Source organism: Paenibacillus sp. FSL R5-0519, assembly GCF_037974275.1.
Classification (GTDB): Bacteria; Bacillota; Bacilli; order Paenibacillales; family Paenibacillaceae; genus Paenibacillus.
Genome location: NZ_CP150234.1, coordinates 6110121 through 6340806, shown reverse-complemented (window position 1 = coordinate 6340806; position 230686 = coordinate 6110121). Strand labels below are relative to the sequence as shown.

Annotated in this window: 191 protein-coding genes, 34 tRNA genes, 6 rRNA genes and 1 riboswitch (2 of these 232 only partly in view); of the genes, 171 read left to right on the top strand and 60 right to left on the bottom strand. The window is 47.8% G+C overall.

Features of this window, described 5'->3' with window-relative positions:
• From MKY73_RS28535 to MKY73_RS28485, 11 genes are all read left to right on the top strand, one after another.
• On the top strand, nt 1-171 hold the final stretch of the coding sequence (locus tag MKY73_RS28535) for an ABC transporter permease subunit (protein WP_339304795.1). The gene continues 807 nt to the left of window position 1, outside the view; 171 of the gene's 978 nt are visible here — the last part of the coding sequence; its start codon lies beyond the left edge, outside the window; its stop codon occupies nt 169-171.
• A 15-nt stretch (nt 172-186) separates the two neighbouring features.
• Nucleotides 187-1095: a carbohydrate ABC transporter permease gene (locus MKY73_RS28530; RefSeq protein WP_339239075.1), complete on the top strand. Its 909-nt coding sequence runs from the start codon at nt 187-189 to the stop codon at nt 1093-1095.
• Between the two features lie 128 nt (nt 1096-1223).
• Nucleotides 1224-2861 carry an ABC transporter substrate-binding protein gene (locus MKY73_RS28525; RefSeq protein WP_339304794.1) on the top strand — a complete coding sequence of 546 codons (1638 nt, stop codon included), beginning with the start codon at nt 1224-1226 and terminating at the stop codon, nt 2859-2861.
• 178 nt (nt 2862-3039) lie between these two features.
• Complete coding sequence (locus tag MKY73_RS28520) at nt 3040-5259, top strand: helix-turn-helix domain-containing protein (protein ID WP_339304792.1); 2220 nt, start codon at nt 3040-3042, stop codon at nt 5257-5259.
• 50 nt (nt 5260-5309) lie between these two features.
• Nucleotides 5310-7622 carry a glycoside hydrolase family 3 N-terminal domain-containing protein gene (locus tag MKY73_RS28515; protein ID WP_339304791.1) on the top strand — a complete coding sequence of 771 codons (2313 nt, stop codon included), beginning with the start codon at nt 5310-5312 and terminating at the stop codon, nt 7620-7622.
• Entirely contained in the window at nt 7619-10726 is a 3108-nt protein-coding gene (locus MKY73_RS28510; protein ID WP_339304790.1) for an alpha-mannosidase, read from the top strand. Before MKY73_RS28515 ends, MKY73_RS28510 begins: the two co-directional genes overlap by 4 nt.
• A gap of 17 nt (nt 10727-10743) precedes the next feature.
• Nucleotides 10744-11619 (top strand): sugar phosphate isomerase/epimerase family protein, encoded by an 876-nt coding sequence (locus MKY73_RS28505; protein WP_339304788.1) that lies wholly within the window; start codon nt 10744-10746, stop codon nt 11617-11619.
• 12 nt (nt 11620-11631) lie between these two features.
• Nucleotides 11632-12504, top strand: a complete 873-nt coding sequence (locus MKY73_RS28500; protein ID WP_339304786.1) for a sugar phosphate isomerase/epimerase — start codon at nt 11632-11634, stop codon at nt 12502-12504.
• Nucleotides 12505-12691: 187 nt separating this feature from the next.
• Complete coding sequence (locus MKY73_RS28495; protein WP_062837704.1) at nt 12692-12919, top strand: hypothetical protein; 228 nt, start codon at nt 12692-12694, stop codon at nt 12917-12919.
• Nucleotides 12920-12998: 79 nt separating this feature from the next.
• A complete protein-coding gene (locus MKY73_RS28490) occupies nt 12999-13559 on the top strand; it encodes a hypothetical protein (RefSeq protein ID WP_339304784.1) in 561 nt (186 codons plus the stop codon).
• A 167-nt stretch (nt 13560-13726) separates the two neighbouring features.
• Nucleotides 13727-14155, top strand: a complete 429-nt coding sequence (locus MKY73_RS28485) for a VOC family protein (RefSeq protein WP_339304782.1) — start codon at nt 13727-13729, stop codon at nt 14153-14155.
• Between the two features lie 117 nt (nt 14156-14272).
• On the opposite strand, the gene MKY73_RS28480 is transcribed toward MKY73_RS28485, so the two are convergent.
• A complete protein-coding gene (locus tag MKY73_RS28480) occupies nt 14273-15130 on the bottom strand; it encodes a hypothetical protein (protein WP_339304780.1) in 858 nt (285 codons plus the stop codon).
• A gap of 414 nt (nt 15131-15544) precedes the next feature.
• Here MKY73_RS28480 and ytxJ point away from each other — a divergent pair, with 414 nt between their 5' ends.
• From ytxJ to MKY73_RS28440, 8 genes are all read left to right on the top strand, one after another.
• Entirely contained in the window at nt 15545-16084 is a 540-nt protein-coding gene (gene ytxJ / locus MKY73_RS28475; protein WP_339304779.1) for a bacillithiol system redox-active protein YtxJ, read from the top strand.
• A 425-nt stretch (nt 16085-16509) separates the two neighbouring features.
• Nucleotides 16510-18183, top strand: coding sequence for a potassium-transporting ATPase subunit KdpA (gene kdpA / locus MKY73_RS28470; RefSeq protein WP_339308789.1), 1674 nt, complete (start codon nt 16510-16512; stop codon nt 18181-18183).
• 208 nt (nt 18184-18391) lie between these two features.
• Nucleotides 18392-20392 (top strand): potassium-transporting ATPase subunit KdpB, encoded by a 2001-nt coding sequence (kdpB, locus tag MKY73_RS28465; protein ID WP_339308788.1) that lies wholly within the window; start codon nt 18392-18394, stop codon nt 20390-20392.
• A 97-nt stretch (nt 20393-20489) separates the two neighbouring features.
• Nucleotides 20490-21050 carry a potassium-transporting ATPase subunit KdpC gene (gene kdpC / locus MKY73_RS28460; RefSeq protein ID WP_339304777.1) on the top strand — a complete coding sequence of 187 codons (561 nt, stop codon included), beginning with the start codon at nt 20490-20492 and terminating at the stop codon, nt 21048-21050.
• Between the two features lie 91 nt (nt 21051-21141).
• Entirely contained in the window at nt 21142-23481 is a 2340-nt protein-coding gene (locus tag MKY73_RS28455; protein ID WP_339304775.1) for a histidine kinase, read from the top strand.
• 4 nt (nt 23482-23485) lie between these two features.
• Entirely contained in the window at nt 23486-25081 is a 1596-nt protein-coding gene (locus tag MKY73_RS28450) for an ATP-binding protein (RefSeq protein WP_339304774.1), read from the top strand.
• 1 nt (nt 25082) lies between these two features.
• Nucleotides 25083-25781, top strand: a complete 699-nt coding sequence (locus tag MKY73_RS28445) for a response regulator (protein ID WP_339304773.1) — start codon at nt 25083-25085, stop codon at nt 25779-25781.
• Nucleotides 25782-25890: 109 nt separating this feature from the next.
• Entirely contained in the window at nt 25891-26280 is a 390-nt protein-coding gene (locus MKY73_RS28440; RefSeq protein WP_339304771.1) for a tautomerase family protein, read from the top strand.
• A 109-nt stretch (nt 26281-26389) separates the two neighbouring features.
• Here MKY73_RS28440 and MKY73_RS28435 read toward each other — a convergent pair whose 3' ends face one another.
• Nucleotides 26390-27643: an ATP-binding protein gene (locus tag MKY73_RS28435; protein WP_339304770.1), complete on the bottom strand. Its 1254-nt coding sequence runs from the start codon at nt 27641-27643 to the stop codon at nt 26390-26392.
• Complete coding sequence (locus tag MKY73_RS28430) at nt 27636-28319, bottom strand: response regulator transcription factor (protein ID WP_339304768.1); 684 nt, start codon at nt 28317-28319, stop codon at nt 27636-27638. The genes MKY73_RS28435 and MKY73_RS28430 overlap by 8 nt, the downstream gene beginning before the upstream one ends.
• Nucleotides 28320-28440: 121 nt before the next feature.
• Between MKY73_RS28430 and MKY73_RS28425 the strand changes: the two genes are divergently transcribed.
• The 3 genes from MKY73_RS28425 to MKY73_RS28415 are packed head-to-tail and all read left to right on the top strand — an operon-like array spanning nt 28441 to nt 30634.
• Complete coding sequence (locus tag MKY73_RS28425) at nt 28441-28938, top strand: FMN-binding protein (protein WP_339304766.1); 498 nt, start codon at nt 28441-28443, stop codon at nt 28936-28938.
• Nucleotides 28939-28961: 23 nt separating this feature from the next.
• Nucleotides 28962-29855, top strand: a complete 894-nt coding sequence (locus tag MKY73_RS28420) for an FAD:protein FMN transferase (RefSeq protein ID WP_339304764.1) — start codon at nt 28962-28964, stop codon at nt 29853-29855.
• Nucleotides 29852-30634: an RnfABCDGE type electron transport complex subunit D gene (locus tag MKY73_RS28415; protein ID WP_339304762.1), complete on the top strand. Its 783-nt coding sequence runs from the start codon at nt 29852-29854 to the stop codon at nt 30632-30634. The genes MKY73_RS28420 and MKY73_RS28415 overlap by 4 nt, the downstream gene beginning before the upstream one ends.
• 106 nt (nt 30635-30740) lie before the next feature.
• On the opposite strand, the gene MKY73_RS28410 is transcribed toward MKY73_RS28415, so the two are convergent.
• Nucleotides 30741-32042 carry an alpha-glucosidase/alpha-galactosidase gene (locus MKY73_RS28410; protein ID WP_339304760.1) on the bottom strand — a complete coding sequence of 434 codons (1302 nt, stop codon included), beginning with the start codon at nt 32040-32042 and terminating at the stop codon, nt 30741-30743.
• A gap of 204 nt (nt 32043-32246) precedes the next feature.
• Here MKY73_RS28410 and MKY73_RS28405 point away from each other — a divergent pair, with 204 nt between their 5' ends.
• The 6 genes from MKY73_RS28405 (at nt 32247) to MKY73_RS28380 (ending at nt 38614) form a co-directional block, all read left to right on the top strand.
• Nucleotides 32247-33074 (top strand): AraC family ligand binding domain-containing protein, encoded by an 828-nt coding sequence (locus tag MKY73_RS28405; RefSeq protein WP_339304759.1) that lies wholly within the window; start codon nt 32247-32249, stop codon nt 33072-33074.
• Nucleotides 33075-33171: 97 nt separating this feature from the next.
• Nucleotides 33172-33365: riboswitch (cobalamin riboswitch) on the top strand.
• Nucleotides 33366-33530: 165 nt separating this feature from the next.
• Nucleotides 33531-34469: a nickel ABC transporter permease gene (gene nikB, locus MKY73_RS28400; protein WP_339304758.1), complete on the top strand. Its 939-nt coding sequence runs from the start codon at nt 33531-33533 to the stop codon at nt 34467-34469.
• Nucleotides 34470-35303, top strand: coding sequence for a nickel transporter permease (gene nikC, locus MKY73_RS28395; RefSeq protein WP_339304757.1), 834 nt, complete (start codon nt 34470-34472; stop codon nt 35301-35303).
• Between the two features lie 14 nt (nt 35304-35317).
• On the top strand, nt 35318-36910 hold the full coding sequence (locus MKY73_RS28390) for an ABC transporter substrate-binding protein (protein WP_339304756.1): 1593 nt from the start codon (nt 35318-35320) through the stop codon (nt 36908-36910).
• Nucleotides 36910-37707, top strand: a complete 798-nt coding sequence (locus MKY73_RS28385; RefSeq protein WP_339304755.1) for an ABC transporter ATP-binding protein — start codon at nt 36910-36912, stop codon at nt 37705-37707. The genes MKY73_RS28390 and MKY73_RS28385 overlap by 1 nt, the downstream gene beginning before the upstream one ends.
• Nucleotides 37697-38614, top strand: a complete 918-nt coding sequence (locus MKY73_RS28380) for a dipeptide/oligopeptide/nickel ABC transporter ATP-binding protein (protein WP_339304753.1) — start codon at nt 37697-37699, stop codon at nt 38612-38614. Before MKY73_RS28385 ends, MKY73_RS28380 begins: the two co-directional genes overlap by 11 nt.
• Before the next feature lie 168 nt (nt 38615-38782).
• Here MKY73_RS28380 and MKY73_RS28375 read toward each other — a convergent pair whose 3' ends face one another.
• The 4 genes from MKY73_RS28375 to udk form a co-directional block, all read right to left on the bottom strand.
• Nucleotides 38783-41722 (bottom strand): DUF5704 domain-containing protein, encoded by a 2940-nt coding sequence (locus MKY73_RS28375; RefSeq protein WP_339304752.1) that lies wholly within the window; start codon nt 41720-41722, stop codon nt 38783-38785.
• Between the two features lie 448 nt (nt 41723-42170).
• Nucleotides 42171-43442: an S-layer homology domain-containing protein gene (locus MKY73_RS28370; RefSeq protein WP_339304750.1), complete on the bottom strand. Its 1272-nt coding sequence runs from the start codon at nt 43440-43442 to the stop codon at nt 42171-42173.
• A gap of 336 nt (nt 43443-43778) precedes the next feature.
• Nucleotides 43779-44108 (bottom strand): chaperone CsaA, encoded by a 330-nt coding sequence (gene csaA, locus MKY73_RS28365; RefSeq protein ID WP_339304749.1) that lies wholly within the window; start codon nt 44106-44108, stop codon nt 43779-43781.
• Nucleotides 44109-44219: 111 nt separating this feature from the next.
• The gene (udk, locus tag MKY73_RS28360; RefSeq protein WP_017691162.1) at nt 44220-44852 is read right to left on the bottom strand and encodes a uridine kinase; all 633 of its coding nucleotides are present in this window, start codon (nt 44850-44852) and stop codon (nt 44220-44222) included.
• 322 nt (nt 44853-45174) lie between these two features.
• Here udk and MKY73_RS28355 point away from each other — a divergent pair, with 322 nt between their 5' ends.
• The 4 genes from MKY73_RS28355 (at nt 45175) to MKY73_RS28340 (ending at nt 50552) form a co-directional block, all read left to right on the top strand.
• On the top strand, nt 45175-46011 hold the full coding sequence (locus tag MKY73_RS28355) for a PRD domain-containing protein (RefSeq protein ID WP_339304748.1): 837 nt from the start codon (nt 45175-45177) through the stop codon (nt 46009-46011).
• A 138-nt stretch (nt 46012-46149) separates the two neighbouring features.
• Nucleotides 46150-48078 carry a beta-glucoside-specific PTS transporter subunit IIABC gene (locus MKY73_RS28350; RefSeq protein WP_339304747.1) on the top strand — a complete coding sequence of 643 codons (1929 nt, stop codon included), beginning with the start codon at nt 46150-46152 and terminating at the stop codon, nt 48076-48078.
• Nucleotides 48079-48128: 50 nt separating this feature from the next.
• The gene (locus MKY73_RS28345) at nt 48129-49586 is read left to right on the top strand and encodes a family 1 glycosylhydrolase (protein WP_339304746.1); all 1458 of its coding nucleotides are present in this window, start codon (nt 48129-48131) and stop codon (nt 49584-49586) included.
• Between the two features lie 6 nt (nt 49587-49592).
• Nucleotides 49593-50552, top strand: a complete 960-nt coding sequence (locus tag MKY73_RS28340; RefSeq protein WP_339304745.1) for a 2-keto-3-deoxygluconate permease — start codon at nt 49593-49595, stop codon at nt 50550-50552.
• Between the two features lie 103 nt (nt 50553-50655).
• Here MKY73_RS28340 and MKY73_RS28335 read toward each other — a convergent pair whose 3' ends face one another.
• Nucleotides 50656-51339: a type 1 glutamine amidotransferase domain-containing protein gene (locus MKY73_RS28335; RefSeq protein WP_339304744.1), complete on the bottom strand. Its 684-nt coding sequence runs from the start codon at nt 51337-51339 to the stop codon at nt 50656-50658.
• Between the two features lie 383 nt (nt 51340-51722).
• On the opposite strand from MKY73_RS28335, the gene MKY73_RS28330 reads away from it, so the two are divergent.
• On the top strand, nt 51723-52181 hold the full coding sequence (locus tag MKY73_RS28330; protein WP_339304743.1) for a hypothetical protein: 459 nt from the start codon (nt 51723-51725) through the stop codon (nt 52179-52181).
• Nucleotides 52182-52319: 138 nt separating this feature from the next.
• Here MKY73_RS28330 and MKY73_RS28325 read toward each other — a convergent pair whose 3' ends face one another.
• Both MKY73_RS28325 and MKY73_RS28320 read right to left on the bottom strand, forming a co-directional pair.
• A complete protein-coding gene (locus MKY73_RS28325; RefSeq protein ID WP_339308787.1) occupies nt 52320-55340 on the bottom strand; it encodes a DEAD/DEAH box helicase in 3021 nt (1006 codons plus the stop codon).
• 5 nt (nt 55341-55345) lie between these two features.
• Nucleotides 55346-57124, bottom strand: a complete 1779-nt coding sequence (locus tag MKY73_RS28320; protein WP_339304741.1) for an SWIM zinc finger family protein — start codon at nt 57122-57124, stop codon at nt 55346-55348.
• Between the two features lie 280 nt (nt 57125-57404).
• Here MKY73_RS28320 and MKY73_RS28315 point away from each other — a divergent pair, with 280 nt between their 5' ends.
• Entirely contained in the window at nt 57405-58223 is an 819-nt protein-coding gene (locus MKY73_RS28315) for an endonuclease/exonuclease/phosphatase family protein (protein WP_339304740.1), read from the top strand.
• Nucleotides 58224-58383: 160 nt separating this feature from the next.
• On the opposite strand, the gene MKY73_RS28310 is transcribed toward MKY73_RS28315, so the two are convergent.
• A complete protein-coding gene (locus tag MKY73_RS28310) occupies nt 58384-59211 on the bottom strand; it encodes a methyl-accepting chemotaxis protein (RefSeq protein ID WP_339304739.1) in 828 nt (275 codons plus the stop codon).
• 565 nt (nt 59212-59776) lie between these two features.
• On the opposite strand from MKY73_RS28310, the gene MKY73_RS28305 reads away from it, so the two are divergent.
• From MKY73_RS28305 to MKY73_RS28130, 36 genes are all read left to right on the top strand, one after another.
• Nucleotides 59777-62020 (top strand): glycoside hydrolase family 88 protein, encoded by a 2244-nt coding sequence (locus MKY73_RS28305; protein ID WP_339304737.1) that lies wholly within the window; start codon nt 59777-59779, stop codon nt 62018-62020.
• Between the two features lie 184 nt (nt 62021-62204).
• Nucleotides 62205-63545 (top strand): ABC transporter substrate-binding protein, encoded by a 1341-nt coding sequence (locus MKY73_RS28300; RefSeq protein ID WP_339304736.1) that lies wholly within the window; start codon nt 62205-62207, stop codon nt 63543-63545.
• A gap of 47 nt (nt 63546-63592) precedes the next feature.
• Complete coding sequence (locus MKY73_RS28295; RefSeq protein WP_339239119.1) at nt 63593-64543, top strand: sugar ABC transporter permease; 951 nt, start codon at nt 63593-63595, stop codon at nt 64541-64543.
• Complete coding sequence (locus tag MKY73_RS28290; RefSeq protein WP_339304735.1) at nt 64540-65388, top strand: carbohydrate ABC transporter permease; 849 nt, start codon at nt 64540-64542, stop codon at nt 65386-65388. Before MKY73_RS28295 ends, MKY73_RS28290 begins: the two co-directional genes overlap by 4 nt.
• A gap of 28 nt (nt 65389-65416) precedes the next feature.
• Nucleotides 65417-67330, top strand: coding sequence for a histidine kinase (locus MKY73_RS28285; RefSeq protein WP_339304733.1), 1914 nt, complete (start codon nt 65417-65419; stop codon nt 67328-67330).
• On the top strand, nt 67330-68931 hold the full coding sequence (locus MKY73_RS28280; protein WP_339304732.1) for a response regulator: 1602 nt from the start codon (nt 67330-67332) through the stop codon (nt 68929-68931). Before MKY73_RS28285 ends, MKY73_RS28280 begins: the two co-directional genes overlap by 1 nt.
• A gap of 49 nt (nt 68932-68980) precedes the next feature.
• A complete protein-coding gene (locus tag MKY73_RS28275) occupies nt 68981-69526 on the top strand; it encodes a GNAT family N-acetyltransferase (protein WP_339304730.1) in 546 nt (181 codons plus the stop codon).
• 631 nt (nt 69527-70157) lie between these two features.
• Nucleotides 70158-71709, top strand: a 16S ribosomal RNA gene (locus MKY73_RS28270).
• A gap of 320 nt (nt 71710-72029) precedes the next feature.
• Nucleotides 72030-74956 (top strand): 23S ribosomal RNA (locus MKY73_RS28265).
• Nucleotides 74957-75030: 74 nt separating this feature from the next.
• Nucleotides 75031-75147: ribosomal RNA gene (gene rrf, locus MKY73_RS28260) — 5S ribosomal RNA — on the top strand.
• The 16S, 23S and 5S rRNA genes sit together here with 17 tRNA genes alongside, the layout of an rRNA operon.
• Before the next feature lie 38 nt (nt 75148-75185).
• Nucleotides 75186-75259 (top strand) — tRNA-Ile (locus tag MKY73_RS28255).
• A gap of 34 nt (nt 75260-75293) precedes the next feature.
• Nucleotides 75294-75369, top strand: a tRNA-Ala gene (locus tag MKY73_RS28250).
• 1 nt (nt 75370) lies between these two features.
• Nucleotides 75371-75446 (top strand) — tRNA-Asn (locus MKY73_RS28245).
• Between the two features lie 4 nt (nt 75447-75450).
• Nucleotides 75451-75522 (top strand) — tRNA-Glu (locus tag MKY73_RS28240).
• A 122-nt stretch (nt 75523-75644) separates the two neighbouring features.
• Nucleotides 75645-75720 (top strand) — tRNA-Val (locus MKY73_RS28235).
• A gap of 16 nt (nt 75721-75736) precedes the next feature.
• A tRNA-Met gene (locus MKY73_RS28230) sits at nt 75737-75810 on the top strand.
• Between the two features lie 25 nt (nt 75811-75835).
• Nucleotides 75836-75913, top strand: a tRNA-Asp gene (locus tag MKY73_RS28225).
• A gap of 128 nt (nt 75914-76041) precedes the next feature.
• A tRNA-Phe gene (locus MKY73_RS28220) sits at nt 76042-76117 on the top strand.
• 19 nt (nt 76118-76136) lie between these two features.
• Nucleotides 76137-76212, top strand: a tRNA-Thr gene (locus tag MKY73_RS28215).
• 9 nt (nt 76213-76221) lie between these two features.
• Nucleotides 76222-76307: transfer RNA gene (locus tag MKY73_RS28210), tRNA-Tyr, on the top strand.
• Between the two features lie 10 nt (nt 76308-76317).
• Nucleotides 76318-76393 (top strand) — tRNA-Lys (locus tag MKY73_RS28205).
• Nucleotides 76394-76399: 6 nt separating this feature from the next.
• A tRNA-Leu gene (locus MKY73_RS28200) sits at nt 76400-76480 on the top strand.
• 10 nt (nt 76481-76490) lie between these two features.
• Nucleotides 76491-76565 (top strand) — tRNA-Gly (locus tag MKY73_RS28195).
• A gap of 7 nt (nt 76566-76572) precedes the next feature.
• A tRNA-Arg gene (locus MKY73_RS28190) sits at nt 76573-76649 on the top strand.
• A 17-nt stretch (nt 76650-76666) separates the two neighbouring features.
• Nucleotides 76667-76745, top strand: a tRNA-Leu gene (locus MKY73_RS28185).
• Nucleotides 76746-76752: 7 nt separating this feature from the next.
• Nucleotides 76753-76826 (top strand) — tRNA-Pro (locus tag MKY73_RS28180).
• 11 nt (nt 76827-76837) lie between these two features.
• Nucleotides 76838-76908 (top strand) — tRNA-Gly (locus MKY73_RS28175).
• A gap of 369 nt (nt 76909-77277) precedes the next feature.
• On the top strand, nt 77278-79143 hold the full coding sequence (gene iolD, locus MKY73_RS28170) for a 3D-(3,5/4)-trihydroxycyclohexane-1,2-dione acylhydrolase (decyclizing) (protein ID WP_339304728.1): 1866 nt from the start codon (nt 77278-77280) through the stop codon (nt 79141-79143).
• A gap of 148 nt (nt 79144-79291) precedes the next feature.
• On the top strand, nt 79292-80194 hold the full coding sequence (gene iolE / locus MKY73_RS28165; protein ID WP_339304726.1) for a myo-inosose-2 dehydratase: 903 nt from the start codon (nt 79292-79294) through the stop codon (nt 80192-80194).
• Nucleotides 80195-80391: 197 nt separating this feature from the next.
• On the top strand, nt 80392-81402 hold the full coding sequence (gene iolC, locus MKY73_RS28160; RefSeq protein ID WP_339304724.1) for a 5-dehydro-2-deoxygluconokinase: 1011 nt from the start codon (nt 80392-80394) through the stop codon (nt 81400-81402).
• A 99-nt stretch (nt 81403-81501) separates the two neighbouring features.
• Nucleotides 81502-82977: a CoA-acylating methylmalonate-semialdehyde dehydrogenase gene (locus MKY73_RS28155; protein WP_339304722.1), complete on the top strand. Its 1476-nt coding sequence runs from the start codon at nt 81502-81504 to the stop codon at nt 82975-82977.
• 69 nt (nt 82978-83046) lie between these two features.
• Nucleotides 83047-84093, top strand: a complete 1047-nt coding sequence (gene iolG, locus MKY73_RS28150) for an inositol 2-dehydrogenase (protein WP_339304720.1) — start codon at nt 83047-83049, stop codon at nt 84091-84093.
• A 111-nt stretch (nt 84094-84204) separates the two neighbouring features.
• Nucleotides 84205-85011 carry a 5-deoxy-glucuronate isomerase gene (gene iolB, locus MKY73_RS28145; RefSeq protein ID WP_074093115.1) on the top strand — a complete coding sequence of 269 codons (807 nt, stop codon included), beginning with the start codon at nt 84205-84207 and terminating at the stop codon, nt 85009-85011.
• A 214-nt stretch (nt 85012-85225) separates the two neighbouring features.
• A complete protein-coding gene (locus MKY73_RS28140) occupies nt 85226-86233 on the top strand; it encodes a LacI family DNA-binding transcriptional regulator (RefSeq protein ID WP_339304718.1) in 1008 nt (335 codons plus the stop codon).
• A gap of 357 nt (nt 86234-86590) precedes the next feature.
• A complete protein-coding gene (locus MKY73_RS28135; RefSeq protein WP_339304716.1) occupies nt 86591-87124 on the top strand; it encodes a hypothetical protein in 534 nt (177 codons plus the stop codon).
• Nucleotides 87121-87621 (top strand): GNAT family N-acetyltransferase, encoded by a 501-nt coding sequence (locus MKY73_RS28130; protein WP_339304714.1) that lies wholly within the window; start codon nt 87121-87123, stop codon nt 87619-87621. Before MKY73_RS28135 ends, MKY73_RS28130 begins: the two co-directional genes overlap by 4 nt.
• Before the next feature lie 152 nt (nt 87622-87773).
• On the opposite strand, the gene MKY73_RS28125 is transcribed toward MKY73_RS28130, so the two are convergent.
• From MKY73_RS28125 to MKY73_RS28115, 3 genes are all read right to left on the bottom strand, one after another.
• Complete coding sequence (locus MKY73_RS28125) at nt 87774-88133, bottom strand: hypothetical protein (RefSeq protein ID WP_339304712.1); 360 nt, start codon at nt 88131-88133, stop codon at nt 87774-87776.
• Between the two features lie 259 nt (nt 88134-88392).
• Entirely contained in the window at nt 88393-89193 is an 801-nt protein-coding gene (locus tag MKY73_RS28120) for a DUF4261 domain-containing protein (protein ID WP_339304710.1), read from the bottom strand.
• A gap of 116 nt (nt 89194-89309) precedes the next feature.
• Nucleotides 89310-89666 (bottom strand): DUF1304 domain-containing protein, encoded by a 357-nt coding sequence (locus MKY73_RS28115; protein WP_036608019.1) that lies wholly within the window; start codon nt 89664-89666, stop codon nt 89310-89312.
• 277 nt (nt 89667-89943) lie between these two features.
• On the opposite strand from MKY73_RS28115, the gene MKY73_RS28110 reads away from it, so the two are divergent.
• Nucleotides 89944-90477, top strand: coding sequence for an MOSC domain-containing protein (locus MKY73_RS28110; RefSeq protein WP_339239136.1), 534 nt, complete (start codon nt 89944-89946; stop codon nt 90475-90477).
• Nucleotides 90478-90492: 15 nt separating this feature from the next.
• Here MKY73_RS28110 and MKY73_RS28105 read toward each other — a convergent pair whose 3' ends face one another.
• Together MKY73_RS28105 and MKY73_RS28100 are read right to left on the bottom strand one after the other, a co-directional pair.
• Nucleotides 90493-91341 (bottom strand): helix-turn-helix transcriptional regulator, encoded by an 849-nt coding sequence (locus tag MKY73_RS28105; RefSeq protein WP_339304708.1) that lies wholly within the window; start codon nt 91339-91341, stop codon nt 90493-90495.
• Between the two features lie 19 nt (nt 91342-91360).
• Nucleotides 91361-92098, bottom strand: a complete 738-nt coding sequence (locus MKY73_RS28100) for a WecB/TagA/CpsF family glycosyltransferase (protein ID WP_339304705.1) — start codon at nt 92096-92098, stop codon at nt 91361-91363.
• A 260-nt stretch (nt 92099-92358) separates the two neighbouring features.
• Between MKY73_RS28100 and MKY73_RS28095 the strand changes: the two genes are divergently transcribed.
• Together MKY73_RS28095 and MKY73_RS28090 are read left to right on the top strand one after the other, a co-directional pair.
• A complete protein-coding gene (locus MKY73_RS28095; protein ID WP_339304703.1) occupies nt 92359-92808 on the top strand; it encodes an SRPBCC family protein in 450 nt (149 codons plus the stop codon).
• Between the two features lie 180 nt (nt 92809-92988).
• Entirely contained in the window at nt 92989-94518 is a 1530-nt protein-coding gene (locus MKY73_RS28090) for a PAS domain-containing protein (RefSeq protein ID WP_339304701.1), read from the top strand.
• Between the two features lie 142 nt (nt 94519-94660).
• On the opposite strand, the gene pyk is transcribed toward MKY73_RS28090, so the two are convergent.
• Entirely contained in the window at nt 94661-96076 is a 1416-nt protein-coding gene (gene pyk, locus MKY73_RS28085; RefSeq protein ID WP_339239141.1) for a pyruvate kinase, read from the bottom strand.
• Between the two features lie 112 nt (nt 96077-96188).
• Here pyk and MKY73_RS28080 point away from each other — a divergent pair, with 112 nt between their 5' ends.
• Complete coding sequence (locus MKY73_RS28080) at nt 96189-96968, top strand: AraC family transcriptional regulator (protein WP_339304699.1); 780 nt, start codon at nt 96189-96191, stop codon at nt 96966-96968.
• A 132-nt stretch (nt 96969-97100) separates the two neighbouring features.
• Here the strand turns inward: MKY73_RS28080 and MKY73_RS28075 are convergent, their stop codons facing one another.
• The gene (locus MKY73_RS28075; RefSeq protein WP_339304697.1) at nt 97101-97772 is read right to left on the bottom strand and encodes a phosphatase PAP2 family protein; all 672 of its coding nucleotides are present in this window, start codon (nt 97770-97772) and stop codon (nt 97101-97103) included.
• 307 nt (nt 97773-98079) lie between these two features.
• On the opposite strand from MKY73_RS28075, the gene MKY73_RS28070 reads away from it, so the two are divergent.
• The 4 genes from MKY73_RS28070 (at nt 98080) to MKY73_RS28055 (ending at nt 100257) form a co-directional block, all read left to right on the top strand.
• A complete protein-coding gene (locus MKY73_RS28070) occupies nt 98080-98868 on the top strand; it encodes a CPBP family intramembrane glutamic endopeptidase (protein ID WP_339304695.1) in 789 nt (262 codons plus the stop codon).
• Nucleotides 98869-99008: 140 nt separating this feature from the next.
• Entirely contained in the window at nt 99009-99245 is a 237-nt protein-coding gene (locus tag MKY73_RS28065) for a hypothetical protein (protein ID WP_339258395.1), read from the top strand.
• A 395-nt stretch (nt 99246-99640) separates the two neighbouring features.
• Nucleotides 99641-99841: a cold-shock protein gene (locus MKY73_RS28060; RefSeq protein WP_024633772.1), complete on the top strand. Its 201-nt coding sequence runs from the start codon at nt 99641-99643 to the stop codon at nt 99839-99841.
• Nucleotides 99842-100029: 188 nt separating this feature from the next.
• Nucleotides 100030-100257, top strand: a complete 228-nt coding sequence (locus MKY73_RS28055; RefSeq protein WP_017691121.1) for a cold-shock protein — start codon at nt 100030-100032, stop codon at nt 100255-100257.
• A gap of 243 nt (nt 100258-100500) precedes the next feature.
• Here MKY73_RS28055 and MKY73_RS28050 read toward each other — a convergent pair whose 3' ends face one another.
• A complete protein-coding gene (locus MKY73_RS28050; RefSeq protein ID WP_339239146.1) occupies nt 100501-100839 on the bottom strand; it encodes a hypothetical protein in 339 nt (112 codons plus the stop codon).
• Nucleotides 100840-101003: 164 nt separating this feature from the next.
• Here MKY73_RS28050 and MKY73_RS28045 point away from each other — a divergent pair, with 164 nt between their 5' ends.
• Nucleotides 101004-101738, top strand: coding sequence for a methyltransferase domain-containing protein (locus tag MKY73_RS28045; RefSeq protein WP_339304693.1), 735 nt, complete (start codon nt 101004-101006; stop codon nt 101736-101738).
• A gap of 59 nt (nt 101739-101797) precedes the next feature.
• On the opposite strand, the gene MKY73_RS28040 is transcribed toward MKY73_RS28045, so the two are convergent.
• Complete coding sequence (locus MKY73_RS28040) at nt 101798-102442, bottom strand: GntR family transcriptional regulator (RefSeq protein ID WP_339304691.1); 645 nt, start codon at nt 102440-102442, stop codon at nt 101798-101800.
• Nucleotides 102443-102770: 328 nt separating this feature from the next.
• On the opposite strand from MKY73_RS28040, the gene MKY73_RS28035 reads away from it, so the two are divergent.
• From MKY73_RS28035 to MKY73_RS27920, 24 genes are all read left to right on the top strand, one after another.
• Nucleotides 102771-103592, top strand: a complete 822-nt coding sequence (locus tag MKY73_RS28035) for a transporter substrate-binding domain-containing protein (protein ID WP_339304689.1) — start codon at nt 102771-102773, stop codon at nt 103590-103592.
• Between the two features lie 23 nt (nt 103593-103615).
• Complete coding sequence (locus MKY73_RS28030) at nt 103616-104272, top strand: amino acid ABC transporter permease (RefSeq protein WP_339304687.1); 657 nt, start codon at nt 103616-103618, stop codon at nt 104270-104272.
• Between the two features lie 142 nt (nt 104273-104414).
• Nucleotides 104415-105635: an ornithine--oxo-acid transaminase gene (locus tag MKY73_RS28025; RefSeq protein WP_339304685.1), complete on the top strand. Its 1221-nt coding sequence runs from the start codon at nt 104415-104417 to the stop codon at nt 105633-105635.
• The gene (gene rocF / locus MKY73_RS28020; RefSeq protein ID WP_339304683.1) at nt 105625-106599 is read left to right on the top strand and encodes an arginase; all 975 of its coding nucleotides are present in this window, start codon (nt 105625-105627) and stop codon (nt 106597-106599) included. Before MKY73_RS28025 ends, rocF begins: the two co-directional genes overlap by 11 nt.
• A gap of 614 nt (nt 106600-107213) precedes the next feature.
• A 16S ribosomal RNA gene (locus tag MKY73_RS28015) occupies nt 107214-108765 on the top strand.
• 315 nt (nt 108766-109080) lie between these two features.
• Nucleotides 109081-112007 (top strand): 23S ribosomal RNA (locus tag MKY73_RS28010).
• 74 nt (nt 112008-112081) lie between these two features.
• Nucleotides 112082-112198: ribosomal RNA gene (rrf, locus tag MKY73_RS28005) — 5S ribosomal RNA — on the top strand.
• 59 nt (nt 112199-112257) lie between these two features.
• Nucleotides 112258-112331 (top strand) — tRNA-Ile (locus MKY73_RS28000).
• Between the two features lie 34 nt (nt 112332-112365).
• Nucleotides 112366-112441, top strand: a tRNA-Ala gene (locus tag MKY73_RS27995).
• 1 nt (nt 112442) lies between these two features.
• Nucleotides 112443-112518: transfer RNA gene (locus MKY73_RS27990), tRNA-Asn, on the top strand.
• Nucleotides 112519-112521: 3 nt separating this feature from the next.
• Nucleotides 112522-112613: transfer RNA gene (locus tag MKY73_RS27985), tRNA-Ser, on the top strand.
• A gap of 17 nt (nt 112614-112630) precedes the next feature.
• A tRNA-Glu gene (locus MKY73_RS27980) sits at nt 112631-112702 on the top strand.
• Nucleotides 112703-112709: 7 nt separating this feature from the next.
• Nucleotides 112710-112785: transfer RNA gene (locus tag MKY73_RS27975), tRNA-Val, on the top strand.
• Nucleotides 112786-112802: 17 nt separating this feature from the next.
• Nucleotides 112803-112876: transfer RNA gene (locus tag MKY73_RS27970), tRNA-Met, on the top strand.
• Between the two features lie 25 nt (nt 112877-112901).
• Nucleotides 112902-112979 (top strand) — tRNA-Asp (locus MKY73_RS27965).
• Nucleotides 112980-113001: 22 nt separating this feature from the next.
• Nucleotides 113002-113077 (top strand) — tRNA-Thr (locus MKY73_RS27960).
• 97 nt (nt 113078-113174) lie between these two features.
• A tRNA-His gene (locus MKY73_RS27955) sits at nt 113175-113250 on the top strand.
• 11 nt (nt 113251-113261) lie between these two features.
• A tRNA-Gln gene (locus MKY73_RS27950) sits at nt 113262-113336 on the top strand.
• A gap of 12 nt (nt 113337-113348) precedes the next feature.
• Nucleotides 113349-113424 (top strand) — tRNA-Lys (locus tag MKY73_RS27945).
• A gap of 9 nt (nt 113425-113433) precedes the next feature.
• Nucleotides 113434-113521: transfer RNA gene (locus MKY73_RS27940), tRNA-Leu, on the top strand.
• Between the two features lie 8 nt (nt 113522-113529).
• A tRNA-Gly gene (locus tag MKY73_RS27935) sits at nt 113530-113604 on the top strand.
• Between the two features lie 5 nt (nt 113605-113609).
• Nucleotides 113610-113686, top strand: a tRNA-Arg gene (locus MKY73_RS27930).
• Nucleotides 113687-113702: 16 nt separating this feature from the next.
• A tRNA-Pro gene (locus tag MKY73_RS27925) sits at nt 113703-113776 on the top strand.
• Nucleotides 113777-113789: 13 nt separating this feature from the next.
• Nucleotides 113790-113860, top strand: a tRNA-Gly gene (locus MKY73_RS27920).
• 209 nt (nt 113861-114069) lie between these two features.
• Here the strand turns inward: MKY73_RS27920 and MKY73_RS27915 are convergent.
• Nucleotides 114070-114930 (bottom strand): hypothetical protein, encoded by an 861-nt coding sequence (locus tag MKY73_RS27915; protein ID WP_339304681.1) that lies wholly within the window; start codon nt 114928-114930, stop codon nt 114070-114072.
• A gap of 128 nt (nt 114931-115058) precedes the next feature.
• Nucleotides 115059-115985, bottom strand: a complete 927-nt coding sequence (locus MKY73_RS27910) for a LysR family transcriptional regulator (protein ID WP_339304679.1) — start codon at nt 115983-115985, stop codon at nt 115059-115061.
• Between the two features lie 384 nt (nt 115986-116369).
• Here MKY73_RS27910 and MKY73_RS27905 point away from each other — a divergent pair, with 384 nt between their 5' ends.
• The 4 genes from MKY73_RS27905 to MKY73_RS27890 all read left to right on the top strand — a co-directional run bounded on the left by MKY73_RS27905 (nt 116370) and on the right by MKY73_RS27890 (nt 121976).
• A complete protein-coding gene (locus tag MKY73_RS27905) occupies nt 116370-117386 on the top strand; it encodes an ABC transporter ATP-binding protein (protein WP_339304678.1) in 1017 nt (338 codons plus the stop codon).
• A gap of 79 nt (nt 117387-117465) precedes the next feature.
• Nucleotides 117466-118539 (top strand): ABC transporter substrate-binding protein, encoded by a 1074-nt coding sequence (locus MKY73_RS27900; RefSeq protein ID WP_339304676.1) that lies wholly within the window; start codon nt 117466-117468, stop codon nt 118537-118539.
• 135 nt (nt 118540-118674) lie between these two features.
• The gene (locus tag MKY73_RS27895) at nt 118675-120345 is read left to right on the top strand and encodes an iron ABC transporter permease (protein WP_339308785.1); all 1671 of its coding nucleotides are present in this window, start codon (nt 118675-118677) and stop codon (nt 120343-120345) included.
• On the top strand, nt 120342-121976 hold the full coding sequence (locus MKY73_RS27890) for an MBL fold metallo-hydrolase (RefSeq protein WP_339304675.1): 1635 nt from the start codon (nt 120342-120344) through the stop codon (nt 121974-121976). The genes MKY73_RS27895 and MKY73_RS27890 overlap by 4 nt, the downstream gene beginning before the upstream one ends.
• Nucleotides 121977-122067: 91 nt before the next feature.
• On the opposite strand, the gene MKY73_RS27885 is transcribed toward MKY73_RS27890, so the two are convergent.
• Nucleotides 122068-122733: a DUF4097 family beta strand repeat-containing protein gene (locus MKY73_RS27885; protein WP_339304674.1), complete on the bottom strand. Its 666-nt coding sequence runs from the start codon at nt 122731-122733 to the stop codon at nt 122068-122070.
• A 167-nt stretch (nt 122734-122900) separates the two neighbouring features.
• Here MKY73_RS27885 and MKY73_RS27880 point away from each other — a divergent pair, with 167 nt between their 5' ends.
• The 5 genes from MKY73_RS27880 (at nt 122901) to MKY73_RS27860 (ending at nt 126923) form a co-directional block, all read left to right on the top strand.
• On the top strand, nt 122901-123059 hold the full coding sequence (locus tag MKY73_RS27880; RefSeq protein WP_339239160.1) for a hypothetical protein: 159 nt from the start codon (nt 122901-122903) through the stop codon (nt 123057-123059).
• Between the two features lie 22 nt (nt 123060-123081).
• A complete protein-coding gene (locus MKY73_RS27875; protein ID WP_339304672.1) occupies nt 123082-123846 on the top strand; it encodes a MerR family transcriptional regulator in 765 nt (254 codons plus the stop codon).
• Nucleotides 123836-124498: a GAP family protein gene (locus MKY73_RS27870; RefSeq protein ID WP_339304670.1), complete on the top strand. Its 663-nt coding sequence runs from the start codon at nt 123836-123838 to the stop codon at nt 124496-124498. The genes MKY73_RS27875 and MKY73_RS27870 overlap by 11 nt, the downstream gene beginning before the upstream one ends.
• A 229-nt stretch (nt 124499-124727) precedes the next feature.
• On the top strand, nt 124728-125957 hold the full coding sequence (locus tag MKY73_RS27865) for an anhydro-N-acetylmuramic acid kinase (RefSeq protein WP_339304668.1): 1230 nt from the start codon (nt 124728-124730) through the stop codon (nt 125955-125957).
• Between the two features lie 126 nt (nt 125958-126083).
• The gene (locus MKY73_RS27860; protein ID WP_339242872.1) at nt 126084-126923 is read left to right on the top strand and encodes a MurR/RpiR family transcriptional regulator; all 840 of its coding nucleotides are present in this window, start codon (nt 126084-126086) and stop codon (nt 126921-126923) included.
• 151 nt (nt 126924-127074) lie between these two features.
• Here the strand turns inward: MKY73_RS27860 and murQ are convergent, their stop codons facing one another.
• Nucleotides 127075-127980 carry an N-acetylmuramic acid 6-phosphate etherase gene (gene murQ, locus MKY73_RS27855; protein WP_339304666.1) on the bottom strand — a complete coding sequence of 302 codons (906 nt, stop codon included), beginning with the start codon at nt 127978-127980 and terminating at the stop codon, nt 127075-127077.
• A gap of 22 nt (nt 127981-128002) precedes the next feature.
• On the bottom strand, nt 128003-128965 hold the full coding sequence (locus MKY73_RS27850; RefSeq protein ID WP_339304665.1) for a BadF/BadG/BcrA/BcrD ATPase family protein: 963 nt from the start codon (nt 128963-128965) through the stop codon (nt 128003-128005).
• A 360-nt stretch (nt 128966-129325) separates the two neighbouring features.
• Between MKY73_RS27850 and MKY73_RS27845 the strand changes: the two genes are divergently transcribed.
• From MKY73_RS27845 to nagZ, 7 genes are read left to right on the top strand one after another with little or no spacing between them, the layout of a single operon-like run.
• Nucleotides 129326-130678, top strand: coding sequence for an extracellular solute-binding protein (locus MKY73_RS27845; protein ID WP_339304663.1), 1353 nt, complete (start codon nt 129326-129328; stop codon nt 130676-130678).
• A 55-nt stretch (nt 130679-130733) separates the two neighbouring features.
• Nucleotides 130734-131657: a sugar ABC transporter permease gene (locus tag MKY73_RS27840; protein WP_339304661.1), complete on the top strand. Its 924-nt coding sequence runs from the start codon at nt 130734-130736 to the stop codon at nt 131655-131657.
• 43 nt (nt 131658-131700) lie between these two features.
• Nucleotides 131701-132534, top strand: coding sequence for a carbohydrate ABC transporter permease (locus tag MKY73_RS27835; protein ID WP_105601619.1), 834 nt, complete (start codon nt 131701-131703; stop codon nt 132532-132534).
• A gap of 51 nt (nt 132535-132585) precedes the next feature.
• Entirely contained in the window at nt 132586-133695 is a 1110-nt protein-coding gene (gene ugpC, locus MKY73_RS27830) for a sn-glycerol-3-phosphate ABC transporter ATP-binding protein UgpC (RefSeq protein ID WP_339304659.1), read from the top strand.
• A gap of 48 nt (nt 133696-133743) precedes the next feature.
• A complete protein-coding gene (locus MKY73_RS27825) occupies nt 133744-134454 on the top strand; it encodes a hypothetical protein (protein WP_339304657.1) in 711 nt (236 codons plus the stop codon).
• Nucleotides 134454-135650: a DUF1343 domain-containing protein gene (locus MKY73_RS27820; RefSeq protein WP_339304656.1), complete on the top strand. Its 1197-nt coding sequence runs from the start codon at nt 134454-134456 to the stop codon at nt 135648-135650. Before MKY73_RS27825 ends, MKY73_RS27820 begins: the two co-directional genes overlap by 1 nt.
• A gap of 31 nt (nt 135651-135681) precedes the next feature.
• Nucleotides 135682-137370: a beta-N-acetylhexosaminidase gene (nagZ, locus tag MKY73_RS27815; RefSeq protein WP_339304655.1), complete on the top strand. Its 1689-nt coding sequence runs from the start codon at nt 135682-135684 to the stop codon at nt 137368-137370.
• A gap of 199 nt (nt 137371-137569) precedes the next feature.
• On the opposite strand, the gene MKY73_RS27810 is transcribed toward nagZ, so the two are convergent.
• Entirely contained in the window at nt 137570-139003 is a 1434-nt protein-coding gene (locus tag MKY73_RS27810; protein ID WP_339304652.1) for a serine hydrolase, read from the bottom strand.
• A gap of 233 nt (nt 139004-139236) precedes the next feature.
• Here MKY73_RS27810 and MKY73_RS27805 point away from each other — a divergent pair, with 233 nt between their 5' ends.
• Both MKY73_RS27805 and MKY73_RS27800 read left to right on the top strand, forming a co-directional pair.
• Complete coding sequence (locus MKY73_RS27805; RefSeq protein ID WP_339304650.1) at nt 139237-141210, top strand: methyl-accepting chemotaxis protein; 1974 nt, start codon at nt 139237-139239, stop codon at nt 141208-141210.
• Between the two features lie 268 nt (nt 141211-141478).
• Entirely contained in the window at nt 141479-142675 is a 1197-nt protein-coding gene (locus MKY73_RS27800) for a DUF2087 domain-containing protein (RefSeq protein ID WP_339304648.1), read from the top strand.
• A gap of 134 nt (nt 142676-142809) precedes the next feature.
• Here the strand turns inward: MKY73_RS27800 and MKY73_RS27795 are convergent, their stop codons facing one another.
• Complete coding sequence (locus MKY73_RS27795; RefSeq protein WP_339304646.1) at nt 142810-144810, bottom strand: methyl-accepting chemotaxis protein; 2001 nt, start codon at nt 144808-144810, stop codon at nt 142810-142812.
• A 446-nt stretch (nt 144811-145256) separates the two neighbouring features.
• Between MKY73_RS27795 and MKY73_RS27790 the strand changes: the two genes are divergently transcribed.
• The 8 genes from MKY73_RS27790 to MKY73_RS27755 all read left to right on the top strand — a co-directional run bounded on the left by MKY73_RS27790 (nt 145257) and on the right by MKY73_RS27755 (nt 153872).
• Nucleotides 145257-145961: an AzlC family ABC transporter permease gene (locus tag MKY73_RS27790; protein WP_339308782.1), complete on the top strand. Its 705-nt coding sequence runs from the start codon at nt 145257-145259 to the stop codon at nt 145959-145961.
• A complete protein-coding gene (locus MKY73_RS27785; protein ID WP_062837141.1) occupies nt 145952-146281 on the top strand; it encodes an AzlD domain-containing protein in 330 nt (109 codons plus the stop codon). The genes MKY73_RS27790 and MKY73_RS27785 overlap by 10 nt, the downstream gene beginning before the upstream one ends.
• A gap of 110 nt (nt 146282-146391) precedes the next feature.
• A complete protein-coding gene (locus MKY73_RS27780; protein ID WP_339308781.1) occupies nt 146392-147195 on the top strand; it encodes an NAD(P)-dependent oxidoreductase in 804 nt (267 codons plus the stop codon).
• Nucleotides 147196-147496: 301 nt separating this feature from the next.
• A complete protein-coding gene (locus MKY73_RS27775; protein WP_339304644.1) occupies nt 147497-148153 on the top strand; it encodes an SGNH/GDSL hydrolase family protein in 657 nt (218 codons plus the stop codon).
• Nucleotides 148154-148450: 297 nt separating this feature from the next.
• On the top strand, nt 148451-150442 hold the full coding sequence (locus MKY73_RS27770; RefSeq protein WP_339304642.1) for a heparinase II/III family protein: 1992 nt from the start codon (nt 148451-148453) through the stop codon (nt 150440-150442).
• Nucleotides 150435-152393: a glycosyl hydrolase gene (locus MKY73_RS27765; protein ID WP_339304640.1), complete on the top strand. Its 1959-nt coding sequence runs from the start codon at nt 150435-150437 to the stop codon at nt 152391-152393. The genes MKY73_RS27770 and MKY73_RS27765 overlap by 8 nt, the downstream gene beginning before the upstream one ends.
• Before the next feature lie 104 nt (nt 152394-152497).
• The gene (locus tag MKY73_RS27760; protein ID WP_339304638.1) at nt 152498-153634 is read left to right on the top strand and encodes a glycoside hydrolase family 88 protein; all 1137 of its coding nucleotides are present in this window, start codon (nt 152498-152500) and stop codon (nt 153632-153634) included.
• A 112-nt stretch (nt 153635-153746) separates the two neighbouring features.
• The gene (locus MKY73_RS27755) at nt 153747-153872 is read left to right on the top strand and encodes a hypothetical protein (RefSeq protein ID WP_339304636.1); all 126 of its coding nucleotides are present in this window, start codon (nt 153747-153749) and stop codon (nt 153870-153872) included.
• A 26-nt stretch (nt 153873-153898) separates the two neighbouring features.
• On the opposite strand, the gene MKY73_RS27750 is transcribed toward MKY73_RS27755, so the two are convergent.
• Complete coding sequence (locus tag MKY73_RS27750) at nt 153899-154504, bottom strand: class I SAM-dependent methyltransferase (RefSeq protein ID WP_339304634.1); 606 nt, start codon at nt 154502-154504, stop codon at nt 153899-153901.
• A gap of 207 nt (nt 154505-154711) precedes the next feature.
• Between MKY73_RS27750 and MKY73_RS27745 the strand changes: the two genes are divergently transcribed.
• On the top strand, nt 154712-157087 hold the full coding sequence (locus MKY73_RS27745; RefSeq protein ID WP_339304632.1) for an Ig-like domain-containing protein: 2376 nt from the start codon (nt 154712-154714) through the stop codon (nt 157085-157087).
• 519 nt (nt 157088-157606) lie between these two features.
• On the opposite strand, the gene MKY73_RS27740 is transcribed toward MKY73_RS27745, so the two are convergent.
• From MKY73_RS27740 to MKY73_RS27705, 8 genes are all read right to left on the bottom strand, one after another.
• Nucleotides 157607-158152: a chromate transporter gene (locus tag MKY73_RS27740; protein WP_339239185.1), complete on the bottom strand. Its 546-nt coding sequence runs from the start codon at nt 158150-158152 to the stop codon at nt 157607-157609.
• Between the two features lie 2 nt (nt 158153-158154).
• Entirely contained in the window at nt 158155-158742 is a 588-nt protein-coding gene (locus MKY73_RS27735) for a chromate transporter (RefSeq protein WP_339304629.1), read from the bottom strand.
• Between the two features lie 12 nt (nt 158743-158754).
• Nucleotides 158755-159249: an Lrp/AsnC family transcriptional regulator gene (locus MKY73_RS27730; protein WP_062837151.1), complete on the bottom strand. Its 495-nt coding sequence runs from the start codon at nt 159247-159249 to the stop codon at nt 158755-158757.
• A gap of 268 nt (nt 159250-159517) precedes the next feature.
• Nucleotides 159518-160633 (bottom strand): PAS domain-containing protein, encoded by a 1116-nt coding sequence (locus MKY73_RS27725; RefSeq protein ID WP_339239187.1) that lies wholly within the window; start codon nt 160631-160633, stop codon nt 159518-159520.
• Entirely contained in the window at nt 160626-161276 is a 651-nt protein-coding gene (locus MKY73_RS27720) for a response regulator transcription factor (protein WP_278297250.1), read from the bottom strand. The genes MKY73_RS27725 and MKY73_RS27720 overlap by 8 nt, the downstream gene beginning before the upstream one ends.
• Nucleotides 161277-161397: 121 nt before the next feature.
• Entirely contained in the window at nt 161398-162396 is a 999-nt protein-coding gene (locus MKY73_RS27715) for an ABC transporter substrate-binding protein (protein ID WP_339304627.1), read from the bottom strand.
• Between the two features lie 117 nt (nt 162397-162513).
• Nucleotides 162514-164124, bottom strand: a complete 1611-nt coding sequence (locus MKY73_RS27710) for an AraC family transcriptional regulator (protein ID WP_339304625.1) — start codon at nt 164122-164124, stop codon at nt 162514-162516.
• A gap of 213 nt (nt 164125-164337) precedes the next feature.
• Nucleotides 164338-164769, bottom strand: coding sequence for a GAF domain-containing protein (locus MKY73_RS27705; RefSeq protein WP_339304623.1), 432 nt, complete (start codon nt 164767-164769; stop codon nt 164338-164340).
• Nucleotides 164770-165147: 378 nt separating this feature from the next.
• Here MKY73_RS27705 and MKY73_RS27700 point away from each other — a divergent pair, with 378 nt between their 5' ends.
• Entirely contained in the window at nt 165148-165924 is a 777-nt protein-coding gene (locus MKY73_RS27700; RefSeq protein WP_339304621.1) for a Crp/Fnr family transcriptional regulator, read from the top strand.
• 156 nt (nt 165925-166080) lie between these two features.
• On the opposite strand, the gene MKY73_RS27695 is transcribed toward MKY73_RS27700, so the two are convergent.
• From MKY73_RS27695 to MKY73_RS27685, 3 genes are all read right to left on the bottom strand, one after another.
• Nucleotides 166081-166638, bottom strand: coding sequence for a GNAT family protein (locus tag MKY73_RS27695; protein ID WP_339304620.1), 558 nt, complete (start codon nt 166636-166638; stop codon nt 166081-166083).
• Nucleotides 166639-166761: 123 nt separating this feature from the next.
• The gene (locus tag MKY73_RS27690) at nt 166762-166917 is read right to left on the bottom strand and encodes a hypothetical protein (RefSeq protein ID WP_017691064.1); all 156 of its coding nucleotides are present in this window, start codon (nt 166915-166917) and stop codon (nt 166762-166764) included.
• A gap of 153 nt (nt 166918-167070) precedes the next feature.
• A complete protein-coding gene (locus tag MKY73_RS27685; RefSeq protein WP_339304619.1) occupies nt 167071-167364 on the bottom strand; it encodes a hypothetical protein in 294 nt (97 codons plus the stop codon).
• A 224-nt stretch (nt 167365-167588) separates the two neighbouring features.
• Between MKY73_RS27685 and MKY73_RS27680 the strand changes: the two genes are divergently transcribed.
• The 4 genes from MKY73_RS27680 (at nt 167589) to MKY73_RS27665 (ending at nt 173637) form a co-directional block, all read left to right on the top strand.
• Nucleotides 167589-169103 (top strand): DUF6359 domain-containing protein, encoded by a 1515-nt coding sequence (locus MKY73_RS27680; RefSeq protein WP_339308780.1) that lies wholly within the window; start codon nt 167589-167591, stop codon nt 169101-169103.
• Between the two features lie 213 nt (nt 169104-169316).
• On the top strand, nt 169317-169946 hold the full coding sequence (cdaS, locus tag MKY73_RS27675) for a sporulation-specific diadenylate cyclase CdaS (protein WP_339258459.1): 630 nt from the start codon (nt 169317-169319) through the stop codon (nt 169944-169946).
• 285 nt (nt 169947-170231) lie between these two features.
• A complete protein-coding gene (locus tag MKY73_RS27670) occupies nt 170232-171338 on the top strand; it encodes a Glu/Leu/Phe/Val dehydrogenase (RefSeq protein ID WP_339304618.1) in 1107 nt (368 codons plus the stop codon).
• 232 nt (nt 171339-171570) lie between these two features.
• Entirely contained in the window at nt 171571-173637 is a 2067-nt protein-coding gene (locus MKY73_RS27665; protein WP_339304617.1) for a methyl-accepting chemotaxis protein, read from the top strand.
• 153 nt (nt 173638-173790) lie between these two features.
• On the opposite strand, the gene MKY73_RS27660 is transcribed toward MKY73_RS27665, so the two are convergent.
• Entirely contained in the window at nt 173791-174654 is an 864-nt protein-coding gene (locus MKY73_RS27660; protein WP_339304616.1) for a LysR family transcriptional regulator, read from the bottom strand.
• 156 nt (nt 174655-174810) lie between these two features.
• Here MKY73_RS27660 and MKY73_RS27655 point away from each other — a divergent pair, with 156 nt between their 5' ends.
• Together MKY73_RS27655 and MKY73_RS27650 are read left to right on the top strand one after the other, a co-directional pair.
• A complete protein-coding gene (locus MKY73_RS27655; RefSeq protein ID WP_339304614.1) occupies nt 174811-175872 on the top strand; it encodes an alkene reductase in 1062 nt (353 codons plus the stop codon).
• 126 nt (nt 175873-175998) lie between these two features.
• Entirely contained in the window at nt 175999-176367 is a 369-nt protein-coding gene (locus MKY73_RS27650; RefSeq protein ID WP_339304612.1) for a VOC family protein, read from the top strand.
• 142 nt (nt 176368-176509) lie between these two features.
• On the opposite strand, the gene MKY73_RS27645 is transcribed toward MKY73_RS27650, so the two are convergent.
• Entirely contained in the window at nt 176510-177724 is a 1215-nt protein-coding gene (locus tag MKY73_RS27645; protein WP_339308778.1) for an MFS transporter, read from the bottom strand.
• Between the two features lie 289 nt (nt 177725-178013).
• On the opposite strand from MKY73_RS27645, the gene MKY73_RS27640 reads away from it, so the two are divergent.
• Nucleotides 178014-178595, top strand: a complete 582-nt coding sequence (locus MKY73_RS27640; RefSeq protein WP_339304610.1) for a TetR/AcrR family transcriptional regulator — start codon at nt 178014-178016, stop codon at nt 178593-178595.
• A 118-nt stretch (nt 178596-178713) separates the two neighbouring features.
• On the opposite strand, the gene MKY73_RS27635 is transcribed toward MKY73_RS27640, so the two are convergent.
• The gene (locus MKY73_RS27635; protein WP_339304608.1) at nt 178714-179838 is read right to left on the bottom strand and encodes an LLM class flavin-dependent oxidoreductase; all 1125 of its coding nucleotides are present in this window, start codon (nt 179836-179838) and stop codon (nt 178714-178716) included.
• A gap of 267 nt (nt 179839-180105) precedes the next feature.
• On the opposite strand from MKY73_RS27635, the gene MKY73_RS27630 reads away from it, so the two are divergent.
• The 4 genes from MKY73_RS27630 to MKY73_RS27615 all read left to right on the top strand — a co-directional run bounded on the left by MKY73_RS27630 (nt 180106) and on the right by MKY73_RS27615 (nt 184857).
• Nucleotides 180106-181491 carry a transcriptional regulator gene (locus tag MKY73_RS27630; protein WP_339304607.1) on the top strand — a complete coding sequence of 462 codons (1386 nt, stop codon included), beginning with the start codon at nt 180106-180108 and terminating at the stop codon, nt 181489-181491.
• A gap of 251 nt (nt 181492-181742) precedes the next feature.
• Nucleotides 181743-183116, top strand: coding sequence for a helix-turn-helix transcriptional regulator (locus tag MKY73_RS27625; RefSeq protein ID WP_339304606.1), 1374 nt, complete (start codon nt 181743-181745; stop codon nt 183114-183116).
• A 28-nt stretch (nt 183117-183144) separates the two neighbouring features.
• On the top strand, nt 183145-184479 hold the full coding sequence (locus MKY73_RS27620) for a hypothetical protein (RefSeq protein WP_339304605.1): 1335 nt from the start codon (nt 183145-183147) through the stop codon (nt 184477-184479).
• Nucleotides 184480-184683: 204 nt separating this feature from the next.
• A complete protein-coding gene (locus MKY73_RS27615; protein ID WP_339304603.1) occupies nt 184684-184857 on the top strand; it encodes an aspartyl-phosphate phosphatase Spo0E family protein in 174 nt (57 codons plus the stop codon).
• A gap of 18 nt (nt 184858-184875) precedes the next feature.
• Here MKY73_RS27615 and MKY73_RS27610 read toward each other — a convergent pair whose 3' ends face one another.
• From MKY73_RS27610 to MKY73_RS27600, 3 genes are all read right to left on the bottom strand, one after another.
• A complete protein-coding gene (locus MKY73_RS27610) occupies nt 184876-185757 on the bottom strand; it encodes a permease prefix domain 1-containing protein (protein WP_339304601.1) in 882 nt (293 codons plus the stop codon).
• Nucleotides 185723-186091: a PadR family transcriptional regulator gene (locus MKY73_RS27605; RefSeq protein ID WP_240768289.1), complete on the bottom strand. Its 369-nt coding sequence runs from the start codon at nt 186089-186091 to the stop codon at nt 185723-185725. Before MKY73_RS27605 ends, MKY73_RS27610 begins: the two co-directional genes overlap by 35 nt.
• A gap of 174 nt (nt 186092-186265) precedes the next feature.
• The gene (locus tag MKY73_RS27600; RefSeq protein ID WP_133386966.1) at nt 186266-187051 is read right to left on the bottom strand and encodes a hypothetical protein; all 786 of its coding nucleotides are present in this window, start codon (nt 187049-187051) and stop codon (nt 186266-186268) included.
• A gap of 413 nt (nt 187052-187464) precedes the next feature.
• On the opposite strand from MKY73_RS27600, the gene MKY73_RS27595 reads away from it, so the two are divergent.
• The 9 genes from MKY73_RS27595 to MKY73_RS27555 all read left to right on the top strand — a co-directional run bounded on the left by MKY73_RS27595 (nt 187465) and on the right by MKY73_RS27555 (nt 196647).
• A complete protein-coding gene (locus MKY73_RS27595) occupies nt 187465-187734 on the top strand; it encodes a hypothetical protein (RefSeq protein ID WP_339304599.1) in 270 nt (89 codons plus the stop codon).
• A gap of 189 nt (nt 187735-187923) precedes the next feature.
• Nucleotides 187924-188112 (top strand): aspartyl-phosphate phosphatase Spo0E family protein, encoded by a 189-nt coding sequence (locus MKY73_RS27590; protein ID WP_339304598.1) that lies wholly within the window; start codon nt 187924-187926, stop codon nt 188110-188112.
• Nucleotides 188113-188387: 275 nt separating this feature from the next.
• Entirely contained in the window at nt 188388-190211 is a 1824-nt protein-coding gene (locus MKY73_RS27585) for a sensor histidine kinase (RefSeq protein WP_339304597.1), read from the top strand.
• A gap of 5 nt (nt 190212-190216) precedes the next feature.
• Nucleotides 190217-190984 carry a response regulator gene (locus MKY73_RS27580; RefSeq protein ID WP_339304595.1) on the top strand — a complete coding sequence of 256 codons (768 nt, stop codon included), beginning with the start codon at nt 190217-190219 and terminating at the stop codon, nt 190982-190984.
• A 103-nt stretch (nt 190985-191087) separates the two neighbouring features.
• Entirely contained in the window at nt 191088-192383 is a 1296-nt protein-coding gene (locus MKY73_RS27575) for a sugar ABC transporter substrate-binding protein (protein ID WP_339304593.1), read from the top strand.
• A gap of 27 nt (nt 192384-192410) precedes the next feature.
• Nucleotides 192411-193115, top strand: coding sequence for a hypothetical protein (locus MKY73_RS27570; protein ID WP_339304591.1), 705 nt, complete (start codon nt 192411-192413; stop codon nt 193113-193115).
• Between the two features lie 357 nt (nt 193116-193472).
• Complete coding sequence (locus tag MKY73_RS27565; protein WP_339304589.1) at nt 193473-194387, top strand: sugar ABC transporter permease; 915 nt, start codon at nt 193473-193475, stop codon at nt 194385-194387.
• Nucleotides 194371-195225, top strand: coding sequence for a carbohydrate ABC transporter permease (locus MKY73_RS27560; protein ID WP_253429360.1), 855 nt, complete (start codon nt 194371-194373; stop codon nt 195223-195225). Before MKY73_RS27565 ends, MKY73_RS27560 begins: the two co-directional genes overlap by 17 nt.
• 84 nt (nt 195226-195309) lie before the next feature.
• Complete coding sequence (locus MKY73_RS27555; RefSeq protein ID WP_339308776.1) at nt 195310-196647, top strand: FAD-dependent oxidoreductase; 1338 nt, start codon at nt 195310-195312, stop codon at nt 196645-196647.
• A gap of 362 nt (nt 196648-197009) precedes the next feature.
• On the opposite strand, the gene MKY73_RS27550 is transcribed toward MKY73_RS27555, so the two are convergent.
• The 4 genes from MKY73_RS27550 to MKY73_RS27535 form a co-directional block, all read right to left on the bottom strand.
• On the bottom strand, nt 197010-197660 hold the full coding sequence (locus MKY73_RS27550) for an amino acid ABC transporter permease (protein WP_339239216.1): 651 nt from the start codon (nt 197658-197660) through the stop codon (nt 197010-197012).
• A gap of 154 nt (nt 197661-197814) precedes the next feature.
• A complete protein-coding gene (locus MKY73_RS27545; protein WP_339304587.1) occupies nt 197815-198537 on the bottom strand; it encodes an amino acid ABC transporter permease in 723 nt (240 codons plus the stop codon).
• Between the two features lie 102 nt (nt 198538-198639).
• The gene (locus MKY73_RS27540; protein WP_339304585.1) at nt 198640-199470 is read right to left on the bottom strand and encodes a transporter substrate-binding domain-containing protein; all 831 of its coding nucleotides are present in this window, start codon (nt 199468-199470) and stop codon (nt 198640-198642) included.
• 39 nt (nt 199471-199509) lie between these two features.
• Entirely contained in the window at nt 199510-200262 is a 753-nt protein-coding gene (locus tag MKY73_RS27535) for an amino acid ABC transporter ATP-binding protein (protein WP_301289677.1), read from the bottom strand.
• Nucleotides 200263-200725: 463 nt separating this feature from the next.
• Here MKY73_RS27535 and MKY73_RS27530 point away from each other — a divergent pair, with 463 nt between their 5' ends.
• Nucleotides 200726-202339 (top strand): glycoside hydrolase family 28 protein, encoded by a 1614-nt coding sequence (locus MKY73_RS27530; protein ID WP_339304583.1) that lies wholly within the window; start codon nt 200726-200728, stop codon nt 202337-202339.
• Between the two features lie 155 nt (nt 202340-202494).
• Here the strand turns inward: MKY73_RS27530 and MKY73_RS27525 are convergent, their stop codons facing one another.
• Complete coding sequence (locus tag MKY73_RS27525) at nt 202495-203346, bottom strand: AraC family transcriptional regulator (RefSeq protein ID WP_105601564.1); 852 nt, start codon at nt 203344-203346, stop codon at nt 202495-202497.
• Between the two features lie 256 nt (nt 203347-203602).
• Here MKY73_RS27525 and MKY73_RS27520 point away from each other — a divergent pair, with 256 nt between their 5' ends.
• Nucleotides 203603-204064, top strand: coding sequence for a cupin domain-containing protein (locus MKY73_RS27520; RefSeq protein ID WP_339304581.1), 462 nt, complete (start codon nt 203603-203605; stop codon nt 204062-204064).
• An 81-nt stretch (nt 204065-204145) separates the two neighbouring features.
• Here MKY73_RS27520 and MKY73_RS27515 read toward each other — a convergent pair whose 3' ends face one another.
• Nucleotides 204146-204973, bottom strand: a complete 828-nt coding sequence (locus MKY73_RS27515) for an aldo/keto reductase (protein WP_339304580.1) — start codon at nt 204971-204973, stop codon at nt 204146-204148.
• A 336-nt stretch (nt 204974-205309) separates the two neighbouring features.
• Here MKY73_RS27515 and MKY73_RS27510 point away from each other — a divergent pair, with 336 nt between their 5' ends.
• The 4 genes from MKY73_RS27510 (at nt 205310) to MKY73_RS27495 (ending at nt 208881) form a co-directional block, all read left to right on the top strand.
• The gene (locus MKY73_RS27510; protein ID WP_339304578.1) at nt 205310-206566 is read left to right on the top strand and encodes a DUF445 domain-containing protein; all 1257 of its coding nucleotides are present in this window, start codon (nt 205310-205312) and stop codon (nt 206564-206566) included.
• Between the two features lie 360 nt (nt 206567-206926).
• A complete protein-coding gene (locus MKY73_RS27505; RefSeq protein WP_143786547.1) occupies nt 206927-207208 on the top strand; it encodes a hypothetical protein in 282 nt (93 codons plus the stop codon).
• A 15-nt stretch (nt 207209-207223) separates the two neighbouring features.
• On the top strand, nt 207224-208558 hold the full coding sequence (locus MKY73_RS27500; RefSeq protein WP_339304576.1) for a hypothetical protein: 1335 nt from the start codon (nt 207224-207226) through the stop codon (nt 208556-208558).
• A gap of 50 nt (nt 208559-208608) precedes the next feature.
• Nucleotides 208609-208881: a hypothetical protein gene (locus MKY73_RS27495; RefSeq protein ID WP_091018402.1), complete on the top strand. Its 273-nt coding sequence runs from the start codon at nt 208609-208611 to the stop codon at nt 208879-208881.
• A 138-nt stretch (nt 208882-209019) separates the two neighbouring features.
• Here MKY73_RS27495 and MKY73_RS27490 read toward each other — a convergent pair whose 3' ends face one another.
• From MKY73_RS27490 to MKY73_RS27475, 4 genes are all read right to left on the bottom strand, one after another.
• Nucleotides 209020-209811: a YcnI family protein gene (locus tag MKY73_RS27490; RefSeq protein ID WP_256975238.1), complete on the bottom strand. Its 792-nt coding sequence runs from the start codon at nt 209809-209811 to the stop codon at nt 209020-209022.
• 464 nt (nt 209812-210275) lie between these two features.
• Complete coding sequence (locus tag MKY73_RS27485) at nt 210276-211991, bottom strand: copper resistance protein CopC (protein ID WP_339304572.1); 1716 nt, start codon at nt 211989-211991, stop codon at nt 210276-210278.
• 249 nt (nt 211992-212240) lie between these two features.
• Nucleotides 212241-212897, bottom strand: a complete 657-nt coding sequence (locus tag MKY73_RS27480; protein ID WP_339304570.1) for a response regulator transcription factor — start codon at nt 212895-212897, stop codon at nt 212241-212243.
• A gap of 1 nt (nt 212898) precedes the next feature.
• Nucleotides 212899-213729, bottom strand: coding sequence for a histidine kinase (locus MKY73_RS27475; protein WP_339304568.1), 831 nt, complete (start codon nt 213727-213729; stop codon nt 212899-212901).
• 304 nt (nt 213730-214033) lie between these two features.
• On the opposite strand from MKY73_RS27475, the gene MKY73_RS27470 reads away from it, so the two are divergent.
• Complete coding sequence (locus MKY73_RS27470; protein ID WP_017691019.1) at nt 214034-214201, top strand: hypothetical protein; 168 nt, start codon at nt 214034-214036, stop codon at nt 214199-214201.
• Nucleotides 214202-214335: 134 nt separating this feature from the next.
• Here the strand turns inward: MKY73_RS27470 and MKY73_RS27465 are convergent, their stop codons facing one another.
• The 3 genes from MKY73_RS27465 to MKY73_RS27455 form a co-directional block, all read right to left on the bottom strand.
• The gene (locus tag MKY73_RS27465) at nt 214336-216168 is read right to left on the bottom strand and encodes a diguanylate cyclase (protein ID WP_339304566.1); all 1833 of its coding nucleotides are present in this window, start codon (nt 216166-216168) and stop codon (nt 214336-214338) included.
• Between the two features lie 532 nt (nt 216169-216700).
• Nucleotides 216701-217291 (bottom strand): DUF5317 domain-containing protein, encoded by a 591-nt coding sequence (locus MKY73_RS27460; protein ID WP_339308774.1) that lies wholly within the window; start codon nt 217289-217291, stop codon nt 216701-216703.
• Between the two features lie 241 nt (nt 217292-217532).
• Nucleotides 217533-218954 (bottom strand): hypothetical protein, encoded by a 1422-nt coding sequence (locus MKY73_RS27455; RefSeq protein ID WP_339304563.1) that lies wholly within the window; start codon nt 218952-218954, stop codon nt 217533-217535.
• Between the two features lie 278 nt (nt 218955-219232).
• Between MKY73_RS27455 and MKY73_RS27450 the strand changes: the two genes are divergently transcribed.
• The 7 genes from MKY73_RS27450 to MKY73_RS27420 all read left to right on the top strand — a co-directional run bounded on the left by MKY73_RS27450 (nt 219233) and on the right by MKY73_RS27420 (nt 226372).
• Nucleotides 219233-220264 carry a BMP family protein gene (locus MKY73_RS27450; protein WP_017691014.1) on the top strand — a complete coding sequence of 344 codons (1032 nt, stop codon included), beginning with the start codon at nt 219233-219235 and terminating at the stop codon, nt 220262-220264.
• Between the two features lie 293 nt (nt 220265-220557).
• Nucleotides 220558-222057: an ABC transporter ATP-binding protein gene (locus MKY73_RS27445; RefSeq protein ID WP_339304561.1), complete on the top strand. Its 1500-nt coding sequence runs from the start codon at nt 220558-220560 to the stop codon at nt 222055-222057.
• Nucleotides 222054-223121 (top strand): ABC transporter permease, encoded by a 1068-nt coding sequence (locus MKY73_RS27440; RefSeq protein ID WP_017691012.1) that lies wholly within the window; start codon nt 222054-222056, stop codon nt 223119-223121. Before MKY73_RS27445 ends, MKY73_RS27440 begins: the two co-directional genes overlap by 4 nt.
• Complete coding sequence (locus MKY73_RS27435) at nt 223105-224028, top strand: ABC transporter permease (protein WP_074093220.1); 924 nt, start codon at nt 223105-223107, stop codon at nt 224026-224028. Before MKY73_RS27440 ends, MKY73_RS27435 begins: the two co-directional genes overlap by 17 nt.
• A 46-nt stretch (nt 224029-224074) precedes the next feature.
• Complete coding sequence (locus MKY73_RS27430; protein WP_210109989.1) at nt 224075-224746, top strand: sulfite oxidase-like oxidoreductase; 672 nt, start codon at nt 224075-224077, stop codon at nt 224744-224746.
• 1 nt (nt 224747) lies between these two features.
• Entirely contained in the window at nt 224748-225506 is a 759-nt protein-coding gene (locus MKY73_RS27425) for a nucleoside phosphorylase (RefSeq protein WP_339304559.1), read from the top strand.
• Between the two features lie 254 nt (nt 225507-225760).
• Complete coding sequence (locus tag MKY73_RS27420) at nt 225761-226372, top strand: hypothetical protein (RefSeq protein WP_339304557.1); 612 nt, start codon at nt 225761-225763, stop codon at nt 226370-226372.
• 65 nt (nt 226373-226437) lie between these two features.
• On the opposite strand, the gene MKY73_RS27415 is transcribed toward MKY73_RS27420, so the two are convergent.
• Entirely contained in the window at nt 226438-226623 is a 186-nt protein-coding gene (locus MKY73_RS27415; RefSeq protein ID WP_101314872.1) for a hypothetical protein, read from the bottom strand.
• A gap of 135 nt (nt 226624-226758) precedes the next feature.
• Here MKY73_RS27415 and MKY73_RS27410 point away from each other — a divergent pair, with 135 nt between their 5' ends.
• From MKY73_RS27410 to MKY73_RS27385, 6 genes are all read left to right on the top strand, one after another.
• Nucleotides 226759-227046 (top strand): hypothetical protein, encoded by a 288-nt coding sequence (locus MKY73_RS27410; protein ID WP_339304555.1) that lies wholly within the window; start codon nt 226759-226761, stop codon nt 227044-227046.
• Nucleotides 227047-227149: 103 nt separating this feature from the next.
• Nucleotides 227150-227335, top strand: a complete 186-nt coding sequence (locus tag MKY73_RS27405) for a hypothetical protein (RefSeq protein WP_017691007.1) — start codon at nt 227150-227152, stop codon at nt 227333-227335.
• 123 nt (nt 227336-227458) lie between these two features.
• Nucleotides 227459-227947, top strand: coding sequence for a GNAT family N-acetyltransferase (locus MKY73_RS27400; RefSeq protein WP_339304553.1), 489 nt, complete (start codon nt 227459-227461; stop codon nt 227945-227947).
• Between the two features lie 167 nt (nt 227948-228114).
• On the top strand, nt 228115-228471 hold the full coding sequence (locus tag MKY73_RS27395; RefSeq protein ID WP_339308772.1) for a metal-sensitive transcriptional regulator: 357 nt from the start codon (nt 228115-228117) through the stop codon (nt 228469-228471).
• A 58-nt stretch (nt 228472-228529) separates the two neighbouring features.
• Nucleotides 228530-228730, top strand: coding sequence for a copper ion binding protein (locus MKY73_RS27390; RefSeq protein WP_017691004.1), 201 nt, complete (start codon nt 228530-228532; stop codon nt 228728-228730).
• Nucleotides 228731-228946: 216 nt separating this feature from the next.
• A protein-coding gene (locus MKY73_RS27385) for a heavy metal translocating P-type ATPase (RefSeq protein ID WP_339308771.1) crosses the window boundary here: on the top strand, nt 228947-230686 show its 5' portion. Its footprint extends 747 nt past the window's final position; the window shows 1740 of its 2487 coding nt (coding positions 1-1740); the start codon lies at nt 228947-228949; its stop codon lies off the right edge, out of view.

The following is a 230686-nucleotide window of genomic DNA, read 5'->3' as shown; positions in this document are numbered from 1 at the left end:
AACACAAGCGCTTCAGAGGTCATCTCCACGTATGTGTACAAGGTGGGTCTGATTGGTGCGAATTTCAGTTTCTCCTCGGCAGTAGGGTTATTCAACTCCATTATCAACCTGATTCTGCTGGTTATCGTCAACGGCATATCGCGCAAAGTATCCCAGAACAGCTTGTGGTAAAGGAGGAGCTTATCCATGTTCAACCTGATTAATCGGAACCGGATCAAGGACCCGCTCGGTGACCGCATTTTTATGACACTTAACTATATCTTTCTGTTTGCCATACTGCTAACGGTGTTTTATCCGCTCTTGTATATCATCAGTTCTTCGTTCAGCTCTTCACGGGCCGTCACATCCGGTCAGGTGTGGCTGTTCCCGGTCGATTTTAACATTAAGGCTTATATCTCCATATTCAAAAGCCAACAGCTGATGCTCGGTTTCTACAACACGATCATCTACACCGTGGTGGGCACGTTCATTAACGTGGCACTGACCGTCATGCTGGCGTATCCCTTGTCACGCAAGTCATTCTATGGACGAGGTGCCATTATCATTTTCATGATGATCACGATGTTCTTTGATGGCGGTCTGATTCCCACCTATCTCCTGATGAAGGACTTGCACCTGCTGGATACACGTTGGGCGATGTGGTTGCCCGGGGCGCTAGCGGTGTTCCAAGTCATTGTAGCAAGGACGTTCTTCCAATCTTCCATTCCGGAAGAGCTTGGAGAGGCCGCAGAGATGGATGGTTGCCGGGATATCCGGTATCTGATCAGCGTGGTTCTTCCTTTATCAAAGCCTATTCTGGCGGTCATGACACTCATGTATGCCGTAGGTCACTGGAATGCGTACTTTGATGCACTGATCTACCTGCGTTCTGAGAAATTGTTCCCTCTCCAGTACGTGCTGCGCAATCTGCTTATCCTGAACGCGGCTGATCCGGCTATGCTTGCGAATACCAGCCAACAGTTGCGGGATCAAGGGTTTGAGCAGGTGTTGAAATATGCACTGATCGTTGTCGCGAGTATCCCCATTCTGATCATGTATCCATTTGTACAGAAGCATTTTGTTAAAGGAGTCATGGTTGGTTCCCTCAAAGGTTAATCCTTGTGAGTTAAGCCCGGTTGCCTCTTGAAAGGAGGTGGAAGGAACACGCCGGCTTCCGGGAGTGATTGGATACGTGTGCACTACAACCAATGGTTTGCCGTTATGAACAAAAAGGAGGAGTCAGATTGAGAAAATCTTGGATTTCGATGTTGTTTCTGGTCTTTGCTTCGATGGCTTTGTTGTCCGCATGTAGTTCATCCGAGGAATCGGGTGGAAGTAGCGACGGTAGCGGGGAGAGCGGCGGTCCTGTAACCATGACCTTCTTTGCTCCGCAAGGCAAAGCGTCCATGGAAGAGAATGAATTTACCCAATTTATCGAAGACAAGTTCGACGTTACCCTAAAATGGGATCTGGCCCCTACAGACGCCTTGCAGGATCGCAGACAATTGCTGCTGGCCAGTGGTGACTATCCGGAAGTGTTTCTTCACGGCAAGTTCACCACTTCAGACCTTCAAACCTATGGAAAACAGGGCGTGTTCCTTCCGCTACAAGATCTGATTAAGGAGTATGGTCCGAACCTGACCAAGATTATGGAAGAGAAGCCATATTTCAAAGAAGCCATTACGGCACCGGATGGCAACATCTATGCACTGCCGATCTTCAATGAATGTTACCACTGTACGTATGCACAGAAATACTGGATCAACACAGAATGGCTCGATAATCTGGGTCTGAAAATGCCAACAACAACCGATGAACTGTACACCGTTCTGAAGGCGTTTAAGACACAGGATCCCAACGGTAACGGGAAAGCGGACGAGATTCCACTTACGGGTGCACCGAACAAGTATGTATGGAATGGCAACATTGATGCCTATCTGATGAATAGTTTCATATACAATGACAACGACAAATACCTGATCGTGAACGATGGCAAGGTGAGTTTTGCCGCCAATCAGGAAGGATGGAAGAAAGGGCTGGAGTACATGAACAAGCTGTATGCAGATGGCCTGATTGATCCAGCTTCCTTCACGCAGAACGATCAAGCCATCGGACAATTGGGCAACAAGGAGGGTGATGAAGTGGTCGGCTCCATTACAACGGCGCTGGTCAGTTATCTCGTGAATACCTATGACAAAGACATCACCCGTCACCAGCACTGGGAGATCGTCCCTCCATTGAAAGGACCGGATGGCGTGCAGACGACAGGCGCCACACAGAGCGTAGGTGAGTTTGAGTTCGCCATCACGAACAAAGCGACAGAAGCACAGCAGATTGCCGCCATCAAAATCGTAGATTACATGTTTAGTGAAGAAGGAGCGCTATACGCGGAGTATGGACCAACCGAAGGCAAGGGCTGGAAAAAGGCAGATGCCGATGAGAAAAACATCAATGGCGAGCCTGCCAAATACAGTTACTACAACCTGCCTGAGCGTGATCCAAACGTTGTTGTGAATGAGAGCTGGTCACAGATCGGAGCGCATGACTTGTCCAACACATTCCGTAATCTGTTTGCCGAAGGGCAGAACCCTTTGGAAGCAGAGGGTTATGGTACACGTCTGGCTCAAGCTACCAATGTGTATGAACCCTATGCACCAAAAGAAGTATATCCTGCGAACGTGTTTATCCGTCCAGAGGATACGGAATCAGCTGCACAATTGACTACGGCCATCAAGGATTATGTGCAGACGAATATGGCACAGTTCATTATCGGTAGCAAGAGCATTGATAAGGAATGGGATGCATATGTCAAAGGCTTCGATGGTCTTGGGCTGAGTAATTACCTTGAGATCTACCAGCGTGCCATTGAGAAGAATCAATAATTGTTGAAGGATTCCATATAGAGACTGTCCCGTCTGTCACCCGTGACCGGGACAGTCTTCTCCTATGACAACCCCACGTCATCCGATATAATGTACTGAATATTTATGGGAAATTAGCGATCAGCACAGATGATTGTCGTCATTCAACATGAACAGTAATGGTGGGGGGATCTCGGAGATGAACAACAATTGGTTTAGACGTTTGCTGTTATCATATCTGCCTGTTTTCTTTATTGTGACGACCATTTTATTTTTTATTTTCTTTCAGGTCTTCAATGAACAGAACCGTAGAGAAGCACTCAAGGCCAATGAATTCCTGGCCTCACAGGTCACGCAATATTTGGATAACTCCCTGCGATCCATTGACTTCAAGGTGCTGCGTGAGATTTTGACCAACCCTAACTTGAAGAATTATTTCTCGGTATCTGGCAGCGATGATGTGTATGCCGGCATTCAGGCGGTCCAGGTGGTTGATGAATTGAAAATAGAATATCCGCTGATTGATTCGATTTATCTCGTTCGATACGGAGATGGCACGGTCTTCAGTAACGGAAAGGCGGTCCCGATTGAAGAGTTCCCGGATGCAGACTTTATTGCAGATAGCCGGTCAAGGGATGAACAGAAGTGGGTAGGGGCGCGAGCGTTCCGGGCTTTTCCTTCGCAACCGACGGAGCAGGTCATTACAATTGTGCGAAGTGTAGGAAGCGGCAAAGGACTTGTGGTTACGAACGTGGACCTAAGTACCCTTAGGAAATCGATCATGCAGATGTATGACCCGGAATTTACGTTTGTGAACATCTTCAATCGTTCGGGAGGCAATCTGTGGGACAGCAGCATGCCAGAAGGGGTTACAGCTTCTGCTAAAACCACGTCGGGAGAAGTCTTCTCTGAATTTACGTCGAGTTATAGCGGTTGGAAGGTGCAGACAGGTCTCAATAATGGAAAAATCGTCAAATTAGCGCTGCAATTTTATAATATCTGGTTTGCCTTTGCGGTAGTGGTTGTGCTGATCGGGGTAGTATGGGTGATCTACGTGACCCGTAGAAACTATAAGCCGATTCAGCAGATTGTCACTTTGATTCAGACGGTCTCTTCGCAGAAGCAATCGGGGCTGAACTATGGCAAAGAGAATGAATTCCGCTTCATCCATACCACGCTGGAACGCATGATTGATCAGACGAGACAATATCAGGAGGAGCATGAAGAGAATCTGATTTTGCAGAAAAGGATGTTCTTTCAGGAGTTGCTGGAAGGCACACGAGACTTTACGAGCACGGAGCTGACAGCAGAGATGAAGAAGTTCAAACTGCCTGAGCTGGAGCATCGTTGGGCCGTCATGGTAATTGAAATGGATCGGTATGATGCATTTGCGACGGAGTATCATCATCAGGACCAATCCCTCCTGAAATTTGTGTTGTCCAGTATTCTGCAAGAGAGTGCACGCCATGAAGGAACGGAAGTATGGGCTGAATGGATCTCCGATCAGCGTCTGTATGCCATCCTCTGGATGCCGGATATGGAACAGGCCGAGGAGATGGAGCATCGATTGCTGGCTGGTTATCTGGATAGAATCGATCAGTATCTCAACTTCACCGTAACCATTGGTGTGGGTCGAGTTGCTGTCGATATTCGGGGATTGAGAGCTTCATTGAAAGAAGCTGTGCACGCGCTGGAGTACAAGGCTGTACTGGGAATAAATCGTATCATTCCGTGTAGCAATGTGCCGAATTCGACCAATGATGTGTATGAGTTCCTGAAAACCATCTCACTGCTGGTACAGGCAATGCGTTTATCGGACGATGTCTGGGAAAAGCATTTTGAAAGACTGTTTGAACAAATCAGTGAGTCCGTTTTGTCCCGCCAGGAGATTATGAATACGATCCAATTGTTATTCCAACATTACAATCGGGAATTTGCCGAACTTCCACGGGAGTATCAGGATTCGTGGGCTGCCATATTCACCCCGCTTCTCCCAAGGCTTGAGGGTTGGGAGACGTTAAACGATTTGCGCGAGCTGTGCTGGGAAGGGTTCCGGGAACTGGCCCTGCAGATGAAGACGCTGCAATGTTCGCGTAAACACAGATCTCATATTCTAGAGATTCGGAAATACATCGAAGAGCATTACAATAATCCCGATCTGTCGCTGAACTACCTTAGTGATCGATTCGATATTAATCCGAAGTATCTGAGCAAGCTTTTCAAGGATGAGATTGGGGAGAAGTTCGTGGATCTGCTCATTAGTCATCGCATCGAAAAAGCCAAATTGCTCATGCAGGAGACCGATAAGGCCATTCAGGAAATCAGTGAAGAAGTCGGATATACCAACTATAATTCCTTCAATCGGGCTTTTAAGAACGTGGTGGGTGTAGCGCCAAGTGACTACCGTAAGGCCATGTGATGCAAGTGCACGAGCCTAACTAATTCCGAACGCATAAGGAGAATGTGCATATGGACTACAAAGATGCTTCGCTTCCCATTCAGGAGCGGGTTCAGGATCTGATCGGACGGATGACAACGGCAGAGAAGATTGGACAACTCATACAGCCGATGGGCTGGAAGACGTATGTGAAGGCAGCAGATGGCACAGTACAGGTCACGGAAGAGTTCGAAGCGGACATGGAACAGGGTGGAGTCGGTTCTCTGTATGGTGTACTTCGGGCCGATCCATGGACTGAAGTAACGCTGGAGACAGGTCTGACACCACGACAAGGAGCCGTTGCCACGAATGTCATCCAGCAGTATGCCTTGGAGCATTCCCGACTGGGCATTCCCATTCTGTTCGGGGAAGAGTGCTCCCACGGTCATATGGCGATTGGGGCGACTGTATTTCCGGTACCTTTAACCGTAGGCAGCACGTGGAATATGGAATTATACCGCAAGATGTGTGAAGCCATCGCTGTGGAGACCCGGAGCCAGGGGGGAGCGGCAACGTATTCCCCGGTGCTTGATGTCGTGCGTGACCCGAGATGGGGGCGGACGGAGGAATGTTTTGCCGAAGATCCATACCTGATTGGTGAATTCGCAGTAGAAGCCATGAAGGGACTACAGGGTGACCGCCTCGATTCCAACCAGACGATTGTAGCTACACTCAAGCATTTTGCGGCTTATGGCAGTTCAGAGGGTGGGCGCAATGCCGCACCAGTGCATATGGGATTACGTGAATTGCATGAAATAGATCTATTGCCGTTCAAAAAGGCAGTGGAAGCCGGGGCTTGCTCCGTGATGACCGCTTATAACGAGATTGATGGCGTACCGTGTACGTCCAGTACGTATCTGCTGAATGACCTGCTGCGCGAGCAGTGGGGTTTTGATGGATTCGTCATTACTGATTTTGGCGCCATTCAGATGCTGGTCCATGGACATAACACCGCCGAGAACGGGGAGCAGGCCGTAGCACAGTCACTTCAGGCAGGTGTGGACATGGAGATGTCCGGGTACATGTACCGCAAACATCTCGGTAAGGCGTTGGAGCAGGGAATGATTGAAGAGAAGGATCTGGACTTGGCTGTGTGGCGGGTGCTGGAGATGAAATTCAGACTCGGGTTATTTGAACAACCTTTCGTAGATCCTGACTTTGCAGAGCAGGTCATCGGATGTGAAGATCATGTGCGGCTGGCGAGGGAAGTTGCGCAAGAGGGGATTATTTTACTGAAAAATGAAGGGGCGACATTGCCACTCTCCAAAACTGGCACGAAGCTGGCTGTCATTGGTCCGAATGCGAACCATATCTATAACCAGCTTGGGGACTACACCTCACCACAGCCGAGAGAACAGATCGTCACCGTACTGGATGGCATTACGCGCAAGCTTGGCGCGGATTCGGGTCAGGTATTGTACGCACCAGGTTGCCGGATTAAGGGCGATTCCAGAGAGGGTTTTGCACAAGCGCTCGCCTGTGCGGAACAGGCCGATGTCATCGTGATGGTAATGGGTGGTTCCAGCGCCCGCGATTTTGGTGAAGGCACGATCGACTTGCGGACAGGAGCGTCTGTGGTAACGGATGACCCATGGAATGATATGGAGTGCGGCGAGGGCATTGACCGGGCTTCCCTGAATCTCATGGGTGTTCAATTGGAGCTGGTGCAGGAGGTACATAAGCTGGGGAAAGCGGTTATCGTGGTCTATATTAACGGCCGTCCTATTGCTGAACCTTGGATTGATGAGCATGTTCACGCCATTGTGGAAGCATGGTACCCAGGACAGGAAGGGGGTAACGCGATCGCAGATATTCTGTTTGGCGATGTGAATCCATCTGGCCGTCTTACGGTTTCCATTCCCAAGCATGTTGGGCAACTTCCGGTCTATTATCATGCCAAACGCACGCGTGGCAAGCGGTATCTGGAGATGGATCTGGCGCCGCAGTATCCGTTTGGCTATGGACTGAGCTACACCGAATTCAAATACGAGAACGTAAGAGTAATGCCAGAAGTGATCGGGCCAGAAGATGAAGCGCAAGTGATGGTTGAAGTCACAAATACCGGAACGGCTGCGGGAAATGAGGTTGTACAGTTGTATATCACGGATGTGTCGGCTTCAGTCACTCGGGCTGAAATGTCGTTGAAGGGTTTTCGTAAAATCCATCTGGAGCCAGGACAGACCCAGACCGTGACATTCCCTGTGCAAAAAGAGCACCTCGCACTGATCGACTCCCGTCTCCAGTCTGTTGTGGAACCAGGTGAATTCAGACTCATGGTTGGCCGCAATTCGGCTGACTGGACCGCTTGCAGTCTGCACATTCAGAAGGTGGGGGTGGAGGTATGATTCGAATACAACGATTCATTGAGGATATGAACCGGTCGCAGTGGCTGGATACGATCGAGCTGCCAACGTGGGAGATGCAGAAGGCCAGGTACATTCGGCCAGGGGAATACGAGTATGAGCAGGCGGACAAGGCAATGCAGAGCTTGAATCCGCTGAACAGCGTACACGGAACGACGTATTTTCTGAGTAAATGTGTGGAGATTCCAGACAGTTGGCAGGATCAAGCCATTGGGTTGATTTTTGAGACTGGAGGAGAAGGGCTGCTGAAGGTGAATGGCTTGCCTTATCACGGACTGGATCGGAATCACGGATTCGTACCTCTTCCGAGAAGTCGAGTAGGCAATGCGCCGCAGTTGGAGATTGAACTCTATGATCCGATCCCGGAACCACATGATCCACTCAATCGACAAGCCGTGATTCAACCGCCTATTCAGGGCATTCGCACAGCCCTGGTTCATATCAATCAGCCATTGCAGAGCTTGATGTACAGCGTGACGGTACTCGCCGAGTCACTCCGGGCATATAACGAGAAGGAGCCCAAGCGGATGGCACTTGTTCAGGCCATTCACCAGGTGATGGATGAGATGTACAATAATCCGGACCGCTGGACGGATGCAGCGTGGATACAGAACTTTGAACATGGACTGGTACAGTCAGTGCAGCAGGAAGACCCGGAGGAATATCGAAGTGGCTTCATGCATCTGGTTGGACAATCCCACATTGATATTGCCTGGCTGTGGCCTGTGCGAGAGACGGTTCGCAAGTCTAGTCGCACGTTCTCGACCATGTGTACCTTGATGGACACGTATCCGGATTTTGTGTATTCCCAGAGCCAGCCGCAGCTGTATGCCTTTGTGAAAGAACATTACCCGGAGCTGTACGAGCGAGTTAAAGCACGCATTGCTGAAGGTCGCTGGGAATTGGTTGGAGGCATGTGGGTGGAGCCGGATCTGAACATACCGAGTGGTGAGTCGTTGGTCCGGCAGATTCTGTATGGACAGAACTTCTACCAGGCGGAGTTTGGCAAACGCTCCAACATCGAGTGGCTGCCCGATACCTTTGGCTACTGTGCTTCCTTGCCGCAGATGCTGAAGCTTGCGAATATTCCTTATTTTATGACGACCAAGCTGAATTGGAATGACACCAACGCGTTTCCTTATGACCTCTTCGACTGGGTAGGCATTGATGGTACTTCAGTGCTGGCCTATCTGAATCATGGGGTGAATGAGCATACGCGGCCCAAAGATGTGCATGAACATTGGCAATCGTACAAGCAGAAGGATGTGCATCCCGAGCAGATGTTGCTCTACGGACATGGCGATGGTGGCGGCGGTGTGACGAATGAGATGGTGGAGTTTGCGGAACGATCCCACTTGATGGTGGGGCAGCCAATCAGCAAATTCAGTACGGCAGGCGCTTTTTTCGAAGACATATCGTTGAATCATCCGACGTTGCCAAAGTGGCACGGGGACTTGTACCTGGAGTTACACCGGGGAACCTATACGACCCATGCGAGGAACAAACGTAGCAATCGAAAGGCAGAGGTATTGTACCGGGAAGCGGAGATCTGGGGGCAATTTGCCGGAGCTTGCGCTGCACACACGAAGAATGATCTGGATGAAGGCTGGAAGCTGATCATGCTCAACCAATTCCATGACATTATTCCGGGAACGTCGATTCCTGAAGTATACGGAACGTCCACCGAGGAGTACACGAAGGTATTTTCACTCGGTACATCCACACTGCGAGAAACGCTGGATATCCTTGCGGAGAACATTGCAACCGATGAAGTGGAGGGTCTTCCCTACATTATATTTAACAGCCTCGGCTGGGAACGTGGAGAAAATATCACCATTACAGGCGATGAACACCTCGCCGGGATGGCTGCATTCGATCGTCAAGGAAACCGTCTGGCCAGTGATCTGGAGCAAAAAGAAGACAAGTATACGTTGCTTGTGCATGTTCCATCGATTCCTGCTTTTGGGTATACAACCATATGGCTGCGCGAGGCACCGGATGTTATCCTTCCAGGAAGGGAAGAAGAACCCTTCCCTTCCACATGGGAAACTGAATTTTACACGCTTGAGTTCAATGACTTGGGAGAGATCACCCGATGGTATGACAAAGCGGTAGGACGCGACTGGCTGAAGCCCGGTGATCGGGCGAATGAGTGGCAGTTTTTCCATGATAAACCGACGTACTGGGATGCCTGGGATATCGATCCGCGGTTTGAATCCCAGCGGGCAGGTGCGGTGCAGTTAGTCTCCAGAGAGGTTGTACAGCGCGGAGCTACGCGAGATGTGCTGCGTTATGTGTGGAAGCTGAATCAATCGGAGATCAGCCAGGATATTATTTTGCATCACCACCAGCGGCGTGTTGATTTTCATACGAAAGTGAACTGGAATGAGAGTCATAAGCTGCTCAAGGTGGCATTTCCGGTGGATCTGGTGGCAGCGAAAGCAGCCTATGAGATTCCGTTTGGAGCATTGGAGCGTCCAACCCATAACAACACCAGTTGGGAGCAGGCGCAGTTCGAGGTCTGCGGGCATCGCTGGGCGGATATCTCGGAAGGCAATAGTGGTGTCAGTGTGCTGAATGATTGCAAGTATGGGTACGACATCAAGGATCGGACGATCCGCCTGTCCCTGCTTCGTGCCCCGAAATGGCCGGATGAACATGCTGATCAGGGCAACCATGAATTCACATATTCGTTCCTGCCACATCAGGGAGATTGGCGACAAGCTGCTGTCGTTCGCCGCGCAATGGAGCTTAATCATCCGGTGGAAGTTGTTGCAGTGAGTCCGTCTTCGGGTCACTTGCCGTCTGAACACGCTTGGGTTCAATTTCATAGTGAGCATGTCATTCTGGATGCAATCAAACCCGCGGAAGATGGATCGGGAACGGTGCTGCGTTTCTATGAGTCATCAGGAGGTAGAGAAACGGTACAGGTCGAATGGGTTAAAAGGGAAATTAAGGCGTCTGTCATTAATCTGCTGGAGGATGAGATCCATCCGTTGGCTTGTCCGAACGGCACATTCGAACTGACATTCAAACCGTATGAAATTAAGTCAGTGAAACTTGTTCCAGTGAATCCAAATACGTAATCTTCAGGAGGTATGACATGAAATTAACGAATAAGATCGGTGTCATCGTGGATAGCTTTGGCGTAGGTGTACGGGAAGGGTTGAACAAGGCGAAGGACGTAGGTGCAGAAGGTGTGCAGATATACGCCGTCAAGGGAGAGATGGATCCTGAAAATTTGTCACCTGCGGCGCGCAAGGAGCTGAAGAGTTACATCGATTCATTGGGCCTCGAAATTTCAGCACTGGTTGGTGATCTTGGCGGACATGGTTTTCAGGTCAAGGAAGATAATCCGTGGAAAGTGGAGAAATCGAAGCGGATCGTGGATCTGGCCCTCGATCTGGGTACCAACATCGTCACGACACATATCGGCATTGTTCCACATGACCCTTCATCGGAAGTCTACGCTACGCTGCATGCTTCTTGTGAGGAACTGGGCCAGTACGCCAAAAGTGTTGGCGCATATTTTGCCATTGAGACAGGTCCGGAAACGGCAGCTGACTTGAAAGGATTCCTGGATACACTGTCGACCAACGGGGTATCGGTGAATTTTGACCCGGCAAATATGGTGATGGTGACTGGAGATGATCCTGCTCGGGGCGTTCATCTGCTCAAGGATTACATCGTACATACCCATGTGAAGGATGGGGTGCGGCTAAAAGAAGTGGACCCACGAGATGTATACGGTGCGGTCGGTTATGCGCCCATGGATCACGATAAGATCGCTGAGATGGTCTCATCCGGAACGTTCTTCCGTGAGGTTCCGCTGGGCGAAGGTGGTGTTGATTTTGACAGATACTTTGCAGCGCTTCAGGAGATTGGTTACACCGGTTATCTGACGATTGAACGCGAGGTAGGCAATCAGCCGGAGGAGGATATTCGCAAGGCGGTTCGATTCATTCAACAATATCGATAGGGAGCTGAGCAGATGAAAGTGGGCCTGAGCACGTACAGTTTGTTGAACGATTTGAATTCCGGTGAGATGACGGTGCTGGATGTAATTGACTGGATTGCGGCAAACGGCGGAGAGCATATGGAGATGGTACCTTACGGTTACACCGTGGAGGACAATCACGATCTGGCGGATGCGATTCGGGAACGGGCAGCGTCTGCAGGTATTGAACTGTCCAACTATTCGATGCCAGCCAATTTCGTGCAGGAGACGGAAGAGGCATTTGAAGAAGAGATGGCCCGCGTCAAAAGGCATGTGGATATCGTACACCGGATGGGTGTACCACATATGCGTCATGACGTCACGGCGTTTACTCTGCCAAAGGAGAAGATGACCATCGCCTGGTTCGAGGAGCATCTGCCTCTGATGGTACGGGGAAGCCAGATCATTGCGGACTATGCAGCGCAGTTTGGTATCACTACAACCATTGAGAATCACGGCTTCAGTGTGCAGGCGAGTGACCGGGTGCAGCGTGTGCTGCATGCTGTGGACCGTCCGAACTTCAAAACAACACTCGATATTGGCAACTTCATGTGCGTGGACGAGAACCCGATCATTGGCGTCATGAAAAATCTTCCGTACGCTTCCCTGGTCCACTTCAAAGATTTTTACTTCCGTCCTTATGATGAGCATCCGGGTGAGGGGGAATGGTTCACGACAGCTTACGGTAACTTCCTGCGTGGGGCCATCGTTGGGCAAGGGGACATTCCGATCCGCAAAATTGTAAAGCTGATCAAAGACTCCGGCTATGATGGGCACATTACGGTGGAGTTCGAAGGCATGGAGGAATGTAAATCTGCATCCAAAATTGCCATGGACAACCTGCGTCGCTTCTGGGAAGAGGCATAACGAACATCATGTAGAGCAATCAAGGGCCGCGTCCAGACGTGGCTCTTTTTCTCATACTACAGCAAGTGAAAAAGCCTATCAGAATATGGTTCTGCGCAAGGATTAAGTTACGAGCATCCCAAGTGTGGTATACTGGATATATTCAGCCTGATAATAACTGGCTATGGATAGGAGAGGTCACTGATCTATGCAGGTATTCGAGGACTGGAATCAGAAGGTAAAGAAGACGTTTAATGCTACGAACCCAGAGGTAGTATTGACGGTATCGGAAGCTGGAAGTTTGCTTGGATTGACCAAAGACCAGATGAAACTGTACGTGGACAAGAACAAACTTACGAAGGTCCCGATCATGAGAAGTGTTCACCGATACCTCTTATTGAAAAGTGAAATAGATAACATCGTTCAAGCACGATAACTTCATAAGATTGAACACAACCATTTGACCGACAGGATTCGGGAGAGTGGTCTTTTTTTTATCGGAAAGGGGACAGAACGTGCTGAAGAAATTGTCAGACTGGTTCTATCAGAGGGTAAACTGGTTTTGGGTTGTAGCTGCGGTTGTTGTATTTGCCTGTTTTATTGCATTTATACTGCCTTGGCAGGCGGCAAAGTCGGAGGAAGCCACAGGTGGCGGGCAGTCCCCGGATTGCTCTTTTTTGTACACGGCGGATGATCTATATCAGATGGCTGAGCAGTATGGTGAAGCAGGGCGAAGTGCCTATATCCATGCACGGTTCACATTTGACCTCATATGGCCCTTGGCCTATCTATTTCTATTGGTTGTTCTCTTATCCGTACTCTATCGGGTGCTTCCGGTAAAGAGTCCCTGGCGCTGGGTGAATCTCATTCCAGTCTTGGGTTGGGCTATGGACATGTTTGAAAATGTAGGTGCATCCCTGATCATGTATCGTTATCCTGAACGTACGCCTGTGCTTGTTGAACTCACTCCGATATTTACCTTGTTGAAATGGTGTCTGATCTATGCCAGTTTTGCATTACTGGTTCCGGGTGTTCTGATCCGTGTTCTCTACTATATACGCAAGCGAAAGAACTAGTGGAGAGAGGGATGGATTAAGAATATGCTGGTAACCCTAATCGTGTAAAAGTCCCCAGAGATGAGTGCAGAAATATACGCTTGTCAAAGGACAACCTGTTCATATATACTCATGTCGCAAGTGGCGTGAATTGTATAATTACATGAGCCCAAGGAGATGAAGAACGCATGTCGATCAGCTTGAATGTGTATGTGATAACAGACGGTAATGGACGTGAAGCGGTAGATTTTTATCAAAAGGCATTTGGAGCGGAAGTGCTCGCACTTCAAACATTTGGTGACGGTCCATCTGACCCGAATCATCCCATCCCGCCAGAAGCGAAAGACCGTATTATGCATGCTTCTTTGCAGATTGGCAGTTCGGTATTAATGTTGTCCGACACGTTTCCAGGCATGCCGTACACTATAGGTAATCATGTTAGTATTACTGTGAACACGGATACTGTGGAGGAAGCCAAAGCTATTTTCAGCCAACTGGAAGATGGCGGCGTAGTGGAAATGGCGATACAAGAGACGTTCTGGAGTCCAGCCTACGGCACGGTTGTCGACAAATTCGGCGTACATTTTCAAGTCAGTGCTAAACCAGAACAAGCTTGAGAGAGTACTCTTCGCTAATATAGCCTACAAACGGCAAAACCTCCGCGATCTGCTTAGAGCAGTCTTGGAGGTTTTTTGTGCTGATTTTTGGAATGAACCGAGATTATTCTTTCTTGATCAGCCTTCCTTCTGAATCTTAGATGGGTTGTTGATTTTATAAGGAACCGGGTTACGTGTCAGCTTTTTCTTAATCATTTTCGCCTCAAACGTAAGGATATCCCCGACTTCAAGCTCGTGTTTTTTCATGGTGGCACTGTGGCTCGACCAGGCTTCTCCAACATCGATGACGTCTGGTTCCAAGATGGTAACTGCTTCATAGATGATGACTTCATCGTCATTGTCAGAGAAGTGATTCGGTACAGTGGTGAATTCTTTGACAACGGCGCTCATCTTCACTTTGCCTTCTGGCAGATCAATCTTAACGGTCTTGGCCTTGCTTGCTGTTTTGGCTTTGGGTTTGGCTTCACCGGATGCCCCGGACTGAGGTCCAACATACGCTTCTACTAATCCATCCGGATCACCCTTCATCCCCGAGGAGAAATCATCGGTGTCCGTGTCGTCCGAATCATCCAGATTAGCCGGAATTTCATCCGGGTTAACCAGTGTATCTTCTGGAGTTGGCGTAACATCAGCAGAGACTGGTGCGACTGTATCCGAAGTTGACGATTCTGTGCTGCGATCTAACCCCGCATTACTTACGCTTCTGGCGCTGTAACTGGACGCTTGCATTTCCTTTAGATACGACGGGTGAATGCAATGTTTTTGTCCATTATCCAGTTGAATGACGGCTGCCATGTGATCGACATATCCAATGATGGTGCACGGCATGTTTAATCCGTTACCTTTATAATAGAACGTTTTGAGTTTGGTTGCTTTACCGGAAAGCAGGCCCCACTCCTGACATTTCTCAATCAGTTCATCTTCATTATCCAGCGTGATAAAATCCTGTGGTTCAATCATAAACGCGTATGTCATATGGAATTTCCGCCCTTCCAATCCATTCTTCATGTTCATCGTTTCCAAATTACAACCAGTGTATCACAAATGAGCATTTTGCATAAATCCATGCGATAAAATCTGTCTCTGGAGCTGAAGATTATCGAAGCCTGCTCACAGATGCCTATGCTATACTTTGATCATAATATAAGAGTAGAAGTTGTTACTATATATGGTTTAACTAATTATTTACACAGACACTACGATGACAGAACAACCTTCCAATCGCTGTTATCCCCAGATTTTTTTGATTCCCTTTTCCGAAGGGGAAAATCCGGGGATAAAGGCGAACGCTTCGCTTTTTCAGGTTTTTTCTGTCCTCTCGTTATCGTGTAAATGATTAGTTCAATTTTATAGCCTTGGATATACATATTTTAAGAAGGGAAGATCTGTATGGATAAAAAGGTAAATCATCAAGCCGTATGGCTTGCTATAGGTGTTGCCCTGGGAGTCAGCATTGGTACGGCTACACAGCAACTTGGACTTGGGATTGCTTTTGGCTTGGCGCTTGGCATTGTCATGGGTTCGGTGGTTAGCAAACGTGCGGGTTCGGATCAGGAAGATATGCTCAGCGAACATGTTCGAGAATTGCACAAACCGGGTGATTGGCAAGAGGCCCTTCAACGCTCGCAGGATCATCCGGTGCTTATCCTGAAGCACAGCACAACGTGTCCGATAAGTGCGAGAGCGTACAGAGAATTTATCGCGTTTGTGGGCACCAATGCGTCAGATCCCAAACATCCCATGGATTACCGCATCGTCAAAGTGATTGAAAATCGCTCTTTGTCCCGCCATATTGCGGAAGAGACAGAGGTTCACCATGAGTCACCACAGGTGCTTCTGCTCGATCAGGGACAAGTCGTTAAACATACTTCCCATGGCAAAATCACGAAAAAGAGATTATTGCAGTGGGCACAGAATCCATTTGGATAAATAGTAAACCTTATAGACCCGTTCTTTTCAGCCCATAGCTGAGAAGTGCGGGTCTTTTTTTACGCTTTTTTTACACCTGTGAAGGCATTTCTTTACCCCTTTTTTACAGCGTTTCGTATTACGATTTTACATGTAGCAAGTGCAGAGAACGGTAGAGAGAGGGAGGAAGGGCGCATGGTGAATGATGCCACGATGATTGGATTGGTTGTGCTGCTGTTTGCGGTGTTCTGGGGATTTGTGAAATTCTGCGAAAAGGCTTGAGGATCGGGAGGAGGAAGTCAGATGATCGTCATCGGCATAATTGTGCTCGCACTGGTGATGTATCTCGGTTATGTGCTGGTGAAGCCGGAGAAATTCTGATGCGGACGATGTGCGTAATGTGGGAACAAGGGAATGTTGAATAGGGAGGAAATGCGGATATGGGTATCGGTGTAGTGCAGGTAGCGGTAACGCTACTGATCATCCTGCTGCTGGTTAAACCGGTGGGAAAATATATAGTGAACGTGTTTGAGGGACGGAGAACGCGGCTGGATCGGATTTTTGGCGGACCGGAGCGACTGCTCTATCGCGTGATGGGAGTACGCGAGAACGAGTCCATGGGGTGGAAAAAGTACCTCACGGCCGTTCTCCTCTCCAACTTTGTAATGTTGGTATTGATGTTTCTGGTGCTGCGACTGCAAAAATATTTACCGCTCAATCCGGATGGAATTGACAATATGCCAGCGGCGCAGGCATTTAATACGGCCGTTTCGTTCATGACCAACACGAACTGGCAGTCGTATACGGGCGAGAATGCCCTGTCGTACCTGTCACAGATGCTGGCCGTGACGTTCCCGATGTTTACGTCGGCAGCGACGGGATTTGCGGTGGCTATTGCGTTTATTCGCGGGCTGGTAGGCCGCCGGGATGAACTGGGGAACTTTTACGTCGACCTTGTACGGTCGATTACACGTATTTTTTTACCGCTGAGTTTCATTGTGGCCTTGTTCCTCGTGTTTCAGGGTGTGCCTCAGACACTCGCGGGAGCGGTGAATGCAACCACTCTGGAAGGTGCGCAGCAGACCATCTCACGTGGACTGGTCGCCTCACTGGAGTCGATCAAACACATTGGCACCAACGGTGGTGGCTGGTTTGGAACCAATGCTGCACATCCATTCGAGAATCCGACGGCTCTGAGCAATCTGGTGCATATCGTCTGTATGATGCTGTTGCCAACTGCGTTAGTCTACGCCTTCGGCTTGATGGTCAATAACCGGAAGCAGGGTTGGGCCTTGTTCGCAGCGATGAGTTTTCTGTTCCTTGTGATGTTGACCACGGTATTTGTCTCCGAATATCGCGGTGTGCCCGCGTTGGATGCAGCAGGTCTGCATGGCAATATGGAGGGGAAAGAGGTCAGGTTCGGCATACCCGAATCGGCATTATTCACGGCAGTCACGACAGCGGCTACTACAGGTTCGGTCAACAATATGCATGAGTCGCTCACTCCACTTGGAGGCATGGTATCACTGGCTCAGATGATGCTTAATAACGTGTTTGGTGGCAAAGGGGTAGGGCTGATCAACGGACTGTTGTATGTGATTCTGGCTGTGTTTATCTGTGGATTGATGGTGGGACGAACACCGGAGTTCCTGGGCAAAAAAATCGAGGGCAAAGAAGTGAAGCTCGCATCCATCGCCTTGCTCATTCATCCTTTAATTATTCTGGCGCCAACGGCACTCGCGCTTATGCGGCCTGAAAGCATTGCGTCCATCTCGAACGGGGGTATGCATGGCCTGACCGAAGTTCTCTATGCTTTTGCCTCGGGTGCAGCCAATAATGGGTCGGCCTTTGCCGGTCTGAATGCCAATACAGACTTTTACAACATCGCGATTGGTATCGTTATGCTGCTGGGAAGGTACGTTTCGATGATCGCCATGCTGGCTATTGCGGGTTCACTCGCTACAAAACGGGTTGTACCAGTAACCACGGGAACATTGCGGACACACACACCTCTATTTGCGGGCATTCTGGTCATGATGATTGTTGTTGTCGGCGCACTCACATTCTTCCCGTCGCTTGCCCTTGGACCGATCGCAGAACACTTGGCCATGATTCAATGAGGAATATGAAAGGGGTACTACAGAGGAATTGGTGTAAGGACGTAACGTATGGAGGTGGCAGTGCACGATGAATGCAGTCGAACGAAAGAAGGAGCAGACGATGCAACACATGGATACAGAAATGTTTAGATCGAAGGGCAATGAGCCGGATAACAATCGCGGTCATATTCAACGTGATCCCCGATCGAAACGGTCGCTAAGCAAGGATATGATACTTCAGGCTTCACGGGATGCGTTCAAGAAGCTTAATCCAGTGGTCATGATCAAAAATCCGGTCATGTTCATTGTGGAGGTTGGCACGTTCATCACGCTCTTATTGTGTATCAATCCGGATCTCTTCACCGCATCCGAGGCGGGGCGCGGGTACAACATCGCCGTGTTTTTCATTTTGCTGTTCACACTACTCTTTGCCAACTTCGCGGAGGCACTTGCTGAAGGCAGAGGTAAGGCGCAGGCGGATACGTTACGCAAGACGAAGTCGGACACCATGGCGAATCTGGTGCAGAAGGATGGAACAATCCGGCACGTGTCTTCGACCCAGTTGAAAAAAGGCGATATGGTCCGTGTGGAAGTCGGTGAACTGATCCCGACGGACGGTGAGATTATAGAGGGCTTGGCTTCCATTGATGAATCAGCCATTACGGGAGAATCCGCCCCGGTTATCAAGGAGGCAGGTGGTGATTTCTCCTCGGTTACCGGAGGTACACGCGTCGTGTCCGATTACATTGTCATGCGTGTTCAGACCGATCCGGGGGAGTCATTCCTTGATCGGATGATCTCTCTGGTTGAAGGTGCACAGCGCCAGAAAACACCCAATGAAATTGCGCTGACAACCCTGCTCGCCGTATTAACGCTGATCTTCCTGATCGTCATACTCACAATGGTTCCGATGGCGGATTACCTGGGTATTCGACTGGATCTGGCTACCTTGATCGCACTGCTCGTCTGCCTGATCCCAACCACCATTGGTGGGTTACTGTCTGCCATTGGTATTGCCGGGATGGACCGTGTTACGCAGTTCAATGTACTCGCCATGTCAGGTAAAGCGGTGGAAGCGGCCGGGGATATCGATACGTTGATTCTGGACAAAACAGGAACGATCACATACGGAAACCGCATGGCATCTGAGTTTATTCCCGTTCAAGGCATTACTTCTTCAGAGATGACGCAAGCTGCTTTACAGGCTTCTGTGCGAGATGAGACCCCGGAAGGGCGTTCTGTTGTGGAACTGGCAGGCAAACAAGGTCAGCGTTGGGCTGAGTCGGAGTATGCGAATGCGGACAGTGTGGAATTCACGGCAGAGACCCGGATGTCCGGTCTCAATCTGAGTAGCGGAATGAAGATCCGCAAAGGCGCGGTAGATGCAATCAAAAGATATATCGCTTCCGAAGGAGGCCGTATACCGGGGGATCTGGATGAGATCGCAAATCGAATTGCAAAGGCCGGAGGTACGCCGCTTGCTGTAGCCATCGATGATCGCATCTACGGTGTGATCTATCTGAAAGACACTGTGAAGCCAGGGCTGAAAGAAAAGTTCGCTGAGATGCGTGCCATGGGCATCAAGACCATTATGTGTACAGGCGACAATCCGCTGACCGCAGCGACCATCGCGCTGGAAGCGGGCGTGGATGATTTTATTGCCGAAGCGAAGCCCGAGGATAAGATTGCTGCGATCAAAAAAGAGCAGCAGGAGGGCAAACTCGTCGCCATGACGGGCGACGGTACGAACGATGCTCCTGCACTGGCACAGGCCGATGTAGGCCTGGCGATGAATTCGGGCACCATGGCGGCCAAGGAAGCGGCCAACATGATTGACCTGGATTCTGACCCGACCAAGCTATTGTCGGTCGTCTCCATTGGCAAGCAGCTGTTGATTACTCGCGGCGCGCTCACAACCTTTTCGATATCCAATGATATCGCGAAATATTTTGCCATCATTCCAGCCATGTTTATTCTCGCCATGCCGCAGCTTCAGGCGTTAAATATTATGAATCTGGCTTCACCGCAGTCTGCGATCCTGTCGGCGCTGATCTTCAACGCGATTATTATTCCACTGCTTATTCCTATCGCGATGAAGGGCGTCAAGTATCGGGCGATGTCAGCCGAGAGGTTGCTTGGTCGCAATGTGTTCATCTATGGCGTAGGTGGTGTGATTGTACCTTTTATCGGCATTAAGCTGATTGATATGGTTCTTTCGGGGATTCTTTGAGCAAACGATGTGATCTTGAAACCCTGAACTAAAGAGTGATACACCAAAGCTTATCAAAATTGTCCTTTTATCCTAATGAATTCAGGAAGTGATCTGTATGAACATGTTCTTACCTGCTGTACGGCTATCTGTCGTGCTTATGCTGATCTGCGGTCTAATCTATCCGCTTGTAACAACTGGTTTAGCCCAACTGTTCTTTCCTGCGCAGGCGAATGGCAGTCTGATTACGCAAAACGAGAAAATTATCGGCTCGTCACTACTGGCGCAGGAAATCCAATCGCCGGGGCTGTTCCAGCCCCGGGCATCCAATGCCGGTTATGACCCAACGGCTTCAGCCGGTTCGAATCGTGCCGTAGCTTCGGATGAGTATATCAGTGAGATGAAGGAAAAGATTACTCAGCTTAGGCAGGAAAACCCGGGATTGCAGCAGATCCCTGCTGATCTCGTGACGGGTTCAGGTTCGGGACTTGACCCAGATCTCTCTCCTGAAGCCGCTGAGGCACAGATCCCGCGCATTAGCGAAGCTACCGGGCTTAGTGAACAGCAGCTTGTGCAACTTGTACATGAGTATACGGAAGGCCGTCAGATGGGTATATTCGGGGAACCGCGTGTGAATGTAACGGCTCTGAATCTGGCGCTGACAACAGAACTGAACTAACGAATGGACGTACCAGCCTTCTCTCGATATATCGGGAGGGGCTTTCTCCATTTTTCTCATTATATTTTAAAGGGAAGGTGAAGAGAGACGGATGGAAGACAGTTTCAAGCGCAAGTCACCGGAAGAGATGTTGAAGATGATTACGAAGCTGCAGCAGGGTACGCTCAAAATCTACATCGGACCCGTCAGTGGATCGGGCAAAACGTATCATATGCTACGTGAAGGAAATGCGTTGCGCGAGCAGGGCATTGATGTGGTCATCTGTGCCGTATCAACGATGCGCAGACCGGAAACGGTAGAACAGCTTGGCGCACTCGAACGGATTCCAAGCATTCACTGGTTACGCCAGAGTGATGATGCAGAGATGAAGGATCTGAACCTGGATGCTCTATTGGTGCGTAATCCGGAGGTTGTGCTGGTGGATGGTTTGGCACATCGCAACAGAGAAAGCGCCCGGCATGCTACCCGGCTGGAGGACATTCAGTTTTTGCTCCGACACAATATCAGTGTCATGACAACGGTGAATGTGTATGAGCTGGAAGGGTACACCGAGCTGGCACGGCAGCTCACCGGTATCGCAGCAGAACATACCGTGCCTGCGGATACACTGGAACTTGCGGATGAAGTCAAGCTGATTGACGTCACGCCGGAAACCATACTGAGCCGTCTGGCAGAAGGTCACCTGAAGGGGCGTGAGGGAGAAGCTGTTTTTCGTCAAGGCAATCTGGGTATTCTGCGCGAACTGGCCCTGAGATTGGTTGCAGAAGGGGTGAATGAATCCCTGCGTGAGCATCGGGAGGAGATGGGAATCACCGTGACAACTGGCATAGCGGAACGGATTCTGGTGTCCACGCAATATCATTGGAACGGCTCGATCTACATCCGGCGTGGACAACAGATTGCTAGACGTTTGAATGGTGATCTGTGCGCCGTGGTTTTTCGGAATAATAAGCAGCCATTAACCAAGGAGGAAACCGTTTTCCGGCGGAATATGATCAAGCTGGTGGAGAAGTTTGGCGGCCATATGGAGGAGTTGTCTATATTACACCGTCGCAACATCCCGTCTACGCTGGCGCGTTACGCCATGGAGCACCAGATTACCCGGATTGTGATGGGACATTCCCGGCATACGCGCTGGCAGGAACTGTGGCAAGGGTCCGTTGTTAACTCGCTGTTACGCAGATTACGTGGCGTGGATCTGTTTCTGGTTGCTGATCGGGCGGCCCGGGAGGGTGAACATGTGGTTCCGGCCAAGGTGAACGAAGTAGAGTCACTGACATACCGCAGACTAAGCGAGCAGGAATTGAAGCAACAGATTGGTCAGATCCAGCGCGGCACATTCAAAATATATATTGGAGCCGCACCAGGTGTTGGCAAAACCTACATGATGCTGCGGGAAGGCAATGATTTGCTCCGTAAGGGCATCGATGTACAGATTGGCTTGCTGGAGACACATGGACGGGCAGAAACCGTGGAGCAGATGGGTCACTTAGCTGTAATCCCTCGTGTGCAGCGTGTTTATCAGGAGGCTCGGCTTGAAGAGATGGACACGGAGGGGATTCTGCGTCTCTGTCCGGAAGTGGTGCTGGTGGACGAACTGGCGCATACGAATGTGCCCGGAAGTGTTCGGCAAAAGCGTTATGAAGATGTCCTGATCCTGCTGAATGCAGGCATCTCGGTGATTACCACCATGAATGTACAGCATCTCGAAAGTTTGAATGATGCCGTTGAGCATATTACCGGTGTTCGTGTTCGCGAGACCGTACCTGATCGGATCATTCAGATGGCGGATGAGGTGCAGCTGATTGATGTGGCACCCCAGGCCTTGCGGCAGCGTATGAGGGAGGGTAAAATCTATGCAACTGCCAAGGTCGAGCAAGCCCTTGATAATTTCTTCAAAATCGGTAATTTGATTGCCTTGCGGGAACTTGCCCTGCGGGAACTCGCGGACGATGTCGATGAACGGCTTGAAACACAGCAAGCTAAAATTGCACTTCGAGGACCCTGGCGCAGACAGGAAGCGGTCTTTGTATGTGTAAGCAGTGATCATCATGCCGAGCGGTTAATCCGGCGCGGATTCCGCATGGCTTTCCGTCTAAAAGCCATCTGGCATGTATATCATATCCACATCGGTGAGTCCATGAGTGACGAAGTGAAGTGCCATCTGGAAGCATTGGAGCAGCTGACGATTCGGCTTGGTGGTCAATTTCATATTCATCATAGTCCGAGGCTGCGCGATGTACCTGAAATTCTGGCAAGAAAGGCATCGGAGGCGAGAGCAACCCAGTTGGTGGTCGGGCAGGCAAGACGGGTGTGGTGGCTGAATGGCTACCGCGGCTCAGGTTCGGTGGTCAACCGACTTGTACGGTTGTCGCGGCATCTGGATGTATTAATCGTTGCAGATTACGATGAGGAACGGAGCGGGATGTGAATAGATGTTGTCTGGACGAATAAGAAAAGAAATGCAGGCATCCCATGGAAAACGGGTTCCGGCATATGTATGGGTGACGCTCGGGGTGACGCTGCTAACCTTGCTTCTTCATGCCATTGGCATGAGTGGTGATCTGGTTAATGTAGCGCTTGTATACCTGTTCCCCGTTCTTGTGAGTGCTGTGTATTGGGGAATGGGGCCGGCTGTATATGCCGCGAGTTTTAGTGTCATTATGTTTGACTTCTTTTTTGTACCGCCATATCTGAGCTTTACGGTTGAGGATTTGAGATATCTCATCTCTTTTGCCGTGTATCTTGCTGTGGCGATCCTGACAGCAAGTCTTGCAGGTCGGTTGCGACAACAACTGGAGAGGGTAAAAGCACGTGAAGCCACAACTAACTCCCTGTACGCATTGAGTCGTCAGATGACAGCCATTACGGATCTGAATACGCTACAGGTGAATATAGCAACCCAGGTTTCGCTCACCTTGGCCAAACCAGCAGCGGTGTATCTTCCCGATGGTCAGGGGGACCTACTGGTTACAAGCTCTTCTTCACCCGCATCAGAAGGAGAAAAGGATAGCTGGGGGGATGGAGAGTCGGAGATTGCCATTGCCAAATGGGTGTATCATCACGGACAGATCGCAGGTAAAGGATCATCCACTTTGCGGGAATCTCCCGGGCTATATGTACCTCTGCGCACAGAGGAGCAGATACATGGCGTGCTCGCCGTGAGCATGGACGCTGGTGAGTCTCATGAGCAGCAAGAGCAGCTTCGTCTGTTGGAGGCGTGCGGTGGACTGGCGGCAAGTGCCATTGCCCGAGTGAAGCTGACGGAAGAGGCCCGATTGGCGCAGATCACTGCTGAATCAGAGCGTATACGCACAGCGCTGCTGGACTCTGTCTCTCATGAATTGCGTACGCCCCTAACTGCCATTATCGGTTCGGCTACGGGATTGTTGGAGAATGATACTCTTTTTACACCCGAGGATCGGAGAGAATTAACAGGCAACATTCGGGATGGGGCCTTGCGCATGAATCGTCTTGTCACGAATTTGCTGGGTATGGTTCGGCTGGAGAGCGGCATGTTGCAACTGAACCGGAAATGGTGTGACGTGGGAGACATCGTTAGCGTTGTACTGACACAGGTTCGGGAATTCAGTCCACATCGCAACATTCAAGTTGAACTGCCTGATGATCCGGCCTTCATCTACGGGGATGAAGTATTGCTGGAGCAGGTGCTGGTCAATATCGTCAGCAACGCCATCAAATATTCGCCAGATGAGAGCCAGATCGTCATCACTGTGACGAGTAATAAGAGTCCAAGTCAATTGACGATCTGGGTAGCTGATCAAGGTGTCGGTATACCGGAAGCGGAAAGAATACGTATATTTGATAAGTTCTATCGCTCAGAGTCTACTCAGCATGTCACAGGAACAGGGCTTGGTCTGGCGATCTGCAAAGGTATTGTGGAAGTCCACGGAGGTACCATTGTGGCAGAGCCGAATCCGGGCGGGGGAACGAGAATGCGCATAGAACTCCCCATGGAGGCTCACGGATCGCGGTTTCCCTATTCAGAACAAGGAGAGGTTGAAGAATAACATGAACGCACCACTAGGGGCTCGTATACTGGTGATCGATGATGAGCCGCAGATTCGCAAATTGCTCAAGGTCACTCTTCAGGCACACCAATTCGAACTCCACGAGTGTGGAGAAGGCGAAGAGGGTGTTATTCAGGCGAGTATTGTACATCCGGATCTGATCATCCTTGATCTCGGTTTGCCAGGCATGTCTGGCATGGAGGTACTTCGCCGCATTCGCGAATGGTCGCAAGTCCCGATCATTGTGCTGACAGCGAAGGATCAGGAGGGAGACAAAATTGCCGCGTTGGATGGTGGTGCAGATGATTATGTGACCAAACCGTTCGGAATGGGTGAGTTGGTCGCCCGTATTCGAGTGGCACTGCGCCATGTAGCCAAAACGACGGATGAGCCAATACTGCGCTTTGGATCACTCACAATTGATCTGGCCCAAAGGCAAGTCGAACTGGAGGGGACTTTGGTCAAATTAACCCCAACTGAATATGAGATGCTGAAGGTGCTTGCCTCCAATGCAGGGAAAATCATCACTCAGCGCCAGCTGTTGCAGCAAGTATGGGGAGGGCATCATCATGAGTCCGACAGCCATTATCTGCGGGTATATGTGGGACATCTGCGCAAGAAATTAAATGAAGATCCAACCAAGCCCCGATATATTCAGACGGAGCCTGGCATTGGTTATCGCTTTTTGCTACAGGATTAAGCTGAATAGTAATGCGTCAACTCCAGCGGATTTGGATATAAATTGGACATACTATGCTGAAGTACAGTTACTCATACAACAACATGAAATTGCACAGGAGGGTAAGAGGATGCCATTGTTACGTTTTGATGTAATTGAGGGACGGAATCCGGATGCATTGAAACAATTGTTGGACGTGGCCCATCAGGCTATGGTGGACGCATTCGAGGTGCCGCAGCGGGACCGATATCAGATCGTACATCAGCATTCTGCACACGAGATGATTATTGAAGATACAGGGCTGGGTTTGGAGCGCAGCCGAGATATAGTCGTTATCAGTATCGTCAGCAAAGAACGTACGCCGGATAAGAAACAAAAGTTATATGCTTTACTTGCCCAGCGACTGGAGTCGGAGTGCGGGTTGTCTCCCCAGGATCTGATGGTATCCATTACTGAAAATGGAGAAGCGGATTGGAGCTTTGGCATGGGAGAAGCACAATTCATAACAGGCAAGTTGTAGCCATATATGGCGGAGGTTGCGTTAAGCCTCCGACTCTGATTACTCGGAACTCTTGAACAGGAGTTAGCTGAACGAAACCTTGATGGGGGTGCGTTCGGCTATTTCCGGTTTATCCTTTTTTACGTGGGAAAAAGAGTTCGACCTCTGTACCTTGCGCAATATCGGAATGCACGCGAATCGTTCCATTGTGGGAGTCGACGATCCATCGAGCAATCGATAAGCCCAGGCCTGTCCCGCCTTCTAGACGAGACCTTGCCTTATCTCCACGATAGAACCGTTCGAAAATATAAGGCAAATCGGTTTTGGATATACCTATACCTGTATCTGTTATGCTGATATGAATATCATTGGACTGGATACGTCCCAAAATTCGAATATGCCCGTCCGTAGGAGTATATTTCAGAGCATTATCCAGGAGAATGATGAATAACTGGCGCATCCGGGCACGATCTCCACACATCCATAGCTGCTCATCTACTTTCGTCTCAATCCGGATGTCCTTGGTTGCAGCAAGCAGTTGGAACTGTTCTGCCAATTCAAGCAGGACCTGATCCGCTTGAATCATTCCCGAATCAATCTGCAACTGGTTGGAATCGGTGCGAGCGAGTGTGAGCAAATCATCCAGCAGCTTGCTCATCCTTTTGCTTTCCTGAAGAATGACAGCGATATGAGGACTCTCCTCTTCGATCGACCGATCTGGATGTTGAAGTAACAACTCTGTTTCGGCTTGAATGATAGCTGTCGGTGTTCGCAGTTCGTGGGAGGCATCGGCAACAAAACGCTGCTGCTTCTCCCAAGAGTTGCGTATCGGTACAAGCGATCTCCCTGCCAGAAATAATCCGGCAATAAGCGATATGACTACACCCGCTATAATCCCCATTGCAAGATCACGCAATAGTGAGTGAAGTGTATGAGTTACATCCTCCAAACTTCTGACAATGGTAACTGTTACGTTATCGTTATTCCTTCCCTGTCCGAGGAGTTGGGTCTTAAGAACCCGGTAGTCATGATCATTGAAACTCAAAGTATGCGGAGATTGTTCATCCTCCAGGATCCAAAAACGCTGTGCAATGACTGAAGTGAATGACTGTCGCGGCGATTGACCCAACAATCGTCCCTTGTGATCCCAGAAAAGATAAGTCGTTCGCTCGTCTTGTTGTGGATCAGTATGGGGAGATTCCAGCAGTTCCTCCAGGCTGTATACGGATTGAATCCGACTGTTAGCCTGTTCTAAAATCTCATCCATATCATGAAACAATCGGAATCGCATGTGAACGTAAAGCAGAGAGCTCAGTACAGTAAGTACAAGAAGGAACACAACGGTGTTTAATATAACCAGTCTTCGGCGGATATGATTAAACATGCGGCTCACCCTTGAATAAATATCCGATACCCCGTACTGTTCGGAGCGAATGATCCGCATCTGTATCGGCCAGTTTTTTTCGCAGGTGATGAATATACACGTCTACTGCACTGGTTGCTGATCCGGAGTTGAAGCCCCATACGCGGTCAAATATTTGTTCCCGGGTCAGAATTTGGTCCTTGTGACACATGAAAAACTCCAGTAGTTGATATTCGGTTGCTGTTAAGTTCAGCAGGTGATCTCCGTTATAGGCATCTTTGGCGGAAGGCACCAGACGGATCGGTCCCCATACCAAGTCTCCTTCCTGTCCAAGCGTACCGCGCCTTCTTAACACTGCCCTTGTACGTGCCATTAATTCCGAAACAGCAAAGGGCTTGATAACATAGTCATCTGCTCCTGCATCCAGTCCGGCTACCCGATCCTCGACTGCATCTCGGGCAGTCACCAGAATAATGGGAACCTTATTAGACTGGGACCGTAGCTTTTTCACAATATCGACACCGCTCAGACCTGGCAGCATGACATCCAGAATAATCAGGTCGTGAATAGCCTGCTCGGCCAGGTAATACCCTTCATCCCCGGTTTCCACACCGTCGGTCACAAATGATTCGTGTTCAAAAATATCAACAATCACTCTCAGCAGAGATGGATCATCCTCCACAACAAGAACTCGCATCAAGCTTCCACCTTTCACCATGCCTGCAACATATGGATTTTAAGAAAATTTAAATAATTCGCTCCTATACTGAAATTATTGACATAGATATACTACGCTCATGCGGACTGGAGGAATATAGATGGCGAAGATGGACAAGAAATGGGTCATATTATGTTCGGCTGCAGTGGCGGCCGTCTATACAGCAGGATTTTATACAACAGAGACGGAGGCGATCGTGCAATCGCCATTACAGCACAATCAAGGTAACACTCTGACAAATCGTGTGTCAACCAATCACAATTACGATACATCCAATACTGCGGCTGTGCAGAATGAGACTAGTTCGGCAACAGAGGACCAGCAAACGAGGATGTATCAGGACGGAAGCTATGAAGGAACAGGCAGCAATCGACGTGGTTCCATTCAAGTGACGGTTACGATCCAAAAGGACAAAATTACAGATGTGGAGATCAGTCAGTTTGCAATGCACTATTCCGAGCAGGATGTCGTGGATATGCCGGATGAAGTGATCCGCAACCAGAGTGCGCAGGTGAATAATGTTTCGGGGGCCACTTACAGCACCGAGGCATTCTCATCTGCTGTACAGGATGCGCTGGATCAGGCAAGGAACGCATAATGATGAGAAAAAGGAAACTTTTTATGGATACGGTGGTCGATATCCAGGTGGTGACAGGGACAGACACAGGTACAGAAGAACGAAATCACTCGCCTGAAAAGTTGGAAGCACAAATCGATCGTGCGTTCGATGCCTTTCGGCATGTGGAGCAGGCATGCAGCCGATTCAGTCCGGACAGCGAATTGATGAGGGCGTGCAGGCAGATTGCAAAACCGGTTCGAATCAGCCCGTTTCTGTTTGAGCCGTTGAAGCTGGCTTTGCATATGGCTGAATGTACGGATGGTTTATTTAATCCAACGGTTGGCAAAAGGCTGGAGAATTACGGGTTTAACCGTCATTATCTGACGCAGCAATGCATGAACAGCGCGGTTACGGATTCTGTGAATTACCGTGACATTGTACTTGATGAGTCCGATCAGACTTTGCTTCTGCATAATCCCATGGTAATTGATCTGGGCGCGGTAGCCAAAGGGTTCGCCATCGATCTCGCTGCACATGAATTACAGGAGTTTGACGGATTTATTGTGAATGCAGGTGGTGACATCTATGCAGGTGGAGTGAATGAGCAAGGTAAGCCTTGGGAAGTCAGTATACAGCATCCTACACATCCTGAGGAAATGATCTACTCCCTGACTCTTTCAGATCAAGCCCTCTGTACTTCGGGCAGTTATGAGCGAAGGAGTGCCATAACCGAGGGTGTCCATCATCTGATTGATCCCATAACAGGACGTTCACCGGAGACGTGGATTAGCTGTAGTGTAATTGCACCGTATGCGATGATGGCTGATGTTTTTTCAAGCGCGGTCATGTTGCAGAGAAAGGAAGCCGGACTACAGTTGATTCATCAGACGAACGTGCAGGCCATTCTCATTACTCCGGATTTACAAGTCGTTCGAGAAGGAGGTATAAAGATATGACTTTACAACAGTGGATAAAATCACCCAAAGGTTATGTGGTCATGGTCTTGACAGCCTATCTTGTTATTGCCTCTCTGGTAGCATTTGATATTAAGGGCATTGTCCATGGTGTAGTCGCTGTAGGTGTAGCTGTCGTTGTAGACATGATGTTTGGTCTCGTGAATCAAAAGAAGAGAATTACGCCAGATGGGGCATTGATCACAGGTCTGTTAGTGGCCCTGATTCTGAGCACTTCCGTTTCATGGGGTATTGTAGCTGCAACCGTAATTCTGTCGATTGTATCGAAGTATGTGTTGGTCTCGCGGAAGAAACCGATTTTTAATCCGGCAGCACTGGGACTGATGCTCTCGGTTATGATCTTCGGGGCGGGTGAAAGCTGGTGGGGTGCTTTTGGCGATCTGCCTATTTGGATGATGGTCTTTTTGTTGTTAGGTGGATATAGGGTTACAGGACGGGTCAACAAGTTCCCTCAGATTTTTTCATTTCTGGGAACCTATTTCGTCCTAATGCTGGTGATGGGATTATTGCACACTGGTGATGCAGGAGATGCACTTCGTGCTCCATTTATCAATGCGGTTCTCTTTTGCGGATTTTTTATGGTGACCGATCTACCAACGTCCCCTGCCAAAACGAAAGATCAATTTGTATTCGGAATTCTTGCAGCCTCGGTAGGAGCTCTGATATATGGATTATTTGGTGGGCTGATGTATCTGTTCGTTGGGTTGTTATGTGCTAATTTATATCATTTTCTGCGTGTGCGTTTTGCCATGTTTGCATAACGATTGGTCAAAAGCGCCGTTCCTAGTTTTCTAAGGGGAACGGCGCTCATTTTGAATTTAAATTTTCTATCACATAATATCAGCGCTTATCATTCAACGGGCCTAATTATGACGTGTATTTTGGCAACCAGTCGCCGTGAGCTTCAATCAGCTCATCACACATCGCTACGATGTCATCGATAGACAGCTCGGCAGCCGTGTGTGGATCAAGCATGGCGGCGTGGTAGATATGTTCTTTTTTGCCCGTGATTGCTGCTTCAATGGTCAGCAGTTGCGTGTTGATATTTGTCCGGTTCAATGCCGCGAGTTGTGGAGGCAGATCCCCAATGTAGGTAGGACTGATTCCTGATCCATCGACCAGACAAGGTACTTCGACACATGCCTCACGCGGCAGGTTCGTAATCAGTCCGTTGTTCATGACGTTACCGCCAATCTTGTACGGGTTATTCGTCTCCATGGCTTCAATAATATGCGATGCGTATTCACGGCTGCGGGTATGTTCAATATTTTCGCTGGCAAACAGCTTGGTACGCATTTCTTTCCAGCCTTCAATCTGGTTCACACAGCGGCGTGGATACTCATCCAATGGAATGTTGAAGCGTTCAATCAGCTCCGGGTAATTCCGCTTGATGAAGTAAGGGTGGTACTCGGCATTATGCTCGGACGATTCCGTTACATAATAGCCAAATCGCTGCATTAATTCATAACGAACCATGTCATCATGCTGTTCTTTCTGCTTTTCCTTCGCCAGACGTTTAATCTCGGGGTACAGATCCTGCCCGTCTTTGGTAACTTCGAGCAGCCACGCCATGTGGTTGATCCCTGCAATTTTAGCGACAACACCTGTCTGATCGATCCCCAGTGCATCAAACAGATGTGGTACACATACCTGCACACTATGACACAAACCTACGGTTTTGATCCCGCCATGCACATTCATGACGTTGGTAAGTACGGCCATTGGGTTGGTGTAGTTCAGGAACCATGCATCCGGACATACTTCCTGCATATCCCGGGCAAAATCCAGCATAACCGGAATAGTCCGCAAGTTACGGAAAATTCCGCCGATACCGAGTGTATCTGCAATCGTTTGACGCAGTCCGTATTTCTTCGGAATCTCGAAGTCCGTAATGGTACATGGATCATATCCACCGACCTGGATGGCGTTGATGACATATTTGGCCCCGCGCAGCGCTTCTTTGCGGTCCTGATATACGTTTACGACGCAACGACTTCCGAGTGAACGTGCCAGACTGGTCAGCAAACGCTCGGAATCGCTCAGACGTTCAGCATCGATATCGAACAATGCCAGCTCAAAATCCTGCAGTGCTTCGGTCATCATGACATCACCCAATACATTTTTGACAAAGACGGTGCTTCCCGCACCGAGAAACGTAATTTTGTTCATCTTAAGTTAAGCCTCCCTGAAAAATGTTGTACCCCAACTATAGGCCGATTCGGCACATATAACTATGGCTCAACCCCTCTCAAACATGGCATAATCCCATTTTTGTTTCCGTTTTCAACTAATATTTATGTCCTTTAGCTGTTATAATTTAATTAGATATACAGATGGTGAGCCTCGGAAGGAAACAAGGAGGGAGGGCATAAAATGAGAAAAATAGAGATGAATGTGGTAGCCACGGACTGGACACAGATGGAACTGGTCTTGTTGTTCTTCGGGTGGGAGGCGTGTGAACCCGCCCATTATTGGGGACCGGGTGTACGTGATTCCTATATTGTGCATTACATCCATGAAGGACGGGGCATCGTGTACATGGGGGATCAGGAATACAAGCTTAGCGAGGGACAGGGTTTTATCATTTTCCCGGATACGCTTATTCATTATGAGGCAGATCCCAAGGAGCCCTGGACGTATTCGTGGTTCGGCTTCAAAGGTGTACAAGCCAAAGCATTCATGCAACGTGCCCAGCTGAGCCCGGAGCGCCCGATATATGATGTCCATGATACGATTACGATGGAACAGTTGTATACGGAGATGGTCCAAGCTTCCACGCGACCGGAAGGTGATGTGTTGAACCAAAGTTTCTTGTACCGCTTGATGGCAGAATTAATCTCTTCTTCACCTGTGAAGGAAGACGTCGGGCAGCTCCTTTCAAACAAAGAAACATACATCCGGCAGGCGGTGCAATTTATGGAGAACAGGTACAGTCAGCGAACTTCCATTCTGGATATTGCCCAAGCTGTGGGGTTGGATCGCACGTATCTATCAGGATTGTTCAAAGAGCGATATGGCATGTCGCTGCAGTCATTTTTTCTGGAGTACCGTATGAATCGTGCTGCCGAACTTCTTCAGAATCCAGGGCTGTCGGTCAGTGAAGTGGCCCATTCTGTCGGTTATACGGACCCATTATTGTTTTCCAAGATGTTTAAGCGTGTGACGGGCGTATCTCCGAAGAGGTCGAGAATCCGCGATTAGACGCACCTAGTGTTTCAAATTTGAAAAGAAAAGCTTTGATCATTAAACGTCGTCCCGCTATACTGATACAGAAGTGATATGAATTGAAGTAAGTTCAATTGAATATGTGGAACTTGGTGCTTCGCCCTTCAGGGTGAAAGCTTAATAGGGAAGTCCGGTGTAATACCGGCGCGGTCCCGCCACTGTAACAGAGGAGTCAGGTAGCGATAATCCACTGGTTTAAGCCGGGAAGGAGCTGCAAGTGACGATGATTCTGGAGCCAGGAGACCTGCCAGGTTTAACAAACACAGTAGTACCCTACGGGAGATAGGAAGGTGTTTAGAGAGCATGATTTTTTCTGAAAATCTGTTTATTTAAGGCGTCCTCATCCAGTACACGGAGAGGGACGCCTTTTTTGCTATGGACGGAGAACATCAGAGCACATACATAAAGTTTTGGGGAAGGACGTTAGAGCAATTGAGCAGATATATCGTTAAACGATTATTACAACTGGTAGTCGTATTGTTCGGCATTACGTTCCTGACGTTCCTGCTAACCTACCTGTCTCCTGGAGATCCAGCCAGACTTATGCTTATGTCTACAGGGGTAACGCCATCCGATGAGCTGGTCAGGCAGGTGAGGTCTGAGCTTGGATTGGATGAGCCTTTTTTCTACCGCTACGGGACATGGTTGGGACAGGTGGTAACTGGAGACTTCGGTACATCATATAAATACAATCGTCCAGTACTGGACGTGCTGATGGCACGGCTCCCGGCAACGCTTTGGCTAACAGGAAGCGCCATGGTTCTGGTTATTCTGGTTTCCTTTCCACTGGGGATGCTGTCGGCTGTCTATCGTAACCAATGGCTTGATCACGTCATTCGTCTGTTCTCTTTTGCCGGATTATCGATGCCCAGCTTCTGGTTGGGTATGCTGCTCATGTTGGTCTTCGGTGTACAGCTGAAGCTGCTGCCGGTAATGGGTAATTCCGGATGGTACAGCCTGATTCTGCCTGCATGTACTCTCGCGATTCCACTTGTTGCCCAGTACAGCAGACAGATTCGTGCGATCCTGCTTGAGGAGACAAGCCAGAACTATGTGATCGGAGCCAGATCCAGGGGTGTGAAGGAGTCGATCATTATTTTGCGTCATATTCTCCCGAATGCCCTGCTGCCGATCGTTACCCTTATGGGTATGACAACAGGTGCTTTGTTAGGTGGTGCAGCGATTGTGGAAAGTTTATTTGTGTGGCCGGGCGTTGGACAGATGGCTGTAGATGCGATTTTCACAAGGGATTATCCGCTGATTCAGGGGTATGTCATCTGGATGGCAATCATATATGTCACCCTGAATCTGCTGGTTGATATATGGACTCATCTTCGTGATCCCCGAATCCGACTGGATGTGGATATATAGATGAGAGCCTTCAGACTGGTATTACTGCAGAATCGCTGGTTCACCTTCCTGCTGTCTCTGACCGCCTTCTGGATTATTCTTGCCATGGTTGCACCGCTGCTTGCACCACAAGACCCACTTGCAACGAACTTTACCAAAGTGTTGCAGCCATCCAGCGCCGAGTATCCTCTTGGAACCGATCAACTGGGCCGATGTGTATTATCTCGTCTTCTGTACGGTGCACGTACCTCGCTGCTGCTCACCTTTATGATGATTGGCATCGTGTTTGTGTTAGGTGTAACGATTGGAGTCATCGCCGGTTTCGCTCGGGGGGTGACGGATATGGTGCTCATGCGCCTGTCTGATACATTAATGGCATTTCCGGGGCTTATTTTTGCGATCGCTGTGGTGGGGATGCTTGGGCCGGGATTGTTCAATACGGTTCTGGCACTGTCGGTTGTCTGGTGGGCGAAGTATGCAAGAATGGCCAGAAGCCTGGTGATTTCCCTTCAGCAAAAGGAGTATGTCGCTGCCGCTGCTTTCAGCGGAGCACGTAAAATACAGATCATGGGCAGGACGATCCTGCCCAATATGATGTCTCCAATCATCGTCATGGCGATGATGGATGTGGGTGGTATGATGCTGTCCATCTCGGGCTTGTCCTTTCTCGGGCTTGGCGCGCAGCCTCCGAACCCCGAGTGGGGGGCCATGTTAAATGAAGGCAGAAGATATCTGCAGACTGCACCATGGCTGTTGATATATCCGGGTCTGGCGATATTCAGCACCGTAATTATTTTTAATTTACTGGGAGACAGCCTGCGAGATGTGCTTGATCCCAAGAAAAATACAGCTTAACTGGAGGAACCGGAATGAAGAGGAATTTTCAAAAATCAATGTTGCTCACCCTCATATCCATGTTGGTTGTGTTCTTGCTTGCAGCTTGTGGCACTGCCAATAATCCCTCGACCTCGTCTGGTGCAACGGAGAAGTCGGCGGCTACGGACAAGGGTACGACAAGTGCACCGACTCATCTGAATGTGGCCCTGTTCTGGCTTGGCAGCAGTCTGGACCCGGCAGAAGAATGGAATGGCTGGACGCTGACGCGAGCAGCGATTGGGGAGACACTGATCCAGTTTGACGAGAATATGAAGCTGGTCCCTAAAATTGCAGATACTTGGGAACGAGTGGATGACACGACTTGGCACTTTCATATTCGGGAAGGTGTAACTTTCCATAACGGAAATAAGGTAACTGCCGACGCAGTGAAAACATCAATTGAACGCTCCATTGAGTTAAACGAGAGAGGACAAGCGACTGTACCCGTAGCCTCAATGACTGCTGAAGGACAAGATCTGACGATTACAACGACAGAGCCTTATGCGTCCCTGCTTGGCAATATCGCCGAACCACTTTTTATCATTGTGGATACGAGTGCAGATACATCCAAATTCAAGAGCGAGCCGATTGCTACCGGACCATTTATGGTGACAGGTTATACGCCGGATCAGGAGATCCAGGTGAAAAAGTATGACGGGTACTGGGGCGGTGCGGCAGATGTAGACACATTGACGTTGAAATATATCAAGGATGATAGCACCCGTGCCCTTGCCCTGCAGTCTGGAGAGATTGATGTAGCCAGTAACGTGGGACGAAGCAGTCTGGCATTATTTCAGGACAAGAGTCAATACACCATTGATGAAATTCCTAGCCTGCGGACCCAATTCGTATGGTTTAATACAACCAATCCGCTGTTGAGTGATCCGGAGGTCCGCCGGGCAATCTCATATGGTATTGACCGTGAAATGTACGCCAATACGCTGGTGGGCGGTCAGGCTGCCAAAGGGCCGTTCACATCAGCGCTGCCTTTTGGCTATGACAAGATCAAAGGATATGATTACGAACCGGAGAAAGCCAAACAGCTGCTGGATCGGGCTGGCTACAAGGATGCAGATGGCGATGGCATTCGTGAAAAAGATGGCCAGAAGCTGTCGCTACAGCTGATTCTGAACTCCGCCTACGAGTCTGATTCGATTGTGGCTGCTGCAATGCAGTCCCAGCTTAAAGAGATTGGCGTTCAAGTGGAGATGACCTCCTATGAGGACCTAACCGATCATCAGAAGAGCGGAAATTACGACCTCGCTTTGACCAGTATTAATACAGGCATCACGGGTGACCCGCAGTATATTCTGGATTTCTACTTCATGACGGGTGCGGAATGGAATGTGGGTGGATATAGCAATCCGAAGCTGGATGAGGTAATTACTCGCCTTCATTCCGAGTTTGACGTGGAGAACAGGTATGCCCTTGCAGCAGAGGCACAGCAGATGATTCTGGATGATGCAGCCTATATGTTTTTGACCTATACCCCGATTAATATTGTAAGTAAAAGTACCGTGCACGGCGCGACGATGTATCCCATCGACTTCTATCTACTGGATCGTAATATTAAGGTTGGGCAGTAATGGAGCCCTTGCTTAGTATCAATCATCTGTCCGTAACCTACAAGGGGGATTCTCTGGCTCTACGGGACTTGTCCTTCTCCATGAATAAGGGAGAGATTATCGGGATTGTAGGTGAAAGTGGTAGCGGAAAGTCGACACTTATTCGGGCTTTGCTTGGCCTGTTACCTGAAGGTGGTCAATATACCGGGGGAGTGATCTCTTTTCAGGATAAAGTGCTATTACGTGAGTCACAGTCTGATTGGGGCGGAGTACGCGGAAAGCGGATCGCTATGGTGTTTCAGGACAGCGGGTCCTATCTTAATCCAATTCGCAGTATCGGCAGTCAGTATATTGAAGCGATTCGAACTCATTTTACCGTATCCAAAAAAGCAGCTTATACCCTGGCTGTGAGTATGCTCGCGGACATGGGATTGCAGGATCCCGAACGAATTATGCGTTCTTACCCTTCGCAGCTCAGTGGAGGCATGAAACAGCGAACAGCGATTGCCATGGCGATTACGATGGAACCAGAGCTTCTGCTTGCGGATGAGCCGACCAGTTCGCTAGATGTGACGACACAGAATGAAGTGATGCACCGATTAAGCGAGCTTCGTTCCCGTCAAGGGACAGGCATGATTATCGTAACACACAACATTGCTGTTGCAGCTCATATGGCAGACCAAATTGGTGTGATGCAGGATGGTGCATTGGTCGAGATGGGAGATACTTTCCGCGTCATATCCGATCCTCAGCATAAATACACTCGCAAGCTGCTGAGTGCTGTACCTGAATTGGAGGGGAATGTTCATGGTTCATAAGGGGTTACCGATTCTGGAACTGAGAAATCTGTGCAAAACCTATGAGTTAAAGGGGCACAGGGCAGTGGATGCACTGAAATCTGTCCATATGCAGCTGTACCCCGGGGAATGTCTGGGGATTGTCGGGGAGAGTGGTAGCGGGAAGAGCACCCTGGCCAGATGTGTAACCCATTTGGATCGAGTGACTTCAGGACAGATTCAATATCGTCAACAGGATATTACTCGATTGAATGGGAAGGCGTTACGCCAGCAACGAAAGCAGATCCAGATGGTTTTCCAGGAGCCTTCGGCTATCTTTAATCCGCGAGTGAAGGTTGGAGCATTTATTCGGGAGCCACTCATCAATTATAAAATAATGAAGGGCCAACAAGCGGATCGGGAAGTGCTCAGGCTGTTGGAACGGGTAGGATTATCTGCCGCTACGGCGGATAGATATCCGCATGAACTGAGCGGTGGAGAGCAGCAAAGAGCAGTCATTGCTCGTGCGATTGGAGTAGAGCCAGACATTATCCTGTTCGATGAAGCCACCTCGGCACTGGATGTTTCCATTCAGCAGCAGATCCTGGATCTGTTGGTGGAGTTGAGAAAGGAAACAGGAATCTCATCTATTTTCATATCGCATGATCTTGCAGTGGTGCAACAGATCAGTGATCGGATTGCCGTGATGTACCAGGGTGAGGTGGTTGAGGTTGTGGAGAGTTCACAGCTGACCAGTTCAGCGAATCATCCCTATACCCGGAGCCTGATGGCCTCGCTGTTGTCCGTAAGAGAAATGAAGTATAAGATGCAGGAGCGGTACGAGGAACTGGAGCAAGAAGAAGAGCAGGAGCAGGAGAAGGTGGAGGAGCAGGAGCAGGAGCAGGAGCAAGAGCAGGTGGAGGTTTTTCAGGAAAGTCTGTCAGGATGAAACCGATGACGGTTTTTCGTTATGGGCTGATTAGATTATACCGATAGAATGATGCGAAAAGGGTTATCCAAGAAGTCCACAGATGACTTTTAGGGTAACCCTTTTGTTGTATAACAGGAACGTTGTGTGTAGTTGGGACGTAATCGTTTTTTATGGGGTGATCCCGAACTAGTGTGGTACCTGGGATTGGAAATCGTTCCGGCTGGACTGATCAGCATGGTAAAAGACAATATCACCATCCTGCAGAGGCCAGGTTCTGCCTTGGACGTCTGATGGCGTTTTGTTGAAACCTTCCATCTGCCATTGATTCATCAATGGTGCATGAATGTATTGCAGATGGGGTGTCTCTGTATTTCCATTTCGAAGGCTCTCCATGTTGAAGTTGACCACGATATAACCATTCTTCAGAAAAATATTCGATTTCTCATCCAGCTGATTCTGTCGGGCGAGGGGCTCCAGATCAGTACCTTTTGGTACGGCATATACATCCGCAGGCAAGCTGTACTCCCCGTACCAGCGCTGGATTGCTGCATTAGCTCGGTCTACATTGACCCCGGAAGGAATGTTCATTTTGGGTCCAATGAGTGTCCGAATTGGAGCAGACAGGATCATCCAATCATAACGACCGACCCATGTTTTTTGATGGGAAGTCTGATCGACCAGTTGAACCATATGTTCCGCCAACGTACGCTGGTTGCGTTCTTCCGCTGACAGTTCATAAGTGTACTGATAACGTGCGGTATCGCCTAACTCTGTGCCGGGTACATTTCGAAGACGTGAATTCAGGACAACAAATCGTTTCTCCAGATCCTGTGCCGATCCGATGCGAATCAGGCGTTCCTGGCCACGATGATAGTACAGATCTACTTCTTGCCGGGAAGAACCGTCTTTACTCACAAAAGCAAAAGTGGGTGTAATTCGAATACCATCCTGTTTGCCAAACATATTGCCCTTGGTCTTCAGATCGAACTTGAAATGGTACCCTGTTTTTACAGTTGCGTTAGCGAATCCCTGCACCGGATGGCTTCCTGGTCGAATGGGTAATACAAATGGAGCCAGGTTACCCCGTAGATCACCATCGATGCTATTCATTCCAGCCCAGTAGCTAAGGCCCGTTGATTCGGGACTGCCCAGTCGCTTGCGAAAAACATTTTCCCAGTTGTAATCAGAGATATCCGTGACGTGAAAATCATATAACCTTCCGATGACATCTACCGGCACGGTGTCTGCTGCAACATGATGCGCCAGATTAGTATTGGCATCCTGTTGCTCGGTAAAGTTTGCAGGTGCATTCTCTGCAATATTGCGGAATACAATGTCATATTTGCCTTCGTCTACCCATACAGGGAGATAAAATGTGGTGTCCAGTTGATTGACCGGAATATCGACCCATGTCTTGGCAGGGATAAACTGACTCCGGTCTGCATTGTAGACATCAAACGGAAATTGCACCTGTTTGATGCGATAATATTTGGCATAATCACGATTTCCATAACCAGGATAACTCGCTGCGTCCAAGTGCTGTCCTGATGTCGGAATTCGCACAATGAACGGACGTTCCAGAATGAGTGCAGCGCTGGTTGGGTCGGGTATGGTTTTCTGATTATGCGGCTGATCATCCGATACCCAGGCGTAGTTGACGACAGGGGTATGTACGGTGACGGTGTTGATGCCGTTAATCGGTAATATTTTATTGGCACCACCATTCACGTTACCGGGTAGCAAATCATAATAGATCTCGCCCGAACTCGTTGTATTGGCTTTATTCAGCAAGGAATTGTTGATCATGTTGCCCGGTTTGTACAACACATCGCGACCAATTGTCGTTGGATTGGGAATGTTGGATGGAGTTGGGCCATCTTTGGTTGTTTCCACATCATTCATGATGGTTGTGTTGTTGAATTTCACTAGATCATTATTCACTTTACTTTGAGGTGTGTTGGTTTCAGCCATCCCTTTTAACCGTGATGTATCATCAGGCACGGTGGGTGGTTGGTTCAAACCACCTGTTAATTTGGTTGGAGTATATGAAATTGAAGTGGTTTGCCCTGGTCGTACATGGCTTTCCACAGATTCATCATTTTTAGACTCCAGTGTTGGTGGTGTGTAACCTGATGGATTCATCGTAACGGTCTCACCGGGCAAAGCGTAATTGTTCATGGTTGCTTTAGCGATCTTGTATACTTCCAGATTATTAATTTTCCAGTAGGAGTAGTCTCTTGTGATCTGGAAGTTGTATGGCTTGGGTACCGTGTCGTTCGCAGGTACAGGTGTCCCTGGTCTACAACCATCATCATCACATTCCTCTGGTCCAGGTACTGTCCACTCTCTGTCGTAAGAGATGGTGACATTACAGTTGTATGTAACTTTACCGCTCATTTTCGCCCAAGCTTGTTTAAATAGATAATTGTCAGCAAAGGCATTTGTGTAGAGTGATTCGGAAGTGGGTATTCCTTTTAACACATTGAATGTCTCATTATCTCTGTTATCTGACTTAATAACACCGTTGGCACTTGGATCGAGATCATTTATGCTCATGATGGTTCCAGCAGAAGGTGGTCCAATCGTTGGTGTGCAGCCTCCACCGCCTCCGTTACCGTCGCCCTCGCCAGTACCTGGGTTCTCTTCAACACCGATGCTTGTTGTGGTAGTTAGCTCAAAATCATCCTTCTTCCATAATACGGTGATGGTTGTAGTTCCTCTGCTAACGGCTTGAACTAATCCGGAGTTACTAACGGTAGCGACACCAGGATTGGATGATTCCCATGTCGTTGTACCCCCGCTGCCGGTGTTTACATTGGTCTCTGCTCCAAAGTTTCCATCACCATTTTTCGTTTTGACCGTTGCATTCAATTGTTTGGACTGGTTCAAGCTAAGTTGCCCGCCAGCGGAGAGGTTGATCTCTTTGGTTATTTCAGCTAAAGCACTCCAGTATATATCGGTATTAAATACATAGTCAGCAGAGTATTTAGGTGGATTATAGGGTCTGTGACCTATTGGTTCAATAGCACCTCCGATTTGAGTTGTGAATTTAACCGTATCACCGTCAAATGATTCCACACTAACCAAGATTGGTTTGCCTGGTGAGTAATATTGCGTGTTATCCATATACATGGGCTTTAACGAGATGGAAGTTAAATCACTTCTAGAATATCTCTGACCTGAACGATCAAAGTACTCAGAGGGTTTGTAGCTTGGTGCATCTAGTGGGAGATTTACGCAAACTAATGATGAGTTTGGTTTGTTAGTATCGGGGTTATTGCTTAATGTTTGGCCGTTGCATTCTCCATCTACACTCCATCTTAAATTATCCAGCTGGTAAACATAAACACCGATATTAGACATTCCACTACCCTCAACGGGTATTATTTTTTTCTGCGACTTTGCAGGTGATGAAGGTACTATATGTGAGGCTTCTAAAACAGGTTTTGTTCCAGGCCCCCCTCCAGCCAGAACTACTAGAGGGGTTGGGAACATTAAGCATAGTATTGTATATCCTATTAATAACTTCTTTGATAATTTATAGGAACGCACATTGGAACACCCTTTTCATATTTTAATTTGGAACTACAGTATAGATTGTTCCATCTTTGAGCGTCAGGCGAACTCCAGGATTTAGTGACTTGTCAAAATGTAAGAGACCATCAGCCCAATAGACAGGTTTTTTTTCGATAAACACGCCTTTGGGTCCGAGTAAGTCATTTATATGTTTGAGTCCATACTCTTTAAAAGCTTTGGTGCTTGGAGAAGTTAGGGCATTAATACTTGGGGAATTGATAAGACTCCCAGCTTGCAGTTGGTTCATAGAATTTTTAATGCTAATATCAAACTCTGTAAAAGAATAATAAGCGCCTCTGAGTAATCTATCTTTCTCATCAACAAAAACAGGATAGTAGATACTTCTCTCAGTTTCTTTCACATATGGATTCACAATGATCCAATTCTTGACCTTTAGATATGCATAATTCGTTACTGTAACTAATTCTTGATTACGAACTTTCGCAAAATCGCCAGTAACTTTGCTGTAATCATACGATTCAGAAAATTTTTCTGGTCCCGCTTTCTGATACTTAGGCGCAATAATACTCAAATTCGTCCCCGTCAAACCCACGGCTCGCAGCTCATTCAGACCCTGGAAATCAGCAGGCTTTGTCTTGGCAACGGCTGCATAACGGGCAATTAAAACAGCAACCTCCGCCCGTGTTGTCGTACGATCGACGCCAAATGTTTTATCGGTTGCTACACTCATCAGTCCCGTTCCCAGTGCAACGGCGACTGCATTTTTTTGAGCGCTTGCGAGTTTACCTGTGAAATATTCCTTTGCAGGCACAACGGTGTTGGTCACATCAGAGAGTGCTTGTTTGTACTCAGGATCAACCACGGTTAGCCCTTGCGTCAGCCAAGTCGCCATCTCGCCTCGTTGAAGAGGGCCTTGTGCATCCAATTTTCCCTTGTAATTAGAAGGGCTGATGAAGCCTTTCGCGATAGCAGTAGAGACGCCGCTTTTTGCCCACTCGGGCATGTCTGTGAAATTGTTTGATTCTTGTGTCGATGCATTAGGCTGGTCGGATAAACGTCCCAGGATACTTGCCATTTCAGCTTTGGTAACGGGTGAACTTGGTTTAAAAGTCCCGTCGGCATAGCCCTTGAAATAACCTTGTTCCACGGCCGAATTAATCGCTGAGGACGCCCAGTGTGTAGCCGGAACATCTTTGAACTTCGTTGTGGCTTGAGCGGCTTCTACAGAACTACCAACCCCTCCAAAACCTACGATACCCCCTGTTAATAAAGCCAATGCGGTTGCGCCGGAAATCATCATTTTTTTCATGAATCTTACTCCTCTCCATTATCGTTTTGGTCTTTGGTATGTACGGGTTAGGCTACTAGATACTAAATTTGTAATAATAATCAATATTCTACCATGTATAACTAGGCTGTTGGTATGATTTATCAATATGTTTTCTCCTCTCCACACCACTCTTACTAATTCTCCAGACCTATATTCCCTCAAAAAAACACAAAAAAAGGCCACGAATCCGCAGATTCATAGCCTTATGCTTTAAGGTCTCTAACATATGTAGTTCCTTCACAAACAATCAATACATCAAGAATACTCGATTTCCAAACATTTGAAAAGCCCATATTCTTCTTATTCAATATAAGGTCAGGCTATCGGTGTTCCATTAGGCAATATGCTATCTGGTGTGAGCAAGACTACATCGCCTTCACCAGGCACGCCGCCCAGCACAAGTACTTCAGAGACAAAACCGGCAATCCGGCGAGGTGGGAAATTAACTACAGCAACAACCTGTTTGCCGATGATCATGTCAGGCGTATATCGTTGGGTAATCTGAGCACTGGAGCGTTTAAGACCAAGTGGTCCGAAGTCGATCGTCATTTTAATAGCGGGTATACGAGCCTTGGGGAAGGGTTCGGCTTCCACCACTGTACCAACCCGGATGTCATGCTGCATGAACTCTTCAAAAGTAGCCATAGGGAGAGATCTCCTTTCAATTATGGGAATTATTATACATGGAAAATGAACAAAAAATCCAGATTACGCTGTATCGTAACCTGGATTTCTGTTGTGCTGTTTTGCAGCAAATTAAGCGCCGTTCCAATTTTCCCCGGTGAGATATTTCTCGGTGAGGATGGATAACATCTGAATACCTACTTCATTATGTCCGCCTTCTGGAATAATGATATCGGCATACTTTTTGGATGGCTCGATAAAAGCATCGTGCATTGGTTTTACCGTTTCGAGATATTGTTTGTACACGGATTGGATCGTGCGTCCGCGTTCTTCAATGTCCCGCAGTACTCTGCGCAGAATTCGCACATCGGAGTCGGTATCAACAAATACTTTGATGTCCATCAGACTGCGAAGATGTTCGTCAATCAGCACATGCAATCCTTCTACAATGACAATATGGTTCGGTGCCAGTTCAACCGTCTCATTAGCAGCACGGTTATCTATGGTGAAGTCATATACGGGAGCATATGCCGCTTGGCCTTTTTTCAACAAAGTGAGATGCTCAATCAACAGGTCATTATCGAATGCAAATGGGTGATCGTAATTGGTGAGTCGGCGTTGCTCAGGTGTGAGCTGCGACTGGTCTTTGTAATAATTGTCTTGGGATATAAACGTGACTTTACCTGATCCCAGACGGTCGATGACGGAGCGAGCTACCGTCGTTTTACCGGAGCCGGTTCCTCCGGCGATACCAATAATGAGCATGGTTGTTCCATAAGCCTCCCTAGAATGGCAGCATAATCATGGATAAAGAGCGCTGTTCCACAATCGATTCAGCGCCTTTACCCACATGTCTGTCTGTGAATACACAATTCCTTCATTGTACCACAGCGCTTTGCTTTTTTCATCTGCTATGGAGAGGGATGTATTCCCTAGGATTGCATGATTGACTTTTTCGAAAACAGCACTATAATAAACTTATATTCATAACACGGACTGTTACTGGGGAAACCAGGCATGACCGAATTCGATTGCTTAACTGTAATCGCTTTCGGTCTTTTTTTATTTCTGTTGGGGGGTGAGAACATTGAAGGTTATCAAGAAAGTAAACAATAACGTGGCCATTGCTATTAATGAACATAACGAAGAGGTATTTGTTGTAGGTAAGGGTGTAGGATTTCTGAAAACGCCTTATGAGCTGACGGAGACGGACTTGGTGGAGAAAATATTCGTAGCTCCGAAGAACATTCGGATGTATGATCTGCTGAACAGTATCCCAATTGAGGATATTTATCTCGCGGAGGAAGTCATCAAGCTGGGCAGTCAGATCCTGAATAAAACTTTTAACCCGAATCTGCTTCTCACCCTGTCTGACCATATCAGTTTTGCATTAACCCGAACCAAAGAAGGCATACGTATCAAAAACCCACTGGAATGGGAAGTGCGGACACTCTATCCGGACGAGACCCGGGTGGGAGAGGCTGCGCTGAAGCTGATTCAGGAAAAAACGGATATCGCTCTGCCGACAGCCGAAACAACACTGATTGCTCTGCACTTTGTCAATGCCCAGGTGGGCTCAGGAGAGATGAGTGATACCACCAAGGTAACCACAGTTACGGGCGAGATCCTGTCGGTGATCAAGTATGCGCTCAAAATTGACTTTCAGGAGGACTCCATCCATTTCATGCGTTTTGCCACACATATCCGGTACTTCATTCTGAGGCAGATGAGTGGTAAATCGCTCAAAGACGAGAATGAATCGCTTTTCCTGATGGTGAAGGAGAAGTTTCCGAAAGAACTCGCTTGTGTGGAGAGGATTGCGGATTTCCTGAAAAATAACTATGGCTGGACCTGTTCGGATGATGAAAAGTTATATCTGATTCTGCATATCCAACGATTGATTTCGAATGAACCCACGGAATGAACTAGCGAAGGAACTAACCGAATAATCCATATTGGACTGTTACTGATTCGATCAGGCATGACCAAGCGTAGGGAATGACGATTCCCCGGCTTGGTCATTTTTTATATATCCAATTTATTGATGTAGAGGAGAAGAGTCATGAACAACAAAGACTTGGCTAAAAACGTACTTGATCTCGTTGGCGGCGAGCAAAATATATCGGGTCTGACACACTGTGCAACCCGCTTGAGATTCGTATTGAAGGATGACAACAAAGCGGATCTCAAATCGCTGGATCAGCTTGAAGGCGTGCTTAAGGCACAAAATTCCGGGGGACAGATTCAGGTTGTCATCGGCGCTAAGGTAGATGCAGTCTATAGCGAATTGAAAAATCTGACCTCTGACCATATTGGCGAACTTACGGATTCTACAGACAGTGGATCGAAAAAGAGACGCAACCCCGTTAATATCGTGCTCGAAACCATCGCAGGTATATTTACGCCTGTTCTGCCAGCACTTATAGGTTGCGGGATGATTAAATGTGTGGCTACCGTAATTGCTGCACTTGGATGGTTGGAAGGATCAGGGTTCATGAGCATCATTAACATGATTGGCGATAGCATCTTCTATTTCATGCCGTTCTTCCTGGCTGTTAGTGCTGCCAATCGCTTTAAAACCAACCCTTATCTGGCGGTTGCTCTTGCTGCAGGGTTGATGCATCCCGTTATTCTGGAGGCCGCCTCCAAAATTGCTGAAACAGGTGTGAAAAGCATAGACTTTCTGGGCATGCCGATTCTGTTGATGAAATATTCCTCATCAGTTATTCCCATCATCCTCGCCGTATGGATTATGAGTTACGTATATCCGGTTGTAAATCGGGTTGTCCCGAAATTTCTGCAAGTCCTGATTACACCAATGATTGTGCTGTTTATAATGGTCCCACTCGAGCTTATCATTCTCGGACCCATTGGTTCTTATATCGGTAATTGGCTTACGGATGGAATTAACTATTTATACGGCACTGTTGGTGTTCTGGCAGGTGCGATTCTTGGATTCTTCAAACCGATTATGGTTATGTTTGGAATGCATTATGCGATTATGCCGATTCAGATTCAACAGATTGCTACTATAGGTTCCACCATGCTGTTGCCAGCTTCTTTGGCTGCCAATCTGGCACAGGCAGGAGCGGCATTCGGTGTATTATTTCTCACCAAGAATAAAACAATGAAATCTGCAGCTGGTTCCAGTGGTTTGACCGCATTATTCGGGATCACCGAACCTGCCATTTACGGTGTCACGTTAAGATACAAACGACCATTCTTTGCTGGCTGTGCTGCCGCAGGTCTGGTAGGCGGTTTTTATACTTTGGTTGATGCAAAAGCAACTGCCATTTCACTTCCAGGTGTACTCTCTTTGGGGACCTATACAGCCGATCGGTATATCTACATCGTTATTGGCTGTATTGCGGCAGTTGTACTCGGTTTTGTCTTCACGCTGCTGGCAGGCATCAAGGAAGATTCAGATGGAAATAAATCGAAACAGCAAGCTACGGATAAATTTAATGAAAATTCAACGTCCGCTGCCACAGAGGTAACTTCAGCGTCAGCAGTATCACTGACATCCACATCTTCTGACATGCTTATCGTTAGTCCAATGACAGGGGAGATCAAACCGATCTCTGAAGTGGAGGATCAGGCGTTTGCTCAAGAGTTGATGGGTAAAGGTATTGCAATTGTTCCAACAGAGGGCAAGGTTTATGCTCCGTTTGACGGAGTAGTCGAGGCACTCTATCGCACCAAACACGCCATCGGATTGAAGGCAACGAATGGTGTTGAGATTCTGATCCATATCGGTGTGGATACCGTTAGTTTGAAAGGGAAATATTTTAACGCTCACATCGAACAGGGACAGACCATCAAGGCTGGCGATTTATTAGTGGAATTTGATCCAGAAGGCATTACGTCAGCAGGATATAACACCATTACATCCATTGTCGTTACCAACATGCAGCAGTATGGGGACGTACTGACTACAGCGACCAGCGGCCCGATCGGGGAGAGTGAAGCGTTGATCAAGCTAATCCCCTAGAACCTTAAATAAACCATTTAAATAACACGTAATAACAGGAGGAAACTAAAATGACTCATTCTAATTTTCCAAAAGATTTTTTGTGGGGCGGGGCGCTTTCTGCCTGTCAGGCTGAAGGTGCTTATAATGTGGATGGCAAGAGCCTGACCATTCCAGAAGTGATGAAGTTTAACGAGAAGAACGACCGCAAGGTGACCAAGCAGATCAGGGTGAATTGGGAGATGATTGAAGAGGCCCGGAACGACCCGGATACGGTTAAATATCCGAAGCGCCGGGGAATCGATTTTTACCATACTTTCCGTGAGGATATCGCTTTATTTGCCGAGATGGGCTTCAAAGTATTCCGTTATTCCATTTCATGGGCCAGAGTATTTCCAGGTGGCGACGATGCTGCTCCGAATGAAAAGGCACTCGAGTTCTATGATCAGGTTATTGATGAATGTCTAAAACAGGGCATGGAGCCCCTGATTACCATTAGCCACTTTGATACACCGATTGTACTGATGGACAAGTTCGGAGGATGGTACAACCGCAAGTTGATTGACCTGTATGTAAACTATTGTGATGTGCTGTTCAAGCGCTACAAGGGCAAAGTGAAATATTGGGTGACGTTCAACGAGATCAACATGAGCGTGAAGGCATCGGCCAAGACGCTGGGAATCATTGATTATGATGCGCCGAATTATGAGGAAATGCTGTTCCAAGGGCTGCACCATCAATTTGTAGCAGCGTCCAGAGCAACCAAGATGGCTCATGAGATTGATCCGAATAACCAGATCGGAAGTATGGTGGCTTATTTTACAACGTATCCGTACACATGCAAGCCGGAGGATGCACTTCAGATGCAGCAGGATGATCAGATGAAAAATCAATTCTATTTGGATGTGCTCAATAAAGGCGAGTACCCTTACTATAGTAAAACGTACTTCAAAAACAAGGAGATCCAGTTGAACATCGAGGACGGTGATCTGGATAATATTCGCGCACATACAGCTGACTTCGTGGGGATGTCGTATTACAACTCCATGATTTCCAGTAGTGATACCGAACAACTTGAATTAACAGCCGGGAACGTACACAGTGTCTACAAAAACCCGCATTTGCCTGCAAATGAGTGGGGTTGGCAGATTGATCCCATTGGCCTGCGGTATACGTTGAATCTCGTCTATGATCGATATCAAAAACCGGTCTTCATTCTGGAGAACAGCTCAGGCTTCTACGACAAGCTGAATGAGGACGGAACGATCAACGACCCCTACCGAATTGATTTTCTGAGCAAACATATTGAACAGATGGGACTCGCCATTGCGGATGGGGTCGAAGTATTGGGTTACACGATGTGGGGACCCATTGACATGATCAGTTCAGGGACTTCGGAGATGAGCAAACGGTACGGATTTATCTACGTGGATCAAGATGACTATGGTAATGGTACGCTGAAAAGATATCGGAAGGATTCGTTCTTCTGGTATCAGAATGTGATCCGTACCAACGGAGCAGAACTGTAACAGGTCATGAATATTCTGGGCCGAATCAAAAAAATTCCTGGCGGCTTGCTGATTGTCCCCATGCTTGCCGCCGCGGTCATCAACACGGTGTTTCCATCGTTGTTTCAGATCGGAGATCCAACGACAGCGCTATTCACATCGAAAGGTACCATGGTGCTGATTGGCATGATTTTGCTCGTGTCCGGAACACAGCTCAATCTGTCACAGCTTCTGGTGACCTTGAAGAGAGCAGGGGTACTTTGTATTTCACGTATTCTTATCAGCTGTCTGTTCGGCTGGGCGTTTGTACACTTTTTTGGCATTAGTGGGGTTGGAGGCGTGTCTGCGGTAGCTTTCATTGCTGTTCTGACCAGTTGTAATCCGGGATTATATCTGGCCTTGATGAATACGTACGGAGATGATGTGGATCGTGCCGCGTTTGGCATTCTGAATCTGATTGCCGTACCGGTTATTCCGGTTATGATATTGAATTCTGCAAGCGGTGTAGGTATAGATTACCTCAGTGTCCTTGCTACGCTGGTGCCTTTCTTCATCGGCATATTGCTTGGTAATCTGGACAGCAATATACAGAAGATGTTTGCTCCTGGAACGCTGATTCTGCTGCCTTTCCTGGGTACAAGCTTTGGGTCCAATATTGATCTGCGTATTGCATTTCAATCCAGTCTGTCCGGCTTGCTGGTCACGGTATTATTTTTGCTCATCTGCATGCTGCCGCTCATCGGAATCGATCGTGCGATATTAAGACGGCCAGGTTACGCAGCGGCTGCGACATGTTCGGTTGCTGGATTGTCCATGGTCGTGCCATCGATGGCGGCAGAATTCAATCCGGCGTATGCACCTTATGTGGACACAGCTATCGCTCAGATTGCATTTGCCGTGATCCTGACGTCGGTGACCGTACCGTTTATCGTGAAGCGCTTGGCTGGAACAACAGTGACAGAAGCTTCTATACGGGCAAATCAATAAAAAAACAGCATGTGATCCGTCAGGTCATGACGGATCACATGCTGTTTTGCTTTTACATCTATATGATCTCCTGGGGGGGAGGAGAGGGATCGATCGGTTTATTTTACAGACCCAGCAGTTGTTTAACACTTTCAGCTACCGCTTTGCTGGATTGCGGATTCTGTCCTGTGACCACGCGGCCATCTGTTGTGACATAGGAACTGAAGGCAGCAGCTTTATCGTACTGTGCGGCACGTTCTCTCAAAGCATCTTCTAGCAGGAAAGGAACATATTCGGTTTGTTGTGCCAATGCTTCCTCTTCATTCGTGAAGCCGGAAACCGTTTTGTCTTTGATCAATAGCAGGCCGTTGGACAGCTTCACGTTCAGCAGGGCTGTAACCCCGTGGCACACACCGGACACAACGCCACCTTTTTCATAGATTTCACGAGAAAGCTTTTGAAGTTCCGCATTGTCCGGGAAATCCCACATTGTACCGTGACCCCCTGTGAAGTAGATCGCATCATAATCACTTGCATTCACTTCGCCAGGTTTCAACGTATTTTTCAATTGGTTCATGAACGTTTCATTCTCGAAATAGGCTTTGGTGCTTTCATCCAGGGAGTCACCCAGACTTTTCGGATCAAGAGGTACGTTACCCCCTTTAGGACTAACCAGATCGATCTGAACATTGTCATTATGGTCGAATTCTTCAATAAAGTGAGTTGCTTCGCTCAGCCACAAGCCGGTAGGCTCCTCTTTCGTTGCGTATTTATCTACATTTGTTAGTACAACCAGTATCTTTTTCATATAGAAACCTCCCGTAAAGTGTATAACATTCAATTATATTAAATATCACAAAATTAAATTGTGTAAAATATATTATTAAACATAACATAACCATGTTCTAAAGTAAAATCATGAACGTAACTTCGATCTCTATTGTTACTTTCAAGCGTAGGCGTAAAGAACAATCTAGTAGTAATAAATATGCCCTTAAGAATGCACGTTTACTTATAATGCCCTGTTTAATTTACTCAAATTGTAAGCGGAAGTAGGCGTATCTAAGGGATATCAAAATCATTTCAAATTTGATGTTAATTTGATTGAACAACTAGTTCTTTTGATTTAGAATGGCGGAAGATGCCATCAAAAAACTGGTACATATTACATAGGGACTCGGAGGAACACAAATGAAACGTTCAGGTAAATTTTTCGCTTCAACAGCAGTTGCTGCTGTCGCTGCAGTCTCCATCGTCTCTTCAGCCTCAGCAAGCCCAATCTCGAACATCTCGAGCGTAATACCGATCGACATCAGCAGTATGGATATCGAAACGGCTTTGATGATGGTTCAGAGTGAACGCACCAAATTGTTGGATGCTCAACTGCAAACGCAAATTCAAGAGGTACAGAACCGCAATCAGCTGATCGCGGAACTGAACTCTCAATTGCAGGTAGCTCAACAAAACGGGGATGAAGCAGCTATTCAGAAGCTGAAGGGCCAAATTGATGCTGCAAGCAATTCCCAACAGATGGACATGCTTCGTCTGCAGTCCTTGTCCAACAAGCGTAATGAAGCATTTGACGTAATGACAAACTTTATCAAAAAAATGCAGGATTCAAGATCATCCATCATCGGTAACATGCGTTAAGGGCGGATGATTAACTGCAACAATACAAAAAGAGCGGAGCCGGAATTTTAATTCCGAAACTTCGCTCTTTTTGTGTTTTTTATTTGTTTTAACTCTCTGAAATCCGGGTTTGGCCTGTACTATAGCTCTTCTGCCAGGTTACCCCGACCAGTCACGACGCCGAGTGAACAGATCCTTCAGCTCGTCCGTCGACAGTTCCGTAATCCAGTTCTCGGAGCTTGTGATGATGTTATCGCTAAGTTGTTGTTTGCTCTCCAACATCTCGTCGATCCGCTCCTCCAATGTACCGAGAGAGATGAACTTATGCACCTGTACATCTTTGGTCTGACCCATCCGATAAGCCCGGTCGGTGGCTTGATTCTCCACAGCAGGGTTCCACCAGCGGTCAAAGTGGAAGACATGATTGGCTGCGGTCAGATTTAATCCCACGCCGCCTGCCTTAATGGACAGAATGAAGACGGATGGCTGCTTGTCCTCAGGCAGTGTTCGGGATTGGAATTCTTCAATCATGCGGTCCCTTGCCGTCTTGGAGGTGCCCCCGTGCAGATACAGCACAGGTTCCTGCAACTCCTGACGCAGTACCTGTTGCAGCATCTGTCCCATACCGATGTATTGGGTGAAGATCAGGCATCGCTCGCCCTCATCCCGCAATTCACGGACAAGCTCCATCAGTCGTTCCAGCTTCGCGGAACGGCTGATCAGCATCGCCATATCCTGCGGGCTGTACACATCATAAGAAGATGTTAATGTGCCGTCCTCAGGCAGTTCCTCCGGCAAAGCTTCTTTTGTCAGCAGCAGAGGATGGTCACACAATTGCTTAAGCTGAGTTAGTGCCGACAGAATCGCACCTTTGCGTTTGATACCTTCCAGCTCTTTCATTTTATCCATCAGGGCCTGCACGGACTGGTCGTACAATGCACTCTGCTCACCCGTAAGGTGAATGTATGTCTTCATCTCGTTTTTGTCCGGCAGATCAAGCTGGATATTCGGATCTTTTTTCTTGCGGCGCAGCATGAAAGGTTTCACGAGCTGTTGAAGATCCTGCATCCGCTGCTCATCCTTGTCTTTCTCGATGGCACTGATAAAGCGAGTCTGGAATGCCCGTGCACTACCCAGATATCCTGGATTGGTAAAATCATAGATTGACCACAGCTCGGACAACCGATTCTCGATTGGTGTACCTGTCATGGCAATGCGGTGTTTTGCCGGGAAACTGCGAACGGCCAGGGACTGTTTGGTCTGGGCATTCTTGATATTTTGCGCTTCATCGAGGCAGATGCATGACCACGTATATGTCTGCAACATTTCCTGATCGAGTGTAGCCGTAGCAAAGGACGTGATGATAATGTCCACCTGTTCCGTTTGCTCCCGGAATTCTTCCCCGCTTAATCGGCGTGCTCCGTAATGCAGGCTGACATGAATGGAGGGTGCGAAGCGGCTAATCTCCTTTTGCCAGTTGCCCAATACAGAAGTTGGACAGATCAGAAGTGCCGGAGCCTGTCCAGGCTTACGTGGTTCATGTTCTTTGATGTGTAATAGATACGTAATGAACTGTATGGTTTTCCCGAGACCCATATCATCGGCAAGACATGCCCCAAGGCCGAATCTGCGCAGGAAACCAAGCCATGCAAAACCTTCCTTCTGATACGATCGCAGCTCGGCATGAAGCCCTGTAGGAATGGGCAGGGAAGGCGCACCGCCTTGTCCGCCTCCCAGTTGTGCAATGACCCGATTCAGGTGCTCATTCAGTTCCACTTCCAGCCGAATGTTCTGATCATCCTGTGGTTGCTGCTCTTCCTCGGTTTGTTGTCCTTCTTTCCATTTCTGGTTGCGATATTCCCGCTGTTCATTGTGCAGCAGATGCAGGTGCAGAATATCCTGAAAGGAGAGTCCTTGTTCCCGATCTACACCGCCCATGGCACGACGTATCTGTTCCAGCAGGTCCGGGTCGAGAGGAACCCATTCTCCACGGAAGCGAACCAATCGTTCATTACGGGCAACAAGATCGGCGAACTCATCTTCGCTGAGATCCGTGTCACCAATCGCAATGCGCCAGTCAAAATGAATAATTGAGTCCAGTCCGAAGAAGGACTGTCCCCGCTCACTGCCTTCCTCTGGCTTCACCTTGGCGCGCAGCTTAGGCTTCTTCTTCCGGGCTGCTTCCCACCAACCCGGGAGCAAGACTTGCCAACCCGCTGCCAGCAACCTGCCGCTATCCTGTGTCAGGAACTGCCAGGCTTCCTGATCTTCCAAAGGGTCACTCAGCACATCCCGTCTGCCGCTAATGGAGCTTGCAAGACGCGGCAGATGTGCGCGAAGCTGATCCAGCCATCCGGCGGAGCGATCCAGAATGAACGGTGTCCATACCTCTGGCCATTCGCCTTCAAGTCTGCCGCGTGAATCCAGCATGACGGGCAACAAGCTGGCAGCATCCAGCTTGTTCTGCAACACCAGTCGCAGCCGCCAAGAGGGCTCATCCTCGTCCGGCTCCTGCAATTGCAGCATGGGTCTGAACGGAGCGGCATCCGCTTTCCAGCCAATGGATACAAGCCAGGACTGAGCGTCCATTCCGGCTGTCTTGGGTAGAGTACCGCGCTCTGGGAACAACTGCGGGAATTCACGCCGCAGATCGGTCGCAGCTTCCTCCGAACTGTACCAGCGTTGGAATACGAAGGCAGAGTAAGCCGCCCCGAGCCCTTCCGCGTAGCTCTCGTCCGTCTGTTGAATCGCTTTGGTAAGCGATGCCTGATCCTGCTTTTTCAAGCTGTCCGGGTCCCAGGTCCACTGAAGTTGTCCTGCGCGATAGGCCTCAAAGCTGGGTACGTATTTGCGTTTCTCAACAGATGCTGCGAGTGCAGGAGCCAGTCGAATCAGATGTTCCGCTTGCTCATCCCACTTCCATTCAATATGAAGCAGCGTGTGCATCTCGGCAAAGAAGGGAATGACTTCTTCTGCAGGCAGAACAACCAGCTCAATCTCCTCGATCTGCCGAACTTCCAGTTCGGTACCGTAGAAGGAAGGTGCATGCCAAGCGAACAATCGCTGCTTAAGCGACTGTCCCGATACAAAGTGGTGTGTGTTGAGTGCTCCGTAAAACAAAGCATCGCCATATCCGGTTAAAGCGACGTGAACCTCAATCGTTTCAGTGTATGGATGAATTAAGCTCATGAGATCAGTTTACCTTTCCGAAGCTCTTCCTGCAGGGCACGCAGCCGACTGTTACGAACGGCGAGTGTGGTGATGAACTGCTCCCAGTGCGCTTCTTGCTTCAACTTTTTATAGATTTTGGACAGGCGTTTCAGCAGCTTCACCGCGGCCTTGTATCCGTCCCTGTTCTTATGTCCGATATAACGCTCCACCGCCTGATGATAGAAGGGCAGCAGCAATTCAGGTGCATCTTTTTCAATCGGTTGCAGCACCGCTACGCGGAATTCGAGAGGTTCCGTCCCTGTACTTAGCTGAAAATCAATCCACCTGCGCCACTGACCACGAGAATGCATGGCATCCTCATAGGCTGGACGAGAGTGGGGGAGCATGCTGACAAGCGTGTCCCACATGCGATTCTCTGTATCCGGCAGATGTTGAATGGCCGTGTCCCACAGATGCATGTAATCATTCAAAGGCGTGTTACGCCGATTCGCCAGCAGGGGACCAAGTTGTACCAACCAATCTCCGAGCCGCTTCCATTCAGCTGCATCTGCGAGCACGTGGAGAAAATGCAACAGATGTTCTGGCGGGATACCATAGGCCGAGCTTCCCTGGACGAGTCGCTGCCATGCCTGATCGTCTTGCCCTACATGGAAGTACATCCAGCTCTGCGCGAGTACGAGTGGTAAAGGCAGGGATACGGATTTGCCTGGTCTATCACTACTGCTTCCATTACTCTGAGCGCTACCCAAGACACTCCCGCTGGACTGGGAAGGTGCCGAAGTCGCTGTTAAATTGCGCTCTATATCATTTAAGATGGCCTGTTCCGACACTAACATGTCCCGCGACCCTTGAGGCTCAGGTACAATCCAGTTCAACCACAGTTGCCGATAGATCGGAGTGAAGATCATCATGCTTGCTGTCTCAGGCATCATCTGTTTGCGTAAATAAGCTGAGGTTTCATACAATCTGTTCCAGAGTTGTTCAAGCTTGTTTCCCTTTAGACCGGACAAGTCTAGCGGATGGCTAAAGATCCGTTCAATGTCTTTCAGAAGTGCATCCACCGCGAGCTGGGCTGGGTAGCTCATGTACACGGGGGTATGCGTAATCGAGTTACGAGCTGGCGGTACGCAGAATCGTATGAGGTGCAGCTGCACATGTAGTTCAAAAAGTTGGTCCATCGCCGCGGTCAGCCTTGGCTTAATGGCATATAACTCGTCCGTTGCTTCCTGCACGTAGGATGTGCTTGCTGTGCCGGTACCCAGCCGTCTCAGACAGGAGTGGAATAGCTCATGCCATTCGGAGATTTCGAGTTCGGCAAGCTCTGTTGCACGCTCCTTGATCTCACTGTATTGGTTGCCCTGAATATCCATATCCTGTTGTTCATCAGCTTCGGCGTAGCTGGATCGTCCTGCGGACATGGCCCCGACGGGTTTGGTCGTTTGTTTGAGCGCAGTACTGGAGTGTGCATTCACAATCGCATGTACAGGTCGCTCCAGTTGCTCGGCATAACTCATCAAGACAGCCGTCATATGTTTGCATACGGAGCTCACCGGGCAGGTACAATGACTTGTAGACAGGGATTGCATGCTCAGGGTGACCTCATATTCTTCCGATCCTTGTACAACGGCCGAGATCCCTTGTTGTTCTGAATAGGTTAATGGTCCGACACGTTTCTGTTTATAATATTGGAATCCGCGCATGATCGTCAGGTTATTAAAATGCTCTGCAACCTGCCTGATCAACTGTTGCCACTGCGCATCATCCATCCTCATGTTATTCGGTATGTTCATCATTCCATCTCCTGGGGTAAACATAGGTTCAGTAATCACCACGTCGATGACGTGATGTTGTCAATTTGTTGTATCCATCATATCAGTTATGAGCCGATCCGTGCATGGGTTATAAGAATATGAAGTTCTTTTTGGACAAACATGAATTTGGATGAATACGCAGGTGCCGTGAGCGAGTGGCATGCATGATTGCCTCATATTGTGTATGCTTATCGTATGTATTCCTTTCAGGAACGATGCAGGCCGGGGAAACGGTCATATTACAAACAACAGGAGAGAGCACATGAAAATACTGACGTTAAACACACACGCTTGGGCGGAAGAAGATCAACTGAACAAGATCAGTCAGCTGGCTGATTTTATTAATACACATCAATTTGATGTCATCTCCATGCAGGAGGTTAACCAGTCCATGCAGGAAGCGGCGCTTTCTGAAGAAGAACTGAAGAGGTATTACGCTACTGAATCCGATGCTGTGATTAAAAAAGACAACTATGCCTACGTCCTGCTTCAGCAGCTGACAGAGCAATATTACTGGACGTGGATTCCCGCGCATGTCGGGTTCCAAAAATACGATGAAGGACTGGCGATCCTTAGCCGGACGCCGATTACACAGGCTTTTGGGGAATATGTATCCCACATGCGGGATTATAACAATTACCGTACACGCAAGATTGTGGGAATCCAGACGGTCGTCCAAGGTGAAGCAACCTGGTTTGTGAACGGACATTATAACTGGTGGGATGATGCGCAGGAACCTTTCAAGGGACAGTGGGATTTGACGGAAAGCAAGCTTGCCCCTTACATGGATCAGCCGTTATATATCATGGGTGATTTCAATAATGTCGCGGAAGTGCGTGGAGAAGGCTATGATTATATGATGAGCAAAGGTTGGAATGACCTGTATACCACAGCATTGCAAAAGGATCAAGGAGCAACCGTGGTGAAGGCCATTGCCGGTTGGGCAGATAACAAACGCGATCTTCGGATCGACTATATTTTCTCCAATCGTCCGATTCAGGCCAAGTCTTCCACCGTGGTCTTAAATGGTAAAAACGGGCCGGTTGTGTCCGACCATTTTGGCGTCGCTGTAGAGATCTAACAGCCAGTCGACTATAAATGGGATATCAACTCATTACGAGACAAAGCCTCCGCTGACTTCCTGTTAAGGGAAGTGTAGCCGGAGGCTTTGTTGCATTCAAACATCATTTCCTATGTACATGTAGTATGGTTGTTCTTCATTTTGTTGCGGAACTGGCCTACTATTCTAACGCCAGCATCTGATGTACGAATTTTTTCAGATTCGCGCTTGTCTCGCTAAGTTGTTCGATACTTTCCATGAACTCGCTAACGAGTTTGGCCTGATCGACGGTTGCGGTGGTAATCTGACCGATCTCCTGCTCCATATGTTTCATGGTGTCCTGTACACTACCGAGGGATGTTTCGATATCAGCCGCTGCTTGCTTTGTATGATCGGACAGTTTGCGTACTTCACTGGCAACCACACCGAATCCGGCTCCCTGATCGCCCACACGAGCTGCCTCGATCATGGCGTTCAGTCCAAGCAGATTGGTTTGTTCCGATACTTCACGAATGACGTTTGTTACTTTAGACACACTAACCGAGTTCTCTGAAGCTTTTTTGGAGTTGCGCAGAATCTCCTCTGAGGTTGCAGAGAGTTCTTCCGAATGTGCCGCAATCTGCTGAATGCCACCGACAAGCGCATGAATAGTTGTTTCATTTTCACGGATCAGCGTCTCCAGTGTCATATGACTATCCAATGCGTAGTTCACACCCAATATGCCCACGACCTGATCGTTTTCCTTGATGGGAATAAGGATGGCGTCGAAAGGTCTGCCTTGCAGATCACCAGGCATGCGTGCCACGGTACGCGTATCCTTGTTGGTGAGCATTTTGAAATTTTTATAATCATCATGCAGCTCATCTCCAACCTTCACGCCAATTTCCAGACTTTTTGCTTCGGAAAAATACAAAACTTTCTCATGATCATTAATGGATATGGATATGTCGTCACGGAACATTTGGCTAACGAAAGGCATAGCATTTACCAGAGATTCAAGAGTATTCAATGTGCATCTTTCCTTCCCGTTACAAAAAGTGGAATTTTCCAGCCTATATAAGTTGAACTAAAGATATATTCACACGTACACTCCGATGACAGAATAACCTTCCAATCGCTGTTATTTCCAGATTTTTTTGATTCCCTTTTCTCAAGGGAAAAATCCGGTGATAAAGGCGAACGCTTCGCTTTTTCAGGTTTTTTCTGTCCTCTACGTTTCTGTGTAAATGATTAGTTCAACTTATATAGTCTCTATATCGGTAACATTTTCCGTTTTTTTGAATTAATGTCCCAATGAAGGTGTAATTGGCGAAGGAAAAACCGAATTTCCTGATTTTTTGTAAGCGTAAACAAAAATCTGTAGCCACCATAGAACATGTCAGTTATACTGGGATTATTAATTGGTGTCTGAGTAAAATAGAAGATATTAACGTTCAGGGCAAGGGCGTTCCTTACGAAGGTTAAGCGCTATATCTCCAGGTCCTGCCACAGCAGAATGTGGGTCTTAGCAGCCCGGTTGGACGTTTTATTTCGGATAAGATTTTATTTCAATGTGAGAGGGATGTGTGCGATCAATGACGACCTATTTCAGTGAACCGCAGAGCATGTATTACCGATTTGGAGAAGATCAGGATCAGGTGCTGAAAGTGTTGGCCGAGAGGTATATTGGGGCCAATGCGCAGGCTGATTTTGTATATCGGGTATTCCAGAAGTCTGGTATTTTGCAAAATGAGAAAGGGCTCTATGATCTGAATTTAGGTAAACGCTTTCCTAACGCTCCCAAAGATCATATATCTTACGCAGCTGCGCTGGTCTGGGGGGATGAGGACCGGAACCTGGATGTGCTGGTTCGCTGTTATGGACCTGTTCGCTTTTATTTCAATGAGCAGTTGGTCTATCGCTCTACCGTAATGGATGAGATCAGTCCTGATGCAACGGTGAAGCTCAGCATCGATATAAAGCCTGGTTGGAACACCGTTTGGCTGGAAATGAAAAATACCCCTGCCGGCTTCGGTTGCCAGTTTGGCTCAGATGAAGGTAAAGTGCGTATTCTGAACGTATTTGCGCCGTTTCAGGAGAGACAGGGACAAGCGGGTTGGGTGTTCTCCCAACCAAACCCGGTCGCGAGTAAGCAACCAGACCTGCTTGGACAAGAAACAGATTACAGTCTGAAGTGGCTGCCTGAGACAGGCTGGTCTGATGAAGAGATAACCAAGCCGGCTCTCGAACGAATATACGGGCATCTTCCTGGACGGCATGTGTATGCTTGGACGCATCTGAACAATACCGATTCAACCGGGAGTCAGGTACGATTGTCAGGTCAATCCTCCGGTTCTTTAAGCATATGGATTAGCGGCAAACCTGTGGCACAAGTGAAGGAGGCAGGTCCGTTTGAGGTGGAGGTAGCAGCCTCTTTTGGGCGGAGTGACCTGCTTGTCCGAAGTGAATGCAATGATGCGGCAGGACCGTGGCATTTTAATTTGAACGTAACCGTTTCGGGTAAGCCACTTTCATTGGAACTTCCTCAGCGTGTGCACGGTGCTTCTGGAGAGTCCTGGTTATATGTCGGTCCCTTTGAGTCGGAGGTTGAACCGGACTTGGCGGATCTAACTCGAACGGACCGAGTGTACCAAACGGGGCAAGAACAGACATACTGGCGCTTGGATCGACCGGATGCTTGGATCAGACCTTATTATGAAAATGCCATGTTAAGCAACAAATGGACAGTGGGCAGTGTGACCAATTATGGTCGCTGGGATTATCCATTGGGTGTCACTGTATATGGTCTGCTACGGACAGGACGTTATTTGCAGAGACCAGACATTACACGTTATGCGGCTGAACATGTGCAGGCTTGTACCCAGATGTATGAGTACTCTTTATGGGATCGGCAGCAGTATGGCTTCCCGGCAATCAATCAACAATTGGTCATGCTGAAAATGCTGGATAACTGCGGTTCTTTTGGTTCGGCCATGCTGGAAGCGTATTCAGAGTGTCATGAACCAACGTTTCTTCCGATTGCAGAACGGATTGCAGATTTCATGCTTTCCCGCCTGGAACGGCAGGAAGATGGGGCGTTTTACCGCACGTGTGTAGGGGAGTATGCCGAGAATACCATGTGGGCAGATGATCTATATATGAGCACGCCGTTTCTCGTTCGTTATGCACGGGTGACAGGCAACTCTGCTGCATTGGATGAAGCCGCCAGACAATTTTCACTGTATCGGAAGTATCTGTTCATGCCTGAGTTCAAGATCATGTCCCATGTGTATGATTTCAAATACGGACAGGCAACGCAGATTCCATGGGGACGGGGGAATGGCTGGACACTGTTTTCCTTGACGGAAGTACTGGAGGCTTTGCCAACAGAGCATCCCGAACGCCCGGCTCTGATTCATTTCTTCAACGAACTGTGTGAAGGGTATGCGGCACTTCAAGGGGAAAGTGGATTGTGGCATCAGGTGTTGAATGATCCACAGACGTATGAAGAAGCCTCCTGTACGGCGATGTTTGCCTATGGTTTTGCGAGAGGTGTGCGCTTTGGCTGGTTCAAAGACCCTGAAGTTTACGTCACGGCCGCCGAGCGGGCTTGGAAGGGACTCATCTGCAAAGCGATCGATCGTCAAGGGAATGTCCATGGCGTGTGCAGTGGATCACGATATGCATTTACGGCAGAGTATTACGATCAGGACTTGCGTACCGTCACCAATGACAATCACGGAATAGGCATTATGATGCTGGCAGGAACCGAAGTGGCCAAAATGAAGAAACATCTGGCCGAGCACAGGGTGTCTTCACCTGCAGTCTCACATTCCTGACACACCATATCTGAGACGGGAACACGACCGCCGGGAATGTTATTCCTGGTGGTTTGTTATTCTTTCAACTCCTTACTTTTTTGACAGGAAAGCTTACTTTTGTTTATGTCATGTCCAGCAATGGACCGATACAATAGGTTTTGTAAGCGATTCCACAGAAGTGAAAAGGGGAGGAAATTCATTCATGATGATCACCAAAAAGTGGGTAACCCTGTTCTGCCTGTCCCTGTTATTGTTCGCTACAGCCTGTTCGGGAGGGGCCACGGATAAGCCAGCTGCTTCTGGCGAAGCAAGTGAAAGTGAAGGAGACTCTTCGGGCAAGATTGAACTGCGCATGACCTGGTGGGGATCACAGACCAGACATGATCTGACGACCAAAGTCATTCAACTATTTGAAGAGAAACATCCGGGAATCACCATTAAACCTGAATACTCCGGTTGGGATGGTTATTTTGACAAATTAACGACACAGGTAGCCGGTTCAAATGCACCGGATATCATCCAGATGGATTACGCATTTCTGACTGACTTTGCCCGGCGTGGTGCCTTGCTTGATCTGACCCCATTTGCAGAGAGCAAAGAGCTGCGAACAGAGGATCATGATCAGAGCATGATTACAGCCGGATCCATTGACGATAAATTATATGCAATTACCCTCGGAGTAAACGCACCAGGTGTCATCTATGACGCCACCGTATTTCAGGAATTAGGGATTGAAGAACCGCAAGAGAGCTGGACATGGAAGGATTTTGGGGATATTGCGACCAAGATTGCCGCAGCCAAAGGTGATGGGTTCTATGGATCTGCAGACATTTCCGGTACAACCAACATGTTTGAAGTATTTATCCGACAATCCGGAAAAGGTTTGTTCGACGGTGGCACAATGACCGCTACCAGCGAGGAGCTCCAACAGTGGTTCGATATGTGGGGTGCACTGCGCGAGAATGGTGGAGTGACCACAGCGGAGATCACGGCATCCACAACCAATGCACTGGAGACACGCCCAATCTCACTGGGTACAGCTGCCATGGATTTTGCATGGTCCAATCAATTGCTGACATTCCAGCAGGTGAACAAAAACCAGGATCATAAGCTCGGCATACAGGTACTCCCGCATGGTGTCAACGAGCAGCAAATTGGCGAATACCTGAAACCAGGCCAGTTCCTCTCTGGTTATGGCAAAACCAAACATCCGAAGGAAGTTGCCATGTTCATTGATTTCATGGTCAATGATCCAGAAGCAACCGCTATTCTTGGTTCTGAACGTGGTGTGCCGGTTAACTCAAGCATTCGTGAGCAGATGCAGCCAACGTTGCCGGAAGCGGAGCAAGTCATTTTCCAATTTATCGATACCGTATCGAAGCATTCCAGTGAGATCGATCCACCATACCCGCAAGGATTTGCTGAAGTGGATACAAGTTTCAAGAGCGCAAGTGAGCAGATTGCCTTCGGTCAAGGCGATACTCCAGATGTCATTGCCCAGTTTATTGAAGGAGCCAAGGCTACACTTGGATCAAGTCAATAACGATTGGAACTGTCTCAGACTTCTAATACTGCGGGGAGGTTGCGAAGATGAACACATCACAGGTCAGTCAAGCCCGAATCGAGCGTGTAGCTGCCCGGCGGGTCAAACGGAGATATGCGCATAATGGAGCCGCGCTTCTGTTCCTCGCCCCATGGCTTGTGGGATTGTTATTTCTCACCTTGGGTCCAATGTTGGTATCGTTATACATCTCATTCACCGATTACAGTATCCTGGCCGCCCCTTCTTGGGTCGGTCTGGATAACTACACCACGATGTTTACATCGGATAAACTGTTTACCCAGTCGCTCAAAGTCACCTTCACGTATGTCGCTGTATCGGTACCGGTCAAGCTGATCTTTGCCCTGCTGGTAGCCATGCTGCTCAATAAAGGGATTCGAGGACTTGGTATTTACCGGACCGTGTATTACATTCCGACATTGCTTGGAGGCAGCGTTGCGATTGCAATGCTGTGGCGTAAAATGCTGGGCGGTGACGGGCTGCTTAATAGCGTGCTTGCCATGGTGGGCATTAAGGCTCCCGATTGGGTTGCTAATCCGAAGTATGCCCTGTACTCCATCGTGCTGTTATCGGTATGGCAGTTTGGATCATCCATGATTATTTTCCTGGCAGGCTTGAAGCAGATTCCACCTGAATATGATGAAGCCTCAGCGGTAGATGGGGCAGGTCCTCTGCGGAGATTCTTCTATATCACGTTGCCGATTCTGTCACCCGTCATTTTTTTCAATCTCGTGATGCAGCTGATTACGTCCTTTCAATCATTCACACAGGCTTTTGTTATCAGTAATGGTAGCGGAGGACCAGTGAACTCAACCTTAATGTACTCTCTGTATCTGTACAAAAAAGGATTCTCTTTCTTTCAGATGGGCTATGCTTCCGCGATGGCCTGGGTGCTGGTCATCCTGATTGGCGTATTTACATTGCTCGTATTCCGCAGCAGCAAGCTGTGGGTGCACTATGAGGATGGTGGGAAATCATGATTGGACAACGAAACTCTAAAGCATGGGTCGTCAGCAAACATGTGTTGATCTCAGGCATCGCCTTTGTCATGCTTTACCCGATCCTCTGGATGTTTGGCAGCTCATTCAAACCGGGACATATGATCTTTACAGAGACCTGGTTCTGGCCACAGGAATGGAATTGGCAAAATTATATGAATGGCTGGTCTGGAATTCAGGGCAATCCGTTCTCCCGGTTCCTGACCAACTCTGTCATCCTATCGCTTGGCGCCGTGCTGGGCAATGTCATCTCCTGCTCTATGGCGGCGTATGCGTTCGCCCGATTGAATTTTCGTTTCAAAGCCATCTGCTTCGGTCTGATGCTCATGACGATCATGCTGCCCCATCATGTGACGCTGATCCCGCAGTATATTCTCTTCAACCACCTGGAGTGGGTGAATACGTATCTGCCGCTTGTGGTGCCCAAATGGCTCGCGACCGACGCCTTTTTCATTTTCCTCATGGTACAGTTCTTCCGGGGATTGCCCAAAGAGCTGGATGAGGCGGCAACTATTGATGGATGCGGTCCTGTGAAAATTTACACCAAAATCATTATTCCACTGGCTTTCCCAGCACTGGTTACCACGATGATCTTTACGTTTTTGTGGACATGGGACGATTTCTTCAGTCAGTTGATCTACTTAAGTGACGTGAGTAAATACACGGTACCGCTGGGTCTGCGTCTGTTCCTTGATTCCAGTTCTCAATCCGATTGGGGTCCGATGTTTGCCATGTCGGTATTATCGTTGGTGCCATGTTTCATTGTATTTATCGTGTGTCAAAAGTACTTCGTGGAAGGAATCGCGACCTCTGGGCTCAAAGGGTAATTCCAAGACGAAACGAGTTGATTTTTCCATGGGGAAAGGCAGATGGTCTTCATTCATTAATCAAAAGCTGCAACAAAGCAAGCTCTCCACATTGATGGTGACTTGCTTTATTGCGTTTAACCTGTTGCTCGTCTCGGTTGTCGTCTGGTTGGCATACCAGTCTTTCTCCGCGGTCACTTTTGCCGAGATTAGCAAAGCACGTCTGGCTCTTCTGAACGAGAGCACACGTCGGGGATTTGATTTCATTACAGGGGTAACAGGAACCGCCTATGGTTTGGCAAGCAATCGGGAACTGTCCCATCTGCTCGAAACGACCGATACGGGTAGGCTTGCACAGATTCACCAACGGAGAGAGGTCTCTCGAATCCTGGATCATACCATGGTCGTGAGTGAAGGCATCACCTCCATCGAACTGTATACGGATGTCTTTAATGAGGTGACAGTGACGATGGCTGATCGCATATTTCCGGTGGATACCATCGCACACGACTCTTGGTTTGCTACGCTGGAAAAGGCTGATGCGGCCTGGGTGCCGCTGCGTGAGAACGAGTCGGGTCAATCCCTGGTCGGATACGCCCAACGGATTTTCGACAGTCATGGCGGAACGGTTGCTTATGTGCTCATTCGACTGAGTAGAGCGGACATTGTACGCAGGTTTGCCGATGTACCCATGGTGCTTGATGGAAAAGTCCTGTTGGTAGATACGGCTGGTAATGTCGTAATGGAGATGGGGATAGCTGATCCAGCACGGGAGAATGTACAATCCGATCATGCTAAAGGTGATGATGCATTGGACGAACAGGAACGATCGAATAGGAGTAATGAAGTGAGTACAACTCCAGAAATGGATGATGCCGTAAACGCATCTTCTTCTATTATAGATAGTGCATGGATTCAGGAACATGTCCAGCCTGGCGCAGACGGATATGAAGTCGTTTCCGGCCAATCGGGAGGTGCGCAACTGGTGCTCTACTCCAGACCAGCCATGCTCCAGTGGCGCCTCGTACAGACTATTCCGGTGTACACACTGCTATCTCCGGTCAGACATGCGGGCTGGCAGATTCTCGGCATCGCCATACTGGGACTGTTATGTTCTGCTGTGCTTGCGTACCTGTTCGTGAGGCAGATCATCCGCCCTCTGCGACAATTGATCAAGCGAATGAGACAACTGGAGAAAGGGGACTTCGATACCCGGGTGCACCTTTCGTTTACGGAGGAATACGCCCACTTGGCTTATGGCTTTAATCATATGGCTTCACAACTCACAACGCTGATGGAACAGGTGAAGGAGGAGAGCCGGGCCAAGCGTGAAGCCCAAACGGGCTTGCTTGAGGCCCAGATCAAACCCCATTTTTTATACAACACCCTCGACATGATCCATTGGCGCGCACTCGATTATGAAGCCAAGGATATCAGTCGCATGATTGTGCAGCTTAGCAAGCTGTTACGGATTGGACTGAGTGGAGGGAGATTGTTCATTCGGGTTCGAGATGAGTTGGAGCATGCCCGTTGCTACGTTAACATACAGTCAGAGCGGTTACCGTTCTCCATTCATTATCAGGAGCAGATCGATCCACGTATTCGTGGTTGTTACATTCCCAAGATTATCTTGCAGCCCTTTATCGAAAACGCTGTTATGCACGGGCACCCTGAAGAGGCTACACTTCGAATTCAAGTGGATATGCACGAAGAGGTTGGCCCGCATGAGGATATCGTCATTCGTATTACGGATAATGGACAAGGTTTGCCGGAGGGATGGGAACTTGAAGAGACATGTGGCATCGGTGTACGGAATGTGCATCAACGGATTCAGTTGTACTGTGGAAAGAGGTATGGCGTTCAACTGAGCAATAGAGATTCAGGTGGCGTGGAAGTGACCATTACGCTGCCGCGTATTGAGACCGACGAGCAATTAAATCTATGGCTGGACGGTGAAAAATAATGAAGACCATTATGCTTGTTGATGACGATCCTCATATTGTAAAGGCATTAACCGATCATATCGATTGGTCTTCACTGGGCCTCAGCATTGCAGGTACGGCTTCCAATGGCTTGGATGCGCTGGAACTGTTCCACCGTATGAATCCCGATGTTGTTATGACTGACGTCTATCTACCGGGCATGACGGGGCTTGAGATTACCCAGACGTTGCGACGTGATCATCCCTACCTGCCGATTATCATTCTTAGTGGATATGACGAATTCGAGAACGCCAGGGCAGCCATGCGCTGGGGGGTGAATCACTTTTTGCTGAAGCCGGCTGAGGTTGAGGAGATTGAGTCTGTGCTGCGAGAGGTACTACTGGAACAAGATGTGCGAGAGCGGCATGAGCGGCTGGAGCGGACTTATAAGCAGGAGGTTGGACGGGTACTTCCGTATTTGCGCAAACAGTTTCTTCACGAACTGCTGACTACGCGATATCGGGCAGATGAACTGCCTAAAGAACGCATGGACTATATAGGCATTCATATGTCCTCACAGACACGCGCGATTAGTCTGCAGCTGAATCGCCCCGTATTTTTGACACGCATGAAAGAACGGGATTGGCAGCTTCTCCGTTATGGGGCGGCTGATATTATTCAGGAGACGGTGAAAGAGCAAGCAGCGCGCATGAATGGTCAGGTAGAGATTGTTGATTATTCGGACCAGGTATTTGTGTTGCTTCTATTAGGAGATAAGGATTATCTCGAGGAATGCCTGCCACTCATAGAGCGGATGATTGATCAGATCTTTACGTATCTGAAAATTGAAGTAAGTGCTGGAATCGGAAGATCCAAAAGTCACCCATGTGAGGCGATAGATTCTTATCTCGAGAGCAGAGAGGCAGTGGAAACAGCAGAGTTTCAGGGTGGAAGTCGTATCTACCACTACGAGGCATCTGAGGATACAGAAGCAAGTGTGACTGATTATTCATTATTGCTTCGTCAATGGAATGAGGCTTGGGCGAATATTCGACCTGATTTGGCGGAAGAGCTATGGCAGGACATTCACCTTTTGCTGAAAGAGGGTAAATGTGTTGGGATACAGGATGTACAGGTGGTGGCCGTCAGTCTGTTTGACACGTTGATTCATAGCTGGAACCGACTTCATCCCATGTTAACGCCACCGCTGGCGATGAGTGATTTTTTGCGTGAAATTCAATCGAAGTATGCGTTGCATGATCTGGTAAGCTGGATGGACCGTATTATCTGCAACTGGCTGGAACAGATACGCAAGGAGATGGGCGAGAAAAAAAGCAATAAACTCATCGAGCAGGTGAAACAGTATGTGGAGCTGCATTACGCTGAAGAGATTAGTTTTGAAGCGATAGCCAAGGGACTATTCGTACACCCGAAGTATCTGAGTCAACTGTTCAAAAGGGTGACAGGTGAGAATTTCGTGAGTTATTTGAACGGGTACCGAATTCAGAGAGCGCTGGAACTGTTGCAGTCGGGACATTACATGGTATATGAGGTGAGCGAGATGACGGGGTTCCGTAATGCGACGTATTTCAGCCAGGTATTCAAAATGCTTACGGGCAAGAGTCCGTCTGAGGTGGGGTAAGCGATAAGGGTAAAGTATTTTAACAAAGTGAAGAGGCGGAATGGTTCTTATGATTATCGATCAACAGGAATATAACATTAAAGGCTTATCTTACTCCATTAGATCGGCAGAGGAAAAAGATGCTGAGGCCCTGTCTTCACTTCGTGTACAAATGGACGGGGAAACCGAGAACATGGATCGGGAAGAGGGCGAAGCGTATATCGACGCAGCCGGGTTTAGGCAGATCATCCATTCGGATACTGATAAGTCACGGAATCTGTTCCTTGTTGCTGTAGTAGCGGGCGAGATTGTGGGGTATTCCCGATGTGAAGGCAGAGAGTTGAAGCGCTTTTGGCATAAGGTTGAGTTCGGCGTGTGTGTGGCCAAAGCGTACTGGGGACATGGGATTGGCAAGAACTTCTTAGTGCAGTCGATTGAATGGGCGGACCAGACTGGGGTAGAGAAGATGACGTTAAACGTAGTGGCATCCAACGAAAAGGCAATTGAGTTATACCAAAAGAGTGGCTTCGAGATCGAAGGTATTCTGAAAAAGGATCGGCGACATGTGGATGGAAAGTATCACGACACGATAGTGATGGGCAGGTTCAAAGACTAATAGTAAAAAAAGTGAAGAAGACAAACTTATCATGCTCACAGTTCTATGTAGTTCGATTATTAGATTGGGTAACCTCTTAAGAGATAACTATGTTTATTGAATAGGGTATTGTGTTTCATATTAGATAGAACGAATGTAATGATGCTGATGAAGTCTGTCCATAACCTATATTGTGAAAGATTAGACCGGTAAGTGTATATAGGATATAGTAAGAGGATATAGCCGACGAGAAAAGGAATTTGAGATGAGATTGAATCATATATATAATTACTTTATAAATGGGATATTTTACAAGTAGTAATTGTATTGTCTATATGGTATATTCTATTTCCGGCCAAAAAAAACACGAGAAACAAAGTGTTGCAAGCAAAGCAAATGAGCTTCGAAAGAAACTTAAAAAAAGAGCTTGCTAAGTTGGTTCGGAAGTGTTATGATATAAAAGTTGCTGAGGAGAACAACACTCGGTAACAAAATAAGTTTGATCTTTGAAAACTGAACAACGAGTGAGTAAACATTCTGCTTGCAGAATGAACGCGAAAGTTTGAAACAAGCCTTGGCTTGAATCGGCTGGAGCACAAATGAGATTTTAATCTCGTCAGATTCAAATGAGCTTATCGCTCTTTTCAATACTTTATTGGAGAGTTTGATCCTGGCTCAGGACGAACGCTGGCGGCATGCCTAATACATGCAAGTCGAGCGGAGTTGATAAGAAGCTTGCTTCTTTGAGACTTAGCGGCGGACGGGTGAGTAACACGTAGGCAACCTGCCCTCAAGTTTGGGACAACTACCGGAAACGGTAGCTAATACCGAATAGTTGTTTTCTTCGCCTGAAGGAAACTGGAAAGACGGAGCAATCTGTCACTTGGGGATGGGCCTGCGGCGCATTAGCTAGTTGGTGGGGTAACGGCTCACCAAGGCGACGATGCGTAGCCGACCTGAGAGGGTGATCGGCCACACTGGGACTGAGACACGGCCCAGACTCCTACGGGAGGCAGCAGTAGGGAATCTTCCGCAATGGGCGAAAGCCTGACGGAGCAATGCCGCGTGAGTGATGAAGGTTTTCGGATCGTAAAGCTCTGTTGCCAGGGAAGAACGCTTGGGAGAGTAACTGCTCTCAAGGTGACGGTACCTGAGAAGAAAGCCCCGGCTAACTACGTGCCAGCAGCCGCGGTAATACGTAGGGGGCAAGCGTTGTCCGGAATTATTGGGCGTAAAGCGCGCGCAGGCGGTCATTTAAGTCTGGTGTTTAATCCCGGGGCTCAACCCCGGATCGCACTGGAAACTGGGTGACTTGAGTGCAGAAGAGGAGAGTGGAATTCCACGTGTAGCGGTGAAATGCGTAGATATGTGGAGGAACACCAGTGGCGAAGGCGACTCTCTGGGCTGTAACTGACGCTGAGGCGCGAAAGCGTGGGGAGCAAACAGGATTAGATACCCTGGTAGTCCACGCCGTAAACGATGAGTGCTAGGTGTTAGGGGTTTCGATACCCTTGGTGCCGAAGTTAACACATTAAGCACTCCGCCTGGGGAGTACGGTCGCAAGACTGAAACTCAAAGGAATTGACGGGGACCCGCACAAGCAGTGGAGTATGTGGTTTAATTCGAAGCAACGCGAAGAACCTTACCAGGTCTTGACATCCCTCTGACCGGTACAGAGATGTATCTTTCCTTCGGGACAGAGGAGACAGGTGGTGCATGGTTGTCGTCAGCTCGTGTCGTGAGATGTTGGGTTAAGTCCCGCAACGAGCGCAACCCTTGATCTTAGTTGCCAGCATTTCGGGTGGGCACTCTAAGGTGACTGCCGGTGACAAACCGGAGGAAGGTGGGGATGACGTCAAATCATCATGCCCCTTATGACCTGGGCTACACACGTACTACAATGGCCGGTACAACGGGCTGTGAAGCCGCGAGGTGGAACGAATCCTAAAAAGCCGGTCTCAGTTCGGATTGCAGGCTGCAACTCGCCTGCATGAAGTCGGAATTGCTAGTAATCGCGGATCAGCATGCCGCGGTGAATACGTTCCCGGGTCTTGTACACACCGCCCGTCACACCACGAGAGTTTATAACACCCGAAGTCGGTGGGGTAACCGCAAGGAGCCAGCCGCCGAAGGTGGGATAGATGATTGGGGTGAAGTCGTAACAAGGTAGCCGTATCGGAAGGTGCGGCTGGATCACCTCCTTTCTATGGAGAATCGTTTCCCGCGTGGAAACATTCAAATACAAAATCTAGCCAGGTCGGCTAGTTACTCACTCGTTGCTCAGTTTTGAGAGCTCAAACTCTCAAACAGCTTGCTTTTGCATGGAGCTTGTTCTTTGAAAACTAGATATCGAAACGAAAGTAAAATGCGAATTAGAACATTCCTTTTTAGCTGAACTTGTGTATAACAAGTTTCAATAAAAACGGTAGTTAATTGCTGTTGCGATGGTATCGAGTGGGAGCGACTTTTGGCTTTGGACACAGTCCAAAACAAGGGAAGCGAGCGATCGAAACCGGAGCAATTTGGTTAAGCTACTAAGAGCACACGGAGGATGCCTAGGCGCTAGGAGCCGATGAAGGACGTGGCGAACAACGAAACTGCCTCGGGGAGCTGTAAGCAAGCTTTGATCCGGGGGTGTCCGAATGGGGAAACCCAGCTGGGGTAATTTCCAGTTACTCACAACTGAATACATAGGTTGTGTAGAGGCATACCAGGGGAACTGAAACATCTAAGTACCCTGAGGAAGAGAAAACAATAGTGATTCCGTCAGTAGCGGCGAGCGAACGCGGAGAAGCCCAAACCAGAGAGCTTGCTCTTTGGGGTTGTGGGACGTCTCACATGGAGTTACAAAGGAACCGGTTAAGCGAAGAGGTCTGGAAAGGCCCGCCAAAGAAGGTAAAAGCCCTGTAATTGAAAGTCTGTTCCCTCCGAGACGGATCCCGAGTAGTGCGGGGCACGTGAAACCCCGTATGAATCCGGCAGGACCATCTGCCAAGGCTAAATACTTCCTAGCGACCGATAGTGAAGCAGTACCGTGAGGGAAAGGTGAAAAGCACCCCGGAAGGGGAGTGAAATAGAACCTGAAACCGTGTGCTTACAAAAAGTCAGAGCCCGTTTTAGGGGTGATGGCGTGCCTTTTGTAGAATGAACCGGCGAGTTACGTTCCCGTGCAAGGTTAAGGTGAAGAGCCGGAGCCGCAGCGAAAGCGAGTCTGAATAGGGCGACATAGTACGTGGACGTAGACCCGAAACCGGGTGATCTACCCCTGTCCAGGGTGAAGGTGCGGTAACACGCACTGGAGGCCCGAACCCACGCACGTTGAAAAGTGCGGGGATGAGGTGGGGGTAGCGGAGAAATTCCAATCGAACTCGGAGATAGCTGGTTCTCCCCGAAATAGCTTTAGGGCTAGCCTCGGAAAACAGAGTCGTGGAGGTAGAGCACTGATTGGGTGCGGGGCCCGCAAGGGTTACCAAGCTCAGTCAAACTCCGAATGCCATAGACTTACTTCCGGGAGTCAGACAGTGAGTGCTAAGATCCATTGTCAAAAGGGAAACAGCCCAGACCATCAGCTAAGGTCCCCAAGTGTGTGTTAAGTGGGAAAGGATGTGGAGTTGCACAGACAACCAGGATGTTGGCTTAGAAGCAGCCACCATTGAAAGAGTGCGTAATAGCTCACTGGTCGAGTGACTCTGCGCCGAAAATGTAACGGGGCTAAACACACCACCGAAGCTATGGCTTGATGCTTGCATCAGGGGTAGGGGAGCGTTGTATAAGGGTTGAAGGTGTACCGTAAGGAGCGCTGGACATTATACAAGTGAGAATGCCGGTATGAGTAACGAAAAGATCAGTGAGAATCTGATCCGCCGAAAGCCTAAGGGTTCCTGAGGAAGGCTCGTCCGCTCAGGGTAAGTCGGGACCTAAGGCGAGGCCGAAAGGCGTAGTCGAAGGACAACAGGTCGAAATTCCTGTACCACCGTAAGCCGTTATGAGCAATGGGGGGACGCAGTAGGGTAGTGACGCGGACTGATGGATGTCCGTCTAAGCAGTAAGGCTGATGTGTAGGCAAATCCGCACATCGTAAGGCTGAGCTGTGATGGGGAGCGAAAATTATAGTAGCGAAGGTCATGATCTCACACTGCCAAGAAAAGCCTCTAGCCAGGTGAAGGTGCCCGTACCGCAAACCGACACAGGTAGGCGAGAAGAGTATTCTAAGGCGCGCGGAAGAACTCTCGTTAAGGAACTCGGCAAAATGACCCCGTAACTTCGGGAGAAGGGGTGCCCCGGTAGTGTGAATAGCACGAGGGGGCCGCAGTGAAAAGGCCCAAGCGACTGTTTAGCAAAAACACAGGTCTGTGCGAAGCCGTAAGGCGAAGTATACGGGCTGACGCCTGCCCGGTGCTGGAAGGTTAAGGGGAGTGGTTAGGGAGCAATCCCGAAGCTGTGAACCGAAGCCCCAGTAAACGGCGGCCGTAACTATAACGGTCCTAAGGTAGCGAAATTCCTTGTCAGGTAAATTCTGACCCGCACGAATGGCGTAACGACTTGGGCGCTGTCTCAACGAGAGATCCGGTGAAATTTTAATACCTGTGAAGATGCAGGTTACCCGCGACAAGACGGAAAGACCCCATGGAGCTTTACTGCAGCTTGATATTGAATTTGGGTACGATCTGTACAGGATAGGTGGGAGCCTTTGAAGCGGGAGCGCAAGCTTCCGTGGAGGCAACGTTGGGATACCACCCTGATCGTATCTAGGTTCTAACCTGGTACCGTAATCCGGTGCGGGGACAGTGTCAGGTGGGCAGTTTGACTGGGGCGGTCGCCTCCTAAAGAGTAACGGAGGCGCCCAAAGGTTCCCTCAGAATGGTTGGAAATCATTCGAAGAGTGCAAAGGCATAAGGGAGCTTGACTGCGAGACCTACAAGTCGAGCAGGGACGAAAGTCGGGCTTAGTGATCCGGTGGTACCGCATGGAAGGGCCATCGCTCAACGGATAAAAGCTACCCTGGGGATAACAGGCTTATCTCCCCCAAGAGTCCACATCGACGGGGAGGTTTGGCACCTCGATGTCGGCTCATCGCATCCTGGGGCTGAAGTAGGTCCCAAGGGTTGGGCTGTTCGCCCATTAAAGCGGTACGCGAGCTGGGTTCAGAACGTCGTGAGACAGTTCGGTCCCTATCTGTCGTGGGCGTAGGAAATTTGAGAGGAGCTGTCCTTAGTACGAGAGGACCGGGATGGACGTACCGCTGGTGTACCAGTTGTTCCGCCAGGAGCACCGCTGGGTAGCTATGTACGGACGGGATAAACGCTGAAAGCATCTAAGCGTGAAGCCCCCCTCAAGATGAGATTTCCCAGTATGTAAGACCCCTTGAAGACGACGAGGTAGATAGGCTGGGGGTGGAAGTGCAGCAATGCATGGAGCTGACCAGTACTAATCGGTCGAGGGCTTATCCAATAGCAAGTGATAATTCGCATGTTTCGTTTCGAATCTAGTTTTCAGAGAACGAACTCTGAAATGTAAGCTATGCGTTTGGTGGCGATGGCGGAGGGGTTCCACACGTACCCATCCCGAACACGACCGTTAAGCCCTCTAGCGCCGATGGTACTTGGACCGCAGGGTCCTGGGAGAGTAGGACGCCGCCAAGCGAAACCCCACTGGGGTATTTTTTTTCGAAAATTGATAAGGGCCCTTAGCTCAGTTGGTTAGAGCGCACCTCTGATAAGGGTGAGGCCGGTGGTTCGAGTCCACCAGGGCCCATAGCAAGACCACTATAAGAAACAAACCAGAGTATGGGGCCATAGCTCAGCTGGGAGAGCGCCTGCCTTGCAAGCAGGAGGTCAGCGGTTCGATCCCGCTTGGCTCCACCATTCCCTGATAGCTCAGTTGGTAGAGCACTCGACTGTTAATCGAGTTGTCACAGGTTCGAGCCCTGTTCGGGGAGCCATTAAGGCCCGTTGGTCAAGGGGTTAAGACACCTCCCTTTCACGGAGGTAACAGGGGTTCGAATCCCCTACGGGTCATAGCAATACCTATTGCTTCAACAAGGGATGAGAATCCCAAAGGTTCGTCGGAGGATATACCTCGTGAGCAGCTGCTTCGCAGTCTCGAACGAAGTGAGAGTATCCCATACGGGTCATAATATGGAGGCTTAGCTCAGCTGGGAGAGCATCTGCCTTACAAGCAGAGGGTCGGGGGTTCGATCCCCTCAGCCTCCACCATATTATTTTTTAATGACGCGGGGTGGAGCAGCCCGGTAGCTCGTCGGGCTCATAACCCGAAGGCCGCAGGTTCAAATCCTGCCCCCGCAATTCACTTTCCTTGAGAAAGTATTATGGAACCGTGGTGTAGTTGGCCTAACATGCCTGCCTGTCACGCAGGAGATCGCGGGTTCGAATCCCGTCGGTTCCGCCATTTTATATATGCTTCAGGGATGAGAATCCGTTTTTGGGTTCGTCGGAGCATTCACTTCGAGAGCATAAGCTTCGCAGTCTCGAACGAAGTGAGAGTATCCCGTCGGTTCCGCCATTTTAATTTTATAAGGCTCGGTAGCTCAGTCGGTAGAGCAGAGGACTGAAAATCCTCGTGTCGGCGGTTCGATTCCGTCCCGAGCCACCATATATAACACCTGTAATACGCCGGTGTAGCTCAACTGGTAGAGCAACTGACTTGTAATCAGTAGGTTGGGGGTTCAAGTCCTCTCGCCGGCACCATGTAATCCTGGAGGATTAGCGAAGTGGCCAAACGCATCAGACTGTAAATCTGCTCCCGTACGGGTTCGGTGGTTCGAATCCATCATCCTCCACCAGTTTTTCTATGAGTCATTAGCTCAGTTGGTAGAGCACCTGACTTTTAATCAGGGTGTCGAAGGTTCGAGCCCTTCATGACTCACCATTATATGCGCGTGTGGCGGAATTGGCAGACGCACTAGACTTAGGATCTAGCGTCTTTGACGTGGGGGTTCAAGTCCCTCCACGCGCATTCTTTATTTGCGGAAGTGGCTCAGCGGTAGAGCATCGCCTTGCCAAGGCGAGGGTCGCGGGTTCGATTCCCGTCTTCCGCTCCAATATTTTGCGCCCTTAGCTCAGCTGGATAGAGCGTTTGACTACGAATCAAAAGGCCGGGAGTTCGAATCTCTCAGGGCGCGCCATTATAACTTCATACTTTGCCGGCGTGGCGGAATGGCAGACGCGCTCGACTCAAAATCGAGTGGGAAACCGTGGAGGTTCGAGTCCTCTCGCCGGTATAGATAACGGGATGTAGCTCAGCTTGGTAGAGCACCTGGTTTGGGACCAGGGGGTCGCATGTTCAAATCGTGTCATCCCGATTTTTTTATTTGCGGGTGTAGTTCAATGGTAGAACTTTAGCCTTCCAAGCTAATAGCGTGGGTTCGATTCCCATCACCCGCTTACATATTGAAAAGAAAGAGATGGTATTCACCATCTCTTTTTTTTTGCATTTATAGCATATGGATCATGAATATATACAGAGATTTCAGATGATATGAGCATGTATCCCAACCTCTTGATACATTCCCCACATTTTTAGACCTGTTCTTAGTAATTCTTGAAGTGTTCCAATGAAGAGGTTTAGTGCATCTTCGAACACTTGAATATTTTTTCTGTATCACATTTATAAAAACGCTTACAAAAATAGCTTGCGTAAATCATTAACCTGTAATACCATATCAATTAAGCGCTTAACCTTTAGGGGTAAGGCGCTTAAACTTAACGTAGATTAAGCGCTTAACCCGTAAAGGAAAGGAAGGCGATCAATTCATGAATACAATTAGATTAACGATGGCTCAGGCACTGCTTCGATATCTGGATCAGCAATATATCTCGGTTGACGGGGTGGAAACCAAGTTTGTGAAGGGAATCATCGGTATTTTTGGACATGGCAACGTAACAGGCATTGGAGAAGCGCTGGAGCGCAGTCCGGGAAGCCTGAGGTATATGCAAGGCAAGAACGAACAAGGTATGGTGCATACGGCAGCAGCCTATGCCAAGCAGAAGAACCGTAGACAGATCTATGCATGTACAACATCCATTGGACCTGGTGCTTTAAATATGATTACAGCGGCAGCTACCGCAACGGTGAACCGGATTCCGGTTTTATTGCTGCCTGGAGATAACTTTGCTACGCGGGAACCGGACCCGGTACTTCAGCAGTTGGAAGTGAGCAGTGATTACACAATCTCAGCCACTGATCCATTCAAAGCCGTCAGCAAGTACTGGGATCGGATTGTTCGTCCAGAACAGTTGATGATTGCTGCTACACAGGCCATGCGTGTACTAACCGATCCAGCAGAGACAGGAGCGGTAACACTCGCACTGCCGCAGGACGTGCAGGCAGAAGCGTACGATTACCCGGAATCGTTCTTTGCCCGCAAAGTGCATTATCTGGACCGTCGCCCCCCGGTACAAGCAGCCATTGAACGGGCAACGGAGCAGATTGCCTGTGGCAGAAAGCCACTTCTCGTTGCAGGCGGCGGTGTGTTGTACTCTGAGGCGTCCGTTCAACTCGTGGAGTTCGCCGAGGCATTTGGCATTCCGATCGCCGAGACGCAGGCGGGCAAGAGCGCAGTCTCTTGGGACCACCCACTGAATGTGGGGGCCATCGGGGTTACCGGCTCTCTGGCAGCCAATAGGCTGGCGAGAGAAGCGGATGTGGTGATCGGCGTCGGTACTCGTTTCTCCGATTTTACGACGGCGTCCCGCTCTGCTTTTCAGCATCCGGAAGCTTCATTCATTAACATCAACCTGAACGGTATGGATGCCGCCAAGTTAGGCGGAGAAGCCATTCTGGCAGATGCACGCGAAGGATTGCAGGTTTTACAGAAGGAATTGCAGGAAAGACAATACCGCAGTGCATATGGCGCATCCGAAATCGCTGATCTCCGTACTGAGTGGAATGCAGAAGTAGATCGGCTGTATGGAGCACAGCATGAAGCAGGGCTGGCACAGACCACGGCAGTTGGCATAGTTAATCGGACCATTGATCCATCTTCCGTTATTGTGTGTGCGGCAGGCAGTCTGCCAGGAGACCTTCATCGTCTGTGGCGTGCGGCTGAACCAAAGACGTATCACATGGAGTATGGATTCTCCTGCATGGGGTACGAGGTAAGTGGAGCGTTCGGAGCAGCACTTGCCGAGCCAGATCGTGAAGTGTACGCCATGGTCGGTGATGGCAGTTATCTGATGTTGCATTCAGAGTTTGTGACCAGCTTGCAGGAACAGAAGAAGATGACCGTTCTGTTATTCAACAACAATGGATTCCAGTGTATTCATAATTTGCAGCGGGAACATGGTAGTGACGGGTTCGGCAATGAGTTCCGTTATCGGGAATCCGAGAGTGGACGACTAACGGGGGATTACATGCCAATAGACTTTGCTGCACATGCCCGAAGCATGGGAGCCAAATCCTATAGAGCGGAGACAGCAGAACAGCTGGAACAGGCACTTCGAGATGCGAAGAACGAAACGGTGAGTACGTTGATTGAGATTCCGGTCGTGCCTGGAACCAACGCAAGTGGGTACGAGTCGTGGTGGAATGTAGGAGTGCCAGAAGTATCTGCCGAAGAAAAGGTAGTTCATGCTCATCACACCATGCAAGCCAACCGAGCCAAAGCAAGACTTATTTAATCGGATTTAATAGAGCATTTTTCTAAAATAAAGCATTATTTGTACTCCTCACGGTATAAATCGTTGGACGTATTTATCTATATATTGAAACTAAGAGTCTACATTCCAAGTGAACCATAATGTTGAACGACAAAGGAGACGTGGAGCAATGAGCAAGCTGCCATTCCAGCTTGGGATCCATCCGATCAATTGGGTCGGTGAAGATGTGAAAGAGCATGGTGATACGACAACGTGTGCGCAGATTCTGGATGACATTCAGCGTCTTGGGCTGACAGGTACAGAGATGGGACGTAAATATCCAACTGATCCTGCTATATTGCGTGAGGAGCTGAGCAAAAGGAATATCAAGCTGGTCTCTCAGTGGAAATCCGTACTGTTCTCCGACCCGGCATATCGTCAGTCGGAGCTGGACAGTTATCGCAGACATGCGGAATTTCTTCAATCCATGGGCAGTAAGGTGATCAGTACGGCAGAGGTAGGTGGGTCACTTCATTTTGATCCAAGACGAACTCCGCATGAAAAAGAGGTGCTTAGACTCAGCGAATCGGAATGGCATATCCTTGCTGAAGGGTTGAACGAAGCAGGAGCTATCGCCCATGAACACGGGTTGAAGCTTACGTACCATCATCATGGAGGCACAGTGGTTGAGCAACCGGATGAGATTGATCGACTGATGGAGTTGACGGACCCTTCTCTCGTATATCTGCTCTATGATACAGGTCATGCCTACTATGGCGGAGCCGATCCACTTGAACTGCTGCGCAAACATTATGATCGGATCGCCTATATCCATCTGAAAGACATTCGTCCGCATGTACTGCATGAAGCACGCGCGGAGCAGTCTGATTTTGTCGGTTGTATTCGTAGAGGAGTGTTCACCGTACCAGGAGATGGATGCATTGATTTTGCACCAATTCTGCAAGAACTGATCACACGAGGATACGATGGCTGGGCGATGCTTGAAGGAGAACAGGACCCTGCGATTCATAACCCGTATGAGTATGCGAAGCGATCTTTGAACTATATGGAATCGTTATACCAACACAGCTGATTCGTTCAGCATTGCAGCGGTCAGAGGCACACCTATGAAGTGAAGAGGAAGAAGGCAGCAAGAGTATAACGTTTCAATTGGAAAATAAACCTGACCTATTCTAGACGTTTACGAGTCCTCACCAATGGAATGAGTAACTAGTCTAGATATCCATATGCAACAAGTAATATCCCACCACAGAAAGGGGCTCACATGCAATGACCTATGTATCCTTTCCAGAATCAAGGAAGAAGGATTTCACCGCGATTGGTCGCTTGTGCATCGACTTGAACGCCAATGAGATCAATCGCCCGATGGAAGAAACGATGACGTTCACGAAGTATGTTGGCGGATCGCCGGCCAATATTACGATAGGCATGTCTAGACTGGGTATGGAGACAGCTTTTATCGGTAAGATCGCGAATGACCAGATGGGCCGATTCATCCATAGCTATCTGGAGAAGAACGGCATCGACACATCAAACGTGGTGACAGATGACACCGGAGCGGTGACAGGGCTTGCTTTTACCGAAATCAAGAGCCCAACCGATTGCAGTATCTTAATGTACCGGGACAATGTAGCGGATCTGTTATTACGGGCGCAAGAGGTGCAGGAACAGTTAATTGCTGACTCCAAAGTGCTGCTAATCTCAGGCACGGCCCTCGCGCAGAGCCCATCCCGTGAAGCCGTATTACAGGCACTAACGTATGCGAAAAAACATGGAACCGTTATTGTGTTTGATCTGGACTATCGCCCGTACACCTGGACATCGGACGAAGAGACAGCGGTCTATTATAACCTTGCAGCTGAGAAATGCGATATCATCCTGGGCACACGCGAAGAATTCGACATGATGGAGACATTTGACCATAATCCGGATCATAGTGATCAGGTGACTGCACAGAAATGGTTTGATTTCTCAGCGAAGATCGTTGTCATTAAACACGGTAAGGAGGGGTCCATTGCTTATACGCGTGAAGGGCTTTCCCACCGTGCGGACAGCTATCCGGCAAAAGTAGTCAAAACGTTCGGGGCAGGCGACTCCTACGCGGCAGGGTTCCTGTATGGATTGATGCAGGGCTGGACGATTGAGCGCAGTATGGCGTACGGCAGTGGTGCAGCAAGTATCGTTATTTCGAGCCACAGCTGTTCGGATGCGATGCCAACGGTAGAACAGGTGAATGATTACATCGAACGTTGCAATCGGGGCGAGATTACCGCGCTCTGAAGCAGATTGCAATACTTTGAATAACACGGTCATACAGATCAACATCACTAATATCAGTTGAACATAAGGGATCACACATAAGCGAAGGGAGACAGGGCTATGGGAAAAGGGATTTCTGAAGCGTCTACAACAGCGACAATGGTACAAAACTGGATCGGGGGTGCCTGGGTGACCCCAGCGGCAACCCGTACTGAGCCGGTTGTGAATCCGGCTACAGAAGAGGTCATTGCACATGTGCCACTGTCTGAACAAGCGGACGTAGATCTGGCCGTACAGACGGCACGGGAAGCGTTCAAGTCCTGGAGCGGCACACCGGTTCCACGCCGTGCACGTATTCTGTTCCGCTACCAGCAGTTGCTGGTCGAACACTGGGAAGAGCTCGCCCGCCTGGTAACGCTGGAGAACGGCAAAAGCTACGCCGAAGCGTATGGCGAGGTACTGCGAGGCATTGAGTGTGTCGAGTTCGCGGCAGGTGCCCCGAATCTGATGATGGGTAAACAACTGCCTGATATCGCGACAGGACTGGAGTCAGGCATGTATCGTTACCCACTCGGAGTTATTGGGGGAATTACCCCGTTCAACTTCCCGATGATGGTGCCGTGCTGGATGTTCCCGCTGGCTATTGCATGCGGTAACACCTTTGTCCTGAAGCCGTCCGAGCGTACACCGCTCCTTGCAGGCCGCCTGGCAGAGCTGTTCAAGGAAGCAGGGCTTCCGGATGGCGTGCTCAACATTGTACACGGTGCACATGATGTCGTGAACGGTCTGCTGGAACATAAGGATGTTCGAGCGATCTCCTTTGTCGGATCACAACCTGTAGCTGAATACGTCTATACCACTGCATCCAAGCATGGCAAACGGGTACAGGCACTCGCGGGTGCCAAAAACCACTCCATCGTTATGCCGGACGCCGATCTGGATCTAACGGTAAAAGAAATTACGAGTGCAGCCTTTGGTTCAGCAGGGGAACGCTGTATGGCATGTTCAGTTGTTGTGGCTGTGGGTGATGTGGCTGATGAACTGGTACAAAAACTGGTGGAAGCAGCAGATCGTATTACCATTGGTAATGGTATGGATGAGGGCGTGTTCCTCGGTCCTGTTATCCGTGGACCACATAAAGAGCGTACACTCGGTTACATTGAATCCGGAGAGCAGGAAGGTGCGGCATTAATTCGGGATGGACGTAAGGATCAGGCGACAGATGGTTCGGGTTATTTTGTAGGGCCAACGGTATTCGACCAAGTGGAGAGTAATATGAAAATCTGGCAGGATGAGATCTTTGCTCCAGTGCTTTCGGTGGCAAGAGTATCTACCCTGGAGGAAGCCGTTGAGCTGGCAAACCGTTCCGATTTTGCTAATGGTGCGTGTCTGTTCACCCGCAGCGGGGCAAGTATGCGTCAATTCCGTGAGACAATTGATGCGGGCATGTTGGGTATTAACCTGGGCGTACCTGCACCAATGGCATTTTTCCCGTTTTCCGGTTGGAAAAAGTCCTTCTATGGTGATCTGCATGCCAATGGTACGGATGGTGTTGAATTCTACACTCGCAAGAAGATGGTGACGGCGCGCTGGTAACAACCAGAGCATAACTCGGGCTAAGGGGAACGCTCAGCCCATATGGACGCACATAGGGAGGATAACGGAATGGGCAAGGACAAAGTGAGAATTGGCATCATCGGTGCTGGACGGATCGGCAAAATTCATGCAGACAATCTCCTGCGTAACCCGCATGCCGAGATTGTGGGAATCAGTGACTTGTTTGCAGGTCCTGAATTGGAGGCATGGGCCTCCACACGTGGCATCCCTGTTGTAACAACGGATAGCAGCCAGTTGATCTCGATGCCTAATGTAGACGCGGTGCTGATCTGTTCTTCAACAGATACACATGTGCCGCTGATCGAACAGGCCGCCAAGGCAGGCAAACATATCTTTTGCGAGAAGCCAGTCAGTATGGATCTGGCACAGACCCAAGCGGCTGTAGCAGCGGTTCAGAAGGCGGGCGTGAAGCTGCAAATCGGGTTTAACCGCCGTTTCGATCACAACTTCAGACGGGTACGTGCCCATGTGCAGGATGGTACGATTGGTGATCCGCATATTATCAAAATTACGTCTCGTGACCCGTCTCCTCCACCTGCGGAGTATATCCGGGTGTCTGGCGGGATCTTCATGGACATGATGATCCACGATTTTGATATGGCCCGTTATCTGTCAGGAAGTGAAGTGGAGGAAGTCTACGCTCAGGGCAATGTGCTGATCAATCCGGTCTTTGCAGAACATGGCGATGTGGATACGGCAATTGTAACGATGACGTTTGCCAACGGGGCGATTGGTGTTATTGATAACAGCCGTCAGGCTGTATACGGGTATGACCAGCGTGTTGAAGTATTTGGTTCAATGGGCAGCGCCGCAGCGGCGAATGACCATCCGAATACGGCTGAGATTAGCACAGCGGCCGGGCTTATGCGCGACAAACCATTACACTTTTTCCTGGAACGTTACAATGAAGCGTATGTGCAGGAGACAGCTCTCTTTATCGATGCGATCATCCATGATACACCCGTTATCGTAGATGGCCACGATGCAGTACAGGCAGAGCGAATTGCGCTGGCAGCAAAAATGTCCATGGAGCGGGGAAGACCTGTGAAGCTGAGTGAAGTCCCTGGGGTGTCCCTGGAAACGGCAACGCCATAAGTGGATGATTAAAGTCACTTTTTCTGGATAGAGCGCATGAATAGTCCAAGTTTTGTTTTTTTATAAGGTTCAGATTGTTGTGGACGACTACAGAAAGGAGTGGATAGCAAGATGTCAGAACGCATTGTGAAACCCGTGGTCAACCCGGAGGGAGACGGTACACTTATCAACGTAACACCGGAGTCGGCCGGGTGGGAATATGTTGGATTTCAGGTAGCGAAGTTGGCAGAAGGGGAGACGCTAACCCGTGAGAGCGGTGATCAGGAACTCTGTGTGGTGCTTCTCAGTGGTTTCGCCAATGTAAGTACCCGCGAGCATACATGGGATAATATCGGAAAAAGAATGAGTGTTTTCGAGAAAATTCCGCCGTATTCAGTCTACGTCTCAACTTCCGATCAAGTGCAGATCACAGCACGTACCGAACTGGAAATCGCTATATGTGTTGCACCCGGTAAAGGCACGTACCCGGCTCGTCTTATTGCACCTGAAGATGTAGGGGTAGAGGCGAGAGGGTATGGCAATCTGGAACGCCAGATTCATAACATTTTGCCGGAACAGAAGGAAGCGGACAGTCTGCTCGTTGTTGAGGTGTTCACACCAGATGGGCATTGGTCTAGTTATCCGCCACATAAGCATGATCGGGACGCACTTCCGGATGAATCTTTGCTGGAAGAGACGTATTATTTCCGTGTACAGCCTGAGCAGGGGTTTGCCATTCAGCGCATATACACGGATGATCGCTCTGTAGATGAGACGTTGGCAGTGAAGAATGGCGAAGTGGTGCTTGTTCCAGACGGATATCATCCGGTAGGTGCCCCTCCGGGGTATGAGGTCTACTATCTGAACGTCATGGCTGGCCCAACTCGAACTTGGAAATTCCATAACGACCCTGACCATGAGTGGTTGATGAAAAAGTAAAACAGTTCATGCTACGCAGATTGTGCTCACTTCAGGTTGCGTATGCAGATTTCCCCCTGCATAATGAGAAGAGAACAATGATGTATGCGAATCAATTTCATAACTCACTAAAAATGGATTTCTGTAAATTAGCCTTGATTGAAGCAGCTAAAGGTATCATGAAATTGACTCATGTATAACGCAATTTATATATAGCACAAATGGGGAAAAAACAATGAAAGCAACCATATACGATATAGCACGCGAGGCGGGGGTATCCATTGCAACCGTCTCGCAGGTCATTAATGGCAAAGGCAAGATCAGCGAGAAACGGCGCGCGGAGATTATGGAGATCATGGAACGCCTTCACTATCAACCCAGCGCAATCGCAGCTGCACTTACAGGCAAGCAGACGTATACATTGGGGCTGCTCGTACCGGACATCTCAAATCCGTATTTTGCAGAACTCGCCAGAGCGGTGGAGGATCGTAGCCGTCAATTGGGCTACAGCGTGGTCATCTGCAGTACGGATAATAAGGACGAGCGGGTAGAGCGTTACCTGAATCTGCTCCAGCAAAAAAGGGTCGATGGCATGATGATCGGAACCGGGATCGATAATGCCGAAATTTTATCTCCCCTCCTGCAACAGTCGATACCTGTTGCTCTGATTGCCCGTCATATGCCATCCCTGTCCGTACATACGGTCACCATTGACGACATACTCGGCGGGGCACTCGCAGCGGAGCATCTGCTTGAACTTGGGCACACCCGTGTAGCGGTATTGTCGGAACCGTCCAAAGTCAGCAGCAGTCAGGAACGTGTACGCGGATTCCGTGAAGCACTGATTAAGGCAGGTTATACGTTGGAACCGACTCAGATCCGAGAATCCGCAGCTGACTTGAGTTTGGCCAAAAAAGAGGCGCTACTGCTGCTCGGTGAGAACGATCACCCAACAGGTTTGTTCTGTTGTAATGACATTCAGGCCATCGGTGCTCTTCAGGCAGCCAAAGAGCTGGGGCTACGTGTGCCAGAGGATGTGTCGATTATCGGGTTTGATAACACCATTCTAGCCTCGGTAACCAGTCCACCGCTTACGACTGTAGCCCAGCCAATTGAAGAACTGGGGCATCGCGCTGTAGACCTGTTGATAGAAGAGTTAAAGGATGAGCGTAAAGAACCGCAGAAGATTGTGCTGAAGCCCGAGCTGGTTATCAGAGACTCGGCAGGCCGCGTATTGCGCTGATAAAATTAGGTTGTTTCGATGTAACCTAACAAGGCGTCAGTCCAAGTTGATATGCGTATATCCCTGTGTGGAGATAAGGGTATCGTTTGAACTCACATTATGAACATGTACGGTAACAAAATAACAGATAAGCCGCGCTCGCCCTATGGGTGAACGCGGCTTATTGACGTACATTTTAAATTATTATTTTAGCTACTAGTGGTATTGAGAGAATAACATAGTATGAACAAAACATTATCGATTGCATAGCAGCAGTAAATAAGAAATACCTATGGAAGAGAAGAAGTATGATGATATACTGGAAAGTATCATTAATTACCATTTTATATATGTTTTGTGGTGTGTGGAGGGAGAGCAATGATTAAAAGAATTAAGATTATTATGGGTGTCGCTGCAATTATTGTTGTTGCAGCTATTGCGGTGCGTATGTATACCTCTGGTCAATATGCGATGTACATCCCCAGTAAACATACGACGTTTCGAGCTGAGGTGACAGATCATATGAGCATGCTGGATCGCTTGGATCGACTGACCATTAGAAAAGTTTCAAGTGCAGATCCGAATAATGATGAGGATGAAGTGACGATCACAGATCCCAACGAGATTAGGGATATGCTGAAGTTGTTAAAGGATGTTGAACTTAAAAAGGTTCGGGAATTGCACGTTTCCGAAAGGAATCCGTATTACTACGAGTGGCGAGTTACCATTAACAAAGAAGGTCGCTTTACCGATCGATTCGGACTGACCTTCTATAATGAACATTCCCTCTCAATCTACAGCGAGGCGAAAACAAGAGATAATCTGGAAGATTACGAGATTACTAATGAGTTTAGCCTGAATGAGATGGAACGCCTATTTGAAAAACTGAAGGAGGAGCAAACAAGACCGTGACCAACTATCATGTACGTCCGATTGAGGAAGAAGATATCCCCTTTCTGTGGGAGATGTTATACGCATCTCTGCATACACGAGAAAATGATGAACCTCTCCCAATTGAAAGTGTTCATACACCTGAACTGTCCAAATACGTTGAAGAATGGGGAAGGGAAGGAGACTTCGGATATATTGCAGTTGACCAACATAACCGAAGATTAGGTTCAATAACATTACGATTCTATACGGATCAGAATGCGGGATACGGTTATGTGAATGCAGCTACGCCAGAGATGGGGATGGCTGTAACACAAGATGCACGTGGAAAAGGAGTAGGTACCTTACTGCTTCAGAGCGCATTAGATGAGGTGGAACGGAGGGGAATTGAAGCAGTCTCCCTCAGTGTTGATCCCGATAACCAAGCGATTCGCTTGTATAGGCGGTCAGGGTTTGTGGAGAAAGGCCTCTGTGGTACATCGGTAACGATGGTACGAGTGAGTACTCCGAAATCTTAAAGGATAAGCGATCGTTCTATAAAGTAAGAAAACAAGGGTAAGCAAAGTATTCCTGCCTAATAAAGGCGCTTCCTCATGGGAAACGCCCTTTTTTCACGTGAAGCACGTACATATTACATATTCTCTTTGAACTCACGTTGTAATACCTCAATTTATTTCAACAAAAATGCCAAAGCCTCGTCATACGTTTCCCATTGAAATTCCGTCTGATGCGCTGATTCCTTGGAAATCCGATTCAATTGCATTTTGGCGATCGCACCACCTACAGCGACACTGGCCCGTTTCATTCCCCAATCTATCAATAATTTTTGATGTTCCACAATTTTTTCTTTGGTATCCTGAGGAAATGCCTTCATCGTTCTCATGTCCACGAGCACATCAAACGAATTTCCCAATTGTTCCGCAATTGTCTGGATTTCCGTATTCGCTTGTTCGACATGTTCAGGAGTAACAATACCTTCCCAGATAATTTCAATAATAGGTTTAGTTGAATCCAAACGTCTAACAGACATGTAGGCAACTCCTCGATTATAAAATAATATGTAATATATGAGACTATAAGCCTATTAATTATACCCTTTTATAACGAGAATGAAAACTATATTCATAATATAGTGGTTCTTATGGACTACTTTTTCCTAGCGAAGTTAAATTCAGGGATTGTTCTCATATCGTCATTGGCAGGAGATTGAATAGCTAAAAGCCATCCAGAGTATGAACTCCGGATGGCTTCAATAATTGTAACATGATAAAGTGAAAATCCTGTGTCAGTTAGAAGCCAATCTTCAAACTGTTACCTTCCGTTGCTACACCTTTGGATAGGGAAATGCTTAGCTTTTGTTCTGCCGAGAAACCGAGTGTCTCCCCATCATGCAGTGTGACGTCGTTTTCAACCACATACGTTGTGGTCATGAACATCATCTCAAATACATCGCTTAAGGCTTCAGACGATTGCATAATCTCCATCTCTTGTTTTCCAAAGTTACGTAGTCCGTAAGTATAAGCTGAAGCGCCTTCGGCATTCTGGAATAATCCGATGAAAATCCAGAGCGAGACGGGTAACTCATCATGTTTGATCCCACGGCTGGTTTCGACATACTGACTGGCTTCCACGACAAGGGGGGCCATGTATATTGCCAGCGCGTGATCCAACTGTAACAAGGCACTCGCTGTTTGAGTGAACAGAACATGTCCTTCAATTGCATTGGTTGCATTCAGGACCGATACAATAATCTGAGACTGGTGCCGTGAGGTAACTTGCTCCGCTTCTCGCCAAAGGATGTTTAGCCTGGCATTCTCCTCAACTTCACGATCTGGTACAGGCGCGGCAATATGAGCGCATACCACCTGCATTCCATTCACTTCGAAAAAAAGATTGCCCTCCTCTGGTCGTTCCTCAATCTCAATATTCCATTCGTTCCTCATATTTCTGATGAAGAGGTCAAAATCACAATCGTCACGCTCCAGCAGGACAAAACCCACGATGGTCTCACTGTAATTCGTGGATTCGACAGCACCACTTGCAGGCACCTTTTCCTTATTGCGTCGCCGAAGCTTATCAAACAATCCCATGACATGTTCTCCTTCCGATCCCAGATTGATTCTGGTCATTGTACACTGCTATCTATTCACTACCTTACCATAACGGAGTTAAGATGAATCGCAGCAATGCACCTATCGACAGGAAATTACAGGAACAGAACCAGCAACAATGCAATGATCGCAGGCAATCCTTGTTTGATGATGATTGACCGTGAGGAAGTTGCTCCTCCATACAGAGCCGCGATAATCACACACGCCAGGAAGAAAATCTGAATATGCTGTCCAACGGCAGCATCCGGATATACGAGTCCCCAGATCAGACCTGCCGCAAGAAATCCATTGTAAAGGCCTTGATTGGCCGCGAGCGATTTGGTGGATTTGGCGAATTCCGGCGTGAGATTGAAGGTTTTCATTGTGCGTGGACGAGTCCACATGAACATCTCCATCACCATGATATAGAAGTGTTCAACAGCTACAAGCGCTACAAAAATGATACTAATCAATGGAAACACCTTGCTTTCTGATATGTAATTTATTTACTTGTCCATCCTAGTATAAATGTTTGCAACGAGAACGGAAAGAGTAAAATTAATTTATAACAATTTAATTGTGTATTATTTAAAATGCGTATCATTTTCCAATTGAATTTCCAATTGAGTTATAATGTTAAAAATAAAGATTTGTACAAAGGTAAGCATACGCCGATTGTCGGCAATCCATTCACTGGGTAATAATGAACAATAAAGAAGTGATATTGCTGAGGAAAGGGAGGAGATTACTATGGGAACGGTTCAATTTGTCTTGCTGGCTGATGATCCATCCACATTTTTGACCCGAGTTGTCCCCTTTATCGATATTGAGCTTGCGGGAATTCCGGGTGACCGTCATTATGGTCTGCTTCGTCCAGCGGACTCACGTCAGAAAATCTACAAGCGCGGTACACCCATTGCGAATCGTCGCCAGATCAGTATTGTGTCTGAAGAAGAATGTGCTCTTATTGCAGAGAAAATGAACATTCCTGAAGTGCGTCCAGAGTGGCTGGGTGCCAATATACTGGTCCGTGGCATTGATCGATTGACGGAACTGCCTGCTGGAACGCGGCTTTTATTTCCGAACGGGACAGGGTTAATATGTGAAGGGGAGAACCTCCCCTGTGTACATCCGGGGAAAATGATTGAACAATTCTACAAACAGGACGGTTTGCGTAAAAAATTCGTGCCTGCGGCTCGCAAAAAACGTGGGATTGTGTGCTCGGTTGAGCGGGAAGGTGTAATCCATACGGGTGATACTATCGAAGTCATTCGCCTGTCCTGATGTTCAGGACAGGTTCTATTTGATCAGGCCCCGGCGCTCACCATTCGGATGTCTAGAGTGGTAGTACTCCTCTGGTGTACTGCCAATAATAGATTTGAAATCTCGGATAAAATGGGATTGGTCATGATATCCAAGGTCCTGGGATAGCTTAATCAGGTCACAGTGAAGACCGCGGTCCATCAATTCCGCAGCATTTTGCAGACGATACAACTTAATTACGGTTTTGGGTCCGATGCCCACATACTGATTGAACAGGCGTTGAAGCTTTCGGGTATGCATATTCCAATAGGAAGAGAGGTCATCTACTCTCAGCATCTCCCGGTTCTGTTCAATCTGTTGCACAATATCGTTAACCATTCTTGCTTGAGCATCTTCAGCAGGAAGGTGTGCACATAATAGCTGGTCAATGTAACTGGTTTTATCCGCATCATCCCCCGCCCCAAGAAGCCGGTCTTCCAAGGATTCCGCCGTGACGTCAAGAATATTGGATACATTCATTGGCTGTCCGTACAAGGAAGAGACAGGAACCCTGAGGAAGGGATAAAAGCCTCCTGGCTTGAATTTCACGCCAAATACACGACCTTTCCCACTCACAAGATAGGAGAATTTACGTCCCGATGGGCCGAAGAAAAACGTATGGTTCCGTTCCACAACCAGATTGACACAGGGGTTAGGCACGACATGTTGGGGATACGGTTCAAGTCCCGTCAGATCCCACGATACGATCCAGTAATGTTTAACAAAAGGGCGAAGTGCTTCGGAAGGAGTATGGCGTGTCAGTTGATATTTATGGTCACCTTCATTCAGGTTCAGCAGGCCCATACTTGGTCTGTCTCCTTGTTCTACCTCTTTCATTTGAGTCATCCCTTCTACTCATCTCATATTATCTAGGTTCTTTGAACAATAATGCCCGTACAGCAAAACGGGGTAAAATGAGTTGCCTGCGCCATCTTGAAGGTTGACTGAGAAGGCGATAGAGCCATTCCAGGTTAAGCTTCTGCCATATCGCAGGGGCACGTTTGGTTTTGCCAGCGAGGATATCGAGACTGCCTCCAACACCTATGGCTACACGAGCGTTCAATTGATGGCGATACTTGTTAATCCAGTGTTCTGCATGGGGGGCGCCAAGAGCAACGATAAGAAAGTCTGGTTGAGCAGTACGAATCTCTTCCACAATCTGTTGTTCCTCATCTGCCTGGAAAAAACCATGGTGTCTGCCTTTTACGACAACTCCCGGATAACGCTGCGCAATGACTTTCACGGCCTGTTCACTTACGCTTTCCTCTGCTCCTAGCATATAGAATGACCAGTGTTTTTGATCGCCTTCCTCCAATAAACGAAACAGCAGATCACAGCCGGTTACCCGTTCAGTCAATTGTCCGCCCCGCAAACGGGATACCATCACAATGCCAGTACCGTCAGCTGTAACCAACCCGGCTTGATCGACGACTTGGCGAAGATAGGCATTCTTCTGACAGGACATCACAATCTCGGGATTGCCTGTGATGACATGGAATAGTTCATTTCTTTCCTGACCTACGACTTCACCTAGGATTGCAACAGTTTGATTCATCGTTACATTGGGAAAAGGGATACCCATGATATTCGTTGATTGGCTCATGTTTCAAGTCCTTTCTGCATCCTATTACCTTGAACAACACCTGTTATTTCATTCCAGTTTAGTATATCTGATCTTCTGGAAAAGGACTATATATGGGCGAAACCCGTTTTAGTAATGATATAAAAATTCCATGGGTGATAAATATCTTTATCCATATGACCTGTTGTCGCGTTTTTACAATACGGCCTTTGGGGTATAACGGTAGGATAGGAGTGCGAGGTGGGTAGATCGCGTGTCCAATACTTAAAGGGAGTGAGTCCATGGAGCTGAAATATGAATTCTATATCAATGCAGGACTTGAAGATGTGTGGAATGCTCTGATATCACCAGACGGCACACGGAACAGCTTTTTCGGTAGTGAACTTCGCACCAATTTTCAACCAGGTCAGCCATTTGCTTATGTAGGCCCGGGTAATGATGGTACGGAGACTGTACATGTGTACGGAGATATCTTGGAATTTGAACCGTTGTCCAGACTAAGTTATCAGGAGCATCCTGGACCGTCGTACCATGCCAATCATGCCGAGCTTCAATCCAGAGTGGTCTTCCAGTTGGAGACTACGGGGGAGTGTACAAAGCTGACATTGATTAATGATCAATTTACAGATAACCATCCTTCCTTTGCGAATGCACAGAGCAGCTGGTGGATGATTCTAAGCAGCATCAAAACATGGGTGGAAACGGGGAAAACATTGAATTTTGGCTGGTAGCTGGTATGAGACATCATTTGAGATTAATTCTCATAAAAAAATAAAAGCAATCTAATATAAGAACCGGTGCTGATTAAGCAATGGTTCTTGTTTTTTTATACAAATTTAAGACTATTGCTCTACATTTAATGTCTGATAATGTCGAAATATATATCATATGACCTAAGAGGAGAAATGAAGATGTTTCGTAAACGTACTGAATCTACCAAACCAATTCGTATAGATGCACATCAAAAGTTACTGGAGTATAGTCGTAAACTCGTAGCAAATGCAGAAAAGGGCGATTATGACGCCTGGATTGAAGATGGCCTTGAATTTCAGGATACCGATGAAATAGCTAGTAACATCAAAAAAGCAGTACATATGATGAAAGCACAAAACGAAGCCGTGGAAATGCGTCTTAGAATGCTGAATCAGGCAATGAATGTGGGATTATGGGAATCTGAAATTGTTGCAGGTGATCCGCTGGATAGCAATAATAACGTCTCATTTTCCGATGAATTCCGCCAAATGTTAGGATTCCATAATGCCAAGGATTATCCCGATTCATTTGCAAGTTGGGCGAAATCGATATACCCGGATGACAGACCTCAGCTGGTGCAAGAGATAATGAACCATGTGAATGACACTGGAGCAACGACTGCGTATAACGTTATCAGCCGTATGATTACCAAAAGTGGAGAACTTCGCTGGTTCCGATGTCTTGGACATGTCATCCGAAATCAGGCTGGAGTTCCGATCAAACTGCTGGGCATCATGTTCGACATTCATGAGGAGAAGAGCAAGTCGGATGAGCTAGAAGCACTCGTCACCCGATATGATCTTGTTAACCGCGCTTTGGTGGAGGCACCGTGGGATATGACCGTCGTGGCTGGAGATGTGGTGAATCCGAATAATGAATTTTGGTGGTCACCCCAGTTCCGTAGAGAATTAGGGTTTAAAGACGAGCAGGATTTCCCGAATGTGTTCAGCAGCTGGAGCAGCAGACTTCATCCGGAAGACCATGATCGGACGATCAACGAATTCGCCAGACATATGAACGATTACAGTGGTCGTACACCGTACGATCTGGATTATCGTTTGCAGCGCAAGGACGGGGAGTATCGATGGTATCACGCAGGTGGGGAGACCATTAGGGATCAGGATGGAGTACCGCTCCGTGTAGCCGGAACCATTCGAGATGTAACCCATGAGAAGAATAAGGAACAGATCGTGGAAGCCATGAATCTGAAAACCAAACAATTATCCGAGTCCATTGGCGAGATGGTACGTGGAATCAACTCGATCACCGATCAGGCACAGGATCTGGTTACTGCACAGGAGTTATCTGCCGATGCAGCCATTCAAGTGAAAAGCAGTGCAGATGATACGAAGAATATCACCGTGTTTATTCGAGAGATTGCCAGTCAGACTAATCTCCTGGGATTGAATGCAGCGATTGAAGCTGCACGTGCGGGAGAGCTGGGACTGGGATTTGGCGTCGTTGCGGGGGAAGTCCGGAAACTGGCTGATCACAGTTCTGAGGCCACAGTCAATATCGAAGACAGCATGCAGAAGATGAAAACACTGATTGATCAGATTCTTGAGCATATCGGTAATATGTCTACTTTAACGCAAAATCAGGCTGCCCTGACACAACAGGTGAATGCTTCAATGGATGAGATCAACACCATGTCACAGGATCTGGTTGATTACTCGCGGAATCTATAATTTCGAAGCCGTTTGTTGTAACATCACGATCATTGGCACACATCATCAACACAAAAATCCACCGAGATGCATTTCTGCTCTCGGTGGATTTTTGTATTTCAATCTATAGCTAAGATGTATAGCTTCAGTTTCAGCTATTGAATTAAACTTGTTGAACTTTGATCAGGTTGGTATTACCGGATTGACCGATTGGAACACCTGCGGACAATACAATGATGTCGCCTTTTTCGATGTAACCTGTTTTGATTGCGTTACGTGTAGCGGACTCGAACATTTCATCCGTAGTGGTTACTTTGTCGCCCATAACCGGAATGACACCGGAGAGCAGGCAGATTTTTGCCAATACTTCTTCATGTTGTGTAACTGCGATGATTGGTGCTTTTGGACGATATTTGGAGATCATGCGTGCTGTAAATCCACTCTCAGTTGAAGTAATGATTGCTTTTGCATTCAGTACGAGGGAAGAGCTTACTGCGCCCTGACTGATAACTTCAGTAATATCAGCGATCTGTTGAGCCGATTTTTGTGCGAATTGCTCTTTGTAATCGATCATTGTTTCAGCACGGCGTGCAACTGCAGCCATCGTGCGCACGGATTGTACCGGATATTTACCAGCAGCCGATTCACCGGACAACATCACAACGTCAGCACCTTGAAGTACAGCGTTAGCTACGTCACTTACCTCGGAACGAGTAGGGCGTGGGTTCACTTGCATGGACTCCAGCATGTGTGTAGCTACGATAACCGGTTTACCAGCGCGGTTACATTTGTCGATCATTTCTTTTTGCATCATTGGCACGTCTTCGATCGGTACTTCAACCCCGAGATCTCCACGAGCTACCATGATACCGTCAGATGCTTCAATAATATCGTCCAGGTTCGTCATACCTTCCTGGTTTTCAATTTTGGAGATGATCTGTACGTGCTCTACACCGCGTTCTTTCAAAATGCTGCGGATTTCACGGATGTCGTCGCCTTTACGAACAAAGGATGCTGCGATAATTTCGATATCGTTTTCAATCCCAAATCCGATGTGCATAACGTCACGCTCGGTTACACCTGGCAATGTCGTTTTGATTCCTGGCAAGTTAACTCCTTTGCGTGGTTTGAGAATGCCGCCACTGATGATTTTACAATGAATATCGGATCCTTCCACAGACAGTACAGTCAGATCTACGAGACCATCATCGATGAGGATACGATCGCCAGGTTTCACAACGAGGTTCAGTTCCGGATAGTTTACCGAGATACGCTCAGCGTCACCGAGAATTTCTTCGGTAGTCAGGATCAGCTCTTTACCTGCTTGCAGATGGCAAGATGCTTCTTTCAGTTTGCCAATACGTACTTCCGGTCCTTTGATGTCCATCATGATCGGTACATAGGTGTTCAGTTCGGAAGCTGCTTTGCGGATATTGTTAATCCGTGTAACGTGATCTTCCAGTTCGCCATGAGCCATGTTCAGACGAGCAACAGTCATACCTTCCTGAATCATTACTTTCAACAATTCGATTGAGTCACAAGCAGGTCCCATGGTACAAATAATTTTTGTTTTTAACATGCTAATTTCCTCCTCATATTTAAGCTTATATGTGTATTGTAGCGTTTTCTGTCGAATCAGGGTATGAACTATAGTACAATGATTAGAGTATAGTCCGATAATGAGGTGTGTTATGTTCACTCCACTTGAAGTACGACATATTAACGGTGTTGGTTGGTACGAAGAAGCTGTGCAATCTCAACAAACCTGGCGGCTTAGCTTGGTTACTTATGGAAAATGTGTATATTGGGTGAACGGTGATAAACAGATCATGGAAAAGGGGGAATTGCTCCTCATTCCAGGTGGTGTCCCATATTACGGCAAGAGTATTCCAACAGTAACGCACACACAGATTGTAATTCAATTGCAACGAAATCATACAGAAACATTGCCTGCGCTCGAACGGTATGAGGCTTTGCGCCATAAACCTGGATGTTACGAACTGATCCATCAACGCATGAGCGCAATTTATCAACAATGGCAGGAACGTCCGTCTTATTATGTCATGATGAGTCAAGCCTTATTGATGGAAGTGTTGATTTATATAAACAGGGAGTTAGATCGGGGAGTCATTCCGCCGGAGAGACATAATCATGTTGAACGGATGAAGCGGTATATTGAGCGGCATTATCGGGAGAAAGTGACAAAGGAAGAACTCGGGGACGAGATCAATAAGACTCCCAATTATGCTGCTGCATTATTCAAAAGCATGACGAATCAGACCATCAGTCAGTATGTCCATGATCAACGGATGAAACGAGCCATATACCTGCTCACGGAGTCACAACTCTCCATTCAGGAAATTGCCGAATTTCTCGGCTACCGGGACCTGTCTTATTTTTACCGCATATTTAAGCGTATAACGGGAAGTCCACCATCCGATCTGCTCCATGAACGCCCGCCTATAATATGAAACGTGTAGCCCAACCCTAATAAGTTCTTCTATATAAGAAGGTTTATTAAATGAGTACAAAAAAAGAGGGCTCAGGCCCTCTTTTGCTGTATAACAGGATTATCATCCCACCTGCTACATATATAGATGCTGTTAAACATGACTGCTTGAATTAGATGCTGTGAGTGATTGCTTGCCCTTTTTTCGTGCCTGCACAAGACGAAGAGCAAAGACATGTACAGTCCAATACGCGGCCTCTGCAAATAAAATGCCTCCGGCGATGTCCAGCAAAGAATGCTGCTTTACAAACACCGTTGAAGCAATAATCAACCACAGCCACACTGACCAAGAGATGCGTGCCAAAGGTTTGAAGTTCAAGTGTCTGTTAATCATAATAAACAGCAAGTAGCTGGTCAGAACGTGAACACTTGGGAAACAATTGAAGGGCGCATCATTCGAATAGATAAACTGTACTAACACGCTGCTCAGATCCAATCCACCTATCTCCGGGCGTGGGACATGAGTAGGGAACACCGCAAAACAGACATTGGCAGCCATAACCCCAATATTATAGGTAATCAACGTACGCCAGAATAGTGATTTGTTCGTCAGACCCAGATAGAGAAATCCGAGATACAGAATGGGCATCCAGCTAATGTATGGATAAATAAATTCTTTGATAAAAGGAATCTGTGTGTCAATCCAAGCATAATTGTAGAATACATCACTACCCGTGTTGCTACCTAAAAAAACGTAAATTGAGCCTTGGAGCGGTATGCACAGAATAGCCAGTAAATGTCCCCAGCGCTGAAAGAATGCTCTCATAGTATCCCCCTGATTTCATTATGCATTGTGAAACTATCGGTTAATGGATGCTTCATAGATATATGACGTTGAAGAGTCGCAGCACCCCTGCAGCTTTAAACTCTTGTAATACTATAATGGACAGATGAAGGTATAAGCCATACCTGATTTTAGGGGAAATGCAGTCAGGATAAGTCTCTTTTTTGTTACTTTTATATTTTTATCCATGATAGGAATATTCATTGTGCTCGTGATATGTTACAACAATATTGGCATATATGTTCATATGAACACGAAAAAAAGCAAATGAAATGAGGTAGGCAAATGTATGGTTAACCCGCAATCCGAGCCAAAACATTCCTTTTCTGAGCGAAAACCTGTGCTCACCGTCGTGATTATTGAACTACTTCTCCTGTTAGCCGTATTTGCTGCAGGGGCCATTGCGACGATAAAACAACTCGACTACACTTCTCCCGTGCTCATTTCCTTTACACCTATTGCAATTGTGCTGATGATCTATCTGACGTTAAGGCGCAAGTGGGGAGAGACCGGATTTCGATCTTTGCGAAGTATCCCAGCTGGGCATGCAAAGTATTATATTCCACTACTCCTTGTTCTGGTAACAATTTCTCTGAAAGGATTTGGAGAGCTGAGCTTGTCACGGGTGGTCTTTTTTATCTATTTTACCTTGCTCGTGGCTTTTGTTGAAGAAACGATCTATCGAGGGCTTATTTTTAAAACATTGCTTCGAAAAAGTGCAGTTGCCGCAGTCGTTACCTCCAGCATCTTATTTTCAATTACACATTTGCTGAATGCATTGTCAGGTCAAAATATGACGGATACGATCATGCAATTGGTCTATGCACTGCTTCTGGGAGCGGCACTGGCATTATTAATGCTGAAGAACGGAAATATCGTACCGCTTATTTTGTTTCATTTCATACATAATCTGATTCAATTCCTCGGGAATGACCTGGAGGACACAGGAACACTTCCCTATGATCTGTTCATACTGGCAGTACTGATTGCATATTGTGCCTGGTTAGTATGGAGCAATCGAACCCATTCGACCATTCCATCCAATACGAGTGAGCAGGACAATACGGTTGTTCATTAAAGGTATTGCTTGGAAGTGGTTATCTTGCAGTTTCCCGTCAGCAGTGGGATCATGTTATACTTCAGTCTGGCGGGAAGACAGATATGTTCATGATACATGGTCTGCTATCCGTACATTAGGTTCAGACAGTAGGTGATATAGTGGAGAAGACAGCACAAGGCGTAGCAGAATGGATGGTACAGGAGATTAAATTCACAGGAACACTTCATCAGGAAGCTGCCATAGAATATGTGAAGACCCATTTTGGCGAAGAGTTTGTTTTTGTGAACGAGAACGGCAATGCATCCTTGTCCAAGGAAGTGAAGAAGGCCTTCCGTAAGCTTCATCGTGGGCAGATCGCCTGGGATCGGGATGCATTTATGTGGGCATGGACCTAATGTGTTAAACTGTAATGATATGATTCATTGAATGTGTTGGATATGCATGTCAGAATATTATATAAAAAATGTATAAGATGGATTAGATCTGCATATCCTTTCATAAGACCGTACTCAAGTGACCAGTCACATAAGCGTGATAAACCCTGTTGCCACGCGAGTTAATAACATGTATTTCCAAAGCTGTTTGAAAAGAAAATACAAAGATTTGCTTTTTGGCTGAAATGGAGTTATAATAAAAACAAGTTGTAGAGAGTGGAAAACCTAATTCATATATTGTAAAGGGCGATCACTTATAGGTTTATGACTGGTACCTTTTTCAATGTGTGAATTTTTATTTGCTTGCTGCAAAGAACAAAGGAACATGTTAATCTTTATTTGGAGGTGTAATTCACATGCAAAACGGAACAGTAAAATGGTTCAACGCTGATAAAGGCTTCGGTTTCATCGAAGTTGAAGGCGGAGAAGATGTATTCGTACACTTCAGCGCTATTACAGGCGAAGGCTTCAAAACGCTGGACGAAGGTCAACGCGTGCAATTTAAAATTGTACAAGGAAACCGTGGTCCTCAAGCAGAAGAAGTTGTAAAACTGTAATTAAAGCATAGCTGCCTTTAACATGTTATAATGGTAAAGGCAGCTTCTTTTTTTTGATTAGTTATATAAAAGTCGACCCAATAGTTGTCGAGGCAGAAGTTCGGTGGTACGTAAAACTTCCGCTAAGTGTAGGCTTCTGTGAAATAACGTCGGTTAGATGTTTTTCCATAACAAAGGGGGTAGAAGTCATGTATAATCGCAAAAAACCGTTGGAAGAGATTCCACAAGCTGATGCGGCAATCTGGGAATGTACGAGTGATACGTGCAAAGGATGGATGCGGGACAATTTTGCGTTTGATAACGTACCTACTTGTCCGATATGTGCTTCTGAGATGGTCAGCACGACTAGGATGCTACCATTGCTTGAGAATTCGAATAGTAATCTAAAAACGATGCCTAAAGGAAATCGGATTTAACATAGCTTACCCGCCTCTAACGAGGTGTTTTTTTTTAAGATCAAACAGACACCCTCTGCGAAGGTAAGGGTATTAAATATGAAGTTCCCGGCATTCGTTTTAGCGAATGCCTTTTTTTGTCTCTTCATTTACAGAAAGTATACTGTAATTGACGTGTATCGTATGAAAAAGATAAAGACCCTTTTTGCTATAAGCAAAAAGGGCCTTTGTTATGCTACAAATTTACCATGATCAGATTTGAGTTTAGATGAACAGGAATGGCAGCAGGAACAGTGTTGCTACCAGAGCCAGTTCGATCCCTGCTCCATAGCCATAACCCCGACCGTATCCATATGGACCGTATGCCGAGGATTTAACTTTCTTTGATGCAACAGCGTTTTTCTTGCTACCTTTTACCAACTGCTGTTTGGACTTGACTGAACATAGCCGTGGTCCCTCGAAACATCCGTTCAAATAAACTTTGCCATCACGACATTGGCTAAGTGTACCATACATATGCTTACCGTCTTTCATAACAAGACAAACGGAACGTCCAACGTGCGGAGAAACCGTTTCTTCACATACCCGATTAATTCTGTACATGCAAATCCTCCTCATTAGATGCGGTTGCCGCTTGAATTCAACGGTTTGTATATCATAGTAGAGCGAAGAGGAATTGGTATGGACGAGTACCCGGAAAATCGAATAGGGAGGAGCCGTTTTTAAGTCTGTTCCATACACTGGGAGGAGTGAGGAGGGGATGTTGCGTGGATTATCATGACATGCTGGCTCGTTTAGGGGAAGGGAGTGCCCATCCTGGAGGATTTTTGGCAACACTGAAGTTGCTTGATAGCTTATCTCTGCCATTGGGTAGTCATATTCTTGAGGTAGGATGTGGCACTGGGAGGACTGCGTGTTACCTGGCTAAAAGTGGCTATCAAGTAACAGCCATTGATCTTCATCGCAATATGTTGGATAAGGCAGTTCGGCGAGCAAGACGAGAGCGAGTGGATGTTCGATTTATTCAGGCTGATGTAACATCGTTGCCTTTCCCGGAAAACCATTTTGATATGGTATTTGTGGAGTCGGTTACGATCTTTACCCCATGGCGGAGTGCACTTAATGAGTATAGAAGAGTGTTGAAGCCCGCTGGACTTTTGGTAGATCGGGAGATGGTTCTATCCGGCAAGAAGACCGAATTGATGTTTCGCAGACTAAAGCAATTTTACGGTATACGAACCTTGGTAACGGCGATAACATGGAGAAAACGCCTAAAACAGTGTGGCTTCACTAAGGTAGAGGTCAAAGAACATTCACGTTCTATGGGAAAATGGGGCGTAGATCATGATCCACATCGTGAGATCGATATGAATTGGTTCGAGGATGAACAAATGCAGCGAATGAGCCAGACCAATGATCGGTTGCTCGCGAAATACGGCAAAGAGTTGGGGTATGCCGTTTTTCAGGCCAGAGCACCCTTGGAGATCGAAAAGGAAAAATAGGAAAAAGGCAACTCTACAATAGTTGTGGGTTGCCTTTGGTTTGTTACAGACAGAACGTACTACAGCATATCGTTATCGATAATCCGCCAGTGGTGTTTGAGCAGGGCTTCCAGGTGGTTCTTATCTTTGGCTCGAAAAGCACTTAAAATTTGTCGGTGCTCTTCATTAACTTCGACCAGTACCTCAGATAGCTTTGGTTTATTATCACTAACATACGACTGCCGGATGAAGCTGTTCTTCAATGTGTTTAACATCTCGATGACTGTGGCGTTACCACATCGCTGAATGTACAGGTTATGAAACTGATATTGGTTCTTGTTGTAGGCTGCAAGGTCGAGCTGGCTGATATCTTCATCCATTCGGACAACGAGAGTTTCCATTTCCAAAAGTTCAGAGGGTCTGAGATGGTCTGCTGCAAGTGTGGCAGCAAGTGCCTCCAGCACACCAATCGCTTGGGAAAACTCCAGTTTTTTGCCTGCATCAAAAGGAGTGACAATAAATCCCCTGCGTGGGATGTATTGCAGCAGATTGTCTGAAGCCAGCTGGAAAAGGGCCTCCCGAGTAGGTGTCCGACTGATGTCCAGCTTTTTGCATATTTCAGCCTCGTTGATCTTCTGGTTGGGAAGCAGCGTTCCGTCCTGAATCTTCTGGGCAATGTAATCGTATACGTGATCTTTCAAGGACCGGTATTTGGGTACCTCCATACCGAATCCTCCTTTCTATGTAAAGTTAATAATTAGATGGGTGTGAGGCCGTGCTGGGTGCGCCGTTCAGGAGTTTCAAGTTTTAATCATCTTAACACCGAGGGGGAAGTTGGGCAAGCAAACTTCATATTTCAGGGGATGTAAGTGCCGTGTTATATATAGCACATTTTATGGAATTAAAGCGTATAAATGTTTAAATAATGATTGTGATAACTCAGAATGTTTGTTAGTATTACTTACATATAAGTCCATATATTGTCTTATGTATATTGTATACAAATTTATCATTATGCTACTCAGTCTAAAAAAAAGAATAGGGGTATGCTGTGTGAGAAAAGTATTGTTGCCAATGATGCTGTTGTTAATCGTTGTAATCATGTCCGCATGTGGTCAGGAAAAAACGACAGGAACCGGATCAGATGTTACTTCGACTTCGGGCAGTAACTCTGAGGAAAAGGAAGTAATTGTACTTGGAACCAGTGCGGACTATGCACCCTATGAATTTCATAAGAAAATTGATGGTAAAGATACTATCGTAGGTTTTGACATCGAGATTGCCAAGGCAATTGCGGCTGATCTGGGAGCCGAGCTGAAGATTGAGGACATGGACTTTGATGGCCTTCTTATGGCTCTCGGTACAGATAAGGTTGATTTTGTAATATCAGGCTTAACCCCTAGCGAGGAACGAAAGAAGAACGTTGATTTTACGGATATCTACTTTTATGCAGAGCAGGCTGTCCTTGTTAGAGAAGGGGAAGATACGGCATTAAAGTCCATAGATGATCTATCAGGCAAGCAGGTTGGCGTACAAAAGAGTTCCATTCAGGAAGGCATCGCTCAGGAAATAGAGGGAGCAAAGCTCACTTCTCTGGCCAAAATACCTGAACTGATTCTGGAGTTGCAGACGGGGCGCGTAGACGCACTCATCCTGGAGAAGCCGGTAGCTGAACAGTATGTGAAGAACCAGGAGGGGCTTGTTGTTGCGGGTGTGGAGATTGAACAGGCAGAAGATGAGGGTGGTTCGGCCATCGCGGTGAAGAAGGGTAATCAGAAGCTGCTGGATCAGATCAACACTACATTGGAAAAGCTCAAAACGAATGGAGATATTGAACGTTTCGTCGTTGAAGCGAATGAGATGCTGGGTGAATAAACCGGACGAGTGAGGGATATGCCGTGAATTTAGATTTTTCCTTTCTATTAGATCATTGGCAGGATTATGCACGAAGCGCGTGGGTTACGCTTGAGCTTTCCTTCTTCGGTGTTCTGTTTGGGACGTTGCTTGGTGTGATCATGGCATTAATGCGATTATCCCGAATATGGCCAGTTAAATTGGTGGCTTCGGCGTATATTGAACTCATTCGAGGCACGCCGATGCTGGTACAGATTCTTATTATCCATTATGGTCTGACAGTTGTAGGTGTGAACCTGCCGGCATTTATGTCGGGGGTGGTAGCTCTGACGATGAATAGTTCGGCTTATATGGCGGAGGTATTCAGGGCCGGGATTCAAGCGATTGATAAAGGGCAGATAGAGGCTTCGCGCTCCCTTGGCATGACGCATGGTATGACACTTCGCTATATTATACTTCCACAGGCCTTTCGTAACATGCTTCCAGCTATCGGTAATGAATTCATTATTATCATTAAAGATTCTTCGCTTGTCTCCATGATCGGCATAGCTGAAATTATATACACAGCCAGAACGATTCAGGGTGTTACGTTCCAGCCGCTTGCTCCGCTGCTTGTTGCTGCTGGCCTCTACTTTATAATCACATTTACACTGGCCAACTTGCTCTCTTGGTTGGAACGTAGACTGTCTGCTTCCCGATAACTATTGATGGAGGATTCGGTTCGAAGAAAGGCTGGGAGTAGGCTGCTGTGGAAATAGTGGGATATAGTCGTAAATGGTGGTGGTATCGCATACATTGATATTGTATTTTGTATACAGTATTTTGGAAAGGTGTTGGGTATGTATGTCAGATTCCAAAATGTTAATAGATTGGTCGGAGCGTTATGCTGCACCTAATTATCATCCACTCCCTATTGTGATTGAACAGGCGGCAGGGGTATGGGTGGAAGACCCAGAAGGCCGCCGTTATATGGATATGTTGAGTGCATACTCTGCATTGAATCATGGTCACAGACACCCTGTAATCATACAGGCGCTCAAGGATCAGGCGGATCGGGTTACGCTGACATCACGGGCATTCCACAGCAGCTCAGCTTCTCTATTTTATCAGAAACTCTCACAATTCACGGGGAAATCCAAGATTCTCGCCATGAATACAGGAGCGGAAGCGGTGGAGACTGCGGTAAAGGCGGTACGTAGATGGGCTTATCGTTGCAAGGGTGTACCGGAGAATCAAGCCGAAATTATCGTATGCTCTGGTAACTTTCATGGAAGAACTCTGACGGTTACGTCATTTTCTTCTTCAGCGGAGTATAAAAAAGATTTTGGACCGTTCACACCTGGATTCCGGATTATTCCCTATGGAGATATTGAGGCGCTGAAAAAGGCCATTACGCCAAATACGGCTGGTTTTCTTGTAGAGCCTATTCAGGGCGAAGCTGGAATCGTTATCCCGCCTGATGGATATTTGGCTGAAGCCTTTGCTCTGTGTAAGAACCAGAAGGTGTTGACTGTGGCTGATGAGATCCAGACCGGATTTGGAAGAACGGGTCGCCGTTTTGCCTCCGACTGGGAAGGGGTTGAGCCGGACATCTGGGTTATGGGCAAAGCGCTAGGGGGAGGGGTCATGCCCATCTCGGCTATTGCTGCTGATGCGGAGATACTGGATTTGTTTGAGCCCGGGTCTCATGGTTCTACATTTGGGGGTAACCCACTCGCCTGCGCCGTGGCTATTGCGGCTCTGAATGTTCTTGAAGATGAGAAGCTTGCGGAGCGATCGGAGCGTCTGGGGAAGTATTTTATGAAAAAGCTTCGTGATATTCGCAGTTCGGCCATCCGGGACATCCGGGGTAAGGGTTTATTTATTGGTGTTGAACTGCATGAATCAGCACGACCTTATTGTGAGCGATTGATGTCTGCGGGTCTACTGTGTAAAGAAACCCATGAAACAACCATTCGTTTTGCTCCACCGCTGACAATTGAAGAGCCCGAAATTGATTGGGCGCTGGAGAGAATTGAGCAGGTTCTGATCGATAATGAAGGAGCTGACATACATGAAAAATGATGATGATGTCTATGGTGGCATAAAAGATACTTCTATTGTTGCGGATAATACGGATCAGGAAACTGCGCGGCGTAATGTAACCATCATTAAGGTTCCTTTTGGACTCGGGGGAGCAAGAGGCGGCGCGGAATTGGGGCCGGATGAATTGATTACAGCTGGACTGAAGAGGGAGATCACGAGTCTTGGGCTAGTTCTTTCCAAAGAAGTACGAGTAGATTGTCCTTCCGAACCGGCTACCCCTACTGAGCGGAATCGTGTAAAACACTTGAATGAGGTACGTCAGGTTAGTGAGAAGGTGTGTCATGAAGTATCGACTGCGGTAGAAGAGGGGGGCTTTCCCCTTGTACTTGGTGGAGATCATAGTGTGGCGATTGGCACTTTGGCCGGATTAACAGCCCACTATTCCAATTTGGGTGTGATCTGGTTTGATGCACATGCAGACTTGAATACGGAAGAACGCAGCTTATCCGGTAATATGCATGGGATGAGTGTGGCTGCTTCCTTGGGGCATACTGCATACAATCTGTCGCACATTGTTGGAGCAGGCACGTTTATTGATCCGTCCAAATTGGTCTATATTGGTCTACGTGATCTGGATGAGTATGAGAAAGAGCAGATTAAAGGATTGGGAATCCAAGCATTTACGATGCATGATATTGACCGTATGGGAATACAACAGGTTATTGAACAAGCGATAGCTACAGTGGGGAAAGGGACAGATGGTATTCATGTCAGCTTTGACATGGATTGTCTGGACCCGTGGGAAGCTCCGGGTGTAGGCACCCCAGTACCGGGTGGCTTGAATTATCGAGAGGCACATTACGCATTGGAGATACTTGCTTCCACCAATCAAGTTACGTCGATGGAGCTGGTTGAGGTGAATCCGTTGTTTGACCACAATAGACATACGGCAAGACTTGGTGTAGAACTAATCGCTTCTCTGCTGGGTAAGCGGATATTATAGGGACTAAGAAGCGAAGCGGAGTGTGTAAGCAGTGCCTAAGAAATGAGTTTCTTATTTATATAGAAGGAAAAGAAAGCTTGGATCTCCGAAAACCAGGGCTATCCACAATCAATTGTCCACTGCATCACAGTGGAAGTGGCTTCCCTGGTTATGTTTAATGGATGAGTACATTAGAATCAGCCTAATGAGGATGTTGAGAGTTATCTCTATAGTACAAGTGCGTCAAATTACATATGGTGCCGATGTTGTAGGTGATTATCATTTTTCAAAAAAGACTTGCAATGTAAAACTGTATATGATATATTCTAATTCCGGCCAAGAAAACACGAGATACACGGTGCGGCAAGCGAATGAAATGAGCTTCGAAAGAAACTTAAAAAAAAGAGCTTGCAAAGTTGGTTCGGACATGATATTATATAAGAGTTGCTGAAGAGAATGACATTCGGTAACAAAACAAGTTTGATCTTTGAAAACTGAACAACGAGTGAGTAAACATTCTGCTTGCAGAATGAACGCGAAAGTTCGAAACAAGCCTTGGCTTGGATCGACTGGAGCACAAATGAGATTTTTAATCTCGTCAGATTCAAAATGAGCTTATCGCTCTTTTCAATACTTTATTGGAGAGTTTGATCCTGGCTCAGGACGAACGCTGGCGGCATGCCTAATACATGCAAGTCGAGCGGAGTTGATAAGAAGCTTGCTTCTTTGAGACTTAGCGGCGGACGGGTGAGTAACACGTAGGCAACCTGCCCTCAAGTTTGGGACAACTACCGGAAACGGTAGCTAATACCGAATAGTTGTTTTCTTCGCCTGAAGGAAACTGGAAAGACGGAGCAATCTGTCACTTGGGGATGGGCCTGCGGCGCATTAGCTAGTTGGTGGGGTAACGGCTCACCAAGGCGACGATGCGTAGCCGACCTGAGAGGGTGATCGGCCACACTGGGACTGAGACACGGCCCAGACTCCTACGGGAGGCAGCAGTAGGGAATCTTCCGCAATGGGCGAAAGCCTGACGGAGCAATGCCGCGTGAGTGATGAAGGTTTTCGGATCGTAAAGCTCTGTTGCCAGGGAAGAACGCTTGGGAGAGTAACTGCTCTCAAGGTGACGGTACCTGAGAAGAAAGCCCCGGCTAACTACGTGCCAGCAGCCGCGGTAATACGTAGGGGGCAAGCGTTGTCCGGAATTATTGGGCGTAAAGCGCGCGCAGGCGGTCATTTAAGTCTGGTGTTTAATCCCGGGGCTCAACCCCGGATCGCACTGGAAACTGGGTGACTTGAGTGCAGAAGAGGAGAGTGGAATTCCACGTGTAGCGGTGAAATGCGTAGATATGTGGAGGAACACCAGTGGCGAAGGCGACTCTCTGGGCTGTAACTGACGCTGAGGCGCGAAAGCGTGGGGAGCAAACAGGATTAGATACCCTGGTAGTCCACGCCGTAAACGATGAGTGCTAGGTGTTAGGGGTTTCGATACCCTTGGTGCCGAAGTTAACACATTAAGCACTCCGCCTGGGGAGTACGGTCGCAAGACTGAAACTCAAAGGAATTGACGGGGACCCGCACAAGCAGTGGAGTATGTGGTTTAATTCGAAGCAACGCGAAGAACCTTACCAGGTCTTGACATCCCTCTGACCGGTACAGAGATGTACCTTTCCTTCGGGACAGAGGAGACAGGTGGTGCATGGTTGTCGTCAGCTCGTGTCGTGAGATGTTGGGTTAAGTCCCGCAACGAGCGCAACCCTTGATCTTAGTTGCCAGCATTTCGGATGGGCACTCTAAGGTGACTGCCGGTGACAAACCGGAGGAAGGTGGGGATGACGTCAAATCATCATGCCCCTTATGACCTGGGCTACACACGTACTACAATGGCCGGTACAACGGGCTGTGAAGCCGCGAGGTGGAACGAATCCTAAAAAGCCGGTCTCAGTTCGGATTGCAGGCTGCAACTCGCCTGCATGAAGTCGGAATTGCTAGTAATCGCGGATCAGCATGCCGCGGTGAATACGTTCCCGGGTCTTGTACACACCGCCCGTCACACCACGAGAGTTTATAACACCCGAAGTCGGTGGGGTAACCGCAAGGAGCCAGCCGCCGAAGGTGGGATAGATGATTGGGGTGAAGTCGTAACAAGGTAGCCGTATCGGAAGGTGCGGCTGGATCACCTCCTTTCTATGGAGAATCGTTTCCTGTAACGGAAACATTCAAATAAGCAGCTTAGCTGCAAACTTACTCACTCGTTGCTCAGTTTTGAGAGCTCAAACTCTCAAACAGCTTGCTTTTGCATGGAGCTTGTTCTTTGAAAACTAGATATCGAAACGAAAGTAAATGCGAATTAGAACATTCCTTTTTAGCTGAACTTGTGTATAACAAGTTTCAATAAAAACGGTAGTTAATTGCTGTTGCGATGGTATCGAGTGGGAGCGACTTTTGGCTTTGGACGCAGTCCAAAACAAGGGAAGCGAGCGATCGAAACCGGAGCAATTTGGTTAAGCTACTAAGAGCACACGGAGGATGCCTAGGCGCTAGGAGCCGATGAAGGACGTGGCGAACAACGAAACTGCCTCGGGGAGCTGTAAGCAAGCTTTGATCCGGGGGTGTCCGAATGGGGAAACCCAGCTGGGGTAATTTCCAGTTACTCACAACTGAATACATAGGTTGTGTAGAGGCATACCAGGGGAACTGAAACATCTAAGTACCCTGAGGAAGAGAAAACAATAGTGATTCCGTCAGTAGCGGCGAGCGAACGCGGAGAAGCCCAAACCAGAGAGCTTGCTCTTTGGGGTTGTGGGACGTCTCACATGGAGTTACAAAGGAACCGGTTAAGCGAAGAGGTCTGGAAAGGCCCGCCAAAGAAGGTAAAAGCCCTGTAATTGAAAGTCTGTTCCCTCCGAGACGGATCCCGAGTAGTGCGGGGCACGTGAAACCCCGTATGAATCCGGCAGGACCATCTGCCAAGGCTAAATACTTCCTAGCGACCGATAGTGAAGCAGTACCGTGAGGGAAAGGTGAAAAGCACCCCGGAAGGGGAGTGAAATAGAACCTGAAACCGTGTGCTTACAAAAAGTCAGAGCCCGTTTTAGGGGTGATGGCGTGCCTTTTGTAGAATGAACCGGCGAGTTACGTTCCCGTGCAAGGTTAAGGTGAAGAGCCGGAGCCGCAGCGAAAGCGAGTCTGAATAGGGCGACATAGTACGTGGACGTAGACCCGAAACCGGGTGATCTACCCCTGTCCAGGGTGAAGGTGCGGTAACACGCACTGGAGGCCCGAACCCACGCACGTTGAAAAGTGCGGGGATGAGGTGGGGGTAGCGGAGAAATTCCAATCGAACTCGGAGATAGCTGGTTCTCCCCGAAATAGCTTTAGGGCTAGCCTCGGAAAACAGAGTCGTGGAGGTAGAGCACTGATTGGGTGCGGGGCCCGCAAGGGTTACCAAGCTCAGTCAAACTCCGAATGCCATAGACTTACTTCCGGGAGTCAGACAGTGAGTGCTAAGATCCATTGTCAAAAGGGAAACAGCCCAGACCATCAGCTAAGGTCCCCAAGTGTGTGTTAAGTGGGAAAGGATGTGGAGTTGCACAGACAACCAGGATGTTGGCTTAGAAGCAGCCACCATTGAAAGAGTGCGTAATAGCTCACTGGTCGAGTGACTCTGCGCCGAAAATGTAACGGGGCTAAACACACCACCGAAGCTATGGCTTGATGCTTGCATCAGGGGTAGGGGAGCGTTGTATAAGGGTTGAAGGTGTACCGTAAGGAGCGCTGGACATTATACAAGTGAGAATGCCGGTATGAGTAACGAAAAGATCAGTGAGAATCTGATCCGCCGAAAGCCTAAGGGTTCCTGAGGAAGGCTCGTCCGCTCAGGGTAAGTCGGGACCTAAGGCGAGGCCGAAAGGCGTAGTCGAAGGACAACAGGTCGAAATTCCTGTACCACCGTAAGCCGTTATGAGCAATGGGGGGACGCAGTAGGGTAGTGACGCGGACTGATGGATGTCCGTCTAAGCAGTAAGGCTGATGTGTAGGCAAATCCGCACATCATAAGGCTGAGCTGTGATGGGGAGCGAAAATTGTAGTAGCGAAGGTCATGATCTCACACTGCCAAGAAAAGCCTCTAGCCAGGTGAAGGTGCCCGTACCGCAAACCGACACAGGTAGGCGAGAAGAGTATTCTAAGGCGCGCGGAAGAACTCTCGTTAAGGAACTCGGCAAAATGACCCCGTAACTTCGGGAGAAGGGGTGCCCCGGTAGTGTGAATAGCACGAGGGGGCCGCAGTGAAAAGGCCCAAGCGACTGTTTAGCAAAAACACAGGTCTGTGCGAAGCCGTAAGGCGAAGTATACGGGCTGACGCCTGCCCGGTGCTGGAAGGTTAAGGGGAGTGGTTAGGGAGCAATCCCGAAGCTGTGAACCGAAGCCCCAGTAAACGGCGGCCGTAACTATAACGGTCCTAAGGTAGCGAAATTCCTTGTCAGGTAAATTCTGACCCGCACGAATGGCGTAACGACTTGGGCGCTGTCTCAACGAGAGATCCGGTGAAATTTTAATACCTGTGAAGATGCAGGTTACCCGCGACAAGACGGAAAGACCCCATGGAGCTTTACTGCAGCTTGATATTGAATTTGGGTACGATCTGTACAGGATAGGTGGGAGCCTTTGAAGCGGGAGCGCAAGCTTCCGTGGAGGCAACGTTGGGATACCACCCTGATCGTATCTAGGTTCTAACCTGGTACCGTAATCCGGTGCGGGGACAGTGTCAGGTGGGCAGTTTGACTGGGGCGGTCGCCTCCTAAAGAGTAACGGAGGCGCCCAAAGGTTCCCTCAGAATGGTTGGAAATCATTCGAAGAGTGCAAAGGCATAAGGGAGCTTGACTGCGAGACCTACAAGTCGAGCAGGGACGAAAGTCGGGCTTAGTGATCCGGTGGTACCGCATGGAAGGGCCATCGCTCAACGGATAAAAGCTACCCTGGGGATAACAGGCTTATCTCCCCCAAGAGTCCACATCGACGGGGAGGTTTGGCACCTCGATGTCGGCTCATCGCATCCTGGGGCTGAAGTAGGTCCCAAGGGTTGGGCTGTTCGCCCATTAAAGCGGTACGCGAGCTGGGTTCAGAACGTCGTGAGACAGTTCGGTCCCTATCTGTCGTGGGCGTAGGAAATTTGAGAGGAGCTGTCCTTAGTACGAGAGGACCGGGATGGACGTACCGCTGGTGTACCAGTTGTTCCGCCAGGAGCACCGCTGGGTAGCTATGTACGGACGGGATAAACGCTGAAAGCATCTAAGCGTGAAGCCCCCCTCAAGATGAGATTTCCCAGTATGTAAGACCCCTTGAAGACGACGAGGTAGATAGGCTGGGGGTGGAAGTGCAGCAATGCATGGAGCTGACCAGTACTAATCGGTCGAGGGCTTATCCAATAGCAAGTGATAATTCGCATGTTTCGTTTCGAATCTAGTTTTCAGAGAACGAACTCTGAAATGTAAGCTATGCGTTTGGTGGCGATGGCGGAGGGGTTCCACACGTACCCATCCCGAACACGACCGTTAAGCCCTCTAGCGCCGATGGTACTTGGACCGCAGGGTCCTGGGAGAGTAGGACGCCGCCAAGCGATTTCCCTTTGGGGTATTTTTTTTGCCCCCCTTGTCAAGGAATAAGGGATATATATTAGGGCCCTTAGCTCAGTTGGTTAGAGCGCACCTCTGATAAGGGTGAGGCCGGTGGTTCGAGTCCACCAGGGCCCATAGCAAGACCACAACAAAAAACAAACCAGAGTATGGGGCCATAGCTCAGCTGGGAGAGCGCCTGCCTTGCAAGCAGGAGGTCAGCGGTTCGATCCCGCTTGGCTCCACCATTCCCTGATAGCTCAGTTGGTAGAGCACTCGACTGTTAATCGAGTTGTCACAGGTTCGAGCCCTGTTCGGGGAGCCATATGGAGAGGTGTCCGAGCTGGCCGAAGGAGCACGATTGGAAATCGTGTAGGCGTCACAAGCGTCTCGAGGGTTCGAATCCCTCTCTCTCCGCCAGATATTTTTTTTAGCAAGGCCCGTTGGTCAAGGGGTTAAGACACCTCCCTTTCACGGAGGTAACAGGGGTTCGAATCCCCTACGGGTCATATAGATGGAGGCTTAGCTCAGCTGGGAGAGCATCTGCCTTACAAGCAGAGGGTCGGGGGTTCGATCCCCTCAGCCTCCACCATATTATTTTTTTAACGACGCGGGGTGGAGCAGCCCGGTAGCTCGTCGGGCTCATAACCCGAAGGCCGCAGGTTCAAATCCTGCCCCCGCAATTCACTTTCCTTGAGAAAGTATTATGGAACCGTGGTGTAGTTGGCCTAACATGCCTGCCTGTCACGCAGGAGATCGCGGGTTCGAATCCCGTCGGTTCCGCCATTTTTAATTAAACATACACCATGCCGGTGTAGCTCAACTGGTAGAGCAACTGACTTGTAATCAGTAGGTTGGGGGTTCAAGTCCTCTCGCCGGCACCATTTTTAGTATTTACATCTGAATTTGTAATTGAATGTATATTATAGATGCAGTTGTTAATACTAAGATACTCTTAGTGGATGAATGGCTTACTCTATGGCGATCGTGGCGAAGTGGTTAACGCACCGGTTTGTGGATCCGGCATTCGGGGGTTCAATTCCCCTCGATCGCCCCATGATTTTTTAATGGGGATTAGCCAAGCGGTAAGGCAACGGACTTTGACTCCGTCATGCATAGGTTCAAATCCTATATCCCCAGCCATTTCATTATTTTGAGTCATTAGCTCAGTTGGTAGAGCACCTGACTTTTAATCAGGGTGTCGAAGGTTCGAGCCCTTCATGACTCACCATTATATTTTGCGGTCGTGGCGGAATTGGCAGACGCGCACGGTTCAGGTCCGTGTGGGCTAACCCCCCGTGGAGGTTCGAGTCCTCTCGACCGCACCATATGTTTTGCGGAAGTGGCTCAGCGGTAGAGCATCGCCTTGCCAAGGCGAGGGTCGCGGGTTCGATTCCCGTCTTCCGCTCCATATTTGCGCCCTTAGCTCAGCTGGATAGAGCGTTTGACTACGAATCAAAAGGCCGGGAGTTCGAATCTCTCAGGGCGCGCCATTATTTTCATAAGTATCGGGATGTAGCTCAGCTTGGTAGAGCACCTGGTTTGGGACCAGGGGGTCGCATGTTCAAATCGTGTCATCCCGATTTTTTTTATTATGCGGGTGTAGTTCAATGGTAGAACTTTAGCCTTCCAAGCTAATAGCGTGGGTTCGATTCCCATCACCCGCTTCCTAGATATATTGAAAGAGCTCTTGCTTATTGCAGGGGCTCTTTTTGTATTAGTCATTTAAACTCTTAATTAGTAAACTCTAAATTAGCTTACTGTAACTGTATAAGTATCTTAATTCACTTAATTCAAGGAACGACAAAAGCTCCGCTTTCTACGATGCACGCAGGAAGAGGAGCTTGCGATGTTTCATTAGTACGATGACGAATAATTAGTATCTTTCAAGAATCGTCTGTGTCTTCAAGCCATCGGCAGGAATCAGCCAGTTGTTGTTCTCCAGCAATTGCAGCAGTTGGGTACGGAGTCCGGATACGGCTACAGTATCATCGGTTTTGAAAGAGACCTCTACGATATTCTCAATACCTGTACCTGCTGCGTTGCGGATCGGCCATACTTCGAGTGTAAGTTCTTGTCCATTCCATGTACCTTCATAACGTTGGAATGTGATCGGGCCATATGCACGGGATTGCGTCAGCTGCTGCTTGCCCCAGTTGGAGGCAGACCAGTTTTTCAATTTGCCCGGAAGCTTGTCCAGTAACATGTTCAAGGCTTCTTGCTCTGTAGGAAGTTGAACACCTGTTGCGTTGGTATCGACTTTTTTCGTGTTGGAGAAGCTTAGCGTTTGTTTGCCGTATCCCCAATCAATCTCAGCCTCGTAATTATCATCTGATTTATCGAATCCTTCTTGGTTAGCCAGAGTCAGCGCTGCGTTGATGTCGCCATTGATTACAGGGTAGCGTTTTTTATAAGTCAATTCGTAGTTATTCTTGTCATCCTTTTTGCGAAAACGAACGTTCCATCCTTGCTCATCCAGTCCGAGCGCATTGGTGTCAAAGTACTCTACGTTAATGTTTCTTGGCGTGGAACTCAGGCCGAGGGTCTGAATCACTTCACTGCGTGGTGTTCCATCTGTATTCAACACCAGTTCCGGCTTGGCCAGAAACTTCACTTCATAAGTAGGAACAGCATTGGCAGCAGCTGAAGCCTGGGGCGCTCCCAGAAACGTCAGTCCACTTCCCAATGTTACGATGCTTAGCATGAATGAGGCGGTTACCTTTTTCCACTTTTTCAAAACCAATCACTCTCCTAATCTGGATTAACGTACAGCTCCCACTTTATCGTCCGAGTATCTGAACGCGATTAACGGGGAGCGCACATTGCGTTAACCCTGCATAGATTTGATGAATGGCAAACGATAGTTTATAGAGGATCAGGGCCATGAGCTATGGAAACAGGGAAGCTGTGACTCACCTCTCGCAGCACCTCTTTGAAGCGGTTTACCTGAACTGAAGGGCGGCGGTCCTTGTTATGTACGGTGTATATATGGCGGGGCGCCTGCTCTCCCGGAATGGGAAGAACCTGAATGAGCCCGTGCTGTTCCTCCCACTGTACTGCCATTCGTGACATGAACGAGACATGCCCCCCAATTAACACAAGCTGTTTGATGGCTTCCAGGGAATCCATCTCCACCGTACTCCTCAAACGAATGTCATGTTGCGCGAGCCATTGGTTGGTTAGTCGCCGAGTACTGGATTCGTTGCCATGTAGGGCAAATGGGATCTGAGCAATATGCTCAGGCGTCAATGGTTCCTTCTGGGCCAACCCATGCTGTGGAGAGCAGATTAATACCAAGTCATCCTCACATAACGTCTCAGCATGCAGCGCGGGTCCGACAAACGGCTCAGAAGAGATCACCCCCAGATCAATCTGATGCCGAATTATCATCTCGCGAATAACGGGTGATGGTTTGACGGATAAGACGATACGAATGCCAGGGAATTCTTGAGAAAAGGTGTTGAGTATAGCGGGCAGCAGATATGTAGCTGCTACATAGCTTGCCCCAATGTGCAGAGTGCCCCGATATAGACTGTCATATTCTTTTACTATCCGCCTTGCCTCTTGGGTCAGGGCATTGATTTTGACGGAATAGTGGAGCAGCGCCTGTCCGGCCTCCGTTAGAAAAGTCTTGCCACTGCGCGATTCGAATAATCGCACGCCCATCTCTTCCTCCAAAGACTTCATATGAAATGTAACGGTGGGTTGTTTGATCCCCAGTAACTCGGCCACGCTTGTCATGTGGTGATGCTTGTCGATTAGCTCAACAATTTGCAGTTTGATCAGATTCAATGTCCCAACACTCCTCTCACTTCTACTAGCCCAATATATAAGATGATCTAATATTTTTCATAAAGACGGAGAGTACAGAACCAATCTGAAGAAGCGGAGCGTTCGCCTTTATCCCCGGATTTCTCCCTTTATAAAGGGAAAATAAGAAATCTGGGGATAACAGCGATCGGAAGATGGTGCTGTAATCGGAGCGACAACATGAAAATTAATTTAGTTCACCTACTATAGATTTAATCTATGAACATCAACAGAATTCATCTAAAAAGTTAATTCCAATTTTACATACAAGACATACAACTCGCGAAAGCGGACGTTAGACTGAGAACAGTGCAAGAGATGAAGTAACAAAAGAGATCAAGTAACAGAAGACAGGCAGGGATGCTTATGAAATTAGAGATAACGGGAATTCAAAAATCATTTAATCAAACCCCCGCACTGTTGCCGACAGATCTAACGCTTGAACATGGAAAGTTCACAACACTGCTCGGCCCATCGGGCTGTGGCAAAACAACACTGCTCCGCATGTTGGCCGGGCTGGAACAGCCGGATGCGGGGGAGATTCGTGCAGATGGTGAGTATATCTACTCTGCGGCGAAGCGGATTGATATACCGACACACAAGCGTAATCTGGGCATGGTGTTTCAGGATTTTGCATTATGGCCGCATATGACCGTATATGAAAATGTAGCATTTGGCCTGAAGGCCGGAAAACAGAAATTCGATCTGCGGCAAAAGGTGAATGAAGCCCTTGGCATGGTTCGCCTGCAAGGCATGGAAGATCGATATCCTCATCAGCTGTCTGGTGGACAGCAGCAACGGGTTGCTTTTGCCAGAGCCGTAGCCGTCAGACCTGGTGTAATCCTGTTCGATGAGCCACTGAGTGCACTGGATGCTGTACTTCGGGAAGAGATGCGGATTGAGATGATGTCGCTTGTTCGGGACATGGGACTGACTGCGCTGTACGTCACACATGATCAGATCGAGGCAATGTCGATGTCGGATGAGATTGTGGTGATGCAGAAGGGGCGGATATTGCAAAAAGGAAGCCCGGAAACGATCTACTCGGCGCCAAGTGATCCGTATGTCGCTTCGTTTATCGGAAAGTCCAACTGGCTCACGCCTAATCAATCGATGGTGCGTCCAGAGCATGTCACCTGGAACAAAACAGGTCATGACGATCTGTGTTATCCGGGAACTGTACTCAGCGTCAGCTATGTAGGTGAACGCTACGAAGTGCGGGTGCAGATGGAAGGGCTCGGCGTATGGACAGCCTATATGAACCAGAGAGTACGCGTAGGCGAGAAGGCTCAGCTCTATGTTGCTCCCGAGTGGATATGCCGCATGGATGGACAGGATGTCGAAACTGTGAATCACCGTGAAGTGATCGCAGCAGCAAATTAGGGATGAATTGATGTGTGAATGCAATCAAAAGCACTACAGATTGAACAACTTAATCGGAAACCAGGGGAGATGGATGAATATGTTGGGGATGAAAACACGGAAAAAGAGTGCAATGCTGTTATTAACTGCGGTAATGAGTATCAGTTTGTTCGGATGTAGTACGGGGAACACAACCACAGGCAATGCAGCACAACCCGCAAGTGAGGGAAACACAGCAGCGGCGGCGGAAACAACGAAACCGGCTGGCGGCAAGTTGGTATTGTACAGTGCTGGCCCACAGAAACTGGCCGATAACATTGTGAGTGGATTTACAGACAAAACAGGAATCGAAGTCGAGATGTTCCAGGGAACAACTGGAAAAATTCTGGCTCGTATGGAAGCTGAGAAATCCAATCCGGTAGCAGACGTTGTAATCCTGGCCTCCTTGCCTTCAGCACAGGCTTTGAAAGCCGATGGTTTGACGATGCCTTACCCCGAAGCAGCCAATGCGGACAAGCTGAACAAGGACTGGTCGGATGCAGAAGGCAACTATTTTAGCAGCAGTGCTTCCGCACTGGGTATTGTGTATAACACCAAACTGGTATCTACCCCGCCAACAAGTTGGGCAGATCTTGCTACGCCTGCGTGGAAAGATGCAGTGAACATTCCCGACCCTACATTATCAGGCTCAGCACTTGACTTCATCACAGGATACCTGAGTGCGAATGGTGAAAAAGGATGGGATCTGATGAGTGCCTACAAAGCGAATGGAGTAGCAATGGCAGGAGCCAATCAGGAAGCCCTTGATCCGGTGATTACAGGTGCGAAAAGCATTGTAGCCGCGGGTGTGGACTACATGGCGTATTCCTCCAAGGCAAAAGGTGAACCACTGGATATCGTATATCCGGAAGAAGGCACGGTAATCAGCCCAAGACCGGCAGCAATTCTAAAATCCAGTCCGAATGTAGAGAATGCCAAAGCGTTCATTGATTACTTGTTGTCTGATGAAGCACAGAAGCTCGTTACAGATGCTTATCTAATCCCGGGCCGCGAAGATATTGAAGCGACTAACCGCGCCAATGTGAAGGATATCCCACAACTTAAAGTGGATTGGAACTGGATGAGCGAACATGGCGAAGAGACAGCAGCGCGTTTTTCCGAGACGTTTAAATAAGAGTACTTTTGCATAAATCCAAAGAACGTCTTTCAATAAGCAAGGTATGGATCGAAATAATTCATTCTATTCGTCTAAATCATACCTGCTGTCTGTGGAAAGTCATGTGAGGTGAACGTAGTGAAACCTGTTGTTATGGACAACAACCGTATTTTTCGGAGAGTGGGCGTGATTCTGGCCCTCTTTCTGCTGACCATAAGTATTGGCGTGCCGCTCTTGCTGATCTTCTGGCAAAGTGTGTATGTGGACGGACAATGGGACTGGATGGCCCCGATTCGCACGATTACAGGACATCATCTGTCGGGTGTACTGCTGAATTCCGTCTGGCTTGGCATCTGCGTTGTGGCGGTAACCACGCTGCTGGCGCTGCCGCTGGCCTGGATGATGGCAAAGACCCGGATGGGCGAGCATCGCTGGGTCGATGTCATCCTGATGATTCCGTTCATGACTCCGCCGTATATCGGTTCTATGGGATGGATCCTATTTATGCAAAAAGGGGGATACCTCCAACAGTGGATACCCTCTTCTGCAAATTGGAGTGAAATGTTCTTCAGCTTCTGGGGCATGGTGCTCATTATGAGCCTGCACCTGTTCCCATTCCTGTATCTGCTGCTTCGTGATGCACTGATCCGCATCGGCGGAAATCTGGAAGAAGCGGGGGCTGTGCACGGTGCACGTGCAGGGTACCGTTTCAGACGCATTATTTTACCCTTATTGTTGTCGTCCTACGGTATGGGGATCATGCTGGTCTTTGTCAAAACGATTGCGGAATTCGGTACACCGGCAACCTTCGGGCGCAAGATTGGCTATTATGTCATGACCTCCGAAATTCATAAGTACATCTCCAGTTGGCCGATTGATTTCGGCAAGGCGACTTCGCTGGCATCGGTGCTGCTGTCCGTCTGTCTGGTGATGTGGTATATGCAGTCTGCCATGAGTCGAAAGTTCACGTATCGTCTGGTGGGTGGTAAAGGGCAACGTTCGAAGCGATATTCCCTTCGTGGGGGAGCAGGATGGTTGTGCGGAGTGTATCTTGCGATCCTGTTGATCCTGTCGGTAGGCATTCCGTATTTCTCCATCATTGCCGCTTCGACCATGAAGCTGCGGGGATCGGGAATTGCTTTTGATAATCTCACCTTGGATCATTACAAAGAGCTCTTATCTTGGGGATCAGTGAGTATGAAGGCCATCGGGAACAGTCTCGGTCTATCTCTCGCGGCTTCAACCGTTGCTGTTGTTATTGGTACGGGTTTTGCGCTCGCGATCGGCAGATCATCTTCATTCATGCAGCGTGTGATTGACTTGTTCAGTCTGTTGCCTAATACGGTGCCGGGTATCGTGATGGTTGTGGGTCTGATTCTCTTCTGGAATTCACCCTGGATGCCAGTCACGTTGTATAACACCTACGGCATGGTTGTTCTCACGTACGTTGTTCTCTTCTTGCCTTACACCGTGCAGTATGTAAAATCGAGCTTTACCCAGATTGACGGAACATTGTTCCAGGCGGGTCAAGTGTTCGGCGGGAAGCCGCTGTATATTCTGCGGCGAATCCTGATCCCATTGATTCTGCCCGGCATGCTCGCGGGTTGGATGATGACCTTTACGATTGCTACCCGAGAGCTGGTAGGTTCGTTGTTGATTCTTCCACCGTCCATGCAGACGTCGGCGACGTATATTTTTGCCCAGTTTGAACAAGGTCAGGTATCACTCGGAATGGCGATGGCCGTTGTGACTGTAGGCATGACGGTGATGATGCTGCTTGGAATCGAGATGCTGAATTCAAAGAGAAAGTGGAATGCATCATGATCAAACTGAATGTATGGGGCGGTGCAGGGGAACATGGACGTTCCGCCTATCTTCTGAGCGGGAGCCGGTTTCGCCTTTTGCTCGATTGTGGTGTCAAAAAAGAAGGCGCAGGCCAGTATCCGCTGATTGACCCGGAGATTGTCCCACAACTGGACGCGGTCCTCTTGTCCCACGCCCATGAGGATCACTCAGTTGCCATCCCTTTGCTGTATAAGATGGGCTACCAGGGTGAAGTGTGGACGACAAGGGAGACGAGGGAGCAGCTGGGTACGTATTTTCGGGCATGGCGCAGCAATATGGAACGTGCAGGATATGTAATACCCTATGATGAAACGGACGAGCAGCGTATTCGATACAGGTTCTTGGAGAACGAAGCCGAGCGAGGTCATTGGTTTGAAATCATACCTGGGGTAGCGGCAATCTGGGGGCGCAGCGGGCATCTGGCTGGTTCGGTCTGGTTCGGTCTTGAGATGGAGGGCAAGCGGGTTCTGTACTCCGGCGATTATACGTCGGAGTCCATGCTTCTAGAGGATGATGATGTGGCTGACGGATTCCGGTGGGCAGACCTGAATCGCCATAGCCGCGTAGGGGTTGTCCCTGCTCCAGTTCAAAGCCTTCAGGATATGTCCAACTTCAACGCGCCCAATGTTAAAACGGATGCGAACAGCGAACAGGTCAGCGAAATGGTACTTGGTCAAGCTATGGGACAGATACTGGTTGATCAATCAGCATATGCTCAGACCCTTGCTGCTACAGGATCTACCGGATCAGAGACAGCACTAGGCTCATCTGCATTGTTACACAGCAACATCCTTACCGAACAAATGCACAGGAGAGAAAGTATAGAAGCCATGGCATCCATGACTGACTCATCCCAGGTTAAGCTTGATCTGGCGATCGTAGATGCTGCCTATGGTACGGACCAGGATACGCAGGTCGATAAACTGCAACAACTGGAGAGCGCGATCAGCAGTACGCTTGCTCGGGGTGGCAAGGTTTTATTGCCTATGCCTGCGGTGGGCCGCGGCCAGGAGATTATTCTGTGGGCGCAGCAATGTTTTCAGGACGTCCCCATGATTGTGGAACAGAAGCTGGTGGATGGGATGACACAGTTACATCGTGTTCCCTATTGGCTCAGGACGGAAGAGCGGATTGGGGAAGTTTCGCCTGCGGACAGCATCGATCATTTTCTGAGCGGAGAAGGTTGGGCAAAGACATCTACCGAAGAAGAGCGTCTGCAGTTGCTGGAACAACATCATGCTTCCCTATGGTTTGTGCCGGACGGCATGATGCAGTCCTCGCTTGCACGTTGGTACTATGAGAAATGGGCATCGGATGAGAAAAATCTGATTCTGCTCACCGGGCATGTTGCCGCTGGAACTTTTGCTGATGAGTTATTGAAAAATTCAGAAGAGTATGGCGAATGTGAAGTTAGTAAATTGCGTTACAAAGTTCATCAGGGTTGGAGGGATGTGGAGCAGATGTTGGGCCGGATATCGGCACGGCATACCGTGCTTGTGCATACCGACCTTGCGGAGACGGAACGGTTGAGACAAGGTTTGCTTGATGAAGGTTCATCTGCGGAAGCTGATATCCATGCGTTGTCTCCGGGAGATGAGTTATTCTTTTAATAGTTGCACATCTGATTTTAGTACATCCGAGGCGCCTTTGTGCGCCTCTTTTTGTCTTTTCAATTGAAATGTATTGCAAGATAGACATGTCTTATTGAATCGATATATTACCTGATTTGGTGAGGATATGGACTTGATATGTCCCTTGCCCTGTAGTGCCTTTGGAGGTGTGTTTGTTATCACTAACCTGCTGCAAGTCGAGGGAGTGAGAACGTCTGCCACTTCGAGATTCCATGGTCCAGCTCACATTTGGATTTTCTTCCACTACGCTCAGTGTGATATTACCGCTAGTTGAGGCAAGGTGAATGTTGGATAGAATACGTTCAGCAGTCAGTTCAATTGAACCACTAGTCCCGTCAACCCACAAGTTGGATTGGATATGGTTGATCTGGACTTTTCCGGATGAACTGTTAATACGCAGATCACCTTCATAATGAAGTGGGACTCTAACCGTGATCACAGGTGTGTTCGCCAGATTAAAGATCCGAACCATATGATTACTTGCAGAGATCCTTACGTCTCTGTGGCCGCGGACCATATTAAAAACGGGTTTATGATCATATGCGTTACTTGATACTTCCAGAGAGGTAATATCGGGTACAGTCTCCACGGTTATTGGAGTACTCCCATTATCTATTGAGATGAGGTCAATGGAATTCAGGGATGCCTTTTGTGTGTCGGTAATGGCGCTACTGGATAAGCTACAGGATGTTAAAACAAAGAGCAGACAGAAGCATAAGGAAATAACTTTTGTCATCAGATCACCTCCGGTATGAGTTTGAATTTTGTATGACTTCATGTTATATGATGACGTAACGTCAGGATCAAGGTGTTTTCCGAAAAAATAGGGGTTGAAGTTGACGTAACGTCATTATGTATAATGGTCACGAATTCAGTTATATAGGGAAAAGGAGGGTAATAATCATGAAAACGGAAGATATTCTCATATATAGTTGTGTTATTATCGGTGCAGGTATAGGACTAATCATGAATCATGTATTTCCAGGTGTGTTAATTGGGCTGGGGGTAGGCTATCTATTGAAATATACGATGATAGACGGGAAAAAGAAAAATGATATATGAGCTGTAGGAGGTGTATAACGCATTGTATATTCATATTCATGAACTCGCGCACAGAACGGGAATGACAGTGAGAACATTACGATATTACGACTCGATTGACCTCTTAAGTCCTTCCTCCAAAACGGAAGGGGGGCACAGATTATATGTAGAAGAGGATTTAAAGAAGCTACAGCAGATTCAATTTTTCAAAAATATGGGCTACTCGCTAAAAGAAATTCGGGAGATGCTCACCGATAAGTCATGGAATTGGGAACAGTCTCTAAGGAATCAACTTTCCTATATTATAGAAGAACAACAGCGGTTGAATTCTATGGCCTCATCTCTGAGAGAAATGTTAAACAGCCTTATAATGGAGCAAGGTAATAAGCAAGATACGCTTGAGAAGCTGATTCAGCTCTCCAAGCCAAATATGGACAGGCTACGATCATATAAAGAAAACAGCTTTAGCCATGATGAGCTGGAATTATGGGAGAAACTGCCCCGTATGCAAGGTAATGATCCCGATTCTCTGGAATGGATTGCACTGATTGGCCAGTTAAAAAGTCATATGAATAATGCCCCTGATGCCGATAAAGTCCAGAATGTAATTCGTCGTATGATGGAGAAACAGCAGGAGCAGTTTGGGGGAGAGGACGCTTTTTTGGAGAAACTGTGGGATGCCAGAAAATCTACTCAAGCATCCAATGAGCTTGGATTTTATCCGTTGGAGCCAGAACTGCTCAATTATATGGAAGCGGCTTATGATATTTATATGGAGAACAAGAGTGGACCTACTCATGAAGGCTGAATTACTGTTTTATATTGGGGGACTTGCACTACTGGATACATTAAGTCCTGCGCTGATTGGTGTAACGTTATATTTAATGATTCAAGAGAACCGGCGTTTTGGCTCACGGCTCATGATCTACGTAGTGACCGTCATGTTTTTATACTTGGTCCTGGGCTGTTTACTGATGGTAGGATTGGAGCTGTTACAAGCAATCTTCACGTCATTTTTTCAACATAAAGTTGTGAGCTGGGCCCTTTTGATCGTAGGAGGAATACTCTTTACAGGGAGTTTCTGGGTCAAACCGAAGGCAGGTGGAAGAAAGAAATATCGAGTTCCCCGTTCCACGGGGTTCAAGGGATTACTTGTCATGGGCATCTCTACATTTTTGTTGGAAGCAGGAACAGCTCTTCCCTATTATACTGCGGTAAGTCTGATGATCACGGAGGGAATTCCAATAACGGGATGGATACTCATTCTTATTGGATATAATCTAATCATGATCACGCCACCCCTTGTGATCTATGTGTTGCATACATGGCTGGGTTCCAGGATACAGGGGATCGTGGAAAAGCTGCAAAGAAAACTGGAGGAACAGTCCGGTTCAGTTCTCTCCTGGATGATGTGCATTGCAGGGCTGGTTCTGATCTTTAGTGTGCTCGATTATATATAGTGTCTAATGACGAATGAACAGGTTTTCGCTGAGGGCGAGAGCCTGTTTTGGCATACCTTTTATGTCTTTAAATCGGAGAGCGTAGGAAAATATACAAAGAGAGGCGTTAACTTTTATCTGATGTAATTTAATTTCACATAAAGTTTGACTTGTGAAATTTTATATCATATACTGGGTAAAATGTTGGCAGATGATGTGATCATCGGGTCTTGCAGGAGGTTGAAAGTGGATGGATACAGGCAGCTATCCGATGTGGGAGAAGTATCGTTTGAAGCAGGAGCATCTGGTCATTGGACTAATGTCAGGGACGTCTCTGGACGGAACGGATGCGGCGCTGGTGCGTATTCAAACCGATATGAGCGGGGCATTACAACAGATCGAGCTGGTTGATTTCGTCTGTGTGCCGTATTCGAATGAATTGAGAGATGTACTGATCCGGTTATGTTCACCGGGGACAGCTCGTGTCGACGAGCTGACAGCTGCGCATTTTGGTGTATCGGAGTGGTATGCGCATAGTGTTACGGAATTAATGCGGTCTGCCGGCATCTCAACGCAGCAGGTGGATGTGATTAGCATGCATGGACAGACGGTATGGCATGCTCCTGTAGCATCTGCATTTCCAGGGCCAACGGGAGCAAGTATTGATGTGGTATCGACATTGCAGATCGGTGAATGTGCTGTCGTTCGGGAACGGACAGGACTGCCAGTGATTGGCAACCTGCGAGCCAGGGATATGGCGGCTGGTGGGGAGGGGGCTCCGCTTACGCCTTATGCGGATGCTCTGATGTTCCGCAGTCCGACGGAAGGGCGGCTGGTGCAGAATATCGGCGGCATTGGCAATGTGACGGTGCTTCCATCCGAGTCATCTACCGAAGGTATTTCGGCTTTTGATACGGGACCGGGCAATATGGTGATGGATGCCATTGTGCGGCAGGCAACGGACGGGCGGCAGCATTATGATCCGAGTGGAAGCATTGCCGCACAGGGGAAGGTCGATCAGGGTCTGGTAGACCTGTGTTTGGAGGATGAGTATTTCAAACGACTCCCGCCGAAAAGTACCGGGCGGGAAGTATATGGCGCCGCGTATGCAGTGAGACTGATGGAGATGGCCGCAGCACGTTCCTTAACGCTGGAAGATACGCTGGCTACTGCCACCTGTCTGACCGCGGAGACCATCGTGCGTGCAGTGGAGGATTTTATCCTGCCCAAGGTGCACATATCGGCCATGCTCGCCTGCGGTGGTGGCACCTCCAATACCACCTTAATGGAGATGATCCGTCATAGACTTCCAAAGGATATCCGTTTGGAGAGAACAGCAGATTATGGCATACCGGATGATGCTCGGGAAGCCATTGGTTTTGCTTTACTTGGCCATGAGGCACTTATGGGGAGAACCAATACACTTCCGGCAGTAACCGGCGCGAGACATGCCGTAATCTCAGGCAACCTGACACTTTAGTAAGACCTGACCTTCGAATGGAGTTCAGTTATGGAAGGACAAGGAATTCAATTAGACGCGAGTGAAATTATAAGATAAAATGCTTGTACATGAATGCAGTATGGAAAGGAGGAGCGAATGGAGAGCATGAAAGGTGGACTTGTACGTTTACGCGCATTAATGGATGACCTGACCCCATCGGAGCGGAAGATCGGAGCTTATATTCTCGATCACCCACAAGAAACCGTCCAGTCCTCGGTGGCACAGTTATCCGAACGTAGCGGGGGCAGCCCGGCAGCTATTATTCGTCTCTGCAAATCGCTCGGGGTAGCGGGTTTCCAGGAACTGAAGCTTAAGATTGCTGGAGATTTACAGACGGATGAGCAATATAATTATACGGAGATTCGTCCCCAGGACTCCATGGAGAGCATTATTCAGCATGTGTCCGCAAATAATATTCAGTCAGTGAAGGATACGGTTCATATTCTGGACCCACGTCTGGTGGAAAAGGCTGTGGACGTGCTTCATCGGGCAAACCGGATTTTTTTCTATGGGGTAGGGGCCTCGAACCTGATTGCGCTGGATGCACATTACAAGTTCATGCGAATCAATCGCACAAGCTTTTCGTTTGCCGATCCACATATGCAGATTTCGTCTGCAACGACGCTCCGCGAAGATGACGCGGTGGTATGTATCTCGTATTCAGGAGAGACATCGAATGTAATCTCCTGTCTGAAGCATGCTCACGAAGGCGGTGCAGCGACAATCAGCATTACCAAGTGGGGCAGCAATACACTCAGCAGTATGGCGGATGTACCTCTGATGATTACGTCCACCGAAAGTGATATTCGGAGTGGAGCAACATCGTCACGGATTGCTCAGTTGAACGTGATCGACATTTTGTATCTGGCGATTGCCAGTCGCGACTACAACCAGTCGGTGGAATATTTGGAGAAGAGCCGGCAGGCTATTCTGGAGCACAAATGAAGTAGAATCATATGAATCCCCTTTCTGTTTATCATACAGGAGGGGATTTTTTGACGCGAATGATATTGCTTTTCGTATAAAAAAAAGCCCAAAAAGAGCCCAGACTGATGTCAGGCTCTTTCAACTTCAAGGACTATGCGCCCTGCTTGGTTCAGGAAGTACCTGCAATGGCGCTGCGGACAAATCCGTCAGCCAGATCCAGTCTTCGCTGTGCTTCCACGGCGTCCACACCAGCCATCAGCATGACGATTGCCGTTTTTACATGACCGTCTGCACCGGCAAAGGCCTGTTCAATGTCCGCCTCATTCGCTCCGGTTGCCAGATGGATCATGCGTTTGGCCCGATGGACAAGCTTTTCGTTCGAAGGATTCAGATCGACCATGAAATTACGGTAAACTTTGCCTAGACGAATCATGGCAGTAGTGGTGAGCATGTTCAGTATCATTTTCTGGGCGCTGCCTGCCTTCATACGTGTTGATCCCATGACAACCTCCGGGCCCACAACGGCCTCGATGCTCACATCAGCCAAAAGGGTCATCGGCGTACCTGCGTTGTTACTCAGGCTGATCACCGTAGCTCCGATCTCCCTGGCGTGTCTCATCGCACCCAGCACATACGGCGTTCGCCCACTGGCTGCGATGCCAACCACGACATCGTTTTTGTCTAATCCATGTTCATCAAGGTCCGCCGCTCCCAATTCCTCACTATCTTCAGCACCTTCAACGGGGTCCTTCACTGCCCGGAATCCCCCTGCAATAATACCCTGCACCATGGAGGGAGGGGTTCCGTAGGTAGGCGGACATTCCGAAGCATCAAGTATCCCCAATCTTCCACTGGTGCCTGCACCTACATAGAATAGCCTCCCGCCAGACTGAAAGGCCTCCAAGATCCGATCCGCCGCTTGGGCAATGACCGGAATCAGGGGCTGAATAAGCTCTGCAATCCGTTGATCTTCCTTATTAATCAGTTCCATAATTTCTGCCGATGGCAATTCATCTATATGATCCGTTAGTGGATTGGGTTGTTCCGTTACTAATGAGTTCAGCATGTGATTCATCTGTACGGCCTCCTTCTCTCTTTTAGAATGATACATTCAGGGAACGGCATCTTCTTGCCAATAGTGCTGCACCTACCGATGGAGCAGGGGCATCTTCACGATATACAAATTCCAACTCTCCATAATATCCCGATAACTTCTGGATAAATGTATTTCGGAAAAGTGCTGCGTATCGAAACAACGACCCGGACAGGACAACCTGAGTAGATGCAAATTCGGGATGACGGGCAATCAGCGCTTTGGCGGTATCCGCCAATTGTGCGGCCTCATCGATGATCAGTGCCCGGGCAGCCTCGTCCCCGGATTCAGCTGCCTCTATAGCAAGGCGGGCGATGGATGCTGTCTCGCTTTTGCCCCAATTCGTCTGATAGACCAGCGACTTTAGCTCCGATATATCCCGAAGGTTCAGTTTCTTTAGAAGAAGCGGGGTTAAACGGGTTGGAGGAAGAACACCATCATAGCTCTGCATGACCACTTGGAGTGCACGTTGTCCAATACGATAGCCGCTCCCTTCATCTCCTAGCAGATGACCCCAGCCTCCTGCACGGTATCGTTCTCCTTCTAGCGTGAATCCGTACACGATGGACCCTGTTCCAGAGATGCACAATACACCGTGAGTATGTCCGAGAGAGGCCATCAGGGCAATCTCTCCTTCGGATACAACCCAGACAGGGCAGCTTTCTGATCCCTGTCGATTACGACTCTTCATATAGTTATTTACTGCGTCGGCTATAAGTTGCCGTTCTTGCACGGTATCTACACCTGACATACCGAGGCATATACCTTCACAATTTGTCGATAGATCACTTTTTAGATTGAATAGCTGTTCCAGCACTCGTTGCAGTTCGGAAAGGGCCTGTTCCAGGGGTACGCTGTGAGGATTCGTGGGGCCTCCGCTGAGCCGGGCGAGAATCTCGCCAGATTCAGAAATGATTGCTGCATCAGTATTGGTACCGCCTCCATCTACGCCAACATATACTCGCAAAGTGGCTCACCTCGATTGCTTGAGTTTTCTTTTTACATAGTATAGAGGCATAAAATGAAAAAGTAAAATTAAATTTTATATTAAAAAATAATGTTGAATTTTTATTTCAGAGCTCATATAATGAACTCAATCTACAATTTTGGAAGGAATTAATACTGTTAATGTCAACTAAGTTGACGTTATATTGCATTTAAGAGATTAATCCTGCGTACGTTCAGGTCTAATCCATAAGGGAGGTGCATTTTCCTTACTGCCACGCTCAATAGTCTGTTAAGTCGTTTAAGGATGTATGATTTCAAAAGGGGTAGCATGGTTAGGCAATGCAATTATCGGGAGACGACACGCGAAGGAGATGAAGGGATGAAAAAGAAGGGTCTAGTGTGGGCAATGTTGTTGATGATGGTCATGGTTACTGCCTGTGGGAATAGCGGGGGCGCTGCTTCAGATGATCCCAATGCAGAAGATACGGTGACCGTATGGACGTATCCTGTACATGGCACATATGAAGATGAACTGAAGGATCTAATCTCTGATTTCAATAAAGAACACCCGAACATTACCGTGAAGACGGAAATGCTCTCCTGGGCGGAAGGCCCCAAAAAATTCGATGTCGCTCTGAATGCTGGGAACCCGCCGGATCTGTATTTCCACAGTGTAGATGGTACGTATGTGAATACAGGATTGGCACTTGAGCTGGACAGCTACCTGACACCTGAGATCAAGGATGACTATCTGCCAGGAACGCTTGAGTTAGGCCAGATTCAGGGGAAACAATATGGACTGCCTTTATATCAATTCCAATGGGCTTGGGGTGGTAACAAACGGATCCTGGAGGAAGCGGGCATTGACTGGAAATCGATTCAGCAAAATGGCTGGACCTGGTCCGAATTCAACGATGCCGCAGCCAAATTGACCAAAACGCTCGATGGCGGAGCTAAGCAGTATGCGTTGGTTACGGAGGGTACTTCGCTCGATTTCATTGAATTGTTATCCAGGAACAACGGCATGATCGATGTTCTTGATAAAGACGGCACGTTCCAGTGGAATGATGATCGCATTCTGGATACTCTCTCTTTTATCAAAAATCTGATGGATCAAGGGTATATGCCGAAGGAAACAGCGGCTCTCGCTCCAGCGAAACGGACGGATATGTTCTACGCAGGGGAAACGGCGATCATCTCCAAAGCCATTCCTTATTATGATGTGATGATTCAGAACCGCAATAAGGATATTGATGATGGCAAGGTACAGGGTGAGAAGATTGATTTTGTCCTTTTGCCTGTACCGCATAACGATGATCAACCTGCGGCAACAACGATGGGCGGCGAAGGGTATGTAGCCTTCAAACAGAAGAAGGACAAAGGCGAGCAGCATGCCAAAAATACGTTCCTGGTGATGGAAGCGCTCAGTGGTGCCAAAGCAGGGAACTCTGCCAATGAATTGGCTCTCCCATTCGTAAGACAGTCCCAGGTGGAACTGTTTAAAGGAAAAGAACTTGGTCAAGCCGATAATCTGGCTGCTGCGAAAGTCATGGCAGAGGATATTGCGATGCCGGTTGTACTGGAACTGGATATCGACAAAGCATCACAGCAAAAACAATTCAAGGAACAAGTAGTGAAGCCTAACATTCAGGCGCTGTTCTCGGGTGAGAAAACACCTGAGCAGATCGCAGAAGACTTCAAGAACAAAGGCCAGCAGATGTTCGGACAATAACGTGGACAATCAAACATAATGTATAACCACACTGATTAGGAGAGGAGGATTCGCCATGCAGACCGCCCTTGCGCCAAAACCGTCTGCGCCCCGGACTTCCCGGGCTGCCCGGTTTTGGCGAGATTACGGGTGGGCGTATTTGTTCATTTTGGCGCCTGTCCTGCTGTTTCTCATTTTCACACTGTATCCCGTACTAACAGCTCTCGTGATGAGCTTCCAGAAATACAACATTATGAATTCGACGTGGGTTGGATTGGATAACTACGAGCGACTGGTGAAGGATGAGACGTTCTGGAAGTCGATCAAAAATACGGTGATCTTCACTGTAGGCACAGTCCCGGTCAATATTCTCATTACATTTGTACTGTCCTATTTCATCTATCAGATGAAGAGTAAATGGCAGACTTTTTTCAAAGCTACGATGTATCTGCCTGCGGTAGCCTCCGGGGTAACGATCTCCATTGTATGGCTGGCGATCTTTGATCCAACCGATTCGGGACTGCTGAACCGCTTCCTCGGCCTGTTCGGCCTTGACCCGGTGATCTGGCTGGGCCAGTCGGGAACGGCACTCTTTTCCCTCATTCTCATGAACTGGCTCGGATCGCACGGGGCGGGCATTATTCTGTATCTGGCAGCCATGGGCGGTATTCCGAAATCGATGTACGAAGCGGCGGATATTGATCATGCCAGCGGCTGGACCCAGTTCAGCAAGATTACATGGCCGCTACTCAAACCAACAACGCTGTATCTGCTCGTGACAGGTGTGATCACGTCTTTCCAGGTGTTTATCTCGGTATATCTGATGACACAGGGTGGACCAAACTTTGCGACAACAACGATCGCTTATCTGATCTACGAGACGGCATTCAAGTTCTATGAATTCGGATTAGCTTCGGCACAGTCGTTCGTATTGGCGATTATCATCATAGTCATTTCCGTCATTCAGTTTAAATATTTCTCCAGTGATATTGAGTATTAGAGGTAGGCACGTTGCATTAAGCATCCGGGGGTGAATGAAATCCATGAAATCAACACAGAAAAAGACACTGCTCGTTGTTGCATCCATTCTGCTGGTGGTCTGGGCGCTGGTGACGGTCATTCCGATGTACTGGATGCTCGTCGGTTCGGTGCAGGATAGCGCGATGTCGGCGTCGTTTAAACCACAGATGATCCCGGAGCAGTTGTCGTTATCGCCATATGAGCGCTTTTTTGCCAAAACCGATGCCTGGCGCTGGCTGTACAATTCGCTGCTCATCTCGATCATACTGACCGTAACTAATGTATTCTTCGCCTCCCTGGCGGGATATGCATTTGCCAAACTGAAGTTTCCGGGTAGTCAGGCGGTATTCTGGACCCTTCTGGGGACCATGATGATTCCAGCACAGGTGACGTTAATTCCTTTGTACATTCTGATGGTCAATGTGTTTGATCTGGGGGATACGTATACAGCCATTATTCTGCCTGCTGCCGTCAGTGTAGGGAACATATTCCTAATGAAACAGTTCATGTCCACGCTGCCCACATCACTGATTCATGCGGCACGTATTGATGCCTGCAGCGAGTTCGGCATCTTCTGGAAAGTGATCCTGCCGATGGCGAAGCCGGGAATTGCGGTGCTGGCGATTTTCACGTTTGTCGCTTCGTGGAACGAATTCTTCTGGCCGTTCCTGATTACCAATTCGAACGAGATGCGTACGATTCAAGTGGGACTGGCCTCGTTCGTGTTTGCCGAATCAACCGATTTCGGCGCGATGATGGCGGGGGCAACAATAGGTGCGCTGCCCATGATCATTCTGTTTTTCTCACTGCAACGTTACTTCCTGCAGGGCATTACGATCGGTGCGGTTAAAGGTTAAGTTGAACTTATATAGTTCAGGACAAGCGACAACGTAAAGGGGGATCTACCTATGGCACGCGTGGAGTTTCGCCAAGTGCGCAAAGAATTCAAAGACGATCATAAAGGAACGTTCACGGCTGTGGCCGGCTCGGACTTTGTTATAGAAGATAAGGAATTCGTGGTGTTTGTGGGTCCTTCGGGCTGTGGTAAAACAACGTCACTGCGAATGATTGCCGGACTTGAGAAGCAAACGAGCGGTGATATTGTGATCGGTGACCGGCTCGTTAACGATCTGCATCCGAAGGATCGGGATATCGCGATGGTGTTTCAGGACTATGCACTCTATCCGCATATGACCATCCGTGAAAATCTATCCTTTGGCCTGAAAAATCTGAAAAAGCCAAAGTCCTATATTGATGAACAGGTGCAGAACGCGGCCTCCATTCTGGGACTGGAAGCGATGCTGGAGCGCAAACCGCGCGAGCTGTCTGGTGGTCAGCGCCAGCGTGTGGCAGTGGGACGTGCGATCGTCCGTGATCCACAGGTGTTTTTATTCGACGAGCCACTGTCCAATCTGGATGCCAAGTTGCGGGTGCAGATGCGGGTGGAGTTGGGAGAGCTGCATAAACGTCTTGGTGCGACGATTGTGTATGTGACGCATGATCAGGTGGAGGCCATGACACTTGGAGAACGCATCGTGGTTATGAATCATGGTGATATTCAGCAGGTGGCTTCACCGAAAGAGCTGTATGCGAGTCCGCGGAACATGTTCGTTGCCGGATTTATTGGCTCCCCAGCGATGAACTTCATTGATGCGCGGGTTGAAGGCACGCAGGTTGTTATTGAGGGAGCATCATTCACTTTGCCAGCGGATGTACTTGCTCGTCTTCAGAGTTATCAAGGCAAACCGGTGATTATGGGTCTGCGCCCAGAGCATATTTTTGGTGAGGATGTCGCTCCGAATATCCCGACAGACCATATGCTGCAGGCGCGGGTTCAGGTTGTAGAGCATCTGGGCTCCGAGAATTTGGTGTATTTCCATTCCGGTACCCGTACGGTTACGGCCAAGGTACACCCGGAAACACATGCTTATGTAGGAATGGACAAAAATTTTGTGCTGGACTTGCGTAAGGCACACTTTTTTGATCCAGAGACAGAGCTTGCGATTGGACGGGAGTAATAGACCGGGCCGGGTGAAGAGGAACGGTAAGAAAGGGGAGAACAAAGAATGCGTAAGCTGAGTGAAGTGTTGGTCAAGTCGGGCGCAGAAATCTATCGGGACATTATTTCAGTGGCTCTGTACAGTGTCGTTAGCTCCATCGTATTGGTTCCCATTCTGATGTTTGCTCCGCTGCCGATTGCGGTGCTGCTTCTGGCCTTGATATATATGCCCCTCCTGTTCGGGGGCTGTTATGCCATGCATCACAGACTGGAACGCAAGGAACGCCGCAATGGGCTTAAGGATATCTGGCTCGGAACGGTGAAGGGAATAATCCCGGGAGGATCAGTGGGTGTGCTTTTCGCAGTGCTTGGTTTCATTCTATGGTCAACCTGGTGGTATTACGGTGGACAGGGTGGGATTACAGGTACAGCGGTAGGCGTATTCCAGACGTTCTTTGTTCTCATGGCTGTGATGTCACAGTTCTATACCTGGCAGCTTGTTTTACAAAAAAACATGGGCATCCTTCAGGCGATGGGGGAAAGTGTAAAGCTGTTCTTCCGTCACCCGGGGTACACGATGAGTGCCTGTTTTCAGGCCATGTGCCTGACTGCTTTGCTGATGCTGACTGTTGTTGGTTTCGGAGCGCTGTTTGGAGGTATGTTTGCTATCTATCAGCATAAGGTGGCTCTCAATGTGCTGGAGCCTGAAGAGGAACCTGTCGTAACAGGCGGTAATGATCACCAGCATACAGGGTGGATCAGCCAGGGGAATGTGTAATGAGCCAGATGAATGGAACCGGGCAGATGCCGGCTGTACAAACGGGAGTTGACCTTCTGTCGAGAGGGTTATCGCATCCATGGTTAACAGGTGCTCGAATCGGTCTAATTACGAATCCGACGGGAATTACAGCGGATTTTGTCTCGACCATAGATGTGTGCGCGGGACTGGCTAATGCCGAGCTTACAGCGCTCTATGCCTGTGAGCACGGACTGGATGGAGAACTTCAGGCGGGTGTCAGATTCGAAGACATGCATCATCCACGTCTGGACATTCCGGTGTTCAGTCTGTATGGGGATCACAAGAGGCCTACGCCTGCAATGCTGGCAGGAGTTGATACGGTCCTGTTTGACATTCAGGATGTGGGCGTTCGTTATTACACGTATGCCTCAACCTTGCTCCATATGATGGAAGCCTGCGCTCGATCAGGCAAACGAATGCTGATTCTGGACCGTCCCAATCCATTGGGAGGGGATGTCGTGGAGGGCGGTGTGCTGAACGCTGGGTATGAATCACTCGTGGGTGCCTGGCGTGTACCTGTACGTACCGGATTGACGGTAGGTGAACTCGCCCTGATGGTAAACAGCGAGATGGATGTACCATGCGAATTGGACGTGGTTGCCATGAAAGGGTGGCGGCGTTCCATGAGGTTTACGGATTGTGGGCTTCCCTGGATGCTGCCCTCTCCCAACATGCCCACGCTGGATAGTGTGCAGCTATATGCGGGTACATGTCTGTTCGAAGGCACGAATGTATCGGAGGGCAGGGGCACGACCCGCCCATTCGAGTGGATTGGGGCACCCTGGATTGAGGGGGATCGTTTGGCGGAACGATTTCGGGAATACAAGCTGGAAGGTGTGCATGTGCATCCAGTGTACATGTCGCCAACATTCTCCAAACATGCAGGTGAACTGTGTGGTGGCGTAAGGATCTTTGTAACGGACAGCAGGAAATTCCGGGCGGTAGAGACGGGGCTAGTGCTTTTGCATGAACTGGTGTCACTCTATCCGGAGCAATTCTGCTGGCTGGAGCCGCCTGAGCCGGGTTCGAGGTACTTTATCGACCTGCTGGCAGGGGGGAAGGCCGTCAGGGAGACCATTCATGACCGTACGGAATTCGTTTGTTTAATGGAAGCGTGGAAGGTACAGGCAGCAGAATGGAAGGAGCGGCGAAAGCCGTTTTTGTTATATCCATAAACGGATGTTGGTTATCGGAGGGAGGCATGAAATGATTGGGCAAAAAAAGTTATACCAGTCTCGTCTGAAACAGATGACCTTGCGTGAGAAAGTCGGGCAAATGCTGCTTTGTGGCTTTCATGGCACTGAAGCAGCTGGCGATGTGGAAACCTTTCTTCGAAAGTATCCAATCGGTGGCGTGATCTATTTTGCGCGCAACGTAGAGTCGCCAGAGCAGGTAGAACGGTTATCTTCGGGGATACAAAAGATTGCCAAAAGCAGCGGACATGTGCCGCTATGGATATCCATTGATCAGGAAGGTGGCATGGTAGCTCGAATTACTGAAGGAATCGCTCTGATGCCTGGACAAATGGCCATCGCCGCTGCCGGTTCCATCGACGATGCGTATCAGGCGGCATATATCAGTGGGGTGGAGCTGAAGTCCATGGGCATTAACATGAATTTTGCTCCGGTACTGGATGTGAACAATAACGCGGCCAATCCGGTCATCGGTGTACGATCATTCGGCGAATCTCCACAATCTGTTGCAGAATATGGGGCCAGAACGATTGCGGGAATACAGGACGCCGGGATTGCAGCGACAGCCAAGCATTTCCCGGGACATGGGGATACGGATACCGATTCTCATCTGGATCTCCCGATCATTACTCATGATCGGGAACGGGTAGAGCGCCTGGAGTTGATTCCATTCCGCGCCGCCATCGCCGAAGGTGTCGATGCCATGATGTCAGCGCATATTTATTTCCCTGCACTGGAGCCAGAAGGTCTGCCCGTAACGCTATCGCATACCGTATTAAGCGGTCTGCTTCGCCAGCAACTGGGTTATCAGGGCATGATTGTGACAGATTGCATGGAGATGGATGCCATTGCGGTGAACTATGGCACGGTCGATGCGGCTGTGATGGCGGTAGAGGCCGGAGCGGATCTGGTATTAATTAGCCATACGGCCAAACTTCAGGCAGAGGCATTTGAAGCGTTGCTAGCAGCTGTGGAGAGCGGACGGATTAGCGAAAGTCGTGTAGATGAATCAGTGACCCGCTTACTGATGTACAAGACGAAACATGGGTTGCTGGAGAATGAATTGCACGGTGCAGGCGATGAGGAAGTGATTAGTACATTCTCAAATATGTCCTCCCCGGATTCATCAAAGGATCTTTCACATTCCAGCGGGTCTGAGCGCAACAGTTTATTACACCAAGAGGTTGCCCGCCGAATTAGCGAGAACAGTATTACACTGGTACGCGATCAGCTGAATATGCTGCCTTTGAAGCGGGAACGCACGCTGGTCATAACGGTTGCCACGTCCGTGACGACGATTGCAGACGAACAGCTGAGTCAGACGTTCACCTTGGGCTCAGCTTTATCCAAGTATGGTTTGGATGTTGTTGATCGGGTGGTTACGCCCGAGGAAGTTGCCATTCGTTCCGCACGTCTGCTTCAAGCTGCGGAAGAGGATGGGGTTCGACAGATTGTGGTAGGTACCTACAATGCGGGAAGTCCTTCCGGTGATCCACAGTGTCGACTGATCGGCTGGTTGCAGCAACTGGGCAAGCCATTGGCAGTGGTGGCATTGCGAAGTCCCTATGATCTGCTCGCGATTCCGGGTGCACAAGTCTATGTAGCGGCTTACGAGAGCCGGCCACTTGCCATGGATAGCGTTGCTCAGGCGCTGATGGGACACATTCCTTTTGCGGGGAAGCTTCCTGTGACGATAAAGTAGACGGATGTTGAACGAACGAACGGATGGATGGTTGCCTGGCAATGATGAGAATACGAGTTGCTCTGCCTTTTGCAGGATGGGAAATAGATTGTTTGAGTGAAGTGGAAGTATGAGTCGTAAAAATAAAAACATATACAGCGCAAAGAGACGATCCTTAATAGGACCGTCTTTTTGTTATGTGTATACCAATAATTATACATTATTGCAATTGCAGTGCTTTGGTTGTCTTGGCTTCAACTTCATCCAAAAGTGAAGTCATGTCCATACCTGCGTGGTTACCGAGCAGGATAATCGTGATATCATCGGACAGATTACGTGAAAAGGCTGTAGCAAACCCGCCGCCACTACCGTTGTGGAAAACGGTACGGTTGTTGCCGTTCTCTTTGAGAATCCAGGCGTAACCATAGTTTTTATCGGAGTATGGCTCATACATCTGTTCAATCGTATCCTGGCTTAGAATCTTGTCCGCATACAGTGCACGGTCCCATTTCAGCATATCGTCTACTGTTGAATAGATGGTGCCCGATCCGGATTGAGAAACATAATAAGGAGCAGTTACCCAGGCGTTATCTTGTTGAACAAAACCACTAATCGTATGCACTTTACGGGAAGCCTCTCCCGAATTTTTCATGCCAAGTGGCTTCAGTATCGTCTGTTGTACATAATCGGCATAACTCATGCCGGATACCTGTTCTACGACGTATGCAAGCAGAACATACCCGCTGTTGCTGTATAGATAGGCACTCCCTGGTTCAAACTTCAGCGTTTTGTGGCGAATCTCTTCTACAGTCTCTTCCATGGAAGTTCCTTCACTCCGACCAAATGCGGATGGCAGACCTGAAGTCTGGGATAACAGCATATGCAGTGTGATCTGATCTCCCTTAGGAATGCCTGAGATATACTTGGAGATTGGATCTTGCACATTAATCTTACCTTCCTCCACGAGACTCAAAATGGACGCGGCCGTGAAGGATTTGCTCAGCGATGCGATTCGGGTCTTCTGATCCGGACGATTCAGCGTCTGTTCATCGGCAAGGCCGTAGCCTTGTCTTAACAGGACTTCACCATCGCGGGCAATCAGCGCCATACCTGGATAGTTGATCTCGCGCAGATACGTATCTACGCTGGCAACTTCACTGTTCAGCAGGCTGACTTGATCCGTGACCATATTCACATTCATCTGACCCGTGGCTGTTCGTTGGACCTTAATGTCTGCCTTGATTGCATTGGCCATGGCCCGGACAGGCACCATCAACGTACCGTTAATGGTACGTGAATTCACACCTGTAGCAAGATTAACCTGATTTACCCTAATGGAATTACTGCCAGCCTGATGCACCAGCTTGTCTCTGCCAACGGTAATGGTAGCTGTCTTGGTGTGATTATCCCATTTCAAGGTGCCTTTAACGGATGTGACGACATCCCGCAATGGAACAAAAGTTGAGCCTTTGATGATAAGTGGTGCGTTCTTCCAGGATTGCTGCTCACCATTCACTTCAATGTGAACTGCTTGCGTTGTCTGAGCTGCGGCTGCCGTGATACCGGCTTGTCCCAGAATCGGGCCTGCGCACAGGATGAACGCTAACAGGATACGAAACATGGATGAATATACCGTGGAAACAGGTTGTTGCATGTGTGACTTACGTAAGATGTGAATCCTCCCCTTCCAATCGTTTCATGAATAGACAACTTATGAGCATTGTAAACGATCTCGCCTGGAGGGTCAAAACGATTAACGGATATAATTCATATCATCTGATCAGATGATTTAGATTAAATTTGTACCAATTTAGTATATATACATAATATTTTTACAGCGATTGTCCGATAAAAGGATGGGTGAAGATTATGATGGGGGATAGTTAGATGAAGAAAAGGATTCGAAACTGGTTTACTTTAACCGTAAAAAAACGCCTGGTCGCTGCATTACTCCTGTTCCTGATTGTACCGAGCATTACCGTTGGTTGGTTGTCTTATCAAAAAGCTGCTGACCAGGTTAGGATGGAAATTATTCGTTCCGCACAGGCCAAAACAGAAATGCTTAGTCTGCAGATAAATCAAATGCTGGATATGGAGAAGGATAACGCAGCGCAGATGGCGGCGGGTATGACTTCAAACGATATTATTAACAAATCCCCTGCGCTGCAAAGGCAGATGGATCGGATGTCTCAGAATCATAAGGAATTGGGTGTACTCACCGCAGGTGCGGAAGATGGCAGCTGGATGAAATCCCCACAATCCGAGGAACAGAATTATGATCCTCGTGAACGTTCATGGTATAAGATGGGCATGTCTCAGGATGGACCTGTAATTTCAGATACATTCCAATCGGCTTCGACGGGGGAATGGGTTGTGACCGCGGCGGTCAAGCTGGCCGATGGCAAAGGGGTATTCGGGGCCAATGTCAGTCTCAATCATCTGAAAGAATCCGTTGATCAGATTCGCATCGGTAAAGAGGGAAAACTGTATATGCTGGATAACGGGGGTAAATTCCTGTTCCACTACAATATCGAATCCGGTACACAGTCTAATGAACCTTACATCAATGAGATGTATACGAAAGAACGCGGAACCGTGAAGTATACATATGAGGGTCAAGAAGTGGAAGCAGTGTATTTCACCAATCCGGTGACAGGTTGGAAAATTGTTGGCGAGATGGTTCCTTCGGAAGCAACGGAAGCCGTTATGCCTATACTAATCCGGTCAATTACAATCGTGGCATCTGCAATGGTTATTGGGTTGATTCTGCTTGTGTTCATTATTCGCAGCATTCATCGGCCATTACTACAGCTAACACAGGCAGCATCGCAAGTAAGTGCAGGTGACCTAACCGTTCGTGTAGGCTTGCAGCGCAAGGATGAGTTCGGACAGCTTGGAGAGAGCTTCGATATGATGACGACTTCATTACGCAGTGTGCTTGGAGAGGTGCATGATACTTCAAGCCAGCTGGCAGCATCTTCGGAAGAGCTGATGGCAAGTTCCGAGCAGACATCCAAAGCTACAGAACAGGTGGCTGAATTGATGCAGGATGCAGCTGCAGGAACAACTTTGCAGAACAATAGTCTCGCTGCTACAGGTCAACTTGTGGGTGAGATGTCCATTGGAGTCAAAGAGATCTCATCCAGTGCTGAGGACACCGCTCGTATTGCTCTTGATGCTTCCACCAAGTCGGAAGCGGGTATGGTTACCGTGGAAGAAGCGGTTACCCATATTCAGCAGGTGAATGACGAGAGCAAGGCCATGTCTGTGGTCATTGAGGATCTGCGCGCGAAAAATGAAGAGATTCTTGTGATTGTGGCTGAGATTACGGCCATTGCCAAACAAACGAACATCCTCGCATTGAATGCGTCCATTGAAGCTTCAAGAGCTGGCGAGCAAGGACGAGGATTCGCTGTTGTAGCCAACGAAGTGAAAACATTGGCTCACAGTTCAGGCGCTTCAGCAGAGCGCATTAATGAGCTTATGCACGAGATGCAGGAGAAAACCAATGCAGTGCAATCGACCTTTGCCCGTACGGGAGAAGGTATGGTGAAGAGTTCGCAGATGGTTACCGAAGCGGGCGAAGCATTCCAGAACATTCGTACTGCGGTTCAGTTGGTGGCTGCACAAGCTGGGGAAGTATCCGCCGCTTCCCGTCAGATTGATGGCGGCATGAGTCATATCAACAAGGCGGTAAGTGATACAATGGTTCTGTCAGACAGAATTGCCTCTGGAACGGAAGATGGATCGGCGGCAGCTCAAGAGCAACTGGCCACCATGGAAGAGGTTGCAGCATCTTCGGCAGCATTGTCACGTATGGCTGAAGATCTGCAAAGCATGATTGAACGGTTTAAGTTGTAATTGTGATTGAAGTGAGCCGATGATGAGGATACATGTTTAGGGAAGGTGCTGAAATGCCCTTTCTGCGATGAGACTGCAGGGTTACGACCCTGCGGTCTTTTTTTGTTAAACAAGGGGTGACCGTGATGTCCTTAAACACAGCTTTCTTTTCAGTTAAGTTGACATGTTACAAACAAAATAATAATATGTCTATAAATAGACAAACATTAATATATTAAGTTAAATTTTATTCGGTTAAAATGACCATAACAATAAGAGGAGTTTTACCATGAAATCATCGGAAACCTGGTTGCAAACCGCTTCATTGGAAGAGATCAAGCGTGGTTATCTGGAGGAAGGTCCCGTCTATGTATGCGTCTGCTGTGGATACAGGACGGAAGCGGGGATTATCTACCCTGAAGAAGGGGTGCTCTATGAGGCAGCCCGTTATATGCGTGTGCATATCGAGAAGGTTCATGGGTCGGTATTTGAGTATTTGCTGGAGCTGGATAAAAGCGTAACCGGATTGTCTGATGTCCAGCGTGGTTTGCTGGCTCAGTTTTATGAAGGGAAGAAGGATGCTGAAGTACAGAAGGCCCTGGGTATTGGGAGTGCTTCCACGATCCGGAATCATCGGTTTGTATTGAAGGAGAAGGAGCGGCAGGCCAAGATATTCCTGGCATTAATGGAACTTCTCAAGAGTAAGGATACCCAGGCTCCAGCCGAATGGGTGTCACCGGTGACAAGACATGAGCATACGATCCATCCTGGCTCATTTGATATTACAGAACAGGATCGGCAGAAGGTGCTGAATAAATATTTTCCGGAGGGTACTGGCGGTCCACTGACGACGTTTCATATGCAGCAAAAGCATAAATATATCGTGCTCACCGAGATAGCCAAACGATTCGATCCAGAGCGCCAATATTCCGAAAAACAGGTCAATGAGCTGCTGAAGGAAGTTCATGATGATTACGTGGAAATACGGAGGTATCTCATCGACTATGGTTTGCTCAAACGTGAGTCAGACGGCAGTCAGTATTGGATGGGAAGCCGCGCAGATGAACAGAGTGCCGGAGATGGAAAACAGGAACGCAAAGAAAAGGGGGAGCAGGAGAAGATGAATCGTCGCAAAGAATTGCAGGAACAGGCGAAGGAAGTCAAAACGGAAGCAGGTGTCTACCAGATTCGGAATGAACGTAACAACAAAGTCTATATCGACAGCACGCTTAACTTGAAAACCATTAACGGACAACGGTTTATGCTACAGATGGGTAGCCATCTGAATCGGAGGTTGCAGGCTGAATGGAATGAATATGGAGAAAATGCGTTTGTGATCGAAGTCTTGGAGACATTGAAGCCAGATGATAACCCATATTACGATCCCAAAGATGCACTCGCCAAATGTCTGAACCGTTGGTTTGAACAGTTAGAGCCGTATGGAGATCAAGGGTACCACGGAGATAAAAAGCCATCTGCTGAATAAGCGGGACATTTTCCTCTCTAAAATGCCTGACCTTATAACACCGAAAGCCCCTTTGCCATCATATTGGCAAAGGGGCTTTCGGTGTTACAGACTACCTATTATATAAGTTGAACTAATCTTTTACACGATAACGATTACAGCTTGAATTGTTCCACCAGCTTCTGAAGCTTATGAGCCAGATGGGCAAGGGAATCAGCAGAGGAAGAAATCTCCTGCATGGAGGCCACCTGCTCCTCCGTAGCAGCGGAGATGTTCTCTGTTCCATCGGCATTGGTTTCCGATATCGCGTGGATCTGATCAATGGATTGCACCACTTCTGCCGTACTTGCAGACATCTGCTGTGAGGCAGCTGCAATGTTCTCAAGCTGATGATTGACGACCCCGACGGCCTGACTGATCTGGGCAAAAGCTTCATCTGCAAACTGAACGGCACGAATACCGTTGCTAACATCCTGTTGCCCGATCTGTACATTGTGATTAGCCATTGCAATCTCCTGTTGAATCGCTCCGACCATCTCTACGATCTTCTGACCGGACAGGCTGGATTGTTCCGCGAGCTTGCGGACTTCGCTGGCAACAACGGAGAAGCCACGTCCATGCTCACCTGCACGAGCTGCTTCAATGGAAGCATTAAGCGCAAGCAAATTGGTCTGTGCAGCGATGTCTGTAATGACCGAAACCATCTCGCCAATAGATGTGGAATGCTGTTTAAGTCGTCCAGCAGTATCTGCCATACCTTGCACGAAGCGACTGACGGAATCCATCTCGGATACGGCCGTCTGAATGGTAGCATTTCCTTTATCCGCGAGTTCACTGGCTTGCATGGCAGCTTCGGATACTTGCTGTGTGCTGTTCGTTACCTGTCCCACACCTCCAGCAAGCTCATTCATCTGCTGTGCCGTATGCTTCAGGCTGCTGGTTTGTTTCTCAAGTCCAGCTGCAGATTCTTCCGTGATCAGGGCAACTTGCTCTGTGGCTTTGGTTGTCTCGGATGAATTGACTGCCAACTGTGTGGAAGAGGTGGTTAACTCGTCAGCCGTGTGTCGCACGTCCTGAATAACGGTTCGCAAGGATTCACTCATCTTATTGAAACTGGTGCTCAGCTTGCCGAATTCATCCTGTCCCAATACAGCAACCTCGATGGTCAGATTACCATTACTAATCTCGTCAGATGCCTTCACCAAGCGGTTCAGCGGTTTGGTGATAGATTGCACTATCCAGAAAATAATGATGGAGCTTACAGCGATCGCAATCGCAATAACGATAAGGGTGGTGTACAAGATAGGCCGGACAGATGCCGTTACTTCACCACTATCAATGACACCGACTACGGTCCAGCCTGTCGTTTCATTAGTGGAGAAAAAGGCGTGTTCCTGGTTTCCGTTTAGCGTATAAGTCAGACTTCCGTTCTTCTGTGCAAAAATATCTTTATAGGGTTCCATGGTTCCTTCGGTTCCCGGTTTTTCGGTAGGATGTACAATGATTTTGTTGGCATTATCAATGATATAAACATACCCCTTCTCACCGATCTTGGTGGAATTAACCGTCTGGGAGAGGGCCTCAAGCGAAAGACTTACAGAGACGACACCGTGTCCATCTGCCGAGGTCTGAGCTACCGAAGCAACAACATTGCCGGTATTGCTTGATATGTAGGGGGTGATTACGGTAGGGACATCTTTGTTCTGCGTAGCAGCCTGATACCACGGGCGTTCGCGCGGGTCGTATCCTTCTTTGTTCACCGCAGTTACAGGGGAGTTAATATACACGCCTTGATCCGTGCCGATGGAGGCAAGTTCCACGTCATCATGGGTTTCCTTATACGCGTCAAGCAAGGTACGTATGGTATCCGTCTCGTCACCTTGGTTCGGTCCAACATTGCCTGCATCCAGCTGACTTGCCAAGAAATCAACATTCTTACGTGTTGCGCCAATGATCTGATCAATGGTCTGGTTGAGCACAGTAACATTGCTAATTGCGTTCTCATACATTTTCTCTTCGACCTTGGCCTCGGCGGTTTGGAACGAGATAATGCCCAGACTGATTGTGGGAATGAGTAGAACAATGGCAAATGACAGAATCAGTTTCTCTCTCATCTGCAGCGTTCTTCTGGCCCTTTGTTTATTAATCTTCTTCATACACATTCCCCCTCTGTGTAACCCATCCCTATGTCTGGTGGACAAGTCAATCTGGTAAAAGATAGTTCATTCCATCCTTTCCAGATGTTTCTGGTGCTATCGTATGACAAAATTCGAGTTTGTTCAACATTATTTATGAGTTTTATGAAAATATTTTTCGGTTTTATAGGTATTTAGGATTACATCTGTTCTATAAAAAGAATCTGTCTCTCCGTTAGTGCACATCTTGTGGTATATTTCTAAATTAATGTGAATTGAAATTTTGCAAATTACGAAATCCACAAGGCATGTAACTGATCATGTTGAATACACAAAGAAGTTGCTTTCATGAAGAATGGACCTATATGGATCTACATCCATATATATCGGTTGATGGAGACAAAAATTGGAGAGGGGTTGTACCGCAGTTGGACCAAAGTACACTACAGATATCTGGACAGGAGAGCATGAAAGAGGTCCAGGATCATGCTACATTCATGCAGGGGGTCAAAGATTGTATCCCAACCTTGCTTGGTTATTTGAGCATAGGTTTTGCAGCGGGTGTCATTGAAATGACCGCAGGTCTGAGTCTGGCGGAAACGGCGCTGCTCAGCCTGATTCTATATGCAGGATCGGCCCAGTTCATTGCGGCGGGCATGCTCGCATCGAATGGGTCAGCAGTAGCTATCATATTCACCATATTTTTTGTGAATCTTCGTCATTTGCTGCTGAGCGCAGCTGTATCACCGTATTTTCGGCATCTGACCCCGCTTAAAAATATGTGGATCGGTTCATTGCTTACGGATGAGTCTTTCGGCGTGGCGATGACACGGGCGATTGGCAGGGAAAGGCTTAGCGAACGGTGGATGCACGGTCTGAATATTACCGCTTATCTGAATTGGTTCGTGGCTAATATGGCGGGAGCGTACTTTGGACGCTGGATCACCAATCCGGAACGACTGGGTCTGGATTATGCCCTGCCAGCGATGTTTATTGGACTGGTTGTACTCCAATTGGTGCATCGTAAAAACAAAAAAATACATATCAATGTGGCGATCATCGCTGTGGTCTGTGTAATCTTCGCCAGCATGGCTTCACTAGGCAGCATGAGTGTCATTGTGGCTGCGGTCATTGCGGCAACGATGGGAGTGTTCATGGAACGATGGAAGTAAGATGGGATGTATTCTGGATTATTATGGGGTCGGCGCTGTTAACATTTATCCCGCGTGTACTGCCACTGATGCTGTTCAGCAAGATACAGATTCCCATGTGGTTGTTGCGTTGGCTGGAGTATGTACCCGTTGCAGTCATGGCAGCATTGATTGGTCAGGAACTGTTCATGTCGGACAACCAGTTGGTGCCGATTACGCATAATGCAGCTCTGTGGGCTTCCCTGCCGACGATTGCAGTAGCAATCTGGACACGCAGTCTGCTTGGAACCGTACTGGTCGGTATTGTGGCTATGATGATCTTGCGATACTGGATCGGATAATAGCTTGTTTGTATTATTACATCCGGTAATTCCTTCGCCTGATCGGTTAATACTGTTCTATAAAGGATAGATAGCCTATCTGAGCGAAGGGAGCTGGATTCATGAGTAAACTGAAGCGCAAGCTGTTAATTACGGGAGCTGCCGGAGTCATTGGTCGCAGTCTGTTGGAGGGGCTGAGAGCCAAGGGTACGTATGATATCGTTGCAGCGGATCTGCGTGAGGATGAGGAAGCTGGCATTGTAGCCATGGATGTGACAGACGGGGAACGTCTGAAAGAACTGATGCAGGGGGTTCACACGGTTCTGCACATTGCATGGGCTAAGGATGAGGAAGATTTTCTGGGCAAAGTTCTGCCGATCAACGTAACCGGAGCCTACCATGTGTATGAAGCAGCACGGTTGAACGGTGTTCAGCGAGTGATCTTTGCAAGTTCCAATCATGCGACAGGATTCTATCCTACAGGTGAGGATATTGAAGTGGACGATCCGTACCGACCGGACAGCTTCTACGGACTTAGCAAATGTTATATTGAACTGCTGGGACGTTATTATGTCGACAAATATGATCTGTCCTCCTTCAATATTCGGATTGGAAACTTCTCTGGTGATACATACCCGCACTCGCAGCGCTCGGCTCATATTTGGATCTCACCAAGAGACATGGTTCAGCTTGCCGAGTGCTGTATTGAAGCGGATTCGGATATGAAGTATTTGAATCTGTATGGAACCTCGGCGAATACGGACAATTACTATGACATTGGCTACCTGGCGGAGAAGATTGGATACATTCCACAGGATGATGCAGCGGAGTTGTGGGAAGAAGCAAAACTTAGGGGCGTACCCGATAAACAGAATGAGACAGCCTTTCAGGGCGGAGGCCATGTGGAGAAAGAACCGGAACCGGAATCTTCATAGATGGGTATCTATATAAGATGAATTAATCATCTACACGATAACGGAGAGGGCAGAAAAAACCTGAAAAAGCGAAGCGTTCGCCTTTATCCTCGGAGTTTACCCTTCAGAAAAAGGGAATCAAAAAATCTGGGGATAACAGCGATTGGAAGGTTGTTCTGTCATCGTAGTGTCAGTGTAAATATAGTAGTTCAACTTATACAGTGATGAAAACGCTATTTTCTATTGTGACCGAAAGGGATAAAATGGAGACTGGGGTGTTCAGTGTTTCCATTTTGCACAAGAGGAAGGAACGATTTCAATCATGAGTACAAGTCCATCCGTTATATTGTTTCAGGGAGACTCGATTACAGATGGGGGAAGATCACGCAATGATGATCCAAATCATTTTCTCGGACACGGATATGCGTATCTGATCTCCAGCAAACTGGGTATGGAACTGGCGGGCAAACATAAGACCTTCTATAACAGAGGCATCAGTGGGGATCGGGCATCTGATCTGTACGCACGCTGGAATGAGGATACCATTAGTCTAGCACCGGACCTGATCAGCATCCTGATTGGGGTGAATGATGCTTGGCGCACAATGAATAGTGAACCTAGCGGAGTAACGGATCGTTTCGGACGGGCGTATCGCCATTTGCTCGAAGAAACACGGGAAGTGATGCCGAATACGGGGCTGGTTTTGATGGAACCGTTTATTCTGAATACCGGAGCGACCGCGGAGAAATGGGATGCCTGGGAAGCGTATATCGGTCAATATCAGAAACTGGCTCAAGGTCTTGCTGAAGAATTCGGAGCGGTGTGGGTGCCATTGCAGCAGACATTTAATGATGCTCTAAAACATGCGGATGCAGCGTACTGGTTATGGGATGGCGTCCATCCAACCGCGGCAGGTCATGAGCTGATTGCATGCCAATGGTTGTCTGTTGTACAGAATTCTCCGCTTGCAATTGTGTAACAAACAACGGACAGTTGCGATATGGACAGCAGCATTAAAGGGTTTCAGAATTCTTTGATGATATGATAGCTAAGAACATGAGATAGCCATCAAAAGCCTGTGTTGACAGGCAGAAAGCAACGGAGAACCTGATGAGGGTTCTCCTTTTTTTTTGGTTTTGGAAGGAGAAGGGCATAACGCGGTGGAATGGATTCTAATGGATAATTCTTCAAAAGTACTATCATATCCGATAGAATGAAATCGATTACATTATAATATATAGGTATGACAATCCATTAACGAAGAGTGGTGAATCCAGTGGAAGATTCCATTCACGAAGTCGAAAATGAAAATATAAACCAACGTGGAAATGAAAGAAAAGCAGCAAGCTTCCTAGATGCCGACAGAATACGAGAGAAGTTGTTCCGGCCTGAATTGGCTACGTTGTACACGGATTTGAAGGCTTATGGTGAACACGCCTTGTTGGAACCCTTGCTTTCTTTATCGTTCCGTCTATACCGCCAGTTCAGCGAGACGGGTGAGCGGAAAGCCTATGAGCAGGCTTATTTCGATCGAAGGGGCAGGTTGGCTGCTGTGGCGATGCTCGCATTGGATTCGGCTAGGCCGGATGCGCTGCAAGCACTGGAAGAAATGTTGTGGGACGTGTGTGGTGAGTATACGTGGTGTTTGCCCGCACATCTGGGTACGGGAGAGGTCGATCAGGTGAATGGGAACATCGATCTGTTCGCCGCAGAGACAGTACATATGCTGGCAGAGATGGTGACCATTCACGCCGATCGGCTGGATCGTCTTGTCATAGAGCGGATCAGGTGTGAAGCAGAACGGCGAATCTTCGGCCCGCTTTACCGGGATCAGCAGAAGTTCCACTGGCAGACAGCGGATCACAATTGGTCGGCGGTGTGTGGTGGCTGCTGCGGCATGGCCGCATTGTTGCTGCTCAAGGATGAGTCCACAATAAGGGAATCAATCTCCCATACGGTCAGCTGTATGAACGCATTCCTGAGTGGTTATGGCGAGGATGGCGGCTGTGCTGAAGGCATTGGATATTGGGTATATGGATTTGGTTATTTCACCTATTATGCCGAGATGCTTCGTGAGTACAGTAAGGGCGAACTGGATCTGCTGACGGGTTCCAAAATCGCAGCCATCGCAGCCTTCCCGCTGCGAGTGCATCTGTCGGGCGGCACATTCGTGAACTATTCGGACAGTGCGGAGCAGGAAGAGATTCCTTCCGGATTACTCTCGCTGCTCGCGTCCCGGGTGGGGTTGCAGGTAGATCTGCCGCTTCATATTCCACTGCTTACCGATGATCCCTGTCATCGCTGGGCACATCTAGTTCGGAACGTAATGTGGAGCAATCCGGCAGTATATGGTGATGAAGGAGCCTCTGGACAGGTTGAACGAGGATTTATTTTTCAAAATCTGGGCTGGATGGTTGCGAAAGGTGTGCTTGATTCTCCAGGTAACCAACGTTCCAGCGGCGCGCCCCTTCATGTGGCTGTTTCCGTTAAAGGCGGACATAACGATGAACCTCACAACCATAATGATCTGGGTCAGTTCATTATCCATTGCGGTGGTGAGAATATCCTGTGTGATCCGGGAGCAGGGTTGTATACCCAAGCGTATTTTGCACCAGGCAGAGAGCACCTGTTCCACATCTCGTCATCCGGGCATAACGTTCCGCTCATTGAACGCCAGGAGCAAAGCTCGGGCCGGCAAGCGCAAGCCCATGTGTTAGAGGCAAGACTGGCAGCGGATAGCGGTGAGCTGAATACAACATTGGATCTGACATCCGCATACCCTGGAGCTGCTTCACTGGCTCGTTATACACGTCAATTTCATTGGAAGATGGCTTCTGAAGGTAGCGGGAGTGGGGCGGAATTGCGTCTAATTGACCGTTTTCAATGGAAGAGCAGGATGATGCTTTCGACAGAACGATTCTCTTCGGTGGATGATTCAGATGCAGGATGTTCGAGCGTAGTGGAGCGCTGGATGAGCAGAGTACAGCCAGAAATGATGAGTAGTGGTAACCTTCGCTGGCAAGGTGTGCATGGAACGGTCCATATGACGTATGATGCGAACCAGTGGCAGGTTTTTACGGAGGTTATGAACACAGTTGATCATGACAATGTTCCCGTCACATTCTATCGGACGTCACTATCATGGACAGGTGTGATTGATGAGACGGATGTTCGGACAGAACGCCCTAATCCGCTTGAAACGGTATGTGAGGTACGCTTCATCATTGAACCGAAAATGGGAGAAAACGAGGTGAGCATGCATGAGTGAATATACATCTGCGTCCACGTATCCATGGAAAGATGAACTCAAACGTTACCGGACGTTGGCAGAACAAGCGGGCCCCGCTCCGGCAGACGGCTGGAATCAGGATCGTAAACTGGAACTTGTGGAGAGTATTGTGCGCGCTTACACCCCGTATCAGGACAGCGATGGTGCAATCATCGATCCGTTCTCGGGTGTGGAGAGATATTACTCTACCCCAGCCTATGCGATGGCTGCGGCAGTCCTGGTTGATGCCGGACGTACAGATCTGCTGGATTCTGCCGCGGCGGCCCTGTCACAGAGCATTGATGCCGTGGTCAAACGTAGCGCACCCGACAATCACCCTGATTTTTTTCCGGTACTCATGATGAGGGCTTACATGTTGTTGAAGTCACATCTGCCAGAACAAGCCAAGATCTGGGCAGAGGCACTCAAGACGATCCATCCTGAACAAGATTATGTATTTACGATGAGCAACATGAATAATCCCAATCGCATGATTAACTGGAACGCCATTATGATCTCTGGCGAATATCTGCGGTGGCATGAACAGCTGGCAAGTGAAGATACAACGTGGATGGATCGTTATCTGGAAGCCTATCATCTGCCCCGATTTACGGCACTTGGATTGTATCAGGATGGACCGCTGGACCGTCCGAATTGTCCATTTTCCTATGATATTGCCACCCGTTATCACCTTGGGGTGATGCTTGAGGCGGGTTACGAGGGAGCCACTGCCGATAGGTTACGTGAGCAGCTGCGCCATGGTGCCTTCAGCTCGCTACTGACGCTCTCGCCATTAGGTGAGATTCCACCGCGTGGTCGCAGCTCCCAGCACCAGTGGAATGAAGCGGCAGCAGCTTATGTATGTTCTACACATGCAACGCAGGCTCTGGAGGCTGGAGATCCGGTGATGGCAGGTGCATTCGCCCGTGCGGCTAATCAATGTTTTGCTGCTGTGAAGCGTTGGAAAATGGATGATGGGCGCCTGAAAATCGTGCGCAATGAATACGCGCCAGAAGATCGCCACGGGTATGAGATCTATACCAACCACACGTGTTACAACCTGTGGACAGCAGCAGCACTGGCCCACGCCTGTCTCAGTGATCCGGGAGATGATGTGAGCGAAGTGTATCTTCCTTCCGAGGTGGGCAGTCGAGTGTTGCAGACCGATGGGTGGTTCGAAACCGTGATTGTTTCCGTACCGGGTCAGCAAATGGTATTGCATACAGCGATGAATGATCCATATACAATTCCTGGTTTGGTACGGATTCAGCAGACAGGATTACCTGGTCTGATTGGTCCTTCCGCTGCCAGTCATGTGCAGGCCGGGTTCACGGAATTTGCCGAAGGAATGGTACGTCCACTCAGTTACTGTCCTGCCTGGAAGACACCAGATGGGGTGTGGCACAGCCTTGCAGAGGGTATTCCATCGGGTGGTGCATATGATCGGGATGTTGGATTAGACCCTGCTCAGGGAGGTGGGTCTATCGTGTATGAAAAAGTGGGCCAGGATACGCCGAATCAAGTAGAGGGGTTTATGGCGGAACGAGCAGCAGAAGAGGCAGTAAACGCCTCGGAGAATTCTTTTGCTGTGACATGGGTTGGTCCCTTGCCTGGTGTTGAAACCTTGCGCACTCACTATGTGCAGCAGGCAGACTTGCTGACCATAACGTATGAATTCCGAGGGGAGATTGTAGCGGCAGGTGCACTCATCCCGTTGATGTTCCATGATGGTCGTGAACAGGCGGTGATTACCCATACGGATCAAAGTGTGCGCACTACGTATCGGGGGGCATATGTCGAATCTACAGCGCTGGATCAGGAAGCCATTATTCATCTGGAGGATCAGGCCGTGGCTTCCCGTAATGGGTTGCTGAAAGAAGCGCGGATTGAAGTGAACGGAGCACGTAGTCTGACCTTTACGGTCCGATTGGGTGAGGTTAGTGATATTTAACTGATCGATATTGTAGTGACGGCATAAGACACTAGAGATAAGTTGAGATCGATCTGGAGCATCAAGCAGAGATGTCCGGTATTGAATCGGGGAGGGATATGTTTATGAACACATCAACGTCGGTAAAATGGCTCGACGAAGCGTGGCAACAGGGAGCTGCCAAAACGATTCGGAATGCAAAGCGGATCAAGGATACATTTCCGCACATTGCCCCGCAAGGGACGTATGACCGGAATGATCCTGAGTGGTGGACAGCAGGTTTCTGGCCTGGCCTGTTATGGTTGGTCTATGGGGATGCACCGGAAAGTGAAGCGGTCGCTCCGCTGCATCGCATTGCCGAAAGTTGTGAGCGGCAGCTGGAAGGTTGTCTGCGTGATCCCGAATCGGTGGATCACGATCTGGGGTTCATCTGGCTGCTTAGTGGCGTAGCCAACTACCGCCAGACGGGCAGCACGGATGGACGGCGGCGCGGCATGCTCGCCGCCAACCTGCTCGCTGCCCGGTTCCATGTGCGCGGTGAGTTCATCCGCGCCTGGAACTTCAGCTCGTCAGCAATGGATACGCGCGGCGTAGCCATCATTGACAGCATGATGAACCTGCCGCTGCTCTACTGGGCATCCGAGCAGAGCGGCGATCCTCGCTTCCGCTGGCTGGCGGAAGCACATGCGGACACCGTGGCGCGCGAATTCATCCGCGCTGACGGGTCCATCTGCCACGTGGTGGAGTTCGATCCACACACGGGGCAGAAGCTGCGTGAGCATGGCGGACAGGGCCATGCTCCAGGTTCCGCCTGGGCGCGGGGCACCGCCTGGGCGCTGCACGGGTTTGCGCTGTCTTTCCGGTATACGGGCGAAGCCCGATATCTGGAGACAGCGGAGCGAGCGGCCGATTTTTTCCTCGCCATGCTTGGCGAAGAGATCGTGCCGGTGTGGGATTTCCGCGCACCTGCGGAGCATCAGGTGGCGTGGGACTCGTCCGCTGCGGCGATTGCCGCGAGCGGGTTGCTGGAGCTGGCGAAGCTGTCGCCACGCGGGGAAACCTATGCCGCCGCGGGAGAGCGTATCGTCCGCGGCTTGCATGAGCACTACAGCTCCGGCGACTCGGCAGCGGAAGAAGGGCTGATCATGCAGGGAACGGTGCATTACCCGGAAGGGCGAGGGCTGAATGTGCCGATTATATACGGCGATTATTTCTATATGGAAGCGCTGGCGAAGCTGCGTGGGCGTGAGGGGTTATTTTAAAAAGAGGAATGGAGAACTGAGAAAGTTGTAATCCATCATCACCTGTCCGCATAAGGTTGTCTCCAGTACCAGGAACGCTATCCCTTCTATTGGAGACGGAGTATACCCAAGCTTGAGCTTTGAATGGACAATCGAGGTGAGCGGACAGGCGGATGGTGTACATAATCGAAGGAAAACAAATGAATATCTGGCGTATGAATATCTCATTCATACGGGTCCGGTTGGGGTGCAGAATTAGCTATGCTCTACTGAAAGAATCACTTTTCACTTCAAAGATGTGCGTCTCAGGATAACAAAGTCGGCAGAAGATTGATCGGGATATCGCTGCGGAATAATCTCCTGCACCTTGAAATCCGGGTAGTCGTAGAGATAATGGAACAGATTACGGTCCTGGATTGTATCAATCCCCGGGTTGCCGTTTTCTTTCAAACGGGTGTAAAGCACTACCCATGCTGTTGAAGCGTGCAGAACATCATAGAGGGTATTGCGAAAATCGGTTTCATCCGTAATGTGATATAACACATCCAGACAGACCGTCAGATCGGCTTGCAGGAAACCTCGGTTAATCCATAGGCCTGGTGTATACAGCATGAAGCTCTTGGACGGATCTCTGGCAAACTGGGAAGCACAACGTTCTATCGAAGAAGCGGCGACGTCAACGCCCAGGTAGTTCTCATAATTCATGTATTGCAACTGGTTCCCATCCCCACATCCAAACTCAATGACACGATGAATACCTTCGCGTTGAATCAGTCCATTCACGACTTCAGCCTTGAATTCAGCCAATACCCCGTATGAACCTCTCCCGGAAGTTTCACCTGAACGATATGTTTTATCCCAATACCCGATGTAATCAAAAGGCTGACGCATAGGTTTCCTCCAATTCTGTTAAAAGAAGTTCAAGACAGTCAATATACATAGGTTATGCGCGTTATTCGCAGGTATGAACGGTTGAGACAGGAATAGAAGATAAATTAATTTCCATAGAATCCCTGAAAGTTTCCTGAAAGTCTAAACATCTGGAAAGCACTTGCCGACATTAAACATAGGGAAAAAAATGATGATAATCGGGGGGAAATGATGTTAAAGCCAAGATTGACCAAGTACATGGTGATGATGCTGGTGTTGATACTGAGTATATCCAACGTAGGCTTGGCCGCTGCGGCAGACAAAGAACTGTCCAAAATTGTGGTTTCCAAGAATGAAATGTCGCTCGAAGTTGGTGATTCCAGTTCTGTTACGGTAACGGGGGTATACTCTGATAATACGTCGGCAAACGTAACGATCAGCTCATCCTGGAGTACCAGTGATACTTCGATAGCAACTGTATATAATGGTGCAATTACAGCCAAAAAAGAAGGTACAGCTACGATTACCGCAGCGTACCAGGGTCAGAGCCAGACCGTTCAAGTGAAAGTAACGAAGAAAGTCAAAGCTCTATCGAAAAACGTACAAAGTCTTGACTTGCGTACGGGAGACACGAAAGAAATTATTTTGACTGCAACATATAGTGACAATGAAACAAATAATACAGCAGCAAATACCGCAGAATGGTCCACCAGTGATGAGAAGGTTGCTACCGTTGTGAATGGTAAAGTAACTGGACAAAGCGCGGGTACAGCTGTAATCACAGCCAAAGTGGGCAGCCAAAGCGTGACGGTGGATGTTAACGTTGAAGTGGTTAAACGTGTAGATGTGGATAAACAGCAGGTTAACCTGTTGTTGAACAAAAGTGAAAGTGTGAAAGTGACGGCTACGTATCCGGATGGTACAACCAAAGATGTAACCGATCTGGCGGAGTGGACGTCCAGCAATGAGAAGGTTGCAGACGTTCTCAAAGGTGAAATTACAGGATACTCGGCAGGTTCTGCCAAGATTACAGCCAAATACGGTACGAAGTCCGTATCCGTTGATGTGGATGTGGATCTGACCAGCAAGCTGAGTGTGGTAAATCAAAGCATTTTCTTCCGTTTGAGCGAGACCACCAAAACGGCTAATATCGTTCTTACGGCTTCGTATCCAAATAGCAGCGACGTGAATGTAACGGATCAAGCGACTTGGACATCCAGCAACGAGAAAGTTGCTACGGTATTCAAGGGACAAGTTACAGCCATTAGTGCAGGTTCAACAACGATCAAGGCAACCTATAGTGGTAAAACTGTAGAAGTTGCTGTAGATGTTGATACGGCAAGATATCTGGATATCAAAGATGTAAATGAAAAACTCGCCATGAGTGTAACGGGTGATAACAAGTCCAAGACATTGGTAGCCAATGCAGAGTATATTGATGGAAGCACAGAAGTGGTAACGTCCAAAGCAACGTGGACTTCAAGCAATGCCGATGTTGTATATGTATCGAATGGCGATTTGATCGCATATAAATCCGGTACTGCGACGATCACTGTAGCTTATGGCGGTAAAACAGCCAAATTTACAGTAAATGTTGACGTTCCGGACAAGTATGAAATGGATAAGAAAAAAGCATCAGTAGCTGTGGGTGGAACGACCAATGCCAAAGTACTGGCGATTTACGGTGAGACATCCAAGGATGTATCCGAAGATGCAACCTGGAGCAGCAGCAGCGACAAAATCGCTGAGGTAGATAGCAAAGGGGTTATCACAGGTGTTGCTACAGGTAAAGCAACCATCACAGCGAAGATTGAAGGCAAAACACTGACCATGCCTGTTGAAGTAGGCATGGCTAGTGGACTGGAAGCCGATGTCAACTTCGTCGTATTGTCTGCCAAAGAAACACAGAACATCCTTCTGACAGGAACGGATGAGGACGGCAACACGCTGGATGTTACATCCGAAGCAACCTGGAAATCCAGTAACGCACGTGTAGCGGATGTGAAAAAAGGCGTGATCACGGGTAACAGCAGTGGTAAAGCCAACATCACAGCAGAATACGGCTCCAAAAAAGTGACGATTCAGGTTGAAGTGGATGTCATCTCACGTATTGAAGCTTCCGAGCCGGCTCTGTCCCTGAAATCAGGCGATACAGCTGATCTGACGGTAACGGCCTTCTTGAGCGACGGTAGCGAGCGTGATGTTACCGATAAAGCAGAATGGAAAACGAATAAGTACACTGTTGCTCAGGTGACTAAAGGTAAAGTCAAAGCTGCAGGTTCAGGTAAAGCTAAAATCACAGCCAAATACGGCAGCAAGTCTGTCACAATTGCTGTAGATGTGGATACACTGAAATATTTGCAGACGGATAAAGTAACGTTGACCATGAAACCTGGTGAAAAGGTAACTGTGGCGGCTACTGCGACGTATGCTGATGGCAGTGAAGCCAATGTATCCAAACCGGCTCTCTGGAAATCTTCCCGTATTGCGACAGCATCGGTGAAGGATGGCGTTATCCAGGCGAATGGTAAAGGTAAAGCGACGATTACGGTGACATTTGCAGGTGTGAAAACCAAAGTAACCGTAGTGGTTGAAGCGAAGTAAGTTCTTTTCCCAATGTGTGAGCGTGAAACGCGCAATATAAAAAACGGTGACCCCGGCTTGATCGCTGGGGTCACCGTTTTTTGTCTATAAACTAGAGCATGTCTAACCTGGCTGAAAGCCGAAGCTGCCCTGAACGTATCCTGTGCGGGCATATGCGCTGCTTCCCGAGTATGCGAGCAAGCGATGGAGATGCCGCAAAAGATGGACATGCATGAACAGAGTTTTTTTCCGTTTCACTAGGATTTTATCGATTCCAACATGATCCAGTGTATCGTCATCTCGCGTACGATTAAAACAGGGGATGTCTGCGTTAACGAATCTGAGACACGCTGTATCGGAAAATGCAGTCTTTTATAGCCCTTTTCTCAAGTGATTTTGGTATATAGCGTGTCTGATGTTCCTTACAATTTAAAAAGAGGATTATAAGAGTAAATAAGATGTCCTCGGTTCCTTAGAAAATGAAAATGGAAATAAACATAGTCTTGCTATTCGCCAAAGTTACCCACTATGTTTCTATAACTACATCGTATGGGACAGCACCAGTGCACCATAGGCAAAAGCGATCACGATTAGAATGGCTGGATGCAGCTTGGTCTTGGTCATGACCCAGAGCGAGATGCCGGCAATGATTAATGTCTGCCAGATGCCGATGGAATCAGTGGATAGCTGCCCGAATTCCCATGTGAGCAGAATCATGAGTACAGCGATAACAGGCTGCACGAGTAAAGTCATACCTTTGACTTTCGGTGACGTGCGGTGTTTGTTCAATAGACGAAGTAATAAAATCAATGCGGTTGCGGAAGGTACGATTGTGGCAAAAGTTGCGATAAACGCCCCAAACCAGCCCGCCACGTGATACCCGACGAATGCAGCAATTTTGGTTGCAATCGGGCCGGGAAGGGCGTTACCAATCGCCAACACATCCCCGAATTGCTCTGTGGTCATCCAATGGTAATGGTTCACAATCTCTTCCTGCATTAGTGGAATGGACGCCGGGCCGCCCCCATATCCCAATATGTTTGCTACGAAAAATCCCCAAAATAATTCCCACCATGTCTGGAGCATCCTTAGGACACCCCCTTATCGGAATTGCCTTTGGATTTGAAGCGCTGGACCAGATCCAGATGGAAGACACCATATCCAAGGAAAACCGCGATCACAATCCCTGGATGGATGTTCAGCAGCTGTAACGATACAAAGGCAATCACCCCGAATAGGGCGGCAAAAACTTTGCCGAGCCCCTTCCAGGCTTTCATGGCAAATTCATAAGCCATCATGCCCAGCATGACAAAAATAACCGGTCGAACAGCGGCTACCATGCCTGCAACCACTTTTGACTCGCGCAGCGCGTACATGGAACCGAGCAGAGCAATAATGGCAATGCTTGTCGGCAAAATATGAGCGAGTACGGACACAATCGCGCCCAGTACACCTTTGGTTTTATAGCCGAGATATGCGGCCATCTTGGTCGCGATGGGACCCGGCAGGGCGTTGGCGATAGCCAAAATCTCGCCGAACTCCTCATCACTGACCCATTTGTAACGTGTAACGGCTTCGTAACGGATCAACGGAATAACCGAAGGACCGCCGCCGTATCCGAGAATTCCGGTTCGTACCATTCCGATGACGAGACCGTTGTAATCTTTCCAATCCATGCTGATTTCCTCCTAGAGTCTCATGCCCATCCGGCTCTTATAGCGTTTCAACAATAACTGTGATTCCACTTTGACGATACCTGGCATCTTATAGAGCTTCTCCAGCAAGAACTGCTCCATCTCTTCCATATCTGCAAAAATACCATGCATATGTAGGGTACTAGGCCCTGTCATATGATAAAGGCTGGTAACGGCAGGCTCTTCGTCCAGTTTCTCAGCGACTTCATCCAGGAAGGGCGGTTCCACATCGACATTGAAAAAGGCGGAGACCTGGAGCCCAACCTTGCCAGGGTTGATCACCACGGTGAAGCGTTCGATGATTCCTTTTTCGGATAACGCATTAATGCGTGCCTGAACAGCTACACGCGACAACCCGATCTGTGTACCCAAGTCCGTATAGGATATCCGGCTATTCTTGTGAAGTGCGGCGATAATTTTGCGATCCATCTCGTCCAGATTGTACATTTGCGGAATTTCTCCCCCTTTGGAGGAGCGTTTCTCTGACATGTTGACCATCCTTTTCTTTCGCTATATGAAATGAACATTGAAATTTTACTGAACATACAATGTGTATGTGGCATTCATAGTTTAATGACGAATCGTAACTGGAGTCAATCTATTTATCATGATTATTGAATTTAACCGATTTTGAGCCTTCATTTTGTCATTTTAACCAATCCCATATAAAAAGGCCACTCGCATAATCTAATGGCGAGCAGCCGGTTAACAGATAGAGCTGGAGTGTAACGCCAGGCACGATACGAATCAGGTCCGGTTATCGCTGAGCTGTCTTGGGCAGGAAAAGGGTAACAGTTGTACCTTCACCAGGCTCGGAAGAAACTCTCAACGTTCCACCTGCGCCACGGGCACGCTCTTCCATGCTGAACAACCCAACGCCATTGCCAGCTGTTGCTTCGCTGAATCCGGCACCCTGGTCCTCAATAATAACCATCGTCATGTCCTCGGCGTCTTCTACGGTAACACGTGCCTCGGCAACATCGGCATACTTCGCGACATTGGTTAAGGCTTCCTGAATAATCCGGTATATGGCGATCTCCCGGTTCATCTCCAGCCGTTTGCGCAGATTACATTCCAGATCAACTTCAATTCCGTAGTGACGGGTGTAATTCTCAATATATGTACGAATTGCCGGAACAACACCCAGGTCATCCAAAACGGATGGTCTCAGTTCCCATGCCATCCCGCGTACATCTTCCATAATACCCGTAACCTGCTTACGCAGTGCTTCAACTCCGGCGTGAGGCTGGTCTGCCAGCAATCGGTCCATCTGAATCACCAGAGAGAAGAGACTCTGTCCAATCCCGTCATGCAGTTCACGCGAGATCCGGCGTCTTTCCTCTTCCTGAATGTTCATGACCTGGGACATCATCTTCTGCAATTCACCTTCCACAGATTTCAGCTTAGTGACCTCGCTACGTACAGCCAGGTATTGATATGGCTCGCCGTCATTATCAAGGAAAGGCACGATGGTGGTGTTGACCCAATAGTAACTGCCATCTCTGGCACGGTTGCGAATCTCCCCGTTCCATACCTTGCCTGAGGATATCGTGTCCCACAGGTTTTTCATAAAGGCTTTGCCATGGTATCCGGAATTAATGATTCGATGATCCTTACCGATCAGTTCCTCGCGCTCATACTGCGAGATCTCACAGAATTTATCATTCACATACTGGATCTTCCCCTTGCGGTCTGTTAAGGCCACAATGGAGGATTCATCCAGAGCAAACTTCAGATCACTCAGTTGATGCAGGGAGCCCTTCAACCTGCTGCGAAATTCATTATCCGTAATGTGATTATCGATTTCGTTCAGCAGAAGGCGTACGGGCTGGTCTGCGAGTCCACTTAGTCTGTTCTTGCGTGCACTACTCAAAGTTCAGCAACCCCTTTTTCATGGCGAACTTCACCAGTTCCGGTCGTGTACGCAGACCAAGTTTCTCCATCAGATTGCTTTTGTGGGATTCGACCGTTTTGACACTGATGATCAGATGTTCGGCGATTTCCTTGTTGGCGTAACCTTTGGCAATCCAGGACAAAATCTCTTTCTCCCGTTCGGATAACGTGTCATACGGGCCGGCGTTTTCCTGTTTGGCTTTGTCCAGGTATTCACTCATCAGCCGTTTGGTCGCACTTGGGTACAGATAGGCGCTACCCTCTGCTACGGAACGAATCGCGGCAAGCAATTCTTCATGCGGCGCACTTTTGAGTATATATCCCGATGCTCCCGCATGGATGGCTCGGAATAGATATTCTTCATCGTCATGCATGGTCAGTATCAGAATGGAGACATCCGGCATCAATTTCTTCAATTCAGCCGTAGCGGTCAGACCGTCTTTGCCTGGCGGCATGCTGAAATCCATCAAGACCACATCTGGTTTCAATGCTTGAGCTTTGGCAATGGCTTCATCACCATCTGCGGCATCCCCAACGATATGTATATCATTCTTTCCTTCAAGTAAAGCAATCAGCCCGGATCGCACGACAACATGGTCGTCTACAACTAATAGTTGAATCACATGATTTCCCCCTGTCCGCTTCCTCAGTTCTATCTATATCATAACAAAAAAAGAAGCCATTCAGAGCTTTAATCTCCGAATAGCTTCTCTCACTCAACGTGTGGGACAGAAACATTAAACCTTAATGTTCTGTTTGGCCGAAACGTTCCTGAATCATATTGGCAATTTCCTGAACCTGTGCCTCCACGGCAAGAGGATCATATGGCCAGAACCGTTCCCCATCCAGCTTGAACACTCGATTGTTCTTCACGGCGTCCAGGGATGACCAGACGGATGATGTTTCATCGAGCGAACCACCATTGGATAAATCCAGGAAAATATAATCACCGGCATAATCCGCCAGTTTCTCCTCGGATACAGTTACAGTATCTTTATCCTGATCAATCAGTTCCTTTTGTACAATGTCTGGTGCTTTCAGTCCGAGCTGTTGGTAGATGGCTTGCCCACCGCGGTTGACACCATCTCCGTTAACATACCAATCCTTACCAAAAAGACTGAAGTTGGAGAAAGTCGTACCTTCTTTGACCAGCCCTTGAATGGAGTCCTTGGCTGACTTCACTTTTACTTCGAATTGGGACAACCAGTCTGCGGCTTCCTTTTGTTTGTTTAAGATTTCTCCAAAAGCAGTGATTTCCTCGTGCACATTGTCGTATGTACCATAAGGGATGATGAGGGTTGGTGCAATTTTGCGGTATTGCTCATTCAGCTTCTCATCTCCACCTACAGTGACGATCAGGTCGGGCTCAAGTGAAAGAATTTTTTCCACTGAACCACCGTCAATACGACCAATGTCTGCTACGCCTTCAACCAGATCAAGCACATAAGGGCTTTCCAGCTCATAATCAGGTGCGCCTACTGGTTTGACGCCAAGTGCGAGAAAATCAGCGAGGTAACCCTGCGTCACAATTCGCTGCGGGTTCGCTGGGATTTCAACGTCTCCATTAGCGGTGGATATGACCTGCATTTCTGAGGCGCTGTCTGCCGGTTGCTCTTCTGTAGCTGCAGTCGAGGAAGGTTTGTTTTCTGTCGTTTCTGCGGCTTGGCCTGAGCAGCCAATAATTCCAATCACCAGTACCAGGAACATAAGCCCAGTCCACCATTTTGATTTAACCCCTGTCATTCTGCTTCTCCCCAATCAATAATGATTATCTTTCTCAATATAACCTCCTTAGTATCGTAGCTTTTGGATACAAGTATCGTCCATCTCAAAATGTGACCTCTTGAGCATGGACAATGGTTACCTGTGCTTTTCACCATTCTCCCGAATCAGGATATCTACCATAAGCTGAAGTTGCTTTTCCAGTGCCAGCGCATCATTACACCAGAATTGTTCCAGTTTGAGAGGATATATCCGGCTCTTTCCGTTATTCATAATCTTGTTCCAGTGTGGTCGTTCCCTGAGTTTGACTTCTGCATCATGATATAGACCGCCTTCATGTGAGGAAAGCACAAGAAACATATGGTTTGCTGCATATTCCGTCAATTGATCTTCCCGAATAAACTGATGATTGTTAGGTTCCAGAACGTCACGCAGGATACTGGGAGGAGGTGTAAGATTGAGTCCGTAATATACGTTGTATGCCGCTCTGGCGGTTGCATTCCAGATACAGATTGTACCATCTTCCCAGAGTTCATATAATCCAACCGTTTCATCAGGCCGGATCATAGCCTCAAGTCGTTCAACTTCACTGCTAACCAGTGAGGTGTAGTGCTCTATCCAGTCTGCGGCAGCCTGCTCCCGACCTATGATTCGCCCGATGAGTTGAACGGTCTCCAGTCGATTTAACTTGTCCCATGGCAGGACCATAACTGGAGCAATCTGTTCCAGTTGTTCGAGCTTATGGGGCAAATAGTATAGATAATCTGGCGCGATGATCAGATCAGGTGGTTCAGTTCGGAGGATTTCTTCCACACCCTGTTCATCTAAATCCAGTACATCATGCAACTCGTCTTGGATTAACGGTGACATCGCCCATGGTAGGAATGAAGCGGCAATGGGTTGAACGCCTAGAGCTAACAGATCTCCTGTGTACTGTACGGTAGCTATTCGTCTTGCGCGGGGCTGTAGTCGGTATTCACTTGGACTCATCCCGGTAAACTGCTTAAATTTTCGACTTAAGTATAAGCCGTCGGAGTATCCCACAAGCAGCGCAATTTCATTTAAGGTGGCCTGCGTGGACAACAGGTATTGCTTCGTCTTGTCCATACGAACTCGGGTCAAGTGAGCCTGAAAGCTGCGTCCAACCTGTTTTTGAAAGAACCTGGAGAAGTAGCTTGCATTAAACCCGGTTAATCTGGCGAGTTCTTCACGGGTGAGATGACTGTCATAGTGATGATTCATGTAGCGAAGTGCTTCACGAATTATACTGTCTACCATTTCTGTAGAAGGTTTAATCGCCAGCTTGAATAATTCAAGCAATTCACTCAGCAGATAATGGGATCTGGCTTCTTCGGTTTGTACACTTCCTGCCCGGTTTTCGGAAAGTTCCTGGATGATTGCCAGCATTCGCAGAACCTGTGGACTTGCTCCGGTCTTCGAACCATGTGAGGGCAAGTTCGCTGATGAAAGCTGATAAACACGCTTGTCAGGACTCTCTTCCGTTAATTCATAATCGTGGAAACCGATATGGTACAGGGTGAAGGCAGAAGGCGGGATATGTATTAGCTCCAGGGAGCACTGGTAATGTAGAAAAAGTAACTGTCCTTTATGTAAAACACCGTGCTCATTACCATATCTATAGTCCACCGTCGCTGTGCATGTAATCAATGAAGGCGTTCTTATGGAAATGGTACTGTTGTGCTGTGTGGATTCCCATGGCATAACACTGGCATTGGTCAGTACGAACATATCTGTGGCCTCCTTAACTGTATATTCTATCTATGAATATATGAATGTATGGACTCGATTATATCAAGCTGTGTAAGTGACGTCGATGTATACGGATGAGCGAAGACAGGTGAACAGACTAAGGCTTGGTCCGCTGTGAATAACTATAAAAAAAAGCCTTGATACTTCCCTAAGGAAATAACAAGACTTCTTCCATATGAAAGACAGATGTTGTTATCCAAACACCTTCGGCTGAAGGTGTAGAGCGACTTGCTCCGTCTGCCGGACCATGTTCGGTGAAAAGGTGCAAGGCAGTCTGCTGCCAACGAGCAGCACGGCACCAGGCACGCTTCCTTCCTGGAACACGGGGACTGCTATGGCACTTACCAGCCGCTCAGCAAGCATTAACGGGCAACGACCGGGTGTATGCTCCCCGGGGGATTGTGCATCAGATCGGGCTGTGCGTCCAGTCCGCAGGGCTGTGCCTACCAGATCTTGTCCGGGGCGCATCTCCATGCGTTTCACCCGTTCATTACTGGACCCAGATGTAACCTTCCAGCGTAGCATCGTCCCGTTCAGACAGGCAAGTCCACAGAAGTCACTGGATGTGCTCAGGCGCAGGCCATCGATCATCTCCTGAATGCCAGATGGCAGTTCATCATGCATGAGGGGACACTTCCTTTTTTTTCGGAATATAACGTACATAAAGTGTAATTATTATCATTAACCTTCGAACAGGATCATCTTAAAGTAAGGGTATTACGATAGTAGTTCTATTGTAGACCCTTTCTCGGTCATTGTAATTCAGGGAAAACCCCTATTTCCGTTCCGTAATCTACTGAACTTGGGCAGTGGAGGGCTCCTGAACCAGGTACATCAAGGGATTGGAAGAATGCGAAGGATGAGGCATATCGGTGAAATGTGACTTTTCTCACAGCAAATTCAGGGAGTTTCTTCTCAATGATCAGGTAATCCCCCGATAACGCTGAGGCTACTTTCGCGATATGATGGATACATAAGGAATCACCGAGGGGGACGAAGGTTATGGGTACAGTATTTGTAGAAAGAACAACCCAGAGAACAGCGCAGAAACAAACGGAGGCGGGCAAAATGACACGAGAAACAGGCGGAATCCTTTCGTTCGTTACATCTGAGCAATGGGACCTGATTGAAGCAAAAATGCAACCCAAACGGGTGAAGTCGGGGTATAGTCTCTTTCTCGAAGGCGATGAAGCCGGATATCTGTACTACATTCGTTCGGGACGAGTAAAAATGACCAAGTCGACGGAGGATGGCAAGGAAATTATTTTATCCATTCAGCAAAGCGGCGATCTCATCGGTGAATTTGGCGGTATCGGTGGATTGAATCATAGCTATAGTGCAGAGATGGCGGAAAAAGGGGAACTGGCCATTATCTCGCTTGGCGATCTGGAAAGTATACTCAGCAAACATGGCGACCTTGCCTTGAAATTCTTGCAATGGATGGCATTGTCGCAGCGGATCACCCAGTCGAGATTCCGTGATCTGCTGCTCTACGGCAAGGCGGGGGCGCTCGCTTCGACACTGATCCGTGCCAGCAATTCGTATGGCCGGATTACGCCGGACGGTATAGTGCTCGACATGAAGCTGAACCATACCGATCTTGCCGAGATGATTGGAGCTACCCGGGAGAGCGTAACGCGGATGCTGGGGGCATGGAAGGAACAAGGAACGCTGGATATGATGGACGGCAAACTGATGATTCGGGATCTGGCAGCCTTGCGTTGCATGTGCGGATGTCCCACATTTCCAAGCTGCCCGGTAGAGCTGTGCCGATTGTAAGGTAGATCGTTCCGGGGAAATCCGAGGTAAGGAAGATTCATCAGTTGCATCCCGGAGGAACAATTGTGATATGGTTCCAAATGAAGCTTCAACTCCACTGGCGATTGGGGTCGTTACGGAGAAAAAGAAGAAAAGCTGGCGTCCCATATATGGGAGTCAGCTTTTTGTGTTTCCGTGAAATTGTTCATGTGCATATTCACTGGAGAGTATCGAATAGATCAACGAGTCATGAAAGCAACCTTTGTAGAACCAGTGCTCCCGTAATAACCCCTCACGCTGCATACCGATTTTCTTCATAACATTCTCCGAAGCCGTGTTATGCGGGCGACACTTGGCGTAAATTCGGTGGATGCCAAGTTCGTTGAAACCGAAGCCTAACAGAGCGCTGGCTGCTTCGGTCGCATAACCTTTCCCTTGGTAAGTGGGATTAAGGACGTAACCAATCTCTGCATTGGTTTTCTCCATCACGTGAATACCTACTCCGCCAAGAAGAGTCCCGTCACTTTTCAAACATATCGCCAGCTCATAACCTTCTCGTGGTTGTGTCTGCTGCATGTCCAACACAAACTGCACGTACTCTCGCGTATCTTCTTCCGTATTCGGCCCCCACGCTGTATGCTGAGTAACTTCTGTCATGGATGTGTAGCTATGTATACTTTCCCAGTCTGTCTCCAGAATATCCCTGATGATGAGTCGTTCGGTCTCGAGTTGCATCGTTGTCCACTTCCTTCATATTTGAATAACTTACTGTACATTGTACAACAAAAAATAGCCCATAACAGATTCAACGAATGAATCGGTCATGAGCCATAATGTAGATTGATGATATATGGAATGCTATTGTGGTTGTTTACATTGAACTGCGGGATAAGTATACGCCAGCTTACGAATAATTTCCTTTTGCCATCTCGTGTCACCCAGGTTGGTTGCCAGGTTCAGAAGATCCAAATAATCGTCAAGCTGCAGATCAGCCTTTTGCAGAGTTGTATTCATGCGATGTTCGTTCCCCTTTATCTATAAAATCGTAAAATCATATGCAGTAGAAAGTTACATGGAGACAAGTTCAAGAATGATAATCATTATCACGTTTATATACTCATTATGCAATGAACGCTGGCAAAATGCAATATCAAGTCAGCAACGAAGTTAAATTTTTTCTGAAAATAGGCTCCTCCACATCACATAGGGAATGTACACACCGAGATATGCAGACGGATACAGGAACCAGCCATTCATCAGGAATTGATGAATTTCGGTGGTGAACGTGGTCATATGAGCATTCGTCGCATACACATCACCAGCGATGACAGTTGCGGCACTGTAGAAGCAGAGCAGCGCAAGGATATGAAATAGCCTCGTAACCATTCGGGAACGAAGAGCAACATAAGCCATAATTAGCGGGATAACTAACAAGAGTACCAAAAATATCAACTTCATCATTGTTTTACTCCTTTGGAAAGTGGAATTCTAATGCTAATCAGTATGGGCAAATGGATGCCATCTCAAAACTTTTTCAATAATTTTACAAAAAGATAGAGGAATTCAGCATATGAACAATTAAATTAAAGGAGGATAACCCATTATCAGGTAATTTGGAGGAGGAGAAAGGGAATATGAAGAAGGCGTTATGGCAGCATTGGATCGGGGCATTCCTGGTCTTTATCATGATGGCAACCGCACTGCTGGGGCCAGGTTCGCAAAGTCCGGTACAAGCTGCAGCACCCCTTACGGTATCTCAGGCCATCGCTGCCCAGAGCGGTGGAGGAACAGCGACGGTTGAAGGAATCATTGTTGGACATGCTACCGGGTCACTTACCGCAAAATTTACATCTCCGTATGCCAATGATTTTAATGTTCTGATTGCCGATTCAGCGTCAGAGCGAACCAACGCCAGATTATTGGATGTGCAGATTCCCGCTTCTTTCCGTTCGCAATATGGACTGGCTACCAATCCCAATCTTGTAGGCAAAAAGATCATTGTCACCGGAACCCTCGGAGCCTACAACAGCTATGCAGGAGTCAAAAACCCAACGTCCATTGCATTTTCCTCCGGAACAACGAACCCTGATCCAGAACCGAACCCAGGCACAACATTACCGGATGGTACCGGTAAAAAAGTATTGTTCGATAATACCCATGCCCAGACAGCAGGTGCTGCCGACTGGATTATTGACGGGGCATTTTCGGATTTTGCCAATGGTTTGCGCAACGCAGGCTTTGTCGTGAATCAGCTGGAACGCAGCATTCCGTATACATTCGGTGAGCAAGCCATCACCTATAATAAATTGAAAGATTACGACGTCTTTGTCATTGGCGAAGCCAACGTGCCGTTCAAAGCGACAGAGCAGGCTGCGCTGGTGCAGTATGTGCAGAACGGAGGAAGTGTTTTCTTCATCTCCGACCACTATAATGCAGACCGTAACAAAAACCGCTGGGATTCTTCCGAAGTATTCAATGGCTATCGCCGCGGTGCCTTCCTGAATCCGGCCAAAGGCATGTCTTCGGCTGAAGCCGAATCACCAGCGATGCAGAGTGTGACGAGTTCAGACTGGCTGGCAACGAACTTTGGTGTACGTTTCCGCTACAATGCCCTTGGAGATGTAAATGCATCGGATATCGTTGCACCTGCTCAATCCTTCGGTATTACGGCTGGTGTTAATGCTGTAGCCATGCATGCGGGATCCACCGTTGCAATTATCGACCCTAACAAGGCCAAAGGTTTGGTGTATGTACCAAGTGGTGTGTCCAAGTGGGGCAATGCTGTCGATCAGGGCGTATATAATGGTGGTGGACGAGCTGAAGGGGCCTATGCCGCCATTGCCAAGGTTGGTGCGGGCAAAGCTGCATTTATCGGCGACTCTTCACCTGTGGAAGACGCTACTCCGAAATATTTGCGTGAAGAGACCGGTGCGACCAAGAAGACCTATGATGGATTCAAAGAAGTGGACGATGCAACGTTCCTTGTAAATACCGTAAAATGGCTGGCGGTCAAAGAGAGTTATACCAGTCTGGCACAAGTGCCAGGACTGACATTGGATACGGCAACAAGCCTGCTCTCCATGGAAGCTCCGGCTGCATCAACCGAGCCACAACTTGAGCCATGGGCTGCACCTGCGGCGGGATACAAATGGTATGATCCGACTACATTTAAGACAGGTTCATACGGAAAAGCACAATAAGTCATATAGACATCAAATCATCATGCCGAATAGGGCCTGACCGTGGAAATTTGTTTGCGGACAGGCTCTTTTTTGCTTGTAATGCCAGATGCATTCACGACCATGATCAGCTCTTACCGCCCTGTCATTGTATATATACTTGCTCCTGGGGGGAAGGTATGGGTATTCAGGATGTGTGCGAGCCATTAATCGAATTAAAGGAGGAGGCGACGTATGATGAAACGGCAAGCAGACTGTGACAGTTCCTCGATGAGACAGAAGCTCAAAGCGGATCTCCATCGTGTAGCAGAACGGATGAATCTGACGTTATCCCGGTTTGACAATGACAGTGCCTGTCTGCTGGGTCAATTTGCAGAGATTCGAGCGGAAATCAAGCAGATTGAGGTGCTCGCCTCTTCGTTTTATCTGGATTGTTATCTGTCGCCCTTTACCGAGAAGTTTGCCGAATTAACTTCGAGCGTACAGCATCTGTCTGATCGGAGGTATGGTGCGTTAATTGTGATTGAACGGGAGATTCCGTTGGAGTCGATCATTCATTCAGGTGTGGCCGTGGATGCCAGAGTGACACATGCGCTCTTGGAATCCTTGTTCATTCCCGGTGCACCCTTGCATGACGGGGCCGTGTTGATTCGTGGCAATCAGATTGTATCCGCTGGTAATGTGCTGCCGTTGTCGCAAGCGGAAGTGCATGAACGAAAAATAGGCACTCGACATCGGGCTGCACTGGGACTCAGTGAATTGACGGATGCGGTTGTACTGGTTGTCTCTGAGGAGACGGGACAGGCTTCATTCGCGGTGGATGGAGATCTGCATCCGATAAATGTGGTTGAGACGTTATCCTAAATTTGAACGATCAAGTGGCCTACTTGGGGCGATTAAGATGATGCTGTTGAGGGAAGTGTGCCCTTCTCCTGTAAGAGAGAGGTTTTTCTATTGATAGACGATAAAATTATAATCTGAAATTCGACAGCTTTGCCCTCGCCATATGAGAAACATCGATCGATGCTTCTCTAACATTGCGATGTGATTTTGCACAAACTGGGTATTCATGGGTACAATAGAGGATGGTCTATGAATAGAAAACAATGCGATTGAATCGCAAAAATGGTTGGAGGAGACGGTTAGCACATGAGTTGGTTTGAAGCAATGGAGCATCACGATTATGAGGAACTGGTTCTGTGCCAGGATCGAAATTCAGGGTTAAAAGCAATTATCGCCATACACGACACAACACTCGGCCCTGCGTTGGGAGGCACACGGATGTGGACTTATGCTTCAGAAGAAGCAGCCATTGAAGATGCGCTGCGCCTTGCCCGTGGTATGACATATAAAAATGCAGTATCCGGCCTGAATCTGGGCGGCGGCAAGACCGTTATTATTGGAGATCCAAGGCGTGACAAAAACGAAGCGATGTTCCGTGCGTTTGGACGATATATTCAAGGGTTGAACGGACGTTATATCACAGCCGAAGATGTGGGAACAACGGAAGAGGATATGAACCTGATCTATCAGGAAACCGATTATGTGACAGGCATCTCAGTAAGCTATGGTTCATCCGGTAATCCATCACCAGCAACCGCTTGGGGTGTATATCGGGGGATCAAGGCAGCAGCCAAAGAAGCATTTGGCACCGATCTGCTGGAGGGTAAGACGATAGCGGTTCAAGGTGTCGGCAATGTGGCGATGCATCTGTGCAAATATCTGTATGAGGAAGGTGCACATCTGATCGTTACGGATATCCATAAAGACGCGGTGAAACAGGCGGTGGATCGCTTCGGCGCAACAGCTGTTGATCCCGCGGATATCACGAGTGTGGATTGCGATATCTATGCACCATGTGCACTGGGCGGCACGATTAATGACGATACGCTCAAGACGCTCAAGGCGAAGGTTGTAGCGGGATGCGCCAACAATCAGCTGCTGGAGACCCGTCATGGGGATCAGCTGTATGATATGGGCATCGTTTACGCGCCTGACTATGTTATCAATGCAGGTGGCGTAATTAACATCGCAGATGAGCTAAATGGTTATAATGCGGATCGGGCGTGGAGCAAGATCGGAGAGATTTATTCCACGCTGGAGAAAATATTCGAAAGCTCACGTACCGAGGGCATCGCTACCTATGTTGCTGCAGATCGTCTGGCTGAGCGACGGATCGAACAGATGAAGAATACACGCAGTACATTCTTGCAGAATGGCCACCACGCGCTGAGTTCCCGGAGATTGCGCAAGTAAATAGTATTGAATCTTTATTAAATCTGTAAACGGTCTGTTAGATAACGGCAACGTCCATTTCTAAGATGGATCGTGTCGTTCTAACAGGCCATTTTTTATGTTGTTATCAGATAAAAAAATGAAAAACAGTGGCAATATCTCCCTAATCGATCAATTCCACTATGCATTTTTCCGATAATGTATATACATCGTTCAGATGCATATGGTTCAGGGAAATGGGGAGAAGTGGGAAATGGGGAAAAGAAAAGGGTTAGGGCATAGGATCAAAAATATGTCGCTTAAAATCAAACTGCCTTTCATGATCAGTGTATTGGTTGTTTTGGTTCTGCTTGGTGCAACGACCACAAGTTATATGATTTCATCTGATGTTGTGGTCAGGAAGAGTAAGGATGAGATTAATGTGATGGCTGACCGCCTTGGGGAAGGGCTTTGGACAGCGATGCAACTTCAGCAACAATTGAGTCATGCGATATCCGTACATAATACCTTCAAGGAACTCTTGGAGCTGCGTAATACAACTGACATGACGGATGAAGAATTTTTCTCGGATGAGAACCCGTATTTCAATAAGGCGAATACGATCTTGACCGACAGTATATCTGACACGGAAGGAAGCAAGCCAGATCTGTTCGTGTTTGATAAGGAAGGAATCATGGTGGCGGGAACCATGCCGGAAGTGATTGGACAGTCACGGGGAGATCGGGAATATTTCCAGGAGTCCATACAGGGGAAATCTTTCATCAGTGATGCGATCGTTTCGAAGAATAGCAAGAAGCTCATTATTGCATTCTCGGAGCCCATCATCGATGAAGAGGGCAATATTCTGGGTGTGCTTGCTATGTCGGTGGACAGCAGCTTTTTCCTGGGTCAACTCGGGGACATCCAGATCAATGGACAAGGCAGAGTTGAAGTGCTGAGCCGGAGCGGTATCATTATGTATGATTCGTTAGATCCTTCCATTGTGGGGCAAACACTGGAAGAGGACAAGGAAGCCATGGAACTTATGGAGGCCAGAGCCACTGACAAAGTGAAAATCACTTCGATGGATCGAGATGATATCTATTATCGTATCAATCAGATCCCTGGTGCAGATCTCTCCGTGGTCATTATTGATGATTATGATGATATTAAGCGCCCAGTAGAGGATATACAGCGCCAGATGCTTATCGTGACCTTGATTGGAATTGCTCTGGCGATTGGCGTGGGATTGTTGATCTCTCGTAGTATAACGAGACCTATCATTCGTCTGATCGGGCTGTTCAAACAGCTTGCTCAAGGGGATCTAACCGTTAAGGCCAATGGCAGATATAACAGTGAATTCAAGGATCTGGCTGAGAGCTTCAATGTTATGGTGGAGCAGAACAGGAACCTTATTACCGATATGAATAATTCGATTCATGTTCTTCAGGCCAGCACTCAGGAATTAGAGGAAACATCTAGACAGACGGCAAGATCCATTGATGAGACCTCGGCGACGTCCATGGGCATTGCGAAGGCGATGGAGGCTCAATCGGAAGATACCGAGCAGATTGCAGGCAAATTCAACAGCTTTGGTGATAAAGTGGCTGCCATGAACAGCAGTGCGCAGGATGTGAAGGCAAGAGCGGATGAGATCGAAACGGTATTCCACAATGGGAATGAAGTTGTGAATGAACTGATGCGTATTAATGAAGTGAACGAGCGGGAAGTGGAGAAAATCTCGGAGATTACGGTCAAACTTCACACAAGTTCGGGCAGTATTAGTCAGATCACGGAAGCCATCAGCCAGATTGCGAAGCAGACCAATCTGCTGGCATTGAATGCTTCCATTGAAGCATCACGGGCGGGAGAGCATGGCCGAGGCTTTGCGGTCGTGGCCGAAGAGATTCGTAATCTGGCAGAGCAGAGTTCCCGCCAGTCCAAGGAAATCTCCAGCATTATCGAGCAGAATCTGGCTGATGTCGCCGAGAACAACCAAAGTGTTGCAGAGATTCACACCATCTCGTCCAGACAGGATGAGCTTGTCTTGCAGACTCGTCAGGCGTTTGATGTGATTCTGGAGAAAGTAATGGTCATTAATCAACAGATCGCCACGATGGCAGGACAGATGCAGGAGATGTTGCAGAATAAGGATGACGTACTGGAGTCAGCACATAGCTTGTCGGCTTCAGGAGAGCAGGTATCTGCTTCCGTTGAAGAGGTAACAGCAACCATGATGGAGCAGTCTGCGACAGTGCAGCAGTTGGCAAACATGGTCGATACGATCGATCAACTGACGCAAAATCTGGCCGAATCGGCTGCAAGATTCAAGGTGGAGTAAGAGTTTGTTGTATATGGTATAGAGAGAAAAAGTAACGACCCCAAAAACACTCTTCGGAGTGTTTTTTGGTTTTGCAACCAGCACCCTTGTGCCATCCAAGTAATGCCTGAATAAGGGCAATGTTCCGTGTGTGTTGTGTTATGGTCTTCATCTTTAAAAAGTAATACATTTCTGATTGAGCAGCTTCATGAATTGATCCAGCGCACTGCTGACATAACGATCCTCACCGCGGACAAAGGTTGTTGTGGTATGAGTATAACGATCTGCGAGATCTAATACGGAGAAATCATCCGGTTTCTTGTGAATAACACTGCACGGCATAATGGTAAATGCGATTCCTGACTCCACACAGCTGAGCAGGTTTTCCATCGTACTCACTTCGATAATGTTGCGAGCGGACAGCCCCTCTTCCTGTAGAAATTGTTCGGTCATTTCACGATACGGACAGCCCTCGGGGAAAACAACCCATGATACTTGGCACAGGCTTTCGGGTGGTGTATCCATCCGCTTGGAGATGATATGAACCGTGTCCTGCATCTCATATTCCACCTTCAGACCTTCCTTCACACAAGCCCCGCTGATAAAAGCACCATCAATCTCATAGTCCTGTATTTTCTTGCGCAGTACTTTGGGTGAAGTGGCGTTGACGAGTGAGATGGATACCTTCGGGTAGGTTATCTGATATTCATTCAGAATCTCCATAAAGCGGCTGGAAGCCGCCGTTTCCACAATGCCGATTTTTAGCGTGCCGGAAGGTTCACCGGGATCTGTCATATCCATTTTCAAATCGTGCAAAAGGTTGTGAATGCGTGAGGCGTATTCAACAAACTGTTCTCCTTTGGAGGTCAGCACAACACCCTTGGGAAATCGGTTGAACAACTGGATTTGATATTCCTGCTCCAGTTTTTTGATGCGTGTCGTGACGTTGGATTGCGCGTAATTCAGTTCTTTGGCAGCCTGAGAGATTTTGCCTGAACGGGCCACCGCGAGAACAATATCGATATCAGAAAGTTCCATGCTGTATCCTCCTGAGTGTGGATTAACTTACATTGCTTCCGCAGATATTCATGTTAGGTATCTCTCTGAGAGATACAACTATATATTACAATCATTTTACGATATATCAGAGCCGCCGTACAATATCCCTAATGACAAAGAGAGTAGGGATATGACATGGATAAGATGAATACACGTACAACACTATTAAGCCCGGTGACAATTCATCAATGGAAGTTAAGAAACCGAATGGTGATGGCACCGTTAACCCGGGGATTTGCTGATGACCATAAGGGGACCGTGACGGATGAGATGGTGGCATATTATGAGCAGCGTGCGCGGGATGGCGTGGGACTGATCATTACCGAGGGTATTAACCCGGATCTGGCAGGCAAAGGAACCTATGGCATCCCCGGCTTATATACAGATGAACAGACGACTTCTTGGAAAAGGGTAACGGATGCTGTTCACAGACATGGCGGCACCATTATTGCTCAGCTGTGGCATGTCGGCAGATTGTCCCATTCTGATCTGATCGGAACCGCTCCACTGGCGCCTTCCAGCCTTGCGGCAGAGGGAAGAGTGCATAAGCTGCATAAGCCGTATCAGATTCCCCAAGTGATGAGTGCACAGGATATAGCGGATACGATTCAGCATTTTCAGACGGCAGCACGCCATGCGGTTCTTGCAGGGTTTGACGGAATCGAGCTGCATGCTGCGCATGGGTATCTGATCGACCAGTTTATCAATGAGAAGACCAACCATAGAACAGACGAATACGGAGGAGATATGGCGGGCAGATTGCGGTTCCTGCGGGATATTATTGTGGCTGTGAAAAAAGAGATCTGTGCAGATCTCATATCGATACGATTCTCCGAGAAAAAGGATGATGATGCATCCTATGCATGGGCGGACAAAGCTGGAATGATCGATGCATATCTGAACTTATTCCGCGAGACGGGAATAACAATCTTGCATCCCTCAACAGATCATTATGCGAAAGCGTGGGAAGGGGAGAAGTCCTTTCACGAGCGGATTCGAAGTCAGTGGGATGGAATTATTATTGGTGTGGGGAATCTGGATGTTCAAACCGCAGAGCACGCGATTGGTAAGGGAAGCATAGATCTGGCTGCGTTCGGCAGACCATTTATCTCCAACCCTGATCTGGTGCAGAAATTGAATGCTGGTGAGCCATTGGTGGAGTATGATGCAGCTAAGCATCTGCCCGTGTTGGTGTAAAAGGGAAAAACCGATTAAGAGAAAAGACTGAAAAAAGGAAAGAACACTACTGACATACTGTTGGCAAGAGCGGGCTTGTATGATCAAGATATAAACAATCCCATATACAAAGGAGAACATTATATTATGTCAGCAATTGGACCCGATTTCATTTCACTTCAAGTGAGCAATCTTGAAGGCTCTGCCGAATTTTATCAAAACTATCTTGGACTTGTACGCTCACAGGCAGGACCACCTCATGCGGTGGTCTTTGAAACCAAGCCTATTGCATTTGCTCTACGTGACCTATTGCCAGGAACAGAACTCGGTTCAGGTGCTCAGCCAGGACTTGGTGTCGCTCTGTGGCTTCATGCTCCTGATACGCAAGAAATCCACGACAAGCTTGTTGCGGCAGGCGTACAAATTACATCTGCACCAATAGATGGACCATTCGGACGAACCTTTACATTTGCCGACCCAGACGGGTACCAAGTTACCCTTCACAGTAAAGCCTAATACGCAAATGTATCCATCTTAATAATAGTGATAACTTCCTGTCACAGGGAGACAAGTGAGTATTACAACAATAAGGGCAGAGCTAATCTTGATGATTAGCTCTGCCCTTATTCCGTTATTCGGATTCAGCGATATATTCATTCTATTCATTGCTGACAATTACCGCTTTCTTTTCCGTAAAGTAATACACCAAAGCGAGCAGTGGCATAATCAGGCCAATCAGCGTAGTGAGACTCCAACCTCCGTTAGCATAAGACCAGCTTCCAAGAGAGGAACCGATCGCACCGCCGACAAAAAAGATTGACATGAATATGCCGTTTACCCGTCCTCTCGCATCATTTCCTAAGGAGTAGATGATGCGTTGACCCAGCACCAGATTACCCGAGACAGCCATATCCAATGTGATCGCTACGATAACAAGCAGGATCAATTCAAACGTGGAGTGGCTATGGAACACATAAGCAAGACCAAACGAAGCAGCAGCGATCACCATGGCAGCACCTGTCAGAATACGTGTTAACCCGCGATCAGCCAGTCTCCCGGCAATGGGAGCGGCAATAGCACCTCCGACACCAGCCAGTGCGAACCAGGCAATGCCTTGCTGTGACATACCGAAATCGTTAGCGAGTCTGAGTGGAACCGTTGTCCAGAACAAGCTGAAAGCACCAAACAGACTGGCCTGATAGAACGCCCGGCGGCGCAGTAGCGGCATCGTTCTGAACAGTGTGCCCAAGGACACGATTAATTGCCCGTATTTCAAGGTGGGTTCAGGCTGGCGAGCAGGAAGAGCACGTGATAGGAGCAACATTAGAAGTGTTATGACAATGGCGGAGAATACAAAGACCGTCTGCCATCCGAAGAGGCTGGTGATAAAGCTCGCGACAGGACGAGCCAGCATGATGCCCAGTAGCAGACCACTCATTACATTGCCGACAACCCGTCCGCGTTGTTCCTCGGAAGTAAGATATGTCGCATAGGGCACCAGAATCTGAGCGACAACAGAACCTATACCAATGAATAGAGAGGCAGTCAGAAATACAACAGCTGTGGGCGAGAAAGCCGCAGCAATCAGGGCAACAACCAGTACGATGAGGAAAAGAACGACCAGGCGTCGATTCTCGGTAATGTCACTGAGCGGCACGATAAACAGCAAACCAATGACATAACCAATCTGAGTCAACGTTACGATCAATCCGGCAGCGGCAGAAGAAAGGCCCGTGGTTATGCTGATCGGACCGATAACGGTCTGAGCATAATACAGGTTGGCCACGATCAATCCACAAGCGGATGCCAACAAAAAAATAATCCAGGTGGGTACAGGAGCCTTCTTCACTTGTTGTGTCATATCCATCTTCATCATCCTCCACAGATTTCATATTCGTATTGAAAATTCGATATTCCCGATAAACGGTGCTGTTTAAAATGTTGATTACTAAACGTTGTGTTCACTAATTACAAACATATAATAAACTAAACGTTTAGTATTGTAAATAGGCTAAAATATTTTAATGAAGATTTAAATGGGGATATAAAAATGAGCGGAGATTAAATTGTGTGTACGCAATGCATTTTAGTATAATAAACGTATCGTTTTTATGAATATTACTGATGATAAAATATATTTTTTGCATCCAGGAGGGCTCAAGATGACTGCCAAAAGAGGACGTCCACGTAACATGGAAACCCAGAATGCCATTCTTAACGCATCCTATAAGTTGTTGTTGGAGCACGGATTCGGGGCTATTACGATTGAGAAGATTGCTGAACGTGCACAGGTGAGCAAAGCGACCATTTATAAATGGTGGCCGAACAAAGGCGCCGTTATCATGGACGGATATATGTCTGCCGCAACGGCAAGATTACCGGTACCGGATACAGGCTCGGTCTTGGAAGATATACGCATACATGCGAGTAATCTGGTTCGTTTTTTGACCAGTCGGGAAGGAAAAGTGATTACGCAGATTATCGGAGAAGGGCAATCGGATGAAGGGCTTGCCGAAGAATACCGTACAAGATACATCCAACCACGTCGGCGTGAAGCTTGGGGCATTCTGGAGAAGGGTGTGGAGCGCGGCGAATTGAAGAGTGGGATGGACATTGGACTGTACATTGATCTGATCTATGGACCGGTATTCTATCGCATGTTGGTAACCGGTGAAGCGATGGATGATGCGTTTGTAGATGTGTTGCTCCGTTCATTGTTTGAAGGCATTCAGTCCAATAAGTAGAAGGAGAGCGGTGATACTACCGGGAGGAAGAGGAGGATGAGGAGGATGAGGGAAGAGGGCGATTCATAGGAATCACCCTGGAGAGAAGTCGTGTGGCATATTGTGCGTGGAAGAACACTTATACCTGGAATATGGGTGAGATGGCTGTGGGCCATGAGTCTGTAGCATTAGAGGACAAGAAGGATGAGTGTTGGGTTAACACCGGGGGTTCATTCCATACTGAACTTGGCAGTTCACGGCGTAATACAGGGGCCACTTCCTTGGCAAAACGCTCCACTTGCTCCAACTGCTCGCTATGCGTCAATCCATCTACGCTGATACTCAGCACCTGATGTCCGTAAGCGGCATGATAGTCCACAATTTTCTGAATGACCTGCTCCGGACTGCCGATTAACGCAGGACCTCGTGCAATGTTATCCTCCAGATCGGTGAAGGGCGACTGGTTATGCTGTGCGGCGGCGGTGGCATGGAACGCTTCATAGTACGGCTTATAGCGACGAATGGCTTCTTCACCCGTATCGGCAAGATACAGACTGCCGGCACCAGAGCCAATCAATGCTTGCTGCGGATCATGACCATAATAATCGAGACGCTCCCGATAATGATCAATTAACGCTTTGTATTTGGCCTGAGGGTGAAAAGAATTCGACGTGAAGAGCGGCTCGCCATATTTGGCAGCGAGTTCGGTTGAGACCGTGCTGGACGCGCTACCATGCCAGATGGGGATGGACTGCTGAAGCGGTCTGGGCCACGTGGTCACGCCCTCAAGCGGAGGGCGATACGTTCCCTGCCAGGTGACATTCTCTTCAGACCACAACCGTCTTAGCAAATGATACCGTTCATCGAGTGAGTCCCATTGTTCCTCTTCGCTTATGCCAAACAGCGGATAGTGTCGAGGGTCATTGCCTTTCCCGATGATCATCTCCAGCCGTCCACCTGATAATTGATCGAGCGTGGCATAATCCTCGGCAACCCGGACTGGATCAAGTATACTGAGAACAGTGACGGTGGTTAGTAACCGGATGCGTGTGGTTGCTGCGGCTATTGCGGTTAATACGACAGGTGGCGATGAAGATAGAAAAGGTGCACCGTGTCGTTCACCGATCCCATAGGCATCGAATCCCAGTCGTTCAGCCAGCTTTGCCTGCTCTAATATATTGTGGAATTTCTGCTGAGTCGTCAGAGCTTCCCCGGTTACGGCATTAGGGAGATTCATCATGAGACTAAACAAGGCAAATTTCATCTGACCTTCTCCTTGAACTGAGTTATTCGTATCTGTGTCGTATAATCCTATTGAAATAGTAGGATATGTAAGTTGAATTAACTGTATCACGTTCTTGCAGATTCTTCTAATGGATTTTTTCTATAAGCAAAAATTCGATTCAGGCCTCCTTGCACAGATGTGAAGGAAATTGCCACGATTTTTATTGACCGCTGTAAAATTTAGGATTAAAATTGTGCATATCATATAAATTCAAAATTTTGGATTTTCATTGTGGAGGTGGGATACATGGAACCTACAACTACGATACGCTCATATATTGAGGACTACATCAGGAAACAGGGGTATACCCTGCAGTATTTTGCCGATATATCGGGAGTTAACGCCGGAACGCTTAGCGCAATTATTAAGGGAACTCGGCCCATCGCTATGGCGCAACTGGATCTGATTACCCAAGGCATGAAGCTGGAAGAGGGATACTTCTACGAGATCTATGGGGCTGAATGTTTCGTGGAATCGGCACCCCATTGGAGGAGATTGGAACCATTTCTCCAGCGCTGTGCTGAATTGGACAAGCTGGAATGTATTCAGAAGATTATTCAGGAAGTGACCGATGATCGCTCGTATATCTCGGAATTGTTCGAGATGGCCGAAGGTATGCTGGAGCGCGGTCAGCAACAAGCTGCTCGCATGTTATATGAATGCGTAGCCGAGTGCGAGAAATACCAGCATTCCGAGCGCCTGGCCCTCTGCCAGTATCGCATCTTCACCCTCTCACTCGGTCAGAATCAGCATGATAATCTAAGAGCCGCCGTGCACTTCGAGCCTTATATTAATCGGCTGGATGAGGAGAGGCAGTTGGATGCGATTAAGGACTTGGCGAATACGTATGCTTCACTTCGATATCGGGACAAGGCGTTTGATCTGGCTGAAGAATTAGATCAGAAAACAAAAATTTTACAATCGTATACAAAGAAGAAAATAGATAAATGTGATAGACTCACTGCCTATCCTTTATTCGTATATAGAGCTTATTCCAATTTGCTTAAATCATCGGCATGTGAGAAGCAGGGACGTTATGAAGAAGCTTTGCTCTATACAGAAGTCTATGCCAAGCTTGCTAAAGTCCCTGAACCGGATGAAGAGGATCAGATCTACATTGATAAATTTGCTGGTTGGGCGGAAGCCAATACTTATTTATATAAATTGATGATGGGTGACCAAAACGTTTTACCTGCATACGTGGAATTTATTGAAAGAAATGAGGAGGAAATTTTACCTGCGATCATTAATATTTTGGAGGCAGCTAATAAGTTTGATAGAAATATTGATGATATTTTGAATAGGTTCAGCGATCGGATTAACTCCGAAATTAATGGTTTAAAAGGGTACACTGAGCAGATGAAAAATGAAATTTATGCAGCATTCTTGTTGGAACGTTCTCTCTACCACTTAAATCGCCATGAATATTCAGAGGGTTTGAAGCAACTTATGTGTTGTCTGAGAGAGTCTGTACGATTTAACAATCAAACAGATATCATACATTGTATTTCTCTATATGAGAAGTACAAAAACATGGGTACGACTGAAATCGAGTATCAGTATAAACTTATCATGATGGAGGTTCAGAAATCTTATGAAAAAAAAGAAGATCTTCTATGTAATCTTGCTTAGCATAATGATTATTAATATAAATCAATTAGCTAATTTGGATGGTGATGTTATTACACAAATAATGTCTATAACGCATGGCGAAGGAGGACTATAACAGCTAAAGTACATTAAATTTTCAAGAAGGTTTACTTTCAATTAACGAGAGTAAGCTTTTTTTGTATTTCCATAGATTGACCGATGTAAAATACAGGATTAAAATAACATTTATTATATCTAATTGAATTATAAGTTATTTGGATGGTGGAGGTGAGATGGTGGAATCGGTACCTACAATAACAATACATATTGAGAAATATATGAGAGAACAAAATCTCAAGTTGCAGCATTTTTCCGATATTACAGGAATTAATGTTGGGACATTAAGTGCTATTCTTAAGGGTAGCAGACCGATGTCTATGAACCAACTGAATCAGATCACTTCTGCAATGGGTTTAGAAAAGGGTTATTTTTATGAAACTTACGGAGTAGAATCCTTCATTGAATCATCGCCTCACTGGAGACGTTTGGAACCATACCTATACGAATGTGCTGAACTAGGTAAATTGCATTGTATACAACAAGTGATCACTCATGTAACGGACGATCGATCCTATATAGAAGAGTTATTTGATGTAGCTGAGAGCTTTTTTGCTAGAGGATTAAAAGAAGCAGCTCTTATTCTGTATGACTGTGTGGCAGACTGTGAGAAATATCAACACTCCGAGCGGTTGGCCTTATGCCAGTACCGTATTTTTCTGCTTCATAAAACACTGAATAAATTCAATAACTTAAATGCCGCAGTAAAATTTGAACCTTTTATCGAAAAATTGAATGAGGAAGTACAACTGGATGCGATTAAAGATTTAGCTAATTTGTATGGCGCGATAAATCTATGGGATAAGGTTTTTGAGCTGGCTAATGAATTGATTCGAAGAGTTGAATTTCAAGTTCAACTTCAATCTATGAGACGGAAAAGAAAACCAAGAGTAGCCTCTTATCCTCTATTTACTTACAAAGCGTATGCTAATCTGCTCATGGCAAATGTATCTGAAGAACGTAAGCAATATAAACAAGCTTTGAAGTACACAGATGTTTATGAGGATATTGTGGATGGAATTGAAAACCCGACAGAGGAAGAACAAGAATTGATAGAGCGATTCAAGGGCTGGGCTGAGGGGAATCGATATTTATACAAAATACTATCTGGTGATTTCGAATTTTTAAATCGTTATTTGGATTACCTAGATATTAATCATGCTGAAATTTTAACAGCACTCACGTATATTATTCAGGCGGCAAATCAGTATTCTTACAATATTGACTATACATTGAATAGATTCCAAAATCACCTTGATCAAATTAAAGCGGAAAGCCATGTACAAGGAGTATATAACGAACAGGCAACAAATTTTAGATATATACGCTTGTTCTACGAACTAGCAAAATACAGATTGAAACAGAACGAAATTGAAAAGGGAATAGAACATCTAATTACTAGTTTAGAACGTTCTTCTTCATGTAATGAAGATTTTATGTGTATCAAATGCATAGACTTATACGGAAAATATAGAGATCGCGCCAGTAAGACCCAGGAAGAGCAGTATACAAAACTAATAGATAAGTTAAGTGTACCAACTTTTCTATAGTAAAACATCTGGGGAGGAGATGAAGACAATGTCCAATATACGTTCCTGTATTGAAGATTACTTGAAGAATGAGAGATATAAGCTACAGCAATTTTCAGAGCTTGCTGACATTAATGTTGGTACATTAAGTGCGATCATCAAAGGAAGCAGACTTATGTCAATGAATCAACTAGACCAAATCACATCAGCAATGGGTTTAGAGCAGGGATACTATTATGATATGTATGGTGTGGAATGTTTTATTGATTCTGCACCTCATTGGAGACGTTTAGAACCGTTTATATATCGTTGCGCTGAGCTTGATAAGCTGGATATTATTCAAAAAGTTATTACTCATGTGACAGATGATCATTCATATATAGATGAGTTGTTTGAAATAGCCGAAGATTTGTATAACAAAGGAATGAAGCAGGCAGCACTTATTCTGTATGAATGTGTGTCTGAATGTGAAAAATATCAGCACTCTGAACGGTTGGCTATGTGCCAGTATCGTATATTTTTGATTAATATAAACTTAAAAAAGTTTGATAACCTTAATGCAGCCATTCGTTTAGAGGTTTATGTAGAGAAGCTCAATGAAGAGATACAGTTGGATGCGATCAAGGAATTGGCTAATGTATATAGTACAATGCACCTATGGGAAAAAGTTTATTCATTGGCAGAAGAATTAGAAAAAAAAACTGATGCTCTATTGAGATTTAAGTCTCAAGGAAAGGCTAAACGTCGTGTTACGGTTTATCCTTTAATTACTTACAAAGCTTATGCGAGTCTGCTAAAGGCAAGTGTGTTTGAAGCACGTAAAGAATATGCAATGGCTTTAAAATATACAGATATTTATGAGAGAGTAGTTGATATTTCTGATCCATCAGAAGAAGAAGGGGTTATGATCGCCAAATTTAAGAGATGGGCTCAAGGAAATCGCATAACAATTAATCTAATGTCTGGAAATCAAGAGTTCATTCTTGATTATCTTAATTACCTGGAACTTTACTCTGAGGAAACGTTAACTGCTTTTATTAATATTATTGAAGTTGCTAATGAACAATCTCTTAAGATTGAGTTTGATTTAGATGAATATGAAGATAAAATCAAGCGATTTTATTTAGATAGAGGGTGCAATTCACGAATTATAACTCATAGATATATGTTGTTCAATTTTGAACTTGCAAAGTATAAATGCAATCGACAAGATTACCAAAACGGTATAGATATAATACTTTATAATTTATCTCTTTCAACGTTTAACCAAGACGATCATATGACAGTAAAATGTGTTGATTTATACGGGGCTTATAGACAACAAGCTAGTTTGTCTCAGCAAGAGACGTATTCACAATTATTTAAGACGATAAATATTAAATAAAACAAACAGCCTATCTGCTTTTGAGGTAGGCTGTTTTGTGTTTTGAAAAAGGGCTAGGCAGAGCGCAATGCCTTTTCTAAAGATTTGTTTTTACAATATTATGCAAAACATATTATGTTCTAAAAAGCACTTGTAGTTATGAGCGAAACTAATAGCTTACTCATATTGAATGTTTTTCTAGAATGTTCTAGAGGGGTACATGCCATGAGAGAACGAAGCATCTTGAAAGACCAAATCGAGCAAGGTAGGCAAGAGTTGAGTCGCTTAGTAGATCAATATGGAATCCCGAATGTGAAAGTGCTTGAGCAGTCGATGGCTTTGGATGAGCTAATTAATGAATATAATCGATTTACTTTAGGAATGAACATGAAAAAGTAAATAATATGTCATTCCAACTCATCCAGCCTGAAGCTTAGATTTAAAGATCAGCTTCTTCAATGAACTTAAAGTGAAAAACAATACAAGACACATACCTAATTTCACACCGATATCTGAGAGGCGTTGAATGTTACCAGCGGCAAAAACATTGTATCCATTGGTGACAGATGAACTAAAATGATCCCCAAAGAACAGATAATATGATCCGAAAATGACCATATGAGAAACTGTATACAAAATAGAGAAGGCGAAGGGCATCAAAGAGATGTAGATATTTTTGCTGATAACGAACAAAATGAGTGTTTGAACAGCTAGGATCAGACCACCAATAAGTATGAAGCTATTGCGCCCTGAAAAATCATAAGCGCCGCTGAAAAATAAATTCTCAAAAAGCGTAAATGAATCGAGGCTACCAAACATATTTTTGAAAAGACCCAGATATGCCTGCAAATATCCTAATCCAAATAAAATGGGAACGGACAATAGACACCAACGATCAGTATTTTTACGAGTCAGCAGCAAAGCACTGATCAAGGCACATAGTGTAATGAAGGCTATAGGGAAAAGTTCGATCACATTGTTATGAACATCATAATAATGAAGAACTATTCCTATGAACAGGGAGCTTAAATACAGGATTAAGCTCATGATTATAAACTGTAGGATCAGCTTACTTGATAGACCATAAGTCTCTTGAGTCAATTTAGTTCTTAAGGTGATCGGATCGCCAAAAAATGCTATAGCTTTTGTGGTGGCTTGTTCTTCAGTACATCCCTCATTCATATGATGCTCTTTGGACGAGTGTAAATGAGTAGCCATTTCTTCGGCTAAATCGCTACGCTCTCGTCTAGATAAGAATGATCTCTTAAAAACTTGATCTAAATAGGATTGAATGTCCATTCGCCGTTCCTCCTAAGAAAATATTAATGATATGTGTATTTTGTTCCCATGAGGTTTTGATTGCTTCCAGTCGAAGTTGGCCATCATCTGTTATCCTGTAATATTTTCGTCTAGGCCCGCCTTCTTGTTCACCCCAGTAGCCTTCAATGTAAGTATTAGCTTCCAGTCGTTTTAAAGCGGGATACAGTGTACCTTCCTTGAGTAGAAAAGCCCCGTTGGTTACTTGATTTATATATTGAGATATCTCATAACCGTATGCATCTTTTTGACTTAGGATGGAGAGCACAATGCCATCGATATATCCTTTAATCATCTCATTCTTCAACTCATACACCACCTACTATGTATTTCTATGTAGTTAAATTAACATATATTTGAAAATAATTCAAGGTCAAGAATTATATCTTTTATAAAGTTGTATCTATTCTTAACGAAAGCATAAAAAAGCCCTGCTCGTAACCTTTGCTAGAAATAAAGGTGCCGAGTGGGCAATTTAGATTAATGAATTCTAATTAGTATAAACATTCCCTGCACCATCAACGGATACTGGTGCCCAATTCACAATGCGAATGTGATAATCATTTCCTTTGGGAACACCTGTTAAAGAAATTGTGAAACGATCACCTGCAGCGGATGTATAGTTACCGTAAACAGAAGAAGCATTTCCGAATGTTTTCCATCCGATAAAAGAATCTTGAGCGACTTGATAAGAAACATCTGCATGGTAATCACTGCTAGCATATTGCCAACCTATGAGACTTACAGCATTACCCTGTGTAGAAAAAGAGTTAATGGTATAGTGAGCTCTTCCATAATTAAAACCAGTAAAAGAATAGTAATCAACCATAGCATGTGTACTGAATTCTGGTACATTTAAGGCCGCTACAGTAGCGGGATCATCATCACCTAAAATCAATTTCCACTCATCTTCAGACTCTTTAACATATAGTTCGTTTTTGGATTCAACTCCCGAAACGTTACCCTGAAATGTTACAACAACTGTCGATTCATTCTCTGTATGTGCATCAATGATTTTCATCGATTCAAAGTCACTTACAGAATTGTAGTGTTTGTATTTTGCGATTTGTTTCTCTTTACTTGGGTATCTCAAGTCTACAACTAACTCTGTAGCTTCAGCGAAATTCCCTTCAGACATAGTATCGAAAAATTTTTGTACAACTAATTTAGCAGCTACTTCCGGATTATCGGATGCCTTAACGGTAGGGGTAGAATAAAAAACGCCTCCAAGAGTAACGGTTAAAGACAATAAAGGGATTAACAGTTTTCTTATCATTTTGATTAGCATCTCCTTTAGTTTTTTAGTCAGATTAAATATTCCTCAAGTTAATTTAGGCTAGAACTAGATAGACTTAATTAAGTCTTATATGATGATTTTGCCTTGTTTGAAGAATAATTTTAGATAATAACACCTCCTGTTTTGATGATAAGTTTATTTGCATAATATTATTTTTGTTATTTTGATGAAAATAGTGATAATAATGTAAAAAATAATTAGAGAGGTGATTTTGGCATATTTGCTATCAAATCGGGCGCTCTAATTTTTAGGATGACTGGCAATAATATCACGTGGAAAATAGAATCTGTTGAGATTATACGTAACATGAAATAGACTGAGATGATATTTAACTTTAATTGAGTTTTGAAGTTCCCATTTCCAATATTGTATTATCAAAGGAGAATTTAAATTTGAAAAGTAAAATGATTTCCTTAGTAGCCCTTATCTGTTCACTTATATTATTTGTTATTGGATTTCAGTTTATTGCTCAGAGTACTGATTGGGGTATGGACAAAGCTATGTTGGTTCTTGCAGAATACCAAAATGTAAAGTCTGATACCTCTGATATCTTTGGTAGTTTTATAAACTCAGAGATTTGGTCGTATAAAATTGAAGGAATATTATTGATATTTTTAGGGATGTTAATGTTGTATTTAGCAAATTCATTACGAAGTAAATAATGAAAAATATTCGGGTCCCGAATACTTTTTTCTTAGTTACAATTTCATCTTTAGTTCAACATATAAGTATGAAAAAGGTTGAATTTCTTTGAAAACCTTTGTAAATAAACATTTTATTCTGCAAAGGAATATAATATGAATTTTTTGGCAATGTATCCTAAAATGTTATACAAAGAGGGGGTGCATGCTATGAGTGAACCGAAGCAGATCAAAGATAAAATCGAACGAAATAGGCATGAGTTAAGTCGTTTGGCGGAGAATCATGGCATGCAGGACAACAAAGTCCTCCGACAGTCCATGGTACTGGACGAGCTGATTAATGAATATAATCGATTCAAATATAAAAGCCATCTCGGCAACAGACAACCGATTGCATAATGCAGTCGGTTTTTTGGTTCTATTCAACCAACTGTGTCGCTAGAATAACCTAGCGGATGTGTTCTATAGCAAAAACGTAGTCGACTGTAGCGATACAGTTGGCTTTTTTGCGTTCACCCTGCAATTCATGCGGATAACTTGAAATTCCGTACCCATTCCAGGATTGGCAGGATAGCGAATGATCCTTAAAACTGGATATGATGACCCCAGTTATATCCAGATTGATCTGTGAAGGGGGCTCATACAATGATCGGGAGAGGGAGGGATGAACGGCAATGATGGACAAGGTACAAGGCTATTTAAGAAAAAATGTAAACCTGCGCACCAAGTTGCTCCTGTTGTTTCTTGGGCTAACGTTACTGCCGCTAAGCTTGCAGGGAGTGATGAATTACAGGCATTTCTCGCAGACGATGGATCGCAAGACCGAGCAGTTCACCATTGAGCTGGTTCGCCAGATTAACGCCAATCTGAACCGGCTGCTGAAGGACTATGAGCGTTTGTCGCTCTTGCCGCTATACGATCAGATGGTGCTTGGCATTCTGGATAAATACAACGCGTCAATGGGGTCGGGCGCATGGGCAAGGTCTGAGGATTATCTGAAAATGAAGCTGTATACCTCTGGTCAAGCATATGACCGACCTGAAATTCGGGGAATTCATCTGATCAGCAACAGCGGCATCCTGTTCTCCAATCTCGATTCACTGGCGATCAAGCCGCTATGGGACAGCAGGCAGGATGACTGGTTTGCAGAGCTCGAAGACTCGGAAGGCACATGGCGCCTGCTTCCTCCGCATGAACCCGGCTATTACACGGGCGGACAGAAAGAGTCATATATATCGGTGGGCAGAGTGCTTCGTGATCCGGGTACGCTCCGGCGATTGGGGTACATCCTGATTGACATCCGTCTGGAAGCTTTCGGCCAACTGTTATCCAATCTGAATGTTGAGCAAGAGGCAAGCCTGATGATTGTAGACAGCGAGCAGCGTCTGTTGTTCGAGCGGGTCTCAACTGGAGGAATGTCTGCGTACGATCAGCTGCTAAAGCATGGACAGCTTCCAAGCTATGCAGAAAACCAAAAAGTTATTCTGGATGGGCAGTCCTATCTCTACGTACAACACCATTCCAGCTATTCCGGGCTTTCGGTGATCAGCCTTACACCTATTGCCGTGATTCAAAAGGAGTCGGGCGAGACACTCACCTTCACAATAGGGTTCGCTGTGTTGTGTATGGTGGCTATATCGATTCTGGCGGTTCTGTTATCCTATCGTATCACCCGGCCACTGATTCGCCTGAAACACCATATGATTCGGGTAGAGCAGGGTGATTTCAGCCAGCGGGCAGCAAACATCAGCAGTGATGAATTCGGGCAGATGAGCCGGGGCTTTAACCGCATGATGGAAGAGATTCACCGACTGTTTAATGAGGTGTTTCTACTGGGCATTCAAGAGCGGGAGGCAGAGTTGTCGGCGTTGCAGAGCCAGATGAATCCCCATTTTATATACAACACGCTGGAGTCCATTAACATGATGGCCATTCGCCAGAAGCATGCGGAGGTATCGGATATGGTGACGGCGCTGGGCAAGCTGCTGCGCTATACGATTGATAAGGTGGACCGGATGGTTCCACTTGGGGAAGAACTGGCTTTTGTACAATCCTATGTACGCATTCAGCAGATACGTTACGACGGGAAGTTGGAGATTATCTATGATATTGAAGAAGGGATAACGGAATATTCGATTCCCAAGCTGGTCCTGCAACCGCTGGTGGAGAATGCAGTCTACCATGGCATTGAAGGGCAGGAAAATGGAGGAGTAATCTGGGTATCTGCCTTGAGATTCGACCATGAACTTCTGATTAGCGTCCGAGACAACGGTAAAGGGATGACTCAAACTAAGATTGACGAGTTAAACGAGTCCATAGCGATACAGCCTTCCATTCAGGCATTACGTTGCCATGCCGGAAACAGCCTGGGGCTTAACAATATTGCCCAGAGGCTTCGCCTCATCTATGGAGAAGGCGGCAGCCTAAGCATTGATGGAAGTCCCGGGCAGGGCCTGGTGGCCACGATATCCATTCAACTTCTACCGAAAGGGGATTGAAGCGCATGTATAAAGTATTGCTTGTAGAGGATGAGGCGGTCATCCGTCAGGGACTGAGAGAGCTGATCGTACAAGTGTCTTCCCAGTTTCAGGTAACGGGTGAAGCGTCGAGCGGTACCGAGGCACTGGATTTTCTGAGATGTGAGGTACCGGATGTGTTAATCACGGATATCCGCATGCGTGAAATGGACGGATTAACTTTGATAAATAAAGCAAGAGACATGTACCCTGAATTGCCAATGCTTATCATTAGCGGCTACGGCGAGTTTGAATATGCACGCAGAGCGATGGAATTCGGGGTGCTGAACTACCTGTTGAAGCCAATCGATCGCTATGAACTGGCATTATGCATACAGAAGATTCAATTGCTGCTGGATCGCAGATACGGTATTTCAACCCTTTCGATCCCTGAGCCAGCTGGAAAAGCAGAACACACTGGTGGAGATACACGGAAGATTATCCGAGATGTGAAGGAGTACATCAAGCAGCATCCGGATGGAGATCTGCGACTTCAGACGATCGCAGATCTCGTTAACTTGAACCCCACGTATTTAAGCCAGTTGTTCAAGAACGAAATAGGGATCAATTATTCCGAATACATCACGGAGGCACGTATGGAGCGGGCCAAGTGGTTGCTGATTAACACGGGTCTCAAAATCTATGATGTGGCACGGTTATCCGGGCATCAGAGCCCCAAACACTTCATGCTGGTGTTCAAGCAGCAGGTGGGATGGACTGCGGGGGAATATCGAGACCGATTCAGTATCTCTTGAAAAACCATACCATTTCTAAAGTTGACGTGATTTATGAGGGAACGACGCTTTCGTTATACTTTGGTTGCACATGTATACCACGACGTCCATAAGGGGGATTTTCATGAAAAAAGCAGGACTGATACTGGTGCTAGTACTCATGATGATGGCTTCAATCGCGTGCACAAGCTCCATTTCTGGTGGTGAGTCTGGCAGTGCAGGCGGAGAGAATGGAGAGGTCGAGCTGAAGTTCATGATGTGGGGCAATCAGGCGCATATGGATGTATACAACAAACTGATCGCTGACTTCACGCAGGAAAATCCAGGCATCAAGGTCACGATGGAATCCGTACCTTTCGCAGAATACCAGCAAAAAATTTCGGTGCTTGCCGCCGGAGGCTCTCTTCCCGATCTCGCCTGGGTATCGGAGCGAATGGTGCCACAATTCAAGTCGAATCACATTCTGGCCGATGTATCCGAGTTCAAGGATGATGCACAGTTTAAGCTGGATGATTACATTCCAAGTACGCTTGATCTGTTCCGTGATGGTGATCAACTGCTGGGGCTACCTTTTTCAACGCCTCCGGTGGTCATGTTTTACAATAAAACGCTGTTCGACAAGGCTGGTCTGACCGATCCAAACACACTTGCTACCCAAGGACAATGGACGTGGGAACAGTTCGAAGCGTCCGCCAAAGCCATTACCGGCAAGGATGCGAGCAATCGGGTCTATGGTGCCAACTTTTTTCGTGACTGGAAGACCTGGGCGGTGCTCTCTTCTTACTCGTGGTCCAATGGAAGTGGTCCATTCGACGAAGGCATGACAACGTTCACCTGGAACGATGCCTATGGTGTGCAGACCTTTGAATTGCTGGAGCGCATGATGTTCACCGATGAATCACACCCGAAGGCGGGGGAGCAGGTCAGCTTTGATGCGGGGAATGTGGGCATGTTCTTCGATAATTACAGCTACGTTTCCAAAACGAGGGAGATTACGGATTTTGAATGGAGCATCGCTCCCATGCCTTCCGGTTCACAAGGCAGTGTACCGATGTTGGGGCAGGCCGGATATGCCATGTTCAACGACAGCAAACATCCAGAGGAAACGAAGAAGCTGTTGAAGTATTTTGCCAGTGAGCAGGGGATTCAGGCGACAGCCACCTACTTTGTGCCTCCACGTACCTCTGTTCTGAACTCAGACGCATTCATTCTTCAGCCAAATAACCCGAGCAAAGAGCATATTGTACAGGCAGTTATTGATGAAATGCCGAAAGCGCGCTTAATTCCCGGACATATCCGTTGGCAGGATATCGACAATGCGGTATTGCAGGGATTTGACCGACTGTTTGCCCGGACGGCGACAGCTCAGGATAACCTGAAACAAATGCAGGAAGAGATTCAACGTGTGCTGCAACCCTGAATCATTGGATTAAAACCGGAGGTGAGCATGATGGGCAAATTCAAAGAATTACTTGAGCGCACACCACTATCGCTGGTGGTCAGTCTGCCTGAGAATGATCTTACTTTGGCTCGGGCAGCCATGGAAGAGGGCGCTGATGCACTGAAGGTGCATTATAATGTCGGTCATCGCGCGAGCGGGAATCATTTTGGTCCATTGGACAGGTATGCCGAGGTGTTTCGGGCGATTCGCAGTGAGTTTGGTGGTCCGCTTGGGGTCGTACCTTCTGGCAGTATAGATGGCGCACGAAGGGAGGATGTAGAGCGGCTGTCAGGGATGGGTTTTGACTTCTATTCCATCTATGCAAATCACTTGCCTTCCTTCATGCTGGGTGACTTGGGGCTGGACCCGACGTTTGCGATCAATGAGGAATATGATGCTTCCCTCGTAACATCCGCAGCTCACTTCGGCTTCACTGCTCTGGAGGCATCCATTGTACCTGGAAAAGAATATGGTACACCGCTCAGCTTCGCGGATGTGCTCAAGTATCGCCGTCTGGTCTTGCAGGCCCATGTCCCGGTATTGGTTCCTTCCCAGCGTAAGCTGGTACCGGAGGATGTTCGGGTGCTGCGCGACACCGGGGTCAAAGCAATCATGCTTGGAGCAGTTGTGACAGGCAACACGGAGGAACAGCTGCGAAGGGCCGTGAACGAGTTCCGCATTGCGGTGGATCGTCTGAACTGTTCAGACTAATCAGTGAAAGGCATGTGTATCACGGGGGACACCCCATGTTGGCATTCATTCGTTCTAACGAATCGAGCACATGTTATTCGCGACGATTTGTACGGATCTGAAATTTAAGGAATCAGAGAGACGTTATTTGGCACATTTGGTCGATTCTCAAGGTTCTAGTTTCATTTTGTGAAGAAATAACATGACTAGGATTCGTTACCCGGTGCGTTTTTTAAAACTCTGCCTTAATAAGATGCGTCAGGTTCGTCAGCGATTGTAGAGAGGGCGCTTACTCCTTTGGAAACAGCACCCTATACAGAATCGTCACAGAGTTCAGCTTCAGGGGATAAAGTTTGATAACAAAAGGGGTGGCTAATTGTGACCCATCCACACAAGCGCAAAAAAAGGGGACCGCTCGCCAGAGAGGCCCAGATCGCGGGGTGGCTGTTTGTATCGCCAATGGTGCTTGGGTTTACGCTGCTGCTGTTGTTTCCCATGGGTCTCGCATTATACATGAGCCTGACCGATTGGCCGCTGCTGGGGGATCATCATTTTGTTGGACTGGAGAATTACCGGAATATTATGACAGACACCATGTTCTGGAAAGTGCTCGCCAATACGGTTTATTTCACAGTGGGACTGGTACCGCTTAATATTGTGCTCGCCCTGCTGCTCGCGTTGCTGCTATCCAGGAATCTGCGGGGGATCGGAATTTTTCGAACAGCGATCTTTGTTCCGGTCATGACTTCGCTGATCGTATGGGCCATCGTGTGGAAGCTGATGTATGCAACAGAATCAGGATTGATTAATCAGCTTCTATTGATGACGGGCATCAAGGGTCCGGCGTGGCTATACAATGAAGATTTGGCAATGCCAGCGGTGATTGTAACCAGTGTGTTGAAAAATGTAGGTCTGAATATGGTGCTGTTCATTGCAGCCATTCAGCAGGTACCGCGTTCGCTGTATGAAGCAGCAACCTTGGATGGTGCGGGAAGAAGAGGAACTTTCTTTCACGTTACACTGCCGATGATTACACCAACGGTGTTTCTGACTGTGGTGATGACCGTGATTGGTTCACTCAAAGTGTTTGGGCAGATCTATGTGATGACACAGGGCGGGCCGAGTAACAGCACAAAGGTATTGGTTTATTATATCTGGGAAAAAGCATTCAAACTATTCCAGTTCGGCTATGCTTCTGCTCTCGCATATGTACTGTTCCTCATCGTACTGATCCTGACGCTGCTGCAATGGCAGCTCCGAAAGAGGTGGGTATTCAATGAAGGCGATGCCTAGTCCTTCTGGGAGGAAGATAGGAAGTACCCTTGGGACGTATTTGCTGCTGACACTGATTTCGCTAATCATGATTGTGCCATTTATCTGGATGATATCGACATCATTCAAGGAGCCTCAGAGCATATTCACCTATCCACCACAGTGGATCCCGGAATCATTCCGATTTCAGAACTACATCGATGTGTTCCGATTGATTCCATTTCATCGTTTTTATTGGAACAGTATTTATATTTCTGCGTTGGTTGTGCTGGGAACCGTATTTTTTGCTTCACTCGCCGGTTATGCATTCGCCAAAATTCCGTTTAAGGGACGTAATGTGGTATTTCTCATCCTGCTGAGTGCCATGATGATTCCCCATGAGGTGACGGCGATTCCGATGTTCCTGTTCATGCGGCAGCTGGGATGGATTGATACCCACCTTCCGCTGATATTATTGCCGATATTTGGCGCAGGCGGTGTATTTGGCATCTTTGTGATGCGGCAGTTCTTCATTACGGTGCCAACGGAACTGGAGGAAGCGGCGATGATCGACGGCTGCAACCGATTTCGAATATACGCGCGAATTATGCTGCCCATTGCCAAGCCGGGTATGGCTACGCTGACGATCTTCACGTTTGTGACAATCTGGAATGAGTTTTTTGATCCGTTGATCTTCATTAACTCGCGTGATCTAATGACGCTGCCGCTTGGATTATCCCTGTTTACAGATGAAGTGGGTACAGCCTGGCAATATCTGATGAGCGCCACCGTCATGGCGACCTTGCCACTGTTAATTGTCTTTTTCCTGGCACAACGGCGCTTCATTGAGGGGGTTGCCATGACGGGACTGAAAGAGTAAGCAGTGAAAGACGTGCAATATGTGTAATGTGCAATACGTGTAATAGAACGGAAGGAGGGACAACATTTGCGTGAACGGATGGGCATGAACAAGGAAGAGGCAGATGTCGTTATTGTGGGAGGGGGCCCTGCGGGTATAACAGCAGCCATAGCGGCTGGGCGACAGGGTATACGAACAGTGCTGGTGGAGCGATACGGATTCGTGGGCGGGATGTCCACTGCTGCTATGGTCTATCCCTGGATGACTTTCCATACGGAGCGTGGGGAGCAGGTCATTAAAGGTATTGCGCAGGAGATCGTTGAACGATTGCAGGCGCGTGGTGGCTCACCCGGGCATTTGCGCGATACGGTTGGATTTGTGCACAGTGTCACGCCGTACCATCCTGCGATCTTTCAGGTGATTGCGGCAGAGATGTTGCAGGAGGCCGGTGTCCGGCTGTTGTTGCACAGCTTCGTGGATGAAGTGGTTGTTGTAGATGATCGGGTGGAAGCAGTGCGAGTGACCAACAAGTCTGGACGAAAGGAGTTCCAGGCGAACGTATTCGTGGATGCAAGCGGTGATGCGGATCTGGCTTATCTTGTAGGGGCTTCGGTGGCGAAGGGGAGAGATGGCGATAACCAGTCTCAGCCGATGACCATGAAATTCCGCATGCGTGGTGTGGATCTTGGACGAGTGAAACAATACATGCAGGAGCACCCGGAAGATTTCTATGCCAAGACCCCCTTCTCGGAGCTGGATAGCATTCCGTTAACCGGGGTGAGCGGCTTCTATTCCCAGTGGAAAAAAGCGGGGGTACCGATTAATCGCGATCAGGTGTTGTTTTTTACCGGACCGGCTGACGATGAAGTGCTGATAAATTGTACCCGGGTGCAGGGACTTGATGCGACGGATGCAGAGGATCTGACCTCTGCGGAACAGGAAGGCCGGAAGCAGGTGCTGATGATCGCTGAATTTTTGCAGCGTGATGTGCCTGGATTCGAACGGGCTTCCATCTCAGCGGTAGCACCTCAGATTGGTATCCGTGAATCCAGGCGAATTATCGGTCATTATGCGTTGACCCAGGCGGATGTGGTCGCAGGACGGAAGTTCGAGGACGTAATTGCCAGAAGCGGTTATCCTATCGATATTCATGATCCTTCGGGTCAAGGCGTTGTGGCTGCCTTTATCAAAGGGGACGGGGCGTACGATATTCCGTATCGTTGTCTGATCTCTCGCAATATCCGCAATCTGCTGGCGGCAGGACGCTGCATCTCCACCACACATGAGGCGCATGCAACGACAAGGCTGACGCCAAGCTGTATGGCTACCGGGGAGGCCGCCGGGACAGCGGCGGCACTAACCGTGAAGATGAAGCTGGACCCGGTGGAACTGCCGACTGAGGTACTACAGGCGGAATTACGTCATAACGGAGCAGCGATCTAGTGGATGAGCTGATTGTGGGCGCGAAATTGGGCGAATTGCACGAAGTATTAGTGTGGGATCGGGATGAATCAGTAATAGTTGAAGTAATAGTGGGAGTGGGAGTTTTATTTCATTCGCGGTGCTGTAAGTTTTAACGAACCTGAGACGTCTAATATGGGGCTATAAGCTGAGATGAAAAATATAACGAATCTCAGTGAAGTTATTTTACTCAAAAACCTGAAATACGGCGTAAAGGTGGGGTGAATCGGAAGAATAGAGCGTCTACGATTCGTCAGGTTAGAAAATTTCCCCAGAATGACCAAATAAGCTTCCCCCGGTTCGTTAGAACATCGGTGGGAAGCTCATTTCATTCATTCAGTCATTCAATTCATGCGTGCCTCAAGTCGCCTTGCGACAATGGACAGCGTGTAGTTGATGACAAAATACAATACCGCAGCGAGCAGGAGGGCGGGGATAATATAATCGAAACTTTGGCCGCCGAGGATCTGCACGTTGTGCATCAGTTCCGGTAGAGAGATGATGATCGCCAGTGAAGTATCCTTTAGGAGTGAGATGAACTGGCTAACCATCGGCGGAGACATGCGGCGTAGCGCCTGTGGCATGATGATGCCACCGAGGGTCTGCATGTAGCTCAGGCCCGAGGAGCGGGCAGCTTCCACCTGACCGCGCTCAACAGACTTCAGACCGCTACGGACGATCTCGGCGATCATCGCGCCTTCAAATAGACTCAGTCCAACGACCGTTGACCAGAAGACGGACATTTTGATCCCGAGCTGCGGAAGTACGATGTGGATGAAGAAAATGATGAGCAGTAGTGGCAGATTCCGAATCGTATCCACGATGACCGCTACGATCTGTGACAGAATGGGGATGCGAGTAAACCGGACGGTACCCAGCACGGTGCCAAGTATGAAGCTGAATACAATGGATAGCCCTGCGACCTGTAGGGTAATCAAGAATCCTTGAAGCAGGAAACGAAGGTTGGGCCACGCATAGGCCCCGCTAAAGTCCATATTTTATTAGCCTCCTTCTGTATGCAGGAATAGAATATTGAAGATCAATAGATGGGGCATGGACTAGCCAAAATAACGGACCAATAAAATTATCGAAAGGTCTCAAATAGCCAATATATCTCCCTAAAAATCTGCGCATGTATGGGTCAATCTGTTACATGGTGACCTGACCGGCCGGTTTGTTCTTCTTCGGTTTGCCCTTGGTACTGCGCGCCTCTGCATCGCTCTGTCCGAACCTGCGCTCCATATAATGCACCAGAAAGCTGAGTGGTAGTGTCAGCACCAGATAAAACAGTGCAACAACGGTGTATACACTTAGCGGTTGGAACGTATCCGAGTTAACCAGGTCGGCAAAATACATGAGATCCATACCGGCGACAACGGCCAGAATGGATGAGTTCTTGACCAGATTAATAAATTGGTTGCCGATGGACGGCAAAACAATCTTGATCGCTTGAGGCAGAATGATCAGATTCATGGCCTGTACATAGGACAAGCCGGAGGATCTTGCGGCTTCCAGTTGTCCACGCGGCACCGTCTGAATGCCCGCTCGGATCGCTTCGGCAATGAAAGCGGCGGTATAGATGGTCAGACCCAGAGTACCAGAGACAAATCCGTCGAGCGAAATGCCTAGTGCCGGGAGTCCGAGATAGAAGAAGAACACAACCAACAGCAGGGGAATGTTTCGGATAAACTCCACAAAAGCCGTGCCAATCCAGTTCAGCGGTTTCACAGGGGATATCCGAAAGATCGCCAGAATCGCGCCCAGGATAAAGCTGCCGACGAGAGCTATAATGCTCACTTGAATGGTATTCAGTAATCCTTCCAGAAAACGATCCGAGTGTCGCATCAGTACGCTGAAATCCAATGTGCCCATATAGGCAAAGCCTCCGTTCTCCAGATGTAGAAACGGCGATTACGTCTGCTTATGCATCGCATCCAGCAGACGAATTCGCCGCGTGCTCATCATTAATCGGGGTTACTCGGGCTTGGAGCCCAGCCATTTCTCATGTAATGTGTCATATTCCCCGCTGTCTTTCATGCTTTTGAGCAGCTTGTTGACTTCTTCCACGAAGGCGGTGTCGCCTTTGCGAATGGCCATACCATAAGGTTCACTTGTGAAATTGCCACCAACCAATTGGAAGCTGTTATCTGTCTGTTGCATGCCGATAAGGATGATATTATCTGTGGTCAGCGCTTCGCCTTTACCTGCTTTGAGAGCAGTGAACGCATCCTGATAGTTATCGAATTCGAGCACTTCAGCATCAGGAGCTTTCTCGCGAATGTTCTGAGCGGATGTGGAGCCTTTCACTGCGAGTACTTTCACCCCGCTGAGGCTTTCCAGGCCGGTAATCGGACTATCATTTTTCACCAGCAGGGATTGGCCTGCCTCGAAATAAACATCACTGAAATCCACCTGTTCCTTACGCTCATCCGTAATCGTCATCGTGGCGATGATGATGTCAATGTCTCCATTCTGCAACATGGGAATACGTGTCTTGGAAGTGACCTCTTTCAGTTCGACCTTTGTCTCATCTCCAAGGATCTGTTTGGCGAGTGCCTTGGCGATATCAATATCGAACCCCTCAACGTTGCCGCTTGCGGGATCTTTCAGTCCGAATAGCTTCGTATCATATTTCACGCCGGCAATAAGTTTGCCGCGCTCTTTAATCTGCTCAATGGTTCCTTTGGCTACGGCATCTCCGCCAGAACCGCTACTGCTATTCTCCTTACCTGTACTACAACCTGACAATACCAGCGAGAGAATGAGGACAAGCATAAATGATGGCCATACCAATAATTTTTTCATAATAAAAGACCCCTTTCAAAATGGAATATTGGATTATTCTCAATGATGAATCAGACGGCTCAGGAATTGCTGTGCTCGTTCTTCTCTGGGGTTGTCAAAAAATTCAGCGGCGGTGGCCTCTTCTACAATTCGGCCTTCGTCCATGAAGATGACCCGGTCCGCAACTTCGCGGGCGAATCCCATCTCATGGGTAACAACGACCATGGTCATGCCATTATGGGCAAGGGAACGCATCACATCGAGGACTTCCCCGATCATCTCGGGATCGAGTGCAGAGGTCGGTTCGTCAAAAAGCATGATTTTGGGCTCCATGGCGAGTCCTCTGGCGATGGCTACCCGTTGTTGCTGTCCACCGGACAACTGGGAGGGATAACTGTCTGCTTTGTCGGCAATGCCCACCCGGGTCAGATACTTCATTGCCGTTGAGGCTGCCTGTTCTTTAGGCTGTTTGCGCACCTTCATGGGTGCAAGGGTAATGTTATCGATGACTTTTTTGTGAGGATAAAGATTGAAGTGTTGAAATACCATACCGATGTCACGGCGGAAGAGGTTAATATCCACCTTTTTCTGATGTAGAGGGACCCCACTGACAACAAGTTCGCCTTCGGTAATGGTCTCCAGGCGGTTAATACAGCGGAGTAACGTGCTTTTGCCGGAGCCGGAAGGTCCGATGATGACGACAACCTCTCCTTCTTCGATGTGAAGATGGATATCCTTGAGGACATGAAAATGACCGAAATGCTTTTGGACACCCCTAAATTCAATCAAGAGTAGACCCCATCCTTTCTGCAACGAATGTTTGTAAAAGGAATAATAAGGAATTAATTGAAACTAGTTATTTAATCATACATACTCATCCTGCTAATGGCAATTGGTTTGTGATAAAACATGACATAAGTAATAGACTTTCTAGGGCTATGGGCAGTAATTGTGTTATATATCTGTTATGTTATCAAATCTCCTGTGACGAATCCTGACAGAAAATTGAATCTATTCTCCTAGTTGTTTACCAACCATTGGAATAGATGTATAGAGTATACTAGAAATGATGTTTCATTTATGACTCTGATCATAAAAACAAATTCCATCAAGTTCTAACTGTACATGGCAAAAAAGCTCAACCTAGTGCATCAGGCCATTGATATGATGGAGCGAGAAAGTATCTGTCTGAAAGTAAACTAAAGAAAGTAGAAACGAAAATTTGATCTCATAACGGTTCCATTTCCATTACTGGTAGAGAGGATGATTCTGCACGATGAATACATATCACTCCCCAATGTCGACGGGTACAGGTGCCCAGTCTGATGTCCGAGCTTATGAAGCCAATTTGCCTGTCATTCCCGCTCAGGATTTTCGAATTACAGACTATGGAGCTGTTGGAGATGGGGTAACAGATAATACGGAGATGTTCCGCCTTGCAATCGCGTCATGCGCTGAAGCGGGAGGAGGCAGAATCGTTATCCCTGCCGGGGTATGGCTCACAGGTCCAATTGTAATGCGCAGCCGGATCGAACTACATGTGGAAGCAGGGGCGCTGGTTACGTTTAGCCGAGATTTCGATCAATATCCATTGATCGCATCAAGCTTCGAAGGCTGGCAGGTGGTACGCTGTCAATCCCCGATCGATGGTGATCAACTGGAGGATATTGCGATTACCGGTGAGGGGATATGGGATGGTGGCGGTGAAGCGTGGCGTCCGGTAAAACGCTCCAAAATGACGCCTTCACAATGGAACCAATTGGTCGCTTCCGGTGGTGTTGTAGAGCAATCGGGTGGGGAGGAAGAAATCTGGTGGCCTTCCGCCTCTGCACTTGAAGGTGGTACCATTGCAAATCGTTTGCATAAGGAGCAGGTACGTGATGTTGCGGCTTATGAACAAGCCAGAGACTTTTTGCGTCCTAACATGGTCAGCTTGCGCAGATGTACACGGGTACTGCTGGACGGTCCAACGTTCCAGAACTCGCCTGCATGGAATCTGCACCCCTGGGCATCTGAGCATGTAACCATTCGTAACGTGAGTGTGCGTAATCCGTGGTTTTCACAGAATGGAGATGGGCTGGACATTGAATCCTGCCGTCATGTGGTGGTGGAGAAGAGTGTATTCGATGTGGGTGATGATGCGATCTGTCTGAAATCAGGCAAGGATGAAGAAGGCCGTGAACTGGGTCTTGCTTCGGAGTACATTACCATTCGGGAGTGCACCGTGTATCATGGTCATGGCGGTTTCGTCATTGGTAGCGAAATGTCTGGTGGTGTGCGGCATGTGAGAGTGTCAGATTGTACGTTTATCGGCACGGATATTGGACTTCGCTTCAAAAGCGCACGGGGACGCGGAGGGGTAGTTGAGGATATTCAGATCGAGCGTATATATATGAAAGATATCATTATGGAAGCCATCTCGTTTTCCTTTTTCTATGCGAATCAGGAAGGGTCTGCCCGGGGCAGTGACTTGTCTCAGGAGATTAGCGAGGAGACGCCGGTGTTCCGGGATATTCGAATATCGGATGTGGTCTGTGCCGGTGCGGACACTGCGTTGTTCATAAGTGGGTTGCCGGAATTGCCTTTGGATGGCGTACTCATTGAACGATACCATGTAGAAGCCCGGACAGGTATTCAATGTGCCCAAGCGAAGCATCTGCGGATTACAGAACTGAACGCCCGGATTACCGAAGGTCCGTTAATTCATTTGCACCAGTGCAAAGGGGCGGAGTTGGAGCGCATTCAGGGCAAGGGGGCGGATGGCCGACTTCTGATGGTGACAGGACACGAATCCGCAGGCATTGTGTGCCGAGAAAGTGATGCCGACACAGACGGTCGCCAGATCTCTGTGGGTCCTGAAGTACGAAGTGGTGTGATCATCCGCAGGTAAAAAGTGTATGTAAAAGGGTCTATACAAGTGGCTCCAATTCAGCCGCAGTGGCGTAGCCATGGGTCCAATGATCGTGATGCCTTTCGGGTATAAGCAATACGTGATCTCTGGAGCAAGGCTACCCACTCGGTTTTTAATATGATGTGTCTTAGGATCTACCGGTGTTCCTTGCGATAGCGCAGGGGTGTTGTACCGGTGACCTGTTTGAATGTTTTGTTAAAATGAGCCGTATGCTCAAATCCGACTTTCTCTGCGATCATCTGTACACGCTCTTGTGTGGACAACAGTCTCCGCTGTGCCTCACGTACTCGGACAACACGCAGATATTCGCTAAACCGAAACCCGGTAAACCGGCTGAACATTCGGCTCAGATAGGATGGACTGATATAAAAACGATTGGCTGCACCCTCCAGCGTAAGTGGTTGGGTGTAGTTGCTGTTCACATATGTAACGATTTCACTGATTTTGTCCTGCATCGGATGCAAAGGACCGGGGCATGACTGCCGAATATCCTCTTCCACCCGATGAATACGGATCAAAAGTTGGGCAAGCAGACTTCTGACCGCAATCTCATAGTGAGGGCGTCGCTCTTTGCATTCTTGCAGCATCTGCCACAATATACGCTCCATCTCGGGCTGTTCCGCTTCAGGCAGGCGAAGAAGTCTTGAACAATTAAAAGGCAGCAGACCACATATGCCAAGCTCCATCCCCGTTGCAAAAGCAGGCGAAAAACCGATTAAAATCCGTTCGAAGCCAGGAATACTTCCTTTGGAGGTGCTATGTACATCGTTTGGGTTAATCAGAATAAAATCACCCTTGCGGGCAGACAGAATCTGACCATTCATGGAATAAACGCGTTCACCTTCAAGCAGGTAATACAGTTCGTAGAATGGATGAGCGTGAGGCTGAGGCATACCGTTCCCATCATGTCTGCGCATATGTTCAATGGTAAATGAATGTTCACCGATTCGATATTTGGGTCCAATCCGATCTTCTATGAGACTCATGGTACAGCTCCCCTCTGCTTCACGGATTAACAACGATATCCATATCATAACGGAAAATCCATCTTTTTGTAAACGCTATCATTGGAAATGAAATATTTCTTTAATCATATGTAAAATACCGTGAGAACGAATCTGGCATGACCCTTATGTGCTGTCAAGGTGACAAAACTTGAATGATGTTTTAGAGTAGGGGAAGAGAGGCGAAACTCTGGTTAAGGAGTGTCTCCAATATGATGTAGAAGGAAGGAAACAGGTTATGACGACACATGAATTATCGCCATTGGTTGCTGCGCTCAATATGCAGCCTCACGTTGAAGGCGGTTGGTATAAGGAAGAATGGAAGGCTTCTTATCAGATTCCACAGTCGGTTCTGCCGGATACTTATTCCGGCCCAAGATTCTCGGCAAGTTCCACGTATTTCCTGCTGCACGCACATGAAATCTCCGAGTGGCATACCGTTCTGTCCGATGAACTTTGGCTGTGGCATAGTGGCAGTCCGGTTGAACTGAAGCTGGGTGGCAACGGAGTGAACCCGGAGAACGAGGAAGTTCTTGTTCTGGGTATGGATATTGCTGCAGGTCAATCACCACAGGTGCTTGTTCCAGCGGGCGTATGGCAGACAGCACGCCCGTTGGGTGATGAGCCTGTACTGGTCACTTGCGTAGTCGCGCCAGGTTTCCACTTTGATGATTTCAAGCTGGTATCCAAAAGCGAATAGAACCTGATATAAGAAATAAAATCCCGATCCGGGATGCTTAGGCATCCGATCGGGATTTTTTGAATGATTTAAATGAAGTCATTAAAAATTAAAGTTGTCGGGATCAGAACCAAAGCGTTTGTTCTCGTTCAGTCCGTTAATCTGCTCTACTTCTTCTGAAGTTAACTCAAAATCGTAGAGATCGGCGTTCGCGCGAATACGCTCAGGCGTGACAGATTTGGGTATGGTCACGATGCCGTTCTGCAGATCCCAACGCAGAATGACTTGTGCAGGGGATTTGCTGTATTTGGCGGCGATGTCCTGAAGCAACGGATGATCCATCAGATGACCTTGTCCGAGCGGAGACCAGGCTTCGATCTGAATCTGATGTTTGTTGCAATATTCCCGAAGCTCCGATTGAGTCAGTAGTGGATGAAGCTCGATCTGATTAACCGCTGGTTTGACCGTGGCATCAATCATGAGGTCTTCCAGATGATGAATCTGGAAATTGCTCACACCGATTGCGCGGATGCGTCCTTCCTTGTGGAGTTTCTCCAGCGCTCGCCATGTATCTTTGTACTTGCCTTTGACCGGCCAGTGGATGAGATAGAGATCCAGGTACTCCAGTTCGAGTCGTTCCATACTTGCTTCGAAGGCGGCCAGTGTGGATTCATATCCCTGATCGCTATTCCACACTTTCGTAGTAATGAACAGATCTTCACGGGCTACTCCAGATTCACGAATACCCTGAGCGACACCTGTTTCGTTGTTATACGCTTTGGCTGTATCGATGCTGCGATACCCGGCTTGAATGGCCGTTTTGACAGCATGAACGACTTCGTCCCCGTCTTTAACTTTGAATACTCCAAAACCCAGCCATGGCATTTTGACTCCGTTATAGAGCGTGGTTGTGTCCTGCACGTGTTTCATGGTCCGAAATTCCTCCTCTGATTGATTCATTGTTCCACTATGTAATTACCCTGCTGTTCAGCAGCCAATCCATATAGAAGGGCCGTTATGATGAATTATACTAAATTATTCCTGGTATAGGAAAAGGGGAGCAAACCGTTTTACGAGGTAAACACCATAAATGTCCTTTTTTGGCCAAGTACAGGTTTGGTTTTGACGCTTGTGGGTGATAAGATGAAGTATACGAAATATGGAAGCTATGACTTCGCAAGTGGAGAGTTTACATAAGAAACGATGGGGTACGGAATCCGGTACAGGCCGGGCCGTTCGATTTAATGATAAAGGAGCAAGAATACAATGGCTAAACCTAAACAAACCAAAAAGGCAGCAGCCTGGTCTCTCGTGGTGATGGGAGCGGGATTTGCCGCATCCTTGCCGTTTCAGGGCGTTCCTGTGGGCAAGTTGCTTGTAGGATCATTTGAAGCGGGACTTGTGGGGGGACTTGCGGACTGGTTCGCAGTGACCGCCCTATTCCGTCACCCGCTCGGCATTCCCATTCCGCATACGGCTTTGCTGCCAAAAAATCGGGATAAAATGACCGAAGGTCTGGTCTCCGCAGTAGAGAATAACTTACTTAACAAAGACAGCATTACCGAGAAAATTGCAGATTTCAAAGCAGCAGAGACGGTGCTCGATACGTTGACACGTGAGCTTCACAATGACGGGATCAAGACCATGATCGATACGCTCTGCAAACGAATTCTGGCGGGTCTGCCGTTAGAGCAGATTGCTCCACTCGTAGCGTCTGAGATCAAGTCACAGGCGGGGGCTTTTGATCTGGGTCCGATTCTGGAACGGGCTGCTCATCAGATGACAGAGCGGGGTTACGATGCCAAAGCACTGGACTATGGACTGAAGCAAGCCGAAGAGTGGCTGGTTAAACCTGAGAATGTGATGTTTTTGGGTGAAAGTGGGATGAAAGCGATCAGCGGCATTCAAATGAACGGATTGATGCAGTTTGCGATGAATGCGTTCCTGGGTTATATGAACGAGGAGCGTCTGGGTGGCATTTTGCAGGGATATCTCTTCGATCGGGTAGAGGATATGAAACGTGAAGGCAGCGCTCTAAGGTACAAAGTGCTTGATATGGTACGTACCCAGGCGGTGCGATTGGCCATGAGCGAGGCTATGCAAGATGGAATCAACGGCTGGAAGAACAATATGCTTGAGGGCTGGAACGCAGAGGAAACGGTGCTGAACAAACTCACCCAACTGAGAGACAAGGCACTCGTCGCGATGGAAGATGGACAGTATGTAGATACGTATGCACTGCCTGCCATTGAACGGGTATTGGTTGATCTGCGGGCAGATCACGAGTTGATGACAAGCATGAATGCCAAGATCGTAGATGGCGTCACAACACTGCTGGAGAAAAATCATTCCAAAATCGGTAACCTCGTGCGTGAAAATGTAGATAAAATGGACAATGCCTCCTTGATCTCAATGATTGAGGATAAGGTGGGGCAGGATCTGCAGTGGATTCGAATCAACGGGGCGGTTACCGGATTTATTATCGGGATTGCGCTGACCGCTCTGCGGATGGTGCTTGAATAGAATAGCAGTTAAGTACGGCAAAAAGGAGGGCCGCTCTAACCAAGAGCCGGCTCTTTTTGTCGTGGATGGGAAAATTATCATGTATCTGTTGCAAAAATTAGGAAACGGGGTAATGTACACCAAAGTACTCTGAGTGAATCATATAGGAAGAAAGTTACATGAAAACGATCCTGTTAGCCGATATGGCTCATGTTGATTTTGTACTATGATGCAGGTAACAGATGAATAGGGTGGACTTCGCATATGGTGAACGCCCTGATTCTACCCAGAGGAGGAATCCGTATTAAACGTGCAGGATGGTTGAAGGGTTTATTCACACTAATGATGGTGTTGACTATATTTCTGGGAGGTTGTCAGAATATGAATGCAAGTGAGAAGGAAGCGCTATACAAGGAAGCTGAAGCAACCGTAATTCAGCACTTCAAGCAGAAGTTCGAGCTGGATGTTGTGATTACAAGCAAAGAGTTGTTGCCGGAGATGGCAGTGTCCCAGATAGGGCTGAAAGGCCATGTGAAGGATCACGAAGATCAGAGCTTTGGCATTTCGTACGACTACAAAAAGAAGGTAACCAAGAACCTGGTCATTAGCCCTGAGATTGAAGAAGTGATGATGGCCAAGGGACATGATCCATACGCTAAATAAAGGGAGGTGTAGTTATTGAGTAACGGGTCCAACATTGATGATGAAACGTATAAAACGATGTCTGATCTGGCCTATCAGGATCAAAAGGCTGGAGACAAATTAACGGAACTTCCTGGATGGGAGGTCCTAGAAGGGACGGAAAGTAACAAACTTTCCGGTTTTGATGCCGTAACATTTTATAATCCCGAGACCAAGGAAGCCGTCATTGCTTATCGTGGTACAGAAGGAAGTGCGTCCCTGGATCGTTCGGTACCAGACTTTGTCATGGATGGCCGTATTGGGGGCGGAGAGTTGATTCGCAAGGGTCAGCAGGAGGCCGGGAATTTTGTTGATAATCTTACGCCGGATTGGCTCGACAAAGGGGTGCAAGGCGTCAAGGATTTTACGGGCATATCCAAAGTGGAGAATTGGGCTGGTGACAGGGTAAGAGACGTGGAGAACTGGACCGGTGATCGCGTAAAAGATATTGAAAAAACCGTTTCCCCGACAGGCTGGGCCAATCAGATGTATCAATCAGAAGACTACGCGAATCACATGCAGAACAAGCATAAGGATCTGAATTTCTCGATGACCGGGCATTCCTTGGGCGGCGGAAATGCACAGTATGCATCTGCTTATACCGGAATTCCAGCCGTGACGTTCAGTGCACCCTCGGTAATGGGCAATTTGACGCCAGAAATGCGTCGCCGGGCTGAAGCGGGTGAGTTCGACGGGCAGGTTGTGAACTATGCCAATCCCAGTGATCTGGTAGCCAGCGGAACGTTGGGCGGATATGACCGACATGTGGGATCGACGTACTACATTAATTCCAATTATGAGGATGCAAACGATGGAGTGGGCATTATTGATAAAGCCAAGAACTCATTTGGCGGGGAGAACTATCACAGTCTGGATCAATATAATTTCAAAAATGGATACATATCCAATGATCTGTATGATCCGATTACTGGAGAGAGAGTCCGCTATTCACCACGCCTTATGGATCACATGGGGCCGTTCAGCAAGAACCTCGGTCCGTTAGGTTTCAGGTCTGGCGGCGGTATGGCTCTTGGGGCAGGTGCATCCGGCTTGATTCAGGTAACGCCAGAAGAACTGAAAAGTGTCGCCTCCCGGTGGAAGCAAAATGCACAGCAATGCAATGCTGAGCTGAATCAGGTACGAAGCCGCATGGCTCAATACCTGCATACAAGCCGAAGTCGCAGGCTGGAGCCCATTGTCACCCAACTGGACGCGTCGATTCAAGAACTTAGCACATGGCATATGAAACATACCAGCCAGTTCCTGAACTTTATTGATGAGAAAGCAGATGCCTTCCGGCAGGCGGACGAGAGTCCGGTTCATTTTAATTAGGAATCAGGTTGGTTAATGTCGCTATCACGTACATGGGGGAGGGAACGCAAGTGGGTGGACAATTGCTGGTGGAATTGAATGATCTTCGAATTGCGGAAAAAGAACTGACACAGCTGCTTGCCCGTCTGCAAGCCGATGAACAGGAAGCGAGGGCGCTATACAGTCGCCTGAACGATTGGAAAGGGCAGTCTGCTGATTATACAAGGCAGCAGATTGAAGAGTTTTTTGCGGGCCTGTCCAAACGTATTCAATCCATCGAAATGCAGAAGAAAAGCTTGCTGCAATATATTGAAATTATGATCCAGACGGATCAGGAACGCTAAAGAGCAGTGTGGCTGTTGCCATATTGCGGATGGCAATCAGCATGGATAGACAAAAAGAAGCCTATGGTACATCGGGGTTATTCCCGGGTGCCATAGGCTTCTTAGTTATCTCAAGTTATCGCGTGCTGCATATCGTTCTTAACGTTTTTTGCGACGTGTCGCCAATGCAATTCCCAGGAAGGAGAGGATCAGGGCCAGAATGGATACAATCAATGTGGCCTGTTGAAGCTTCAATGTACCCGGGTCTGTATCTGTGTTATTCGGCTCACCTGTAACGGTGTCGTTAAGTGCATCGCCCAGCGTAGTGTCATCATTTGCTTTGCTATCATCGGTAGCTGCATTATCACCAGTACCTGTTTCTGTACCTGCACTATCATGTCCTTCATCGGCAGTACCGGCGCTATGATGATCTCCACCTGCCGCAGCATTACCAGCAGCAGCCGGATCTTCACTAATCGTTGTAATACTATGCGGGTTGTTGTCACTTGGTTGGCCTGTCCATTCTACGATGCTGCCATCGCTGTAGTATTGGAAGGCATCCCAAGCAACTTCAGCTTCGGTCTTCGGGTTCTGCGCAACAAAGTTGAATTGTTGGAATTGTCCTGCGATGATGCCCTCGTTATCGCCATCAACTTCCCATGTGATCGATGTGACTTCATTGGAATCGTTCTTCTCGGTGGTGATTTTCCAGCCTGCCAGTGGCTGATATTGCTTGAATGCCACACCTTCCGGAACTTTCATGGTGATTTTGGTTGTAGGCAGATCTTTCTCGGATGGAATCTTAATCGTGTATGTCTGCCATGCGCTTGTCTGTGCAACGGATGGGCTAACAGTAACGTGAGCGCTAGCGAATCCGGCGAATAGCATGAATGCCGCGGTACCTGTTGCGATAGTGGATGTTAGTTTGGAAATCCATGATGTTTTCTTCAAAATAAATAACCCCTCTCAGTTCTTATCATATATGATGCGGCCCATTTTCTTAAATGAGTGTCTACGCTCTGCAAAGGCCGTTTCGGTTACGAATGGTTCTTTCGATCACCGTTATTCCCGGAATTTATTGATTCAACTATATAAATCGAAATAAAGAATGTTTACACATGCACTCCGATGACAGAATAACCTTCCAATCGCTGTTATCCCCAGATTTTTTGATTCCCTTTTCTCATAGGGGGAAATCTGGTGATAAAGGCGAACGCTTCGCTTTTTCAGGTTTTTTCTGTCCTCTACGTTTCAGTGTAAATAATAGTTCAATTTATATAGTAATAAGTTGAGATCCAGGAATAAAGGCGAGTGCTTCGCCTCTCCAGAATCAATTTCGTTCCCTTCGCTACATTTGCAGTTCGTAGAAACACTAATTTTAGATTGGGTCACTTTTCAAAATCAACGTTGTGTAACTATGGCTTGGCGGTGTCGATCTCGAATTCGGCATCCAGTGCATCCAGCGATTTGGTTAGCAGATGTACCTTGATATTCCAACGTCCAGGCATGGAGATGTAATCTTCAGCCTTGTACACACCGGTGTCGTTTTTCGGAATGGTGATCTCATAGATCCCCATATCCATATCCAGATGTGTAAGTGACAGTGTGATCTGTTCCAGATCATTAACGATACTGCCATCTGCACGTTTTACATCAACTTCAAATTGGTTCTCTCCCGTCACATTGGGACTCACCTGAAGTGTGATTGCAGAGCCATCATCTGTAGTCTTTGTCTCCTGATACGGTCCAACTGCTGCTGGTTGCCCCGGTGACAGATGTGTCAGTACAGCAGCAAGAGCGAGAATCACAGCACCCGTAACAAGCTCGGCTTTCAGGCTGCCAGACAATCTGCTCCCCGTTGCTGCTCTAGCAAGTCGCGCATGACGCCATGCCAAGATAACCATTACAATCAACAGGACGATCTTGCCGATCAAAACAAGACCATAGGCTGTAGTGAACAAAGAGGTCAGCACAGGTGCTGGTAGAATAATCAGACTGCTGTATATTCCTGTAGCCACCAGAGCGGCTACGGCGCCGATCCCCCAAGCGGTGAATCTACGTATGGCAGTCCAGTAGACTTCTCCTCGCACCTTCGAAGGCAGCTTGTCGGCGAGTGGAGGCAGACATATCGCCATGGCAGTCAATGCACCAATCCAGAAAGCGGCACCGATCAGGTGCACGAAGTCCATGGCAATGGCGAGAGCACGTTGATCCGCCGCAGCCGGATGTCCCGTCATGGCATGAGTGAACAGCCATCCAAGCACGAGCACGAGTGAGCCGTAAGAAGACCAGATGCGAGCACGGATGGATCGATCGCGATCATATCCGGAGAGAATCGTGACGGCCAATAGCATGACAATGAGCATCTGTAACATCCAGATCTGACCAAAAGATGTCAGTTTGAGCGCACTCCCGATCAGTGCCCAGCTTAGTTCGCTCAGAGCCACACCAGATTCATATAACGTATTCAGTGGCAGGCTGACCAGAGCGGCAAAGGAAGCGGCAGCATAGCTGATCCATAACAATCTGTAGCTGCCCGGAACATCCATAGGTTCTCTTGTCATGGATGTTGGTGCGATTCGCAGCAGCAAGAATGCAAGTGTCCCCAGGATGACAGACAATCCGAGATACTGAATCCAGTCTGTCAGGGACACGATCCATTTCAGCGGTCCACCTGTTGAACCGGAACCAGATGTAAGATCACTGAGTCCGGCAGGAGCACCAGACGGTTCTCCGATATGGAAAACATAGGCGCCTTGAATCGGGTGCCCATCGGCAGATACCGCTTTCCAGTTGACGGCATAAGTCCCGTTCCCGAGCCCGGCCCGCAGGCCAGTCTCCAGAATATGAGGGCGGTCCGCATCAATCTGTACATTTCCATCGTCTGCCTGAGTACCGTCAGGCCCGGTAATTTTGATATCATAAAAAGCCGTTTGCAAGGATTCGTTGAACTCCAGCGTCAGCCGCTCCGGAGCCGTTACGAGTATCTCGTTCTCTCCTGGCGAAGCCTTAACAATATAAGCATGGGCAGATGCCCACTGTGGCATAACAAGGCAGCACACAAGCAACAGGCTGGTGATCAATGCCCAGTGCCGTTTGCCCCATTTCAGGGTAAAGCTTGTCAAAATCAAAAAATCATCACCCTCAGGTTATAGATTTGTAGTCATTCCTGTCCTTTATACACAATCTATCCCATTATAACTTTGTCCAAAATGACTGCGTATGACTACATTGGGCTATAAAAAAACGATTTGGTCTTCATAATTGTGACAAAAGCATGAATGTGTATGGTGCAGAGCGCCATACACATTCATGTTACAAATCTCATATGGGTATGCGATACGTACGTGCTACCATTCACATATCACCACGAAGCTGCGCTATTTGCGAAGCTTACGTCCCGCAAGCCCGCTCTCTAGCGCATAGCGGGTGAGTTGTACCCGGTTTTCCAGCTGGAGCTTCTGCAAAATGTTTTTTAGATGATTCTTCACCGTCTGGTCTGAAATACCGAGCTGATCAGCGATCTCCCGATTGGTATATCCCGCGGATACCCATTGCAGAATCTCAAGCTCCCGCGCCGTAAGTGGATTATCTTGCACATCTTCACTGCGTGGTGCGGGAAACTCCTGCAAAATCCGGTAGGCCAGTTCCTTGCTGAGCGGTGCATCGTCGCTGACGATGGCGCGCAGGTATTCAAGCCAGGTAGAAGGCGTCAGATTTTTGAGCAAATAACCTTGAGCGCCTTGTTTCAGTGCTTCGAACAGAAAGGTCACATCATCCGATACCGTGACCATAACAACAATAACATAAGGGAATCGCAGCTTGATCTGACGGGTGGTTTCCAACCCATCCATGTCCGGCATCTGCACGTCCATCAGGATCAGGTCAGGCATCCATTGTCCGGTGAGCTCCAACGCTTCCTGTCCATTCGAAGCTGTACCAATCACTTCAAACAGGCTGTCCTCGGATAAAATGCTACAGATCGCTTCACGCGCATGCGCATGATCATCAACAACCAATACACGTACATGTTCCATACTAAGCATGCTCCTTTCCTATCGTCATTCGTGTATGCCCCGGTCTTGAATCGAGGGTAAAAGACCAACCCATCTCGGCAGCACGTTCCTTCGTAATTCGCAGTCCGTACCGATCCTTCAGCTGAAGAGGATCTTCACTTAATCCATTCCCATTATCCTGAATATAAATGAACCAGGCAATCGGGTTACCCTCGGCGTGAACCTGAACACGGGTAGCCTGAGCATGCTTGCGTACATTCAGTAAACCCTCCCGGATACAGGCGAGCAGTTCCACTTGCTCCTTGGCAGAGAACGTTACACCCCTCAGGTCCCAATGAATCTGTGCACCAGGTACGGTTTCCTTGACGAGCACTTCGACCTGCGCGTGCAGCGAGATAATCTCGGGTGCCGTGGTAGAGGAGGGAACATAGCGCAACTGGGCAATCGCTTGCCTTACATATGTATTGACTTCATGCACGGTTTTTTGAATCTCCTGGATCTCATGCTCATGTCCGCTCCCTGCCAGACTGCGGCCCGCTTTATCGGCCTTCACGGACAGCAGGAAAAGAGACTGAGATATGCCATCATGAAGTTCCCGGGCCAATTGGTCACGAGCTTCCAGAGCTGCTTTCGCTGCGCGTTCCTGCTCCAGAGCAGCCCTGGCACCTTCGAGCATGTGGAACAATCGGCTGAGCAGTGTCACGCTGACGAGATAAACAATGACGGGTGTTAACCAGTTCCCGGCGTCCATCGAAAGGTACGGCATCAGAAACTGATGGCGAATATATTCCCAGATGCCAACCGTGAATGTGGGGATCAGCAGAATCATCCATTTGATTTGTTTATAGGACATGAATGCAGAACTCCTTTGACCTAGGATTAGCTTAATAAGGTAATTTATTTATACAGGGATGGGATCATTATAACGCAAGCTTGTCCAAGACCCTAGTCTGTGTGTTCGGAGAAAGCTGGGGAGGATCAGGGAGTATTTAGAAGGATATCTAAGAATGACAAGGGGTGAAATGTTGTCACGCTAGGTGAGGGTTGGTGTGAACAGCTGAGGAGGGCTGAGTCCGTTTTCCCTATCGGAGAAGGTCCTCTATACTTATATAGAACGTGAATTCATTACAAAACATGTTAAGGAGTGAAGCAACAACATGAGTCAAGAAGTATTGGAACGTCGCAGTGAATTGCTCAAAAAGAACATTCACCAGATGCTTGTTCAAGACAATCAGCACGGTATCAGTCGTCAAGACAACATGTTTTTGCAGCAGATGATCAAAGAGCTGCATCAGACCTCACATGAACTGAATACCAAATCTTAATGTAGAATCTGCACGAGAATGAAGCTGTCTGGTGTACGATTCATTCCATGAAAATGAAAATGGCGCTATCTCCGATCAGACCGGAGATAGCGCTTTTGATTTTCTCTGAGGCGATAGAAGAAGCTTCGTTCATCTTACAGCAACTGTTGTTGAGCGGTTCTTTTCTCAATATATCGAATGAATAACTCGGCAAGCTCCGGATCAAACTGCGAACCCGAACATGCGCGCAGCTCCCGAATGGCTTCCTCCACGTTCTTGGTCTCCTGATACGGTCGCTCTGTTGTCATGGCATCAAAGGAGTCAATGACGGTTAACATCCGGCACAGCCGGGGAATCTCGTTACCCTTCAGGCCGTAAGGATAGCCCTTGCCATCATAGCGCTCATGGTGAAGTTCAATATACGGAATCAGATCGGCGAAGCGATCGTTCGTGATCACCATTTTTTTGCCCCAGGTGACATGTCCTTTGATGGTTTCCCATTCCTCTGCGGTGAGCTTGTCTTTCTTGTTCAGAATAGACCAGGGAATCTCCAGTTTTCCGATGTCATGAATCAGTGCTCCCAGCACGAAACGGCGTTTCTCCGCATTGTCCAGTGCAAGCAGTTCACTGATATCCAGTGCATATTTGTAGACCCGTTTGGAATGTTTAAACGTATCCATGTCCTTGTATCTGAACAGGTTGAGCTGTTGCTCGATGTCACGAACGTCCTGTACCAGATCAATCTCGTGTTCCATGCCATCATTGCTTCCGTGGCGGTGCACGTTGTTTTTGCCCTGTTTCTTCGCATAATAAAGTGCTTTATCCGCCTGATCCACAAGCTGGGATTTGTTATACATATCCACCTGATAGGGTGCGACGCCACCCGAGAAGGAGAGACAACCGTGCGGAAACACTTCAACGCCTTCAAACGGCGTGTCATTTAGTTGTTTGCGCAGCTTATTCATAAACTTGTAAGATTCGTCCAATTCCATTCCTGGCATGAGAAGTGTGAACTCTTCCCCTCCATAACGAAAGGCGGTAACAGGTGTATCTTCCGTCTTTCGCATCAGAAAATCTCCCAGCATAGCCAGCAGACTGTCGCCTTGAAGGTGGCCAAACCGATCGTTATACTTTTTGAAATCATCGATATCAATAAGTCCCAGACAGAGCGGTGTTCCTTGCGTACGAGCGGTAGTGAGTTCATTTTCAAGCATACTTTCAAAATAACTATGGTTGAACAGACCTGTCCGTTGATCCGTGTTAGCTTTCTCCTCAATGGTCTGATACATGACAAACAACTGCTTGAATGCATGGGAGAGCAGAATACTGAGACTTAAGTACAACAACAGACCGAGCACGCCATTGTGCACGACCAGAATCGTCAGGACAAGCGCCAGAATCAGCGTACATAAATAAACCAACAGGGATTCGGTAACGAATGCCCGCTTCATCTGCTGTAATGCATCCTTCGTTGAAAAATGAAAGAATAAGCCAAGTGTAATCGTATTGATGATGAAGTAGGCTGCAAGCGCTGCAAAATAAGGAAGCAGATTATAGCCGTCCAAAGTTCCCGATTGCCCGCCAGTCCACTCAAACACGGCAGCTGCTCCCGTAATCATGAGACTGTAGATGCTGAAATTGACAATGTGTTTCCACCAGGTGAGCTTGCGCTCTTTGATTAACAGAATGATAGAGACAGGAAGCAGTACAGATAAACTGAAGGCTCCGCCAAACATGAATATACAGGCAAGGTATACCGATGAATCCATGGATTGCTGATTGCCTTTGGGTGGAATCTGAAACGTGAAATAATCCAGAATTAACGCCGCGCCCAGCATGGTATAGACCATGACCCAATCCGCCGTGGTTAGATGAAGGTAAGACCACTTGTTCATGTACAGAAAAACACCGATCCCGGTACAACTAAGCAAAATAACATACAGACTGCTTCGATCTGCCTTATGGATAAGGTTACGAATAAAGTTCATAAAAAATCTCCTGCTTGGGTTTAGTCTACTCTTGATGTCTATATAAATTAAGCTGATGGGTATTAACACTTACACTTCGATGACAGAACAACCTTCCGATCACTGTTATCCCCAGATTTTTTGATTTCTTTTCCAAAAGGGAAAATCCCGGGATAGCATATGCTTCCGATGTAGCTTTCTTTTAGAAAGCTTTTAGGCGAACACTTCGCTTCTTCAGGTTATTTCTGTCCTCTCCGTTCTCGTGTCAATGTTCAGTTCAATATATAATTGGTGTTCTTGTATAGGGATGTACTATATAGACGTATAACATACCAATTTGCCTGGCAAAAATCCAGAAAGAAAAAACAGGCCGCTGGCAGCCTGTTTGTCTTGTTTGGCGGTATGGATACTAGCCGCCCAGCTTGTATCCCGAAGTTAGTGCTACAACGACAGAAGCCACGATGATTGCGTTGATGACAATGCGGGAATATTTCACACCTTCAAATTTTTTCATGGAGAAGACCTCCCTTCCTTGGAGTCTACCTGGTTCTCTTTAAGCCTGATGAGTTTTAGCAGGTTGCACAGCCTTTTTGTCCCGATTCACCATCATGTACTGGATAAACAGGAATACGCCAACGTTCATGACTACATCACCGATGCTGATAACTTGAGTTCGTGGATAAGGGCTGGAGAGTGGGATGATATCACCGAGAAAAGGCAAACGTGTAGACGCATCCATCATAAAATGCTTCGATACGGCTCCGCCTTCCCGGAGCATGTCTACATAGTAGGGTCCCAATACAGCGGAGGCTTCCACAGAAACCGGCATACGTCCACCGTTGACAGCCATCACGGCAAAATTAAGAAACACACCAATCCAGATGAGCATAAAACCGGTATGATGCCTATTGAGCCACAAAAATGCGAGCCCTGTAATGTAGACGGCAGCAAAGAGATAACCATTAATGGATGCCACCCATTCGAATCGTTCCTGCAGATAGAAAATAAAGAACTGGATTAGCAGCAATACAGGGAAAATCCAGCCACTTCGCAACTTGAGTGCTGCAAACTGATGGAGTCCATGCCGCAGCCCGCCTCGAAAAAATCCAACGATCAAGCCGAGTAAAATACCGTCATATACCATAAGTAACTCCTGTTCGTGCGGAGATGTGCAATAGGATTGCGTGTTTGTGTACATATAGGATTCGACCTGATATTGGTAATTCCTGCATGAGAAAAATGATTTTTTAGAAGAAATTTGCAAAATGCTGAACAAAAAACCGTCTTTACGAACCAAAGGGTCGAAAACCCTGATGAATTCAGTAAAGACGGTTACTTATAATGGCAAAATACGAGCTTTAATTCGGTTGGAAATGGAATTTATTTTATTCGGAACCACCGTTCAGATAGTTGAAGAAAGGCTGATCCACCCAGAAGTCATATGTTGTAATGTCTGCATCAGGAGCGAGTTTCAGGAAACCTTCCCGAATGGATTTGGCATTTTCCTTCAGAGAGAAGGACTGAGCATAGTAATTGCCAAGCGCGATCTTATTATTGGAAATGACCGGATAGTTGGCCAATACCGTTGGTGAGTAATAAAGTGGTTGCCACCAGGAACTGAGAATCAATGGTGATGTACTGTCACTGTTCTTCTTGGCATATTTCAGAACAATATCATTGAAGCGGACTTTGTCTGCCACATTGTTGAACTCGAACTGAATATCATATTCCTTCGCAGAGGCAATATAGTTACCGTTCTCGATCTGTGTCACTTTGTAGTCTGGTGTTTCCTTCGGCTCGCCCCATTCTTTCAAATAAATGAAGGCAGATGTCTTCGGCTGGAATTGTACATCGGCGTCAATACCTTCGCTACGCAGCAAACCAACCAACTGTACAGCATGTTGAATGTTATCGTGACCGTAGGTAAGTGTCAGCTCATCGATAAAGTTGGAATCAAAGCGGCTATCCTTCAGGTTGTAACCTGTGACGAGATCATCTCGCAGGGCCTGATCCACAATTTTTCTCAGCTCAGGTGATTCGATGAGATCCGCTGTGCGATATGCAGCATACAGTTTGGAATAGATGTCCGCATCGCCGGAACGCCCAATCTCATGTTTGTATTTCCCTTGACTGACGAGCACGCGTCCAAGCAAAGTATTAGCAAAATCTTTACTTGCTACGCCACCCTTAAGGAGAGCGGGGTAGAGGCTTTCGGGAATCAGGCCTGTATCAATCGCTGCAGCCAGTTCCTGTGCGGCTTGTCCCTGAACACGGTTCGGGTTAATGCCAACTTTGGCAAGTGCTTTGGCCGTTTTCTCTGCGGGATATGTATATGCGAGTTCCTTTAATCCGGCTGCTTTCACCGCGATGAAGACGGCAGCATAAGTGCTCAGTTGATCCTTGGCATGTACTTCCGTACCTGTAAGAACCCCATTATTGAATAAGGATACGGCAGCATCATAGGAAGAATCACCAGAAGTCAGGTCGGTAAAGACAGGGGCTTTGGCTTCACTGTTACTTGTTTGAGTTGCTTCCGTGATGGCTGCAATGGCTTGAATGAAATCACCTTTGGTTATCTGTTGCGGCAATTGAATGTTGTATTTCGCTTGTAAGAATTGAGCAAAATCCGCTGCGCTTTCCGTATAAGCGACTGGAGCCTGAGCTAACGGTCCTTTGACACTTTGCGATGTGCTTGGTTTAGCTGGAGTAGCAGATGCTGCAGAAGCAGAAACGGGCAAGCTTAGGCTGCCGAGTGTTACCGGAGCGGCGAGCAGGGCCGCCAACGTGATCTGGGTGATTTTTTTCAAATGAATAGCCTCCTTAAAAATGGGTTGGAAAATAAGTAGCTTTCGGTTATAATTCTGACAAATCCTATCAGAATAGAATAATTGGATTGACTTTAGCACGGAGACGCGCTGGATGTCAACGGAAAAAAAGCTTGCTATAAAGCGGTTTCCAAAGCTTGGTAGAAAGCAAATCATCAAATATATTCTAATTGAGTGTATACGCTCAAAGATTTATTGACAAGGATCGACAGTATCCGCTAGGATAAGAAAAAAGAATATTGAAAAGGGGTATTTTCAAAATGAAAAGAGGTTTATCGTTCGTCTTATCGATCATCATGTTGGCTATTTTGTTGGCAGCTTGTGGGAATTCGGCTTCCAAAGACGAACAATCCGCCCAAGGCAGTGATTCGGAGAAATCTCTTCGGATGGCCCTCGTACTTCCCGAAAAAATAGGGGTTAACCCTTTCTTTGTACAGATGGATGAAGGCTTCAAAAAAGCAGGCGAAGAATTCAAAGTAGACACCAAGACAATTGAATCAACAGATCCGGCAGCATTTGAACAAAATCTGCGTGCTGCGGTTGCCGAGAATTATGATCTGATTATTACAGCCACTTTCCAGGCAGAAGATGCATTGAAGAAAGTCGCTGCAGAAAATCCGGACAAGTCCTTTGCAATTGTAGATACAACCGTGGATCTGCCTAACGTACGTAGCGTTGGTTTCCGTGAATATGAAGGGGCGTACCTGCTCGGTGCAGCTGCTGGATTGTCCACCAAAACAGACAAAGTCGGCATGATCGCAGCAATGGATGTACCATTGATCAAGAAATATACGGAAGGTTTCAAAGCGGGATTGGAATCCGTGAATCCAGACGCAGAATTCCTCGTGAACTATGTAGGTGGATTTAATGACCCGGCCAAAGCAAAAGAATTGGCACTGGTACAATTCGGCAAAGGCGCTGACTTCATCGCTGGCGCATCCGCTGTAGGTGATCTTGGCGTGTTCGAAGCAGCAAAAGAAAAAGGCTTCTACACTTCAGGTCAGGATACGGACCGTACCGTTGAAGACCCGGAACATATCGTATTGTCTCAATTGAAATCAACCGATACGGTTGCTTATGAGACCGTGAAAGATTTTGTAGAAGGCAACTTCAAAGCAGGTGCAGTGAACTACGGCTTGAAAGAAGACGGTGTGGGCCTGACTTACGTTACACGTGATAGCGAATCCCCGCTGAATGCTTTTGTTGGACAAGAAGTCATCGACAAAGTGAAAGCAATCAAGGATGATATCGTATCCGGCAAAATTGTAGTCAAAGATCCATTGCAACAATAGTTTTGAATGTTCTTTTCAATGAATGTGGGATGAAAATGATCAGCCGGCTGCCCGATCAGGCAGCCGGTTTTGCTGCTATTAAATGACCAGTATATGTTCAACTTATCGTTTACACGATAACGAAGAGGACAGAAATAACCTGAAGAAGCGAAGTGTTCGCATTTATCCCCGGATTTTCCCGTGTCAAAAGGGAATCGAAAAAATCTGGGGATAACGGCGATCGGAAGGTTGTTCTGTCATCGTAGTGGCGAGTGTAACCTTTTAAGTTGAACTGAGAGGAGCGAACGCGAGATATGCTGTTGGAGATGGAGCACATTACGAAGAAATACGGCGGCTTCACCGCTAACCGTGACATCCGTTTTAATTTGCGTGAGGGAGAGATTCATGCCCTTGTGGGTGAGAACGGGGCCGGTAAAACAACCTTGATGCGTATGCTGTACGGTATGGAACAGCCTACGTCAGGCACAATCAAAGTCCGTGGACGCGAGGTAAGCTTTGCAACGCCGTCCCAGGCGATGGCAAGTGGCATCGGTATGGTGCATCAGCATTTCATGCTGTTCCCTTCCTTTACGGTGGCGGAGAACATCGTGATTGGACGCGAACCGGCAGCGGTAGGTGTATTTGACCGTAAAAAAGCAGCGGCCCAGGTGAACGAGCTTGGCAGACAATATGGCATGCCGGTTGACCCGTGGAAAAAAGTGTCCGAGTGCCCGCTTGGCATGCAGCAGCGTGTTGAAATTCTCAAGGTGCTGCATCAGGGTGCAGACATCATTATATTGGATGAACCTTCGGCAGTACTGACGCCTCTGGAAGTAAAGGAACTGCTGGCGAACATGAAATCACTCGCCAAGCTGGGCAAAACCTTTGTACTAATCACGCACAAGCTGCAAGAAGTCATGGATGTAGCCGACCGGATTACGGTACTTCGAGATGGTCAGGTAACGGGTACACTCGAAGCCAAGGATACACATGTGGAGGAATTATCCCGTCTGATGGTTGGTCGTGAACTTGTGCGTATGGACAAGCAACCATCGGTTCCTGCCGAAGCGGTGCTTCAGGTGGAAGGGGTCAATCTGTCTGGCGCCAAGGATCGTTCGGCGCTCAAGGAGATCCATATGGAGGTTCGTAAAGGCGAAGTCGTTGGCATAGCCGGTATCTCGGGTAACGGCCAGTCGGAATTGATTCAAGTGATTGCGGGACTGCGTAAGGCGGATAGTGGTCGCGTTGTGCTCTCTGGGCAAGATACGACCAATTGGCCTGTACGGCGCATTCGTGAGCATGGACTTGCTCATATTCCGGAAGATCGTTACATGTGGGGAGCGGCCAAGGACGCGAGTGTTCGTGAGAATGGACTGATGGGACATCATCATCGTTTGCAGTCACGTGGCATTATCAAAGCGAAAGCAGCAAAAACAATGGTAGAAAGCTGGATCAAACAGTTCAGCATCAAGACGGGTTCTGCAGAGACGAAGGCACAGTTTTTGTCCGGAGGTAATTTGCAGAAGCTGATTGCCGCTCGTGAATTCGCACAGGATACACCGTTTCTAATTGCAGCCGAACCGACTCGTGGTGTGGATATCGGAGCGATGGAGACGATTCATGCCGAATTGCTACGTAAACGCAGTGCGGGTGCAGGTATTCTGCTCATTTCATCGGAGTTGTCCGAAATTTTGCAATTATCGGATCGCATTATAGTGATGTATGAAGGCGAAATTGCCGGAGAACTGAGAGCAGAGGAAGCGACGGAGGAACAGATCAGTTTGTTAATGGCAGGAGGGAAAGAGCGGATATGAATCGGGTAAAAGAAACACTTCGCGGACTCGTACAGCCGCTGCTTGCCGTATTCATCGGTCTGATTGCAGGGGCTGTGGCGATTCTGATTGTTGGCGGTAATGTGGTGGATACGTATGCGGAGATGTGGAAAGGGGCATTCGGCAACTTCTACTTCTTCACCAATACACTGGCTCGTTCCACACCGATCATCTTGGCGGGACTTGGCGTAGCATTGGCATTCCGTGCCGGATTTTTCAATATGGGAGCCGAAGGCCAGATGATTCTTGGCGGGCTTAGTGCCGCGCTCACGGCGCTCTATCTGCCAGGCCCGGGCTGGTTCGTGTGTATTGCTGCGATTGTCGCAGGTATTGTTGCCGGGGGAATCTGGTCTCTGTTTGCAGGTTGGCTGGATGCTCGTTTCGGCATGAATCTATTGATTACAACCTTACTACTTAACTATATCGCCATTTATTTTGGCGGATACATGGTCTCCTATCCATTCAAGGATCGGACTGGATCTGCAGCGATGGCTCAGACACCCATGATTGATCAGAGTATCTGGTTGCCGAAGTTGTTCCAGGGTATGGGACTGCATGCCGGCTTCATCATTGCCATTGTCGCGGCTATTCTGATCTACTGGTTCACTCACAAAACGGTGACGGGTTACGAGATCCGCATGCTCGGCAGCAACCCGTCCTTTGCAACCTACGGCGGTGTTCGCCGCATTCGCATGATGATGCTATCCATGGTAATCAGTGGTGGACTTGCTGGACTGGCAGGTGCGGGGGAAGTGCTCGGTACACAGTACCGTTTCCTTGATGGATCGCTATCTTCTGCAAGTTACGCATGGAGCGGCATTATGGCCACGCTGCTTGCCCGCTCGCATCCACTCGGTACAGCTGTAGCAGCTATTTTGCTGGCTGCGTTACAGACAGGTGCCATGGGGATGGAACGGAATACGGATGTGCCGCTTGAAGTCGGCAGTGTCATCCAGGCCGTATTGACGTTATTTGTATCAGCTCAGATCGGTTATTCATTCCTGAAGCGGAGAAAGGAGAAAAAGTCCAATGCAACAACTGTTTGATGCAGCCATGTTTGGCTCAACCTTGCGGATTATGACTCCAATCCTGCTTGCAGCGCTCGGTGGGGCTTTATGTTCCCGTGTCGGTCTGTTCAACGTGGGTCTCGAGGGACTGGTTCTGATCGGTGCGTTCTCCGCCATTGTCGGTAATTATCTGTTTGGCAATGTGCTGCTGGCTGTACTCTTTTCCATTATTATTGTGATGTTATTCTCTGCGCTCTTTGCTTTTATAAGTATTAATCTCAAGGCCAACGCCATCGTGGTCGGAATCTCGCTCAACTTCCTGGCTGCGGGGGTGACGACCTTTGCACTGCGTGCGATTTTTGATGTAAAAGGTGCATACTACGACAAAGACATGGTGGGACTTCCCAAGTGGGATATTCCGCTGATCAAGGACATTCCGTGGTTGGGCGATGTATTATCGGGACATAGTCCCCTGGTCTACCTCGGCATTGTGCTCGTGATTGGACTGCAATTCTATCTGTTCAAAAGTGTATCCGGCTTCCGCCTGCGCTCCGTCGGGGAGAACCCGATTGCAGCACAGAGCATCGGGATCAAGGTGCGCGGCATCCAGTATGGTGCCGTTCTGATGTGCGGTGTGTTGTGTGCTCTCGCTGGAGCACAGTTGTCGCTCGGTCAGGTGACGATGTTCACCGAAGGCATGACTGCTGGTCGTGGTTTTATCGCTTTGGTCGCAACGATGCTGGGACAAGCGAATCCGCTGGGCGTCATGGGCTCCAGTGTGCTGTTCGGCTTCATGGAAGCATTGAGTATTCGTCTGCAAGGCTTCTCCTTGCCAACCCATTTCACATTGATGCTGCCGTATATTGTGACGCTGGTCGCGATGTTCTTTTTCAAAGACCGTACCTATGCACAGGATGCACTGAAAGCGGGCGGAAGCTCGCGTTAATTCCTGAATGCCGATGTAGAGGCAGCAAAAGAAGGAGGAATTCCACTTGCATAACAAGGCTGAACGTTTGAAAAAAGGAAAAGCCCCGGCACCCAAAGCGGGCAATGATTATGGAGATCGCTTGCCGCCGGGACAGATGCTGACGGAGAAATTCCCGATTCTGCATGAAGGGGAAGTACCGGAATACGACCTGTCCACATGGGACCTGAAAGTATTCGGCGAAGTGGAAGAGGAGAAGGTGTTCTCCCTTGCCGAATTGCAGGCGATGCCACAGGTGAACACAGTGAGTGATATTCACTGTGTTACCCGTTGGTCGAAATTCGATACGCCATGGGAAGGCATTCGCTTCTCTGATTTTGTGAAACTTCTTGGTGTTAAACCGGAAGCGAAATACGTCATGATCCATGCGGATCATGATTATGAGACAAATGTACCGCTCGAAGAATTGATGCATGACGATGTGCTGCTTGCATTCAAATATAACGGCGAGCCACTAACGCCCAAGCATGGTTTTCCACTGCGTATGGTTGTGCCACAACTCTACTTCTGGAAGAGTGCGAAGTGGATACGTGGTCTGGAGTTCATGACCGAAGACCGTAACGGCTTCTGGGAAGTGAATGGTTTCCATCATTTTGCCGATCCGTTCAAGGAGCAGCGCTTCTCGGGTGAAGATCTGCCGATTCCGGAAGACGAGTGGACGAAGAAGGAGTTTGATTGATATGTTGATGCCTATTTTGCAGATTCATTCGGAAGACATGCCGGCATATGCTATCGTCTGTGGTGATCCGGCACGTGCGGAGAAGATTTCCCGTAAGCTGGAGCAGGCGAGAGAACTGGCGTTCAGTCGGGAGTATCGTACGTTTGTTGGACTGTATGAAGGGGTACAGATTGCTGTGGTCAGCCATGGTGTAGGTTCACCTGGAGCGGCTGTCTGCTTCGAGGAATTGATTCGCGCAGGTGTAACCACTCTGATTCGTGTAGGTACAGCGGGATCGTATACAGCCGATTATCCGGCAGGCAGTGTAATTGTGAGTACAGCCGCTGTTCGTACGGACGGATTAACTCGCCAACTGGTGCCGGATGGTTTCCCAGCGGTAGCGGACATTGGGGTGACACAAGCGTTGATCGAAGCCGCTCGTGAGCAAGAAAGCGCGGATGCTGCAACATTTGCAGGCAAAGTGGGCGTTGGTATCACCGTAACGCTGGATGCGTTCTTCGCAGGCGTGGAAGAGATTCCACACCGCAAGTACAAGCAGGCTGGAGCACTTGCAGCCGAGATGGAAATTGCGGCGCTCTATATTGTTAGTACCTTGCGTGGCGCTCGCGCCGGAGCGATTGTCGCGATCGATGGATTCGCGGACAGCGACCTGGCAGCCGAGTATGATCCGCATACGGATGCGGTTGGACAAGCGGTTGAGCGCGAGATTAATGCAGCGCTACGTGCGCTAGCCGCGCTTGCTCGTCAGGATCAGGCGTAGGTTGGCTAAGGCAAGGATGAGTTGGTGTTCATTGTAACAAAGCTAAATAGTAGAAGTTGTCCATTGGATGTGGATAATATAAAAGGGCGTCCCGAAAGGTCACGAATATGACCTAGGGGCGTCCTTTCCTTTTTAATTTCTCCATTTTTGGTTAAGTGGAGCCTTTTAAATAAACTGAAAAAGAAGAGGGGATGCAGGTACAGTAGCGAATTGTATTTGCAGGGCAAGTCATTAAATTAGGAGAGTGATTAAATATGGGTTGGAGTGAATTACGTGAAATTCCTAATGAATACAGCGATGAGGTACAACGGATTGATGAGCAACTTTTGAAACTGGTTGCAGCCAGAAAGGACATAACCGGAGCTGTCCAATACCAGCCTCCTCAAAGTACCATCGATGAATGGGTGAGCTTACTAGATATGAAGGAGGAAGATATCCGATATGTTCTCCGTAGCGTGCAGCCGATGCCGCAAAGGCACTACTTTCCAAGAGAACCTCTTCAATTGACAAGTGTGGTGCCGATTATGAAGAAAATGATCAAAGATTCGTGTGAGTATATGATTACGCATTCAATGCAATATGAAGGCGAAAGCCTCGTTTACGTGGAAATTCGATATAAGGGGAATGAAGCTGAGCGTATACAAATGGTTCCACATTTGGCTCTGGAAATATTCAGCGAACAGAGACATATAACCATGAGACATGGTAGTCGAGGAGGAGGTGGGGAGACTCAAATTAGTTTCCGAGTGGTTCCTGCTCTTCCTTCTTCTCTGGATAACGTTCGATTCTCCTTGATTCCCTCCATACCAGAGATGGAATACAAAGTAGAGGAAATCATTTTGGATAAACAGGTTGATTTCGATTAACGGGGAACAGGATATATCATGAAAAATGACGTATGGATGATGCGCATGTACTAAGGGCGCAAAATCTATACGTCATTATGTGTATCAGGGGTAATAACACCTTGTTCTTTCTCAAATTCTTCAATATGTTGTTCAATAAGATACTCAATTTGCATTGCAATAGATCGTTTGTTTTTGTCCGCAATCACTTTAATTTTCTCAAAATTCTTTTCTCGCAGCCTAAGTGTAAAGACTCTTTTATCTGTAGCCATGAAATAAAATCTCCTCAAAAAGTAATGTTCATATTGTATCATTACAAAATAATTCAATATACAATCATATTGACGTCTAAGTGGTGTCACTCTAATATTTATATTCATAGTGACGTCACTTTTTTGGAGGGGATCATGGAGGACTTCGAAGAAATATTTAACCAGTTCAAAGCTCTTCGTATGGAGAGTATCGGAAATCTTGTGATTTATAATTCAAAAGAATATAAAAGATTGAGTCAAGAAAGTGATCGTTTGTTTACGGAGCTATGTGAATATGTTAAGCCAGAGGGGATGGCTTTATTTTTGGACTATTGTAATGTAATAACCCTTCTTCAGGGTACAGCAGAGTCAGTAATGTACGAGCAAGGGTTTAGAGATGGATTTAGCTTAATAAAGTTAATGTTTAATTCAAATAACACATAACTTGGGGGACGGCCTGATCCTCGAAGAGAATGATAATGCAGAAAGTGGGCACGTTATATAAAGGAACATCAACCATGAATACGAAAAAAGGGAGGACTCTACGATGACACAGAACAATCAACCTCAGGACGAGGCGGAAATTCGCAACAAGTTGGATGAAGACGGGGATTCCTTGATGGAGAAAAAGAAGATTCTAAGCGGAGTGGACATTGAGCCGCAGGCGGATGAATGGGCCGCGAAGCCATCACCTGTTGCTTTTAATGAAGGAAATGCTTCTTCGAAAAAATAAAAAACATGAGCATCACATTCGCTTTGTGGAATGTAAATAAATTTAGCGAAGCAGGTACCCTTATGGTATCTGCTTTTTGGTTGTATACTAATGTAAAATTCAGTAGATGAAAGAGTGATGGGGATGAGTAAGGGGAAGATTAACATCCGAAAGGCAGAAATGAGGGACTACTCTGGCGTGTCATTGTTGATGGATGAGTTGCACCAGATGCATGTCGAGGGGCGGCCCGATCTATACAGAGCGTTAGAGACGAGAATGGAGGAAAAAGAGTTCACCGAACTGCTGGAAACGGACAAGCGTTACCTGTATGTTGCCGAGTCTTCGGAAACGGGTGTGATTCTGGGTTACGGGAGTGCGCAGTTAAGTGTTATTCAAGATAACTCGTTGATGGTGGATCGCAAGATGCTGTACATCCATGAACTTGTAGTGGATACCAAGCATCGGGGCCAAGGAACAGGCAAACAGTTACTACAAGCATTCATTGAGCTAGGGAGAGAGCTTCAGGCAGACAGTGTGGAATTATCCGTGTCGACGTTTAACTCAGGCGCACAGGCTTTCTATGAACAGATGGGTCTGGTCGTTCGCAGCAGCAGGATGGAATATACCTTGTAAGATGCACTGCTCTTTATCATTCGAACAAGCAATGATCTATTTTTAACAAAATATCAAAACGCTCTTGAATACCCCCGTGGGGTATGTTACTCTTAGAAAAGAACGAAAGAAAAGGGGTGTTCATGATGGATCATCAGAGCCATCCCGAGGAACCTTTGCAATCCTCCATGTCAGATTCAACGGAAGCTTCGGCTACAGATCAAGAAGCGGTATCCTGTCATGCCGAGGGCAGTGATGGGAAGCATGTGCGCAAGAGTCACCATTCGCAGGAGATGAAGAGTAACCTGGTTTCTCGTTTGAACCGTGTGGAAGGTCAGATTCGCGGGATCAAGGGATTGATCGAGAAGGATACGTACTGTGATGATGTGCTGACGCAGATTGCGGCGGCTCAGTCTGCTCTTAATTCAGTAGGCAAACTTCTGCTTGAAGGCCATATGAAGAGCTGTATTGTTGAGCGTATCCAGGCTGGTGAACATGAGGTTGTGGATGAACTGCTGGTTACGATGCGGAAGTTAATGAAGTAAGCTGAATCAATTCACCTATTTAATTTATCATTTTAATATACCCCAAGGAGGAATTACAATGTCTAATGTTACGTTGAACGTTACGGGAATGTCTTGCAATCACTGCGTGAAATCAGTTGAAGAAGCTGTGAAGAATACCGGTGCGAGTGGTAAGGTTGATCTGGCAGCGGGAACAGTAGCTGTGGAATATGATGAGCAGACGGTGAACGTGGATCAGATCAAAGCTGCAATTGAAGATCAGGGATACGATGTAGTCTAACGGGATCACAGGCTTAAACCGAACATGCTCATGGGCGAAAAAGAGGTCAGAGTACCTTTTCCCAAGAGTCAGGTTTAAGCCTAATTTTCTGTCTAATATATACCCCTTGGGGGTATAATGGGTGCAACATACAAAAATTGAATCGACATGAAAGGAGCTGACATGATGGATAACTCAACGAATAAACCAATGGATAGATCAACCGAACCCACACCAATGCCACCTATGGCAGAAGCACCAGGACTGAAGGCAACACTGCACATCACGGGGATGACCTGTGCTGCATGTTCGACGCGAGTGGAGAAGGGATTGACCCGCATGGAAGGGGTACATGAGGCCAATGTGAACCTTGCGATTGAACAGGCAACCGTTTCTTATGATCCAAAGACAACTAACGTGAACGCGTTGCGTGATAAAGTAGAGGCACTTGGCTACGGTACGGTGTCCGAATCGGTTGATTTGAACATCACCGGTATGACGTGTGCTGCTTGTTCTGCCCGGATTGAAAAAGGACTTTCCCGACTACCGGGGGTATCTCAGGCGAACGTGAATCTGGCGCTGGAGACCGGGCATATCGAATATGCCGCGGGCTCATTGAAACCTTCGGATATTACCGCCAAGATTAAGCAAATGGGCTACGGTGCTGAACTGCAATTGACGCAAGAAGAGACCACATCGGTTCGTGAACGTGAGCTGCAACGCAAAAAGTGGAAGTGGATGATATCGGCTTTGTTATCGATTCCGTTGCTGTGGGCCATGGTGGGGCATTTCTCGTTCACATCCGGAATCTATGTACCCGAGCTGTTCATGAACCCGTGGTTCCAACTGCTGCTGGCAACGCCAGTACAGTTCGTGATTGGGTGGCAGTTCTATGTGGGGGCGTACAAAGCACTACGTAACCGCAGTGCCAATATGGATGTTCTCGTCGCACTGGGTACCAGCGCAGCGTTTTTCTACAGTCTGTATCTGACGTTATCCAGTGGGTACTTGCCTTTTGCGTCGGTGGATCATGGGGCAATGGGAACGGGCACAGCCGCCATGCCTTCGGTAGAACTCTATTATGAGACAAGTGCGATTCTAATTACGTTAATTTTACTGGGAAAATGGTTCGAAGCTGTGGCGAAAGGCCGCTCTTCACAGGCAATCAAAAGCCTGATTGAACTTGCTCCACGTGAAGCACGTGTCATTCGTGACGGGCAGGAAGTGTTGGTTCCTGCCGCATATGTTGCGGTGGGCGAACTGATTTTGGTGAAGCCGGGGGATAGCATCCCGGTGGATGGTATCGTTGAAGAGGGGCAATCCTCGGTGGACGAATCCATGCTAAGTGGAGAGAGCCTTCCCGTGGATAAAAAACCGGGAGATCCCGTTACAGGTGCTACGCTGAACAAAAACGGGGTATTACGACTTCGTGCGACCCGAGTGGGATCGGACACGGCGTTGTCCCAGATTATTAAAGTAGTCGAGCAAGCTCAGGGCTCCAAAGCACCGATCCAGCGGATTGCAGATGTCATTTCAGGCATATTTGTTCCCATTGTCGTGGGTATTGCCGCGCTGACATTCCTGATCTGGTATCTGTTTGCAAGTCCGGGTGACTTCGCTGGTTCCCTGGAGAAAGCCATTGCCGTGCTCGTTATTGCCTGTCCATGTGCACTGGGGCTGGCAACGCCGACCTCCGTTATGGCTGGATCAGGACGTGCGGCTGAATATGGCATTCTGTTCAAGGGTGGCGAACATCTGGAGTCGGCACAACAGATTCAGACCGTGGTGCTCGACAAAACAGGTACAGTAACCCAAGGTAAGCCCGTCCTTACGGATGTTGTTACGGCTCCAAATTGGACGGAATCCGATCTGCTTGAGCGAGTGGGAGCGGCAGAACAGAGTTCAGAGCATCCGCTGGCAGAGGCGATTGTTGCGGGTATCCGTGCCAAGGGTCTGGAGCTAACCGCAACAGAGAAG

What these genes read in the sequence shown, in the direction of transcription:
- MKY73_RS28530 (WP_339239075.1), top strand. Translation starts at nt 187, where the DNA reads ATGTTCAACCTGATTAATCGGAACCGGATCAAGGACCCGCTCGGTGAC.
- MKY73_RS28520 (WP_339304792.1), top strand. Translation starts at nt 3,040, where the DNA reads ATGAACAACAATTGGTTTAGACGTTTGCTGTTATCATATCTGCCTGTT.
- MKY73_RS28515 (WP_339304791.1), top strand. Translation starts at nt 5,310, where the DNA reads ATGGACTACAAAGATGCTTCGCTTCCCATTCAGGAGCGGGTTCAGGAT.
- MKY73_RS28510 (WP_339304790.1), top strand. Translation starts at nt 7,619, where the DNA reads ATGATTCGAATACAACGATTCATTGAGGATATGAACCGGTCGCAGTGG.
- MKY73_RS28505 (WP_339304788.1), top strand. Translation starts at nt 10,744, where the DNA reads ATGAAATTAACGAATAAGATCGGTGTCATCGTGGATAGCTTTGGCGTA.
- MKY73_RS28500 (WP_339304786.1), top strand. Translation starts at nt 11,632, where the DNA reads ATGAAAGTGGGCCTGAGCACGTACAGTTTGTTGAACGATTTGAATTCC.
- MKY73_RS28495 (WP_062837704.1), top strand. Translation starts at nt 12,692, where the DNA reads ATGCAGGTATTCGAGGACTGGAATCAGAAGGTAAAGAAGACGTTTAAT.
- MKY73_RS28485 (WP_339304782.1), top strand. Translation starts at nt 13,727, where the DNA reads ATGTCGATCAGCTTGAATGTGTATGTGATAACAGACGGTAATGGACGT.
- MKY73_RS28480 (WP_339304780.1), bottom strand. Translation starts at nt 15,130, where the DNA reads ATGACATACGCGTTTATGATTGAACCACAGGATTTTATCACGCTGGAT.
- ytxJ (WP_339304779.1), top strand. Translation starts at nt 15,545, where the DNA reads ATGGATAAAAAGGTAAATCATCAAGCCGTATGGCTTGCTATAGGTGTT.
- kdpB (WP_339308788.1), top strand. Translation starts at nt 18,392, where the DNA reads ATGATACTTCAGGCTTCACGGGATGCGTTCAAGAAGCTTAATCCAGTG.
- kdpC (WP_339304777.1), top strand. Translation starts at nt 20,490, where the DNA reads ATGAACATGTTCTTACCTGCTGTACGGCTATCTGTCGTGCTTATGCTG.
- MKY73_RS28455 (WP_339304775.1), top strand. Translation starts at nt 21,142, where the DNA reads ATGGAAGACAGTTTCAAGCGCAAGTCACCGGAAGAGATGTTGAAGATG.
- MKY73_RS28450 (WP_339304774.1), top strand. Translation starts at nt 23,486, where the DNA reads ATGTTGTCTGGACGAATAAGAAAAGAAATGCAGGCATCCCATGGAAAA.
- MKY73_RS28445 (WP_339304773.1), top strand. Translation starts at nt 25,083, where the DNA reads ATGAACGCACCACTAGGGGCTCGTATACTGGTGATCGATGATGAGCCG.
- MKY73_RS28440 (WP_339304771.1), top strand. Translation starts at nt 25,891, where the DNA reads ATGCCATTGTTACGTTTTGATGTAATTGAGGGACGGAATCCGGATGCA.
- MKY73_RS28435 (WP_339304770.1), bottom strand. Translation starts at nt 27,643, where the DNA reads ATGTTTAATCATATCCGCCGAAGACTGGTTATATTAAACACCGTTGTG.
- MKY73_RS28430 (WP_339304768.1), bottom strand. Translation starts at nt 28,319, where the DNA reads ATGCGAGTTCTTGTTGTGGAGGATGATCCATCTCTGCTGAGAGTGATT.
- MKY73_RS28425 (WP_339304766.1), top strand. Translation starts at nt 28,441, where the DNA reads ATGGCGAAGATGGACAAGAAATGGGTCATATTATGTTCGGCTGCAGTG.
- MKY73_RS28420 (WP_339304764.1), top strand. Translation starts at nt 28,962, where the DNA reads ATGGATACGGTGGTCGATATCCAGGTGGTGACAGGGACAGACACAGGT.
- MKY73_RS28415 (WP_339304762.1), top strand. Translation starts at nt 29,852, where the DNA reads ATGACTTTACAACAGTGGATAAAATCACCCAAAGGTTATGTGGTCATG.
- MKY73_RS28410 (WP_339304760.1), bottom strand. Translation starts at nt 32,042, where the DNA reads ATGAACAAAATTACGTTTCTCGGTGCGGGAAGCACCGTCTTTGTCAAA.
- MKY73_RS28405 (WP_339304759.1), top strand. Translation starts at nt 32,247, where the DNA reads ATGAGAAAAATAGAGATGAATGTGGTAGCCACGGACTGGACACAGATG.
- nikC (WP_339304757.1), top strand. Translation starts at nt 34,470, where the DNA reads ATGAGAGCCTTCAGACTGGTATTACTGCAGAATCGCTGGTTCACCTTC.
- MKY73_RS28390 (WP_339304756.1), top strand. Translation starts at nt 35,318, where the DNA reads ATGAAGAGGAATTTTCAAAAATCAATGTTGCTCACCCTCATATCCATG.
- MKY73_RS28385 (WP_339304755.1), top strand. Translation starts at nt 36,910, where the DNA reads ATGGAGCCCTTGCTTAGTATCAATCATCTGTCCGTAACCTACAAGGGG.
- MKY73_RS28380 (WP_339304753.1), top strand. Translation starts at nt 37,697, where the DNA reads ATGGTTCATAAGGGGTTACCGATTCTGGAACTGAGAAATCTGTGCAAA.
- MKY73_RS28375 (WP_339304752.1), bottom strand. Translation starts at nt 41,722, where the DNA reads ATGGATAACACGCAATATTACTCACCAGGCAAACCAATCTTGGTTAGT.
- MKY73_RS28370 (WP_339304750.1), bottom strand. Translation starts at nt 43,442, where the DNA reads ATGAAAAAAATGATGATTTCCGGCGCAACCGCATTGGCTTTATTAACA.
- csaA (WP_339304749.1), bottom strand. Translation starts at nt 44,108, where the DNA reads ATGGCTACTTTTGAAGAGTTCATGCAGCATGACATCCGGGTTGGTACA.
- udk (WP_017691162.1), bottom strand. Translation starts at nt 44,852, where the DNA reads ATGCTCATTATTGGTATCGCCGGAGGAACCGGCTCCGGTAAAACGACG.
- MKY73_RS28350 (WP_339304747.1), top strand. Translation starts at nt 46,150, where the DNA reads ATGAACAACAAAGACTTGGCTAAAAACGTACTTGATCTCGTTGGCGGC.
- MKY73_RS28345 (WP_339304746.1), top strand. Translation starts at nt 48,129, where the DNA reads ATGACTCATTCTAATTTTCCAAAAGATTTTTTGTGGGGCGGGGCGCTT.
- MKY73_RS28340 (WP_339304745.1), top strand. Translation starts at nt 49,593, where the DNA reads ATGAATATTCTGGGCCGAATCAAAAAAATTCCTGGCGGCTTGCTGATT.
- MKY73_RS28335 (WP_339304744.1), bottom strand. Translation starts at nt 51,339, where the DNA reads ATGAAAAAGATACTGGTTGTACTAACAAATGTAGATAAATACGCAACG.
- MKY73_RS28330 (WP_339304743.1), top strand. Translation starts at nt 51,723, where the DNA reads ATGAAACGTTCAGGTAAATTTTTCGCTTCAACAGCAGTTGCTGCTGTC.
- MKY73_RS28320 (WP_339304741.1), bottom strand. Translation starts at nt 57,124, where the DNA reads ATGATGAACATACCGAATAACATGAGGATGGATGATGCGCAGTGGCAA.
- MKY73_RS28315 (WP_339304740.1), top strand. Translation starts at nt 57,405, where the DNA reads ATGAAAATACTGACGTTAAACACACACGCTTGGGCGGAAGAAGATCAA.
- MKY73_RS28305 (WP_339304737.1), top strand. Translation starts at nt 59,777, where the DNA reads ATGACGACCTATTTCAGTGAACCGCAGAGCATGTATTACCGATTTGGA.
- MKY73_RS28300 (WP_339304736.1), top strand. Translation starts at nt 62,205, where the DNA reads ATGATGATCACCAAAAAGTGGGTAACCCTGTTCTGCCTGTCCCTGTTA.
- MKY73_RS28295 (WP_339239119.1), top strand. Translation starts at nt 63,593, where the DNA reads ATGAACACATCACAGGTCAGTCAAGCCCGAATCGAGCGTGTAGCTGCC.
- MKY73_RS28290 (WP_339304735.1), top strand. Translation starts at nt 64,540, where the DNA reads ATGATTGGACAACGAAACTCTAAAGCATGGGTCGTCAGCAAACATGTG.
- MKY73_RS28285 (WP_339304733.1), top strand. Translation starts at nt 65,417, where the DNA reads ATGGGGAAAGGCAGATGGTCTTCATTCATTAATCAAAAGCTGCAACAA.
- MKY73_RS28280 (WP_339304732.1), top strand. Translation starts at nt 67,330, where the DNA reads ATGAAGACCATTATGCTTGTTGATGACGATCCTCATATTGTAAAGGCA.
- MKY73_RS28275 (WP_339304730.1), top strand. Translation starts at nt 68,981, where the DNA reads ATGATTATCGATCAACAGGAATATAACATTAAAGGCTTATCTTACTCC.
- iolD (WP_339304728.1), top strand. Translation starts at nt 77,278, where the DNA reads ATGAATACAATTAGATTAACGATGGCTCAGGCACTGCTTCGATATCTG.
- iolE (WP_339304726.1), top strand. Translation starts at nt 79,292, where the DNA reads ATGAGCAAGCTGCCATTCCAGCTTGGGATCCATCCGATCAATTGGGTC.
- iolC (WP_339304724.1), top strand. Translation starts at nt 80,392, where the DNA reads ATGACCTATGTATCCTTTCCAGAATCAAGGAAGAAGGATTTCACCGCG.
- MKY73_RS28155 (WP_339304722.1), top strand. Translation starts at nt 81,502, where the DNA reads ATGGGAAAAGGGATTTCTGAAGCGTCTACAACAGCGACAATGGTACAA.
- iolG (WP_339304720.1), top strand. Translation starts at nt 83,047, where the DNA reads ATGGGCAAGGACAAAGTGAGAATTGGCATCATCGGTGCTGGACGGATC.
- iolB (WP_074093115.1), top strand. Translation starts at nt 84,205, where the DNA reads ATGTCAGAACGCATTGTGAAACCCGTGGTCAACCCGGAGGGAGACGGT.
- MKY73_RS28140 (WP_339304718.1), top strand. Translation starts at nt 85,226, where the DNA reads ATGAAAGCAACCATATACGATATAGCACGCGAGGCGGGGGTATCCATT.
- MKY73_RS28135 (WP_339304716.1), top strand. Translation starts at nt 86,591, where the DNA reads ATGATTAAAAGAATTAAGATTATTATGGGTGTCGCTGCAATTATTGTT.
- MKY73_RS28125 (WP_339304712.1), bottom strand. Translation starts at nt 88,133, where the DNA reads ATGTCTGTTAGACGTTTGGATTCAACTAAACCTATTATTGAAATTATC.
- MKY73_RS28120 (WP_339304710.1), bottom strand. Translation starts at nt 89,193, where the DNA reads ATGGGATTGTTTGATAAGCTTCGGCGACGCAATAAGGAAAAGGTGCCT.
- MKY73_RS28110 (WP_339239136.1), top strand. Translation starts at nt 89,944, where the DNA reads ATGGGAACGGTTCAATTTGTCTTGCTGGCTGATGATCCATCCACATTT.
- MKY73_RS28105 (WP_339304708.1), bottom strand. Translation starts at nt 91,341, where the DNA reads ATGACTCAAATGAAAGAGGTAGAACAAGGAGACAGACCAAGTATGGGC.
- MKY73_RS28100 (WP_339304705.1), bottom strand. Translation starts at nt 92,098, where the DNA reads ATGAGCCAATCAACGAATATCATGGGTATCCCTTTTCCCAATGTAACG.
- MKY73_RS28095 (WP_339304703.1), top strand. Translation starts at nt 92,359, where the DNA reads ATGGAGCTGAAATATGAATTCTATATCAATGCAGGACTTGAAGATGTG.
- MKY73_RS28090 (WP_339304701.1), top strand. Translation starts at nt 92,989, where the DNA reads ATGTTTCGTAAACGTACTGAATCTACCAAACCAATTCGTATAGATGCA.
- pyk (WP_339239141.1), bottom strand. Translation starts at nt 96,076, where the DNA reads ATGTTAAAAACAAAAATTATTTGTACCATGGGACCTGCTTGTGACTCA.
- MKY73_RS28080 (WP_339304699.1), top strand. Translation starts at nt 96,189, where the DNA reads ATGTTCACTCCACTTGAAGTACGACATATTAACGGTGTTGGTTGGTAC.
- MKY73_RS28075 (WP_339304697.1), bottom strand. Translation starts at nt 97,772, where the DNA reads ATGAGAGCATTCTTTCAGCGCTGGGGACATTTACTGGCTATTCTGTGC.
- MKY73_RS28070 (WP_339304695.1), top strand. Translation starts at nt 98,080, where the DNA reads ATGGTTAACCCGCAATCCGAGCCAAAACATTCCTTTTCTGAGCGAAAA.
- MKY73_RS28060 (WP_024633772.1), top strand. Translation starts at nt 99,641, where the DNA reads ATGCAAAACGGAACAGTAAAATGGTTCAACGCTGATAAAGGCTTCGGT.
- MKY73_RS28055 (WP_017691121.1), top strand. Translation starts at nt 100,030, where the DNA reads ATGTATAATCGCAAAAAACCGTTGGAAGAGATTCCACAAGCTGATGCG.
- MKY73_RS28050 (WP_339239146.1), bottom strand. Translation starts at nt 100,839, where the DNA reads ATGTACAGAATTAATCGGGTATGTGAAGAAACGGTTTCTCCGCACGTT.
- MKY73_RS28040 (WP_339304691.1), bottom strand. Translation starts at nt 102,442, where the DNA reads ATGGAGGTACCCAAATACCGGTCCTTGAAAGATCACGTATACGATTAC.
- MKY73_RS28025 (WP_339304685.1), top strand. Translation starts at nt 104,415, where the DNA reads ATGTCAGATTCCAAAATGTTAATAGATTGGTCGGAGCGTTATGCTGCA.
- rocF (WP_339304683.1), top strand. Translation starts at nt 105,625, where the DNA reads ATGAAAAATGATGATGATGTCTATGGTGGCATAAAAGATACTTCTATT.
- MKY73_RS27905 (WP_339304678.1), top strand. Translation starts at nt 116,370, where the DNA reads ATGAAATTAGAGATAACGGGAATTCAAAAATCATTTAATCAAACCCCC.
- MKY73_RS27900 (WP_339304676.1), top strand. Translation starts at nt 117,466, where the DNA reads ATGTTGGGGATGAAAACACGGAAAAAGAGTGCAATGCTGTTATTAACT.
- MKY73_RS27895 (WP_339308785.1), top strand. Translation starts at nt 118,675, where the DNA reads ATGGACAACAACCGTATTTTTCGGAGAGTGGGCGTGATTCTGGCCCTC.
- MKY73_RS27890 (WP_339304675.1), top strand. Translation starts at nt 120,342, where the DNA reads ATGATCAAACTGAATGTATGGGGCGGTGCAGGGGAACATGGACGTTCC.
- MKY73_RS27885 (WP_339304674.1), bottom strand. Translation starts at nt 122,733, where the DNA reads ATGACAAAAGTTATTTCCTTATGCTTCTGTCTGCTCTTTGTTTTAACA.
- MKY73_RS27880 (WP_339239160.1), top strand. Translation starts at nt 122,901, where the DNA reads ATGAAAACGGAAGATATTCTCATATATAGTTGTGTTATTATCGGTGCA.
- MKY73_RS27870 (WP_339304670.1), top strand. Translation starts at nt 123,836, where the DNA reads ATGAAGGCTGAATTACTGTTTTATATTGGGGGACTTGCACTACTGGAT.
- MKY73_RS27865 (WP_339304668.1), top strand. Translation starts at nt 124,728, where the DNA reads ATGGATACAGGCAGCTATCCGATGTGGGAGAAGTATCGTTTGAAGCAG.
- MKY73_RS27860 (WP_339242872.1), top strand. Translation starts at nt 126,084, where the DNA reads ATGAAAGGTGGACTTGTACGTTTACGCGCATTAATGGATGACCTGACC.
- murQ (WP_339304666.1), bottom strand. Translation starts at nt 127,980, where the DNA reads ATGAATCACATGCTGAACTCATTAGTAACGGAACAACCCAATCCACTA.
- MKY73_RS27845 (WP_339304663.1), top strand. Translation starts at nt 129,326, where the DNA reads ATGAAAAAGAAGGGTCTAGTGTGGGCAATGTTGTTGATGATGGTCATG.
- MKY73_RS27840 (WP_339304661.1), top strand. Translation starts at nt 130,734, where the DNA reads ATGCAGACCGCCCTTGCGCCAAAACCGTCTGCGCCCCGGACTTCCCGG.
- MKY73_RS27835 (WP_105601619.1), top strand. Translation starts at nt 131,701, where the DNA reads ATGAAATCAACACAGAAAAAGACACTGCTCGTTGTTGCATCCATTCTG.
- ugpC (WP_339304659.1), top strand. Translation starts at nt 132,586, where the DNA reads ATGGCACGCGTGGAGTTTCGCCAAGTGCGCAAAGAATTCAAAGACGAT.
- MKY73_RS27825 (WP_339304657.1), top strand. Translation starts at nt 133,744, where the DNA reads ATGCGTAAGCTGAGTGAAGTGTTGGTCAAGTCGGGCGCAGAAATCTAT.
- MKY73_RS27820 (WP_339304656.1), top strand. Translation starts at nt 134,454, where the DNA reads ATGAGCCAGATGAATGGAACCGGGCAGATGCCGGCTGTACAAACGGGA.
- nagZ (WP_339304655.1), top strand. Translation starts at nt 135,682, where the DNA reads ATGATTGGGCAAAAAAAGTTATACCAGTCTCGTCTGAAACAGATGACC.
- MKY73_RS27810 (WP_339304652.1), bottom strand. Translation starts at nt 139,003, where the DNA reads ATGCAACAACCTGTTTCCACGGTATATTCATCCATGTTTCGTATCCTG.
- MKY73_RS27805 (WP_339304650.1), top strand. Translation starts at nt 139,237, where the DNA reads ATGAAGAAAAGGATTCGAAACTGGTTTACTTTAACCGTAAAAAAACGC.
- MKY73_RS27800 (WP_339304648.1), top strand. Translation starts at nt 141,479, where the DNA reads ATGAAATCATCGGAAACCTGGTTGCAAACCGCTTCATTGGAAGAGATC.
- MKY73_RS27795 (WP_339304646.1), bottom strand. Translation starts at nt 144,810, where the DNA reads ATGAAGAAGATTAATAAACAAAGGGCCAGAAGAACGCTGCAGATGAGA.
- MKY73_RS27790 (WP_339308782.1), top strand. Translation starts at nt 145,257, where the DNA reads ATGAAAGAGGTCCAGGATCATGCTACATTCATGCAGGGGGTCAAAGAT.
- MKY73_RS27785 (WP_062837141.1), top strand. Translation starts at nt 145,952, where the DNA reads ATGGAAGTAAGATGGGATGTATTCTGGATTATTATGGGGTCGGCGCTG.
- MKY73_RS27775 (WP_339304644.1), top strand. Translation starts at nt 147,497, where the DNA reads ATGAGTACAAGTCCATCCGTTATATTGTTTCAGGGAGACTCGATTACA.
- MKY73_RS27765 (WP_339304640.1), top strand. Translation starts at nt 150,435, where the DNA reads ATGAGTGAATATACATCTGCGTCCACGTATCCATGGAAAGATGAACTC.
- MKY73_RS27760 (WP_339304638.1), top strand. Translation starts at nt 152,498, where the DNA reads ATGAACACATCAACGTCGGTAAAATGGCTCGACGAAGCGTGGCAACAG.
- MKY73_RS27750 (WP_339304634.1), bottom strand. Translation starts at nt 154,504, where the DNA reads ATGCGTCAGCCTTTTGATTACATCGGGTATTGGGATAAAACATATCGT.
- MKY73_RS27745 (WP_339304632.1), top strand. Translation starts at nt 154,712, where the DNA reads ATGATGTTAAAGCCAAGATTGACCAAGTACATGGTGATGATGCTGGTG.
- MKY73_RS27740 (WP_339239185.1), bottom strand. Translation starts at nt 158,152, where the DNA reads ATGCTCCAGACATGGTGGGAATTATTTTGGGGATTTTTCGTAGCAAAC.
- MKY73_RS27735 (WP_339304629.1), bottom strand. Translation starts at nt 158,742, where the DNA reads ATGGATTGGAAAGATTACAACGGTCTCGTCATCGGAATGGTACGAACC.
- MKY73_RS27730 (WP_062837151.1), bottom strand. Translation starts at nt 159,249, where the DNA reads ATGTCAGAGAAACGCTCCTCCAAAGGGGGAGAAATTCCGCAAATGTAC.
- MKY73_RS27715 (WP_339304627.1), bottom strand. Translation starts at nt 162,396, where the DNA reads ATGACAGGGGTTAAATCAAAATGGTGGACTGGGCTTATGTTCCTGGTA.
- MKY73_RS27710 (WP_339304625.1), bottom strand. Translation starts at nt 164,124, where the DNA reads ATGTTCGTACTGACCAATGCCAGTGTTATGCCATGGGAATCCACACAG.
- MKY73_RS27705 (WP_339304623.1), bottom strand. Translation starts at nt 164,769, where the DNA reads ATGCATGATGAACTGCCATCTGGCATTCAGGAGATGATCGATGGCCTG.
- MKY73_RS27700 (WP_339304621.1), top strand. Translation starts at nt 165,148, where the DNA reads ATGGGTACAGTATTTGTAGAAAGAACAACCCAGAGAACAGCGCAGAAA.
- MKY73_RS27695 (WP_339304620.1), bottom strand. Translation starts at nt 166,638, where the DNA reads ATGCAACTCGAGACCGAACGACTCATCATCAGGGATATTCTGGAGACA.
- MKY73_RS27690 (WP_017691064.1), bottom strand. Translation starts at nt 166,917, where the DNA reads ATGAATACAACTCTGCAAAAGGCTGATCTGCAGCTTGACGATTATTTG.
- MKY73_RS27685 (WP_339304619.1), bottom strand. Translation starts at nt 167,364, where the DNA reads ATGATGAAGTTGATATTTTTGGTACTCTTGTTAGTTATCCCGCTAATT.
- MKY73_RS27680 (WP_339308780.1), top strand. Translation starts at nt 167,589, where the DNA reads ATGATGGCAACCGCACTGCTGGGGCCAGGTTCGCAAAGTCCGGTACAA.
- cdaS (WP_339258459.1), top strand. Translation starts at nt 169,317, where the DNA reads ATGATGAAACGGCAAGCAGACTGTGACAGTTCCTCGATGAGACAGAAG.
- MKY73_RS27670 (WP_339304618.1), top strand. Translation starts at nt 170,232, where the DNA reads ATGAGTTGGTTTGAAGCAATGGAGCATCACGATTATGAGGAACTGGTT.
- MKY73_RS27665 (WP_339304617.1), top strand. Translation starts at nt 171,571, where the DNA reads ATGGGGAAAAGAAAAGGGTTAGGGCATAGGATCAAAAATATGTCGCTT.
- MKY73_RS27660 (WP_339304616.1), bottom strand. Translation starts at nt 174,654, where the DNA reads ATGGAACTTTCTGATATCGATATTGTTCTCGCGGTGGCCCGTTCAGGC.
- MKY73_RS27655 (WP_339304614.1), top strand. Translation starts at nt 174,811, where the DNA reads ATGGATAAGATGAATACACGTACAACACTATTAAGCCCGGTGACAATT.
- MKY73_RS27650 (WP_339304612.1), top strand. Translation starts at nt 175,999, where the DNA reads ATGTCAGCAATTGGACCCGATTTCATTTCACTTCAAGTGAGCAATCTT.
- MKY73_RS27645 (WP_339308778.1), bottom strand. Translation starts at nt 177,724, where the DNA reads ATGAAGATGGATATGACACAACAAGTGAAGAAGGCTCCTGTACCCACC.
- MKY73_RS27640 (WP_339304610.1), top strand. Translation starts at nt 178,014, where the DNA reads ATGACTGCCAAAAGAGGACGTCCACGTAACATGGAAACCCAGAATGCC.
- MKY73_RS27635 (WP_339304608.1), bottom strand. Translation starts at nt 179,838, where the DNA reads ATGAAATTTGCCTTGTTTAGTCTCATGATGAATCTCCCTAATGCCGTA.
- MKY73_RS27630 (WP_339304607.1), top strand. Translation starts at nt 180,106, where the DNA reads ATGGAACCTACAACTACGATACGCTCATATATTGAGGACTACATCAGG.
- MKY73_RS27625 (WP_339304606.1), top strand. Translation starts at nt 181,743, where the DNA reads ATGGTGGAATCGGTACCTACAATAACAATACATATTGAGAAATATATG.
- MKY73_RS27620 (WP_339304605.1), top strand. Translation starts at nt 183,145, where the DNA reads ATGTCCAATATACGTTCCTGTATTGAAGATTACTTGAAGAATGAGAGA.
- MKY73_RS27615 (WP_339304603.1), top strand. Translation starts at nt 184,684, where the DNA reads ATGAGAGAACGAAGCATCTTGAAAGACCAAATCGAGCAAGGTAGGCAA.
- MKY73_RS27610 (WP_339304601.1), bottom strand. Translation starts at nt 185,757, where the DNA reads ATGGACATTCAATCCTATTTAGATCAAGTTTTTAAGAGATCATTCTTA.
- MKY73_RS27600 (WP_133386966.1), bottom strand. Translation starts at nt 187,051, where the DNA reads ATGATAAGAAAACTGTTAATCCCTTTATTGTCTTTAACCGTTACTCTT.
- MKY73_RS27590 (WP_339304598.1), top strand. Translation starts at nt 187,924, where the DNA reads ATGAGTGAACCGAAGCAGATCAAAGATAAAATCGAACGAAATAGGCAT.
- MKY73_RS27585 (WP_339304597.1), top strand. Translation starts at nt 188,388, where the DNA reads ATGATGGACAAGGTACAAGGCTATTTAAGAAAAAATGTAAACCTGCGC.
- MKY73_RS27580 (WP_339304595.1), top strand. Translation starts at nt 190,217, where the DNA reads ATGTATAAAGTATTGCTTGTAGAGGATGAGGCGGTCATCCGTCAGGGA.
- MKY73_RS27575 (WP_339304593.1), top strand. Translation starts at nt 191,088, where the DNA reads ATGAAAAAAGCAGGACTGATACTGGTGCTAGTACTCATGATGATGGCT.
- MKY73_RS27570 (WP_339304591.1), top strand. Translation starts at nt 192,411, where the DNA reads ATGATGGGCAAATTCAAAGAATTACTTGAGCGCACACCACTATCGCTG.
- MKY73_RS27560 (WP_253429360.1), top strand. Translation starts at nt 194,371, where the DNA reads ATGAAGGCGATGCCTAGTCCTTCTGGGAGGAAGATAGGAAGTACCCTT.
- MKY73_RS27555 (WP_339308776.1), top strand. Translation starts at nt 195,310, where the DNA reads ATGAACAAGGAAGAGGCAGATGTCGTTATTGTGGGAGGGGGCCCTGCG.
- MKY73_RS27550 (WP_339239216.1), bottom strand. Translation starts at nt 197,660, where the DNA reads ATGGACTTTAGCGGGGCCTATGCGTGGCCCAACCTTCGTTTCCTGCTT.
- MKY73_RS27545 (WP_339304587.1), bottom strand. Translation starts at nt 198,537, where the DNA reads ATGGGCACATTGGATTTCAGCGTACTGATGCGACACTCGGATCGTTTT.
- MKY73_RS27540 (WP_339304585.1), bottom strand. Translation starts at nt 199,470, where the DNA reads ATGAAAAAATTATTGGTATGGCCATCATTTATGCTTGTCCTCATTCTC.
- MKY73_RS27530 (WP_339304583.1), top strand. Translation starts at nt 200,726, where the DNA reads ATGAATACATATCACTCCCCAATGTCGACGGGTACAGGTGCCCAGTCT.
- MKY73_RS27525 (WP_105601564.1), bottom strand. Translation starts at nt 203,346, where the DNA reads ATGAGTCTCATAGAAGATCGGATTGGACCCAAATATCGAATCGGTGAA.
- MKY73_RS27520 (WP_339304581.1), top strand. Translation starts at nt 203,603, where the DNA reads ATGACGACACATGAATTATCGCCATTGGTTGCTGCGCTCAATATGCAG.
- MKY73_RS27515 (WP_339304580.1), bottom strand. Translation starts at nt 204,973, where the DNA reads ATGAAACACGTGCAGGACACAACCACGCTCTATAACGGAGTCAAAATG.
- MKY73_RS27510 (WP_339304578.1), top strand. Translation starts at nt 205,310, where the DNA reads ATGGCTAAACCTAAACAAACCAAAAAGGCAGCAGCCTGGTCTCTCGTG.
- MKY73_RS27505 (WP_143786547.1), top strand. Translation starts at nt 206,927, where the DNA reads ATGAATGCAAGTGAGAAGGAAGCGCTATACAAGGAAGCTGAAGCAACC.
- MKY73_RS27480 (WP_339304570.1), bottom strand. Translation starts at nt 212,897, where the DNA reads ATGGAACATGTACGTGTATTGGTTGTTGATGATCATGCGCATGCGCGT.
- MKY73_RS27475 (WP_339304568.1), bottom strand. Translation starts at nt 213,729, where the DNA reads ATGTCCTATAAACAAATCAAATGGATGATTCTGCTGATCCCCACATTC.
- MKY73_RS27470 (WP_017691019.1), top strand. Translation starts at nt 214,034, where the DNA reads ATGAGTCAAGAAGTATTGGAACGTCGCAGTGAATTGCTCAAAAAGAAC.
- MKY73_RS27465 (WP_339304566.1), bottom strand. Translation starts at nt 216,168, where the DNA reads ATGAACTTTATTCGTAACCTTATCCATAAGGCAGATCGAAGCAGTCTG.
- MKY73_RS27460 (WP_339308774.1), bottom strand. Translation starts at nt 217,291, where the DNA reads ATGGTATATGACGGTATTTTACTCGGCTTGATCGTTGGATTTTTTCGA.
- MKY73_RS27450 (WP_017691014.1), top strand. Translation starts at nt 219,233, where the DNA reads ATGAAAAGAGGTTTATCGTTCGTCTTATCGATCATCATGTTGGCTATT.
- MKY73_RS27445 (WP_339304561.1), top strand. Translation starts at nt 220,558, where the DNA reads ATGCTGTTGGAGATGGAGCACATTACGAAGAAATACGGCGGCTTCACC.
- MKY73_RS27440 (WP_017691012.1), top strand. Translation starts at nt 222,054, where the DNA reads ATGAATCGGGTAAAAGAAACACTTCGCGGACTCGTACAGCCGCTGCTT.
- MKY73_RS27435 (WP_074093220.1), top strand. Translation starts at nt 223,105, where the DNA reads ATGCAACAACTGTTTGATGCAGCCATGTTTGGCTCAACCTTGCGGATT.
- MKY73_RS27425 (WP_339304559.1), top strand. Translation starts at nt 224,748, where the DNA reads ATGTTGATGCCTATTTTGCAGATTCATTCGGAAGACATGCCGGCATAT.
- MKY73_RS27420 (WP_339304557.1), top strand. Translation starts at nt 225,761, where the DNA reads ATGGGTTGGAGTGAATTACGTGAAATTCCTAATGAATACAGCGATGAG.
- MKY73_RS27415 (WP_101314872.1), bottom strand. Translation starts at nt 226,623, where the DNA reads ATGGCTACAGATAAAAGAGTCTTTACACTTAGGCTGCGAGAAAAGAAT.
- MKY73_RS27410 (WP_339304555.1), top strand. Translation starts at nt 226,759, where the DNA reads ATGGAGGACTTCGAAGAAATATTTAACCAGTTCAAAGCTCTTCGTATG.
- MKY73_RS27405 (WP_017691007.1), top strand. Translation starts at nt 227,150, where the DNA reads ATGACACAGAACAATCAACCTCAGGACGAGGCGGAAATTCGCAACAAG.
- MKY73_RS27400 (WP_339304553.1), top strand. Translation starts at nt 227,459, where the DNA reads ATGAGTAAGGGGAAGATTAACATCCGAAAGGCAGAAATGAGGGACTAC.
- MKY73_RS27395 (WP_339308772.1), top strand. Translation starts at nt 228,115, where the DNA reads ATGTCAGATTCAACGGAAGCTTCGGCTACAGATCAAGAAGCGGTATCC.
- MKY73_RS27390 (WP_017691004.1), top strand. Translation starts at nt 228,530, where the DNA reads ATGTCTAATGTTACGTTGAACGTTACGGGAATGTCTTGCAATCACTGC.